This is a genomic window from Edaphobacter modestus, from assembly GCF_004217555.1.
Taxonomy (GTDB): domain Bacteria; phylum Acidobacteriota; class Terriglobia; order Terriglobales; family Acidobacteriaceae; genus Edaphobacter; species Edaphobacter modestus.
The window spans coordinates 1,153,433-1,384,118 of the sequence record NZ_SHKW01000001.1 but is presented as its reverse complement, the minus strand read 5'-3'; the positions used below and the strand labels follow the sequence as shown (position 1 = coordinate 1,384,118).

Annotated in this window: 198 protein-coding genes, 3 tRNA genes and 3 pseudogenes (1 of these 204 only partly in view); 91 read left to right on the top strand and 113 right to left on the bottom strand. The window is 58.7% G+C overall.

Annotated features, from left to right (window positions below; all coding sequences use genetic code 11):
- Nucleotides 1-258, bottom strand: partial view of a TrmH family RNA methyltransferase gene (locus tag BDD14_RS05825; protein ID WP_130417984.1) — the start only. Its footprint begins 624 nt before the window's first position; 258 of the gene's 882 nt are visible here — the first part of the coding sequence; its start codon is at nt 256-258; its stop codon lies beyond the left edge, outside the window.
- Nucleotides 259-371: 113 nt separating this feature from the next.
- Between BDD14_RS05825 and BDD14_RS05820 the strand changes: the two genes are divergently transcribed.
- Complete coding sequence (locus BDD14_RS05820; protein WP_130417983.1) at nt 372-1,016, top strand: L-threonylcarbamoyladenylate synthase; 645 nt, start codon at nt 372-374, stop codon at nt 1,014-1,016.
- 55 nt (nt 1,017-1,071) lie between these two features.
- Nucleotides 1,072-1,749, top strand: coding sequence for a YdcF family protein (locus BDD14_RS05815; RefSeq protein ID WP_130417982.1), 678 nt, complete (start codon nt 1,072-1,074; stop codon nt 1,747-1,749).
- Between the two features lie 44 nt (nt 1,750-1,793).
- Here the strand turns inward: BDD14_RS05815 and BDD14_RS05810 are convergent, their stop codons facing one another.
- Nucleotides 1,794-2,645 (bottom strand): DUF92 domain-containing protein, encoded by an 852-nt coding sequence (locus BDD14_RS05810; protein WP_165419935.1) that lies wholly within the window; start codon nt 2,643-2,645, stop codon nt 1,794-1,796.
- 75 nt (nt 2,646-2,720) lie between these two features.
- On the opposite strand from BDD14_RS05810, the gene BDD14_RS05805 reads away from it, so the two are divergent.
- Nucleotides 2,721-4,082, top strand: a complete 1,362-nt coding sequence (locus BDD14_RS05805) for a YncE family protein (protein WP_242617769.1) — start codon at nt 2,721-2,723, stop codon at nt 4,080-4,082.
- A gap of 125 nt (nt 4,083-4,207) precedes the next feature.
- Here BDD14_RS05805 and BDD14_RS05800 read toward each other — a convergent pair whose 3' ends face one another.
- Nucleotides 4,208-5,143 carry an anti-sigma factor gene (locus BDD14_RS05800; RefSeq protein WP_130417980.1) on the bottom strand — a complete coding sequence of 312 codons (936 nt, stop codon included), beginning with the start codon at nt 5,141-5,143 and terminating at the stop codon, nt 4,208-4,210.
- The gene (locus tag BDD14_RS05795) at nt 5,140-5,685 is read right to left on the bottom strand and encodes a sigma-70 family RNA polymerase sigma factor (RefSeq protein WP_242617768.1); all 546 of its coding nucleotides are present in this window, start codon (nt 5,683-5,685) and stop codon (nt 5,140-5,142) included. Before BDD14_RS05795 ends, BDD14_RS05800 begins: the two co-directional genes overlap by 4 nt.
- Nucleotides 5,686-5,832: 147 nt before the next feature.
- Here BDD14_RS05795 and BDD14_RS05790 point away from each other — a divergent pair, with 147 nt between their 5' ends.
- Complete coding sequence (locus BDD14_RS05790) at nt 5,833-6,597, top strand: TlyA family RNA methyltransferase (protein WP_130417979.1); 765 nt, start codon at nt 5,833-5,835, stop codon at nt 6,595-6,597.
- 27 nt (nt 6,598-6,624) lie between these two features.
- Nucleotides 6,625-7,485 carry an NAD(+)/NADH kinase gene (locus BDD14_RS05785; RefSeq protein ID WP_130417978.1) on the top strand — a complete coding sequence of 287 codons (861 nt, stop codon included), beginning with the start codon at nt 6,625-6,627 and terminating at the stop codon, nt 7,483-7,485.
- Nucleotides 7,486-7,709: 224 nt separating this feature from the next.
- On the opposite strand, the gene coaA is transcribed toward BDD14_RS05785, so the two are convergent.
- The 6 genes from coaA to BDD14_RS05755 all read right to left on the bottom strand — a co-directional run bounded on the left by coaA (nt 7,710) and on the right by BDD14_RS05755 (nt 13,850).
- A complete protein-coding gene (gene coaA / locus BDD14_RS05780; RefSeq protein WP_130417977.1) occupies nt 7,710-8,630 on the bottom strand; it encodes a type I pantothenate kinase in 921 nt (306 codons plus the stop codon).
- Nucleotides 8,631-8,644: 14 nt separating this feature from the next.
- Nucleotides 8,645-9,403, bottom strand: coding sequence for an ABC transporter ATP-binding protein (locus BDD14_RS05775; RefSeq protein WP_242617767.1), 759 nt, complete (start codon nt 9,401-9,403; stop codon nt 8,645-8,647).
- Entirely contained in the window at nt 9,403-10,509 is a 1,107-nt protein-coding gene (locus BDD14_RS05770; protein ID WP_130417975.1) for an ABC transporter permease, read from the bottom strand. The genes BDD14_RS05775 and BDD14_RS05770 overlap by 1 nt, the downstream gene beginning before the upstream one ends.
- A complete protein-coding gene (locus tag BDD14_RS05765; protein ID WP_130417974.1) occupies nt 10,506-11,831 on the bottom strand; it encodes an ABC transporter permease in 1,326 nt (441 codons plus the stop codon). Before BDD14_RS05765 ends, BDD14_RS05770 begins: the two co-directional genes overlap by 4 nt.
- 9 nt (nt 11,832-11,840) lie before the next feature.
- On the bottom strand, nt 11,841-13,118 hold the full coding sequence (locus tag BDD14_RS05760; protein WP_130417973.1) for a Fe-S-containing protein: 1,278 nt from the start codon (nt 13,116-13,118) through the stop codon (nt 11,841-11,843).
- Nucleotides 13,119-13,325: 207 nt separating this feature from the next.
- The gene (locus BDD14_RS05755) at nt 13,326-13,850 is read right to left on the bottom strand and encodes a cupin domain-containing protein (protein WP_130417972.1); all 525 of its coding nucleotides are present in this window, start codon (nt 13,848-13,850) and stop codon (nt 13,326-13,328) included.
- 81 nt (nt 13,851-13,931) lie between these two features.
- Between BDD14_RS05755 and queF the strand changes: the two genes are divergently transcribed.
- Nucleotides 13,932-14,363 (top strand): preQ(1) synthase, encoded by a 432-nt coding sequence (gene queF, locus BDD14_RS05750; protein ID WP_130417971.1) that lies wholly within the window; start codon nt 13,932-13,934, stop codon nt 14,361-14,363.
- Nucleotides 14,364-14,448: 85 nt separating this feature from the next.
- Nucleotides 14,449-15,249 carry a hypothetical protein gene (locus BDD14_RS05745; protein ID WP_130417970.1) on the top strand — a complete coding sequence of 267 codons (801 nt, stop codon included), beginning with the start codon at nt 14,449-14,451 and terminating at the stop codon, nt 15,247-15,249.
- Here the strand turns inward: BDD14_RS05745 and BDD14_RS05740 are convergent.
- From BDD14_RS05740 to BDD14_RS05725, 4 genes are all read right to left on the bottom strand, one after another.
- Nucleotides 15,246-16,010, bottom strand: coding sequence for a CDP-diacylglycerol diphosphatase (locus BDD14_RS05740; RefSeq protein WP_130417969.1), 765 nt, complete (start codon nt 16,008-16,010; stop codon nt 15,246-15,248). The two genes, BDD14_RS05745 and BDD14_RS05740, sit on opposite strands and share 4 nt — an antisense overlap.
- A gap of 230 nt (nt 16,011-16,240) precedes the next feature.
- On the bottom strand, nt 16,241-16,537 hold the full coding sequence (locus tag BDD14_RS05735) for a hypothetical protein (RefSeq protein ID WP_130417968.1): 297 nt from the start codon (nt 16,535-16,537) through the stop codon (nt 16,241-16,243).
- Nucleotides 16,538-16,758: 221 nt separating this feature from the next.
- Nucleotides 16,759-17,133 carry a hypothetical protein gene (locus tag BDD14_RS05730; protein ID WP_130417967.1) on the bottom strand — a complete coding sequence of 125 codons (375 nt, stop codon included), beginning with the start codon at nt 17,131-17,133 and terminating at the stop codon, nt 16,759-16,761.
- A 47-nt stretch (nt 17,134-17,180) separates the two neighbouring features.
- Nucleotides 17,181-17,369 (bottom strand): hypothetical protein, encoded by a 189-nt coding sequence (locus BDD14_RS05725; RefSeq protein WP_130417966.1) that lies wholly within the window; start codon nt 17,367-17,369, stop codon nt 17,181-17,183.
- A gap of 188 nt (nt 17,370-17,557) precedes the next feature.
- Between BDD14_RS05725 and BDD14_RS05720 the strand changes: the two genes are divergently transcribed.
- Together BDD14_RS05720 and cax are read left to right on the top strand one after the other, a co-directional pair.
- Nucleotides 17,558-18,334: an SDR family NAD(P)-dependent oxidoreductase gene (locus BDD14_RS05720; RefSeq protein ID WP_130417965.1), complete on the top strand. Its 777-nt coding sequence runs from the start codon at nt 17,558-17,560 to the stop codon at nt 18,332-18,334.
- A gap of 201 nt (nt 18,335-18,535) precedes the next feature.
- Complete coding sequence (gene cax, locus BDD14_RS05715; RefSeq protein ID WP_130417964.1) at nt 18,536-19,609, top strand: calcium/proton exchanger; 1,074 nt, start codon at nt 18,536-18,538, stop codon at nt 19,607-19,609.
- A 65-nt stretch (nt 19,610-19,674) separates the two neighbouring features.
- Here the strand turns inward: cax and BDD14_RS05710 are convergent, their stop codons facing one another.
- From BDD14_RS05710 to BDD14_RS05685, 6 genes are all read right to left on the bottom strand, one after another.
- On the bottom strand, nt 19,675-21,333 hold the full coding sequence (locus BDD14_RS05710) for an acido-empty-quinoprotein group A (protein WP_207231692.1): 1,659 nt from the start codon (nt 21,331-21,333) through the stop codon (nt 19,675-19,677).
- Entirely contained in the window at nt 21,330-22,097 is a 768-nt protein-coding gene (locus BDD14_RS05705; RefSeq protein WP_165419934.1) for a c-type cytochrome, read from the bottom strand. Before BDD14_RS05705 ends, BDD14_RS05710 begins: the two co-directional genes overlap by 4 nt.
- Nucleotides 22,098-22,520: 423 nt before the next feature.
- Complete coding sequence (locus BDD14_RS05700) at nt 22,521-23,141, bottom strand: PEP-CTERM sorting domain-containing protein (protein ID WP_130417962.1); 621 nt, start codon at nt 23,139-23,141, stop codon at nt 22,521-22,523.
- A 215-nt stretch (nt 23,142-23,356) separates the two neighbouring features.
- A complete protein-coding gene (locus tag BDD14_RS05695) occupies nt 23,357-24,433 on the bottom strand; it encodes a type III polyketide synthase (RefSeq protein WP_130417961.1) in 1,077 nt (358 codons plus the stop codon).
- Between the two features lie 391 nt (nt 24,434-24,824).
- The gene (locus BDD14_RS05690; RefSeq protein ID WP_165419933.1) at nt 24,825-25,508 is read right to left on the bottom strand and encodes a GNAT family N-acetyltransferase; all 684 of its coding nucleotides are present in this window, start codon (nt 25,506-25,508) and stop codon (nt 24,825-24,827) included.
- A gap of 10 nt (nt 25,509-25,518) precedes the next feature.
- The gene (locus tag BDD14_RS05685) at nt 25,519-25,920 is read right to left on the bottom strand and encodes a TlpA family protein disulfide reductase (protein WP_242617766.1); all 402 of its coding nucleotides are present in this window, start codon (nt 25,918-25,920) and stop codon (nt 25,519-25,521) included.
- 115 nt (nt 25,921-26,035) lie between these two features.
- Here BDD14_RS05685 and BDD14_RS05680 point away from each other — a divergent pair, with 115 nt between their 5' ends.
- From BDD14_RS05680 to BDD14_RS05660, 6 genes are all read left to right on the top strand, one after another.
- Complete coding sequence (locus BDD14_RS05680; protein WP_130417958.1) at nt 26,036-27,112, top strand: glycosyltransferase family 2 protein; 1,077 nt, start codon at nt 26,036-26,038, stop codon at nt 27,110-27,112.
- Between the two features lie 42 nt (nt 27,113-27,154).
- The gene (locus BDD14_RS05675; protein ID WP_130422754.1) at nt 27,155-27,568 is read left to right on the top strand and encodes a 6-pyruvoyl trahydropterin synthase family protein; all 414 of its coding nucleotides are present in this window, start codon (nt 27,155-27,157) and stop codon (nt 27,566-27,568) included.
- Entirely contained in the window at nt 27,565-27,993 is a 429-nt protein-coding gene (locus BDD14_RS05670) for a 6-carboxytetrahydropterin synthase (RefSeq protein WP_130417957.1), read from the top strand. The genes BDD14_RS05675 and BDD14_RS05670 overlap by 4 nt, the downstream gene beginning before the upstream one ends.
- A 15-nt stretch (nt 27,994-28,008) precedes the next feature.
- Entirely contained in the window at nt 28,009-28,617 is a 609-nt protein-coding gene (gene folE, locus BDD14_RS05665; RefSeq protein ID WP_130417956.1) for a GTP cyclohydrolase I FolE, read from the top strand.
- A 20-nt stretch (nt 28,618-28,637) separates the two neighbouring features.
- Entirely contained in the window at nt 28,638-28,919 is a 282-nt protein-coding gene (locus BDD14_RS34330; protein WP_423201786.1) for a nucleotidyltransferase domain-containing protein, read from the top strand.
- Between the two features lie 87 nt (nt 28,920-29,006).
- Nucleotides 29,007-30,134 carry a hypothetical protein gene (locus tag BDD14_RS05660; RefSeq protein ID WP_130417955.1) on the top strand — a complete coding sequence of 376 codons (1,128 nt, stop codon included), beginning with the start codon at nt 29,007-29,009 and terminating at the stop codon, nt 30,132-30,134.
- Between the two features lie 187 nt (nt 30,135-30,321).
- On the opposite strand, the gene BDD14_RS05655 is transcribed toward BDD14_RS05660, so the two are convergent.
- The gene (locus BDD14_RS05655; protein ID WP_165419932.1) at nt 30,322-30,957 is read right to left on the bottom strand and encodes a hypothetical protein; all 636 of its coding nucleotides are present in this window, start codon (nt 30,955-30,957) and stop codon (nt 30,322-30,324) included.
- A gap of 175 nt (nt 30,958-31,132) precedes the next feature.
- The gene (locus tag BDD14_RS05650) at nt 31,133-31,615 is read right to left on the bottom strand and encodes a hypothetical protein (protein ID WP_130417953.1); all 483 of its coding nucleotides are present in this window, start codon (nt 31,613-31,615) and stop codon (nt 31,133-31,135) included.
- Nucleotides 31,616-32,522: 907 nt separating this feature from the next.
- Between BDD14_RS05650 and BDD14_RS05645 the strand changes: the two genes are divergently transcribed.
- On the top strand, nt 32,523-33,335 hold the full coding sequence (locus BDD14_RS05645) for a type 1 glutamine amidotransferase domain-containing protein (protein ID WP_130417952.1): 813 nt from the start codon (nt 32,523-32,525) through the stop codon (nt 33,333-33,335).
- Nucleotides 33,336-33,579: 244 nt separating this feature from the next.
- On the top strand, nt 33,580-33,726 hold the full coding sequence (locus tag BDD14_RS05640) for a hypothetical protein (RefSeq protein WP_242617765.1): 147 nt from the start codon (nt 33,580-33,582) through the stop codon (nt 33,724-33,726).
- Nucleotides 33,727-34,302: 576 nt separating this feature from the next.
- Here the strand turns inward: BDD14_RS05640 and BDD14_RS05635 are convergent.
- The 3 genes from BDD14_RS05635 to BDD14_RS05625 all read right to left on the bottom strand — a co-directional run bounded on the left by BDD14_RS05635 (nt 34,303) and on the right by BDD14_RS05625 (nt 39,858).
- Nucleotides 34,303-34,737, bottom strand: a complete 435-nt coding sequence (locus BDD14_RS05635) for a hypothetical protein (RefSeq protein WP_130417950.1) — start codon at nt 34,735-34,737, stop codon at nt 34,303-34,305.
- 654 nt (nt 34,738-35,391) lie between these two features.
- The gene (locus tag BDD14_RS05630) at nt 35,392-36,099 is read right to left on the bottom strand and encodes a response regulator transcription factor (protein WP_242617764.1); all 708 of its coding nucleotides are present in this window, start codon (nt 36,097-36,099) and stop codon (nt 35,392-35,394) included.
- Between the two features lie 432 nt (nt 36,100-36,531).
- Nucleotides 36,532-39,858 carry a carboxypeptidase-like regulatory domain-containing protein gene (locus tag BDD14_RS05625; protein WP_242617763.1) on the bottom strand — a complete coding sequence of 1,109 codons (3,327 nt, stop codon included), beginning with the start codon at nt 39,856-39,858 and terminating at the stop codon, nt 36,532-36,534.
- A 541-nt stretch (nt 39,859-40,399) separates the two neighbouring features.
- On the opposite strand from BDD14_RS05625, the gene BDD14_RS05620 reads away from it, so the two are divergent.
- The 3 genes from BDD14_RS05620 (at nt 40,400) to BDD14_RS31610 (ending at nt 43,122) form a co-directional block, all read left to right on the top strand.
- On the top strand, nt 40,400-41,854 hold the full coding sequence (locus BDD14_RS05620) for a sensor histidine kinase (RefSeq protein ID WP_130417947.1): 1,455 nt from the start codon (nt 40,400-40,402) through the stop codon (nt 41,852-41,854).
- Nucleotide 41,855: 1 nt separating this feature from the next.
- Nucleotides 41,856-42,554 (top strand): response regulator transcription factor, encoded by a 699-nt coding sequence (locus tag BDD14_RS05615; protein ID WP_130417946.1) that lies wholly within the window; start codon nt 41,856-41,858, stop codon nt 42,552-42,554.
- Nucleotides 42,555-42,954: 400 nt separating this feature from the next.
- Nucleotides 42,955-43,122: a hypothetical protein gene (locus BDD14_RS31610; RefSeq protein ID WP_165419931.1), complete on the top strand. Its 168-nt coding sequence runs from the start codon at nt 42,955-42,957 to the stop codon at nt 43,120-43,122.
- A 244-nt stretch (nt 43,123-43,366) separates the two neighbouring features.
- Here the strand turns inward: BDD14_RS31610 and BDD14_RS34325 are convergent, their stop codons facing one another.
- On the bottom strand, nt 43,367-43,612 hold the full coding sequence (locus tag BDD14_RS34325; RefSeq protein WP_423201746.1) for an SOS response-associated peptidase family protein: 246 nt from the start codon (nt 43,610-43,612) through the stop codon (nt 43,367-43,369).
- A gap of 103 nt (nt 43,613-43,715) precedes the next feature.
- Nucleotides 43,716-43,955, bottom strand: coding sequence for a hypothetical protein (locus tag BDD14_RS05610; RefSeq protein WP_130417945.1), 240 nt, complete (start codon nt 43,953-43,955; stop codon nt 43,716-43,718).
- A 107-nt stretch (nt 43,956-44,062) separates the two neighbouring features.
- On the opposite strand from BDD14_RS05610, the pseudogene BDD14_RS32905 reads away from it, so the two are divergent.
- Nucleotides 44,063-44,347: pseudogene (locus BDD14_RS32905) on the top strand (IS6 family transposase); the annotation flags it as partial.
- Here BDD14_RS32905 and BDD14_RS32900 read toward each other — a convergent pair.
- Nucleotides 44,323-44,478 (bottom strand): annotated as a pseudogene (locus BDD14_RS32900) (YjbQ family protein); the annotation flags it as partial. The pseudogenes BDD14_RS32905 and BDD14_RS32900 sit on opposite strands and share 25 nt — an antisense overlap.
- 257 nt (nt 44,479-44,735) lie before the next feature.
- On the opposite strand from BDD14_RS32900, the gene BDD14_RS05595 reads away from it, so the two are divergent.
- Together BDD14_RS05595 and recO are read left to right on the top strand one after the other, a co-directional pair.
- Entirely contained in the window at nt 44,736-44,996 is a 261-nt protein-coding gene (locus BDD14_RS05595; protein WP_130417942.1) for a 4Fe-4S dicluster domain-containing protein, read from the top strand.
- Between the two features lie 89 nt (nt 44,997-45,085).
- Nucleotides 45,086-45,823: a DNA repair protein RecO gene (gene recO, locus BDD14_RS05590; RefSeq protein ID WP_130417941.1), complete on the top strand. Its 738-nt coding sequence runs from the start codon at nt 45,086-45,088 to the stop codon at nt 45,821-45,823.
- A gap of 11 nt (nt 45,824-45,834) precedes the next feature.
- On the opposite strand, the gene BDD14_RS05585 is transcribed toward recO, so the two are convergent.
- The 3 genes from BDD14_RS05585 to glmU all read right to left on the bottom strand — a co-directional run bounded on the left by BDD14_RS05585 (nt 45,835) and on the right by glmU (nt 48,900).
- Nucleotides 45,835-46,116, bottom strand: coding sequence for a 4a-hydroxytetrahydrobiopterin dehydratase (locus BDD14_RS05585; protein WP_130417940.1), 282 nt, complete (start codon nt 46,114-46,116; stop codon nt 45,835-45,837).
- A gap of 86 nt (nt 46,117-46,202) precedes the next feature.
- Complete coding sequence (locus BDD14_RS05580) at nt 46,203-47,282, bottom strand: HD domain-containing phosphohydrolase (protein WP_130417939.1); 1,080 nt, start codon at nt 47,280-47,282, stop codon at nt 46,203-46,205.
- A gap of 202 nt (nt 47,283-47,484) precedes the next feature.
- Nucleotides 47,485-48,900, bottom strand: coding sequence for a bifunctional UDP-N-acetylglucosamine diphosphorylase/glucosamine-1-phosphate N-acetyltransferase GlmU (glmU, locus tag BDD14_RS05575; RefSeq protein ID WP_130417938.1), 1,416 nt, complete (start codon nt 48,898-48,900; stop codon nt 47,485-47,487).
- A gap of 69 nt (nt 48,901-48,969) precedes the next feature.
- Here glmU and BDD14_RS05570 point away from each other — a divergent pair, with 69 nt between their 5' ends.
- Nucleotides 48,970-49,149, top strand: a complete 180-nt coding sequence (locus BDD14_RS05570; protein ID WP_130417937.1) for a hypothetical protein — start codon at nt 48,970-48,972, stop codon at nt 49,147-49,149.
- A gap of 112 nt (nt 49,150-49,261) precedes the next feature.
- On the opposite strand, the gene BDD14_RS05565 is transcribed toward BDD14_RS05570, so the two are convergent.
- From BDD14_RS05565 to BDD14_RS05550, 4 genes are all read right to left on the bottom strand, one after another.
- The gene (locus tag BDD14_RS05565; RefSeq protein ID WP_242617762.1) at nt 49,262-50,776 is read right to left on the bottom strand and encodes a M16 family metallopeptidase; all 1,515 of its coding nucleotides are present in this window, start codon (nt 50,774-50,776) and stop codon (nt 49,262-49,264) included.
- The gene (locus BDD14_RS05560; protein ID WP_242617761.1) at nt 50,773-52,302 is read right to left on the bottom strand and encodes a M16 family metallopeptidase; all 1,530 of its coding nucleotides are present in this window, start codon (nt 52,300-52,302) and stop codon (nt 50,773-50,775) included. The genes BDD14_RS05565 and BDD14_RS05560 overlap by 4 nt, the downstream gene beginning before the upstream one ends.
- A 165-nt stretch (nt 52,303-52,467) precedes the next feature.
- Nucleotides 52,468-55,935, bottom strand: a complete 3,468-nt coding sequence (locus BDD14_RS05555; RefSeq protein WP_242617760.1) for a TonB-dependent receptor — start codon at nt 55,933-55,935, stop codon at nt 52,468-52,470.
- Between the two features lie 249 nt (nt 55,936-56,184).
- Nucleotides 56,185-58,704 (bottom strand): glycoside hydrolase family 2 protein, encoded by a 2,520-nt coding sequence (locus BDD14_RS05550; RefSeq protein ID WP_130417935.1) that lies wholly within the window; start codon nt 58,702-58,704, stop codon nt 56,185-56,187.
- A 238-nt stretch (nt 58,705-58,942) separates the two neighbouring features.
- Between BDD14_RS05550 and BDD14_RS05545 the strand changes: the two genes are divergently transcribed.
- On the top strand, nt 58,943-60,112 hold the full coding sequence (locus tag BDD14_RS05545) for an ROK family protein (RefSeq protein ID WP_130417934.1): 1,170 nt from the start codon (nt 58,943-58,945) through the stop codon (nt 60,110-60,112).
- Between the two features lie 17 nt (nt 60,113-60,129).
- Nucleotides 60,130-61,377 carry a glycoside hydrolase family 88/105 protein gene (locus BDD14_RS05540; protein WP_130417933.1) on the top strand — a complete coding sequence of 416 codons (1,248 nt, stop codon included), beginning with the start codon at nt 60,130-60,132 and terminating at the stop codon, nt 61,375-61,377.
- A 78-nt stretch (nt 61,378-61,455) separates the two neighbouring features.
- Here the strand turns inward: BDD14_RS05540 and BDD14_RS05535 are convergent, their stop codons facing one another.
- Nucleotides 61,456-62,610: an alginate lyase family protein gene (locus BDD14_RS05535; RefSeq protein WP_242617759.1), complete on the bottom strand. Its 1,155-nt coding sequence runs from the start codon at nt 62,608-62,610 to the stop codon at nt 61,456-61,458.
- A gap of 259 nt (nt 62,611-62,869) precedes the next feature.
- On the opposite strand from BDD14_RS05535, the gene BDD14_RS05530 reads away from it, so the two are divergent.
- From BDD14_RS05530 to BDD14_RS05515, 4 genes are all read left to right on the top strand, one after another.
- A complete protein-coding gene (locus BDD14_RS05530) occupies nt 62,870-65,356 on the top strand; it encodes a 3-hydroxyacyl-CoA dehydrogenase/enoyl-CoA hydratase family protein (protein ID WP_130417931.1) in 2,487 nt (828 codons plus the stop codon).
- 9 nt (nt 65,357-65,365) lie between these two features.
- Nucleotides 65,366-66,547: an acetyl-CoA C-acyltransferase gene (locus BDD14_RS05525; RefSeq protein WP_130417930.1), complete on the top strand. Its 1,182-nt coding sequence runs from the start codon at nt 65,366-65,368 to the stop codon at nt 66,545-66,547.
- A 23-nt stretch (nt 66,548-66,570) separates the two neighbouring features.
- Nucleotides 66,571-68,379, top strand: a complete 1,809-nt coding sequence (locus BDD14_RS05520; protein WP_130417929.1) for an acyl-CoA dehydrogenase family protein — start codon at nt 66,571-66,573, stop codon at nt 68,377-68,379.
- Nucleotides 68,380-68,723: 344 nt separating this feature from the next.
- On the top strand, nt 68,724-71,483 hold the full coding sequence (locus tag BDD14_RS05515; RefSeq protein WP_130417928.1) for a protease pro-enzyme activation domain-containing protein: 2,760 nt from the start codon (nt 68,724-68,726) through the stop codon (nt 71,481-71,483).
- A 70-nt stretch (nt 71,484-71,553) separates the two neighbouring features.
- On the opposite strand, the gene ppk1 is transcribed toward BDD14_RS05515, so the two are convergent.
- Nucleotides 71,554-73,731: a polyphosphate kinase 1 gene (gene ppk1 / locus BDD14_RS05510; RefSeq protein ID WP_130417927.1), complete on the bottom strand. Its 2,178-nt coding sequence runs from the start codon at nt 73,729-73,731 to the stop codon at nt 71,554-71,556.
- A 124-nt stretch (nt 73,732-73,855) separates the two neighbouring features.
- On the opposite strand from ppk1, the gene BDD14_RS05505 reads away from it, so the two are divergent.
- The 4 genes from BDD14_RS05505 to BDD14_RS05490 all read left to right on the top strand — a co-directional run bounded on the left by BDD14_RS05505 (nt 73,856) and on the right by BDD14_RS05490 (nt 75,574).
- Nucleotides 73,856-74,443: an RNA polymerase sigma factor gene (locus tag BDD14_RS05505; protein ID WP_130417926.1), complete on the top strand. Its 588-nt coding sequence runs from the start codon at nt 73,856-73,858 to the stop codon at nt 74,441-74,443.
- Nucleotides 74,444-74,481: 38 nt separating this feature from the next.
- Nucleotides 74,482-74,811 (top strand): hypothetical protein, encoded by a 330-nt coding sequence (locus BDD14_RS05500; protein ID WP_130417925.1) that lies wholly within the window; start codon nt 74,482-74,484, stop codon nt 74,809-74,811.
- 56 nt (nt 74,812-74,867) lie between these two features.
- Nucleotides 74,868-75,077 carry a hypothetical protein gene (locus BDD14_RS05495; protein WP_130417924.1) on the top strand — a complete coding sequence of 70 codons (210 nt, stop codon included), beginning with the start codon at nt 74,868-74,870 and terminating at the stop codon, nt 75,075-75,077.
- 92 nt (nt 75,078-75,169) lie between these two features.
- On the top strand, nt 75,170-75,574 hold the full coding sequence (locus tag BDD14_RS05490) for an endoglucanase (protein ID WP_130417923.1): 405 nt from the start codon (nt 75,170-75,172) through the stop codon (nt 75,572-75,574).
- Between the two features lie 52 nt (nt 75,575-75,626).
- Here the strand turns inward: BDD14_RS05490 and BDD14_RS05485 are convergent, their stop codons facing one another.
- The 5 genes from BDD14_RS05485 to BDD14_RS05465 all read right to left on the bottom strand — a co-directional run bounded on the left by BDD14_RS05485 (nt 75,627) and on the right by BDD14_RS05465 (nt 80,974).
- The gene (locus BDD14_RS05485) at nt 75,627-76,583 is read right to left on the bottom strand and encodes a COX15/CtaA family protein (protein ID WP_242617758.1); all 957 of its coding nucleotides are present in this window, start codon (nt 76,581-76,583) and stop codon (nt 75,627-75,629) included.
- A 98-nt stretch (nt 76,584-76,681) separates the two neighbouring features.
- A complete protein-coding gene (gene proC, locus BDD14_RS05480; protein WP_130417921.1) occupies nt 76,682-77,536 on the bottom strand; it encodes a pyrroline-5-carboxylate reductase in 855 nt (284 codons plus the stop codon).
- Between the two features lie 27 nt (nt 77,537-77,563).
- Nucleotides 77,564-79,423, bottom strand: a complete 1,860-nt coding sequence (locus BDD14_RS05475; protein WP_242617757.1) for a DUF885 domain-containing protein — start codon at nt 79,421-79,423, stop codon at nt 77,564-77,566.
- Between the two features lie 45 nt (nt 79,424-79,468).
- A complete protein-coding gene (locus BDD14_RS05470; protein ID WP_130417920.1) occupies nt 79,469-80,440 on the bottom strand; it encodes a sigma 54-interacting transcriptional regulator in 972 nt (323 codons plus the stop codon).
- 108 nt (nt 80,441-80,548) lie between these two features.
- The gene (locus BDD14_RS05465) at nt 80,549-80,974 is read right to left on the bottom strand and encodes a BrxA/BrxB family bacilliredoxin (RefSeq protein ID WP_130417919.1); all 426 of its coding nucleotides are present in this window, start codon (nt 80,972-80,974) and stop codon (nt 80,549-80,551) included.
- A gap of 138 nt (nt 80,975-81,112) precedes the next feature.
- Between BDD14_RS05465 and BDD14_RS05460 the strand changes: the two genes are divergently transcribed.
- Nucleotides 81,113-82,168: a UDP-N-acetylmuramate dehydrogenase gene (locus BDD14_RS05460; protein WP_242617756.1), complete on the top strand. Its 1,056-nt coding sequence runs from the start codon at nt 81,113-81,115 to the stop codon at nt 82,166-82,168.
- A gap of 253 nt (nt 82,169-82,421) precedes the next feature.
- On the opposite strand, the gene BDD14_RS05455 is transcribed toward BDD14_RS05460, so the two are convergent.
- The 3 genes from BDD14_RS05455 to modA are packed head-to-tail and all read right to left on the bottom strand — an operon-like array spanning nt 82,422 to nt 84,644.
- Nucleotides 82,422-83,180, bottom strand: a complete 759-nt coding sequence (locus BDD14_RS05455) for an ATP-binding cassette domain-containing protein (RefSeq protein WP_242617755.1) — start codon at nt 83,178-83,180, stop codon at nt 82,422-82,424.
- A complete protein-coding gene (modB, locus tag BDD14_RS05450; RefSeq protein ID WP_130417917.1) occupies nt 83,152-83,838 on the bottom strand; it encodes a molybdate ABC transporter permease subunit in 687 nt (228 codons plus the stop codon). The genes BDD14_RS05455 and modB overlap by 29 nt, the downstream gene beginning before the upstream one ends.
- A gap of 41 nt (nt 83,839-83,879) precedes the next feature.
- Nucleotides 83,880-84,644 (bottom strand): molybdate ABC transporter substrate-binding protein, encoded by a 765-nt coding sequence (gene modA, locus BDD14_RS05445; RefSeq protein ID WP_242617754.1) that lies wholly within the window; start codon nt 84,642-84,644, stop codon nt 83,880-83,882.
- Between the two features lie 50 nt (nt 84,645-84,694).
- On the opposite strand from modA, the gene thrC reads away from it, so the two are divergent.
- From thrC to trxA, 3 genes are all read left to right on the top strand, one after another.
- The gene (gene thrC, locus BDD14_RS05440) at nt 84,695-86,092 is read left to right on the top strand and encodes a threonine synthase (RefSeq protein WP_130417916.1); all 1,398 of its coding nucleotides are present in this window, start codon (nt 84,695-84,697) and stop codon (nt 86,090-86,092) included.
- A gap of 136 nt (nt 86,093-86,228) precedes the next feature.
- Nucleotides 86,229-87,158, top strand: a complete 930-nt coding sequence (thrB, locus tag BDD14_RS05435; protein WP_130417915.1) for a homoserine kinase — start codon at nt 86,229-86,231, stop codon at nt 87,156-87,158.
- Between the two features lie 291 nt (nt 87,159-87,449).
- Nucleotides 87,450-87,782, top strand: a complete 333-nt coding sequence (gene trxA / locus BDD14_RS05430; protein WP_130417914.1) for a thioredoxin — start codon at nt 87,450-87,452, stop codon at nt 87,780-87,782.
- A gap of 120 nt (nt 87,783-87,902) precedes the next feature.
- Here the strand turns inward: trxA and BDD14_RS05425 are convergent, their stop codons facing one another.
- Nucleotides 87,903-88,436, bottom strand: coding sequence for a hypothetical protein (locus BDD14_RS05425; RefSeq protein WP_130417913.1), 534 nt, complete (start codon nt 88,434-88,436; stop codon nt 87,903-87,905).
- Nucleotides 88,437-88,594: 158 nt separating this feature from the next.
- Here BDD14_RS05425 and BDD14_RS05420 point away from each other — a divergent pair, with 158 nt between their 5' ends.
- From BDD14_RS05420 to BDD14_RS05410, 3 genes are all read left to right on the top strand, one after another.
- The gene (locus BDD14_RS05420; RefSeq protein WP_130417912.1) at nt 88,595-89,992 is read left to right on the top strand and encodes a hemolysin family protein; all 1,398 of its coding nucleotides are present in this window, start codon (nt 88,595-88,597) and stop codon (nt 89,990-89,992) included.
- Nucleotides 89,989-90,939, top strand: a complete 951-nt coding sequence (locus BDD14_RS05415) for an ABC transporter permease (RefSeq protein WP_130417911.1) — start codon at nt 89,989-89,991, stop codon at nt 90,937-90,939. The genes BDD14_RS05420 and BDD14_RS05415 overlap by 4 nt, the downstream gene beginning before the upstream one ends.
- Nucleotides 90,940-91,476: 537 nt before the next feature.
- On the top strand, nt 91,477-92,787 hold the full coding sequence (locus BDD14_RS05410; RefSeq protein WP_207231691.1) for an MFS transporter: 1,311 nt from the start codon (nt 91,477-91,479) through the stop codon (nt 92,785-92,787).
- Between the two features lie 276 nt (nt 92,788-93,063).
- On the opposite strand, the gene BDD14_RS05405 is transcribed toward BDD14_RS05410, so the two are convergent.
- The 3 genes from BDD14_RS05405 to BDD14_RS05395 form a co-directional block, all read right to left on the bottom strand.
- Nucleotides 93,064-93,522, bottom strand: a complete 459-nt coding sequence (locus tag BDD14_RS05405; protein WP_130417909.1) for a metallophosphoesterase family protein — start codon at nt 93,520-93,522, stop codon at nt 93,064-93,066.
- Nucleotides 93,523-93,528: 6 nt separating this feature from the next.
- Nucleotides 93,529-94,005, bottom strand: coding sequence for a carbohydrate-binding protein (locus tag BDD14_RS05400; protein WP_130417908.1), 477 nt, complete (start codon nt 94,003-94,005; stop codon nt 93,529-93,531).
- A gap of 359 nt (nt 94,006-94,364) precedes the next feature.
- A complete protein-coding gene (locus BDD14_RS05395) occupies nt 94,365-95,201 on the bottom strand; it encodes an ABC transporter permease (protein ID WP_242617752.1) in 837 nt (278 codons plus the stop codon).
- Between the two features lie 88 nt (nt 95,202-95,289).
- On the opposite strand from BDD14_RS05395, the gene BDD14_RS05390 reads away from it, so the two are divergent.
- From BDD14_RS05390 to BDD14_RS05375, 4 genes are all read left to right on the top strand, one after another.
- On the top strand, nt 95,290-96,546 hold the full coding sequence (locus BDD14_RS05390) for a glycosyltransferase WbuB (RefSeq protein WP_130417906.1): 1,257 nt from the start codon (nt 95,290-95,292) through the stop codon (nt 96,544-96,546).
- A gap of 41 nt (nt 96,547-96,587) precedes the next feature.
- Nucleotides 96,588-97,673, top strand: coding sequence for a GDP-mannose 4,6-dehydratase (gene gmd / locus BDD14_RS05385; RefSeq protein ID WP_130417905.1), 1,086 nt, complete (start codon nt 96,588-96,590; stop codon nt 97,671-97,673).
- Nucleotides 97,674-97,806: 133 nt separating this feature from the next.
- Nucleotides 97,807-98,775 (top strand): GDP-L-fucose synthase family protein, encoded by a 969-nt coding sequence (locus BDD14_RS05380; RefSeq protein ID WP_130417904.1) that lies wholly within the window; start codon nt 97,807-97,809, stop codon nt 98,773-98,775.
- A 204-nt stretch (nt 98,776-98,979) separates the two neighbouring features.
- Entirely contained in the window at nt 98,980-99,855 is an 876-nt protein-coding gene (locus tag BDD14_RS05375; protein WP_130417903.1) for a CAP domain-containing protein, read from the top strand.
- 106 nt (nt 99,856-99,961) lie between these two features.
- On the opposite strand, the gene BDD14_RS05370 is transcribed toward BDD14_RS05375, so the two are convergent.
- Nucleotides 99,962-100,708, bottom strand: coding sequence for a dienelactone hydrolase family protein (locus tag BDD14_RS05370; protein ID WP_165419930.1), 747 nt, complete (start codon nt 100,706-100,708; stop codon nt 99,962-99,964).
- 67 nt (nt 100,709-100,775) lie between these two features.
- On the opposite strand from BDD14_RS05370, the gene BDD14_RS05365 reads away from it, so the two are divergent.
- The gene (locus tag BDD14_RS05365; protein WP_130417901.1) at nt 100,776-102,050 is read left to right on the top strand and encodes a nickel-dependent putative hexonate epimerase; all 1,275 of its coding nucleotides are present in this window, start codon (nt 100,776-100,778) and stop codon (nt 102,048-102,050) included.
- Here the strand turns inward: BDD14_RS05365 and BDD14_RS05360 are convergent.
- Nucleotides 102,040-102,642 carry a PEP-CTERM sorting domain-containing protein gene (locus BDD14_RS05360; RefSeq protein WP_130417900.1) on the bottom strand — a complete coding sequence of 201 codons (603 nt, stop codon included), beginning with the start codon at nt 102,640-102,642 and terminating at the stop codon, nt 102,040-102,042. The two genes, BDD14_RS05365 and BDD14_RS05360, sit on opposite strands and share 11 nt — an antisense overlap.
- 227 nt (nt 102,643-102,869) lie before the next feature.
- Here BDD14_RS05360 and BDD14_RS05355 point away from each other — a divergent pair, with 227 nt between their 5' ends.
- The 4 genes from BDD14_RS05355 (at nt 102,870) to BDD14_RS05340 (ending at nt 106,391) form a co-directional block, all read left to right on the top strand.
- The gene (locus tag BDD14_RS05355; protein ID WP_130417899.1) at nt 102,870-104,132 is read left to right on the top strand and encodes a tagaturonate epimerase family protein; all 1,263 of its coding nucleotides are present in this window, start codon (nt 102,870-102,872) and stop codon (nt 104,130-104,132) included.
- A gap of 181 nt (nt 104,133-104,313) precedes the next feature.
- A complete protein-coding gene (locus tag BDD14_RS05350) occupies nt 104,314-104,823 on the top strand; it encodes a gluconokinase (protein ID WP_130417898.1) in 510 nt (169 codons plus the stop codon).
- Between the two features lie 26 nt (nt 104,824-104,849).
- The gene (locus BDD14_RS05345) at nt 104,850-105,626 is read left to right on the top strand and encodes an SDR family NAD(P)-dependent oxidoreductase (protein ID WP_130417897.1); all 777 of its coding nucleotides are present in this window, start codon (nt 104,850-104,852) and stop codon (nt 105,624-105,626) included.
- A gap of 165 nt (nt 105,627-105,791) precedes the next feature.
- Complete coding sequence (locus BDD14_RS05340) at nt 105,792-106,391, top strand: HAD family hydrolase (RefSeq protein WP_130417896.1); 600 nt, start codon at nt 105,792-105,794, stop codon at nt 106,389-106,391.
- Nucleotides 106,392-106,893: 502 nt separating this feature from the next.
- Here the strand turns inward: BDD14_RS05340 and BDD14_RS05335 are convergent.
- Nucleotides 106,894-107,193, bottom strand: coding sequence for a hypothetical protein (locus BDD14_RS05335; RefSeq protein ID WP_130417895.1), 300 nt, complete (start codon nt 107,191-107,193; stop codon nt 106,894-106,896).
- Between the two features lie 1,149 nt (nt 107,194-108,342).
- On the opposite strand from BDD14_RS05335, the gene BDD14_RS05330 reads away from it, so the two are divergent.
- Nucleotides 108,343-109,599 carry a spinster family MFS transporter gene (locus BDD14_RS05330; protein ID WP_130417894.1) on the top strand — a complete coding sequence of 419 codons (1,257 nt, stop codon included), beginning with the start codon at nt 108,343-108,345 and terminating at the stop codon, nt 109,597-109,599.
- The gene (locus BDD14_RS05325; protein ID WP_130417893.1) at nt 109,596-110,786 is read left to right on the top strand and encodes a glycosyltransferase; all 1,191 of its coding nucleotides are present in this window, start codon (nt 109,596-109,598) and stop codon (nt 110,784-110,786) included. Before BDD14_RS05330 ends, BDD14_RS05325 begins: the two co-directional genes overlap by 4 nt.
- 35 nt (nt 110,787-110,821) lie before the next feature.
- On the opposite strand, the gene ispG is transcribed toward BDD14_RS05325, so the two are convergent.
- Nucleotides 110,822-112,054, bottom strand: coding sequence for a flavodoxin-dependent (E)-4-hydroxy-3-methylbut-2-enyl-diphosphate synthase (gene ispG / locus BDD14_RS05320; RefSeq protein WP_130417892.1), 1,233 nt, complete (start codon nt 112,052-112,054; stop codon nt 110,822-110,824).
- 64 nt (nt 112,055-112,118) lie between these two features.
- On the opposite strand from ispG, the gene BDD14_RS05315 reads away from it, so the two are divergent.
- Nucleotides 112,119-112,195 (top strand) — tRNA-Arg (locus BDD14_RS05315).
- Nucleotides 112,196-112,347: 152 nt separating this feature from the next.
- Here the strand turns inward: BDD14_RS05315 and BDD14_RS05310 are convergent.
- Complete coding sequence (locus BDD14_RS05310) at nt 112,348-112,818, bottom strand: hypothetical protein (RefSeq protein ID WP_130417891.1); 471 nt, start codon at nt 112,816-112,818, stop codon at nt 112,348-112,350.
- 339 nt (nt 112,819-113,157) lie between these two features.
- Here BDD14_RS05310 and BDD14_RS05305 point away from each other — a divergent pair, with 339 nt between their 5' ends.
- Complete coding sequence (locus BDD14_RS05305; protein ID WP_130417890.1) at nt 113,158-114,816, top strand: aminotransferase class V-fold PLP-dependent enzyme; 1,659 nt, start codon at nt 113,158-113,160, stop codon at nt 114,814-114,816.
- A gap of 164 nt (nt 114,817-114,980) precedes the next feature.
- On the opposite strand, the gene BDD14_RS32895 is transcribed toward BDD14_RS05305, so the two are convergent.
- Nucleotides 114,981-115,349 (bottom strand): MarR family winged helix-turn-helix transcriptional regulator, encoded by a 369-nt coding sequence (locus tag BDD14_RS32895; RefSeq protein WP_423201785.1) that lies wholly within the window; start codon nt 115,347-115,349, stop codon nt 114,981-114,983.
- Nucleotides 115,350-115,518: 169 nt separating this feature from the next.
- Between BDD14_RS32895 and BDD14_RS05295 the strand changes: the two genes are divergently transcribed.
- Nucleotides 115,519-116,478, top strand: a complete 960-nt coding sequence (locus BDD14_RS05295) for a class I SAM-dependent methyltransferase (protein WP_165419929.1) — start codon at nt 115,519-115,521, stop codon at nt 116,476-116,478.
- Nucleotides 116,479-116,538: 60 nt separating this feature from the next.
- Here BDD14_RS05295 and BDD14_RS05290 read toward each other — a convergent pair whose 3' ends face one another.
- The 3 genes from BDD14_RS05290 to BDD14_RS05280 are packed head-to-tail and all read right to left on the bottom strand — an operon-like array spanning nt 116,539 to nt 119,994.
- Nucleotides 116,539-117,678: an N-acetylglucosamine-6-phosphate deacetylase gene (locus BDD14_RS05290; RefSeq protein ID WP_130417887.1), complete on the bottom strand. Its 1,140-nt coding sequence runs from the start codon at nt 117,676-117,678 to the stop codon at nt 116,539-116,541.
- Nucleotides 117,675-118,451, bottom strand: coding sequence for a glucosamine-6-phosphate deaminase (locus BDD14_RS05285; RefSeq protein ID WP_130417886.1), 777 nt, complete (start codon nt 118,449-118,451; stop codon nt 117,675-117,677). The genes BDD14_RS05290 and BDD14_RS05285 overlap by 4 nt, the downstream gene beginning before the upstream one ends.
- A 13-nt stretch (nt 118,452-118,464) precedes the next feature.
- Entirely contained in the window at nt 118,465-119,994 is a 1,530-nt protein-coding gene (locus tag BDD14_RS05280) for a sodium:solute symporter family protein (RefSeq protein ID WP_130417885.1), read from the bottom strand.
- Between the two features lie 363 nt (nt 119,995-120,357).
- On the opposite strand from BDD14_RS05280, the pseudogene BDD14_RS34320 reads away from it, so the two are divergent.
- Nucleotides 120,358-121,245 (top strand): annotated as a pseudogene (locus tag BDD14_RS34320) (GGDEF domain-containing protein); the annotation flags it as partial.
- Nucleotides 121,181-121,525, top strand: a complete 345-nt coding sequence (locus BDD14_RS34315; protein ID WP_423201784.1) for a GGDEF domain-containing protein — start codon at nt 121,181-121,183, stop codon at nt 121,523-121,525. The pseudogene BDD14_RS34320 and the gene BDD14_RS34315, both read left to right, overlap by 65 nt.
- 1,418 nt (nt 121,526-122,943) lie before the next feature.
- Here the strand turns inward: BDD14_RS34315 and BDD14_RS32355 are convergent.
- Nucleotides 122,944-123,483 (bottom strand): hypothetical protein, encoded by a 540-nt coding sequence (locus tag BDD14_RS32355; RefSeq protein ID WP_207231690.1) that lies wholly within the window; start codon nt 123,481-123,483, stop codon nt 122,944-122,946.
- Between the two features lie 951 nt (nt 123,484-124,434).
- Between BDD14_RS32355 and BDD14_RS05260 the strand changes: the two genes are divergently transcribed.
- The 3 genes from BDD14_RS05260 (at nt 124,435) to BDD14_RS34310 (ending at nt 128,224) form a co-directional block, all read left to right on the top strand.
- Nucleotides 124,435-125,691, top strand: a complete 1,257-nt coding sequence (locus tag BDD14_RS05260; RefSeq protein ID WP_130417883.1) for a dipeptidase — start codon at nt 124,435-124,437, stop codon at nt 125,689-125,691.
- 94 nt (nt 125,692-125,785) lie between these two features.
- A complete protein-coding gene (locus BDD14_RS05255) occupies nt 125,786-127,327 on the top strand; it encodes an FAD-binding oxidoreductase (RefSeq protein ID WP_130417882.1) in 1,542 nt (513 codons plus the stop codon).
- Nucleotides 127,328-127,411: 84 nt separating this feature from the next.
- Entirely contained in the window at nt 127,412-128,224 is an 813-nt protein-coding gene (locus BDD14_RS34310) for a PGN_0703 family putative restriction endonuclease (protein ID WP_130417881.1), read from the top strand.
- Nucleotides 128,225-129,053: 829 nt separating this feature from the next.
- Here the strand turns inward: BDD14_RS34310 and BDD14_RS05245 are convergent.
- Entirely contained in the window at nt 129,054-129,374 is a 321-nt protein-coding gene (locus BDD14_RS05245) for a hypothetical protein (protein WP_165419928.1), read from the bottom strand.
- Between the two features lie 102 nt (nt 129,375-129,476).
- Here BDD14_RS05245 and BDD14_RS05240 point away from each other — a divergent pair, with 102 nt between their 5' ends.
- The 3 genes from BDD14_RS05240 to BDD14_RS05230 all read left to right on the top strand — a co-directional run bounded on the left by BDD14_RS05240 (nt 129,477) and on the right by BDD14_RS05230 (nt 134,923).
- The gene (locus BDD14_RS05240; RefSeq protein ID WP_242617748.1) at nt 129,477-132,335 is read left to right on the top strand and encodes a TonB-dependent receptor; all 2,859 of its coding nucleotides are present in this window, start codon (nt 129,477-129,479) and stop codon (nt 132,333-132,335) included.
- A 558-nt stretch (nt 132,336-132,893) separates the two neighbouring features.
- The gene (locus tag BDD14_RS05235; protein ID WP_130417879.1) at nt 132,894-133,793 is read left to right on the top strand and encodes an Fpg/Nei family DNA glycosylase; all 900 of its coding nucleotides are present in this window, start codon (nt 132,894-132,896) and stop codon (nt 133,791-133,793) included.
- Nucleotides 133,794-133,855: 62 nt separating this feature from the next.
- Complete coding sequence (locus BDD14_RS05230; protein ID WP_165419927.1) at nt 133,856-134,923, top strand: alpha/beta hydrolase; 1,068 nt, start codon at nt 133,856-133,858, stop codon at nt 134,921-134,923.
- On the opposite strand, the gene cobA is transcribed toward BDD14_RS05230, so the two are convergent.
- The 3 genes from cobA to BDD14_RS05215 form a co-directional block, all read right to left on the bottom strand.
- Nucleotides 134,889-135,629: a uroporphyrinogen-III C-methyltransferase gene (gene cobA, locus BDD14_RS05225; RefSeq protein WP_242617747.1), complete on the bottom strand. Its 741-nt coding sequence runs from the start codon at nt 135,627-135,629 to the stop codon at nt 134,889-134,891. The two genes, BDD14_RS05230 and cobA, sit on opposite strands and share 35 nt — an antisense overlap.
- Entirely contained in the window at nt 135,626-136,267 is a 642-nt protein-coding gene (locus BDD14_RS05220) for a precorrin-2 dehydrogenase/sirohydrochlorin ferrochelatase family protein (protein ID WP_130417877.1), read from the bottom strand. The genes cobA and BDD14_RS05220 overlap by 4 nt, the downstream gene beginning before the upstream one ends.
- Nucleotides 136,268-136,573: 306 nt before the next feature.
- Complete coding sequence (locus BDD14_RS05215) at nt 136,574-136,879, bottom strand: hypothetical protein (RefSeq protein ID WP_130417876.1); 306 nt, start codon at nt 136,877-136,879, stop codon at nt 136,574-136,576.
- Between the two features lie 183 nt (nt 136,880-137,062).
- Between BDD14_RS05215 and BDD14_RS05210 the strand changes: the two genes are divergently transcribed.
- Nucleotides 137,063-137,530: a response regulator gene (locus BDD14_RS05210; RefSeq protein ID WP_130417875.1), complete on the top strand. Its 468-nt coding sequence runs from the start codon at nt 137,063-137,065 to the stop codon at nt 137,528-137,530.
- A gap of 143 nt (nt 137,531-137,673) precedes the next feature.
- Here the strand turns inward: BDD14_RS05210 and BDD14_RS05205 are convergent, their stop codons facing one another.
- The 3 genes from BDD14_RS05205 to BDD14_RS05195 all read right to left on the bottom strand — a co-directional run bounded on the left by BDD14_RS05205 (nt 137,674) and on the right by BDD14_RS05195 (nt 144,827).
- Nucleotides 137,674-139,413: a nitrite/sulfite reductase gene (locus BDD14_RS05205; RefSeq protein WP_130417874.1), complete on the bottom strand. Its 1,740-nt coding sequence runs from the start codon at nt 139,411-139,413 to the stop codon at nt 137,674-137,676.
- A 327-nt stretch (nt 139,414-139,740) separates the two neighbouring features.
- Nucleotides 139,741-140,415: a phosphate signaling complex protein PhoU gene (gene phoU / locus BDD14_RS05200; protein ID WP_130417873.1), complete on the bottom strand. Its 675-nt coding sequence runs from the start codon at nt 140,413-140,415 to the stop codon at nt 139,741-139,743.
- A gap of 119 nt (nt 140,416-140,534) precedes the next feature.
- Nucleotides 140,535-144,827: a sodium:solute symporter family transporter gene (locus BDD14_RS05195; RefSeq protein WP_130417872.1), complete on the bottom strand. Its 4,293-nt coding sequence runs from the start codon at nt 144,825-144,827 to the stop codon at nt 140,535-140,537.
- 100 nt (nt 144,828-144,927) lie between these two features.
- Here BDD14_RS05195 and BDD14_RS05190 point away from each other — a divergent pair, with 100 nt between their 5' ends.
- From BDD14_RS05190 to BDD14_RS05180, 3 genes are all read left to right on the top strand, one after another.
- Nucleotides 144,928-145,323 carry an RNA-binding S4 domain-containing protein gene (locus BDD14_RS05190; protein ID WP_130417871.1) on the top strand — a complete coding sequence of 132 codons (396 nt, stop codon included), beginning with the start codon at nt 144,928-144,930 and terminating at the stop codon, nt 145,321-145,323.
- 105 nt (nt 145,324-145,428) lie between these two features.
- Complete coding sequence (locus BDD14_RS05185; RefSeq protein ID WP_130417870.1) at nt 145,429-146,904, top strand: serine hydrolase; 1,476 nt, start codon at nt 145,429-145,431, stop codon at nt 146,902-146,904.
- A gap of 67 nt (nt 146,905-146,971) precedes the next feature.
- A complete protein-coding gene (locus BDD14_RS05180; protein WP_130417869.1) occupies nt 146,972-147,913 on the top strand; it encodes a catalase family peroxidase in 942 nt (313 codons plus the stop codon).
- A 175-nt stretch (nt 147,914-148,088) separates the two neighbouring features.
- Here BDD14_RS05180 and BDD14_RS05175 read toward each other — a convergent pair whose 3' ends face one another.
- Nucleotides 148,089-148,958, bottom strand: a complete 870-nt coding sequence (locus BDD14_RS05175; RefSeq protein ID WP_130417868.1) for an aldo/keto reductase — start codon at nt 148,956-148,958, stop codon at nt 148,089-148,091.
- Nucleotides 148,959-149,146: 188 nt separating this feature from the next.
- Here BDD14_RS05175 and BDD14_RS05170 point away from each other — a divergent pair, with 188 nt between their 5' ends.
- Nucleotides 149,147-149,782, top strand: coding sequence for a YbhB/YbcL family Raf kinase inhibitor-like protein (locus BDD14_RS05170; RefSeq protein ID WP_130417867.1), 636 nt, complete (start codon nt 149,147-149,149; stop codon nt 149,780-149,782).
- Between the two features lie 297 nt (nt 149,783-150,079).
- On the top strand, nt 150,080-150,664 hold the full coding sequence (locus BDD14_RS05165; RefSeq protein ID WP_130417866.1) for a hypothetical protein: 585 nt from the start codon (nt 150,080-150,082) through the stop codon (nt 150,662-150,664).
- 5 nt (nt 150,665-150,669) lie between these two features.
- Here the strand turns inward: BDD14_RS05165 and BDD14_RS05160 are convergent, their stop codons facing one another.
- The 7 genes from BDD14_RS05160 to BDD14_RS05130 all read right to left on the bottom strand — a co-directional run bounded on the left by BDD14_RS05160 (nt 150,670) and on the right by BDD14_RS05130 (nt 156,790).
- A complete protein-coding gene (locus BDD14_RS05160; RefSeq protein ID WP_130417865.1) occupies nt 150,670-152,058 on the bottom strand; it encodes a cytochrome P450 in 1,389 nt (462 codons plus the stop codon).
- A gap of 6 nt (nt 152,059-152,064) precedes the next feature.
- Complete coding sequence (gene tmk / locus BDD14_RS05155; protein ID WP_130417864.1) at nt 152,065-152,739, bottom strand: dTMP kinase; 675 nt, start codon at nt 152,737-152,739, stop codon at nt 152,065-152,067.
- Nucleotides 152,740-152,840: 101 nt separating this feature from the next.
- Nucleotides 152,841-153,839, bottom strand: coding sequence for an aldo/keto reductase (locus tag BDD14_RS05150; protein ID WP_130417863.1), 999 nt, complete (start codon nt 153,837-153,839; stop codon nt 152,841-152,843).
- 69 nt (nt 153,840-153,908) lie between these two features.
- Nucleotides 153,909-154,259 (bottom strand): hypothetical protein, encoded by a 351-nt coding sequence (locus BDD14_RS05145; RefSeq protein WP_130417862.1) that lies wholly within the window; start codon nt 154,257-154,259, stop codon nt 153,909-153,911.
- 49 nt (nt 154,260-154,308) lie between these two features.
- Complete coding sequence (locus tag BDD14_RS05140; protein WP_341273293.1) at nt 154,309-155,082, bottom strand: response regulator; 774 nt, start codon at nt 155,080-155,082, stop codon at nt 154,309-154,311.
- A 98-nt stretch (nt 155,083-155,180) separates the two neighbouring features.
- Entirely contained in the window at nt 155,181-156,179 is a 999-nt protein-coding gene (lpxD, locus tag BDD14_RS05135) for a UDP-3-O-(3-hydroxymyristoyl)glucosamine N-acyltransferase (protein ID WP_130417861.1), read from the bottom strand.
- Between the two features lie 35 nt (nt 156,180-156,214).
- Nucleotides 156,215-156,790, bottom strand: a complete 576-nt coding sequence (locus BDD14_RS05130; protein WP_130417860.1) for a DUF6982 domain-containing protein — start codon at nt 156,788-156,790, stop codon at nt 156,215-156,217.
- 210 nt (nt 156,791-157,000) lie between these two features.
- Here BDD14_RS05130 and BDD14_RS05125 point away from each other — a divergent pair, with 210 nt between their 5' ends.
- Complete coding sequence (locus tag BDD14_RS05125; protein WP_130417859.1) at nt 157,001-158,800, top strand: CCA tRNA nucleotidyltransferase; 1,800 nt, start codon at nt 157,001-157,003, stop codon at nt 158,798-158,800.
- A gap of 42 nt (nt 158,801-158,842) precedes the next feature.
- On the opposite strand, the gene BDD14_RS05120 is transcribed toward BDD14_RS05125, so the two are convergent.
- Genes BDD14_RS05120 through BDD14_RS05085 form a run of 8 tightly spaced genes read right to left on the bottom strand, consistent with a single transcriptional unit; the run spans nt 158,843 to nt 165,617 of the window.
- On the bottom strand, nt 158,843-159,091 hold the full coding sequence (locus tag BDD14_RS05120) for a hypothetical protein (RefSeq protein ID WP_130417858.1): 249 nt from the start codon (nt 159,089-159,091) through the stop codon (nt 158,843-158,845).
- 42 nt (nt 159,092-159,133) lie between these two features.
- Nucleotides 159,134-159,352 (bottom strand): copper resistance protein CopC, encoded by a 219-nt coding sequence (locus BDD14_RS05115; protein WP_130417857.1) that lies wholly within the window; start codon nt 159,350-159,352, stop codon nt 159,134-159,136.
- On the bottom strand, nt 159,349-160,122 hold the full coding sequence (locus tag BDD14_RS05110; RefSeq protein WP_130417856.1) for a cytochrome c oxidase subunit 3: 774 nt from the start codon (nt 160,120-160,122) through the stop codon (nt 159,349-159,351). Before BDD14_RS05110 ends, BDD14_RS05115 begins: the two co-directional genes overlap by 4 nt.
- A 35-nt stretch (nt 160,123-160,157) precedes the next feature.
- Nucleotides 160,158-161,939, bottom strand: coding sequence for a cytochrome c oxidase subunit I (locus BDD14_RS05105; protein WP_130417855.1), 1,782 nt, complete (start codon nt 161,937-161,939; stop codon nt 160,158-160,160).
- On the bottom strand, nt 161,936-162,679 hold the full coding sequence (locus BDD14_RS05100) for a cupredoxin domain-containing protein (protein WP_242617746.1): 744 nt from the start codon (nt 162,677-162,679) through the stop codon (nt 161,936-161,938). The genes BDD14_RS05105 and BDD14_RS05100 overlap by 4 nt, the downstream gene beginning before the upstream one ends.
- Nucleotides 162,680-162,706: 27 nt before the next feature.
- Nucleotides 162,707-163,498, bottom strand: coding sequence for a tyrosine-protein phosphatase (locus BDD14_RS05095; protein WP_130417853.1), 792 nt, complete (start codon nt 163,496-163,498; stop codon nt 162,707-162,709).
- Nucleotides 163,499-163,552: 54 nt separating this feature from the next.
- On the bottom strand, nt 163,553-164,251 hold the full coding sequence (purQ, locus tag BDD14_RS05090) for a phosphoribosylformylglycinamidine synthase subunit PurQ (RefSeq protein WP_130422736.1): 699 nt from the start codon (nt 164,249-164,251) through the stop codon (nt 163,553-163,555).
- A 34-nt stretch (nt 164,252-164,285) separates the two neighbouring features.
- Complete coding sequence (locus BDD14_RS05085) at nt 164,286-165,617, bottom strand: alpha-amylase domain-containing protein (RefSeq protein ID WP_130417852.1); 1,332 nt, start codon at nt 165,615-165,617, stop codon at nt 164,286-164,288.
- Between the two features lie 124 nt (nt 165,618-165,741).
- Here BDD14_RS05085 and BDD14_RS05080 point away from each other — a divergent pair, with 124 nt between their 5' ends.
- Entirely contained in the window at nt 165,742-166,251 is a 510-nt protein-coding gene (locus BDD14_RS05080) for an AI-2E family transporter (protein WP_242617745.1), read from the top strand.
- A gap of 4 nt (nt 166,252-166,255) precedes the next feature.
- Here the strand turns inward: BDD14_RS05080 and BDD14_RS05075 are convergent, their stop codons facing one another.
- Together BDD14_RS05075 and BDD14_RS05070 are read right to left on the bottom strand one after the other, a co-directional pair.
- Entirely contained in the window at nt 166,256-168,046 is a 1,791-nt protein-coding gene (locus BDD14_RS05075) for an ABC transporter permease (protein ID WP_130417851.1), read from the bottom strand.
- A complete protein-coding gene (locus tag BDD14_RS05070; protein WP_130417850.1) occupies nt 168,043-169,389 on the bottom strand; it encodes an ABC transporter ATP-binding protein in 1,347 nt (448 codons plus the stop codon). The genes BDD14_RS05075 and BDD14_RS05070 overlap by 4 nt, the downstream gene beginning before the upstream one ends.
- Nucleotides 169,390-169,564: 175 nt before the next feature.
- Here BDD14_RS05070 and BDD14_RS05065 point away from each other — a divergent pair, with 175 nt between their 5' ends.
- Nucleotides 169,565-169,933, top strand: coding sequence for a response regulator (locus tag BDD14_RS05065; RefSeq protein ID WP_130417849.1), 369 nt, complete (start codon nt 169,565-169,567; stop codon nt 169,931-169,933).
- A gap of 35 nt (nt 169,934-169,968) precedes the next feature.
- Here BDD14_RS05065 and BDD14_RS05060 read toward each other — a convergent pair whose 3' ends face one another.
- From BDD14_RS05060 to BDD14_RS05040, 5 genes are read right to left on the bottom strand one after another with little or no spacing between them, the layout of a single operon-like run.
- Complete coding sequence (locus tag BDD14_RS05060) at nt 169,969-170,580, bottom strand: LbetaH domain-containing protein (RefSeq protein WP_130417848.1); 612 nt, start codon at nt 170,578-170,580, stop codon at nt 169,969-169,971.
- Between the two features lie 7 nt (nt 170,581-170,587).
- Complete coding sequence (locus BDD14_RS05055; protein WP_130417847.1) at nt 170,588-171,769, bottom strand: glycosyltransferase; 1,182 nt, start codon at nt 171,767-171,769, stop codon at nt 170,588-170,590.
- A gap of 22 nt (nt 171,770-171,791) precedes the next feature.
- Complete coding sequence (locus tag BDD14_RS05050; protein ID WP_130417846.1) at nt 171,792-173,045, bottom strand: glycosyltransferase family 4 protein; 1,254 nt, start codon at nt 173,043-173,045, stop codon at nt 171,792-171,794.
- Between the two features lie 31 nt (nt 173,046-173,076).
- The gene (locus tag BDD14_RS05045) at nt 173,077-174,066 is read right to left on the bottom strand and encodes a polysaccharide biosynthesis/export family protein (protein WP_130417845.1); all 990 of its coding nucleotides are present in this window, start codon (nt 174,064-174,066) and stop codon (nt 173,077-173,079) included.
- Complete coding sequence (locus BDD14_RS05040; protein ID WP_130417844.1) at nt 174,063-176,315, bottom strand: GumC family protein; 2,253 nt, start codon at nt 176,313-176,315, stop codon at nt 174,063-174,065. The genes BDD14_RS05045 and BDD14_RS05040 overlap by 4 nt, the downstream gene beginning before the upstream one ends.
- 128 nt (nt 176,316-176,443) lie before the next feature.
- On the opposite strand from BDD14_RS05040, the gene BDD14_RS05035 reads away from it, so the two are divergent.
- Nucleotides 176,444-177,856 (top strand): UDP-glucose dehydrogenase family protein, encoded by a 1,413-nt coding sequence (locus BDD14_RS05035; protein WP_130417843.1) that lies wholly within the window; start codon nt 176,444-176,446, stop codon nt 177,854-177,856.
- Nucleotides 177,857-177,988: 132 nt separating this feature from the next.
- Nucleotides 177,989-178,936 (top strand): UDP-glucuronic acid decarboxylase family protein, encoded by a 948-nt coding sequence (locus BDD14_RS05030; protein ID WP_130417842.1) that lies wholly within the window; start codon nt 177,989-177,991, stop codon nt 178,934-178,936.
- Nucleotides 178,937-178,947: 11 nt separating this feature from the next.
- Here BDD14_RS05030 and BDD14_RS05025 read toward each other — a convergent pair whose 3' ends face one another.
- The 3 genes from BDD14_RS05025 to aceE all read right to left on the bottom strand — a co-directional run bounded on the left by BDD14_RS05025 (nt 178,948) and on the right by aceE (nt 184,606).
- On the bottom strand, nt 178,948-180,876 hold the full coding sequence (locus BDD14_RS05025; protein ID WP_341273292.1) for a capsule assembly Wzi family protein: 1,929 nt from the start codon (nt 180,874-180,876) through the stop codon (nt 178,948-178,950).
- Nucleotides 180,877-180,985: 109 nt separating this feature from the next.
- Entirely contained in the window at nt 180,986-181,843 is an 858-nt protein-coding gene (locus BDD14_RS05020) for a thiamine pyrophosphate-dependent enzyme (RefSeq protein WP_130417841.1), read from the bottom strand.
- Nucleotides 181,844-181,921: 78 nt separating this feature from the next.
- Nucleotides 181,922-184,606, bottom strand: coding sequence for a pyruvate dehydrogenase (acetyl-transferring), homodimeric type (gene aceE, locus BDD14_RS05015; RefSeq protein ID WP_130417840.1), 2,685 nt, complete (start codon nt 184,604-184,606; stop codon nt 181,922-181,924).
- 498 nt (nt 184,607-185,104) lie between these two features.
- Between aceE and BDD14_RS05010 the strand changes: the two genes are divergently transcribed.
- A complete protein-coding gene (locus tag BDD14_RS05010) occupies nt 185,105-186,703 on the top strand; it encodes a B12-binding domain-containing radical SAM protein (protein WP_130417839.1) in 1,599 nt (532 codons plus the stop codon).
- A 188-nt stretch (nt 186,704-186,891) separates the two neighbouring features.
- Here the strand turns inward: BDD14_RS05010 and argJ are convergent, their stop codons facing one another.
- Together argJ and BDD14_RS05000 are read right to left on the bottom strand one after the other, a co-directional pair.
- The gene (gene argJ, locus BDD14_RS05005; protein ID WP_130417838.1) at nt 186,892-188,124 is read right to left on the bottom strand and encodes a bifunctional glutamate N-acetyltransferase/amino-acid acetyltransferase ArgJ; all 1,233 of its coding nucleotides are present in this window, start codon (nt 188,122-188,124) and stop codon (nt 186,892-186,894) included.
- A gap of 298 nt (nt 188,125-188,422) precedes the next feature.
- Nucleotides 188,423-189,496: a Gfo/Idh/MocA family oxidoreductase gene (locus tag BDD14_RS05000; RefSeq protein WP_130417837.1), complete on the bottom strand. Its 1,074-nt coding sequence runs from the start codon at nt 189,494-189,496 to the stop codon at nt 188,423-188,425.
- A 187-nt stretch (nt 189,497-189,683) separates the two neighbouring features.
- Here BDD14_RS05000 and BDD14_RS04995 point away from each other — a divergent pair, with 187 nt between their 5' ends.
- From BDD14_RS04995 to BDD14_RS04980, 4 genes are all read left to right on the top strand, one after another.
- A complete protein-coding gene (locus BDD14_RS04995; protein ID WP_242617744.1) occupies nt 189,684-191,306 on the top strand; it encodes a TolC family protein in 1,623 nt (540 codons plus the stop codon).
- 2 nt (nt 191,307-191,308) lie between these two features.
- Nucleotides 191,309-192,556: an HlyD family secretion protein gene (locus BDD14_RS04990; RefSeq protein ID WP_242617743.1), complete on the top strand. Its 1,248-nt coding sequence runs from the start codon at nt 191,309-191,311 to the stop codon at nt 192,554-192,556.
- Nucleotides 192,557-192,636: 80 nt separating this feature from the next.
- Nucleotides 192,637-193,233: a Dps family protein gene (locus tag BDD14_RS04985; protein ID WP_130417836.1), complete on the top strand. Its 597-nt coding sequence runs from the start codon at nt 192,637-192,639 to the stop codon at nt 193,231-193,233.
- A gap of 113 nt (nt 193,234-193,346) precedes the next feature.
- Complete coding sequence (locus BDD14_RS04980; protein WP_130417835.1) at nt 193,347-194,381, top strand: VTT domain-containing protein; 1,035 nt, start codon at nt 193,347-193,349, stop codon at nt 194,379-194,381.
- A 6-nt stretch (nt 194,382-194,387) separates the two neighbouring features.
- Here BDD14_RS04980 and BDD14_RS04975 read toward each other — a convergent pair whose 3' ends face one another.
- A complete protein-coding gene (locus BDD14_RS04975) occupies nt 194,388-195,104 on the bottom strand; it encodes an energy transducer TonB (protein ID WP_165419926.1) in 717 nt (238 codons plus the stop codon).
- Nucleotides 195,105-195,244: 140 nt separating this feature from the next.
- On the opposite strand from BDD14_RS04975, the gene BDD14_RS04970 reads away from it, so the two are divergent.
- The 3 genes from BDD14_RS04970 to BDD14_RS04960 all read left to right on the top strand — a co-directional run bounded on the left by BDD14_RS04970 (nt 195,245) and on the right by BDD14_RS04960 (nt 199,566).
- Complete coding sequence (locus BDD14_RS04970) at nt 195,245-196,498, top strand: acyltransferase family protein (protein ID WP_130417833.1); 1,254 nt, start codon at nt 195,245-195,247, stop codon at nt 196,496-196,498.
- Nucleotides 196,499-196,574: 76 nt separating this feature from the next.
- On the top strand, nt 196,575-198,164 hold the full coding sequence (locus BDD14_RS04965) for a UbiD family decarboxylase (protein ID WP_130417832.1): 1,590 nt from the start codon (nt 196,575-196,577) through the stop codon (nt 198,162-198,164).
- A gap of 145 nt (nt 198,165-198,309) precedes the next feature.
- Nucleotides 198,310-199,566, top strand: a complete 1,257-nt coding sequence (locus tag BDD14_RS04960) for an Nramp family divalent metal transporter (protein WP_130417831.1) — start codon at nt 198,310-198,312, stop codon at nt 199,564-199,566.
- A 58-nt stretch (nt 199,567-199,624) separates the two neighbouring features.
- Here BDD14_RS04960 and BDD14_RS04955 read toward each other — a convergent pair whose 3' ends face one another.
- From BDD14_RS04955 to BDD14_RS04935, 5 genes are all read right to left on the bottom strand, one after another.
- Complete coding sequence (locus BDD14_RS04955) at nt 199,625-200,089, bottom strand: (deoxy)nucleoside triphosphate pyrophosphohydrolase (RefSeq protein ID WP_130417830.1); 465 nt, start codon at nt 200,087-200,089, stop codon at nt 199,625-199,627.
- A gap of 52 nt (nt 200,090-200,141) precedes the next feature.
- Nucleotides 200,142-200,861 carry an HAD family hydrolase gene (locus tag BDD14_RS04950; protein WP_130417829.1) on the bottom strand — a complete coding sequence of 240 codons (720 nt, stop codon included), beginning with the start codon at nt 200,859-200,861 and terminating at the stop codon, nt 200,142-200,144.
- Nucleotides 200,862-201,001: 140 nt separating this feature from the next.
- Nucleotides 201,002-201,640 (bottom strand): LolA family protein, encoded by a 639-nt coding sequence (locus tag BDD14_RS04945; RefSeq protein ID WP_130417828.1) that lies wholly within the window; start codon nt 201,638-201,640, stop codon nt 201,002-201,004.
- Nucleotides 201,640-202,179 carry a type IV pilin protein gene (locus BDD14_RS04940; RefSeq protein WP_242617742.1) on the bottom strand — a complete coding sequence of 180 codons (540 nt, stop codon included), beginning with the start codon at nt 202,177-202,179 and terminating at the stop codon, nt 201,640-201,642. The genes BDD14_RS04945 and BDD14_RS04940 overlap by 1 nt, the downstream gene beginning before the upstream one ends.
- 52 nt (nt 202,180-202,231) lie before the next feature.
- Entirely contained in the window at nt 202,232-203,551 is a 1,320-nt protein-coding gene (locus BDD14_RS04935) for a M16 family metallopeptidase (RefSeq protein ID WP_130417827.1), read from the bottom strand.
- 76 nt (nt 203,552-203,627) lie between these two features.
- Here BDD14_RS04935 and rlmN point away from each other — a divergent pair, with 76 nt between their 5' ends.
- Nucleotides 203,628-204,911: a dual-specificity RNA methyltransferase RlmN gene (gene rlmN, locus BDD14_RS04930; RefSeq protein ID WP_130417826.1), complete on the top strand. Its 1,284-nt coding sequence runs from the start codon at nt 203,628-203,630 to the stop codon at nt 204,909-204,911.
- On the opposite strand, the gene BDD14_RS34305 is transcribed toward rlmN, so the two are convergent.
- The 4 genes from BDD14_RS34305 to BDD14_RS04910 all read right to left on the bottom strand — a co-directional run bounded on the left by BDD14_RS34305 (nt 204,838) and on the right by BDD14_RS04910 (nt 207,948).
- Entirely contained in the window at nt 204,838-205,458 is a 621-nt protein-coding gene (locus BDD14_RS34305) for a GNAT family N-acetyltransferase (RefSeq protein WP_130417825.1), read from the bottom strand. The two genes, rlmN and BDD14_RS34305, sit on opposite strands and share 74 nt — an antisense overlap.
- Entirely contained in the window at nt 205,451-206,536 is a 1,086-nt protein-coding gene (locus tag BDD14_RS04920) for a gluconeogenesis factor YvcK family protein (RefSeq protein ID WP_130417824.1), read from the bottom strand. Before BDD14_RS04920 ends, BDD14_RS34305 begins: the two co-directional genes overlap by 8 nt.
- Nucleotides 206,537-206,624: 88 nt before the next feature.
- Complete coding sequence (locus tag BDD14_RS04915) at nt 206,625-207,185, bottom strand: tetratricopeptide repeat protein (RefSeq protein WP_130417823.1); 561 nt, start codon at nt 207,183-207,185, stop codon at nt 206,625-206,627.
- 166 nt (nt 207,186-207,351) lie between these two features.
- Nucleotides 207,352-207,948, bottom strand: a complete 597-nt coding sequence (locus BDD14_RS04910; RefSeq protein WP_130422724.1) for a DUF4254 domain-containing protein — start codon at nt 207,946-207,948, stop codon at nt 207,352-207,354.
- Between the two features lie 93 nt (nt 207,949-208,041).
- Between BDD14_RS04910 and BDD14_RS04905 the strand changes: the two genes are divergently transcribed.
- The 3 genes from BDD14_RS04905 (at nt 208,042) to rfaD (ending at nt 211,678) form a co-directional block, all read left to right on the top strand.
- Nucleotides 208,042-209,133 (top strand): glycosyltransferase family 9 protein, encoded by a 1,092-nt coding sequence (locus BDD14_RS04905; RefSeq protein ID WP_130417822.1) that lies wholly within the window; start codon nt 208,042-208,044, stop codon nt 209,131-209,133.
- A gap of 86 nt (nt 209,134-209,219) precedes the next feature.
- Nucleotides 209,220-210,701, top strand: coding sequence for a D-glycero-beta-D-manno-heptose-7-phosphate kinase (gene rfaE1, locus BDD14_RS04900; protein ID WP_130417821.1), 1,482 nt, complete (start codon nt 209,220-209,222; stop codon nt 210,699-210,701).
- Nucleotides 210,698-211,678: an ADP-glyceromanno-heptose 6-epimerase gene (gene rfaD, locus BDD14_RS04895; protein WP_130417820.1), complete on the top strand. Its 981-nt coding sequence runs from the start codon at nt 210,698-210,700 to the stop codon at nt 211,676-211,678. Before rfaE1 ends, rfaD begins: the two co-directional genes overlap by 4 nt.
- A gap of 36 nt (nt 211,679-211,714) precedes the next feature.
- Here the strand turns inward: rfaD and BDD14_RS04890 are convergent.
- A tRNA-Lys gene (locus tag BDD14_RS04890) sits at nt 211,715-211,790 on the bottom strand.
- A 131-nt stretch (nt 211,791-211,921) separates the two neighbouring features.
- Nucleotides 211,922-213,580, bottom strand: coding sequence for a hypothetical protein (locus BDD14_RS04885; RefSeq protein WP_130417819.1), 1,659 nt, complete (start codon nt 213,578-213,580; stop codon nt 211,922-211,924).
- 235 nt (nt 213,581-213,815) lie between these two features.
- On the opposite strand from BDD14_RS04885, the gene BDD14_RS04880 reads away from it, so the two are divergent.
- Together BDD14_RS04880 and BDD14_RS04875 are read left to right on the top strand one after the other, a co-directional pair.
- The gene (locus BDD14_RS04880; RefSeq protein ID WP_130417818.1) at nt 213,816-214,820 is read left to right on the top strand and encodes a lysylphosphatidylglycerol synthase transmembrane domain-containing protein; all 1,005 of its coding nucleotides are present in this window, start codon (nt 213,816-213,818) and stop codon (nt 214,818-214,820) included.
- A gap of 146 nt (nt 214,821-214,966) precedes the next feature.
- Nucleotides 214,967-216,988, top strand: coding sequence for an arginine--tRNA ligase (locus tag BDD14_RS04875; protein ID WP_130417817.1), 2,022 nt, complete (start codon nt 214,967-214,969; stop codon nt 216,986-216,988).
- A 504-nt stretch (nt 216,989-217,492) separates the two neighbouring features.
- Here the strand turns inward: BDD14_RS04875 and BDD14_RS04870 are convergent.
- The 3 genes from BDD14_RS04870 to BDD14_RS04860 all read right to left on the bottom strand — a co-directional run bounded on the left by BDD14_RS04870 (nt 217,493) and on the right by BDD14_RS04860 (nt 225,033).
- Nucleotides 217,493-221,131, bottom strand: coding sequence for an outer membrane beta-barrel protein (locus BDD14_RS04870; protein ID WP_130417816.1), 3,639 nt, complete (start codon nt 221,129-221,131; stop codon nt 217,493-217,495).
- A 691-nt stretch (nt 221,132-221,822) separates the two neighbouring features.
- The gene (locus BDD14_RS04865) at nt 221,823-223,373 is read right to left on the bottom strand and encodes an FAD-binding oxidoreductase (RefSeq protein WP_130417815.1); all 1,551 of its coding nucleotides are present in this window, start codon (nt 223,371-223,373) and stop codon (nt 221,823-221,825) included.
- 274 nt (nt 223,374-223,647) lie between these two features.
- On the bottom strand, nt 223,648-225,033 hold the full coding sequence (locus BDD14_RS04860) for an APC family permease (protein ID WP_130417814.1): 1,386 nt from the start codon (nt 225,031-225,033) through the stop codon (nt 223,648-223,650).
- A 232-nt stretch (nt 225,034-225,265) separates the two neighbouring features.
- Between BDD14_RS04860 and BDD14_RS04855 the strand changes: the two genes are divergently transcribed.
- Nucleotides 225,266-225,961 carry an L-ribulose-5-phosphate 4-epimerase gene (locus tag BDD14_RS04855; RefSeq protein ID WP_130417813.1) on the top strand — a complete coding sequence of 232 codons (696 nt, stop codon included), beginning with the start codon at nt 225,266-225,268 and terminating at the stop codon, nt 225,959-225,961.
- 18 nt (nt 225,962-225,979) lie between these two features.
- Nucleotides 225,980-227,560, top strand: a complete 1,581-nt coding sequence (locus BDD14_RS04850) for a ribulokinase (RefSeq protein ID WP_130417812.1) — start codon at nt 225,980-225,982, stop codon at nt 227,558-227,560.
- A gap of 72 nt (nt 227,561-227,632) precedes the next feature.
- On the opposite strand, the gene BDD14_RS04845 is transcribed toward BDD14_RS04850, so the two are convergent.
- From BDD14_RS04845 to BDD14_RS04835, 3 genes are all read right to left on the bottom strand, one after another.
- The gene (locus BDD14_RS04845; RefSeq protein WP_130417811.1) at nt 227,633-228,274 is read right to left on the bottom strand and encodes an MBL fold metallo-hydrolase; all 642 of its coding nucleotides are present in this window, start codon (nt 228,272-228,274) and stop codon (nt 227,633-227,635) included.
- A gap of 73 nt (nt 228,275-228,347) precedes the next feature.
- Nucleotides 228,348-228,644: a preprotein translocase subunit SecG gene (gene secG, locus BDD14_RS04840; protein WP_130417810.1), complete on the bottom strand. Its 297-nt coding sequence runs from the start codon at nt 228,642-228,644 to the stop codon at nt 228,348-228,350.
- A 33-nt stretch (nt 228,645-228,677) separates the two neighbouring features.
- Nucleotides 228,678-228,762: transfer RNA gene (locus tag BDD14_RS04835), tRNA-Leu, on the bottom strand.
- 192 nt (nt 228,763-228,954) lie between these two features.
- Between BDD14_RS04835 and BDD14_RS04830 the strand changes: the two genes are divergently transcribed.
- The gene (locus BDD14_RS04830) at nt 228,955-230,070 is read left to right on the top strand and encodes an isoaspartyl peptidase/L-asparaginase family protein (RefSeq protein WP_242617740.1); all 1,116 of its coding nucleotides are present in this window, start codon (nt 228,955-228,957) and stop codon (nt 230,068-230,070) included.
- A gap of 31 nt (nt 230,071-230,101) precedes the next feature.
- Here the strand turns inward: BDD14_RS04830 and BDD14_RS04825 are convergent, their stop codons facing one another.
- Complete coding sequence (locus BDD14_RS04825) at nt 230,102-230,668, bottom strand: RNA polymerase sigma factor (protein WP_130417809.1); 567 nt, start codon at nt 230,666-230,668, stop codon at nt 230,102-230,104.
- Nucleotides 230,669-230,686: the final 18 nt, after the last annotated feature.

Below are 230,686 nucleotides of genomic sequence, written 5' to 3'. Positions count from 1 at the left end.
GGTTTCAACCGCGCTGGCGAAGACATCCGAGGTCAGATGCACGATCTCGACCTCGTCGGAAACCCCATCCGGAGTCCGCCGATCTGTCAGGAAGATAGTTTGAAGAGCAATTCCGCTACGTAGTGCTTCTTCGACGAGGTGTTCCCCTTCAATCGCAAGTAGACCGCCCGACAGGCGATCCTGTCCCGCGAAAGCTGCCCGCAGCTGTTTTACTCGCGCATTGGTACGACTTGAGATCGTTGTTGCCGTTCCTGCCATCCTGAAAAGAATACGCCGTCCCGCGACGGGCCACCTCATGCGATGCTTTGAGTCGGGCTCAGCAGTATGCTATGTTCCGAGATGGCCGCACGCGGCACAGGAGTTCCAACACTTTGACGGCCGAGACCCTTCGCATTCATCCAGACGAGCCCGAACCGGAGCTCGTTTCGCTGGTCGCAGATCGCCTTCACTCCGGCCAGGTCGTTGCGCTTCCGACGGATACCTTCTATGGGCTGGCGGTAGATCCAGTCAATCTGCAAGCAGTGGATCGAATCTATGAGCTCAAATCACGCGCGCGCCATAAGCCGCTCTCTCTACTCATCCATGAGGTGGCTCAGGCGTACGAGCTTGCCCGCGGGCTAGATACCGCATTCGACCGTCTGGCGGAACGCTTCTGGCCGGGGCCGCTTACGCTGGTCGTGAGGGCGGGCTCCAAACTGCCTCTGCGCGTGACCGCCAATACTGGCAACGTAGCATTGCGCGTACCCGAGGCGGCGATCCCCCGGGCCGTCGCCGCAAAGCTTGGTCTGCCCATTACGGCAACCTCGGCGAATCTGTCGGGAATGCCGGAGTGCACCTACGCCAATGGAGTCCGCGATCAGCTTGGGGACAAGATCCCCCTCATCGTCGACGGCGGCCCGACCGCCAGATCCGTTGCAACTACGATTGTTGACCTCTCCGGAGGCGGTAACTCATGGATGATTCTCCGCGAAGGCGCCATTCCCACCCACGAGATCGCGCTCGTCCTTCACCACTAGAAACAAGTCGACCCTCTTCGCCGAGTGATGCCGTACACTCGAAGTCTTACGGGCCATGATCGTCTCCGACAACAACCTGCGCGGCAATCAACCGTCCCCGGGGCGGGTGTTGCTCCGCACCTTGATTGCGAGTGTTTTGCTGGCCGGGACGATCTGGTGCGTCTACGTAATAAGGCAGATCTCTGAGGTTGCCAATCTGGACCAGGCCCAGCAGGCCGATGCGATTGCCGTGTTCGGAGCCGCGGAGTACGCCGGTCGCCCTTCGCCCACACTGCACTTCAGGCTTGACCATGCCGTCGATCTTTACCGGATGAAGATCGCTCCCATTGTGATCACCCTGGGCGGCGGAAGCGACAAGGACTCCGGTAATACCGAGGGTGGAGTCGGGCGAGACTACCTGCTCGCCCACGGCATTCCCTTAGGCAACATCATCGCCGAGACCCGCTCCACCGACACGGAGCAGCAGGTTCATCGCCTGGCGGCGATTGCGAGTGAGTTCAATCTGCATCACATCGTCGTTGTCTCGGACGGGACCCACCTCTTCCGTATTCGTGAACTGTGTCAGGATGTGGGACTCGACGTCTATCCTTCTCCCCGGGCGACCATAGGGCACATTGGCTGGTGGGATCTCTCCATGCGCTACCTCCACGAGGTCCTGAGCTATACGGCCTGGAAGCTGCATCTTGATATCGGCTGGCTGCGCAACGGTCTCTCCGGCAACGACGAATCTTAGGTTCATACTCTGCTGCTGTGCGGTGCAGATGCCGTTCCATCTGCTTACCGAAGCACGCTTGCGATCGAAGCAGCGAAAAGGGTAGAGGCAAAGTTCACCAGGTCGTTTCCAAGCAATCCGCGACGTTCGAGCGTTGCTCCCAGAAGGCTGTCGAAGAAGAGACCGGCTGCGGCCGCAATCCACATCGTCCCCAATGGACGCCAGGACAACAGATGCATCGTTCCAATCCCAACCACAATAGCGGCGGCAGCAAGTCCTGCCAGGGTGCCAGCCAGAGTGACGCCGCCGTTTGTACCTGGAGCGACCACTTTTCCCGTGGTCAGCAGCCGGGCAGGATGGCCTGTGGCCTGACCAATCTCAGACGAGACAGTATCGGCAGCCGCTTCTGCAAGCGCGACAATGCAGCCTTCATAATGGCCAGCCGCGGCAAACAAGCCTGCAACTCCCAGGTTCGCCACAATCTGTGAGGCGCGCCGGCCTCGTCGCGACTCGGAGAGCCCCCGGCTTTCCTTCCTCGCTCGACCGTATCTCGTCGCCGCAAAGGTGAGAATAAAAACTACTAGGAGGGCCGGCCACAACGGGCGTGCGACCGCGCCAGGAGTGTAGCGCGACCATTCCGCAGGCGCCTGCGCGAGGATGAAACAAATAAGAAATCCGATCGCCGAGGCTGCAGGAGTGGCGGCGCGCAAAGCGAGCACCAGAGCCGCAAACGCGGCGCTGAATAAAAAGGGTCTGCCCAGTGGCCACAAAGGAAGGGACAACTTCGCCGCCGCGATGAGAGGAGCGAAAGCTCCGAACATCAGAAGCACACCGACGACCCAGGTCAGCATCTTGGATTGAGCCTTATCCCGCGATTCCGGGATCGTTCTTCGCCATATAGGCATTTCCTGGTTCATGCCGGTTTTCGATCCATGGTGATTTACAATCTCACGTAGAGCATAGCCAACACCAGCAACATCGCGGGAGCAGTTTTGCATTTAGGAAGAATTGAAGCTGAAGGAATCACTGGGGTTCGTATTGACCGGCGCTCAAAGCGGTCTCGTATCCAGGCCATCTCTACCTTTGCCCTCGCAGCGATGTCGCTTGGCTCGATCGCGGGTTGCGGTAACACCTATCGCCCCGTAGTCACCAGCATCAATCCTGTTGGACCTGCCGCACAGCCGCAGAGGTTTGCCGTTGTGATCTCCAACCCGGGGCCGACCCTGCCGGGACTGGTCACGATCGTCGACTTTTCCGGAGACTCCGTCCTGATCACGGCAAGTATCGGTGTGTCGCCATACTTTCTAATGCTCAATGCCGCCGGCACGACTGGATATACGCTCAATGGAGATGGCACGATGACGAGCCTCGATATCTCCACGACGGTGCAGACGAGAGACGTGGTCCAGACGACCCTTCTCGCCAATGCAACGCCGAATAGCATCTTTTCGGACACGACTTCCCTCTTCATCACAGAACCAGGGCGTACTGCCGTAGCGCAGCTCACGGAGACACCTCCGCCTCCTTCGCTGAATCAGGAATTTCCGATCGACCCGGGTTACACCCCGGTATGGATCGCAGGCTACTCCGGTTCGCCCCGCGCCTATGTCGTCAGCCAGAACAATACCCCGGGCGCACGAGGTGAGGTCGCTGCTATCGAAATTGCAAGCAGCACCATCTCCACCAAGATCGACGTTGGCATAAACCCGGTCTATGGCGTCATGACCTCCGACGGCAGGCGCGCCTTCATCATGAACCACGGAGATAATACCGTCACGGTCATCAACGCCCAGACCAACCAGCTCGATGTGGTCCCCACCCCAGCCGTCAATCCTATTCCCGTAGGGAATTCTCCCCTATGGGCCGACCTCGCCCCCACCCGGAACGAACTTGTTGTCGCCAACGAAGGCGACGGAACCTCTAAGGGATCCGTAAGCATTATTAATATCCCTCTCTGCTCGACGGCAGCGCTCCCTGGAAACCCAAACTGCGATCCGAATAACCCCATCGATGCCAACGGTTTCGGTCAGGTTCTTGCGACAGTGCCGGTCGGAGTCGATCCTCAGATGGTGGCTGTCCTTCAGGACGGATCTCGCGCGTATGTGATCAACAAGGCTGACAGCACCGTTTCTGTCGTCAATCTGACCAGCAACACGGTCACTGCAACCATACCGGTTCCGGCCACACCTCATCCCACCTTTCTCGCCCTTATCAACGGCACGCCGACCGGCAAGGTCTACGTGACTTCGCCCGAATCCGACCAGATGACCATCATCCGAACCGATACCGATATCGTGGAGACGACGGTCCCTCTGCAGGGTAAGGGAATCATGGTCCGGGCGCAGCTTCCCTAAACGCTCCCCAGTCAGGCGGCTCGCTTTTCAGGTGCGAGGCCGCTTTTCTTCGTATAAAGCGATGCATGCGAGCTGACCTGCACAAGATCCCAGCCTTTTTGTAAAGGCTGCTGGCAGAGCCTGCGCTAGCCTCCCGCCAGCACAATTGGCATCGTCGGCGACTGGGTCCCATTCCCCTCTTCCACGGTCACTCCAAACGCCTTCGCTTGCACCGCCCTTGGCAGCGGAGGAAGAACCACGCTGCCATTCCCCTTCTCATCCGGGTGGAATGTTCCCGCGGGAATCGGATCTCGGCCGTCCGCAGGAATCAGCCACAGCTCATAAACCCTTTCTGGCTCGAGTGCAGCCAGGTTGTTCGCCAACAGGATCAGGGCGCCCTTACTCGCCAGATAGATAACCCGACCTTCAGGAGCGGATTTCCCTGTCTCTTCCGCGGCTCCCGACAAAAGTACCTGCTGTGAGGAGGTGTCGGTAATTGTCTCCAGCAGACGTCTCGAGCCTGCCGAGTCGTCTCTCATCTGCTCTACTTCACCGGTTTGCGCAGCTAGCCGTGCCTTGTAGCTTTCTCGCTCGTGATACATCCTCGTGCCAACTACGGCCATCCCTGCAGCTACGGCCCATCCAAGCCACAAAAATATGTCCTTCAACAGGTGGCCGTCAGATCTCCGATGGGTTCGAACCTCTGCTTCGGCGTCGCGTCCACGGCGAGCCACTGTCGCATGGCTCCCATTGCGCGTCCTGAATTCAAGCTTGGGTTCGTTGAGCTCCTCCGTCGGTGTAACTGCTTTCGTCCGGAGGGGGGGCTCGACCGCCTCCACCGGAGGCGCCTTCTTCTCCCGCGCTATCCGGTGCAGTATCCGTTCCCGGACCGCGCCGCCAGGGGAGTGCATCTCGATTCCATACGCACAGGCAGCCAGATCGCCCTGGAGGCGAGCCAGCTCCTGCCTGCAGAAGGCACAGCCGCTCACGTGATCCGCTACGGCTCGATGCCCCTCTCCGTCCAGAAGGTGCATGGCGAATAGAGCCAGGTCGATGTCTTCGTAATGGGCTACCGCACTCATCCCAACGTTCCCCTCCTCAGGGAGAGCAGAGCATCGCGAATCCTTAACTTCACGATCGACGCAGCCTCGCCAGTGATCTCTGCGATCTCGGTATGAGAGAGGCCGTCAAAGAACGCCATCGCGAAGATTCTTCGCTGTTCTGCGGAAAGCTTGGCGACCTCCGCCCGTGTCCTCTCCGCCAGCGTCGACCGTTCTGCTTCGTTCGAAAGGTCGTACGTCGAAGCCAACGAAATATCCGCCACCATCTCACCGACGCTCCTGCGCCTGAGCGCCGCGATGGCCTTGTTTCGCGCCATGACGGCGAGCCACGCTCCCAGGCCTCCGCGAACGCCTAGATACTCCTCCGGCCTGCGCCATATCTCAACAAACATCTCCTCGAGAATCTCCTCGGCGGATGAGGAGTGATGCAGCACGCGAAGCAGCACGGAATAAACCACGATCGCGTACCGATCGTAGAGCGCGGCCATCGCCGTCTCATCTCCGCGCCGGATCAAGGTCAGCAGGGTTGCATCGTCGCGCAGCTCCCGCGCAATATGGGGCATCTCCATCACTCTAGCGGTCAAAACGCACCTGTTCTCATGCTGGGGAGTGGACTTCTATTTCACCTGTCCTAGTCACTCTAACTTAGGTGGAATCACAATGTACCTTAATGAATAGCGGCCAGTGTGCCACTTTGGAACTACTCCTCTATGAAGAATCGGCTGGATAAATTACTTGTCGACCAGGGCCATGCTGCTTCGCGGGAACGGGCACAGGCCCTCATCCTCGCCGGACGTGTCCTGGTCAACGAACAGAAGGTGGACAAGCCCGGCCTCAGTGTCCCCGCCGATGCCGTCATACGCCTTCTCGGCTCCGATCTGAAGTATGTCAGCCGCGGAGGCCTCAAGCTCGAACATGCCCTAACTTACTGGAGTATCTCCCTCGCCGGCCTCCACACCGTCGATATCGGTGCCTCCACCGGAGGATTCACCGACTGCATGCTTCAGGCCGGTGCAGCCTCGGTCCTTGCCGTCGACACCGGCTACGGACAGATCGCCCAGAAGCTGCGTGTCGATCCGCGGGTAACCCTGCGCGAGCGCACGAACGCCCGCAAGCTCTCTCCCGGCGAACTGCTCGTCACCGGACTGCCCACGCCCGCCTTTCTCGCCATGGACGTCTCCTTCATCTCGGCCACGCTCGTCCTACCCGCCGTCCTGGGCGCCCTGAGCCCAGAGGGAAGCGAGTGGCAGGGAACCGCCGTAGTGTTGATCAAGCCCCAGTTTGAAGCCGGCCGTCATAATGTCGGAAAGGGCGGCATCGTGCGCGATCCTGAAGCCCGCCGCCAGGCCATCGAGCGCGTCAGCGACGCCGTCGCCGAACTCGGAGGCGTGCACCTCGACGTCATCGACTCCCCAATCCAGGGCATGGAGGGAAATCACGAATATCTCCTCCACGCCACCTTCACCAAACTCTGAAAATGACGAGCCGGTACACTAACACTAATGTTCAAGGCAGCCATTATCTCCAAGCCGCAGAAGCCCGAGCTCGCTTCCATCCTGCGTGAGCTCGTCGCCTGGCTGGAGTCGCACGGATATATCCCCCTGTTCGACCCACATAGCGCGGCTTACCTCGGCGACGCCGTCGCTTCCACTCCGCGTGAGGAGATGCCCCAGGAGCACCCCCACCTCGTCATCGTCCTCGGAGGCGACGGTACTCTTCTCGCGGCCGCCCGGGCCTTCGCGCACTCGCCCACTCCCATCCTCGGCGTCAATCTTGGCTCCCTCGGCTTTCTCACCGAGATCCCCCTCTCGGAGCTTTACACATCCCTCGAGGCCTGGTGTGACAACTGCGCCAGTGTCGAGGTCCGCGACATGATGTACACCGAACTCCTTCGCGACGGCAAGGTCCTGAAACACTGGGACGCCCTCAACGACATCGTGGTCTCCAAGGGAGCCATCGCCCGCATGTCGGAGTTCACCGTCGAGATCGACAAACAGTTTGTCGCAACCATGCGCGCCGATGGTGTCATCATCTGCACCCCTACCGGATCCACCGCTTACAACCTCGCCGCCGCCGGCCCCATCGTGATGCCTTCGGTCAATGCGCTCGTTGTCACCCCTATCTGTCCTCACCTGCTCACCATCCGCCCCATCGTGGTTCCAGGAGACGCAGAGGTCAACATTCGAGTCGAAGGCGTACCGAACCTCACCTACCTCACCGTCGACGGCCAAGAGGCTGTAGAACTCCAGCTTGGGGACGAAGTCCACTGTCGCCGCTCACAGCACAGCGTCCGCCTACTCCGCCCCCGCCGCAACGGCCTCTTCAGCGTACTGCGCAACAAATTGAAGTGGGGAGAGCGCTGACGGAGTCCCTTCCAGCCCGATTAAGCGCGTCATTTTCAGCAGAAATGTCTATCCGCGTAAAAGGGCGTCGCCTACGCGGATAGATGTCAGCCTTAGTAACACCTGTCATCCTGAACGAAGCCTCTCGCAGGCTCGCCGCGAGAGGCGGAGTCGAAGGACCTACGTTTCGCGCGTCGCCCATCTCGCCTGTCGCCCTCCACACACATCGTGGTAACCCATCCGCCTTACCGTCGCAGCGACACCGACTCGATCTGATGATCCGAACCCTTCTGCAGGATCAAATCCGCGCGCTGTCGCGTCGGTTGAATATTTTCCATCAGGTTTGGCAGGTTGATCTCACGCCAGATTCTCTGCGCCGTCTCGACCGCCTCGGCTTTTTCCAGCGTGCGATAGCGATAGAAGTACGATGAAGGATTCTGAAACGCCGTCCGTTGCAGCGCCAGAAACCGTTCCACGTACCACTTCTCCAGGTCCTCCTTGTCCGCGTCAAGAAAGATCGAGAAGTCAAAATAGTCCGAGGCGATCACCGAGGCTCCGTGCGGTGCCTGCAACACGTTCAGGCCCTCGAAGATCAGGATATCCGGCTGTCGTATCACCTGCTGCCTGTCCGGAATCACGTCATAGCTCAGGTGCGAATATACCGGAGCCGCAATCTCCCCCTCGCCTGCCTTCACCGCATGTAAGAAACTCAGCAGCCGCGGAAGGTCGTAGCTCTCCGGAAAGCCCTTTCGCCGCATCAGGCTCCTCTCCTCGAGCACCGCGTTGGGATAAAGAAAACCGTCCGTCGTGATCAACGAAACATTAGGTTGGCTCGGCCACCGTGTCAGCAGAGCCTGCAACGTGCGGGCGAAGGTGCTCTTGCCCACCGCCACACTCCCGCTGATCGCAATCACAAACGGAGAGCGATCATTCTCCCTGCCCAGAAACGCATTCTGCGCGAGAACAAGCTCGTGCCCGGCTTCGAACCGAAGCTTCAACATCCGCGACAGAGGAAGATACATCTTTGCAACTTCGGTCAACGACAACTGGTCGCACAGGCCCCTCAGTGCAGCAATATCCTCGTCTGTAAGAGGGAGCGGTGTGTCTGCACTGAGGGCAGCCCACTCTCGTCTGCTGAAGCGTTGAAACGGGCTGGATAAGGTCATGAGAGGAGAGATTCTTACTTCCGCAGGGAGATCATCGGCCCGCCAACCGGGTGACAGAACACCTTGCCATGACTCAGCGCAATCTTCCTCTGGGCCAGAGCCGCCATCTCGGGGTCGTGCGTAACCATCACAATTGTATGGCCATGGGCATGCAAGTCCTGCAAAAGCTCCGCAACGATCTTCTGATTCGCCGCATCCAGATTTCCAGTCGGCTCGTCCGCCAGCAGGATTGGAGGATTGTTGATCAGCGCCCGCGCAATGCATACCCGCTGCTGCTCGCCGCCCGAAAGCTCACTCGGCAGATGCTCGGAGCGATGACCCAGGCCCACGCGCTCCAGCGCCGCCCGGGCCTCCTTCTCATCGGTCATTGAGTGGAAATACTGCGCCAGCATCACGTTTTCCAGCGCCGAAAGATAAGGAATCAGGTGAAACTGCTGGAAGATAAAGCCGATCTTGTCCGCGCGAAACCGGTCCAGGTCCGTCGCCGACATCGTCGCCACGTCCACCCCGTCGATTCGTAGCTCGCCTTCGGTCGGTCGGTCGAGACATCCGATCAGGTTCACCAGCGTGCTCTTGCCTGAACCTGAAGGTCCCGTAATCGCAACCCATTCACCGGCCACAATCGAAAAAGAGGCGTGATCGAGTGCACGAACCGTACCTGCGTGCCCGGCATACTCCCGCGTCACTCTGCTCAGCGCAATCACCGCACAGTCGGGCCGCGTTTCCAGATTGATCGGATTCTCCATCACAGAACTCTTTTGTACCACTTCCATCACTCGCCCTTCAGCAGCGCCGCCGGTTCCAGCCTCCGCAGCACTCGCACAGGAAACAATGCCGCAAACGTCGCGATCAGCACATTCAGCAACAAAACCAGGGGAACCACGCCCAAACGCGGCAGCGTAGCCGTATGAAAGTTCAACTGGCTGATCGTCCACGCCGCCGCCGAGCCAATTACAAATCCCGCCGCTACGCCTCCCAGCGCCAGCACCAGCGCCTCCAGAAGAAACATCGCCATCAACGTCGACTGCGACCCGCCCAGGGCCTTCATCAGCGCAAAATCGCGCCTCCGCTCCAACACGCTGGCCGAAAGCGTCGCCAGCACACTTACCGCAACCGTCAGTGCAATCAGCAGAACCGCGCCGTACATCAGCGCATGCGTCTTGTCCACGATCCTGCTCTCGCCTTCCACAAGCTGACGCACGGGTTCGACCTTAACCCCCGGCATCGTCTGCCGCAGCCTCGCAATCGCTGCCTCCACCTGGGCTGCGCCTCCCGGAATCTGAACCTCGATCACGTTAGACTGCACTCCGGTCCACGTCGTGAATACGGCGATTGGCATGTAGATGCGGCTGTCTTCGTCCCCGCCCGTGTACAGCCTGCCTGCTCCGTGCAGCGTGATGGGGCGATCCGCAAAGGTGAGCTGGACATTCCGCTCATCACCGACAAACTCCGCTGCACGCTGCCCCAGCAACGCTGTGTTCGGATCAACGGACGAAGGCCACGCATCCACCTTCCACCACGAATTGAGCTTTCGCACCGCGGAAAAGTCCGTACCCGCCACAACGACTGGCGTTCCGCGATCCGTCGTCGCCACCGCATATCCGAACTCCGCAGCCTGTGCGTCCGCTCCTGCTGCTGTGCGAACCCGTTGCAGCGCATCGCCAGCAAGCCCCTTACCGCTGTCGCCAGCTGTGACAACGATATTTGCACCAAAGCTGCGAAACTCGCGATGCAGCTTGGAGTCGAGATCGGCGTACAGCGTAAGCAAAGCCGTCGCCACGGCCGCCGACACGGTCAGCGCAACTAAGGCTGAGAAGCTACGTGCCCGCCGATGCACCAGCGAGCGCCGCAGAATTGCGCTCATGCTCAGCCGGCTCATGCGTTCGCTCTCAAGATGGCGGAAGGATCGGTCGTCAACGCACGCCGTATGGCGGGCGTGCTGCCCGCAACCGCAACCACCAGCGCAAGAGTTACAACGACAGGGAAGAGCACAGGGATCAGCAACGAGCTGAGCGCAACCGGTCCATCCCCGGCAAAGATCCGCGCCCCCAGCCACCCCGCGAGGCCCGATCCAGCCAGATATCCCAGCCCTCCCGCGAAGACGGCAAGCAGCCCTGCCTCCGCGTAAAACAGCATTGCGACTGTAGACTTGCTCGCACCCAGCGAGCGCATCAGGCCGATCTCCGCCTGCCGTTCCAGAATCGCCGTCGCCATCGCCGCACTCACAGCGAAGCCCGCGGCCAGCAGGGCAGCCGCGCTGATCAGCCACATCAGCCCGCTGATGCGCTTCAGCACCGTGCCTTCGCTCTGCTCCACTCGCCGCACTTGCTCCGCGCGCGCGCCAGGGATCGCCTCACGAATCTGATACGCGATCGAGTTCGCATACGGCCTGCAATACCAGATCTCACGCTGCTTCGGTGAAAGGGAATCAGGGTCCTTCCGTGCGAAAGCGTCCTCAGGCTTGGTGCGCGCGCTTACCTCGACGCGGCGTACGGCGTCAGGCGTACCGGCAATCTGTTGGGCGGCATCCAACGGCAGCAACAGTTGATTCTCTGAGTTGTCTCCGGTCGAAACCACTCCCGTCAGATGCAGCGTCAGCGCCCGCGAAGCATCGCCAGGATGACCCTCCACCTGGATCACATCTCCAGCCTTGACGTTCAGGCGTCCCGCCAGGGCCGCTCCAATCGCAGCCTCAGCGCTCTCTGTGTTCGTCGCCTGCTCGCGGGGCCACGCCCCTTGAACCTTCCACCAGGGATGCAGCGCAACTGCCCCCGTCTTCAGCGCGGTGCCACCCTTGCTCAGCGCATGATCAAACCACAGGCCCGTTGCCGTCGCATCGACGTCGGTGCCGGTCCCTGTCTTGACCAGCACCTGCAGCGGAAGTTCAGGGCTCACGCCAGTAATATTGTTCGCCCAGAAGATTGCTCGCAGCTTCGCAAGGTCGCTCTCGTGCAGATAAGCTCCGCCCGAAACCGGCTTCACATCCACCCCGCCCACCTTCACCTCAAGTTGGTCGGCCGCTGGATACACCGTGATGTTCGCCCCATAAGCAGCCAGCTCCTTATGGATGCGGTCGCCGATGGTCGTCGCCAGCGCCAGCATCGCTGTTACCGCCGTCGTGCCCAGCAGAATCGCCAGTCCGGCCAGTGCCTTTCGCCGTCTCTGTCGCCGGAAGCTCTCCGTAAGAAGCCGAAGGAACATCGTTCTCCTCTAGCGCTCAAAGACCGGAACCAGTGTCTTCAGGTCCGCCGCCTGAATCACCACCTGTCCGCCCGCAACGCTGCTCTTAAGTGGAATGGGATTGCAGCCACCCTCTTGCCCCATCGAAGCTGCATTCAGCGGGGATGCACACATCTTGCACGTAATCCCCTGGCTTCCCATATAAAAGCCAACCGGGCCGCAGATCCGGCACGCATCACCCACCGACACGATATTTCCATCCGGCTTCTTGAACAGCAGGAACCGGATCTGCACGTTTCCACCCTTGCCGTCGTCTACGTTCACACCATACCGATGAAGCTGGTCGTCGTTGATGTCCGCCGCGGGAACCGTAACCTGGCTTCCCACCAGTGTGACGGCAGCAGTCGGGGAGAGGGTTGTCGAGCTCTTCGCGTAGATAAACTCGGCCGTCGACAGGAAGATGAAGACAAAACTCGTCACGACCACTGCGTTCATCCACATCTTCTCGCGGCGCTGGCTCCACTCGAAACGACGCTTGTCCGCCGCGGTCGCATTTGCCGCAAGCGCAACCGGCGCCCTCCGGCGATATTCCATCAGGATCATCAATCCCGCCAGCGCGAGCATCGTCACAAAAAAGAAAAGATCGTTGCGAACGATTGGCCCAATCAGGCGCATCTCGGCCTGGCTCGATGGCAGCACACCGTTCTCGCTCAGCTCATGCAGGCCGCTGACGATCAGCTGAAACGCGACGAAGTAAAGAATCACCGTTGTCACGCGGAAGAAGCGCTGAAGGTTGATCTTTACGCTTCCGCGAATAAATAGCACGCCAAAGACAACTGCGACCGCAATGCCAAGAAGCGTTCCCGTAAAGCTCAAAAGCTCAGTTGAATTCAGCGTGACTGCCGACAGAATCAGAACCGTCTCCACGCCCTCGCGAACCACCAGCAGAAAGACGAAAAAGAAGAGTCCGATCTTCGAGACGCCCGCGCTCTCCGTCGTGTACCGGGAGATCTTTTGTTCGATATCGCCCTTCATCGACCGTGCCGCTTTGTGCATGAACCAGATCATGCTGATCACAAAGAAGGCGGCGGCCAGCATCACCCAGCCCTCGAAGATATCGCTGTTGAGCTGGGTTCGCGCCAGCACCAGGGCTCCGCCGACGCTCGCGGCTATCGCCGCCCCCAGCGCCCAGAAGACCGTCCGTTTCAGCTCCGACCGGCCTATCTTGGTCAGGTAAGCGAAGACGATCCCGACGATCAGCGAAGCTTCCACTCCTTCGCGGAGGGTGATGATAAATGCCTGCAACATTTGGTGGTTCTCTCCCTCAAAAGGGCCCACCGCGAAGCATACGGATGCGAACCCTGACCATCTGCGTGAGCAGCATAATTGACTCGCTCAGCTCACCTTCCAGTCTAATGAGGACCAAATTGGTCGTCAATCATCTACGGGCTCTTTGAGTAAAAAAAGGGGTTAACGGTCGCCTATCTAACCGCAGCCTCACTGAGAGAGGCGCGGTCAAGCCTCCTTGAGCAGCTCAGTCTTGTATTTGGGAGCCAATTTCACCGCATTCTTCTTGAACTCCTCCTGGGCTTCAGCGTCCATCTTCGGCGGGGCATCCGTCCGTGAACCTACCCGCACCCCGACATCCTCAAAGAACCTCTCCTGTCCAGCAGGCGCACAGATGCAAAACAGCCGCGCCGCCTTCTCTGACGAATTATGAAACTGGTGGGGAGCGTTCGCCGGGATATGCACCGTCTCGCCCACACGAGCCACCACCTTCTCGCCGCGAAAGCTCACCTCAACCTCGCCCTCCACCACTGTGAACGTCTCCTCGAAGTCGTGCCTGTGCGGAGGCGGCCCACCGCCCGGGGGGACATGCATATCGATCAGACAGTAACGTCCCGCCGTATCCTCGCCTCGCAGCAGAATCGTATAGGTATCTCCCACCACGCCAATGTGTGGCGGCTCCTCGGCCTTCTTAGTCACCAGCTTCCGTCCGGCTTCGTCTGCTGGAATTGTCCTGTTCAACCGCTCAGCCATTCGCATCCTCCTTTGCACACTCCATTTGGACGCCCCCATGCGCAGCGGCGCCGTATGCCGTAACCCCGATAAAATAGATCTATGAGCAAGAAGCAGAAGACAAAGACCACCGGCTATACCGACGACCACGCGGCAGCCGGCCTCGATACCAAATTCCCCGAGATTGAAACCTGGCCCAATCAGTTCAAGGCCTACGAGATCCTTATCGACGACCCGGAATTCACCAGCGTCTGCCCCAAGACCGGCCTGCCCGACTTCGGACGCCTCACCATCCGCTACATGCCCCGTGAAAAGTGCATGGAACTGAAATCGCTCAAGGAATATCTCTTCACCTACCGCAACCTGGGCATCTTTCAGGAGAACATCGTCAACCAGGTCCTTGACGACGTCATCAAAGCCACCAACCCCATCTGGGCCAAGGTGGTCGGCGACTTCCGTCCCCGCGGCGGCATCTCCACCATCGTAGAAGTGTTCTACCCGCGTCCCAAAGACTCCAAAGGCCCGCGCGGCTAAATCGACCCATTGAATCTGCGTTGCAAATAAAGCAAACTATCTGGGCCGTCTTCATCGCATCGTCACTCCTTCCCTAAGGAGAGGTATGTTGATTGCCCGGATCGTTCCTGCTGCGCTGTCTTTCCTCCTACTCGCCTCCTCCGTCGTCGCCAACAGCCAGACCATCGGCTGGTCAACCGAGCCTTACACTGCGACCAAGACAGAGACCCTCGTTCAAAAGCTTGCCGACGGAACCACGATGACTCAGGTATCAAACCTCGTCGAAGCCCGCGATTCTCAGGGTCGAACCATGCAGAAGCGGCCGACCAAGACGTTCAAGGAAGGCGATGGCGTGACTTTGATTTCCATCATGGACCCAGTAGCCCACACCACGACACATTGGACGAGTAACGCAAAAAATGCCGTCCGGTTTCATATGTCTGTTCCGGTAGCCAAGGCTGCCGTGCCGGGCGGACATCTACCAAACAACGAAGTCATGACGCAGAATGGCTCCGCTTTCGCGGCTTTAAGCCTGACGACTGTGTCCCCAATCTTGGGCTCCACTCCGTCACCGCAGGGCACGCCCTCCGCCGCAAATTCCTCCCACCCGGCACAAACAATGGAGAAATTAGGCAGCAAAACCATGGCCGGCGTCTACGCCGAAGGAGTGCGGCTCACGATCACCTATCCCATCGGCTTCTTCGGAAATGACCGGCCCATCGTCGAGGTCCGCGAGACATGGACATCGCCTGACCTGAAGATCATCATGCTCAACTCCGATGACGATCCTCGTCAGGGACTGCGCACAACCGAGGTGACAAACATCGATCGTGTCGAACCTGATCCTTCCATCTTTCAGGTCCCCGATGGATACCAGGTCAAGGATACGTACCCCGGCGTGAATTAGGGATTCACCCCACATCTCTGATCCAGCAGCTCCTCCGCCGCTCCACCCTTGCTATCCTTATAGGCAGTCGTCAGCACGTAATACCTTCCCGGCTCTTTCGACTTCACCACCGCCACACTCTTGTCGGCCATCTTTCCCATGTCCGGAATCTGCCGCGCAATCTGAAACGGGCTCTGGCCATCCGTAAGGTCGTTCACCGTGGTTACGTTGTATGTATTGTTCGCGGGAGGCAGCTGAACCGTATGCGGCTTCGCGTTCTTCTCATGTCTATCGAGAATCTCCGCCACCTTCGCATCAATGCACGAGATATGAACATGCAGCTGGTCCTGCGTTCGCGCATGTGCCGAGTTGATCGCCATCCCAATCCTGTGATCTCCCCATCCCGGATACCTCTCCGACTGGTCCCACGCATTTGCCCATAGATTCAGGTAGGGAGTCTTGAAGATTCGCTTGTCGTCGATTCCCCTAACCTTCTCCGACGGAATCAGCAAGAAAGCTGCAGGCTTACTGGGAGCATTGTCCTTGATGATCACGTACTTGTTGACCGGGTCATACTCTCTGCAGTCCCGATCGCTCGCCAGATCTCGCGTGCAACACTGCATGAGCTTCAACAACACATCGCGCCCCTTGGGGAGTACGCACGCTGCTGGCTGTTTCGAAGTCTCCAGCTTTGCTGCTGTCTGAGCATGCAGGGAAAGAGGGGGTGTCGCCATCACGGCCAACAGGCAAACACGCCAGCTTGGAAGCTTCGTCACGTTCATTGTCAGAATTTAAAATCCCGTGCTTTTGAGTTTTGCTTCGACCAAACTCTTTCAGAAACCGTCCCGCTTGTCACCACAACTCTCACCGTAAACTGCCTTCATGTCTCTCCTTCGAAGCCCGTATCGCCGCACCAGGCAGATGCCCGGCAAGGCCGCGAAAAAGGATTCGCAACAGAAGAAGTTCTCTCTTGCCTCCGCTTCGCGCGATAGGCACGGGACATCGAGTCTCGCTATTCGCTGAACGGCATGCCAAAAAGCAAAAGCGCCGACTTTGGTGGTCGATGAACCTCACCCACCGCTTCGGTTGCCCTGTCCATCTTCTTCCACACCTCAAGTGCGGGTGCGTTCATATACAGCACACGTGCCCGCTCTACGCTCTGGCCCGGCTCTGCATAGATACTGATCCGATTGATCAACTGTGTCTGAGCCGAGTTCACCAGGTAAGGCCACATGCTCACCGAGGGCGAGTTCTCAGTCTCCTTCAACTGTTCCGTCGTCTGTTGCAGAATGCTGTAGTTTAGCGGCACCGGTCACTTCCTTTCAGTTCAGCCACTCGCTCCGCTCGGCCTGCGATGTGAAGATCTTGTCATCGCGCATCCAGTAAAAAAATCGCCAGCAGTTGGTGCATTGCAACGGAACAAGATTTATCAACCGCAGCATCCCATCCACAGATCGTGGCGGTGATCTCCGAAACTCAATCGAGGTACACACAGGGCACTCTGGCTTCGCCCACAGAATGCGCGATACCTTACCGGGCCAGTTCCGTTGAAATCGTTTGGTCGTCATCTAGTTCCTTTCGACGAACGGTCCATGGAGACAGCGATGCGCCGCGCTGGATGTGCCGGGCATGGAGCGTCACCCTGGCAACGCTGAAACCTCGATAACTGGCCACGCGAAGGGAATCGATCTCGGCGGCATTGAACGATGTCGAAAGCGCATCGAGTCCCGCCTTAACCACCTTCGCGGTCGCTGCCTCCGCCGTGCGTCCAAGAGAGACCCTCGAGAATGCCGCAGCGAGCCACATGCAGTGCCAGCCGTGCGATTCAATCCCGGTGCTCAAGTCCCAGCCCGAGATCGCTACGGAGTTCCAGGCTTGATCCACGTTGGTGAGTTCTAACGACATTCCCTCAGGCAGAGTGCATCGCTTGCGAAGAAAAACCGTCGGCGAACTCACAGCACATCAGCTTTTGAGGGAACGTCTGTCGGCGCCGGAAGTTCGATGCCGGGTTCAATCTTCACCGCGGGCAATGAGCTCTGATCCTTATCCGGAACAAGTGGATTCTCAACCGGATGAGAGACAAGGGGCGGCACAGTACGGGCAAGATGCTTCTTTACATCAGAATTTCTGAGAAAGCTCATGGGGGAACTCCAGAGTACGGTTGTGTGCTTGAAAGACACTCGTCTGGAGCGAAGCCTTGATGGCTGGAGGCGAGAAAGGCTGCTTCTGATAACGACTATACGCCTTATTCATGACGCCTGCCTTGCAAGACCCGGAACCACTGCGCACGTCAAACAATCTCATTCGCCCCACACCGTAAACTGTTTTCATGCATTCCCAACCCGAAAGCCCCAGAGTCGCCATCATCACCGGCGCCGCGCAAGGCATCGGCCGTAGCACCGCCGAACTCCTTGCTGAAGTTGGCTTCTCCGTCGCTCTCCTCGACCGTCAGTCCTGCGCCTCCGTCGCGCCCGCAGCCGATCGCGAAGAGCTCCTCGGCGACATCACCGACGAAGCCTTCGTCACCCATTGCGTAAACGTCGTCCGCCAGCGCTGGGGCCGCGCTGACGTCCTCGTCAACAACGCTGGCATCAGCTTCATCGCCCCCGCCCAGGCAGTCGAAGCCGATGCCTTCCGCCGCGTGCTCGAGGTCAACCTCGTCGCCCCATTCCTGCTTGCCAAAGGCTTCGGTAGCCTCATGCTCCAGCAGGGGCAGGGAAGCATCGTCAACATCGCCTCCATCGCCGGTCTCACCGGAATCGCCGACCGCAGCGCTTACAACGCCTCCAAGCACGGCCTCATCGGACTCACTCGCACCCTCGCCGCTGAGTGGGGTTCCCGCAATGTCCGCGCCAACGCCGTCTGCCCCGGCTGGGTCAAGACCGAGATGGATCACCTCGACCAGGCCAACTCCGCCTATACCGATGACGACATCATCGGGCGCGTCCCAATGGCCCGCTTCGCCACCCCCGACGACATAGCCCGCGCCGTCCTCTTTCTCGCAGATCCCGCTCAGAGCGGCTTCATCAACGGCCACACCCTCGCTGTCGATGGAGGTTGGACCGCCGATGGCTCCTGGCAATCTCTTCGCCTAGCCCACCGATGAGCACAACAGAGAGGCCAATTGCGGTGAGCCGCATCGCAGGCCTGCTTTAGATCGCAAAAAATTAGATCGCTCCGTTTATGGTTACAAATTCGGCCCACGGAACGCAGATGCTGCACGCACCGGGTTCCGCATTACCTTGGCCTCCTCGATCACGAAATGGTTGCGTAAGCCTCCGGGGCCGTCTATTTTGGCATACAGCATATGCTGAAATGGCTACTGATCTTTGTGCCGGTAACGATCGGGCTTGAATTCTTCAGGCCGGATGCCCATACCTATATCTTCATTGCAGCGTGCCTCTCCATCGTGCCGCTCGCAGGTATCCTCGGCCAGGCAACCGAGCAGGTGGCGCATCATGCGGGTGAGGGAATTGGTGGACTACTGAACGCAACGTTCGGCAATGCGGCTGAGCTGATTATTGCAATCGCAGCCCTCCAGAAGGGGCTTTACGACGTCGTCAAAGCTTCACTGACAGGCTCCATCATCGGCAATATCCTGTTGGTGTTTGGCGTGTCGGTGGTTGCCGGAGGTTTTCGTCACAAGACGCAGCGCTTCAACTCCACAGCAGCCAGTGCGCAAGCCGTTCTCCTGACACTCGCTGCAATCGGACTCATCGTCCCCGCAGCATTCCATCATCTTCAAGCGCCGAGCAGTGTTGTTCCCGAGAATGCCTTGGGGCTCGATATCGCAGTCGTCCTGCTTCTTGCGTACGCCGCCCACCTCGTTTTTTCTCTTTATACGCACAAGCGCCTCTTTCAGGGGAAATCCACGGAATCGAACGAAGAGAAGCATGCAGTGTGGAGTTTGGGAAAAGCGGTGCTCATACTGGCTACGGCTACAGCCTTTATCGCCTGGATCAGCGAGATTCTTGTCGGATCTGTGCAGCAGGCGGCAAAGGCCTTCGGCATGACCGAGATTTTTGTCGGGGTCATCGTCGTAGCCATCATCGGAAACGCAGCGGAGCACAGCACAGCCGTCCTCGCAGCGATGAAGGATCAAATGGATCTCTCCTTCGGCATCGCCGTCGGAAGCAGCCTGCAGATTGCACTGCTGGTTGCTCCGCTCCTTGTCATCCTGAGTCATTTCATCGGTCCCAGTCCGATGAACCTTGCCTTTTCCCCTGCTGAAGTGCTGGCAATCTTTCTCTCGGTCCTCATCACGGGCCAGGTCGCCGCTGACGGGGAGACAAACTGGCTTGAGGGCACGCAGCTTCTGGCCGTCTATGTAATTCTGGCCATCGTCTTCTACTTTCTTCCGGAGTCCGCGAGCTCTTACTGAACAACCGAAAGACGTCAGGGCTCGCTGGTCTCCGCGAAACCTGCCTCCAGCCCTATTGCAGGCTGTTACTTCCCATCGAGGGTAAACGCATACAGGGTATCGCCCGCACCCACGATAATGTTTTGTTGGTCATCCAGGGACCATGTCGAGGGGCCATTGCTCAGGTGACTGCCCAGCTTCTCCGACCACAGAATCTTTCCATTGGCGGGGTCAAAGGCAGCGAGACGGTCCGAATCCCCGGTAAAGAGCAAATCGCCCGCAGTCGTAAGAATGCCCCCGGACATCCCGCCACCTTCCGCTCCTTCGCCTTTTGGAATGTGCTTCCACTTGATATTGCCGTTGGTGACGTCAAGCGCAATCAGGGATGAATTTGGATCGAAGTGGCCTCCGGCTCCGCCTGCATAACCCTGGGGCTCCGGCGAAGTGTCATAGAGATAGGCTACCCCGTACCCTTCACTCGCATTGACGTAGAAAAGCTTTGTGCGAGGGCTATAGCTGGGCGGAGGCCAGTTCGTAGCTCCATTGATCGGGACATCAACCATCGATCCGTCTACCTTCGGCTCTTTGTCCGGGTCTGGAATCGGTTGGCCGCGTTCGTCGATTCCCTTGGACCAGTTCGCCGATTTCGTGAACGGCTTGGACACCAGGTACTTTCCGGTTATGCGGTCCAGAACGAAAAAGTATCCGCACCTTGCGGCCTGCGCCAGCAGCTTTCTGGGTTTGCCGTCAACTACCATGTCGAACAGCACGGGGGTCTCCACGTTATCCCAGTCGTGCGTATCGTGCGGCGATGCCTGGAAGTACCAGACAAGCTTGCCCGTGTCGGGATTCAGCGCAACGATTGAGTCAGTATAGAGATTCGCTCCCTTCCGTCCCTGTCCGGCAAACACCGGGTTTGTGTTGCCCGTTCCCCAGTAGATCAGGTTCAGATCGGGATCATACGTCCCCGGCAACCACGTCATACCGCCGCCATGGTCCATCGCCTGCTGGTTCGGCCAGGTCTCCGATCCAGGATCCCCCATCTTCAGGGGTTCGCTCCACCACCGCCACTGCATCTCACCCGTCTCTGGATCGCGCGCTTCCAGGAAGCCACGCACGTCCATCGCATCTCCGCCTACCCCGATCAACACGTGATTCTTCACGATCACGGCCGACATCGTCGTGAAATACTGCAACTTCTCATCGGCGACCTTCCTGCGCCACCTCTCCTTACCCGTCTCCGAGTCCAGCGAGATAAACCACCCATCTGGCGTCAGGAAGTAGATCCATCTCCCGTACATTCCCACGCCGCGCTGTCCCAGCAGGTGTCCACCATGATCCTCAAAATCAAACCGCCATCTCTCCCTTCCGGTCCGCGCATCCACAGCGAAAACATGGTCGGGAATCGTAAAGTAAAGAACGCCATTCACCATCAGAGGCGTGGATTTGATCACCGGATTGCCAATCCCCCGTAGCGGCGCGATCCCCGCAATCTTGTACGTCCACTTGGTTTTCAGGCTGCCGATATTCTTCTGGTTGATCTGAGAGATCTCACTGAAGCGCCGCCCCGAGTAGTCACCGTTATAAGTTGGCCACGAATCTGCCGGCTGATCGAACAGCTTGAGAGCGTTTGGGGCAAGACCCTGCGGTTCGGCAACCTTCTGCGCTGTAAGGGCAGGGGAGACAAACATTGCGATAGATGTGCCAAGGCACAGGGCGAGATGGAGGAGATAGGGCCGGTTCATTTTAACGTCAGAAGATATCGCGTAAGGTGATGGAGATCATCATCCGAATACCTCGGCAGTAACGCGCGGTGTCCCGCAAGTTTATCCGGTATCTCTACCTTGACCGAATCCGTCGGCCAGGTGAGGCTGGATCCTTCGGCAGTCCGCAGCGTCGTCTCGAAATCATCATAGTGAACGAGGGTGCCACTCTGCTTCACTCCATCTGCAGTAATGACGGTGGCTTGTCGAGGCCCGGGGTTCGCGGGCCACGCCATGCGCGCCAGCATCGCCGCTGGCTGGGGATACTTCGCCCCGATCTTCGCCAGATCGCCCGTTACCGAGTGGCAGGCCGCGCAGTTCTCCGCAAAGAGCGTCTTGCCTTTGACTGCATCTCCGCTCGTCATGGTGTCGCTGTGTTTATAAAGTCCGCGGTTGGCGGCTAGCTCCACCTGCTCATGGAGATACTCCGCAATGTCGTACTGCTGGGAATCGCTGAGATTCGGAAACGCCGGCATGCCTCCCTGGGGTCGCCCATTTCGGATCACCTGCCCAATCCCCTCGCCCTTTTCGTCGTGCAGCACAAACACCGAACGGACGAGGTTAGGCGCCTGCGCCCCGCGAGCATCCGCACCATGACACGTCGCACAATTTTCTTTGTAGAGGGGCTCCCCGCGTTTGGCGGCCTCCGCATCTGGAACCCGGCCCAAGCCGAGAAAATCATGAGAATTGCGCGTGGGGGACTTCCGTGGAGGAGTCTGGAGATTCGGTTCCTGGGGTTGTGCCATGACCGGACCAGGAAGGACACCAACGATTGCCATCGAAAGGCAAAGGAGGCTCGCTGCTGACAGGACTGCGAGTGTTCTCCACATCAATGCGAAACGAGCCCCTTTCCTGCCATGGTCCGAGATAGGCCGTTTTCAACCGGCGTCCGTCTGAACGTCATTACAACCTCGCCCAGGAAGCGCTCCCTTCACGAAGTCGAGCAACAACCAGATTGCGAAAAAATAGTGGACCAAGTATACCCATATCCAGGCACCTCTTGCTCCCTGAAGCATTCGAAGACCTGTTGCTTCTGCAACCCATCCATGACGCATCCTCAGTAATTTACGTGCTTCAAGAAGAATTCTGCCAGACATGCAAAAAATCCCTGCCCCACTGGGAATCGCGCTGACAGCAGGGGAGGGATTTCTTTTGTGGTTCCGGACTACTTAGGCCGCTCGTGCCATACGACGGCGTACCATGCCTGCCATGGCCAGCACGCCGCTTCCCATCAACGCAAGGCTTGAAGGCTCGGGAATCGCCGACGGTGTTGCAATGGCCGAGGCCGAGAACGTCGTCGAAGTCTGTCCGCCAACTAACTGAGAGGTAAAGGTAAAGCTGCCTGGACTGGATTCATAGGCGACTACGCCGTTCGCCGTGAAGAAACCGTTGCCGGTTACATCGAGGCAGTTCCCCACCGTGCATCCAGGTATATTCGAGACGTACATCGCATTGTAGTCAGTCATATAGAAAGCAAAGGTTTCGCCATTCTGCGAGGTCGTAAACAGCTGGACCGGTGAAATGGCAGGAGGAACCGTATTCGGCCCCTGATTGTAGGGCAGAACACCGGCGAGGAAGTTGATTGGATTGCCATCGGTTAGATACAAGGCAAAGGTTCCAGTAAGTGCTCCTGGTCCACCCGCAACTTCTCCACTGAAAAATTGGACCGTGTTGGAGGTGAAGGTGTCGGTGCCAAAGGCAGAGAGTGTACCGGTAATTGGGTCGGCATGAACAGCGATGGGAGCAGCAAAAACTGCTGCCAGCGCAAGGATAGAGAGCGATCTAAGCATTGAGAACCTCCATGAAAGTGCGAAATGCGGCGTCCACCGACCGCACCTTCATTGCTGCACGCATATAGCCACAGCCCGTTCTCATTCCTAAACTAAGCGGCATTCATACTTCTGGGGGTTAGCGCCCGCAACCTATGGTACGCCCCCTGCTGAGCAGGCTCCATGTGCAAACCAATGCACTCTTAGAAGTCCCATTATGGGAATTGTTTTCCCTTCTACCACTGCAGGAGGAGAAGCTCGGAGCAGAAGGCTGGACCCATGGCGCCGATCATGCTATAGCACCCAGGGCTGCCAGGTCGATTCAGCAGATAATCCTGCATGACCGTGAGGACCGAAGCGGACGAGAGGTTTCCCCGTTGCCGCAGGCTGTTCCAGGAAGCAGAGAGTGCTCCGGGAGGGAGGCTCAGGCTGCTTTCCATTGCTTTCAGGACTTTTGGTCCGCCACTGTGGAAGATGAAGCTGCAGATCTGCCCGATCTGAAGGTCGTTCTCGCCTAGAAAGTCCTCCACTGTCTGCCGAAGCTCTGTCGTGACCAGTTCGGGAACCTCTGCCGAGAGAACGATGTTGAAACCATTGTGGTTAATGTTCCATCCCATAAGGTGCTCCGTATTGGGATAAAATGTCGACCGGGTCGCCAGAACCCGCGGGCACGGATCCTCGACACTGGTTGGCTTCTCCGCCAGTTGAGTCTCCTCTCCCGCCAGCACCACAGCAGCGGCGCCATCTCCAAACAGGCCGCACGCAACTAGGTTTGCCATCGAGCAATCCTGCTCCTGCCAGGTAAGAGAGCACAGCTCTACCGAGAGCAATAGAGCATATTGCTTGGGAAATGCGCGGACATAATCCGCGGCCCGGGAGATCCCGGCCGCACCGGCTACGCAGCCGAGACCGAAGATCGGTGTCCTTTTAATAGTGTTCGGAAAGCCCATCAGGTTCACCAGCCGGGCATCTATGCTCGGGCAGGCGATGCCTGTCACGGAAGTAAAGAAGATTGCGGAGATATCCGAAGGCTCCAGTCCGGCTTGATCGAGGGCCTTCCGAACGGCTTGCTGGCCTAGCTCGAGAGCTCCCTTGATCCATGCGTCATTGGTTGGCCCAAACCCGGAAAGCGTACCCAGCGTATCTAGGGGGAACATGATGTGGCGGTAGTCCACTCCGCAATTGGAGTGGAGACGGTCCATGATGCCTGGAATCTCCAGTTTGTCTTGCATCCGCGATTTGAGGGCTTCAGTAATGACAGTCTGGGGATAGCGATGGGGAGGAAAGGCGGTGCCTACAGATGCGATGCGCATAGGTTCAAAAACCTCGTCGGAAGGTTGGGGAGTACAGCGCTGACGCTTAATCAGCTAATTTGGCAGGAATTTCGCAAACCTGTGCCGAGAGGCTGGTGGGAGGGGTACTGCAATCCAGCACACAGGTGGAAGCCGATGAGGCGACAATTACAGTATAAAACACTTAAAGGTTGCCTGGGTTCAGTAGTTTTTACCCTGCAACTCCTCACAAACAAATGACCTTCAGGCCCAGAAAGACTCATAGCACCGTTTCAGAGATTCTCTGAGGACGTGAAGGTGAGACCATCCTATCTCCCCTTCCGAGCCGGCACCATAACCACTTTTTGGATACTCGAATTTATATACAGCAGGGTTGCTCACAAAATGATGAAATATGTTGCACGCCATCTCATCATCTAGGTCCCGGTCGGCGGATCTGTCGAAAAATAATCGTTTCCGTCTTCACAAATCCGAGCCTCTCATACAGACTGATAGCCCGTTCATTCGCCGCTGCCACATGCAGGAAACTTCGTAGCGCGCGCACAGAATGGACCCGCAGTATATGCCGTATGAGGACCGCTGCATAGCCCTTGCCTGTATACGAAGGATGTGTGCATACCGCACTGATCTCACGAAAACCAGGCAGTGCTACCCGTTCCCCGGCCATCGCAACCAGCTTTCCGTCTCTTCGAATTCCCCAGTAGGACCCCAATACATGAGTCTTCTTCCGGAAAAACCCGGGGAAAGCCACGTCCGTCAATCCCACCATGTCGGAAGCATGCTCTGAGGCCAATAATTCTATGGGAGGCGCCGAAGCCTCACCCGGCTCCATGACATCGGAAGAAAAGCTCATCTGGTATCCGGCAATCTCGCGTACTTGTTCCAGTCCCGGTATCAATTCCAGTTTGTCCCCGGCAACGTAGATGGCCTCGCCCGGCTCAAGCAGATCTCGCAGGGCCCGCATCGCCTCTTCACCCGTATCAGCAACGCCGGCGAACGGAATCACATCAGCTGGATACCGTCGCGCTAGGCCTTCGCCGACCGCAATTGCGGCATGCTCCGTCGTCAATGCCTGCCAGAATGGATTGGGAAACATGAGACTCAGACTATCCCCCGAGCTTTGTGAGATAGTCCACAATCTCGGGACTAGTCCAAACCTGGGGTCCAATAAACTTTCTCCGCAGCACTCCCTTTTGATCGATGACATAGGTTTCGGGATAGCGAAAGCTGCCGTATAGCGCGTTGACTCGCTGCTCGCCGTCGCGGATTGTGGTCAGATCGACGTGGTGTTCGGCCAGAAACCGCTTATACGCTCCATCGTCTTCATCGGTGCTGATTGCAATCACGGCAACCTGGGGCATCTTGCGCTGCAGTTCGATCAGGGTAGGCAGTTCCTCAACGCAGGGAGCGCACCAGCTTGCCCAGAAGTTCAGGACAACCACCTTGCCGCGGAGCTTCGAGAGATCGATCGATTGGGATCCATCGCTGATAGAAAACGACGGTGCCACGGTTGCCAATTGCCTAGGGTGTTGGCCCCGGTCGCAGCCCGCCGTCAATAGCAACAACACAAGACTCGTTAGCGCTTTCCGCACGACACACTCCACCTTCCTATAATACGAAGTCGTGACCGTGGATGTAGACCAACCCAGCGCGACCTGCGATCTCGAGCTCTCTGTTATCATTCCGGCGCGCAATGAAGAGATCTCCCTTCCTGGCTGCCTGGCTTCGTTGGTCCGGCAGTCGGAGCCCGGATTCGAGCTTGGCCGCCAGTGGGAACTGATCGTTGTCAATGACGATTCGGACGATGCGACGGCCTCCATCGTCCGTGCGCTCGCGGCCCTGCACGCGGGGGTGACCCTCATGGAGGCTCCTCCACTGGATCTGAGCGAATCCACGCCTTTTACAGGCAAGAACAATGCCTGCTGGGCCGGGGCCAAGGTGGCTCGCGGCCAGTGGCTGCTGTTTACCGATGCCGACACGATTCACGAGCCTGACGATCTTTCGCGTTCGCTTCGCGAGGCCGAACGGCACCACGTGGCCCTCCTTTCGTACTCGCCTCGCCAGGTTGTCACTGGCTTCTGGCAGCGAGTGGTGATGCCGCTGGTATTCTCCGAACTAGCCAGTGTCTATCGCATGGCAGAGGTGAACGATCCCGGTAGCAGCCTTGCGGCGGCCAACGGACAGTTCCTGTTGATCGACCGGGACGCCTACTTTGCGGTTGGCGGGCATCGCGCCGTCGCCTCCGATGTTCTTGAAGACGTGGCGCTCGCACGCACCGTTAAGCAGAGCCAGAGGCCGATCCGCTTCCGCTATGCCCCCGATGCGCTCTCAACGCACATGTATCGCACTACGGCAGCAATGATCGAAGGCTGGACAAAGAACCTGGCGGTCCTGTTTCCCCGTCCGATCTATCTGGCTGCCTGGCGCGTTCTCGATTTCGCTCTGTACTTCTGCCTTCCCCTCCTTGCTTTTGGCATTCCCTGGCTGGTGAACTGGCAGCGTTGGGCGCTTATGCTGCTTTGGGGGAGGACGTTGTGGCGCTTTTACGCCCGCGTGGCCCGCTCGAATTTTCCTGCCGTCGATGTCACGCTTTCAATCCTCGGCATACCGCTGTTTGTCTTTCTGCTGGTTCGCAGCACCCTGCATCATCGCATGCGGCGCACGGTCGTCTGGAAGGGTCGCAGCTATCGCACCAGCTGACTCATAGGCCTGCGTAGAGAGCTACACTAGAAGAGAGGCATGATGATCTTTCTTACACGCAAAGCCGAGTTCTCCTCCGCGCACTTTTACTGGGTCGAGGACTGGACCGAGGAGGAGAACAAGAGAGTCTTCGGTAAGTGCGCCAACCGCAACGGTCATGGACACAATTACACGGTCGAAGTGACGGTAAAAGGGGAGATCGATCCCGTCTCCGGCTTTGTCGTCGACCTGAAGCAACTGAAGGATATTCTCGACCGCGAGGTGATCAGCATCTACGATCATCGCCATCTGAATCTCGAGGTGCCCGAGTTCCGGTCAAGTATCCCGACGACGGAGAACATCGCCATTGCCATCTGGCAACGGCTCGAGGACAAAATTCCCAATGCGAAGCTGCATCGGGTGCGCGTCTATGAGATGCCGGATCTCTTCGCCGACTTTTACGGTGAGCAGGCATGAAGGCTTATCTCTCACGCCGCTATCACTTCAGCGCTTCGCACCGGCTGCACTCAGAGGCGTTCGACGAGGGGCAGAACCAGCAAGTCTTCGGCAAGTGCAACAATCCGCACGGCCACGGCCACAACTATACGGTCGAGGTTACCTTCAGCGGCAGGGTGAATCCCGTAACCGGGATGGTCTGCGATCTGGGTGCGCTCGATGCCTTTGCGCGGGAAAACCTAATCGACAGGTTTGACCACACCAATCTAAACCTGCTCCATTGTTTTGAGAATCGGGTATCCACGACGGAGAATCTATCGGTAGAGGTCTATCGCATCTTCGCAGGCTTCTCCGCCGCTCATCTTGAGCGTGTCCATATCGAAGAGACCAGCAACAACTCCTTCGATTATGCCGGGGACGCGATGCCCGCTGAAGGAACTCACTAAGAAAGGCCCATACCCATGGCCCGTACGAACAACGTTTTGGAAACGACCTCGCTCTCAGAGTTCTCGACCCAGGACCTCTACCGGGAGATTCTCACCAGGATCGGCGAAGACCCTAACCGCGACGGTCTTCTTCGCACGCCCGAGCGGATGGAGAAGGCAATGGCCTTCCTTACGCGTGGCTACAAGATGGACATCACGGAGGTGCTGCACGCTGCGCTGTTCGATGTCGACTACGACGAAATGGTCATCGTGAAAGACGTCGAGTTCTTCTCCATGTGCGAGCACCATCTGCTTCCATTCTTCGGCAAGGCGCACGTCGCCTATGTCCCCAACGGAAAGGTGATCGGCCTCAGCAAGATTCCGCGGCTCGTCGATGTCTTCGCGCGCCGCCTGCAGGTGCAGGAGCGTTTGACCCGGCAGATCGGCGAAGCCATTACCGACGCGATTGACCCCCAGGGGGTCGCCGTGATCCTCGAAGCACAGCACCTCTGCATGATGATGCGCGGCGTGGAAAAGCAGCACTCGCTCACCGTCACCTCCGCTATGCTGGGCGTCTTCAAGACTCAGCTACAGACGCGTAACGAATTTCTTTCCCTCGTCCGGAGAAACGGCGGCAGCTTTTAGAGTTGCAGTCTGTCCTATCTGTGTATCGCCGGCTCGGTTCGTCAGGCATCGAGATTTGGATCGATGGGGGTTGGGGTGTCGATGCTCTACTGGGACACCAGACGCGTGTTCATCCGACCTGGATCTGGAGTGCCTCCCTTTTAGCGGACATAACCCGTACTTCGACGGCGACGAACTGCCCGGATTGTGATGCTGAGGTATTCTCCTTGAGTGGTGCGGCGATTTGCCAACCCCGGTACACCCTCGCTCCGACCGAGGTTACCTGCATAGACTCCGGTCGACAGGTTGTCCAGGGCTGCTGAATAATCTCATTGGTCGAATCGCTTTTTCTGAGACGATGAGGAATGGCTCTGCTTTTGTGAGGTTGGGCTTTGCTGAGGACTCGATAAATGAATCCCACAGGTAAAAAGATTGTTGGACTCATAGCCGTTCTGGTCGCCATCATTGTTGCATGGCACTTCGCTCATCGGCCGAAGAACCTGCTCGTTACCACGAACCGCAGTGGAGATCAGCCATCAACGCAGAATGTGGGCGACTTCGATCAATTTCAGCAGGACCTGGCTAATCGGGTGCTCAAGCAATTTGGTGGCGGCAGCGACTTCAGCGTTATCGTGGCGACAACCGCGTATCCGTTGGGCACCTTGCTCCGCGCGACCGGTTCGGTCCCTGCGGATCTGGAGGATTGCGTTCCCGCCCCTCTTCCTAAGCCCTTCGCGGCGCAGCATCTGTTTCCTTCCTATACGATGTCTAGCGATACCGCTCTCGCGGCAAACCTTGGATCCGGCGCACTTCAGGGACTCGATAGCGCGGGCGTGAACCTCAAGCAGTCGCAAAACATCCAATACACGATCGCGGACGCGCAGATTCAGATCATGGACGACAAGTCTGTGGAACACGTCACCGCCCAGGGCGATTGCGGGAAGTTCATCTCCAGCCACCCCGGGATGCGACTGATCCGCGGCACCGTGCTCGGAAAGATGACCTTCACTGTGAAGGTAGATAATCCCGCTACAGTGAAAGCCCAGCTGGCAAAGATCGGCGGATTCAGCATCAACGACAGTCCAGGTTCGTCGACGCTGAGTATCGCTGACAACGAGAGCCAGCCAATCGTACTGCTGCTTTCAGAATTCGGAACCAGCCAGAATGCCTCTGTGTCTCCCACGACGCCGAAACCCGTCGAAGCTGCTGTTCCCAACCGGTCTCCAGCGTCTGTCAATGTCAGAGCGCATATGTACGTTCAGGAGGATGCAACGGACACTCCCGAAGCCGGTACGAAGGTCGTACAACTGCTTCGTAAAGGATGGCCCACAGCGAACGTAGAGTCTCAGGTACAGAAGATTCCGACCCAGAAGATGCCAGATGTAGCTCAGGTCAGATATTTCAATGCCTCGGATGAGGTGTTTGCGAATCGATGCGTTGAGATATTGAAGCAGGCGTATCCGAACGCCCGCGCCGTTAGGATCGGCTTGCCCTCCCCGAAGGGCCAACTCGAGATCTGGCTGCCGAGGAAACGTTAATCCGACTCTGCATCCTGCTCTAGTGCAGGATGCCAGAAATTTCTGCTTATCGTCCTCTCGCACGGAACCTCCAGCCTCGCCTACTCATGGGCTGGCTCGGATGGTTTCTCGCCTCACACGGATACATCGTCGCCGGCGTCAACCACCACGGAACACCGCCGCCGAGTCCAGATGCTCCCCCAGGGGTTCATCCTCGAATGGGAGCGCCCCCCGCGACATCTTCGCGCTCATCGACAAGATACTCGCCGACTCCAAGTTCGGCCCCCGCATCGACCCCACACGCATCGCCGCCGCCCACCGCCAAGCTCACCCCGAAGACATCAACTGCAATCTTCCCCCGACCTTCCGGCAGTGGATCGACCGCTTCAATAAGATCAAGGACACCAATTCCGTCATTCAGGGCTCCCTGCGCCACCAGCACGACTGGCACCGTGCCCCCCGCGTGAAGGCCGTCTTTGCTATGGCTCCCGCCGTTGGCTTCGCCTTCACCGAGGCAAGCCTGCGATCCATCCAAATCCCCGTCTACATCATTGTCGGCGCCGACGACACCATCGTCGATCCCAAAACCAACGCCGAGCGTTACGCCAAACTCATCTCTGGAGCACAGCTGAAGATCTTTCTCGGCAGAGCCAACCACTACATCTTCGGAACCCTCTGCAACCCCCTCAGGCGAGAAGGTGCTCGACTCCTGCAAGCCCGACCCCGGCATCAATCGCGCGCAAATCCACATCGACACCGAAAGGATTGCTCTCGACTTCATCCAGAAGAGTCTGAAGTTGAAATAGAACCGTTCCCGGATCTGTAATGTATCGATCTCAACCATACGTCGATATCGAAAAAGACCGCGCCGGAATATGCCGCTCCAAATCGTGCCTGCGCGTATCGACCACCGGAACCATGCCCAGTGGAGGAAGCATCACATCCAGCACGACCGACTTCTTTATAGAACCAGCTTACTTCCCATCACCTCTTCATGCAGAGCAACACAACACTCAGCGCTACACCGTGGCAATCCCCAGCGTCGAACTCACCTTCGCCACCGCGGCCTTTTCTTCCTCAGAGACCAGCGTCCCGCCAAACCCAAGGAAACCGCCCTCTTTGGTCGCCTCGGCCGTCGCCTGCGCCACACTCGCCAGCCATTGCTTGATTTCGGTGGTCTCCTCCGGAGTAGCCTTCTTTCCCAGCAGCTCCGAGGTCCGACGCAGAATCTCCGTCGCCGCGTTCTGCACTGCCATGGGCGAAGCTCCCGCAGGCGCGTTCGGAATCGACACCGACGTCTTCATATCCTCCGCCAGCGCTTTCAGCAGCGGAGTCTGCGCCGTCCCCGCCGCACCCAAAATCATCCTTCCCGTTGCCGCCGACTCCTGCACCAGCCCAATCGGCCCGCTCGGGCTCGCCGCCACCACCAAAATTCCCGCCATCATTGGCGAAGAACGCAACAGGTCCCACTCATCTGCGCTGAAGTCTGCCTTTGTGCTCACCGAAAACTCCTTCACCCCGCACAAGGCGTTCACGGCCAGCGGGGAGCCATTGGATTCGTCAGCAGGAAGATAGAAGATATGGCCCGCCGCTATCGCCGACGCCCTTGAGGCTACCCAGCCTCTCCTCCCCTGTCAATTTCGCAGGCTGGAAATTCACACAACGGAAACACCCGCTCACACTTCCTGCCAGAGAGCAGACCCCGCCGACTTTTACCTCAACCAAGAAGCCTCCATCCTGCGCCGCCGCAGCATCTCTGCCACTCCGGCGGGAAGATGCTGCCAGCTCCCATGTCGCAGGTCAACAATGCGGGTTATCAAATGTCGCACGAGAAGATGATTAAGCCATTCAGTGGCCTGATACGGCAAGAGATGCTGGCCGCGGTTCAAAGCGCAACGGAGTCGGGTGAGAGTCAAAGTGCTGATCCCAAATAAATGATTGTATGGGCGCGCCTCAATTAGTGAACTGTAATCAAATCAACGGTCTCCTCTTTCACCAGAACTATTCAAAGCACTAGCACGCGAAGGCGTCGATGTGACAGCGCCAGAACGAACGCAGGCGAAGCTGGATGAGTTGTTCGCCAATAGCGCGTTGAAAGTGCGGACGGTCGTCGCGGACGTAGCACAAAGATCGGCGTCGATACGTTGATTGGGCCTGTGCCCGAGATCGACATCCTTATCAACAACCTAGGCATCTACGAACAATGCTTGTGGCGACTGTCAGCCGGCTCGTCGATCAGGCTCGTTGAGCAGAGCGCCTGTGCGGGGGTATCCTCTCTTTCTTCGGATGGCATCCCATCGTTATGAATGATAGCGAGGAGCCTCGGACAGCGGCCAGGGTCCGTAACTTTTCATAACCAAGGACGAGCGCAAGCTAAATAACCTCAGGCCCGAGCAGAAGGAGAATCTCATGAACAGCGAACCTACAATACTCGCCATCGCTTCCAACGCTGACTCGATCACCCTCAAGGATGGCAGGAAAGAACACGCGGGCTACTATCTCAACGAACTCGTTATACCCGTACAGGCAGCGCTTGATGCCGGCTATCAAATGGTTCTGGCTACGCCTAATGGCACCAAGCCGATCATGGATCCTCAATCGGCTACAGCAGCTCATTTCGGCGGCAGTGAAGAGGCCCTCCGAAAGGCACTTGACTTCATTAACACCCACCCCGCGATGCAGAACCCGCGCTCATTCCGTTCATTGATTGAGGAAGGTCTCGATAGATACATCGGGTTCTACGCCCCAGGGGGACACCCACCGATGGTTGACCTGATCCAGGACCCGGACCTTGGTGAGATACTTCGTCATGCCCATTCCACGGCGAAGACGACGGCGCTTCTCTGTCATGGACCGATTGCCATAGCGGCGGCGATGCCGAAGGCGAAGGAATTCCGCGCCGCACTTGTAGCAGGCAAGCCGGAAGAGGCAAAGAGGCTTGCTGAGGGTTGGCAATATGCCGGTTACCGCATGACGATCTTTTCGAACGACGAGGAGCACTATGCGGAAGAACACTACATGGGTGGCGGTAAAATTCCGTTCTACGTCAACGACGCTCTGAAGATCGCCGGCGGCGACGTCTCCATCTCCGACAAAGGTATCTTCAAGCCGTTTGTGATCGAAGATCGCGAACTCATCACCGGCCAGAACCCGCCTTCCGACCACGAAATGGCTAAGCGTTTTGTGAAGGCCCTTGATCGTGCTACCGCCAAGGCTGCGTAGGACAGAATTGGACGTCCCAGGTTGCCTGCCCACGCAGGTACTCCAGCAGCTACGCCGATATGCTCGGCACGTTCTTCACTGGTCGCTAAAGGTCGGACAAAGAGTACATCGGTAAAAGACATAGCCGTACTTGAAACTACCTCGTTCCCTAAAGGCGACTTCCTGAGATCTCGTCTCAGGCAACTCCGCCGAATCGAATCGTATCCGCTTCCGCATACAGAATTCGTAACGATCCACTCAAATTGTGGCGAATATCTACGACATCCCCGTCCAGCCCTTCACCGGCGAACCCGCCACGCTCGGCGACTACCGCAGCAAAGTTCTCCTTATCGTTAGCGTAGCCTCTCAATGCGGACTCGCTCCCCAGTACAAGGTGCTCGAAGAGGTATAGAGTCGCTTCAAGGACAAAGGCCTCGTCGTCTGCGGCTTTCCTGTCAGCGACTTCAAAACGTGAAGCGTCACTTCTCTCAGCTTGAACGATAACGAAAAAGAAGTGAGAGCATAAAGGAGGAATAAAGATTACGAGAAGAAGAAGGACGAAGCCCTTGAGCCTCGCCCTTCTCTGTTTTGACCTAGCGAGCTACGGCGGAAGAACGCTGCGGACAGTTCACGCTAGGCCTCGCGAAAGCGATAGCCGTGCCGGGAGCCGGGTAACCACGAATAGCCGATAGCGCTTGCAGAGTTTGTTGCTGGTCGGCTTACATCAGATTCAGCATCACTGCTTTTGGATTTGAGTGTTCGTCAAGTTCAGCGTTTGCTGAACTGTTACAAAGATGGCGGCGGAGCTGCGCTCATCCATCGTGCGCGCGGTAAGCGATCGAACTATCAGCTCAACCCTGGATTGCAGACATATGCCATAGAGTTGTCCGACAAAACTATCGCGACATCGGACGGACATTGGCTCCTGAAGCTTTCAGGAGCGTCATGAGATTTAGATCTCCCGAGAAACGCTTCGGCGCGCTGATTTCTACCAGCTATACGTATAGCCAATGCTTGAGGTTGTGTACCAAGGCACGGTAACTACCTTATTATAAGTCTCTTGAATCCAGATGGAGTTGCTGTTGTTGAAGTGCACGATGGCACCAAGGGATGCGCTGCTGGCGAGCCTATTTTGCACGTGGGCGTTGCCCGTGTAGCTCGTCAGGCCACTCTGAATCCAGGTGTAGCCGGTGACGAGTTTGGTGCCTGGCAGCGCGAAGTTCTTCATGATGCCAGCACTTTCGGTATGTTCGCCAAAATTGGTATGGAAAAAGCCGTGGGTGCCGGCGTTCTCGTACGTGTATGCAATGGTCAGTTCGTCTCCGAGTGGGTTCTTCTTCAAGAAGGCAAAGGTGTGTCCGATGCCGAGGTTGTAATTTGCCCTGGGAAGAAGCCCAGGATGATTAAAGTCTGATCCAAACATATGGTCAGTTCGTCTCCGAGTGGGTTCTTCTTCAAGAAGGCAAAGGTGTGTCCGATGCCGAGGTTGTAATTTGCCCTGGGAAGAAGCCCAGGACGATTAAAGTCTGATCCAAACATCACGAACAAATCAGTGCTCGTTCCCCCGGATGCCTGGGTGGGTGCACCTTGAGGTTTGGCGTCGTTGACTGTCCCCTGAGCATATATTCGGATAGTTGCACACCCTACACCGATCACGCCCAGGCACAGGCAAGAAGATGCGCCTTCTTCGTAAATTCAACACTCCTATAGGTTATATGGATCGGAGCAAAGAAAGCATAAAGCCCTTCAGAAGGGCCCTGGGTGAGCGGTGAAAATGTCAAAATTCACGCATGATAAGAATGATGCCCGGAGGACTAAAAAGTGATGGATGCGCGACTGGTGGAAAGGATCGAACAAGCCCGGCGCGAGCTGCGCATTGCAGAAGGTGCCGCAAGCGATGACCAATAGCGAAAAGATCGGCTACAAGAAATGACCGAAGACGGTCTATGGGCTGCCGGAAGAGTCGATGAACCCATCGACGGAGACAACAGCCGTGGAAATGTAAGACTGAAGAAACCACAGCGCATTCCAACATAACAACAGGACTCCAAGTTCTTCCAGTCGCGTTGCTAAGCAATCAGGTGGTACAAGTCTTATAGGCTGCCTCACCTGAGGCGCACAAACGGTAGCCTATCCATGATTCGGTGACGATATAACGGCGATGGTCTGAACATCCAATCTTCTTGCGAAGCTGAGCAATGTAGGCTCGAATGTGTCCGCGCCGGTCATCATCGATTCCCCAGACATCCTGAAAAATGACTCGGTGGGTAAGAATCTGTCCGGCGTGTTCAACGAGACAGCGCAACAGATCAAACTGTAATGGTGAGAGATGAATTACCTGACCACGAACAGTGACGCGATGCATAGAGATATCAATTTGAAAGTCACCCGCAATGAGAGTTCGTTGCGCTTCCGCTCCTTTGACCGGATGACGCCGAAGCTGAACCTGCACCCGGGCATGAAACTCCCGCATGCTAATTGGCTTGATAACATAATCATCGGCACCAGCATTCAATGCCTCGACCTTAATGTTCTCGTCTGTGGGAGCTGAGAGAACAATAATCGGGACGTCAGAGATCTCGCGGAGTTGGCGACAAAACTCAACACCGCTCATCTTCGACATGAATACATCTGCGATCACAAGGTTCGGATGCCAATTTCGGGCGACGGTCATACCTTCCACCCCGTTTGCCGCAACATGCATGAGGTATCCCTGAGATGAAAGATCCGTTTGAAGAATTTTTGTAGTTCGAGGTTCGTCATCTACGATCAGTATCTTAACCATGGAGTGCCTATCACCTCGACTCATTGCCGCTCCTGTCGCGCAACGATGCGGTTGTACATTCCGTCACGGCGATGACTCCGCCTAGTTTCTCGTATACGTTCGCCTGTTTGAAACAAAACCACTCACGCGGTTCTGCGTTTTGCTCAGGTGCGACGATAGTCTCGAAGTTACCGGTCATCACTACGCGTTGGCACCTTACTTCCGTGGAAGGATCTCCGTTATCGACTGACCAATACAAAAGAGTTTCGGCATAGGCGTTGAAATAGATCCTGCATACACCTGTCCATAGCAAACTCATCTTTACCTCAAATTAGGACTACACTCGTTCTGATCGAAACTTCTAAAGTCCGGAACTGGGCAGACGTGGGGCTGGACCGAAGTCGAATTTCAACCCGGTCCAACCGACGCTAGCTGGCTTTGCCTCCACTCGATCTAGAATTCAAGTCGCAAGGCGATTTGTCCCGTCCTGTTCCCCGCGTTTTCTGCCGTTTGAGCTCCTGTAAGCACTCCAAATGAGCTGGAGTTGCTTATGTTGGTTGCAGGAGGCGCGTAGTTCGTACGGTTCAACACGTTGGTAAATGTTGATTCAAAGCGCAGACGCCATGCCTCTCTGAGAGCAATCACCTTCGCTAAACCTGCACTTACTGCGATCGTGCCAGGAGCCTCAAGGATTCCAACTCCCGCATTGCCCACTCGTCCTGCATTGACCGGAGTATGTGCAAACGCATTGATGTTGAAGTAATTGCTCGGCGTGCGATGGTCAGGAATGGGATTACCGACACGGTCAGGACGTACGATCGATCCAGCTGCAGCGGGATTCGTGTTCGTTTGATCGTTGCTTACGCTGTCGGTCGGGGTCAGGTATGGTCCTGTCTCCAGCAGCGTGATCGTGTTGATATTCCAACCGCCGAGGATACCTCCCACGACGGGTGAGGAGTTCAACCACTGCCGTCCTTTGCCGAACGGCAGTTCGTAAGTCCCCGTCACCAATAGACGTTGACGACGTGTTCCAACAACATTGCCGCGGTTTGCGCTGGTGGCGAAACGATTTAGATCCGCCAGTCCGTAACGAGTCTCGCCCTGAAAGGCAGTGGGCGCGTCGCCTTGAGCATCGCTGATGTTATGAGCCCACGTGTAATTGGCCTGATAGGCCAGGCCCCTGGCCATTCTATGTGAGGCCTCCAACTCCAACGCCTGATAGTTCTGATTTCCCAGGTTATACGTTGAGTAAATGACTCCCCAGTTTGGGAACGGAACAGCCGCGGGATTGTAGGCCGTGGTGCTGGGTTTCGTTTGATTCAGGTTTGCTGTGACGGGAAGCCGGTAGGAGTTCATTCCCACATAGCTGACCCTCAGCGAGGTATTGGAGGTCAACTCACGCTCGATCGTGACGTTCCACTGTGCCGTTTGCGCGTCGCGGTAGTGAGGATCGGTAGCTTGTTCGAGCGTTCCGCCTCCAAACTGCAGTCCGGCACCCGGAGGGGTAACGTTTGGAAACGTGAAAACCGGGGTACCGTTGTTGTTGTTCGCCCAGGTATTGACGACTGCCTGCGGATTGCTTTCGTTGTTGTTCTGGAGTTGGCCGAGAGCGGTTACGGTGAAGATACCAAAGCCAGCACGAATGACCGTCCTGTTGTCCTTGAAGGGACGATACGCAACGCTCAAACGTGGATCGAAGTTACGGAGATACGTCTGCCGCAGGCCTGCCGGCAGTTGAGCCTGGCTATTCGACACAACGGGAGTACATGTGCTTGGATTGACACCTGCCAGTCCGCAGGCATTGAACGATGCCAGGAAGGCCGGGGCTGGTTTGAGACCGTTCAGCAAGATATCGTTGACAATGATCGCACCCTGCCCATTCGAACCTGGACCGGTGTAGTTAGGATCGAAGTTAGCCTGAATTCCGTTTTTATCGACAAAGGGAGGAAGCAGTTCCCAACGAAGACCGAAGTTAATGGTCAAACGATCGTTGACTTGCCACTGGTCTTGGCCGTAGATACCTGTCTGAAGGCCACCCGCATTATCTCTCGGCCCCGTGACGGCAAAGTATGTCGTATTGGGAGCACCAAGAAGAAAATCGCCGAAGGCATTTCCAGTAAATACCCCCTGATTGAATGTGAACAGTCCGTAGTCATCAGAGGGCGTTTCGATCTCGGGCACGGCGAAACGCACCCACCGGAAATCTACACCGGCGCGAATTGTATGTCTGCCGCGGTTATAGGTGAGGTTGTCTGCGATCTGCTTCGTCGTGGACTCGGTAGGTCCCACGTGATCTCGGCCGATCGGAGTGAAACTGGTTCCATCGGAAAAGACAATAGAGGGAAAGCCCTGGTCTAACGGATGGTTCGAAACATTGACACCCTGATCACCGCCCACTTGAATATTCAACCCCTGCAGAGCTGCGGCGCCTTGAATCGCGAAGTTGGGCGCCAGGATGCTATCAGTAAATCCATAGCGAAACTCGTTCAGAAGATGGCTGCTGATCACGTAGTTGTGCGAGACCAGGAAGCTCCGGTCATGCTCGGTATCCACATCGTTTGGCAAGAGCGGATTAACCACATTTACCGTGAGGTTCTTTCGATTGAATCGCGCATACACCTGCTGTTTCGAGTTAATGACCTGATCGATTCTGGCATCGAAACCGTCTGTATTCGAAGGAATCGGTACCAAGGTCTGATAGTTGACAGAACCATTCGAAGTAGTCAGGTTGGGCAGCGGGTAGAACTGATTTAACAGGGCCGTAGCAGTGGGGTTGATATTTGTAATTGTGCTGTTTTGATAGTTCTGGCCCGTGAAAGGGTTTCTCAAAGTGGAGGTAAGCGCGCTCAGGTTTCCCGCTCTTTCGTCTGCAGTGGGCACCGTATATTGCTGTGCCTGCGAGGTCCGTCTCCGGTTCCCTTCGTAGTCGAAAAAGAAGAACGTCCTGTTATGGCCGTTGTAAAGATGAGGAATCGACAGCGGACCGCCGATGCTGCCTCCGAAGGTGTTGAAATGTTTCGGCGCTTTCTGCGTAAAATTCAGGACGCGAGCATCAAGCGCATCATTCTGGAGATACTCGAAGAGACTCCCATGAAATTGATTCGTTCCTCCCTTGGTCGTAAACGTCACATCGCCAACCTGGGAGAACTCTGCATTGTTGTTGAAGGCCGTAACCTTCAGCTCTGCGATCCCTTCGGACGATGGATAAGGGTTGGCGCCCGCAGCACTGGTGAAGACATTCGCCGTCGAGATGCCATCCACGGAGAAGCCGATCTGGTTCGCAGTCGCACCACCTATAGCGGTATTTCCCTGGCTGTCCTGCTGCACATTCGGAGAAGTCGCCAATGCGGCCAACGGACTAGTCGTGGATGCACGGAAGTTCAGTGGCAGCTGGCCAATTTGGGCCGTATTTTTTGAATCTCCAATCACGCCATTTTCAGTATTAATCTGGTTTCCGGATGAGGTAACCTCGACCGTGGTTGCCTCAGCGGCAATCTTCATATCGAGCGTAAATCGAAGATCCTGCCTTGCAGCCAGTGTAATGTTGGCCACGACTGTATCGGCGAAACCATCGTGCTGAGCGCGAAGACTGTATTTGCCCGCCAGAACATTCTCTAGGGAGTAGCTGCCGGTAGCGTCAGTCTTCACAACGCGATCGGTATTCACATCGATACTGTGCAGCGTGATCTGCGCATCCGTGATTTCAGCGCCAGAGGCATCCTGAGCGATCCCTCGAATACTCCCGAATGTAGACTGAGCTCCTACACGTGGGGCAGCCATAAAGAGCATGCCTAACAAAACAATGAACGAACCTAATAAATGACTCTTCCGGACTCCCTGCGAGGAAAGGATTCGTGAACGCGCTTTATTTCTTTCACGGGAAGCTGCGGTCTGTTGCTCAAATAAAAGTACTGCCTCCAAATGCAAACACATCAAAGAATGTGCGGTAACGGGCGAAGCGGGACGTATGGTTCCTCTGGGAGAGGCCATGAGTGTTCTCCTAATCTGCCGAATCAATTAGCGGCTATGTCTCATGACAACTTCTCTCCCATAACTGTGGCATAACTAAACGATCCCAGTTTTACGGTTTACTTATAACTTTTTTAACTTCGGGGTAAAGGTCTGTCAAAATACTCGCCCCAAGGGCTTGTTTTTTCGAAGAGAAGAATCGCGAATGTACGTTCCCATAGATCCCTGTCATTTCAGATTGTTAGTGCATCTAGGCCCTTTTAACTTTTACGCTTTGTTTACAACTTTTTTAGTTCTTGGCCGAATATCGAGACTACTTCCAAATAGTTTGGCGATATTCTGATCCTTCGAGATGAGATACACGCATGTAGCCAGGCGTCTGCTCCGCACTCTCGCGATCGGCCCGATCGTAGCGCTAGTAACGACAGTTGTTTACGATAGTCACGGTAAGGCGCTGACTGCGGGACTTATCGATCTCGTTCTCGTTATGCTGATCGCATTTCGATGGGGATTTATTGACGCAGCAGTTGCTTCGGTGCTTTCGGTTGGATGTTTGGACTACTTCTACATGGTCCCGATCTTCTCTCTGTACGCACGCGAACCTCAGGACTGGATTTCATCCGGAATATTTGTGGCTATCGCTTTGGCCGCAGGCCATTTTGCCGACCGCATCAAGCAGAAGGCTGCACAGACCGAGAGTGAGCGAACGCGACTGGAAAGACTTTACCTTACAAGTCGGGACATCATCATCATGGACCGGAGTAAGGAAGTTGGCGCGCAACTTACGCATCTGATCGCTGATACTTTCAAGGTTGATGCCGTGGCTCTATGGGACGCCCGCGAGGTTCGGATGGATAAAGCTGGTAAAGAAGCCATTCCCGATGACGAGGTACGTGCCACCTATTTCCACGAGCTTTGCGAAAACGATTTTAGTGCATGCAGATTTAAACGAGTATTGAGACTTGGCACGAGACCTGTCGGTGCACTCTATATCAAAGGCTCTCATCTTGAAAGCCATCTCGATCCTCGATCCGTGGACGCGATTGCTTCCCTCTCGGCAATCGCCCTGGAAAGGGCGCACTCGTTTATAGCGGAGAGCAATGCCGAAGCCGCCAAGAGGAGCGAGCAGCTGCGAACCGCGGTTCTCGACGGGCTCGCCCATGCCTTCAAAACGCCATTGGCGACCATTCAGAGTGCCAGTTCAGGATTGCTCGAGATCAGCAACCTCGAGTATGCAGAAAGAGAACTTGTGTCTCTCATTGATGAGGAAACGACTCGTCTGGCGAAGCTGACCAACCAGATACTTCAAACCGCAAAATTGGATGAGGGGCAATTGGAGGTGGATCACGAGAAGATCTATCTGACGGAATTGGTTGAACTTTATAAGGAACAGTATGCGAACCGTCTGGAAGATCATCCGTTGAGCATTGTCCATGAGGTTGGGAGGTACTACCTGTGGGCCGATGCCCGTATGCTTCAGATGGCACTCTTTCAACTACTCGACAACGCCTCGAAGTACGCAAGCCCTAAGTCGCGAATTACCTTTCGCATCGCGTCCACCGATACTGAAGTCGTGTTCAGCGTTCAGAATGAAGGGTCTTTCATCGCTCCCGAAGAGAGATTGCGCATCTTTCAGCGTTTTTACCGAGCTCCGGGCTCGCAATACAAGGCTTCCGGGACTGGCATAGGCCTGTCCGTAACCAAACGAATCGTGGAAGCTCATCGTGGCCGGGTGTGGGTAGAAAGCGATCCAGAAGCGATTACAACGTTCTTTCTGGCACTACCGCACGTACGTATGGAAGTTTGACATGGACGAATCACAAGGAAGATTGCTGATTGTAGAAGACGATTCCGCGCTACGACGAAGCCTGCGCACTACCCTCGGTTCCCTCGGTTTCGATGTAGCAGAGGCGAGTAATGGAGAGGAGGCCCTGACGAGCGTACGCATGACGGAATTTGAGGCCATCATTCTCGACATCAACATGCCGGGAATAGGAGGCATTGAGGCCTGCCGTCGTATCCGGCGTATCTTGACCAAGACACCGATTCTCGTGCTGACGGTCCGAGATAGCGAAGATGACAAAGTGGATGCATTAGAGGCCGGGGCCGATGACTATGTGACCAAACCATTTCGGACACGGGAGTTGACGGCCAGAATCCGCGCTGCTATCCGTCGATTTAGGGCACCTGAAACACCTGAGGAGATGACGATCGTCAACGGAGCCATCCTGCTGGATCCTGTCCGTCGCCGCGTCGAACGGTCTGGGACTGAGGTACACCTGACACCACGCGAATTTGATGCTCTCGCTTTTCTGATGGCACGCGCCGGCCGTCCAGTCACACACGCCCGATTGCTTGCTGTCTTGCGGGGTCCTGGCTTCGGAGATGAACGCAGCTATCTGCGAGTCCTGATCGGTCAACTGCGAAAAAAACTAGAAGACGACGCCGCCAATCCGACCTATCTCCTGACTGATAGTTACATCGGATACCGATTTCGTGCTCCATAATTGGCTCGCCTCACCCGGGGTCAGCGAATGGAGCCGCGTTTGCGGCGGATGCGGTCAGACTATGTAAATTGAATCGATTTTCGAGTGCAACAGGCTCAGAGATATTGAGTTAACAAAAAGAGCGAACGTCGACCCCTGACGCTTCGGCAGCCCATGAGGTCCAAAGTGACGCCTAGCGTCCACCGCGCTACCGGCTTCCTTCAAACGCCCTTCTCGTCATTCACTTCACTTCTGGATCGTGGGCACCTCGGAAGTTGACATCTGGATGTATAGTCGGCTTCTCGTCGATATAGGCCCCCGGATGAAAGATCTGAAGCTATCAAGCTTTCCAAACCGTCATGATTAAGCCTCCAAGTACGATAAAAGCTCCACCGACGAAGATCGGCTTGCTGGGCGTCTGATGAAATTGAACCTTGGCTACAACCTGGGCGACCAGGAAAAAAAACACCACATAGACCCCCAGGAGCTTGCCAAAATTGACCCTGGAAGAATTCAGGAAGAGGCTGTAAGAACCAGCACGATGGTTCCGGTGATAAACCAACCAAACCGTTTTGATCCCGATGAGTGATAGAGCCCGGATTGGAAGCAGGCGTCACCCTGTACCTCAAGGTACGCAGCGATGACCAGGACGAGAAAAAGATCCAATGGGAGTAGAGAGAAGTTGGCCAAACTGAATCACGCGGTCCTCGTTTCGTTCGCTGAAAGAAAATATGCGCGCCTACCTTTTAGGGGCTTTTCGGGGTGTGCAACAACTTGCGACCGCCTGGTCATTCAGGCCCCCGATTTGGTGAAAGATCCCCTCGCCACAGGTCTCAAGCGTGTCGCAATGACAGTTGCTCATAATGTCGCGGAGCAATTTGGGCCGTATTCTTTGAATCTCCAATCACGCCATTTTCAGTATTAATCCGGTTTCCGGATGAGGTAATGATGGGTTGGAACGTCGTCGGCGCTATGTTGTAGTCCGCGTCAGGCACGGGCAGCTCGGCCGGCTCCGGCTTTGCTCGGAAGTGTTCCGCGATCTTCTGTTTGTCACTCCGCCGACCGTACCGACCGCACATGCGCTACTCCATTACGACCATCAATCCGCTTCTAAGCCTTCGAGAAGAGTTTACGCCCCGTCCGATCACACTTTGGACCGCCCACCTTAGAGAGTGTGGAAGTTCAGATACGGACCATGCGCTTTTCTAAGACATCCGTTGCACCCAAGATCCAGTTAACATGATCCAGCTTCTTTAGGGATGCCGCGCTGCCCTCATTGCCATCGCGTGCGATTCTAAGGATTTCAGAGAAATTGGTAATGTAAGCCGCACGCTCGCGGATCTCGTCCACGTGCTGCCTCACACCAGACTTGGGCGGAAAGAGGAATTTCGACTCATGGAAGGCCCTGTAGAACGCGCTCACTGTCTCTTTCTGATCCAGTCCGCCTTCCCACGTGACCAACACTCTACGGCTCTGTTGCATTAACGGGGGTGTCGTAGTCTGGAGTGGTTCGCCGAGGAGCCTTGTTCATGTTCAAGCGCCGTCGTTTCCCTGTGGATATCATCCTCGTGTGCGTTCGCAGGTACTGCAAGTATGGGATAAGCTACCGGGATCTGGCGGAGATGATGCAGGAACGCGGCGTAGACGTGGATCCGACCACGATCATGTACTGGGTTCATCGCTACGCGCCTTAGCTTGAGAAGCGGGTCCGCTGGTACCAGGAGGTACCGTGCGACCTCGTGGCGAGTGGACGAGACGTATGTGAATGTCGACGGCCACTGGAGTACCTGTTCCGGGCCGTCGACAAGCATGGCCGGTTGAGCCCGTCTTCATGGTCGTTGACGTAGATGGCGGCGGTGATGTGCATGGGCGAGACGAAGCAGAGCCCGTCGTCGATACCGCTGCGGCGCACGATCTCCTCGACCTGGGGTGTGATGTGGACCATCTCGTAGCGCTCGCGAGTGTTAAGGGTGAGGTATTCGGTGTGGGCTTTGGTCTGCGGCATGGATTCGGCTCCCGGAGATAGATCTTCATCTAAGGGAGCACACTTTCGATGTGGAGGGGCGGGCAACCAATATCGGTCCAAATGAGTCGTATTTCTACGCCGATTCTCGTTATGGAATGTGCGGAACTTGCTGCTAGAATCGAGCAAACGCCCACAACTGACATTTTCAGAACGCGGCAAAGGGAGAGATTAGAGAGATGGCTTATGTGATTGCAGAACCTTGCATCGGGACCAAGGATTCGGCCTGTGTGGACGCCTGCCCGGTCGATTGTATCCACCCGAAGAAGGACGAGGCGGGCTACACCGAGTCGACACAGCTGTTCATCGACCCCGTCGAGTGTATCGACTGCGGCGCGTGCGTTCCCGTGTGTCCGGTCTCGGCGATCTACGCCGGTGACGACCTTCCGGAGAAGTGGGCCGATTTCCAGCAGAAGGCGTCCGACCACTACGGTCGCTAAGCCTTATCCGCGATTGCGGAGGAGATGGACCAGGACGCGTGGCTCAAGCCGCGCGTCTTTTCCTTTTTGGAATGTGGGTGAGCTGAGGAATGACGCAACGGCAGAGTGAAGCAATTGTGCTGCGGACCTGGCCGTTCGAAGAGGCAGACCTGCTAGTAAGCCTGCTGACGCGTGAACAGGGCCGCATCAAGGGCGTTGCGCGGCATGCCATGCGGTCGAGGCGGCGATTTGGTGGGGCGCTGGAGCCGATGACCTATGTTCGCGCCAGCTACGCAGAGAAGCCCAGGCAGGAGCTGGTAAGGCTGGATGGTTTCGAAATCCTGTGGTCGCCCCTGGCGGATCCTGTGGACTATGGGCGGACTGCCGCTTTGGAATTTGTCGCCGAGGTTCTGGAGGAGGCGCTTCCGGAGCAGGCTCCGGAGGACGCTGTCTTCCGGCTGGCGTTGACGACGATCGAGGAGATGCGGGTGGGACGGGTGTGGATGCCGGTCACTTACTTCGCGTTGTGGATGAGCCGGTTGATGGGATGGATGCCATCGCTGGCCCACTGTACCGTGTGCGGACTGGATCTCCGTGGCCAGAGGGTGTGGTACTCAACCGCCTCCGATGGGATAACGTGCGGAGAGGACCGGCGCGGCGAGAGTGCTTCGCTACCCCCGGGCACGGTCGCGGAAGCTGTCAGGTTTTTCCGCTCCACCGTGGCGGAGCTGGCGAAGGAGGAGTGGCCGAAGACAAGGGCGGCCGATCTGCGTCAGTTTGCCGTCGCGTTACTCGAACGGCATCTGGAGAGAAGGATCAAGAGTGCCCGGGCGCTCGAGAGAGCGTGATGCGAAGCCGCTCAGGAGAGCGCTTCCGTGAGGCGAACCATCATCTTCGTGTCACGAATCGTGATTCCACCGGCATCGTGCGAGACCAGAGCGAGCCGCACCCGGTTGTAGCGAATCTCGATGTCAGGATGGTGGCCAGCCGCTTCGGCCAGTTCGGCGACCTGATTGACGAAGGCTATTGCCTGAACGAAGTCTTTGAAGGTCCAGTCGCGGACAAGCTTTCCTGAGTCGAGTTTCCAGTCGGGGTTTTCCTTCAGCCGGGAGTCGATCTCGGCCTGATTGAGGATAGCCATGGTTGCCTCCTGAAAAGTAACACCTACACCCCGCATGCTAGAGCGAGGAAGGGACGCGAAGCAAACGAAGTACATCTGGGGAGGGATTAGAGGGTGGTAAGGGCGTCGAAGCCGGGCTCTTCGGCTCGGCTGCGGATCTTGCTCCAGTTATCGTCGGGAATCCTGAGAAAGACGTCGACAATGGCGGGATCGAACTGGGTTCCGGAGCAACGGGTAATCTCGGTGCGCGCAGCAGCAAAGGAAGTCCCTTTGCGATAAGGCCGGTCCGAGGTCATGGCGTCGAGCGTGTCCGCAATTGCAAAGATTCTTGCCCCTAGGGGAATCTGCGTGCCCTTGAGGCCTCGTGGATAGCCGGTACCATCGAAGCTTTCCTGGTGGGCGTAGACGATCTCCGCGGCGTCGCAAAGGAAGGGAATCTTCCGCAGCATCTCGTACCCGCGCTGACAGTGCTCCCGCATGATGGTTACCTCGGTCTCGTCGAGCCGTCCGGGTTTGAGGAGAATGGAGTCTGGGGTCGCGATCTTGCCGATATCGTGGAGGAATGCGCCGCGGGCGATGGTGCGCAGCTCGTCGGGGCCCACGCCAAAGGCGCGTGCCAGCTCGATGGTATACGCGGTGACGCGCTTGGAGTGACCTTCCGTCTCCTGGTCGCGCAGGTCGAGCGCATCTCCCATCGCTCCAATCGTAATGTCGTAGCTTCGCTCAAGATCCTGCATGATGGCGCGAAGGCGGCTGGTGCGGGTAGAGATAACCTCTTCCAGATGTTGGCGATAGGCGATGTTCTGCCGAAGATGCCGCCGGTGCTCGGCAGCGCGCGCGACCACGCTCTCTAGCTGGCGCCGTTCGAAGGGCTTGATGAGATAGTCGAAGGCGCCGCGCCGAAACGCATTGGTGGCGACCTGGATATCGCGCACGGCGGAGAACATGATAACGGGGAGTTCAGGGTGGTCGGTGGAGAGCCGATCGAGGAGCGCAAGACCATCGGTTCCCGGCATCATGATGTCGGAGAGGACGAGGGAGTAATTGGGATCCTGACTGAGCAGCTCGATGGCTTCCCCGGCTCCCGAAGCCGTCACGGGAAGATAGCCGCCGCGCTCGAGAAGGGTCGCCACGATGCCGCGAACAGGCTCTTCATCGTCGACTACCAGGATTTTTTCCTGCAGCATCAGTTTGTGCGGCTCCTCATCGTCGCGCTCTTCAGGGTATCGGCAGAATCTATCCGGACTTTATCGCGTATTCTACGATGCCCTTCGCGATTTGTAGTTACCACGGAAGGGTCACATGGAGCCTGGCGTATGCAAAGCGGGATTCGCGGTTCCGACGGAGACCAGCGATGCTGCGATGGGGCAAAGACCTGTGGAATTCTGCTTAGCAGGCTTCTTTCTCCTTATTTTTCTTCTCGACCCAACCCGGCTTAGTGACCTGCCGGGCCCGGCCCAGGGCGAGAGCGCCTTCCGGCACGTTTTCCGTGATGCAGCTTCCTGCGGCGATGTAGGAACCGGATTCGATGGTTACGGGAGCGACCAGCGTGGAATCCGAGCCGACGAAGACGTTATCGCCAATCGTGGTCTGGTGCTTGTGAACGCCGTCATAGTTGCAGGTGATGGCTCCGGCACCCACATTGACGCCGCTTCCAATCACGGCGTCTCCAAGATAGTTAAGATGATTCGCCTTCGAACCCGCACCGAGTGTGACTTTCTTCGTCTCAACGAAATTGCCGACGTGCGCGCCCGTACCAATCCGGCTCTCGGGCCGGAGATGGGCATAAGGCCCCAGAATTGCGGAGTCGGCGATGGTGGCCGAATCCATGATGCAGCCGTTGCGGACGGTGACGCTATCGCCGATGACCGTGTCCTGGATCACCGAATAGGAGCGGATGCGGCACTCCGAGCCTATCTTTGTCGCCCCAAGAAGCTGAACGTAAGGTTCGATCACGGTATCGGGACCAACAGTGACTTCGGAATCGATGACGGTGGTCTCGGGCCGGAAGATGGTGACGCCTGCGACCATCAGACGCCGCGCGGTAACCAGACGCATGGCGGCGTCGAGCTGCATCATCTCGGCGATGGTGTTGGCTCCGAGAACCTCGTCGACGCTTTCGGCCTTCACGGCGACAACGCGCTGGCTGTCAGCGACGAGCATGGCGGCAACGTCGGTCAGGTAGAACTCTCCATGGGCGTTGTCGGTGCTGAGAAGGTCGAGCTTCTCGAATAACGCCGCGGTATGGAAGCAGTAGATTCCCGAGTTGATCTCCGAGGTGGCGAGCTGATCGGGTGCCAGCGACTTCTGCTCGACGATGGCGCTAACCTCCGGACGACCCGGCGCAAGGCGAAGGACGCGACCATAGCCTGTGGGATCAGGAGGAACGGCCGTAAGGATCGTCATGGCCGCATGTTCCCGAAGATGAATGTCGCAGATTGCGGTAATAGTCTCCGGGCGAATGAGCGGGACGTCGCCGGAGAGAACGAGAAGGTTCTCAGGGACGGGTAATCCCGACAGCACAAAAAACGCCTTCACCATCTGCAGGGCATGCCCGGTCCCACGCTGTTCAGGTTGAAGCACAAACCGGACGCCTGTGGACTCTACCGCAGCGCGGACGCGATCGGCCTCATGTCCGATGACGCAGTAGATACGATCGGCGGAGACGACCTTCTCCGCGGCGGCGATGACATGGAGGAGAAGGGCGCGGCCCCCGATCTCGTGAAGGACCTTGGGGCGCTTGCTCTTGAGCCTGGTGCCCTTGCCGGCAGCCATAATGGCAATGGAGAATGCTGAAGTATCCATCTGACGTTAGTTTCTCATGAACGTAAAGGTGGACGGCGTAATGCCGCGTATTAGGTGAGTTTCCGCCTAATGAAGTCAGCGCCCGGTTTGACATTGTATGTACGGGAGATAGCGGCTCCGGTAGGCGTAAAACAGTCCCTGCTGGTTCCTCTGCTGGCAGCGCAGGATGCCTGCAAAAACGACCGTCCGGTGCTCGGGAACATTCAGCTTGAGACGTTCAAGATCGCCGTGCAGGTTGCGCGTCCGTAGATTCCTGATGATGCAGAGGCGGCGATCCTTGAAGAGATCAAAGATATTCAGGGCCGCCTGTGATTCGCGCCCGATAAGGCATCCGCGCAATAGGCGGCAAAAGGAACGGAGATTACTCCGTTCCTTTGCCCGGAGGTGGGGGAATCGCAATGTCAATCTCTGTGACTTTGCCGAGGGTATCGAGCGGGGGTTTGATCCCAGCCTGGTTGCCGACAATGACGATCCCCAGCTTGGATGGATCGACATACTTGTTGGCGACCCTGGAGACATCGGCGGCGGTGACGTGTTCGATTCCGGTTTTGTACTTTTCGAGGAAGTCAGAGGGATAGCCGTAGAAGGCGAGCGTGACCTGCTCATTGAGGATCTTCTCGGGCGAATCGTAGTGGAAGATGAAGGAATTCAGGAGCTGGTCCTTCGCCTTGGAGAGCTCAGAGATTGTCGGCGGATCGGTCTTCAGGCGATTGACTTCATCGAGCATCGCTTTGGTTGCGGCCACGGTGCTTTCGCTCTTGGTGCCGGCCTGGATGTAGAAGATACCGGGGTGATCGTACGATGCGCTGAAGTTACCGCCTACATCGTAGGCGAGGCCTAGTTTGGTGCGGACGTTCTGGACGATGCGCGAGCCGAAGCCGCCGGAGAAGACCTCGTTCATCACGGAGAGGGCGTAGTAGTCAGGATTGCGGCGCTCCGTTCCAAGGCCCACGATGAGGACGTTGGATTGGTTGACGTCGTCTTTTTCGGCGAAGCGAACGCCCGGCTTCGGATCGGTGAAAGTGAACTTTTCGGGAGTGGTGGCAGGACCGCGGGAGAGAGGCTCGAGAGCGGCGCGGAGTTTGCGCTCCATCTCTGCTGAGTTGAAGTCGCCCGAGACCGAGACGATCATGCCGTTGGGGACGACGGTGCGATCGTGCCAGGCCTTCAGGTCATCCACGGTAACGGCGGCGACGGTGGCGTATTCAGGCTGACGGGCAAACGGGCTTTCGGGGCCATAGACCAGCTTGATAGCCTCGCGCACAGCAATGCCGCTGGCGTCGTCGTTCCGTCTGGAGATACCCGTGTCGAGCTGACGCTGGGCCAGCGCGAGCTTGTCGGCCTTGAACACAGGATGCAGGAGCAGGTCGACTGCCGACGCAAAGACCGTATCGAAATCGCCCTTGAGACTGGACCAGTGCAGGGAAGTATTGGCGGAGCCACCCGACGTCTCGATGTGAGCGGCCTTGGATTCAAGCTGGTCGTCGAGCGTGTCGCCGTCCGTAGTAGCGGTTCCGCTGGTACGCCAGGCCTCGCCATACATGGACACGAGGCCAACCTTAGCCGCGGGCTCGTCACGGCTGCCGCCGCGGATGAGTATGCCTCCGTTGATGAACGGAAGCTCATGGTCTTCCTGGAGGAAGATGACCAGACCGTTCGAGAGCTCGATGCGTTTGGGCTGCGCCGGCTTGAACTCGTGCAAAGGAGGAATTGGAATCTTCTTCCACGGCTGCTGCGCGACGGTTGCCGATGCGGCCGGCTTCGTTGGAGCGGCGGCCGCCTGCGCGAAAGAGAGAGAGGGCAAGAGAAAGGTGGCGGCGACGGCTGCTGCCATCAGCGTCCAGCGATAGGGCTTCGGGTTCATGGAACGATTCACTGCGCACCTCCCTGGGTCGTTGCGGCTCTCTTTGGTGCGACGAACTCTATGCGAGTGCTGGTTCGGTTGCTGTCGACGAAGATCTTGTTGGCGACGCGACGAATGTCCGCTTTGTTCACTGCGTTGATCTTGTCCAGTTCGCGGAAAAGCTGACGCCAGTCGCCGTAGCGGGTCTGGTACTCGGCAAGCTGGTGGGCCAGGCCGTCATTGTCGGCCAGACCGCGGAGCAGCTCGGCGCGGGCGCGAGTCTTGAACCGTTCAAGCTCTGCATCCGAAACGTCCTCGGTCTTGAGGAGATCCAGCTCCCTGTGAATGGCGGTGCGCATCTCTTCCGGTGTGTGGCCGGGCAGGGGCACGGCATAAACAGCAAAGAGGCCGGGGAACTTGTAGCCAGGGAAGCCGGAGAACCCCTCGCCTTCTGCTGCGATCTTCTGATCGCGGACAAGCGATCGGTAAAGACGGGCGGTGCGGCCATTGGAGAAGATGTCGGTGATGGCATCGTAGACGGCATCACCGGGATCGCGGTAGTCGGGGCGATGGTAACCCTCAAGGTAGAAGGGCTGGGTGGCCTCGCGAATGACGACGGACTTCTCGGCGAACTGCGGAGGCTCAACCGTTGTCATCGGGTCAGGCTTCGGACCGGGGGGAATCTTCGAGAAGTAGCGTTCGAGAACAGGCATCGCCTCGGAGGCTTTGAGATCGCCCACGACGGCGACGACGATATTCGAGGGTACGTAGTACTTCTTGTGGAAGGCCTCGGCCTCGGTGGCGCTGACCTGCGAGATCTCGCTCTCCCAGCCGACACCGCTGCGCCCGTAGGAATGGGCCACATAAGCGGTGGCAAGAAACTGCTCGACCATTCGACCAATCGGAGCGGAGTCGATGCGCATGCGCCGCTCCTCCTGCACCACGTCGCGTTCCTTGTAAAACTCACGCTGGACGGGGTGGCCGATGCGCTGGCTCTCCAGGTAAGCCCAAAGCTCGAGGCGATTGGAAGGCATGGACCAGAAATACTGCGTGGAGTCTTCGCCCGTAGAGGCGTTGATTCCGGTGGCCCCGTTCTGTTCGGCGATCTCGGAGAACTGGTTGGGAATGACGTACTTCTGTGCCGCCGCCTGGGCGTCTTCGAATCCCTTTTTGAGATGGTCAAGTTTGGCGGGATCTTGTCCTACGCGCTTGCGGTACTCGTCATCGTAGGCGGAGTAAGCGGCTTCGACCTTCGCGAGGGCTGCTTTTTCGGCAGGGTAGTTGGTGGTCCCGATCTCGGTGGAGCCCTTGAAGGCCATGTGCTCGAACATGTGCGCAAGGCCGCTGTCTCCCTGCGGGTCGTCGGCGGAGCCGGCGTCGACGAGGGTGTAGAAGCTGAAGACCGGAGCCTCGGGACGCTCGCACACGATCAGCGTAAGGCCATTTGGCAGGACCTTGACGGTGGTGCGCTTCTCAAAGCTTGCGAGATCCTGCGCACGCGCGACGCTGCCGAGAGCGAGACCGAGGATAAGGGTTGTGAGCACACGTCGAACAGCCACGCGATTACCTCCAAAGAACTACAACCGAAAGTCTTACTATACCGAAGCCCGGCGCAGGTCTAGGGTTGGACGCAGGAACTCGGATTTCGTCAAAGACGCTGGCTTAAAAAAGAAACTCCCGGAGCGCTGAGCCTACGTGCGCGCTCCGGGAGAACAGGGAAGAGATTAGAAGAGGATTCGACCGCCAACCTGGATAATGCGTTGGGTGCCACCGCTTCCCGTAACCTGGCCGTAAGTCGTGCTGTTCATCGCAGCCGACGGAGTGCCAAGACTAACGAGGTTGAAGACGTTCGAGACCTCGCCGCGAAGCTGGAATTTCACCGACTCGCGGATATCGAAGGTACGGAAGAGCGAGGCATCGACGTTGCGGTAACCAGGGGCGCTGAGCTGCATGGGACGCGTGTTGCCTAGCAGGCCCAAAGGCCCCACACCAGGGCAACCGGCATCGGTTCCGGGGCGGCAATAGGCCGAGGTATCGAACCACTGCTTCATCATGGCCTGACGTGAACGACCGTTGTCGATCAGACGGGCGGTCTTGCCGGGAATGATGCTTGGGCGATTGTTGCCGAGGCCCGAGAAGTAGTTGTCTACACCGGTCGTGACGGTGAAGGGCTGGCCACTGTTCGCTGTCCAGATACCTGTGACCGTCCAACCATTCAGTGTAGTTCTGACGAAGCGGTTGTAGCCGTCGAAATAGTCGGGCCTCCAGACGAAGGACATCGTCATCATGTGGCGGCGGTCCTGATCCGAACGCTGGTTGTACTCGAGCTGCGGGTAGTTGGCGTCGACGAAGGTTCCGTTGAGGCCGCTGGTCGAATCGAGAAAGTTGCTCTGGAGCGTCTTGCTCCAGCTGTAATAGCCGCGCGCGCTGACGTGATGCGTGATGCGTTGTTCGATGGAGAGCTGAAGGCCGTTGTAGTTGGAGTTCTGGTTGGAGCGAATGACCCAGACGTTGCTGTAGATCGGGTTCGCCGCCGACGCACCGAACTGGGAGTTGAGCGGGCGGCGGTTGTTGACGGTGGCGCTGGTATTGGCATAGGCGCAGGCCCTGGTCAGGTCCGCGCAACTCGCACCATTGGTGCCGTTGGCGGTGATGTTGAACTGGGGGGCGTTGATGTCGTTGTATAGAGGGTTCTTGCGATTGAGCGCGCCCACGTAGTAGATGCTGATCGCGAGGCCGTTCGTCAGCTGTTGCTGTAAGCCGAAGTTGAGCTGGATGGTGTACGGCCAGCGGTAGTTGGGGTCGAATGTGACGACCTGGTTGAGGGGCAGGAAGGTGGCACTGTTGGAAGCCCGCGAAAAACTCAGACCAGGGTATGGATTGGTTCCGGTCGGAAACTCCGTCGGGTCGCCTGTATACGGATGAGTGAACGAGACGACCTTGTTGTAAGTGTTGCGCACGGCATACGGAGCGTAGTTCGACGGGAACTCCCACTCGTTGCCGGAGATACCGCCGAAGAAGAGGCCTGCAGCGCCGTGGATTACCGTCTTGCCATTTCCATAAGGATCATAGGCGAAGCCTGCGCGGGGCGAGACGTGATTGAGCGGAGTGAAGACACCACCCTTGGGCACGCCAGGATCTCCGGGGAAGAGCATGCCGATGGGGGCGAGCTGTGGGCCGGTCTTGCCAACGATCGACACATTCTGGAATGCATGCGACTGAACGCCGGGCGAGAAGTTGCTCTGCATCTGCTGCGGATCGGTGGGCGCCTGCTGCCAGTCGTAGCGAATGCCGAGGTTGAGGGTGAGGTTAGGAATAATGCGCCAGTCGTCCTGCGCGAAGACGCCGTAGCTGAAGTAATTGGCGTTGGCGTACAGGCCGGTGTCCTGCCCCATGGTGGCCGGTATGCCGGCGAGAAAGTCCGACAGGCCGTTGGTCGTACGTGCGGCGGCGGACCCCGCGTTGGCGCTGGAGAAGGTGAACGCGCCGTAGTTGTTGAGTGAGGTAAGCTGGAAGTCCTTTTCGAGGCCCGCTTCGCCACCGAAGTAGAGCGTGTGCTTGTCGCGCGTCGTGCTCAACACGTCGCGAATGCCATAGACATTGGCGCCTGTCTTGGGTCCCGTGATGGCCTGGCCAAGCTGGAAGCCTTCCACGCCGGTTACGTTGATGTTCGGGAGGGAAGGGGGACCTACAACTCCAAAGTCAGAGCCGAAGTCGGCCAGAGTCTGCTTGGTAGGATCGCCGGACACTGGATTACGGCCGCCATTCTGGCGCGTGTAGCTGACCCAGAACTGATTCACGGTTCGTGGGCTGACGGTCCAGACGTCGCTGATATTGGCGTTCTGCTGCTTGTTTGCGTAGTTGGAGTAAGACCACAACTGCGTGAGCATGTTGGTGCTGGGGCTGACGGGATTGATGCGGACCTTATAGTTCAGCAGGAAGTAGCTGAAGGTCAGCCGGTGCGATTGCGTGAGCTGGTGATCCGTCTTGATCAGGTACTCTTCGTTCTGCTCCGGCAGGGCCCCTCGGGTGCGATAGGTATACCGCGTATCGCCAGTTCGAGCGGGCTGCTGTGCCGGAAGGACCTTTTTCAGGTAAGTCAGAATGTTTACAGCGGTGGGATCGACAGATGGCAACTTGTTGCCAGCATAGGGTGTGCGAGTGACGGGGTTGCAGACCAGGAAGTGAACCGCGGTGTTCGCGGCTGTCGTGGGGGCTGTCGTGCAGCTCGCTTGCTCCCCGACAGTCGGCATGTTTTCGAAGAAGTCCCCACGCATCTGCGCATCGCTGGGAAGGCTGCCGCTGTAGTCGCTGTATTGTATGAAGCGATAGCCGCCGAAGCTGCCGAAGAAGAAATCCTTGTCGTGACGGATAGGACCACCGATTGTGGCTCCGAAGCGGTGCTGGTTGTATGGATTCTTCGTGGCGCCCACCCCGGAGTTATGCGCGATCGCATTGAAATTCCGGTCGCGGAAGAATTCAAATGCCGAGCCATGGAAGCTGTTCGTGCCGCTCTTGGAGACGACGCTGACGACTGCGGAGGAGTAGCGGCCGAGCTGAGCGCTGTAGTTGTTGGTAACGATATTGAACTGGCTGATGGCATCGGGGTTGGGAACCTGGTTGCCGGAGTTGCGGAGGCCGGTCATGTTGAGGCCGCCGTCGAGGTAGTAGGAGACCTGGCCGACGAAGCCGTCCGTCGAGCCGTTCACCAGAACCTTGAGCTCCTGATAGCCGAGGCTGTTGATGGTGTTGACGCTCTGTACGCCGGGAACAAGCTGGAGCAGACGGCTGACGTCACGGTTGACGAGTGGAAGATTGTCGATTTCGACGTTCGAGACGGTCTGTCCGAGGGCGGAGTCACCTACGTTGACCAAGGGGACGTCTGCGGTGACCTCAATCGACTCGCCGGTAGTGCCGATCTCCAATTGCAGATCGAGCGAGGCGTTCTGCATGACGGAGAGTACGATTCCGCTACGTTCCAGCCTTTTGAAACCCTGAGCGGCCACCGTAATTTTGTACGGTCCAATGGGAAGGAACTCCTCGTGATAGGAGCCGTCTTCCTTGCTCTTGGAGACGCGGGTAAAATTTGTATCTGTCTGCGTAAGCGTAATCGTTGCTTGTGGGACGACTGCGCCAGTGGAATCGGTGACCGTGCCGGACATAGTCGCCGTGCTTAGCTGTGCGTTTGCCACGGTGCTAAACACCGAAACCAGAACAGCGAGCACGGTCAACCGCCAGCCTTGACAGAATAAGGCCCTATACATAGAAATGCCTCCAAAATCAAACGTTTGTCTAGAGCTCGATTCTGCCCAAGACGCAATTGTGGGAACCGATGAAAGATAGTTCGTGGAATGAACAATTGTCAATCCCATTTGGATTTCCAGAGAAGGACCGAACCAAAACGGGATTGGTTTTCGAGGAGAGATCGGTGCGACGTTCGCTCAGCCGACCGTGCAGAAAACGTCAGGAAGCCCCGATGCGCTGACTCCGATCGTGGTCCGACCTTCTTTTGCGCGCTTGAGGCTTATCGCTGCACGGCCGTTGTAGAGCTCGACGACACGGGAGCCTGTGGGTGTTCCAAGGTTATCAATCAGCGCGCCGTTACCGGCCAAAGTAAAACGCACGCGATTGCGTGCATCGAGGCAGAGGACGCCCTGGGCATCGTACAGTTTTGCTTCAACTGTCACTTTATCGGTGTCGCGGCTGATTTCCATGAGCTTGAAGGTTGCCGGAGGTCCCCACGATCTTGTCTGGTAAACCAGCTCGACCTCGTCGTAAACGCTAACGGAGCCCCGTCGCGCCACAACACGCATTTTGTTCGCTCCTTCGACAAATGAGGTCATCCAGCGCAGGCCTGCGGCCGGGAAGTCCTGGCTGTTGCGGTGACGCACTCCCGCAGAGACACCATTGACGAAGAGTTCAGCGGTCTCGCAGTTGGAATAAACTTTGACCATCTTCTGCTCGCCGACGGCTCCCCAGCGGGTCGGCCAGGAGTGACCGTAGATGTGTGCCATCGGCTGGTCGCTCCAATACGACTGAAAGACGTAGTAGGCTTCCTTCTTCTGCAGGTCACGGGTGACGAGACCCTTCTGGTTCACGCGGGGAACCGGGTTCTCGACGCGAAGAGGCGTGGTGAAATCCTTGAAGACCCACTGAGCGGAGCCGGTAAACCAGGGAAGCGTCTCCTGCACCTTGAGGTGCCAGTCGAAGAGATTGCAGGCGTAGGTCTCCGACCAGTCGCCGTCCTTGGAGACGCGGGTTTCACCGCCTGTGTTGAGATAGGCGAGCCCGCGCTCATCGGTTCCATGGCCGGTAGCGATATGGCTGAGGATCTTGTCGGGATTCTCGGAGTGGCGACCGGCATGGCTGTCAGCTCCCCACTCCGCGTGAAAGAGATGTTTGACGCGTTCGCGCTGTGTCTCGAGAGACTTCTGATACTCGGGATAGGTGCCGCTATACCAGCCGGCCCAGATCGAAGGCGAGTAGACATCGGGGATGTCGCGAGCGAAGTCGCAGCGGCGGATCGTGGTCATGCGCGAGGGGTCGAGCTGGTGGGAGAGGTCCCGAAGCTCGGTGAGATAGGTGCGGATCTTCTGCTGGTTGACCTCGGGATATTCGGTCGGCCAGTCGTTCTCGTTGCCCAGGCCCCAGAGGAGAATGCTGGGATGGTTGTAGTGCTGCTCAATCATGTTGCGGAGCGTCCGGCGGCCCATCTCCTGGAAGACGTCGTTGCCGATGCCGCCGCGGCACCAGGGAATCTCCTCCCACACGAGAATGCCGAGTCGATCGCAGAGTTCAAGCACGCGACGAGACTGCTGGTAGTGGGCAAGGCGAATGAAGTTGGCCCCCATCTCTTTGATGAGCTGCATCTCCTGCTCGACGAGGTCGTCGGGCATCCCGGCCGCGTAACCGGCGTGGTCTTCGTGGCGATGGGTTCCGCGAAGGAGAAGGCGTTCGCCATTAAGCTTGAACGGTCCATGCTCGACCCACTCGGCATGACGTATCCCGAAGGTCTCGCGGGTCGTGTACTCGCCGCCTGCAGTGGTGAACGTGGCGCGGCACTCATAAAGATTCGGGCTGTCGGGACTCCAAAGTTGCGGCGTGTGGAGCGTAAAGCGTGTAAGAGATTTTTCTCCCGTCCAGGGAGCAAGTGTTTGCTTCGCGGTATGGACGCGCGCACCCTTTGCGTCGAAGACCTCGAAGGCCAGAGTGACAGGTTCATTGGCCTTGGCAGGGTTGTAGAGCGAGGCTACGATCTCTACCTCCGCGGAAGATCCTGGCGTCTCGAGACTCGTCCTGATGTGAACGGTCTCAAGCGAAGTGGCAGGAACATAAACGAGGTTGACGTGCCGGTAAAGCCCACCGTAAAGCGTGAAATCGCTGAGGTCGGACGGCATGCGATCGATGTCGCGTGAGTTGTCGCAGAGAACCGCGATGGGGATGTCGCCTGGTTGTTTCTTGTCGTCCTTCGTCTCCCTTGATCCGGCGTGGAACCGTTGGACGGCGTCGGTGATGTCGAAGACGAACTCGTCGTAACCGCCGGTGTGCCTGCCGACGAGAGTGTCTCCTGCATACAGGGTCGTCGTCTGACCGGCACCTTCGAAGTGGAGCAGCGTGCGGCCACCGGCATAAGGGTTCGATGCGTTGACGTGCGTGCGGTACCAGCCGTTGCCGCGGTATGCGGGGGTGTCTGGATCGCAGCCATCGTATGCGTTGAAGCAATGCGGCATCGCGACTAGCTGCCATGTGGCAATCTCTTTGCTGTGCCAGACCTCCCAGGGTCCACCGAGCGGCTCACGGAGAAACTCCCACCCGGAGGATAGACGTGTAGAGCTACGCGGAGCGGAATCGGGGAGCGAAGCAAGTCGAGCCAGCGATGCGCCGAGCGCGGAACGGGAAAGTATAGAAACGGAAGCGGCTGCAGACGCACTGGTCTTCAGGAACTGGCGGCGGGTAGACATCGTCGGGCTTTCACTCCCAGGTCGGGTTTCACTTCCGGCAGGAAGTGCCGGACAAGAAGCATCGCCTGAAACATATAATTCAGACCATCTACAAAATGCCGGCTGTCAGTGATATAAAGACTCGTCCTCTGAAATGTCAAGCAACGCGAAGCGAGGCGAGGAAACAGAACACCTCAACGTATAAGATATCGACCTGCGGGATTGCAGTTCTTCGTATTTTTCGGATGAGAAAGCCCAGATGCCAACACCTTCTGTACACCCATTCACCTTTACAAGAAAGCAGAGTGCTTCGAACAAGACTCCGCGGCAGATCAATCGCAATCTTGTCTTCAATCTGATTCGGACGCGGCAGCCGATCTCGCGTGCCGATCTGGCGAGGGTCTCCGGTCTGCAGCGAAGCACAATCTCCCTTATTGTCGAAGACCTGATTCGCGAGCGCTGGGTGTTGGAAGGCTCAACGGGACGGCTTCCTCGCGGACGTCGCCCGACCTTCCTGGAGCTGAATCATCAGCGAGCAGTGATCGCGCTGGATATCCATCCATCGCAGATCACCGTTGCGGTCACCGATCTGGGCGGAAAGATCGTCGCGCAGAACGTCGTCGCGTTGCCGAGCGATCCGAACAAGGCGATCGCTCCCATTGTCGCGGCGATCCGAAAGCTGATGGCCGATCACTCCGAAAAGTCGTTCGACGGAATCGGAATCAGTCTTCCGGGACGTGCCGACCCGCAGTTGAAGAAGCCGATCTTTGCCCCGAACATAAGGTGGTCGATGCAAAGCATCCAGTCGAAGATCCATCGCGCGACCGGATTGCGCGTAGAGATGGACAATGTAGCCAACGCCTGCGCGCTGTCCGAAGTCTGGTTCGGGGACAGCGACGGGCTGAACGATCTGGTCGTCGTCAACGTCTCCGAGGGGATCGGGACCGGTATCTTCTCCAATGGCCGGCTGCTTCGCGGCGCAAACGGAATGGCGGGTGAGTTTGGGCATGTGGAGATGGAGCACGACGGCCATCTTTGTGGGTGCGGAGGCCGCGGCTGCTGGGAGACCGTCGCCTCAAACCGTGCCGGACTCCGCTATTACCAGGAGATCAGCGGTCGGGCAGCTCCCAGCTTCGCCGCACTGCTGAAGCTGGCGCAGGCGGATGATCGCAACGCCATCAAGGCTTTGGAAAAGATGTCGAGCTGCCTTGGCAGAGGCTTGCGAATGATCGCCTCCGCACTGGCACCGAGTGAAATCATCATCGTCGGCGACATTACCAGCGCCTGGTACTTGTTCGGCCCCAGGATCGAGGCCGAACTCAAACAAAATGCCTTTTCGAAAGCACCTAAGTTGCGTCCCTCCTTCGAGGGCAATACCGCCCGGCTTCGCAGCGCAGTCGCGCTTGTGATGAACCAGGGCCTTAACTGAAAGGAAGCCTGTCTCTTATGTCTTTTGCGGAACTTCGCATACCGCGTCCCTTGTCCTTCGATCTGTCTGTCGCCCGTCGTGCCGGCGTGGTTGGCCTGATTGCCTTGAGCACCTTGGCGACCGCGAATACCCGCGCCTTCGCACAGGCCACCCCTGCTCCAGCGGTGAGCAAGCCGGTTCCGGATTCGAAAGCGTCAGGGGATGCTCCCGACGATCCCGGCCCGCTGGCCACGGACATCTCTTCCGAGCTGAAGCCACAGGCGATCCAGGCCGTCGTCAACAAGGTTGCCGCCTGGCAGGTGAAGGTGGCCGAGCCGACCTTCAACCGGCTGTGGACCTACGCGGCGCTCTACGACGGCCTGTTGGCTGCATCGAAGACGACCGGCAACCCGGCGTTTCGCGATGCCGTGCTCAAGTTCTCCGAGCAGGAAAAGTGGCAGCTGATCGACAATCGCTTTCCCCACGCCGACGATCAGGCGCTCGGTAAGGCTTACATGGGTCTATACCTTGGCGACCCGAAAAATGCGCGCAAGCCGGAGCGCATGGCCAATACGAAGGAGATCATGGACCGGCTTGCAGGTCGTCCCGACGACCCGGCCAAGCTGCTGTGGTGGTGGTGCGACGCGCTCTACATGGCGCCTCCGGTGTTGTCGCAAATGTATCTCGCAACCGGCGACAAGAAGTACCTCGACTACATGGATCGCGAGTGGTGGATTACGACGAAGACCCTCTACAACCAGGAGGATCATCTCTTCTTCCGTGACCAGCGCTATCTCACCCAGAAGCAGGCCAATGGGAAGAATCTCTACTGGTCGCGCGGCAACGGCTGGGTCATGGGCGGCCTGGTGAAGGTGCTCGAGATCATGCCGAAGAACTATCCGACGCGGGCGAAGTACGTCGAGCAGTTCCGCCAGATGGCCGAAGAGGTGAAGTCGATTCAGGGCAAGGATGGCCTGTGGCGTTCGGGCCTGCTCGATCCCGATGCGTATGAGCTGCCGGAGGTCTCGGGTTCTGCGTTCTTTACCTATGCGATTGCTTACGGCATCAATGAGCACATCCTCGATCGCAAGACCTATCTTCCCGTGGTGGAGAAGTCCTGGAAGGGAATCTTGCAACACGTCTATGCGGATGGCCGTCTCGGTTCCATCCAGCCGGTCGATGCGCAGCCGGGAAAGTTCAAGCCCTCGGCAAGCCATGTCTACGGTGTGGGCGGATTCCTGATGGCGGGCTATGAGATGAACCGCCTGGCCGGTGGCAAGCACTAGATCAGCGTTCGCTCCAAACAGATACGCCCCTGCTGAGGATCCTGGCAGCGGCGTATCTATTTAACAAATCGTGAAAGTTTAAGAAACCCAGAGCAATGGCTGCCGGATGGGGAAGTTGCGAATGACCTCGGGAACCGTCGGGTCGGCGTTCAGCCGCTTCCACACGCTGATATAGTCCGGCTTGTCGTAGGCCAGGCCGGAGAAGAGCAGCGCCGGATTGCGTGCTGGAAAGTCCTCCCAGTGCTCGACGTCATGCGGATAAGGCCACTTCGTCTTGTCGTCGATAAATGGAACCATGAACTCCATCATCTTCTTCAGGCCTCGACCGTCCGGAGTAGAGAAACTCCAGAGGTCGTCCTGCGGAGTGGAGATACTCTGCGCCAGTCCACAGAGCACGTCCATATCGAACAGGGAATAGCTATAAGGCTTGGTACGGGCGAGTTCCAGAGGAAGGCTCCCGTCCGGCGCAATCTGATGCGGTACAAGCGTCCCGCGAAAGCGATCGCGACACCACTGCATAACCTCCGTGTTGCCGGCAAAGCGGGCGAACTCACCGGCCTGCAGGACCCAGCAGGTGCCGTGGTTGTTATCGGCATCCCGCTCTTCCTGTCCATTCTTCGAAGTGCGCATCCACTCCAGGTAGTCGGAAAACCAGCGGCGAATCTCGCCGCCGGCGCGCAGGGTGCTGCCGCTTTCCAGCAGGGTGGCAGCGCGCGCCACCTCCACCAGTTGCAAGGTATCGATAATGCCGATGCCGCGGCCATTATTGACTCCGAAGATGGCCTGCGCATACTGCAGGTTGGGGTTCATCCTGGTCTCGCGATCGGCAAACCATGCTTGCAGATGGCGGGCTGCATGGTTGGAGTACTTCTTCTGCCTCGTAAGCAGCCACGCCGCAGTCAGTGCTGGCACGATCAGGCTAAGCCGAATCATCGCCTCGCGGTGCGCGTTGAAGTTCGCGGGGTTGCTGAATCCGTCGCGGCGGATATACGGGCCACCCGGGTTCTTCGGATCGGGCCACCAGTAATCACCCTCGGAGTAAAAATCGTGCGGACCGCCGGGACTGCGATCCGACCGAGACGCCGTCACCGTCACCGGCTTTTCATCGAGATACCGGTTCGCTGCTGCCAATATCCGCTCGCGGTCGGTCGTTGCGACCAAAACGTAGCCGCCCTTGGCCGGTGCCGCCCACAGCCTTCGGCTGGAGAGGCCCGCCGCAACGCTCCCCGCCATAGCGCAAAAGTCTCTTCGCGAAAAACCCTTCATCTCTGGAATCCCTCAATTTCTGTGATGTTGCGGAAAGGCTTCGTCAAAAGAGAAGCTTCGTTCCTTGTCGTTCGCCATCATAGCGGCTCGGGAAGATACTTCCACGGGGATGGTATGAAATGAGAAATTTACCGGCGATTCGTGCAGTGTTCTTGACCACTGAATGACCATTCAGTATCCTCCTCACCGTACGAACACTTCGTCTCATACCGGAGGGGACTTCCATATGGCGAACAGCTCGGCGCCTGTCCGCACCATTCGCAAGGTCGCCGTTCTTGGCGCTGGAACCATGGGGTCCCGAATCGCAGCGCATGTCGCGAATGCTGGGCTCCCCGTCGTGTTGCTCGATATCGTTCCACCCGGAGTGGAGAGCGGTGCGACGAAACCGGAGAGAAGCAAGTTCGCCCTCGGCGCCTTCGAAGGTCTGAAAAAGGCAAAGCCTGCGGCCTTCTATGCACTCGATTCCGCGCGGCTGATTACGCCTGGCAACTTTGACGATGACATGGCGCAGATTGCCGACTGCGACTGGATCGTAGAGGCCATTGCAGAAAATCTGGAGATCAAACATGCTCTCTACGCAAAGGTGCTGCAACACAAGCGGGCTGATGCCATCCTGACGACGAATACCAGCGGTTTGCCGATCGCCAGTCTTGCCGATGCTCTCCCAACGGAGGTCAGGGCGCTTTTTTTCGGAACCCATTTTTTCAATCCCCCGCGCTACATGCGCCTGCTTGAGCTCATTCCATCGCCGCAGACGAGTGCGGACGCGATCGCGGTCATCTCCCACTTCTGCGATCAGCGACTGGGAAAATCCGTCGTCACCTCCCGCGACACACCAAACTTCATCGCTAACCGCATCGGCACCTTCTCCATCGCCAACGCCATTCGCCTCATGCAGGAGCAGTGGTTGACGATCGAAGAGGTCGACGCGTTAACCGGCGCGGCGCTTGGTTGGCCGAAAACAGGCACGTTTCGCCTGGGCGACATGGTCGGAATCGATGTGCTGGCGCATGTTGCAAGGAACTTCGAGTCTAGGGCTTCGGAGATCGGTGACGAACGTGCGGACCTGAAGCTGCCGGCATTCATCCGCACGATGCTAGAAAAGAAATGGCTCGGCGACAAGACGGGTCAGGGCTTCTACAGGAAAGAGGGAAAGGACGCCGAGGGACGCGATCTGCGCCACGTCCTCGACTGGCAGACGCTGGACTATCGTCCGGCGGAGCGGCCGAAGTTTCCTTTGCTCGATCTAGCGAAGAATGTGGAATCGACTCCGGCGCGCGTCGCACAACTGCTTCAGGGCGACGCGGCCCACGACAAGGCCGCGCGCTTCTACTGGCCGCTGCTGACGGAGCTCTTTACCTACGCCGCCAATCGCGTGTCGGACAAAGACAAGGAGCCCGCCCGCAGCCTGGTCGAGGTCGATACCGCCATGCGCACCGGCTACAACTGGGAGCTGGGGCCGTTCGAGCTCTTCGATGCTGTAGGTGTCCGTGCAACCACCGAGAAGATGCGTGCAGCAGGTGCGCCCATCGCCGCCAACGTAGAAGCGTTGCTCACATGGGCCAACAAGAACGGCGAGGCGAATCCCGCCTGGTACAAAGACGACGCGACCGTGCCCAGCGGACGCCGCTACTTCGATCCTTTCAGCCAGAGTTATAAACCGGTGCCAGCGGCTGAAGGCACGACGTCGATTGCGACGATCAAGAAATCGCGCGGTGTCGTGAAGAAGAACGCCGGCGCCTCCGTCGTCGATCTCGGGGATGGTGTGGCGGCGATCGAGCTGCACTCAAAGATGAATGCACTCGGCGGAGATATCGTCTCGCTCATCACGCAGACCCTCAAGCCTTCGAGCGAACAGGTCGCGAACTTCGAAGCCTTCGTCATCACTGGCGACTCGAGCAATTTCTCCGTCGGAGCGAACCTGATGCAGCTCCTGCTCACGATTCAGGATCAGGAGTGGGACGAGGTCGATCTTGCTGTCCGTGCCTTTCAAAACATGACCCAGGCGGTAAAGTTCTGTCCACGCCCTGTAGTGGTCGCGCCCTACGGCATGTGCCTCGGCGGTGGGGTTGAGATCAGCCTGCATGCCGCCGCGCGACGGCCGCACGCTGAACTGTACATGGGGCTGGTCGAGACTGGCGTCGGGCTCATCCCAGGCGGCGGCGGCTGCAAGGAGATGCTCCTGCGATCGATCGAAGCGGGCACAAGCATTCGTCCCGATGCGCGCGGAGAATCGGTGGAGATCTTCGAAGCCACCAAAAAGAACTTCGAGACCATTGCCAAGGCGACTGTCTCCACCTCGGCTGCAGAGGCGCGGGGCCTGAACTTTCTGCGGCACAGCGATGGCATCACGGTGAATCGCGATCGCCTGGTGACCGATGCAAAGCTTAGGGCTCGCGCAATCGCCGACGCTGGCTACACAGCGCCCGTGGCGCGTGTCGACATTCCCGCACCGGGCGAGTCCGTGCTGGCGACGCTGAAGCTCGCCGTGTGGACCATGCGCGAAGGGCAGTACATCTCCGATCACGACGCGAAGGTTGCCAACTGGGTCGCCTACGCACTCACCGGAGGTAAGGTCACGCCGGGCACGCCGGTGTGCGAGCAGTATCTGCTCGACCTCGAGCGCGAGGCGTTTCTCTCGCTTTGTGGGGAAAAGAAAACGCAGGAGCGGATCGCCTTCACGCTGAAGACCGGCAAGCCGCTCAGGAATTAGGAGTCTCGTATGAGAGAAGTCATCATCGCATCTGCAGTCCGCACTCCGATAGGCAAGGCACCCCGCGGAACCCTTCGCGCAACCCGGCCCGACGATCTCGCGGCCTTTGCCATCAGCGGAGCGCTCGAACGCCTGCCGCAGCTGGATAAGTCGGAGATCGAGGATGTAATCCTCGGCTGTGCCATGCCGGAGGCGGAGCAGGGAATGAACGTTGCGCGGGTCGCGAGCTTTCGCGCCGGGCTGCCCGTGACCGCGTCGGCCATGACCATCAATCGCTACTGCGCCTCCGGACTTCAATCCATTGCCCTGGCGGCGGATCGTATTCGGGGAGGGTCTGCTGACGTCATCGTCGCCGGGGGTACGGAGAGCATGTCCTGCGTTCCCTTCGGAGGCAACAAGATCTCGGTGAATCCCTGGCTGGTCGAGAACTATCCGGGCTCCTACATGTCTATGGGGCACACTGCCGAGCGTGTGGCGTCTCACTATGGCATCTCCCGCGAGGCGATGGATGAGTTCTCTTACCAGAGCCATCAAAAAGCTCTCGCCGCGATCCAGTCAGGCAGGTTCGACGACGAGATTGTTCCGATAAAAGTCACAAATACGACCGTCAACGCAAAGGGCAAGGCTCAAACTGATGAATCCATCTTCAAAACCGATGAAGGTCCCCGCGCGGATACATCGCTCGAAGCTCTTGCAAAGTTGAAGCCCGTCTTCCATGCCAAAGGAACCATTACAGCGGGGAACTCCTCGCAGACCTCCGACGGCGCTGCAGCCGCAGTCGTAATGTCCGCAGAACGTGCCGCGCAACTGGGCATCAAGCCCATGGCAAAATTCATCGCCTTTGCTTACGCAGGCTGCGATCCGGAGGAGATGGGCATAGGCCCCATCCACGCCATCCCCAAAGCTCTCAACATGGCTGGGCTTTCCCTCGATCAGATCGACGTCATCGAGCTGAACGAGGCCTTCGCCGCTCAGTCCCTGGCGGTCATCAAAGTTCTCGGCATCGATCCCGCGAAGCTCAATCTCAATGGAGGAGCGATCGCACTCGGTCACCCACTCGGCTGCACGGGAGCCAAGTTGACGGCTACTCTCCTGCGAGAGATGCCCCGCCGCAACGCGAAGTACGGCATGGTGACGATGTGCGTCGGCGGTGGCATGGGCGCTGCCGGAATCTTCGAGGCAATTCAATAAGGTTCTATGTTCGAGGTGATCCAATGGCCACGCTAGCTCCCACTCCCGCTGACAAGAAGGCCCTTTCCGGCGGAAGCTTTCTCATCTCCAATCCCACACCCGCCGATTGCTTCTTCCCGGAAGATTTCACCGAGGAGCATCGCCAGATCGCACAGACGACCGTCGAGTTCGCGCTGAACGAGGTGGTTCCTCTCTCCGACCAGATCGAAGCCAAAGACTTCGCGGTGACGAGGCGGCTCATCAAGCAGGCGAGCGATCTCGGCCTCACCTCGGTCGATATCCCAGAGGAGTACGGCGGCCTCGAGATGGACAAGGTTACCTCCGCCATCATTGCGGACAATATCGCCAAGCAGGGAAGCTTCTCCGTAGCGTTCTCCGCGCACGTCGGCATCGGCACGCTGCCCATCGTCTGGTACGGCACGCCGGAGCAGAAGAAAAAATACCTGCCGAAGCTGGCGAGCGGCGAGTTCATCGGAGCCTACGCACTCTCTGAGTCAACCTCCGGCTCCGACGCTCTCAACGCGCGAACCCTTGCCGTCCTCTCAGAGGACGGAGAGACCTACACCCTCAACGGCGAGAAGATGTGGATCTCGAACGCTGGCTTCGCCGATCTCTTCACCGTCTTTGCCCGATGCGAGGTGAAGGAGGGCAAGGAGGCAGGGAAGGAGCGTCTCACCGCCTTCCTCATAGAGCGTGGCACCCCGGGATTTACCGTTGGGAAAGAGGAGCACAAGCTTGGCATCCGCGGCAGCTCCACCTGTTCCCTGATCCTTGCCGACTGCAGGATTCCTGCGACGAATCTGCTGGGAGAGGTCGGTAAGGGACATCACATCGCCTTCAACATCCTCAATGTAGGCCGCTATAAGCTCGGCAACGCCGCGGTAGGGGCCGCGCGCATGTGCACCGGCAACGGCATCCGCTATGCGAAAGAGCGCAAGGCCTTCGGCAAGACAATCTCCGAGTTTGGAATGATTCAGGAGAAGCTTGCGAATTGCGCCGTAGGGGTCTTCATCGGCGAGGCTCTCTCCTATCGCACCGTTGGCATGATTGATGCCGCGCTCGCCGGAGTCGACAAGCACGATACGGCAGCGATCCAGAAAGCCATCGAAGGTTACGCCGTCGAGTGCTCCATCGTAAAGGTGTGGGACTCCGAGATGCTCGACCAGGTCGTCGACGACATCGTGCAGATCTACGCCGGTTACGGCTACGTCGAGGATTATCCCGCGGAGCGCGCCTATCGCGACTCGCGCGTCAACCGTATCTTCGAAGGCACCAACGAGATCAACCGCCTCATCATCACCGGTTGGCTGATGAAGTCCGCAATGGCGGGAAAGCTGGCGCTGATGCCGGCGATCAAGCAGTTGATGGACGAGGTGATGGCTGGCCCCGTCGCCCAGGAGGAGCATGAAGGGCCCCTGGCCGAAGAGCATGCTCTCCTGGCAAGCGCAAAGAAGCTCACGCTCTTCGCCGCAGGAGCTGCGACCCAGAGGTACATGCAGCAGCTCGCCGACCAGCAGGAAGTCATGGGAGCCATCGCCGACATGATCATCGAGGTCTACGCTATGGAGTCAGGAATTCTCAGGGCGGAGAAGATGTCCGCCAAGGCAACAGCCGATATTCCGGTGACGATGGCGCGTGTCTACGCCGAGGTCGCCATGGACAGAATCGAGCTCTCCGCTCGGAGGATCCTGGCCACCGTTGCCGAAGGAGATATGTTGCGGACCCAGCTCACCATCCTGCGCAGACTGACAAAGCATGATCCTGCGGATACAATCTCCCTGCGGCGCCAGATCGCACGGCACGTCCTGCGCGCAGGGAAGTACGCGCTTTAGAACGAAGACCACGCAGCCGGGAAGAGCACCGGGGGCACAGGCTGACGTGGCCATTGCCGATTCGGGAAACTCCTTCGCGGCTTATTCTGGGTTCCGCGGAGATTCTCCCTCATACTTATCTCCGAGCCGGTCTCCGGAAGGTAAAGTTTTTCCAAACTGCGTCCTGTGGCGATTGAGCTCGTCTATCAGGACGAATAAGTTCAGGTCTACCGAAACCTTTTGCCGCGCCCAAGGTCTATACAGGGAAAGTTTCCACAGTCCAGGGCCATTCGAAGGTTTTCAACTGCCTCCCCCGGGAGGTGTTCGTCTCACCAACACGCAAGAAATAGGTTGCCGAGCAGAAAATGTCGATTCGTAGCTGTCTGGTTCCCCGTCTCCTCGTTCCCGTCCTCGCTGTTCTCGGGCCCTCGGCCCTCTCTGCGCATGCCGCGCCCCAAAGCCGCCTCAGCAGCGCGATCACCGATACCGACCGCTCTCCCGTGCGTCAGACGATTCCGGGCCGCGTACAGAATTCGGCGGACCTTGGCGAAGCGGCATCGGACCGCACGCTCTCAGCGGTCACCCTTCACTTCAGTCTGACCGCCTCGCAGCAGGCCGATCTGACGCAATTGCTTGCCGACCAGCAGAATCCCGCCTCGCCCCACTATCACCAGTGGCTTACGCCCCAGCAGTACGGCGCCCGCTTCGGTCTCTCCAGTGCCGATCTTTCCAAGGTGCAGACCTGGCTTACGAGCAAGGGACTGAAGATCGTTGAAGTTTCCCCCAGCCAGAACTACCTGACGGTGAGCGGCAACATTCGGCAGGTCGAGAGTGCGTTCAGCACGACCATTCACTCCCTTTCCGACAACGGCGAGCAGCACATCTCCAATGTCACTGACCCTCAGCTTCCGTCTCCGATTGCGAATATCGTAACTGGAATCACCGGCCTCAACGACTTCAAGCCCCGCTCACACGCCATCGTGCAGCCCCGCTTCACGTCGTCAGTGACGGGCACGCACTTCATCGCACCGGGCGATTTCTACGCCATCTACGACGTCAATCCGCTGCTTACGCAAAATATCAACGGTACCGGAATCTCCATCGCAATCGTGGGCCAAACAGACATCAGCCTCTCGGATGTAGCTGCGTTTCGCACGGCATCGGGCCTTTCTGCGAATGCACCCACGGTCGTACAGGCAACAGGGTACGTTGCGGGGACGGTTTCGGGTGACATCGACGAATCTCAGCTGGACGTGGAGTGGGCAGGGGCGATTGCGCCCAACGCGTCGATCAAGTTCGTGACGGTCGGAGCCAGCAGTTCGGCCTCTGTCGTAAACGCCCTGTTCTACGCAATCTCCAATAATGTCGCTCCCATCATCTCCATGAGCTACGGAAACTGCGAGTCGGCCTGGGGACAGTCCAACCTGAACACGATCAATCTTGCTCTCCAGCAGGCCAATGCGCAGGGCATCACGTTCATCAGTGCCTCCGGTGATTCGGGAGCGACAGACTGCGACGTGGCTCCCCCCGCGGATTACGGCCTCACCGTAGACTTTCCCGGCAGCTCTCCCTACGCCACCTCCGCGGGCGGAACGATGTTCAACGAAGGCTCTGCCACCGGAACCACTGCTTACTGGAACTCCAACAGCAGCTCCGGCACCGCGAACGCAGGCTCGGCAACCGGGTACATCCCTGAGGCTGCCTGGAACGAATCCAGTTCCACCGGCTTGAGTTCGGGAGGCGGAGGAGCCAGCGCCTACTTCACGAAGCCTTCATGGCAAGTAGGTACCCCGGCAGACTCTTCGCGCGACGTTCCTGACATCTCCCTGAATGCAGCCGCCAACCACGACGGCTACCTCTTCTGCTCCCAGGGATCATGCACCAACGGCTTTCGCAACTCTGCGGGCAACCTCAATGTAGTCGGTGGAACTTCGGTGGTCGCGCCTTCTCTTGCCGGAATCTTCGCCCTGCTTGAGCAACAACTGGGCGGTGGAGCGGCGGGTCGTCTCGGAAACATCAATCCGATGATTTACGGTCTCGCCATCAGTCAGTATTCGGGTAACGTCTTCCACGATACGACCAGCGGCAACAACAGCAGTCCCTGCCAGCTTGGCACGACGAACTGCCCCAGCGGCGGAAGCATCGGCTATAACGCTGGCACAGGCTACGATCTGGCCACCGGTTGGGGCACGGTCGATGTCGCCCAACTTGCCAACAAGTGGCCTATCGTGCCTCCAGCCGGCACTTCTACCGGCACCACCGGAGCCGCTCTATCCAACACCACGATTACCTCCAGCAGCGCCGTCTGCAGTATCACCGGGCAACTGACCCTGTCGATCTCTGTTGCAAACGGCAGCGGAGGTACGCTCGCCGTACCTACTGGAACCGTACAGGTTCTGGTCGATGGTGTAGCGCCCGACGCCAACTCGACCGTCCAGCTCAGCAATGGAACCGCGAGCTATCAGCTCAGCCCTTCCGCTACAACAGGGGGCCACACGATTACCGCGGTCTACTCCGGAGATGGCTCCTACGCCAGCTCCAAGGGAACCCTGGTAGCCGACTTCGTCTCGTCGACCAAGGCTGATTTCGCTCTCACACCATGCACCACAGCGACAACGGTCAACTCCGGTGCCACGGCTGGAGGAATCGCCTTTACCGTGACCCCCGCGAACGGATTCACTGGCCCGGTCGCGTTCACGGTCAGCGCAACTTCGTCGATCGCCGCGAACTACTCCTTCTCGGCCGCTTCAGTCAATGTCTCCTCGGGTACCGCGGCCACAACCACTCTGACGATTACCGCAGCGCAGAGCGCGACGGCCTCGAACTCGCATGACGTTCACCCCGGCTCACGCTCCCCCTGGTACGTCGCCGGTTCCGGAGCTACACTAGCAGGAATCTTCCTGCTTGCCTTGCCGAGACGCCGCCGGTTTACTCCTCTTGTGGCGCTCCTGCTTTCCGTAGGTGCCTTCAGCATCTCCGGTTGCGGTGGCAGCAGTAGCGGTATCAGAAGTACAACGTCGCCGACCGCGACAAACGCTGCTCCAGGCACATACACTCTCAACGTGACGGCAACCGCCGCCAACGGACTGGTTCACACCTCGGTGGTGACTCTCAAGGTCCAGTAAAGCCAACAACAGAATGGCCGCCCGGTAAAGAAAACCCGGGCGGCCTTCTTGTTTTGCGATCTGTCAGCGATCAGTCGCCAGCCAGTTTCCTGATAGGGACCTTCTCTTCGCTTCCTTCCGCCAGGCTCATCAGATAATCCTGCGCCGTGAAAGGCGTTACGCTCTTCGGGGCTCGAACGTATTCGCCGTCCGGCTGCAGCAACCGCGCCTTGGTGTTGTCCTTCAGGTAGGTCTTCAGAATCTCATCTCGCAGCCGCTTCTTCAGGTCGATCTGCATGACCGGAAAGACGACCTCGCAGCGATCTACGAGATTGCGTGGCATCCAGTCCGCGCTGCCGCAGTAAACATCATCCTCGCCTCCGTTCGCAAAGTGGAAGATGCGGCTATGCTCCAGGAACCGTCCCACGATACTGCGCACGCGTATCCTCTCACTCAAGCCCTTCACCCCAGGCCGTAGCGAGCACATGCCGCGTACGATCAGATCAATCTCCACCCCTGCCTGCGATGCTGCATAGAGAGCCTCAATCGTCCGCCGATCGATCAGGCCGTTCATCTTGGCGACGATCGCGGCAGGCCTTCCTGCCTTTGCATGTTCGCTCTCGCGCTCAATCAATCCAACCAGCTTGTCGGCCAGAGTGATTGGGGCTACCAGAAGCGGGTCATAGTTGGTTGATTCCGTATCCGCCGTCAAATAATTGAAGACCTTCTGCGCCGCCGAGGCCAGCTCCATCCGCGATGTCAGCAGGCTGATATCGGTATAAAACCGGGCCGTGACCGGGTTGTAGTTTCCCGTTCCCAGGTGTGCATACCTCCGCACCACACCGTCCGGATCGCGGCGGACCAGCAGCGCCAGCTTGCAGTGTGTCTTGAATCCGAAGATGCCGTGGTACACGCCCACACCTGCATCCTCCAGCTCCCGTGCCCAGCGGATGTTGGAGTCTTCATCAAACCGCGCCATCAGCTCCACCACGACGGTCACATCTTTGCTCTGTGCGGCTTCGATCAGCGCGCGGAAGATCGGAGAATCCTTGCTCGTCCTGTAGAGCGTCTGCTTCATCGAGATAACGTTCGGATCCACCGCTCCAGCCTCGATGAATCCCTCAACGGCCGAGTAGGAGTCGAAGGGATGGTGCAGCATCACATCTCTCCTCCTTAGCTCATCGAAGATGTCCGTGGATTTCGCGCTGAGTCTGAACTCCCTGCCTGCAAATGGGGGAAACTTCAGAGCCGGCCGCTTGACCTCGGAGTAAAGATTCATCAGCCGCGAAAGGTTTACCGGCCCATCGGTCCTGAATACCTGCCGGGGGTCGAGCTCGAAGTTCGTTCGCAGCCGCTCGACAATCTCTTCCGGAGCACTGATCTCGATCTCAAGCCTCACGGCATCGCCCTTGCGGCGGTTGTGCAACTCCGAGCGGACGCTCTCCAGCACCGAGCGCGACTCTTCTTCCTGCATGTAGAGATTACTGTTGCGGGTCACGCGAAAAGCGACGCGCGTCAGCACTTCATAGCCTCGAAACATCTTCTCCACCTGCGCTTCGATCAGCTCGTGCAACATGATGAAGTCGCAGTAGCCGTCCTCGCAGGGCAGGGAGATCAGCCTTGGGAGCGATCGCGGCACAGTCACGACTCCGAGCGCCGGCGGAACATTTCGAGTGCCGGTCTGTCTCCGCTTATGCCGCAGCAACAGGCCAAGGCACAGCGCTTTATTCAGCACGCGAGGAAAGGGATGCGAGGGATCGATCGTGACCGGCGTAAGGAGAGGGTCCACTTCATTGGCATAGAACTGCAGCGCATGGTTTCGTGCCGCGTCGCCCAGCTCCTCCCAGCGCAAAACTCTTATCTTCTCCTTGTGCATCGCCGGCAACAACAGCTCGTTCCAGCATTGGTATTGTGCCGCGACAAACTCTTCGATCCGCTGGCTCAGCCGGTCCAGGCGCTCCTGCGCTGTCACTCCTCTCTCATCAAGGCGCTGCGGCTGGTTAAAGTCGTCCTCAATGCGCTGCAGCGTGCCTGCTACACGAATCTCGAAGAACTCGTCCAGGTTGCTCGCTGTAATCGCAAGAAACTTTACCCGCTCCAGCAGGGGATTCTCCGGGTCCTGCGCCTCTTCGAGCACACGCTGGTTGAACTTCATCCAGGACTCATCCCTGTCCAGAAAGTGGCTCTCTGCGATGGCCGCAGGTTCGGCCGCCTTCTTCCTGCCTGTGCTCTTCGAGATCGTGGTTGTACTTTTCTTTTCAGCACTCATAGAGGTCTCCGAGATTACCGCACCTGGTACATTCCCAATGTAAACAAACCCACAATCGTCACTCTTCTGAAAATATTCTCTCGGAACCACAATAATCTGTCTCCCTCAAACGTCTTTCCAGCAGATGCCCCAGATCCCCATCGACGGCTGGAGACTCTCCGAGCAGGACCGCCTCTTTTCCGAGGCCATGGAGCGCGATCGCCCCCGTCTGCGCAGCTTCATACGCCGCTATGTCGGCGACGCCGGTGAGGCCGAAGACATCCTGCAGGATGTCTTCTACGAGCTGCTGGAGGCGTATCGCATGATGAAGCCGGTCCAGCACGTCAGCGGCTGGCTCTTCCGCGTCGCCCGCAACCGCATCGTCGACATGTTTCGTCGAAGACGGCCCGGATCCCTGAACGATCCTGTCACGGCAGAGGGTGACGGTCAGTCCCTCACTCTAGAGGACCTTCTGCCCTCTGCCGAGGACGGGCCCGATGCCGCCTACGCGCGCCGCATCCTCCTCGACGCACTCGAGGACGCAATCGAAGAGCTCCCCCAGGAACAGCGAGACATCTTCCTGGCGAACGAAGTCATGGGCACAAGCTTCAAGGACTACGCCGCGGAGACCGGTATCGGCATCAACACTCTCCTCTCCCGCAAACGCTACGCCGTACAACACCTCCGCCGCAGCCTGCAGGCGCTTTACGACGATCTCGGAGGCGAGGGATGAACCAGTCAAATTCTGAGCAAATCAGTAAGGAGAAACACATGCACTCTCACAAAGCGGAAAGGGCAATCAAGATTCTGCTATTCATCCTGCTCACAGTCACAGTCCTTGGATTCGTCGTAAAGGAGTTATGGAACGCTCTGATGCCGCAGCTTTTCGGATGGCACACCCTTACGTTCTGGCAGGCTCTCGGTCTGCTTGTCCTGGCCAAGATCTTCTTCGGAGGCTTCCATCGCCACTCCGGCGGCGGCGCGCCCTGGAGAAACCGCATGAAACAACGCCTCGAACAGATGACCCCGGAAGAGCGCGATCGATTTCGCCAGGGAATGCGTTGCGGACGCCGGCCCGTCGATCGCCCGGTTGAGCCCTGAAACAGCGGGTGCTGGAAACACCCGCCTCTTTCTCTTTCTGATTGGAGACCAAGCTCATGACCAACGAAGATGGTGGTGGAATCGCTCCGGGCTATGCAGCACGCCCCGCACACCGTTCCCCCGTTTCCGATAGCAGTGATCTCGCAGCGGTGCGCAAGGGCATCGACTCCCGTATCGCGGAGCTGGAGATCGAAAACATCCGGCTTCAACGACTCGTCGCGGAGTTGCTCCTGAAGAATCAACAACTCCGCAGGCATGGAGACTAGCCGCAGGACCCCGAAATCCCATAGCCATCTGCGTCGCACTCCGGCTATAGTCTAAAGACCGTGTTCGCAGACCCAGTACAACAAGGAGAACAATGAAATTCGTGAAATTTGGAATCTTCGCACTCGCACTGGCAACATCGCTTTCCCTCAGCGCAGCCGCTCAGGATGTTTCGCAGGACCTCAAGAAGGCCGGGCATGAAACCAAGGAAGCAACGAAAGATACCGCGCATGATGTAAGTAAGGGCACGAAGAAGGCATATAACAAGACGGCAGAGGGAACCGAAAAGGTCGCAGACAAGACTGCGGAAGGAACCAAGAAGGCGTACCACAAGACTGCTGAAGGAACCGAAAAGGTCGCAGACAAGACTGCGCAGGGTACCAAGAAGGTCGCCACCAAGACTGCGGACGGAACTAAGGATGTGGCCGAGAAGACCGCGGACGGAACCAAGAAGGTTGCCACCAAGACTGCGGACGGAACCAAGAAGGCAGTCGATTAAGATCGATTGCAAGTAGAAATCATATAGTCCCTCGACAATGAGGGCCTTCGCTTCACTGGCAGAGCGTCGCCTGCATTCGGTTGCTTTCAGGCCAGATGAGTTCTGCGGCCAGCGCAACCAGCGCAATCCAGTAAAGATCCGCAACCAGCAAGTGCAGGATCTGCATCCAGGTAGGAGCCAGCAGTACGACATCTACCAGGCCCAGGAAGAGTTGCAGCCCCAGCAGTCCTGCTACGACCCGGCCTAGGGTGGACCTCACCCGCATCACCAGCCACAGCACGCAGCAGAGGCTAACCGCTGCCGCTGCCGGATGCACCCATCGCATCCGCACCAGCAGCGGCGCGGACGCTGCGAAGTCTGCAGCCAGTGCAGCCTGGAGGGACGGAGACGGGAACAAGGTGTCGGCCAGTGCCGCTACCGCTCCCGTAGCGCCTACGACCAACGTCGCCGCCAAAGCGGTCCATGCTGGCCAGATCAATGTTTTATCCGAGCGCGTCGCGCGCTTGCCCGGTGCGCCGCTGCTCAGCCACCACGCGGTCAGGCCAATCGCTCCAAGCAGCATCAACGTGTTCGTGAAATGGATCGACTGCATGACCACCCGTGCAGTCGAGGTGTTGTGCTCGACGTACCCTCCCAGCACCAGCGCAGCACCCAGCAGCGCCTCCGTCACCAGAAAGAACACCGATGCCATCACTGCACGTCGTGTTCGGTCTCCCCGACGCGTTGCCTTGAACGTCCAAACCGCCAGCGCCAGGACCAGAAACGTACATACCCCGCTCATGGAGCGGTGGGCAAATTCAATGATCGTGGCCAGTCGCGGATGATGCGGAAAGAAGTCCCCATTGCAAAGCGGCCACGCGGCGCCGCATCCGGCGCCCGATCCCGTAGTACGTACAACCGCACCCCACAGGATCACCAGGATGTTGTAACCCACCACAGTCCATGCGAAGACTCCCAGCGCACGCGAAGGCGGCTTCGCCGGAACCGCCGAGGTCGATGTCATCGCCATAGCTCCATTCTACGACCTGGCGGAGGCTCGACGCCTCGGCCAGCAAAGCTGTCCAGCCTCCGCGCAGATCAGTAACAGACAACCAGCAACAGGCGGATCTACCCGTTGGCCAGTTCTTTCGCTCTCTGCGTCGCGCGTTTGACCGCCTTGATCAGAGTGACGCGAAGTCCACCCTCTTCGAGTTCCAGAATCCCGTCCACGGTGCAGCCCGCAGGAGTGGTCACAGCGTCCTTCAGCAACGCCGGATGATATCCGGTCTCGAGCACCATGCGTGCCGAGCCCAGCGTCGTCTGCGCCGCCAGCAGGGTCGCCACATCGCGTGGCAGGCCAACGTTTACGCCTGCTTCGGCAAGCGCCTCGATGATGATGTACAGGAACGCCGGCCCCGAGCCCGAAAGCCCGGTCACCGCATCCATATGCTTCTCATCGACCACCACCGTGCGGCCTACTGTCTGGAAGATTCGCTGCGCAATCGCCATCTGCTGCTCTGAGACAAATCGGCCGGCGCAGAGCGCTGTGATGCCAGCTGCCAGCATGGCCGGCGTATTGGGCATAGCGCGAATGACCGCCAGATCGTGGCCCGCAGCTTTCTCAATGCTGCTCGTCATGACCGATGCCGCGATCGAAAGCACCAGTTTTTCCGGCGAGAGCGCAGGCCGTATCTGCTCAACCAGAGCAGGCACCTGTACTGGCTTCACGCCTAGCAGAATCACATCCGCCTGGCTGGCCGCAGCCAGGTTATCCGTCGTCATCTCGATGCCGTACTGCACCGACAGAGCCTGTGCGCGCTCCGGGTGATGCACTGTGGCAAAGATCTGGTCCGGGCTCACCAGGTTGTTCTTCAAGAATGCCTGCAGAAGAATGCCGCCCATCTTGCCTGTGCCCAGAATAGCCACGCGCAACTGCGGCATCGCCGGCGTCGGCGCCGCTACTTCGTAAGTCTCTTCGCTCATCTCAAAAGGCTACCAGACACAGCCGTCTTACTTCTTCTTGTCAGCGATCCAGGCATCCACCTGCTTCTCCAGCAGATCCATCGGCAGCGCACCCGAATCCAGCACCGCATCGTGGAAGCCTTTCAGGTCGAACTTCGGTCCCAGCGCGGTCTGCGCCTTCTGCCTCAGCTCGAGAATCTTCAATTGCCCCATCTTGTACCCCAAAGCCTGGCCCGGCCACGCAACGTAGCGGTCCACCTCGGCCTGTACGTTCGGCTCGTCGATGGCGGAGTGCTCGTGGAAGTAATCCACCATCTGCTGGCGAGTCCAGTGCTTGGAGTGAACTCCCGTATCGACGACCAGCCGGATCGCGCGCCAGATATCCGCCTCGAGTCGCCCGTAGTCGCTGTAAGGGTCCTGGTAGAAGCCGACATCCTTACCCAATCGTTCGCTGTACAGACCCCAGCCTTCCGTATACGCCGTGAAGTACTCCTGCTTGCGAAACTCAGGCAATCCCGTCAGTTCCTGGGAGATCGAAAGCTGCAGGTGGTGTCCGGGAATCCCCTCGTGATACGAGACCGCCTCAACCGGGGCTAGCGATCGCTCGGCGAAGTTGTAGGTATTCACATACACCCTGCCCGGTCGCTTTCCGTCCTGACTGCCCTGGTTGTAATACGCGGCGGACTGATCCTTTTCGATGTATGCAGGCACCGCAAGCACCTCGAGCTGCGCCTTCGGCAACGTGCCGAACAGCCCCGGCAGCTTCGGCTGCATCTTCGCGATATACCCCTTGTACGCATCCAGCAGCGCGTCCTTCGACGTGGGATGCAGCTTCGGGTTCGTCTTCATCGCCGCGCTGAAGCTCTTGAGGTCTGCAAAGCCGAGCTTCTTCACGATGACCAGCATCTCGGTCTCGTCGCGCTTCACCTCATCCAGTCCGATCTGGTGAATCTCCGCCGGTGTCTTCTCTTCGGTCGTACTCTGGCGAACCCTGAATGCGTAGTAGGCATCTCCATCCGGCAGAGCCCACACACCTGGATCCTTTCGTCCGGCAGGAACATATTGAGCCTTCACAAAGCGTGCGAAACGCTGGTAGGCAGGGAGCACGCTCGTCATGATCGCCTGCGCTATCTCTTCTGTGATCCGCTTACGATCGGCCGCACCGATCGATGCGGGAAACTTCTTGAGCGGTTGCGCAAAAGGGCTTTCTTCCGGCTTCTGTGTGGCAATCGCCTCCGTCTGCGTGACGACTTTTTCCAATAGATAGGCCGGAGGAACCCTTCCCTCGTCCATGCCCAGCTGCATGTTCGTCATATTCTGCGAGAAGACGGCAGGGATCTTCTTCAATCGTTCGATGTAGTCGTCATAATCCTTTACCGTGTCGAAGGAGAGGCTGCTGACCAGCTGCACCATGTCCGTGTGAAAGCCGCTGAACTGGTTCACCGGCATCTCCCACTCCTTGAATCGCGCTCCCTCCTGCGCGTCCGTCAGATCGCGCACTATCAGGTCGCGTGACAAAATCTCCTGCGGCTTCAACCCCGTCGTGTCGATCGCGCTCAGCCGATCCAGGAAGACGCGACCGCGCTCCAGAGAGGCGTTGACCTCCTTGACCGAGTAATCGCTCCACTGGTCGTTGTACCGCTTGTCTCCAAGGAACGAGGCAAACTCAGGCGAGTGCTTTAGACGTTCCTGCCATATCTCATCAAACAGAGCCGCGAGTGCCTTGCTGCGCTCGTCTACTGTCTGCGGTGCCGCTGCTGCTGCCTGCCCCAGAGGGCCTGCCGCCTGTCCAAGAGGTCCCTGTCCCAAAGGTCCCAGCCCCATCGCTCTGAACGGTGCAACTCCGCCGCACGCAAATACCAGAACACCAGCCACAACCCGGGCCCCGACCAACGAAAACCTCTTCATGCACACCTCGATGCTTCATCGGTTAGTCTATCGTGCGCCGGGGCATTAAATCTGGCGTCCAGCCGCCTCCGCCGAGCACCCGTCCAGCATCCGGTACAGCGTGGACCGGCTGATTCCAAGCACCTCCGCCGCGCGCATCTTGTTGCCCGAGCACTCCCGCAGAACACGCAACACATGCCTGTCGATCACATCCTGTAGCAGCATCTGGGGTTCGCTCGGCCGCAGCACCTCTGCCGGAAGAGTGCCTGTAGATATTCCCACCAGGGAAGACAGGTCAGTGGTGCCGAGCACCGCCTCCTCGCACTGCAAGACGCCATTGTGCAGAACATTCTCCAGCTCGCGGACGTTTCCCGGCCACTGGTGCAGCAGCAGCCTTTCCATCGCATCCTGCGCAATCCCAGCCACAGGCTTCTCGTACCGACGCCGAAATCTCTCCAGAAAATGCATCGCCAGCGTCGGAATATCTTCCACTCGCCGCCGCAAAGGTTCGAGCGTAATCTCGATCATGGCCAGCCGGTGATAGACGTCCTGGCGAAAGATCCCCGCCGCAGCCAGCACCCGCAGATCCTGGGTCGTCGACGCGATCGTCCGCAACCCCGTCCTTTGATCCAGCATCCGCAGAAGTCTCCGTTGCGCTTCCGGAGCCATCTCCTCTACCCCATCCAGAAACAGCGTTCCATCCTGGGCGGCCTCCGCCATCGACTCGATCAGGTCGTTCTCCCGCCCTTCATTCATCTCGCCGAGTCTGGCCGTATGGCACACCACGAAGGGACCCTCGGCACGGTCTCCCCTGGCGTGCAGCGCCCTGCCCGCCAATTCCTTGCCCGTGCCAATCTCTCCGCGTATCAGTACCGTGCGAAAGTGAGGGCCAATACGCTCGATCTGCAGTCGCAGCCGCTGCATCGCGCTTCCATCGCCAACCAGCGCAGGCTTATCTGCAACCGCATCTCGTGGGGTCCCGGCAACGGCAAAATGGGCCGGCGAAAAGCCGGCAGGGGATAGGCCGAAAGTGGTCATGTTACTTCCACTATCGGCATGTTCCGGCCATGGGATGAGGCCGGAAACACGAAGGCCGGATCTCGAGTCTGTCTCGAGATCCGGCCTTCGCGAAAGTACGAATGAAATCTACGCCGTGGTCGTCGCGCAGTACGTATCGAACGCGCGCGTCAGCTCCTGGGCAATCGCCGGAGCCGTCGAGGTCTCGATCGCCGAGCGCTGCATCAGGTACACCAGCTGGCCATCGCGCAGAATCGCGATCGCCGGCGAGGTTGGCGGATGCCCGCCGAAGTAGCCACGCGCCTTCTCGGTCGCCTCACGATCCTGCCCCGCAAACACCGTCACGGAGTGGTCCGGCTTCGTCGCGTGCTGCATCGCCAGCCGAACGCCCGGACGCATCTTGCCCGCCGCGCAGCCGCAGATCGAGTTGACGACAACCATCGTGGTCCCGGGCTGTGCCAGGGCCGAATCCACCTCGGCAGCCGTGCGAGCCTCATTCAGCCCAGCGCGAGTCAGCTCCTCGCGCATCGGTATCACCATAATCTCTGGATACATTGACTTCCCCCTTGAAGATTTCGCCAACCAGCGTGTGCATACGTCTTCTCCTTTCCATTGTACCGGGCTGCCCAAAGGACGTCATCCTCGCCCTCCCGCCTTCGCCTTTTCCGACTTGCCTGATGTACCCTCAAACCCGTGCAGCCCGTCGCCATCGATATCCAGCAGAACATCTCCCTGGCTCCCTTCACCACGCTCCGGATCGGCGGCCCGGCACGCTTCTTTTCGGAGATCACCACCGAAGCCGGGCTGCTCGAAGCGGTCGCCTTCGCCCGCCAGCGTTCGCTTAAGCTCTTCGTCCTCGGCGGCGGAAGCAACCTCCTCATCTCCGACACCGGCTTCGACGGCCTCGTCCTTCGCATCGCTCTCGACCGTCGCACCGTCTCCACCCGGAGCGGCGGCCATATCGACTTCACCGTTCCCGCCGGCCTCGACTGGAACGCCTTCGTCCTCTCTGTCTGCCAGCAGGGAATCAGCGGCGTCGAATGCCTCGCCGGAATCCCCGGCACCGTCGGTGGAACCCCCGTCCAGAACGTAGGCGCCTACGGTCAGGAGGTCTCGGGCACCATCGTCTCCGTCCGCGCTCTCGATCTCGAGACCATGCGCTTCGTCGATCTCTCCAATCACGAGTGCGGCTTCGCCTACCGCCGCAGCATCTTCAACACCACGCACCGTGGCCGCTACATCGTCACCGCCGTCACCTTCCGCTTCGACCGCGATCGCCGTCCGCAGCTCACCTACGCCGATCTCACTCGCCACTTCGGCGACGCCCAGCCAACGCCGCTTGAGGTCTACCACGCCGTCCGCGAGATCCGTCACGCCAAGGGTATGCTGATCGTCGAAGGAGAGCCCGACTCCCGCAGCGCAGGCTCCTTCTTCAAAAATCCCATCGTCGCGCCCGACACCCTCGAGCGCATCGCCTCAACCCTCCATCTCGGTCCCGATCAGATTCCCCACTGGCCCGCAGAAGACGGCCGCATCAAGCTGCCCGCCGCCTGGCTGCTCGAGCGCGCCGGGTTCGTCAAGGGTTACGCCATGGGCAACGCCGGAATCTCCTCCCGCCACACCCTCGCCCTCATCAATCGGTGCAACGCCACCGCCGCCGACATCCTCGCGCTGCGCGATGCCATCCAGCACAAGATAAAAACGCTCTTCGGAATCCAGCTCGAGCAGGAGCCTGTCCAGCTCGGCTAACAATTGCCATTATTTCCCGCGCCGATCGAGCACAGCCCGTCCTGTCGCGCACCGTTTGTCCTTCCTAGCACAGCCCGTCCTTCCGAGCACACCCACCCGTCCGAGCACAGCCCGCCCTTCTGGCACTCTCTGCCCTTCCGAATAAAGTCCGTCATTCTGAGCCAAAGGCGAAGAATCTCAGTATTTCTTCAAAGCTGCCACAAATCCACGCTGAACCCACTGACCTTCCACGCGTCCTCCAGTGGCCATCCCCTCACTCCGCTCGAAGCCGTTCCAGCAGCCGGCGTCGCTCCTCCGCCAGCACCACCTCCACCTGCCCCTGCTCCACAATCCTTCCATCGGCGAGCTTGATCACCTCAGCTCCCAGCTGAAACGCCTCACCCAGATCATGGGTCACCGACAGCACCGGAACCTTCCACAGCCCAAGCCACTCCCGCAGCCCGATCACAAGCTCATCGCGCAGCGCGGCGTCCAGTCCCGTGAACGGTTCGTCCAGCAAGAGCAGCGGACACACCGCCCCACGGAACGTCCGCGCCGACACCACCGTTCGTGCCACCGAGACTCGCTGCCTCTCGCCTCCGCTCAGGTCCGCCGGCATCCGGTCCGCAAGCTCGCGAAGCCGAAACAACGACATCACCTCTTCCGCAACTCCCATCCCGTCGACAGGCTTCGTCGTCCATCCGTTGCCATAGACCAAATTCCAGCGCACTGTCTTGTGCGGAAACAGCCATGCCGTCTGCGCCGCGCTGCGCACCGGCCGTCGATGCGCGGGAACAAACTCCCCGGCAGCGGTGTCGATCAGCACGTCGCCGCCTTTCACGATCCGCCCCTCCGCCGGACGCACGAATCCCGCAATCGCCCGCAGCACCGTCGTCTTTCCGCTCCCCGACGGTCCAAACAGCACCGTCCACGGAGCCGTCAGCCCAAACTCCACATCAAGCGCCACCCCGCCCACGCGATGCCTCATCCTCACGTCCAGCAGGCTATCGGACAACGTCGGCCTGCCTTCCATCGCTCCGGCGCACGCTCGGCAGCAGGTAGATCACCACCAGCGCAACCATCGCGAATCCCACCAGTGCCAGCGCCGTCCTGTTCGCCGCCGCGTAGTTTCCGTCCTGCACCAGGTCGTAGAGCGAGATCGAAAGCGTCCGCGTCGCGCCCGGAATATTTCCGCCCAGCATCAGCACCACGCCGAACTCGCCCACCGTATGCGTAAACGTCAGCACCGTGCTGGTCAGCAGGGAAGCCCGCGCCATGGGAAGCACGACCGAAAGAAACACCCGTCGCGGCGAAGCTCCCAGTCCCGCCGCAGCTTCAACATATCCGCGATCCACCGCCTCGAATCCTGCCACCAGAGGCTGCACCGCGAACGGCAGGCTGTACAGCACCGACCCAATCAGCAAGCCCTCAAAGCTGAAGGCCAATGGATGCCCGACCACGCGGATCAGCAGCCGCCCAGGGGCTGTAAGGGGTCCCATCATCACCAGCAGGTAAAACCCCAGCACCGTCGGCGGCAGCACCAGCGGCAGCGCCACCGTCGCCTGAACCAGCGCCCTCGCCATCCCATGGCCCGATGCAATCCACCACGCCAGCGGCACTGCAACCAGCAGCAGAATCGCCGTCGTGCTCGCCGCCAGGCGCAGCGTCAGCCAAAGCGCTTCAACATCCATACACCGCAAGTCTACACAGCACGCTTGTGCTCACAAATCAGCTATCGCACCGGCTCCAGCCCCATCGGCACCAGGCTGGCCTGCACCTCCGGCTTCAGCAGCCAGTCCAGAAAGGCATGCGCCTCCGCTCGCCGGTCGGAGTTCTTCATCACAACCGCGCACTGCATAATCGGCGCATAGACTGAGCGCGGAACCCGCACCAGCGTACCCTCTGCCTGAAATCGCGGTGTGCTCGCCGCCGTCAATGAGATCAGCCCCAGCTGCGCGTTTCCCGACTCCACAAACTGCGCCGCCTGCGCGATGTTCTCCGCCACCACCAGGTGCGGCTTCACCGTGTCGTACATCTTCATGCGCTTCAGTGCGGCCACTGCCGCCTGTCCGTAGGGAGCGCGCAGATCATTCGCAATCGCGACCGCGGTCACGCGCTTGTCCACCAGCGAATCCAGGCTGATCGGCTGCAGCGGCGAATCCTTCCGCGCCCACAGCACCAGTGTCCCCCGCGCATACTGCGTCGGCGCCGTGCCATCGGCCAGACCTGCAGCAACCACCTTCTCCGGAAAGACGAAGTCCGCGCCTAGAAACAGGTCCATCGGCGCACCATTGATGATCTGGGTCGCCAGGTTCCCCGAGGAGCCGAAGCTTACCAGCAGCTTCACCCCAGTCGCCTTCTCATACCGGTCCGCAATCCCCGGCAGAATCGGCTGCAGGTCCGCCGCCGCCGCGACCCGCAACTCTTTCTTCGCCTGTGCCCACAACGACGAAGTCACAGCCAGCGTGCACATCGCCACCGCAAACAACAGCCACATTCGGCGGGCCTTTGGCTCATCCCGCCGAGTACGATACCCTAACTGAAACCATGAAAGTCGCGACACATCAGCTCCGATGCACAGAGTGCGGCGCCAGGATCGCCGGCAGCGCTGTCAATAGCATATTCCGCTGCCCCGATTGCAACGGCCTCTATGACGTCATTTATCCCTGGTCGTCCCTGCCCAACGGCGACACTCCGGCATCAGACAGCAAGCTGCCCAACGCCAGCGCCCTCCGCTGGCTCTGGCAGGAGCGCCGCACCTCAACCATGTCCATCGACCAGTCCGGCGTCTGGCGCTTCCGCGATCTCCTCCCCATCGTCGACGATCTCGAACACGTCGTCACCCTCCGCGAAGGCAATACGCCTCTATACGACCTTCCCCGCGCCTCCAAAGCTCTCGGTCTCGATTGGATCCTCGCCAAGCATCAGGGGATGAATCCCACCGGCTCCTTCAAGGACACCGGCATGACCGCCGCCCTCTCCGTCGCCCGCGAGCGCGGCTTCGAGTGGGTTGCCTGCGCCTCTACGGGCAACACCTCGGCTGCAATGGCGGCTTATGCAGCCCGCGCCGCCCTGCGCTCCATCGTCTTCATCCCCGAAGGCAAGATCGCCTGGGGCAAGCTCTCCCAGTCCATGGACTACGGCGCTCTCACCGTCCAGCTCCGCACCGACTTCGACGGCTGCGTCCGCGTCCTCACCGAGCTCGTCAGCCGCTTCCCCATCTACCTGCTCAACTCCGTGAACCCCTACCGCCTCGAGGGCCAGAAGACCCCCGCCTTCGAGCTCCTTGAGCAGCTCGAATGGCAGGTCCCCGAGCACATCGTCGTTCCCGGCGGCAATCTTGCCAACGGCTCCGCGCTCGCCAAGGGCTTCTCCGAGATGCACCATCTCGGCCTCATCTCGCGCGTCCCCAAAGTCAGCATCATCCAGGCCGAGGGAGCCAACCCGCTCTACCGCAGCCTGCAGGAAAACAACGGAGAAGAGCTCATCCCGGTCAAGGCCAATACCCGCGCCACTGCCATCCGCATCGGCAATCCGGCCTCCTGGCGCAAAGCCCTCCGCGCCCTTCGCACCACCGGCGGATGGTGCGAGCAGGTCTCCGAGCAGGAGATCGCCCTCGCCAAGGCCGAGATCGGCTCCGAAGGCATCGGCTGCGAGCCCGCCTCCGCCGTCACCCTCGCGGGCCTCAAGAAGCTCGTCGCCCAGGGTAAGGTAGGCAGGGAAGAACGCGTCGTCCTCATCCTCACCGGCCACACCCTCAAGGACTCCAACTACACCATCGACTACCATCGCGGCGAGCTCTTTACCGAAGAAGAAAACGCTCAGATCTCAGGATCCGACCAGATCCTCCACGCCGCATTGCGTAAGCCCCCCATCGTCCTCGAACCCGACACCGACATCGTCTTTCGCGAGCTCGAATCGCAGATGAAGCTGGTTCACGCATGAAGCCTGTCACGGCAACTAGGATTTGACCACAACAAATGTGTCATCCTGAGCGGAGCCTGGCGCGAATGCGTCAGGCGCAGTCGAAGGACCTGCGGTTCGCTCTGTGGCGCAAAACAACTCGTCCTCGGACCAGGTAATGACCACACCTTCGCTTCATCTCCGTCTTCCCGCCACCTCGGCCAACCTCGGCCCCGGCTTCGACGCCCTCGGGCTCGCCATGTCGCTCTACCTCACCATCGAAGCCAGCGTCGCCGAATCCGGCGCCTTCCACATTGACGCTACCGGCCGCGATGCCGCAGCCTGCTCGGTCATCGAAGACAACCTCATCCTCACCACCTACATCGACGTCCTCGCGAACGCCGGAAAGCTCTCCCCGCGCCTCCATCTCAAGCTCCACAACGAGATTCCCCTGGGCATGGGCTGCGGATCGAGCGCAGCCGCCCTCCTTGCCGGTGTGATGTTGGCAAACCACTTCGGTCAGCTTCTGTGGAACCCACAACAGGTCCTCGAAGAGGCCTGCCGCCGCGAAGGCCATCCCGACAATGTCGCCGCCTGCTTTCTGGGCGGAATGACGGTTTCCTCTGTGTCTGAGGGTGTAGTTATTACTGCAACTTACAAGGAAAACATCAACTGGAACCTTCTACTTGCCCTTCCTTCCGCCAGCCTCTCCACCAGCAAGGCGCGAGCTCTCCTTCCCGACCACTACGCCCGCGAAGACGCGGTCGCCAACATTCAGGCCACGGCGCTTCTGGTCTCCGCCTTCGCCCTTCGCCGTGGTGACCTTCTCTCCGTAGCCATGAAGGATCGGGTCCATCAGCCCTATCGCATGGAGGCCTGTCCCCTCCTCGCCCGGTTGCTCCCCCTCGCCGGAACCCCAGGCATTCTCGGAGTTGCCCTCAGCGGTGCAGGCCCCTCGGTTCTTCTCATCGCCGAAGGCGACTCGTCCCCGATCCTGTCCGCCATTCGTGACGCGGCCCAGAATCCTGGTATCGAAATCCTTCAAACTACCGTCTCCGATGGAGTTGGTTCCCAAAATGGGAATTCCACAGGCGTTACAGCAGGGTAACCTCATTGTGATTACCTAAGATTTCTTTACGTTTTTCTTATAGTTGCGTAACGTTAGGCCTGTGAGCAGTTCTGGGGAGGGCTGCTAACGCCGCCCGTCGACCCCTCCTAAAGGGGTCCGGGCGTGTCCTCTTTTAAAGCACAACTTCGGTATCCATATCCCCCAGAACGCTTAAGAACCCAGATTTTCTACACCAGTTGTCCACATTTGAAACCGCAAGCATCCTCGCGCATCTATTATTGTGTAGGTTGCTCCGCGGTAATCGCAGAGCATTCCTTGGGAGGAAGATAGATGGCAGGTCAGTTTGTAACTGAAGTTAGCGACTCGAACTTTGAGAAAGATGTCCTTCAATCGGAGCAGCCCGTGCTCGTGGATTTCTGGGCAGCCTGGTGCGGACCTTGTCGCGCTCTCGCTCCCGTTGTGGACGAAGTGGCCAGCCACTATCAGGGCCAGCTCAAAGTGATGAAGATGGACGTCGACGCCAACACCGCTACCCCGATGCGCTATGGCATCCGCGGTATTCCGGCGCTCCTCATCTTCAAGGATGGCAAGGTCGCCGATCAGATCGTCGGCTACGTACCAAAGGATACGATCGACAAGTCGGTCATCAAGGTTCTCGCGTAAGACGCGAAGTTTAAATTTTCTACGGCCCGGCACTCCATAAGTGTCGGGCCGTTGCCTTGTCTGTTGCGATAAGTCAGTTGGTATCTATTTGGTGATTGGATCCGTTCCTTGCGAGCAACGCTACTGCGCTCCTACAAGAACCAGCCTGCTCGGCACAACCCGGCAGGTCTCTCCCGCGGCCGCGTTCCAATGGGTGCCGTCCGCGTACTCGATCGACCTTAGATCGATCCAGCTCACGCTCGCGAAGGGCCGTACCCTGAGATCCGTCGTCGTCTTGCCGTCGCCTGACAGATTCACGTTCAGGTTGAACGTCTTTTTGAGCTTCGGCGAGACCGCGAGGTCTGCCGGGATAATCTGCGGAGACGCATCGTAGCCCCGCACCTCGATCGTGGCCGCGACAATGTCCTTTCCGTGGCGATTCTCCCAATTGAGCTGCAGTTGTGGAGCCGCATCCTGCGTCCTTCCAGCGGTCTCGACCATCGCACCGGCACCGGCTGGCCGCGCCAGCAGACTCACCGGGCAGTTCACTCCCATCACGCTCACCGTGTCGATCGCAAGCACCTGTCGAGCGGCGGCTGCCGAACGAGAACTTTGTGAAAAAACAAACGATGCCCCACAAAGAAGCGTCAAGGAGAAGAAACCGGCACGGTTCATGATAGACCTCCAGCAGGAGAGCTTGGCGGCATCCAAAATACGCCTTCCCGGCCCACCCATCAATCCCCATTGCCCACGACGTAGTCCCGTACCCGCGACTCAATCGACTCGGCCCGTCGCTGTTATCACACCTGTTCATTCCCTTTACACTGACATCAATGCTCGAGTGGATACTCTTTCGCATCATCCTGGTGGCCTTCTTTATCCTGGCCACCAGCTTCTTCGTCGCGGCGGAGTTTGCCTTGGTCAGCGTACGCGAGACGAGAATCCAGCAGCTCATCGCTCACGGCCGTCCCGGAGCCATCACCGCCCTCAAGCTCAAGCACTCCATCGACGAGTTTCTCTCGGCCGCACAACTCGGAGTCACAGTAGCCGGTCTCGCTCTCGGCTGGATCGGCGAGCCCGTCGTCGCTGATATGCTCCTCCGCTTCGCCTCCTCCTGGCTCCCCGTCCTGCCGCCGCACGCCACTGTCTACGCCCACACCATCGCCATCATTCTCGCCTTCGCGCTGATCACCTACTTTGAGGTTCTCCTCGGCGAGCTCGTCCCCAAGTCCCTCGCCCTGCAGCGTACCGAGCGCATCGCGCTTGCCGTCGCCGGTCCCATGGACGCCTTCATGCGGATCAGCCATCCCGTCCTCAGACTGATGAACACTTCGGCGGCCCTCGTCCTGCGTCTCTTCCGTGTGCACCTCAGCGGTGAAGGCGCCGTCCACTCTCCCGAAGAGCTCAAGCTCATCGCCACAGCAACCCGCCGCATGGGACTCCTTCCCGCCTTTCAGGAAGAGATCATCCACCGCGCAATCGAGCTCAGCTACGTCGTCGTTCGCGAGATCATGACCCCCCGCGGCAAAATCTTCTCTCTTCCCGCCGACATGCCCCTCGAGCAGGCCAGCGCCCGCATCGTCGATGAGCAGCACTCCCGCATCCCCGTCTACGATCCCGCCGGGTCCGATACCGACAACATCATCGGCATCGTCTACTCCAAGGATGTCTCCCGCTTCATGCATCTGCGCTCTGTCGCGCTCACTCTCGGCGGTCGTGGCCAGTCCGGCCTCACCCTCCGCCACCTCATGCGTCAACCCACCGTCGTTCCCGAGACCAAGCTCGCCATCGAGCTCCTCCAGGACTTCCAGCAGCATCGCCGCCAGATCGCCATCGTCGTCGACGAGTTCGGCTCTACCGTTGGCCTCGTCACCGCCGAAGACGTCCTCGAGCAGATCGTCGGCGAGATGGACGACGAGTTCGACGTCACCCGCTCCGCCCTCTCCAGCGCCACCGGAATCATGACCCTCGACGGCGCCACCTCTCTCCGCGACCTCCGCACCCAGCTTCGCTGGGAGTTTCCCCGCGAGGCCGGCGTCGAAACCCTCGCCGGCTTTCTCCTCGCCGAACTAGGCCACATCCCGACCACCGGCGAAAGCATCGAGTATCACGGTCGTCGCTTCACCGTGGCCGAGATGACTGGCCACCGCATCAGTCGCATCAACGTCGAGCCACTCAACGAACCCGACCTCGTGCCGTACGAAGAAGAGAGCAGGGAAGCCACGCAATGACCCGAACCGCTCTCTGGCGGCCACTGCGCCGCGTCCTCCTCACCCTTCCTGTGCTCTGGGTCGTCGTCTCCGTCGTCTTCCTTCTCATTCACCTCGTTCCCGGCGACCCCATCGTCCAGATGCTCGGCGAAGGCGCCACTGCCTCCGACATCGACGCCCTGCGCCACGCCTACGGCCTCGACGCTCCGCTCCTCCAGCAGTACACCCACTACTGGCGCGGAATCCTCCACGCCAACCTCGGCCAGTCCCTTCGTCTGCACGACTCTGTCACTCACCTCATCCTGCAGCGTTATCCCTACACCCTCGCTCTCACGCTCGCCGCACTCGTCATCGGCATCGCAGCGTCCATTCCCGCAGGCATCGCCTCCGCGCTCCACCGCAATCGCTGGCAGGACCGCACCCTCGGCGTCGTCTCTCTCGTCGGCCTCTCCTTCCCCAACTTCGCCCTCGGCCCCATTCTCATCCTCATCTTCTCCATTACTCTCGGATGGCTTCCCGTCTCCACCGCAGGAGACGGCAGCATCGGAGACTTCCTCCTCCATCTCCTCCTCCCCGCATTCACTCTCGGACTCTCTCTCGCTGCGATCCTCACCCGCATGGTCCGCACCGCCATGCTCGAGGAGCTCGGTCAGGACTACATCCGCACCGCGCGTGCCAAGGGCCTCTCCGAACACACCGTCGTCTACCGCCACGCCCTCCGCAACGCGCTCATTCCCGTGCTCACCGTCATCGGTCTTCAGTTCGGCTCGCTCCTCGCCGGAGCCATCGTCACCGAGACCATCTTCAGCTGGCCCGGAATCGGCCGTCTCACCATCTCCGCCATCTACAACCGCGACTATGCACTCGTCCAGGGCTGTATCCTCGCCGTCGGCCTCACCTACGTAGCCGTCAACCTGCTCACCGACGTCGCCTACACCATCGCCAACCCGCGCATGCGCAGCGCGTAGACCCTGACTCCAACCAATCCGGACCTTGAGTCCTGAGCAAGTGCTCTTCCCAAACATCTTTGCAGAGCTTGGTTTGTCTTGTGCGAGACAGAAGGACAACATTCTTCGTGCTCAGAGGCCTACGGAATAAATATCGACAAGTTAGCCGATGTCGAAGTACAAGACGGGCTCAATTGATAATCGAGATGCGCGTTTGTGAGGACTGATCAGATGCTGTCGTCGTCCGTGAGCGCATTACCCTGATATCGCCTACTGAACATCCCCTCTCGATTCACGGGCCAAACTGCGGGCGGATTATGAAAGTATCTTATCTGCTGAAACTTCTTGCTCAACAAGACAGCAAGGGGCCAAGTGAAGCATACCGGGGACGCTATGTTGGGTTCTGTCACCTCCGGCAATGGACTGAGGGTTTTTGTCGGATCTTTTTCTGGCCCGCGTAAAAGCTGGTCAATAATAAGATTGCGATAACTCCGGCGAAAACGTGCATCAGGCCGCAGGTTTCTAAAATAATCAGTCACAAGAAGGATGAGGCCGGCATTGAATCTCCAGCCCGTAGTCCTCAGTACATCTGATCCGGCCTTAAGCCGTGCGATCTCGCGAACGGTCAGACGGTTAGCACCCTGCCTGATGCTCATGTACGTCGTCTCCTTTCTCGACCGCTCGAATATCGGATTTGCAAAACAGGCGCTGGAGAGATCCGAAGGCATCTCCGAAAGCGTCTACGCTCTGGGCGCGGGTCTGTTTTTCATCAGCTATTCGTTATGCGGATTCCCCAGCAACCTGATCCTTCATAAGGTGGGCGCGAAAAAGTGGCTTGCTCTCCTCATGGTGGGCTGGGGAATGGTGTCGATGGCCACCATGTTCGTGAGCGGCGCCACCTCGTTTTACCTGTTACGGCTGCTGCTCGGCGTGTTGGAAGCCGGTTTTTTCCCAGGCGCGATTCTCTACCTCACCTATTGGTTTCCCAACAGCATTCGCGGCCGGGTTCTTGGACTGTTCTACCTCGGTGTTCCGCTTGCGCTCATTCTCGGCGGCCCGCTCTCAGGGCTGCTGCTTGAGGTGCGCCCGTGGTTCGGGCTTCAGAGCTGGCAGTGGATGTTTCTAGTGGAAGGCTTCATGGCAGTCGTTCTCGGGCTGTTCGCATTTTGGTATCTGGATAACAGGCCGTCGAATGCCTTATGGCTGTCGGCCGAGGAGAAACAAGCGCTCGCGAAGGCATTGGCGCTTGAGGAGCAGGAGCGGCGCTCCGCCGGGCCCGCGAAGCTTCTCCCCATGTTCCGCGACCTTCGAGTCATGCATTTCCTGCTGATCTATGCCCTCATCCAGATCAGTACCTACGGTGCGGTTTTCTATCTCCCTGCCGAGATATCGGCCCTTCTGCATAAGCCCGTGGGGATCGAAGTCGGCCTGGTGTCAGCCATACCATGGATCTGCACGCTGGTTGCTGTCTATCTCCTGCCGCGCGCTGCCGATAAGTTCCATAAGCATCGTCAACTCGCATCGCTGACCCTGGTGATTTCCGGTTGCGCAAGTTTTGCATTTCCCACCGCCGGGCCGCGCCTGGGGCTGGTCGCGCTTTCGTTTGCGGTAGCCGGCTTTATTGCCGTGCAACCGCTTTTCTGGATGTTTCCAACGGGATACCTGGCCGACCGCGCAGCGGCTGGCGGTATCGCCGTCATAGGAATGGGCAATCTGGGCGGATTCCTTGCACCCAACCTGAAGGTCTGGGCCGATGAGTATTTTGGCTCACAACGCGCTGGCTTGTATCTTCTGGCTGGCCTTACGATTTTAAACGCGGGCTTGATCGCACTCGTGAAAAATCGCCGCACAGCCAAAAGCGCAACGTGAAACTCCCGCTCGAGGACAAGATACTTCCAGCCATTCTGCCGTGAAGGGCATGAACTTCCTGAGGTAGCAGGAACCTGTCCAATGGTTCCCAAAAACTGGCTTTGTCAGCCAAATCCGCCTGTGGGACATCTCAACTGTTGCGAATCGCCGAGTCACTCATTGAGCGGAGGATTAGTAACGCGAAGTCTGCTTAGCTAGATTTAAGGGTCGTCTTGTCACTGTCTCTACTTGCACAAAGAGAAAGACCATTCACGTGGCTTCGTTCGCATGAGCGTCTTAAACCTCCAGCTCCACAATCCGAGCCTCCACTCCATCCTCGCCCACCGTCACCAGCGCCACGCTTACCGGCAGCTCGAACCTTCTCGGACCCGCGCTTCCCGGATTCAGATACATCACGCCCTTCTTCCGCTCGATCCCCGGCTTATGCGAGTGTCCGCTCACCACCACGTCCACCTCAGCCGCCACCGGGTCGATATCGAGGTCGCGCACCGAATGAATCATGTAGAACAGCCGCCCGCCCAGTTCTACCGCTTCGGTCGCAGGCAGCTCCGCGCAGGCACCCCGTACATCCACATTGCCGCGAATCGCCGTTACCGAGGCAATCTCCTTGAGCGCACCCAGGATCTCCGGATTCCCCACATCGCCAGCGTGCAGAATCTGCTCGCACTCCGCCAGCGCTACCAATGCCTCTGGCCGCAGTAATCCATGTGTATCCGAGATCACTCCAATCAACATAACCGCTTATGCCAGCCGCAGCCGCTCGAGCGTAGCCACATGCTGGCTCTGCTTAGGATCATGGCTGCGGTCCGGATCGATCCGCAGTTCGAGCGCCGTCACCCCATTCAGCTCAACCTTGTAGTCTTCCAGCTCCTCGGTCGTGCCATTCGGCGAGAAGTTCCACTGCTGCCGCACCACATCGCGCAGTTCGTCGCCCACCAGTGCCAGCAGCCAGAACTCCTGCGACCGCTCCGAAACCCGATCCACAAAGTGCAGCTGAATCCTTCGAATCGTCTGGGGCGCGTCGAACAGCAGGCGTATCTTCTGCGGCCCCGGCGCAGCTGCACGCCAACCCCTCGTGCTGGCCTTTCCCAGGGCATGCTCGATGGGAAAGTTCGGATCTTCGGAGCTGATCTCCACAGACGCAATCCTTTCCAGATCCAGCCACGAGCCGTCCTCCTGCACCCCGCCCGTATCCTGCGTAATCGTGATCTTCCGCAATCCTCACCCCCGAATAACAAACACCGCCAAGCATACGCGAATCCCTGTTGCAGCTTCCCCTGAGCCGCTTACGCAGGTGTCCTCCTTCAAAAAGGGTGTCATCCCGACCGAAGCGAAGCGGAGTGGAGGGACCTGCGTTTCCGAGACCCTCCCGCCTCGACAAAATCTTAAAGCGTGTCAAGAGTAAAATGGGAATAACTGTATGAAAAATAACCACATAATGAGTGCCGATTAGTTCCGTGCCGCCAGCTACACTAGAGGTAGTTCCACAAAAAACACAGCTTACCCCAGGCCGAGAAAAGCAGGTCCGGCCCTATCTCTCGTGTTTCGAAGACTTCGCGCAAAATTGTATGGGGCGCCTAAAGGCCGGAACGCAGCCGTGTCCGCGGGTCCATGGAATCCCGGAGCGCGTCCCCGATGAAGTTGAACGAGAGAACGCAAAGCATCACCGCCATCGCCGGAAAGAAGACCATGTGCGGCGAGTCGAACAGATGCGACCGCGCATCGTTCAGCATCGCTCCCCAGCTTGCCGCTGGAGGCGGAACCCCCAGCCCCAGGAAGCTCAGCGTGGCCTCCGCCATCACGGCGGTCGCCATCCCGATCGCCCCCTGCACAATCAGCGGCTGCACAATATTCGGCAGCACATGCCGGCTGAGAATCCGCAGATCGGATGCTCCAAGCGCCCGGGCCGCCTCCACGAACTCGCGCTCCTTCACCGCCATCACCTGCCCTCGAACCAGCCGCGCGTAACCGACCCAGCCCGAGATCGCCAGCGCCACGATCACGTTCCCGAGCCCCGGCCCCATGAAGGCCACGAACGCAATCGCCAGCAGAATCCCCGGCAGAGCCAGAAATGCATTCATCACATAAACATTGATCGCCGTATCCAGCCACCCGCCATAGAACCCGGCCACGCATCCGGCCACCAGCCCGATGGCGAGCGAAATCCCAACCACGCTCACCGCGACGATCAGAGAGATCCGCGCTCCATAAAGCGTCCGCGAGAGAATATCGCGCCCCAGCTCATCGGTCCCGAACCAATGCGCCCCGCTCGGCCCAACCAGTCGCCCGTACAGATCCAGGGCCGCCGGATCGTCCGGCGCCAGCCACGGCGCAAAGACCGCAGCGATGAGAAACACAATCAGCAGGACGATTCCGATCGCCGCCAGAGGATGCTGCCTGATTCGACTCCACAAACCTTCCACTCCATCAGCATGAAGCCATGAGCCGCACTGATGCAAGAAGTAATCTGCCAACAACATCCGGTTCGGTAAACTGCCATAAGTGCGAATCCTGATCTACGGCCTCAACTACTCCCCAGAACTCACAGGCATCGGTAAATACACCGGCGAGATGTCCTCCTGGCTTGCGCAGCGCGGCCACGAAGTCCGCGTCGTCACGGCCCCGCCCTATTACCCCGCCTGGAGCATCCGGGAAGACTATCGCGGCAAGCTCTATCGGACCGAAGAGCATCCCGGCGAGCCGCTCGTCTACCGCACACCGCTCTACGTCCCCGCAAAGCCGACCGGCCTCAAGCGCATGGCGCATCTGTTCTCCTTCATGCTCGGCAGCCTTCCGGTCATGCTTCGCCAATGCCTCTGGAAACCCGATATCGTCTTCACCGTTGAACCGACCTTCTTCGGCGCGCCCCTCGCCCTTCTCGTCGCACGCGCCACGGGAGCAGCCTCGTGGCTCCATGTGCAGGACTTCGAGGTAGACGCGGCCTTCGACCTCGGCCTGCTGCCTGCTCACGGTCCAATCCATTCGATCGCTCTCGGCCTGGAGCAGGCCTTCACCCGCGCCTTCACCCGCGTCTCCAGCATCTCCCACAAGATGGTCGAGCGCGCCGTCGCCAAGGGCGTCCCTCCGGATCAGGTAACCCTCTTTCCCAACTGGGTCGACGTCGACGCCGTTCACCCCCAGGACGTCGCCGCCCCCAACTCCTTCCGCCGCCAGCTCAACCTCGACGGCAAGACCATCCTGCTTTACTCCGGCAATATGGGGGCCAAGCAGGGCCTCGAGCTGCTTGCGCCGCTGGCAGCGTCCTTCGAGAACGATCCCCGCGTCCACTTCCTCTTCTGCGGCGATGGCGCGTTCCGGCCCACGTTGGAGTTGCTGGTCTCCCATCGCCCCAACGTCACCCTTCTTCCTCTTCAACCCCTTGAGCGCCTCAACGACCTGCTCAACGCCGCCGACATTCACCTGCTTCCGCAGCGTGCGGGTGCGGCAGATCTCGTCATGCCCTCGAAGCTTACCGGCATGCTTTCGAGCGGCCGTCCCGTCATCGCCACCGCCGACTCCGGCACCCAGGTCGCCCGTGTCGTCAGCGGAGAGTCGCCCCAGCAGGCCTGCGGCCTCGTCGTCCCGGCAGAAACCCCCTCTGCTCTTCACGCCGCGGTCCAGCGCCTCATAGAAGACCCCGCCCTTCGCTCGCAACTCGGCGCCAACGCCCGCCACTACGCGGTCCAGAATCTGGGGCGAACACAGGTTCTCGAGCAGTTCGAACGTGACGTCCACGACCTTGCATCGCCCATCGGCTAAACTAATTTCACCCTACCCCGGAACATAAGGAGAATCATCGTTTGAAGAGAGCCCTGATTACAGGAGTCACCGGCCAGGACGGAGCATACCTCGCCCAGTTTCTTCTCGCTAAAGGCTATGAGGTTCACGGCATCAAGCGCCGAGCTTCGCTGTTCAACACGAGTCGCATCGACCACATCTACGAGGACCCCCACAACCCCAATCCTCACTTCATCCTTCACTACGGAGACCTCACCGACTCCTCCTCGCTCATCCACATCGTCCAGAAGGTGCAGCCCGACGAGATCTACAACCTCGGCGCTCAGTCCCACGTGCAGGTCTCCTTCGAACAGCCCGAGTACACCGCCGACGCCGACGCCCTGGGACCCCTGCGTCTTCTTGAAGCCATCCGCATCCTCGGCCTCGAGAAGAAGACCAAGTTCTACCAGGCCTCGACCTCCGAGCTCTACGGCCTCGTGCAGGAGATCCCGCAGCGCGAGACCACGCCCTTCTACCCGCGCTCTCCTTATGCCGTCGCCAAGATGTATGCCTTCTGGATCTGCGTCAACTATCGCGAGGCCTACGGCATCTTCGCTTGCAACGGGATCCTCTTCAATCACGAGTCGCCCCTGCGCGGCGAGACCTTCGTCACCCGCAAGATCACACGCGGCCTCGCGCGGATCAAGGTCGGGCTGCAGGACACGCTCTATCTCGGAAACCTCGACGCCAAGCGCGACTGGGGCCATGCCCGCGACTACGTCGAGATGCAGTGGCTGATGCTGCAGCAGAACAAGCCGCAGGACTTCGTCATCGCCACCGGGCACCAATACAGTGTGCGCGAGTTCGTCCAGCGCTGCGCCGAACGCCTCGAGCTCGATCTCACCTGGAAGGGAAGCGGCGTCGAGGAAAAGGCCTTTGACCGCAACGGAAAACTTGTTGTAGCTATCGATCCACGCTACTTCCGTCCAACCGAGGTCGAAACTCTTCTCGGCGATCCCGGCAAAGCGCAGCGTGAACTGGGATGGACCCCGCGCACCAGCTTCGAACAGCTCGTCGAAGAGATGGTCGCAGCCGATCTCAAATCTGCCCAGCGCGACGCGCTCGTCCGCCAGCACGGCTTCGATGCCTACAACGTTAGGGAAACCTAAAAACTTTAGAGTAGGCGTTGTGAGCGGAATTTTACCGTCGTCATTCTGAGCCGCAGGCGAAGAATCCTGTATCTTCGCCTGACGCGCCACAAATTTCAGGGTGTACTTAACCAACAAACAAGTGGGCCTTCCCATGAACAAAGACTCTCGTATCTTTATCGCCGGTCACCGCGGTCTCGTCGGCTCGGCCATCCACCGCGAGCTGACGCGCCTCGGCTACACCCACGTCCTCACCCGCCCCCGCGCCGAGCTCGACCTGCTCGACCCCGAGGCAGTCAACGAGTTCTTCGCGACCGAAAAGCCGGAGTACGTCTTCCTCGCGGCCGCGAAGGTCGGCGGCATTCTCGCCAACAACACCTACCCCGCCGACTTCATCCGCGACAACCTCGTCCTGCAGACCAACATCATCGACGCCAGCTACAGGAACGGGGTCAAGCGTCTGCTCTTCCTCGGCTCCTCCTGCATCTATCCCAAGCTCGCCCCGCAGCCCATGCCCGAATCCTCGCTTCTCACCGGGCCGCTTGAGCCGACCAACCGCCCCTACGCGCTCGCCAAGATCGCGGGCATCGAGATGTGCTGGAGCTACAACCGCCAATACGGAACCCGCTATCTCGCCGCCATGCCGACCAATCTCTATGGTCCCGGCGACAACTACGACCTTGCCAACTCGCACGTCTTGCCTGCGCTCATCCGCAAGACCGCCGACGCCATCCGCACCGGCGCCCCTGCCGTCACCGTCTGGGGAAGCGGCACACCGCGCCGCGAGCTTCTCTACTCCGACGATCTCGCCCAGGCCTGCGTCTTTCTCATGAACCTCGAGGACGAGCGCTACAACACCCTCTTCACCGAGAACCAAGCCCCCTTGATCAACATCGGTACCGGCGAAGATGTCACCATCCGCGAGTTGGCGGAGACCGTGGCGAAGGTGCTCGGATTCAAGGGATCGCTCGAATTCGACTCCAGCAAACCCGACGGCACCCCGCGCAAGCTCATGGACGTGGCCCGTCTCCATGCGCTCGGCTGGCACCACACCACCGGTCTTGAGGAAGGGATCCGCCGCACCTGGGAGCAGGTGCAAGATCGGTTACCTGCAGCCTCCTGAAACCGGATGCCCCTTTCCGGCATCTCACACAAAGTAATATTGTTCTTGCGTCTCTGTATTCGCTTCATCTGACATTCTCTTCTGCCTTCGCTCTTGTCTGCCCCGAAAGTGGGATTACCTCCGTCTGCCGCCCTTCCCTAACATCGGGGAGCAGATCGGTCGATAAGCCACTTCGAAGGGCCGAGCCGACCGAAAGTAGGGTAGATGGACCAGACCTCTCCAGAACGAATCAGGCTCTCTGCGCAGGCTTTTTCTAAGAGCCATGGGCGCCCCACCGCTTCGCGGAATCTCTTCTTTCACATCGCCGTCCTGCTTGCTGCGCTGGCCCCGCTTCCCGTATTCGGAGCCGCCGCTTCCATCCCCGGCACTCTTACCCGTCCCACCGTGAACGCCGAGCAAAGTTTGCTTGCGGCAGCCAATCGCGAGCGTGCCGCCCGCGGAATTCCGCAGCTTCGTTTCGACCCGGTCCTGGCCCAGGCCGCGCGCTTCCATGCGCAGCAAATGGCCGCCCACGCCAACATCTCGCATCAGTTCGCCGGTGAGCCCGATCTCTCCGAGCGTGGAGCAAATGCAGGCGCGCATTTTTCGGTCATCTCTGAGAACGTGGCCGAGGCTCCCAGCGCCTCGATGTTCCACGATATGTGGATGCACTCCACGGGGCATCGCGAGAATCTGCTTGATCCACGAGTCAACGTCGTTGGAGTCGCGATCGTGGTTCGCAACGGCCAGTACTATGCGGTCGAGGACTTCGCCTCCACCGTGGAAACCCTCAGCTTCAACCGGCAGGAGGAGGCCGTCACCGAACTCCTCGCCCGCACCGGTCTTGAGGTAGGACCCAGCGGCCGCACCTCCACCCTCGCCCAGGCTCGACTGGCCTGCAGCATGGACTCCGGTTTCCCCGGACGGCAAAAGCCATGGTTCATCATGCGCTACAACGCCGACCGCCTCGACCGTCTCCCCAGCCAGCTTGAGAGTCGAATCCGTTCCGGCAAGTACCATCAGGCAGTGGTTGGTGCCTGCCAGGACAGTAGCAGCGGTCACTTCACCGCCTATAACATCGCCGTTCTCTTGTACCCATAAGGTTGCATAACGGCTCAGCCATCTCCTAAGAAGCCGTCGTTTCGAGCGAAGCCAGACTCCCTCTCCTTTTTACAGAGTCCGGCCCCGCCCTAAAACGGTAGAGTGGTCAGGCGAGAGCTTCCCGGAAGAGTTCCGTCAGCTTCGCATAGGCTCGCTCTGCCTGCGGCTGGTTGTAGGCAGGGGCATCCGGCACCGTCCATCCGTGGTGCGCACCCTCGTAGATCTCGCTCTCAAATCGCCCGCTCCATTGCTTCAGAGCCTTGGTAAGCTCAGCGATTGTGTCTGCATCCATGCTCTTGTCGTCGGTGGCATGTCCGAAATAGAGCCTCGCCTTCACCGTGGGAAGCACAAGGTGCGGGCTCGCCGGATCGTTCGCTCGGTAGAGTCCTCCTCCGTGAAAGGAGGCAGCAGCCGCAACCAACTCGGGTCTCAACGCTGCAGCGCGCAATGCGATGCCGCCGCCGATACAAAACCCCACCGCGCCGATCTTTCCTTTTGCCGTGGTGGCCTGTGAGGTCAGGGTATCGAGATAAACCGCAAGATCCTTCGCCAGCGCCTCCGGAGTCAGCGGAGCGATAAGCTCGCCTATCCTCTTCGATATGGACGCCGGATCGGCGCCTTCGCGAGGAAATTGAAAGACTGGAGGCCTGCTCGTTCGGTAGAACGGATTCGGCATCAGCACCGTATATCCTTCGCCGGCCAGGCGGCGTGCCATCTCCCGCATCGTGTCGCGGAGGCTCCAGATGTCTGGAATAAACAGTATTCCGGGAAGCGGCTTCCCGTCCTCGGGTGTAATCAGTACTGCGTCAACGGTTCCATCCGGAACCGTAAGCTGAAGGTCCTGCTCTGCCATTTCTTGTTTCACTCCTTGATTCGCAATTGGTGTTACCACGTGGTTCAGCGGCGTAAGATGAACTCTCATGAGCCTGTATTTTTCCGCCGGAAGTCCGACCACCGAGATGTCGGCCGACGATCTTCGCACCGCCCTCTTCTCTGCATTGGATGCTCTCGGCAGCAAAAAGAAGGTTCTTGCCGTTCCCCCGGATTTCACCCGCTTTCACTCGCAGTCCGGCGCCTTGACCGAGCTTGCCTGGCAGTACTACGGCGACCGGCTCACGGACGTCCTTCCTGCGCTCGGCACCCACAAGGGCATGACCGACTCTGAGATCGCGACCATGTATGGTAAGACGCCGCGAAACCTCTTTCGTATCCACGACTGGCGAAACGATGTCGTCACCCTGGGCGAGGTTCCGGGCTCCTTCCTCTACGAAGTCTCCGAGGGAAAGGTCGATTACACCTGGCCCGCGCAGGTGAACAAACTGCTTCGGGATGGAGGGCACGACCTCATCCTCTCCATCGGTCAGGTCGTCCCCCACGAGGTAGTTGGCATGGCCAACTACAACAAGAACATCTTCGTCGGCACCGGTGGCTCCATCGGCATTCATCGCTCGCACTTCCTGGGAGCCGTCTACGGAATGGAGCGCATGATGGGACGCGCGGATACGCCTGTGCGCCGCGTTCTCAACTATGCCAGCGACAACTTCGCGCGCAACCTGCCCATCATCTATGTGCAGACCGTCGTCGGCAAGAACGAAGCAGGAAAGCTGGCCGTACGAGGGCTTTACATCGGCGACGATGCCGAGTGCTTCAACCTCGCCGCGGCTCTCTCGCTTCAGGTCAACTTCCAGATGCTCGATCGCGAGATCAAGAAGGCCGTCGTCTTCCTCGATCCGCACGAGTTCCGCAGCACCTGGCTCGGCAACAAGAGCGTCTATCGCACCCGCATGGCCCTCGCCGATGGAGCCGAGTTGATCGTGCTCGCTCCCGCTGTCCATGAGTTCGGCGAGGACGCCGCCATCGACAAGCTCATCCGCAGGTACGGCTACTGCGGTACGCCGCGAACTCTCGAGCTGGTCAAGGAAGATCCCGCACTGGCGGGAAACCTCAGCGCCGCCGCGCACCTGATTCACGGCTCAGCCGAAGGCCGCTTCACGATCCGTTACTGCCCCGGTCATCTCACGAAGGAAGAGATCGAGAGCGTTCACTTTCAGTACGGCGATCTCGCGGAATACACGAGGAAGTACAACCCCGACGCCCTCAAGGACGGCTGGAACATCGTCGATGGTGAAGAGATCTTTTACATCTCCAACCCCGGCCTGGGGCTGTGGGCCTATCGTGAACGCTTCAAAGATTAGCTCGAGGAATATCGCTCTTCTTTTGCGGGAACGAAGAAGGCAGGCCGAGAACTTCCCTTAGCCTCTGATAAATCGCATTACGAAGGCCAATATGGGAGCCTTTGCGAACTGCGCCGGCAGCCCCGAGAAGGCCCGTACCGATCAGAAACAGCGTCGGGGGTTCAGGAATAGGGGAAGTCGCTGGGCCGAGTTCGAAGGAGATCGGGAGCGTGTCAGTGAATGCATCCTGATCCCGGAAGAAGGCGAAGTAACCGGTCCCATCGCTGAAGACATTGACGTCGAACTGATCGGGACCGTCGACAGCGGTAAAGCTGAAACCTTGCGAGTCGAGCACCGGCTGGCTTGAAGGGAACAGCAGGTTGTCATTGCCGTTGAAGCCGCCCGGCGCAATGAGGCCTGTAACACCGGTACCAGTGATTCCAATGATCAGAAAATCTCCGGAACCAGTCTCCGACGCTGTAAAAATACCCGATCCACTAATCCCTCCAGCACTACCACTCACAGCGAAGTTGAACGTGTCGGCACGCGCTAGGAATGACGAGGCTGCCAGTGTTGCGACAATGGCGAACAGGCGAAAACGAATGGGAGTCATGGGGAGTGGCCCCTTTCGAGAAATAAAATTCCGGCAGAAAAGTATCGGAATCGTCCGCAATTTAGATTTCCGACCGAAAACAGGAAAGAAATACTGATGGCGGGGTTAGATGCAGCCGTGTTGCCTGGAGACAGCTAAGAGATAAATTTCGCGACGACGATCTCCCTCCCGATTGCCTAATTTACGAGGATGGGGCTATGATTGGTTGGACCAATATCTCCTGATGGGTGAATGAGTTGATAAAACAGCTTCCGAGGTTTTCGATAGGTGTAGGCGACCGTTTCGCCCACCAGGCAAAGTCCCAGCTTGCCGCATGCGTCCAGGCGAAGAGCGCCGGAATCGAGGTCGTGCCGGTCTGGAACAAGTCCAATCGCGAGCACAACATCATCGGCAGCGATCCCGCGCAGACCCGTAAGGCCGCCGATGCCGCCGTCAAGGAGCTTGGCTGGACCGCGCCCTTCTATCTCGATGCCGACCACATCAACCTCACCACGGTCGAGCGCTTCCTCGCGCCCTGCGACTTCTTCACTCTCGATGTCGCCGAGATGATCGGCAAGCCTGCCGACCCTGCCGACGTGAAGGCCTTCGTCTCGCGCCACCCCGAGCTCGTCGGAACCGTCACCATCCCCGGCATCACCGAGCCTTTCCACACCGATGAGGCCTTCGTCACCTCTATCGCCAACAAGTTCCTTGCCGCTGTCCAGGACGCTGGCCGCATCTATCGTTTCCTGGTCGAGAGGAAGGGAGAAGGCAACTTCGTCCCCGAGGTCTCGATGGACGAGACCGACTCGCCCCAGACTCCCGTCGAGCTGCTCATCATCCTCGCCGCCATCGCCGACGAGAAGATCCCCATCCAGACCATCGCGCCCAAGTTCACCGGCCGCTTCAACAAGGGCGTCGACTACGTAGGAGACGTCCCTCAGTTCGCCCGCGAGTTTCGTGAGGACATCGCCGCCATCGCCTTCGCCGTCCAGAAGTACGGCCTGCCCGCGAACCTCAAGCTCAGCGTCCACTCCGGCTCCGACAAGTTCTCCATCTACAAGTCCATTCACGATGCAGTCACAAGCTCCGGTGCGGGAGTTCACCTGAAGACCGCCGGAACCACCTGGCTCGAAGAGATCATCGGGCTCGCCGAGGCAGGGGGCGCGGGCCTTGAGATCGCGAAGGAGGTCTACCGCGAGGCCTACGGTCATCGCGAGGAGCTCTGCGCGCCCTACGCCACCGTCATCGACATCGATCCCGCGAAGCTGCCCACGCCCGAGGCCGTCGATGGCTGGACCAGCGAACAGTTCGTCTCCGCGCTGCGCCACGATCAGAGCAACCCGGCCTACAACGCCAGCCTCCGTCAGCTCCTTCACGTCGGATTCAAGGTCGCCGCGAAGATGGGCGACCGCTACCTGAAGGCACTCGAGGCCAATGAAGAGAGCGTCGCGAGAAATGTGACGACGAATCTCTTTGATCGGCACATTCGTCCGGTGTTTCTGGGATAAAAAAAGACCAAGAAATAGTCTTATCTATAAAAGACTGAGAAATAGTTCTTCGGATAAAAGACTGAGAAATCGTCTTGTCTTAAAAGAAAGACCGACGAACAGTCATTCTGGAATAAATGACTCAAGCAATATCGGAAAAGATATGCTGTGAGATCAGTCCCCGAAAGGAAATCTGCAGCGAATGATCGTTGTTCTCATGGGCGTCAGCGGATCCGGCAAGACCACCATCGGCGAGCTGCTGGCCGAGCGGACCGGAGCCGTCTTCGCTGACGCTGACGATTATCATCCCCCCGCCAACAAGCAGAAGATGGCGGCAGGCCAGCCGCTCAACGACGACGACCGCCAGCCCTGGCTCACCACGCTCAATCGCCTCATGCATGGATGGTACGAGGAAGGGAAGAGCGGCGTGCTCGCCTGTTCCGCACTCAAGCAGAAGTATCGCGAGACGCTCACTGCCGACATGCCTGCCGGAGCCATCCTCTTCGTGTGGCTCGATGGATCTCCCGAGCTGATCTCAAAACGCCTTGCTGCGCGCCACCACGAGTTCATGAATCCGCAGCTCCTCGAAAGTCAGTTCAAGACTCTCGAGCCGCCCGCCGACGCTTTGCGTATAGTGAATGATCGAACCCCCAACGACGTTGTCGACAGCATTCTCAAAAACATTCCAACCGCGGCGAAGGCTGCGAACTAAATACAAGGCAGGAGAGGAAGAACTTCATGGCGCACCCATTGTTTGATCTGACCGGCAAGACGGCTGTGGTTGTAGGTGGCACCTCGGGCATCGGCCTGGCGATGGCAACTGGCCTCGCAGAATCCGGAGCCGACGTCGTCGCCACCTCGCGTCGTTCCGAGCAGGTTGAAGAGGCCGCAAAGGCTATCGAATCCAGGGGACGTCGTTCCCTCCGTCTCACCTCCGATGTCGGCGACCGTGCCTCTCTCGAAGCCCTCCTTGCAGGCACTCTCAAGGAGTTCGGCAAGGTCGATATCCTCATCAACTCCGCCGGCAAGATCAAGCGCGAGCCCACCCTCACCGTTCCCGAAGAGACCTGGGACGACATCATGGACACCAACGTCACCGGTACCCTGCGCGCCTGCCAGATCTTCGGCCGTCACATGCTCGAGCGCGGCTACGGTCGCATCGTCAACATCGCCTCGCTCAACACCTTCGTCTCCCTCAAAGAGGTAACCGCCTATGCGGCCAGCAAGGCAGCGGTCGGCGCCCTCACCAAATCCCTCGCAGTGGAGTGGAGCTCTCGCGGTGTGACCGTCAATGCCATTGCACCCGGTGTCTTCCGCACGGCTCTCAATCAGAAGCTTCTGGACGAGAGCGATCGCGGCAAGGAGCTGTTGATGCGTACTCCCATGGGCCGCTTTGGTAAGACCGAGGAGCTCGTCGGCTCGGCCATCTTTCTCTCGAGCGATGCCTCCACCTTCGTCACCGGAGAGATCCTGGTCGTCGACGGCGGCTTTCTGGCCAGCGGCGTCAACCAATAAGCCCACCAGTCCGGCCAGCTTTTTCAATCACCCACAGGGTGCGCGCCCAACCATCGGGTGAAGATCCGAAAGGTTGGGTGCGTTCTCCTCAAATGGGACCCACTTTTGCCCTCTTCTTCGTTCTGCCCAGTCAATGGCCTCGTCCGCCCGGTAAAATCGACTCAAATGGCTTTTGAACTGGAAAGAGGGACCTTCGACGCTCTCGTCTTCGATTGCGACGGAACCCTCGTGGACAGCGCAGGAGCCCACCTCTATTCGATCCAGCAGGCACTCTCTCCGCTCGGTCTGACGATGGAGCCGGAGTGGTATGGCTCCCGGCATGGGCTTGGGCCGGACGATCTGCTCGACGCCTACGAGGCCGACTTCAAGATCGAATCTCTCGCCCGCGAGGACTTCTACCAGCGCGTCAATGAGGCCTTTCTCGCAAACCTCCATCTCATCCAGGAGATCAAGGTCGTCGCCGATGTCGCCCGGCACTGGTTCGGCGTGGTCCCCATGTCCGTTGCCTCCAACGGCGTTCGCAAAAATGTTGAGGCTACGCTCATCGCAACTCGCCTGCGACCTCTCTTCTATACCATCGTTACCGCTGCCGAAGTAGACCGTCCCAAACCCGCCCCCGATGTCTATCTCGAGGCGGCCCGCCGTATGCGGGTCAAGGCCGAGAGAGTGGTGGTCTTCGAAGACTCCTACGAAGGCCTTGAGGCAGCCTCCCGCGCCGGTATGCGCGCCTTCGACATTCGTCCGGCCCGCTCGTCCTACCGATAGGGCAACGACAGCGTGTTTGCCATGAAGTAATTATGGCGAATTATGACTCAAGAAGCCTAGGCTCCAGCGAAGCACTAATCACACGCTCATGTTGATAAGTCAGAAGCTCTGGAGCTTGGTAAAGATCGTCTAATGAGCGACTCCATATTTTGCCATGTATGTCATAGCAACTAATTGTTATTTTTGCTCTCCCACAATCAAGTTCCTTTCTTCTATCTCCCCCCACCTCAAACAGGGCACGTCCATTTCTGTAGTCGTTGCGCTCAAGGGGAATTGATGTCGCATTGACTATAGAGTTGTTCTGGTCCATTACGAGTTGGCCACCATCCTTCAAAGGCCAAAGCATTTCATCTCCGTGAAATCTGCGGGCCGCGCTCGTATTAGAGAAGCCAGGAAACTCGTATTGCATTTGCCACGTGAGGCAAGAAGACTTACCGCCATGATTTATACCTTCAATCGAAATATTGAAGGTAGTCTGCGATAAATCGTTGGCCACACTTGTTTAAACTTGCCCAATGCGGATCTCAAATTTGGGTTTTCGTTCATCAAATGATGCCTCCAGAGTTCTACATTTATTTTTAATATCTTCGACTTTACTGCGCTCATCTGACCATGCGCCATACGTGGCCACCAGTAAAAATAGAACAGCCAAAACAACGATAGCGTGAGCAATCCACGCGTTTGGCTGGTTTGTTTCAGCGATATAGAAAGTCAAGAGCGTGCCTATAGCGCAGCTCATCCATTGCCACCAGTGCCGGAACAACGCGGCAAAGAAACACAGGATCCGCATAATGAATTGCATAACCGCAATGCTCTCATCGCATTGAAAACAAGTCGAGATTTATTGGGTAGAAGCGTATAAGCGGGCAGGACTGCTAGTTAGGGACTCCATTATTTTTGGGGTTGTAAAAGACACAATTTCCACAGATTTTCTTGACACGCCTGATAGCCTTAAACCTAGAGGAAGAAAGAAAGCCCGGCTCTTTGAGCCGGGCTTTTTCCGTTAACCCGAAACGGAAGGTGCTCCTGCCGGAAGTACCCTGTCAACCTCCATGTTTTTAATACTTTGATTACTTTTAGCCCAGAGGGGGGACATCCATGGAAGACGCAGCGGAGCTGATTGAGCGGATCAAAAAAAGTGGCGCCCCGAGACCGAATCCCTGTCGCCACACCATGCCGGGCGGCAGTCGTTGCGGCAGCCCTGCCATGCGCGGAGAAAAATTTTGCTACTACCACCACGCCACAAGAAATCCCGCCGCCGACCTTCGCCTGCGCCGGGCCCGTCAGAGCTCCTTCGCCATGCCGGCTCCCAACTCGCGCGCCGCAATTCAGGACGCGCTAGGCCGGGTCATCGAGCGCATCGCAGGAAACGACATCGACGCCCGACGCGCCGGTCTCCTTCTCTACGGACTTCAGCTCGCCAGCTGCAATCTCTCTGAGGAACGCCATGCCAGGCGTACATCGTCTGCAACTCCGGAAGCCGCGCCGGCAGCCTCCTCATCGCCCTCCGTCGGCCACTCCGCCGAGGCAGCCTTTGAAGAAGAGGTCTTCGCGCCTCCACCCACCGAGCTCCGCCCTCTCCGCAGACCCGTCTTCGCTGCGCTCCTCGAAACACTTGCAAGGCATCGCGGCGATATCCCACCGGCAGATGAGACCTCGGAGCTGGAACAATCCTCCACACATCCTCAGAGCCCCGCCCCGTCCGAAACTCCGTCCGCCGCAACAACGCAACCCACGATCCTGAACACCATAGAGGCCCACTCCACCGACAGGCACAGAGCAGAGGCCTACTCAACCGACAGACGCAGAGCAGAGGTCCACTCAACCGACAGGCGCGGAGCCCAGAAGGTGTCATCTCGACCGAAGGCCCGCAGGGCCGCAGCGGAGAGACCTGCGTCTCAATCACGCTCAACCCCGGCACTAAAACCACAGGACTGCTATTCTTCGAGCGATGGCCGAAGCGACCAAACCAAATTCGACCGGCGCCGTTGCCGGAGCCACGACCGCGCTAGTCCTTCTCACGGCGCTCAACTTCGTCAACTACATCGACCGTTACATCCTGCCCGGCGTGCAGGAGCAGATCAAGGGCGAGTTCCATCTCACCGACGAGCACATCGGAACCCTCACCTTCTGGTTCATGATCGCGTACATGCTCGCCTCGCCCATCACTGGCTGGCTCGGAGATCGCTTTCCGCGCAAACCGATGATCGTCATCGCGGCGCTCTTCTGGAGCGGTATCAACTTCTTTACCGCCTCGGTGCAGAGCTACGACTCGCTCAACCTCCGGCACGCGGCCCTCGGCATCGGTGAAGCCAGCTTTGGAATCTTCGCGCCTGCACTGCTCTCGGACTTTTATCCGGCCGAGCAGCGCAACCGCGTCCTTACCATCTTCAACGTCGCCATCCCCGTCGGCGCTGCGCTCGGCTATCTCGTCGGTGGCCTCGTCGGCGAGCACCACGGCTGGCGCATGGCCTTCATCGTCTCCGCCGTTCCCGGAGTCATCATCGCGCTGCTTATTCTCTTTTTCATGAAGGAGCCTGCGCGTGGTGCCAGCCAGCACGAAAAAGCGAAGCTCGAAAAGGGAACCGTACTTTCGCTCCTGAAGAACAAGGCCTACCTCGCCTCCATCCTCGGCTACGCCGCCGTCACCTTCTCGCTCGGCGGAATCTCCTGGTGGATGCCCTCCTTCCTCCAGCGGGTCGGCGGACGCTCGCAATCGAACGCCGCCTTTCTCATGGGAGCCGTCACCGTCGTCACCGGCCTGCTCGGAACCATCGTCGGAGGCGTCATCGCCCAGCGCTGGTCGAAGAGGACGCCGAAGGCTCTCTACCTGGTTCCGGCCATCAGCGCAGCCCTCGCCGTTCCACCCGCGCTGGTCTGCTTCTTCGGCCCGCACAATCTCACCGTTCCTTCACTCGCTCTGGCCATCTTCCTCATCTTCCTCGGAACCGGCCCGGTGAACGCGGCGACGATGAACGCCGTTCGCCCCGAGGTTCGAGCCACCGCGATGGCCGGCCAGCTCCTCGTCATTCACGCTCTCGGCGACGCCGTCTCGCCCCGCATCATTGGAGCCGTCAGCGATCGCTCCACCCTCAACCTAGGACTCGGCTCCACGCTCATCACGCTCCTGCTCGCCGCCGTCATCTTCTTCGTCGGAGCCCGCTACGCTCCTCCGCTGCGAGAGGACGCTGCGGTCACAGCCGCATGACCGGCATCTATCTCGACACGGCGCGTGGACTGGCCTGGCTGCTCGCCATCGCGTGGATGTGGAAGGCAGCGACCGCCGCGCGCGGCCTGCCGCGCATTCCCAATCTGCTCGAATCGAAGTTCAACCGCGCTCCCGCTGGTGACCCGGCGATCACCGTCATCGTGCCAGCCCGAGATGAGCAGGACGCGCTGCCTGGATGTCTAAAATCCCTGATCGAACAGGATTATGCGAACCTCAGGATTATCGCCGTCGACGACCGCTCGACCGACGCGACCGGCGCAATCATAGACGCGCTCGCGGCAGAACACCCGAACCGCCTGCGCGCCCTGCACGTGAAGGAGCTGCCCGCCAACTGGCTCGGCAAGCCGCACGCGATGGCGATGGCCGCACGAGAGGCCATCACAATGGACCGGCCGAAGTACCTCCTCTTCACCGACGCCGACGTCTTCTTCGATCCGCAAGCCGTCCGTCGCTCGCTCGCTCTGGCCGTCGCAACCGAAGCCGACCATTTCGTAACCTTCCCCACGCCGCTGGTGAAGAGCGTCGGCGAAGGCATGCTGCTCGGATACCTCGGAGTGATGGGCCTCTGGGCGACGCGACCCTGGAAAGCCTCCGATCCGAAGGCCAAACAGGACTCTATCGGCATCGGAGCCTTCAATCTCCTGCGAACCGAGGTCTACGAGCAACTTGGTGGATTCGAGGCCCTGCGAATGGAGATTCTGGAAGACCTCACGCTGGCTCGACGCGTGAAGCTCGCCGGTCTGCGCCAGCGCGTCGCTATCGCCCCCGGGATGGTGAGCCTGCACTGGGCGGCGGGAGCACTGGGCGTCATCCATGTGATGACCAAGAATCTCTTTGCCGTATTTCGTTTCCGCATCGCGCTAGTGCTGGCAGCATGCGCAGGGTTCGCGTTTCTCTGCCTGGGACCCTTCGTCTTCCTGGGATTCCAGCAGACCCGTCTTCCGGCGGTGCTTACGCTGGGCGCGGTGGCCACGCTCTATACACTGTCCGCGCGTCATTCGAAGATTTCGCCCTGGTACGCGTTCCTGTTTCCTGCGGGAGCGGCGATGTTCCTTTACTCGCTCCTGCGCTCCGCACTGACGACGCTGCGAGCAGGGGGAGTGACGTGGCGGGGAACGTTTTATCCGCTGGGCGATCTGCGCAAAAATATAACGCCCCCGCGATGAGCAGAGGCGTCTGTGAGCGGTGGAGACCGAAATTTTTATGCTTCGACGAGTACCTTGCCGTAGCGCTTCTCGACGTACTCGTCGAGAAGCGCCTGGAACTCTTCAACGATGCGATCCCCCTTGAGAGTCGTATAAAGTTTGCCATCGATGTAAACCGGAGCCTTCGGTTCCTCAAACGTTCCTGGAAGCGAGATGCCGATGTTTGCGTGCTTGGATTCGCCGGGTCCATTGACGATGCATCCCATGACGGCAAGCTTCAGCTCTTCGACGCCGGCATACTGCTTCTTCCACTCCGGCATCTGCTCCACCAGATAGCCCTGGATCCTCTCCGCGAGCTCCTGAAAATAGGTGGAAGTCGTACGTCCGCAGCCAGGGCAGCTCGTCACCTGCGGCATAAAGCTGCGAATCCCGAGAGACTGCAGGATCTGCTGTCCGCAGCGCACTTCTTCGGAGCGGTCGCCGCCAGGACTTGGTGTCAGGCTGACGCGAATGGTGTCGCCGATTCCGGAGAGCAGCAGAGGTGCGAGTCCTGCTGCCGAAGCGACGATGCCCTTCATCCCCATTCCAGCCTCGGTCAACCCGAGATGAAGCGCATGGTCGCAGCGCCGCGCGAGTTCCGAATAAACATCGATCAGATCGCGGACTCCCGAGACCTTCGCGCTCAGAACGATTTGATCGCGCCTCAGTCCATAGCGCTCGGCAGCCGCGGCGTTGTCGAGCGCCGAGACAACCATGGCCTCCATCATCACGTCACGGGCAGGAAGAGGATTGGAGGACTTGGAATTTTCGTCCATCATCTTCGTTAATAACGCCTGATCGAGCGAGCCCCAGTTAACGCCAATGCGCACCGGCTTCTGATGCTTGGCGGCGACCTCAACCATGGTGCGAAAGTTGTCATCATCTTTGCGGCCAATGGAGACGTTGCCGGGATTGATACGATACTTCGCCAGCGCCTTCGCGGCCTCTGGATACTTCGAAAGCAGCAGATGACCGTTGTAGTGAAAGTCTCCGATGATAGGCGTGGTCCATCCCTTTTCGGCGATACCGTCGATGATGTAAGGGATGGCCTTTGCGGCCTCATCGTTGTTCACCGTGACCCGCACCATCTCGGAACCCGCACGGGCAAGCGCGGCAATCTGCTGCACCGTGCTCTCGACATCTGCGGTATCAGTATTGGTCATAGACTGCACAACGACAGGTGCATCCGACCCGACACGAACACCACCAATGTTGACGGTTACTGCACGACGACGCTGGATCTCAGGCATAAATTCTCCACTCCCAAGTTTATCATTCGAGGCAGGAAATGCCTCACGATACACTAGCTAGAAAGGCCCGGTAGCTCAGTTGCATAGAGCAGCGCACTCCTAACGCGAAGGTCGCAGGTTGGACTCCTGCCCGGGCCACCATTTTCCCTTATTTATGTAATAGATATAGAGAGAGCGGAAGTATGCCTGGTTCAGGCTTATTCGAATTGGGCACTTGCGCGAAAACTCAGAGCCTGGTCGCGTCCCTACTGAATGCTGATGAGTTGAAAAGGGTACAAGTCCGCTACTCTCCACTAGTTGGCGACAAGGACAAATGGCGCAAGTTTGAGTCTGTGACTCTCCACTTGCTCGTACTGTTGCTGCGCGCGACTCATGAGCACTTCGAAGCCGAACTCGCGCAAACGAGGATCCTGCTGAGCTGCAACTCGGAGTGCTTTCCACAGACACAATTTGCCATGTATACCGAGTGCCAGTAGCTCCAGCGATTCAAACATTGCGAAATCTGCCGAACCGGTATGACCGAGTTTTAGACGCGCTGCTTTTTCAAGAATCCAGCCTCCAACTTCTTTGACTACGCTTGGACCTGAACCAATCTTCTGTGCGATGGTTCGGAGCGTGCGATCGTCGGCCACAATCTCCGGCAGTAGTACTGCGGCGAAATCCCGAAACATTGGATCGTCATGCTGATCGCGCATTGCTTCAAGGATTTGAATGGCGGTCGTGGCACCACCGAGATGATCGTTTATATAGGTTGTTAGGGACATGGTAGATATCTCCAACAGCACTAAAGGAACAAGGATCCTTCTTCGCGTACGATTCTCACCCCGAATTATCTCTACGGTCAAATGAGCCGAGCAATCTCTTTTGAAGATACCGTCGTCTCCAAAAAGAATTGGAAACTTTGATATTCCGGCGCCACTCCCCTCTAATACGGATTGCAAGAGAGGTTGTATGAACATTGGCGATAAGACAAAGTCAAGTAGCCAAGTATGAGTTACCGACAGACCACGGCTTTCATCGCGCCATTGCCCGTTCCGGCCGGATTACGTACATTGATCTATATCATTGATAATTCAGCCGCGCTCTGTGCGAGAAGAGGAATCATGGCTTTAAAGAAGAACTGGTCGCGCCGCGACATCCTGAAACACGCCGGGATGCTTTCCGCTGCGGGAGCTGCGAATACGATCGCTCCCGACAACTTGCAGGCGCTGGTCGCAGCTCCCGCGAAGAGCGCGTCAACTCATCCTAGAGTGTTGAAGGCAGGCCAGATTCTTACTGCTGCCCAGGCGCCACACACTGACGGCGACTTCTACGACAATCTGTTCACTCGCATCGGGATCCGGCCTCTCATCAACTGTCGCGGCACGATTACGGCCATCAGCGGATCCACCTCTCTGCCCGAGGTCAAGCAGGCAATGTACAACGCCTCGCTTTATCACGTTCGCATGGATGAGATGATGGAGACCGTCGGCGCCGAACTAGGCAAACTGTGCGGCGCAGAGTGGGGAATCGCCACCACGGGCACTGCGGCTGCCACCTGCATTGCTACCGTCGCATGCATCGCCGGCACTGACGTCGAAAAGTCTCAGGCCCTGCCTTACATCAAGAAAAAAGACCAGGTCGTCATTCCCAAGACCTCGCGCAATCCCTACGACATCGGTGTTCGCATGTGCGGCGTGGAAATGGTGGAGTTCTCCTCGCCCGAGGAGTTGCGAGAGAAGATCAATGACCGAACCGCCATGATGTACATTCTCGCTGACCCGCGATGGAACGCTACAGCGATGAGCACCAAAAATCTCGCCGCCATCTGCAAAGAACGTGGCGTTCCAGTCTTTGTCGACGCAGCAGCCACGGAACCCAATACACCGAACCCACACATTGAGGCAGGTGCAGACCTGGTCGCTTATTCGGGAGGCAAGTGCATGCGCGGACCACAGTCCGCAGGCCTTCTGATCGGCAAAAAAGATCTTTGTCAGGCTGCATACTTTCAAGGCGCTCCGCACCATAACTATGGTCGCGCTATGAAATGCAGCAAAGAAGAGACTATGGGACTTCTCGCTGCCGTACGTGCATGGCACACCCGCGACCATGAGGCCGAACAAAAGATGTGGCTCGGTTGGATGCAATCGATCGCTGACCGCATGAAGGGGCTACCGTCCGTAGAGGCGACCGTCCTTCCACCTCCGCCAGCGGAAGCCATCGACAGAAGCCCGGGGGTCCGTATTACCTGGGATGCCAAGGTAACGGGGATCACCGGAACCGAGCTAGCCAAACTGCTCGATGAGGGAACGCCTCGCATCGTTCTTGGAGGCATCGGCGCGCGCCCGCATCACATGGACAGCTCCGTGACCATATTCGGCTACATCATGACGCCTGCAGAGGTGAAAATTGTTGCCGACGCCATTTACCACGCCCTCAAAAATCCTCCGCACTACGAAGATCCTGTTGTTCCGGCGGCCACTCCAGCCTCCGTCGAGGGGAACTGGGCAGTCACTGTTCATTATCTGCGAGGAATAGGAGAACAACATCTCGTAATTAAGCAAGTCGGTAATAACCTTACCGGCGAACACCATGGCGAGATCTACAACACAACGCTCACAGGCTCCATCCACGCCAATGAGATTGCATTCATCAGCGTGCTTCCCGTGACTGGATATCCTCTTACCTGCCGCTTCAAAGGTACAGTCCATGGCAACCAGATCGCTGGCACGCTGAACATGGGGGAATATGGAGAAGCAACCTGGGAGGCGGTTCGAGCGTAGCCCGACCTCCCAATCCGTAACAAAACGCCTGTGCTTTCTGGGCGAGATCAAGTGTTTGTATCAGAGGAACGTTAGCACGAGGAAGTCGCTCGGTGGGTAGGCCCCACGAGCGGAGAAGCATCCGTGACTTTTACGGTGTAAGGCGCGTCGGCTGCCCTTGATTGCTAGTCGTCGTCCCCGAGAATGTTACTCACGCGCACTATCGTTTCAATCTGTTCCGCGTTGAGCCGTGACAATAAATTCCGCCGAACAGATTGAGCGTGAATTGGCCTTGCGGCGTCTAGCTGCTTCTGTCCATGTTTGGTAAGTACTACGAGAACGACACGCCCGTCGGAATTACGACGCTCGATGAGTTTTTTATCCTGCATCCGTGTGAGTTGGTGCGAGAGACGGCTCTTGTCCCATCCCATGCAGTCGGCCAAGGCCTGTTGTCGCATCTCACCCTTGCCGAGACCGGCGAGACGGGACAAGACTCCAAAATCCGGGCCGGAAAGTCCGGTCGCCTCGGTCAGATCACGCCCGACCCGGCTCATTACGTCTTCACCCATGAGTTTGAAGGCGTGCCAGACACGAAGCTCACGGGGGGACAGCAGTGTGATTGACATCGTAAGCGTAAGACTATCAAAGGACAGGTTGACATAACAACCTCATTTGCGTACCTTGGTTGACATGTCAACCAAGGGGAATTTGGAGCTTGAACGCTTGACGGGAGATGCCTCCTGCTGTAGCAGTAGACCAGCAGCATATCCTTCATCGCCTAGCGAATGGACGTTCCAACATGTGACAGATGTCCTCGAGCGTCTTGTTGGGCAATTTGATAGTAATCCCTTACTCGCGGAGCCGAATCAGCTTCGCCAACGGCTGGAGGCACTTGATCGTATCGATGCTTATCTTCCGTACACACCTCAAGCGGTACTTGCTGCTGAATCGATTGACCCTGAGCTCTATCGCCGTGCGAGAACAATTTGCGACAGATTCGAGGCTTTGAACTGCGAGCTCTACGAAGCCATTCGTTGCGAAATTCAGCGTGGATCACGGCCGGATACTTTGCTTCAGTGGGTCCGCCCGTCGGTAGACATTGAAGATGTGAACGGATCGGCCAACGATATGGGCTATGACTACCTTGATGAGCTGATCAGCGGAGTGTTTCAATTTGAAGAACCCGACGACAGGCACATCCTGAGGGATTCCGAGAAGGCATTTTATCAGCCCACTCCTGTACGCCACATCTTCCGTCTTATGAGACTGACTGAGCTCACCGCAACCGATGTTCTCGTGGATCTTGGCTCCGGGTTGGGCCACGTCCCATTATTGGTCTCTATTTGTACCCAGGCACGTAGCATAGGGATCGAGTTGGAGGCGGCCTATATTGAACGGGCCCAGCAATGCGCACAGAGGCTCAACCTGAATAAGCGCATGTTCATTCAGAAGGATGCGCGAGTGGCGGACTTGTCTCTTGGTACAGTCTTCTATCTTTACACTCCTTTTCGCGGTTCCATCCTGGATGCCGTGCTCATCCGCCTAAAGCGCGAAGCTGCTACCCGTCGAATCCGGATCTGCTCTTATGGCCCCTGTACATCTGTTATTGCCGAAGAGTCTTGGCTTGAGGCAGCTACAGCACCGGAAGCACATGGGATTGCACTCTTCCATTCTCGCCCTTAACAGCCGTAAGACTCCTTTGGTACTGAAGTGGAGACTTCTGAAAGCTTTCATCGCTAGTGTTTATTCTCGCCTTCCTGCTGGCGAGCCTTGAAGCAGTACGGATTCGATTTGAATTCCGGCGGCCCGCTCCCACGTGAAGCGGATAAGGTTACCAGGGGCTCCGACCTGAAGCTTGCTTATGCGGCCCAGGACACGTGCGGGATTCTGGGTTGCAAGCTGCAAGGATTCGCTTAGTGAGAGGTATGTTGCGGCCAGATGCGCTACGGCGTCTTTAAGCGGAACGACGGAGCCTGCGAGAAAGTCTGTTCCTGACAAGCTGAGGCGTCCGTCAGGGCTTAGTTCGACGAGGCCGCCTACCGGGGTTTCATAGAGACCGGGAGGCTTGCCGCCGAGAGCAACCAGGTCGGAAGTCAGGATTGCCCTGTCGAGACTTTTCGCTCGAAGCATGACCTTGAGGGTGTCGTCGGGCACGTGGTGCCCGTCGCCGATAAACATCCCGGTGAGGCGGTCGTCGGCTAGCTGCGTCCAAAGAAGGTTAGGGTGACGGGGTAGGGAATAAGCTACACCGTTTCCGAGGTGGGTTGAGAGGGTTGCTCCGGCGTTGACCGCTGCATGGATTTGCTCGATGGAAGCATGAGTGTGACCAATGGAGACGAGAATGCCTCGGTTGTGCAACGCTGCGATGTAGTGCGGCGCTTCGTGGAAGTGCGGAGACAGGGTGACCAATTTGACGAGATCGCCGGAGGCTTGTTGCCAGCGGTCGAACTCGGCGATCGACGGCGGGCGAATGTGTTCGCGCGGATGCGCACCGCGAGGACCGTCTTCAGGAGAGAGGTGGGGGCCTTCAACGTGTACACCGGGAATCATGTGCTGGAGGGCGGGGGTAAGTTGCCGCGCTGCGGCGATTGCGCGGAGGCAGGCGATTATCTTCTCTTCCGATGCTGTGATGATAGTTGGAAGAAAGGTCGTTACGCCGGTGGCAAGCACGCTGTAGGCGAGGTCGACGACTATGTCGGGCGTTAGATTGTCGGAGTTGAGATCGAAGCCTTGATAGCCGTTGATCTGCAGGTCGATGAGACCTGGAGAGAGCCATGCGGGATCTTCCGATCGGATGTCGTTAATGGCCGCGATGATGCCGTCGCGTATGACGACTTCGATAGTGCGTCCTGTTAGAGGATCACGGCCGCTGATGGAGGTCATCGCGCCTCGGGACTTGCCAGATCGGCTGCTGCATCTTCGTCGAGGTAGAGCGACCAGTTGGAATGTGTGCGGAGCGCGGTTGCAGGGAGTAAGCCGCTGATTGGGTCCTGGAGTGTGCGGCGCACCGCGGTCTTTTTGAAAGCGCCGGGGACACAACAGAAGATGCGGTCTGATGCGAGCAGTCGCGGAATCGTGAGCGTGAGCGCGTGGGTAGGAACATCGTCGAAGCGTTCGAAGCAGCGATCGTCGACTTGTTGCTGACGGCACGCGATGTCTAATTCCACGATTTTCACATCGGCGGGATCGTTCAGGTCCGCCGGGGGGTCGTTGAAAGCGAGGTGACCGTTCGAGCCGATGCCGCAGCAGACAATATCGATAGGTGACTCAGTCAGTTTGTCTGCGTATTCGGCCGCCGTGGCTTCGGGATCGGTGCCGGGTTCGAGCAGGTGGACCGCAGCAAAGGGGAGACGGTCAAAGATGGCGCGGCGCAGCCACAAGCCGAAGCGCTGAGGAGCGTCAGGGGTGAGACCAAGGTACTCATCCATGTGGAAAGCGGTGACGCGCGACCAGTCGACACTCGGCATGCGGATAAGTGCGGCAAGCATCTCCGATTGACTAGGGGCCGCTGCGAAGATCATGCGAACGCCTTGCTGGACCTTCAGACGCCGGCGTAGTTCGTAGGCGATATCTTCGGCTGCTTTTTGGCCCATTGCCTCGCGCGATCTGGCGACGAAGGGGAGAGGCACAGCTTTTTCGATCAGGCTTGAACGCATGGTTTTAGGTTCCTTAGGCGATTGTGTGGTGGCTAGCTTGAGCGGTCGCGGAAGCGTCCTCATCATTGATGAGTTTTAGGAGGCGGTCTGCGGCGGGTTCTTTCATTGGCCAAATAAGGCCAACTCCAATGAAGACAACCAGCGAACTGAGGACTGGGCCGGCGATCGTGATCGTGGTGGTGAGATCTCCGGGCAGACGCGCAATCTGAGCAGGGAATACGAATTTGATAAGGCCGAAGGCGATAGCGCCAACCGCCCACGAGGCAATAGCCGCATTCGCGCCGGACCGGCGGAAGAGATTCAACATGCCAAAAAGCATGGGGATGGCGATCGGGCCGAGAAGTGCTCCATACCAAAGGATGACGAGGCCAATGACTCCGCCGAAGTGATCGGCAGAAAGTGCGATGAACATACTGAGGGAGAGAAAAAGCAAGGTACAGATTCGGCCGGAGAGCAGTTGAATACGGTCGCTGGGACGTTGGCCTTTGCGCAGAGCTGGCAGAATATCGCGGACGACTACGGCTGAGATGGCGTTTGCATCGGAAGACGTCATGGCCATGGTATGAGCGAACATGCCAGCCAGCACCAATCCAATGAGGCCCTGAGGTAACAGGGTCTTGGTAAGGAGTGCATAGGACTGCGATGGATCGGCCAGATGAGGAAGCAGCAGAGGCGATGCCCACATGGGATAAAAGAGCACCAGGGGCCATACAAGATAAAGGCTCGCTGAAAGGAGCGCGGCTTTGCGAGCAGCGGTAGCGGTAGGGGCCGCGATAAAGCGTTGTGCGAGATTCCAGGTTCCGCCGTTGTAGGAAAGAAAATTAACCAGCAGGTAGACGATGGCGAAGGCGAGTGTGTATTGACCGACAAACGGTCGGGAGTGGCTCGCAGGAAGTCTACCCCATATGGTCCAGAGACCTGAGATCCCGCCCAGCCGAGTCAGGACGGCGACGAGCATGACGATACCCGCAAGGACCTGGATAATGAATTGACTCATGTCCGTTAAGGCATCGGCCCAGAGGCCTCCGACGACGGAGTAGATAAGAGTGACGGAGCCGGTGAGCAGAACTCCCCAAAGAGTCGGAACATGAGCAAAGACCTGCAGGAGTATGGCTGCGGCTGTCCATTTTGCGCCTACGTCGAAGATCTTCAGCAGGGCGCCGCACCATGCGAGGATCTGTTGCGCAGGAAGGTTATACCGGACCGCAAGGTACTCGAGGGGCGAGATGATGTCTAGTCTCTGACGCAGCCTCGACCAGCGGCCAGGGAAAACGTTGGAGCCGATTATGAGGGCGATGCCGATGGAGCAGGCCCACCAAATGTAGATGCTGAAGCCCGCCGTATAAGCGATGGCCGCGTAGGCAACGAAGACTGCGGAGCTGTATCCGGACATATGGTGCGAGATGCCGGAGAGCCACCACGGCATCACCCCGCCCGCGGTGAAAAAGTCGCTGGCAGTCTTGACCTTGGCACGCGCCCAAAAGCCCATCCCGAGCATGACTAGAAAGTAGATACATAGCACCAGCCAATCCAATATCTTCATTGAGCTTCATAATAAGGTTTTCATTGCCTCGATGTCGTTACCTCACCTCTTTGGTTCGGTTTCATCCCGATGACAGCGTTAGGGCATGTCAAGAACTGACGGAAAGTACCGGACACTGCGCTGCCGCAATGGCTTGAAACGTAATTGCGGAAACAGTGAGAGCCAACGCGCTGGTTCCGACAATTAGAGCCGGCAATAAGAGGGACGGCAGTATCAGGACAGCGCTGACTCGTTGCAACTTTGGTGCCATCCCTTCTTGCAGCCTGAGGGAATTACAGTTGTCGATTGGTATGGCAGGCTGGGCGTTGCCGTTGCGACGTTTACTAAACTACTTCGAAGCGAGAGTCGTTGACGAAAAACGCGATGGCAACACAAATCACCCTGATTATCGGAGCGGTTCTTCTCGCCTGCGGTAGTGCCGGCCTTTATATCGTGCGCCTGACGAATTCGCGTCTTCTGGGGCTTGGATGGCTAGGTGCATCTTTCGCTACCGGAAGTATCGGTGCTGTGCTGCTCTTCAGCTTTCCCTATACATCGTTCTGGCTAAGCGTCGTTCTAGCAGATGTCCTGATACTGAACGCATTTGTACTTCTGCACGTTGCAATTCTCGAACTGATCGAATCCCCTTCGCAGCTGCCAGTTCTCGGAGTTGTTCTCCTCTTATTGCAGGTGGTGGCAGATCTTTGTTTGATCTACCTTCAAATCCCTAACCGATTTCGGTCTGTCGCTGCTGAAATGCTCATAGCCATACAGACCGGCCAGACTTCAATGGTGCTGCTCCGCGCATCGCGACGCGTAATTTCTGTTCCATTTATATTTAGCGCGATCCTCTTGGTTGGCTTTACTTGCTTTAACGTTGGTCTTGGCATTGTCATTGCTTTAGGAATGCTGAATAAGCCAGCCCTTTTCTATGATGTAAAGGTTGTTACCTATATCATCCACATCGCGTTCGCCTTAGGCATAGCATTCGGATTCTTCTGGATGACAGCAACTAATCTAACTGAGAAGTTGGAGAAGATGGCGAGTACTGATCCCCTAACAAGGGTCTATAACCGCCGGGTCTTTCTTGACTGGTGTGCCCGGGAATTGTCGCGAGCGGAGCGGTCAGGCAATAAATTTTCGATCCTGATGATTGATCTCGATCACTTTAAGAGGATCAACGATACCTTCGGGCATCACATTGGGGATGAGATGCTTATTGCCGCCGTTGAGAAGATCCAGGACTCGGTACGTGGCATCGACGTTCTTGGCAGGTGGGGGAGGGGAAGAGTTTGCGGTTCTTCTTCCAGGAGCGTCGCTAGAAGCAGCCCTTATAGTGGCGCAGCGCGTCCGAACGAATATAGAAAAGATAGCGCTTCAAGTCGCGACAATACAGCAAAGCCATGCCGCCGGAGTTGTAATAACCGCAAGCATCGGTGTCGCAGCCCTTCGAAACAGCAAGGATCATATCGCCGACGTGATGCAGCGGGCGGATGCTGCGCTCTACCAGGCAAAAGCGGAAGGGCGTAACCGGGTTCTTTCCATCACCTGATGCGGAATAACAACTACAGGACGTACTATGTTCGAAACCGCAGGTGCGAACATAGGTCGATTTTTCAGGCGGCTGATAATTAAGCGTCAGGTGAGGTGTCTCCAATCTTTCATTCAGCCGATGTCTTGAGTTAAGGCAAGCATCCAGAAGACCCGTAGTGAGCAGGGAGCGTCGCAAAGGATAAGGAGGCTTTCGCGTCTGATACAGTTCTTCGATCTTCGAGGCGAGACAGGCGGAGTACGTCTCATTTGGCGGTAGTGGCATGAAAAACTGCGTCGAGACCAGATCCTGATTTGCCAACCGGGCGGAGATGTTGAAGTCCCTGATGGCCCCGTTCAGCAGAAGCAGGGTCGCACGCGTACCATCGATATATTCCACACAATAAGCAGCGGGATCTTTCACCAGTTGTGGCAAAGCGCCGTCTGCTGCGAGATCCTGGCAGCGACCATCCAGAACCGTCAGGCCCATGGTCGTGTCGCTGCGTGAGAGTGCAGAGCTGAGCAGATCCTTGGACCAGCGCCCCGCCTCTCCGGCTGACCATACCTCGTCTCCTTCAAGAAGCTGTACCGCCTTCACACCTGTCTCACCCCCCTTGCGGCGTTCCAGCATAGATTGCATGGCTTCAAGCGCGTCGAACGCAAAGTTGTCTGCATCTCCCGCTCCTACCATTACTGCTTCTTGCACGTGGGAACCAGGTGGAATATCCACATCCGGAAGACGGCACGTGACCGGCATCGAGGCACCAGCCATCAGGGGAAACCCGAGGCGTTCCGCTGTCTTCTCCATGTGCTGCGCTTCGGCGAAGCTGAAGGATAGCTGTTTATGATTGAAATACGGCACCGACTGCTTTTCGCTCTCGAACACCTCGACGGACTGCTGGAAGAAATCGTACTGCGGCAACAGGATTTGCCCCTTGTCGTTTCGGGCATAGGGGTAGTCATCGCATTGTTCGACGACGGTAAGCACCGCGTCTACGGAAAGATGATCGCTCCCGCAACGCAGAGCTTCCGGAATATTCCGGCAGAGACGAAATCCAAACTGACTGGCACGTGCCTGGCTTAGATCATGACTGGCATCGAGCTCTTCGGCGTGAGGTTTTCTTGTCCGCCCCGTAATTGCAAGCTGGAATTCCGTTGGTTGTGCCGCGGCCCTGCGTGCATGCTCATCAACGTAGAGTGAAACTACCTGCACATTCGGAAGATGCCAATCGCTCTCGTATGGATAGCCGACAAGGAAGCGGTCGGCGATGGTCTGCAGGTGGGAGCCTGGACGGTAAGTACTGCCGAGGATCGCAAGACGGATGGGTCTAGAGGAGGAATTTGAAACTGCCTGTCCGAAGACGGTGCGCGCCAGTGGGGGTTACGCCAACATGGAGGACGACAATGCGGAGTAACCTACGAAACGTCGACGGGTCAGCATTAGCTCCTCCAGAAGGTAGATTCAGGGTTCGGTTGATAGTTCACCGTAGCCAGATTGGGCGTTTCCACGCGCCGTCCTATCTTCGCGCTTTCGACACCCGCAATCAACAAGCCGCTGGTCAGCAATGCTCTTTCAACCGGATATTGCGCCTTGCCGGTGAGGAACATCTGCTCAGCGTTATAGACCAGAGGGCTGAAGAAGCTTGCCATGGTGGTACGCCCGTCGGGCATGGGCAGGTACATTTGGGTGGAGAACGGTTTTGACTGCCCGTCGATGGTGGCAGCGAAGGTAAAATCCCGTACCATACCGTTCATCAGGATCATGGTGCTGCGAAGACCGTCTCGATGCTGGTACTGATACGAAACTGGATCCGGAACCATAGCCTTCATCTGTTTCGTTGTTGGAAAGATATTTGAGAAGCTCGGAATCCCTGGTCTCAGCGTAGAGCTGCGGCTCAGGGCTGCCTTGACGAGTGCATGGGACCAGACCCCTTCCTCGTACGCCTTCCAAACCCTTCGCCGCGATAGGTCTGGAGCCATTGGACACCGCTCTCTCCTCCTTTGCGCCGCTCTACCATGCACTGGATAGTCTCCAGTCCGTGAAAATCGTAGCTTGTCATGCCGCCATAACCAATTGAGATGGCTTCCTTGGCTGTAGCGCCGAGCGGAAATTCCACCGAAGGAATTCTCCACGTCACTGCGAGGCTCGAACCGCCCTGAAGCGGGAAGTTTAGTTCATGAGAAACGTCAACCATCTTTTTCGACCAGTCCCAGTTCCATGACAATTCCTTGTCGTTGAAATAAGGTACTGAGCGGCCACTGGCCCGGAACACTTCCGTGATCTTTTCAAAGAACTCGTAATGCGGCGCATCATGATGCCGTTCTCACTGAGCGGGTAGACGCCATGCTCGGCAACTACGACTACTCCGTCAACCGCCAGTTTGCCAGTTCCAAGGGTTAGCGCTTCCTCGATGGTGGGGCAGATCTTCATCTGAGGATGGCGGTTTGCTCTCTCCTGAAACAGATCGCCTTCTCCTCTCTGATCGACATACAGTGACACCACATCCATCTGGGGTCGGTGGTATCTGCCGTTCCAGCCGTAGCCATCTAAAAAGCGATCCACAACGTGTTGTGGATGCAGATATTTCCTATAGGCGGTAACCACGGCGGCAAGTCGCGGTCTTTTCTCAGGTTTCCCATTGAGAGCCATAACAATCCTTGGCAATCGTATTTGCACAGAAGTTGCTTGGCGAAATGGTATCCACGAATGCAGTTTTCTCTCTAGGTCAAATGTCGTGCGCTCTTCGATTGCATTCGACCGAATGCAGCGGTAATGAATGAACCGGGTATACTGCGCATGTCCCGAAGGAAGCGACACTGCATAAATAGATAAGCGCGGAAGACCAGCGCCCGGAAAGACGAGAGTGCTTGTGAAGCACTCTACAAGGAAGAGCGACCTATCATGCAAATCTCCCTAACCGAGAGGAACCCTTGCTGAACCGCCGACAATTTCTCGGGTACAGCGTGCTTGCACCCACGATCGTGAATCGATTTCTCCAGGCCGGGACTCTGCAGGGAGCCGCGGACCCGGACCAGACCGCTCCGCAGATCTCTGCGCAGGCATGGGAGATTCATCGTCGCGCATTTGTATTCGATGGCCATGTGCATGCCTTGGATCGTGAGTTTTACCATGGCGGCAGCATGGGCGACCGAAAGCTGGATGGACAGTGGGATCTGCCCCGCGCTCGTGAAGGTGGAGAACGCGCGTTCTTTCTCTCGATCTTCGTTCCCGAAGAGTATTACCCCAGCCGTTTCGAAACCAGGCAGGCGATGCGCCGGCTCGATCACGCCCTGAGGCAACTGGATCAAAATCGCAGCCTGGTTGAGTTGGCTCTGGATGCGGAAGATGTTCAGCGAATCAATGCGAAGGGCAAGATGGCAGCCGTGCTCGATATCGAGGGCAGCTACGACCTCGACGGAGACCTCGGAATCCTGCGTGATTTTTATGAAATGCGCCTGCGGTCGGCACAAATCTCGGCGCATAACTGGGATCAAAACTACGCAGACTCCTGCTGTTCTCCGCCGAAATCCAACGGCCTTAGCGCTCACGGCCGGGATCTGATTAGGGAGATGAACCGACTGGGCATGATGATCAATGTCTCTCATTCCTCAGACGAGACAGTTTCTCAGGTAATCGACATCAGCGACGCGCCGGTGATCGCGACCCATCACGGTCTTCGGAGCGTGAACAATATCCCCCGGAACATGCCGGACCGGCTTCTTGAGAAGTTAGCGGCAAAGGGCGGTGTGATCGGATTCCAGATCGGCAGCGAGTTCAACTACCCGAGGGAATATGAGTGGGTGACAGCGCAACGGGGCAAGACGTTCTTCGACACCAGCAGTATCCCGGATCAGGTGAAAGGGAAGACGATCTATGAGGTGGATAGCCTGGTGGCACCGCAGTTTCCGATGCGCGGCGCCCGCGTTCCCGACTCTGTGATGATGGCGGTGGACGATTGGGTAGCCGTAGTGGACAGGGCAATACAAATGGTGGGAGAAGATCATGTTTCCATCGGGACGGACTTCGATGGAGGCCCCACACTGGCCCGAGGCATGCGGGATGTTCGCGATTTGCCTATGGTTACAGATGCGATGTTGCGCCGCGGCTACACCGAGGCGCGTATTGACAAGTTCTGGGGCGGAAATCTCTTGCGCTTTTTCCGCCAGGTTGGGCAACGCCGCGCTTAAAAGGCTTTGAATTCAGTACCTGGACAGATAGGGCGAATGTCCGATTCCGACGGGAAATGTCTGCTGATATCGTGCCAGCAGAGGAACTTGCAAGATGGGGATTGAGATTGTATCCACCGGAGACGTCCGTTTCGATCGACTGAGCCGTGGACAGAACGCACGTTTCCCGGAGTCGGGAGATAGAGCCAGCAGGATTGCACTCTGCGATACCAGCGAGGACGTTGCCGAGGCTCTGCAGCGTTTTGTTCATGCCGGGTTACGTCCAACAGTCCGTTCCGGAGGACACTGCTACGAAGATTTTGTCGATAACAATCCAGGCGGAGCCATCATTGATCTGAGTCTTTTGGCGGGCACCGCCCCTCCTCCGAACGGACCGAAGTATAGATTGGGTGCGGGTACGACGCTCGGGAGGGCTTATCCGGAGCTGTACAAGCGCGATCTGGTGACAATCCCTGGCGGAACCTGCCCTCCTGTGGGGGCAGGTGGGCACATATCGGGTGGGGGATACGGATTGTTGTCGCGTTTACACGGGATCACTCCTGACTGGGTAACGGCGGTCGATATCGTAACCGTAGATCCTGCGGGAAATGCTCGTATCCGGCGAGCGGACAAACGCAACGAAGCCGATCTGTTGCGCGCATGCCGTGGTGGTGGGGGAGGAAACTTCGGCATCATTACCAACTTTTACTTCGATACTCTTCCAAAAGCGCCCACCGAAGTTGTGCGAGGAAATATCAGCTTCAGTTGGGACGGAATGACGGAGGAGCGCTTTGCGCGAATTCTCTACCTCTTCGGCAACTATTGGGAGACACGGGGCAAGGATGCAGAGACGTGGGGATTGTTCTCAATCTTCAATCTCTCTCACCGAAGCTCGGACCATCTGGGAATGTCTGTGACGTTTACAAATCCGGACGGGACCGTGAACGACACACGTGTCCTGGATGAATATTTAGCGATGTTCGATGAATGTAAGCCGATAGCCCAGCTTTCCGTTCATCCGGCTATGGCCGAGCATCATCCCGAACCGGTGCACAAGGGCACCGATCTGTGCCTGGCCAAGCACACCTTGAATAAAATTCCGTGGATTGATTCTCAGGAGCGGAACGGCGGCGGAGGCCCTGTGGTGAACCGTCGGCACAAGTACAAATCGACCTTTATGAAGAGAGGGTTCAGCAGGGAAGAAGCAGCGTGTTTTTATAAACACCTTAACCGAAAGATCGATGGAGTCGATCTCTCCAGCAATACCGTCTTGGCGGATTCGTTTGGAGGTGCAGTGAACCGAGAGCAAATGCTCGAAGAAACTGCTTCGGCTCAAAGAAACTCTACGATGAAGCTGCAGTTCATCGGCACCTGGACCGATCCAGCTCAGGATGCTGGACAGATTCAGTGGATGAGGGACTTCTATCAGGACCTTTACGCAAGTGCCGGCGCCAGCAACAAATACGCCGGGACACCCTTCTGGAGCGACCGCTATGAAGGGTGCTATATCAATTATCCAGATATAGATATGTTGCAGCACGACTATTGGCCACAGCTGTACTACGGTACCGGCGATCTATATCCGTTTCTCCAAAGTGTGAAGCGTCGGTACGACCCTAACAACATCTTTCATCACTCCATGTCGATACGCATTTGAACCTTGCGACGCGTGAATCGCCTCCTTCAAAGCTATCTGTTGTGGGCGCATGACTTTCGTTTTATCTTCGCCTAAAATGATGCCATGCGCGTTACAGCTTCCGCACTTCGTCGAGAGCTCAGTCAAAGGAACATCGAACGAGCCCGCCTGTTGGCGCATGAAGTCAGCTATGGAGCCATACCGAGCGTGCTCTATCAGGGGGAAGGGAATGTCCACGGAAATTTCCTTCCGGCATCCTATCGGGCAATCTGCTCTCGACCTGGCTGGCGAAGACGATTGGAGAAGAAGTACACGGGCGACCGTTGGATCGCGCGTTCATGGGAACGAACAAGAAGCGAGTTAGATTGCGCCAGCAGTTCGGATGCATTGCTCATGAATATTTTTTGTTACCCTCGAGTTCTTCAGCGCTCACAACTCTGCGCGTTGCTTGGGATTGAGCGCGGACAAATACCCGCCTTTGGTTTCCGGCCCCGTATCTCGCTTCTGAACGGCGGATGCGATCAAACGGAGATTGATATGCGGCTCGGAGATTTGCTAGTGGAGGCAAAACTCACAGAGACGGGATTTCGGCCGGCGACGTTTCGTCTGTTATCTCGATACCGAGATCTTCACGAGGTATTTGAGGTGACGGAGCTTCCAATGTCAGGGAACACAGTCCATGCCTACCAGCTGATACGAGGGGTCCTTGCAGCTCACTCTACTGAAAATTCGTTTCTCCTCTTGTGCGATGGCCGTCGCACCGATCTGATCGAAAGCTGGTTTCAGGTCATGCGAGCAGTCCGCATTTACTCGCTTCGTAATCGGCTCAAGCTTCTGTCCTGGCAGGAGATCGCTGGAACTCTGCCGGAAAGATTGAAAAATTTTCTCGAAGAGAAATACGGAGTTTCTCCCACCTGACACAGCGCGATGTCGATCTAGCCAGATAGGACACTTGCCTTTGGAATCGCGCGATGCTTCAATGAGGATGTTGCGAAGACTCTTGGCAATTACGTTGCTGGCGGTTATCAGTCTGCCATTCACATCCTCTCTCTTTGCATTGACTTCAAAAGGAGAGAGCAATCTGCCTGCCTGCTGCCGTCGCGGCGGGGAACATCATTGCATGGCAGTTGCTTCCAATCTCCAGTCCTCCGGTAGCATCTCGCGATTTCAAGCTCCAGCCGATAAGTGTCCTTATTACCCTGGGTTAACGACGCTCGCCAAGTTAGGCTTCGCCGCTTTACCGGTGAGCGATGCGGTTTTTGCGGAGTTACTCAGTCATCGAGCTGTAGCTCCTCAGACGCAATCCAAGTGGCGCATTGCGCGGGATCGCTGCCGTCAGAAACGCGGTCCTCCGACTTCTCTGGTCTAAAAGTCCTCAACAAGGTTTTCAGGCGAAGAACCAGGCATAAGCGGCAAACTCAGCAATAGCTCTGGTTTCTAGAGAGCTGGCACTTGCTGAATGCTGACGGCGCTCCTATTCTCCCCCGCGGACCATAAAAACCCTTCGATTGTTGTCCCATTGGTTTAAGGATGCTTGCCCGATTCGTCTGGCAGCAGCGGCGTCTTAGGCATGAACCGGGAAGACCGAATCTAGATTGCCGGTGCACGCTGCGCCAGGCATCGATGAAGTGTCGAGTTTACAGCAGCCATACTGATCGAAAAGAGACGATGAAATTGACCGCACGAAGGATCTCTCTACGGAAGGAAGGCCGATGGTGTGGTCAGTTGAGCGCAATGCTCCTGATCCTCAGCCTGCTTCTGCCCTTTGCTGGAGCGATCTTTCATTCGCACAGAAGTGAACAGACTCTGATTCCGGTGTGTTGCAGAGCGCATGGAAAGCACCGCTGTCTAATGCGCGCGATGGAGCGCATGGAAAGCCCGCACGGATCCAGCTCTTTTTCTCCGCATCTCGCTCAGCTTTTTGAGAAATGCCCATACATGCCTGCTGCAATTTCAGCGGCGCAAGGCAGTTCGTTGTGCCATTGTGACGAGAAACAACATCGGATTCGCTGGCAGATTGATAGCTTGTCGTCCTCGCTTCACCGGGCCGATCCAGATTTTTCACCACAACGGACACATGGCAAACGAGGTCCTCCGCCTTCCAGCTATCTCGCCTGAGAGTTTTGTAGGGGCTGCAGCCCTATGGGGCTGCCACTACGTTGGAGGCATTGTGAATCGTCTTGTTAGAAACATGGCTGTCCTGATCTCGTTGATCGTACCGTCTCTGGGGAGAGCTCAGGAAACTCTTACGACGGCATCCGTAACCGGCCGCGTACTAGACACCAGCGGAGCGTTGATACCGCACGCAACCGTCAAGGCTCTTGCCCTGGCGACAAACCAGGCTTATACCGTTACAACCGATGATCAGGGGCGATTTCGCATCCCGTTTCTGGTCATCGGGATCTATTCCTTTTCTACTCAGCCGGCCGGCTTTGCGCTCACGGCACAAAAGGTTCAATTGACCGTTGGAGCCGCCTTGGATGTCACCCTGCGAGTTGCCGTGGGTTCCGCCAACACCTCGGTCGACGTTGCAGGTCAGCCTCCCGTGCTCGAGGAAAATCGCAGTCAGATTTCGGAGACAGTGTTACAGGCTGAGGTCAACGATCTTCCGTATAACGGTCGAAACTTTCTTGACTTGTCCTTGCTGGCTCCAGGAGTGAGTCCCACCAATACTGGAAGTGTCCAAACCTTTGCCGAGACCTCGCCAGTCATCGGGCAGGGATATTCGATCAACAGTCAACGGAACTTTTCCAACAGCTTCGTCGTGGATGGTTTGTCTGCGAATGACGATGCGGCAGGCTTAGCGGGAAATTCCTACTCGATGGACGTGGTCCGGGAGTTTCAAGTTGTCACCTCGGGTGGACAAGCTGAATTCGGTCGTGCCCTGGGTGGATATTTCAATATCGTTACGCGGAGCGGAACCAACGATCTTCACGGTACTGCGTACGGATTTCTTAAGAACCAACGCTTGAATGCTCAAAACGCGCTCTCCGGAAATAAACTTCCACTCACGCAGGGACAATATGGAGCCAGTCTCTCCGGTCCAGTCACGCGGGATCATACCTTCCTGTTCGGCAACTACGAGGGGCGACGTCTCAATACCAATGGTGTCACCACGATTGCCCCAGCTCAAGCTTCGGCGATCAATTCCCGCCTCGATGCGATAGGCTTTGTGGGACCTCGCCTTAGCGTAGGGACTGGACCAACAACGCTCTATCCCACGACCGTCCACACAGACACAGCCTTCCTGCGGGGTGATCATCGATTCAGCGATATCGATCAGATCAATCTGCGCTACAGCTTTTACCATCTCGACAGCATCAATGCGCGCGGCGCCGGAGGCATCGCCGACGTCAGTTATGGAACCAGTGTGCGAGATACGAACCATACAGTTGCCGTCAGCAATGTTGCGACTCTTTCTCCGCGTACCTTCAACGAAACCCGCGGGCAATTTACTTACGACGATCTGGAAGCTCCTCCGAATACGCAGAACAGTCCAGCCGTCACCATTAGCGGGGTCGCGACCTTTGGCAGATTTTCATCTTCGCCCACGGCGCGATTGAACTATCTCTATGAACTGGTTGATAACTTTGTGATGCAGCGTCGCACCCATACAGTCAAAGCCGGTGCAGATTTCCTCTTTAACAACGACACCATTACTTTTCCCATGGCTTTCGCGGGTTCCTACCTATTTCCGTCGCTCTCCGCCTTTCAATCGAGCGGGAGATCCTATTCTTCCTTCTCCCAGAACTTCGGCACACCATTTATCCAGCAAAACAATCCCAACATCGGAATGTATGTGCAGGACGAGTGGAAGATCGCTTCTACGCTCACTTTGAATTTAGGGCTTCGCTATGATCTGCAATTTCTGCGAACGATCAATACCGATATAAATAACGTGTCCCCACGTATAGGTTTTGCGTGGTCGCCATTCGCAAATAAGCGAATTGTTGTACGGGGCAGTTTTGGACTCTTTTACGATCGTGTTCCACTCCGCCCTTTAGCCAATGCACTGCTGTCTGCAGACAATACAACCGATCCTGCACGTGGACGGCTCTTGCAATATACCTATATTCCATCTGATACCGGTGCTCCGGTGTTTCCGAACGTATCCTCCACACCGAATCCAGGTTCAAGGATCAGTTATACCCTCATGAATCGCAGCATTCAGAATGCCAGTTCACAACAGGCGAGCCTGGGAGTCGAGCAGCAGATTACACAAACCGCAACGCTTGGCATCAGCTATCAGCATGTTCGCGGGCTTCATTTATTGTCTTCCATTAACCGCAACATCAATCCCGATGGCTCGCGTCCCGATCCAACTCGCGGAAATGTCAGGCCGTACGACTCTCTCTTCGATTCTTCGTACGACGGTCTTGCAGTCTCTTTTCTGGAGCGACCCGTCTCGTGGGGCTCAGCTCGGATCTCTTACACTTGGTCGAAGGCCATGGCTAATGTTGGAGAATTCTTCTTCAGCTCACCGATCAATAACTTCGACCTCCGCATGGATCGCAGCCGATCCGATGATGATCAACGTCATCGGTTGGTCTTCGATGCAACCCTGACTTCGCCCACGGCTCATACAGATCGCATCACCGGACATCTTACCCATGGTTGGCGCATGGGTGGAATCTTGCAATACTACTCCCGCCTTCCTTTCAATATCACGACGGGAGGGCAGACAACACAGCAGACTACACAACGTCCGTGTGCTGCCGGCTACAGTCTGGTTGGAATAAATCCATGTACCGAGGCACTCGCGGGTGCTGTCATCAATCGTAATGCCGGGGTCGGCTTCGACTTTTTCAGCTTAAACGCACGCCTCAGTCGAACCTTTCCTATAACCGAGCGGTTCCACCTGGAAGGCATGGTAGAGGCATTCAATGTTCTAAACCATCGCAACGACATGATTCCAAACGCCACGTGGGGAACGGGAGATTATCCCTCCAGGCCCAATCCTTCGTTTGGAGCTGCGACGGCAGTAGGCGATCCAAGAAGTATCCAGTTGGCAGCGCGCCTGAGTTTTTGAGAGGGAAAAACATCGTGTTGCAGGTCCTACCCAGTGGCTTAATAATTGGGTAGGACCTGCAACGTCACTGACCTGAGCTTTTCAATTGCGTTCCGGTGATTCGCAGTTCTATTTCCTTCGTATCCAGTGGAGTTATCATTTGGCACCACCACTCATCGGGACCCAGGGCTCGGAAAAATTCATTACGAACGTATAACATCTCCGCTAACCTGATTTCGAGTAGACGAGGCGATACCAGATCTCTGGTGATGTCGGTGGTTTAGAGGGAAACTAAGCGGAGGAATTGCTGCATGAATAAGATTGCGTTGCTTGGTCTGGCAACGATGGATCGCGAATGAGCCAGAATTTGCTCAAGATAAACTCTCTCCAATCGCAACCTGGTTCGTCACTAACTCTATCAATCAACCCGGATGTCCGGTATCTGTCAGCGGTCAGGTTACGGTCACCCACAACATCGGAAGCATACTGTTCGACCCAACACGATTGAGGTAATCGATGTTCCTCTGAGATAGCGGCTCCAAATTTCCGAAGCCAGTAGGGCAGGAGACTTCAATACCTATGCCGGAACTGCCGGACATCTCTGCTTACCTTACCGCGCTGGAGCCGCGAATCCTTGGCCAGCCGTTGCAGGCAGTGCGGCTCGCCAGTCCATTTCTACTTCGCACAGTGCAACCTTCGATCCATGCGATTGAAGGACGTATTGTGCAGTCTCTGGACAGGATCGGAAAACGAATCGTCATCGAATTCGACGGCGGCTTCTGGCTGGTGCTCCATCTGATGATCGCGGGACGACTGCACTGGAGAGCTGTGGGCGCGAAACTTGGGGGAAGGAATTATCTCGCGGCCTTCGATTTCCCCAGTGGCTCTTTGGTTCTGACCGAGGCGGGTTCGAAGCGGCGGGCCTCACTCCATCTCTTCGGAAAGAAGGAAGACTTAAGCTCTATCGACCCAGGTGGAGTGGACGTCTTCGAAATCGACTTCGACCAGTTTCGCGCAGCTCTCATGGCCGAGAACAGAACACTCAAACGTGCCTTGACAGACCCGCGTATCCTGAGCGGAATCGGAAATGCTTACTCCGATGAAATTCTGCACTCAGCCCAACTCTCGCCCATCCAGTTGACCCACAGGTTATCGGACGAAGAGTGGCTGCGTCTCTTCACAGCTACGCGCGAAACGCTTCACCTCTGGATCGACCGGCTGAGTCAGGAGGCAGGGATCAGCTTTCCGGAAAAGGTGACAGCCTTTCGAAAAGACATGGCTGTCCATGGACGCTTTGGGGAACCCTGCCCCCGGTGTGGTAATCCAGTGCAGCGTATCCGTTACGCAGACAATGAGACGAACTATTGTACGCAGTGTCAGACCGGCGGCAAGCTGCTGGCAGACCGCAGTCTCTCCCGTCTGCTGGGGAAGGACTGGCCTCGAACTCTGGATGAGTTGGAAGCTCTGCGGCGGCGTTAATCTCCGCGCGAAAATACCCGCGTTACGAATTCCATCGAGTGTATTCTCGGGAAATGAGGGGCATGCAGAGACGAAAGGCCGTGGCGGCGCTGGTTTGGTTTCTGTGCGGTATGGCGTTCGCACAGACGGGGGAAAAGCAAGGCAGTCAACAGATCGCTGAACTCGGAACATGCACACTCGCCAGCGGTCAGGTGATTCTTGATTGCAGGATCGGCTATAGAACCTTCGGCACTCTCAATTCCGAACGATCGAATGTTGTGATTGTGCCGACGTGGTTAAACGGGCGCAGCGAAGATCTTTTACCGCTATTTGGCCCATCGCAAAGTCCGCAGCGGCTCGTCGATACGTCGCGCTTCTTTGGTGTTGCATTCGATGCGTTCGGAGACGGCATCTCGTCGTCGCCGTCGAACGATAAGCGGCAACCGGGAACAGCGTTTCCTCAATTCACGACCGAAGATATGGTTCGTGCGCAGTATCGCGTACTGGCCGAAGTGCTCAAGGTGCGGCATGTACACGCTGCCGTCGGGCTCTCGCTCGGCGGACACCAGGTCTTTGCGTGGGCAGTGTTGCATCCGGAATTTATTGATCTGGCGGTTCCGATCGTCGGATCGCCGCAGGCTACGAACTTCGACAGACTATCGAAGCAAATTGTGATCGACGCGATTGAATCCGATCCGCAGTACAAGGGCGGTCATTATCAAAAGGAGCCAGTTCTGAAGCTGGCAAATGAAATCGGAGTCCAGATGTTGACGACACCGTTGTATCGCAACGCTGAGGCTCCGCGTTCGCAATACAGGGAGTGGCTCGCGAAGATCGAAGCTCCGCAAAGGCAGGACGCGAACGATCGAGTATGGCAGGCCCGGGCAATTCTCACCCAGGATGTTCTGCATGGCAGGTCGACCGAAGACGTGGCTCGCAGTTTGCCGGTAAGGTTTCTGGTCATCGTTGCCGCCGAGGACAGAATGGTCACTCCTGGGCCCGCGCTTGCCTGGGCGAAGGCCGTCGGGGCGGAGACCTATGTCTCGCATGGCGAGTGCGCGCACCTGATTATGAGCTGCGATGCGGCTGCGGTGCAGGAGCGGGTCGAGCGATTTCTCAGTGCTCCGGTTTCGAGATCGGCGGACCGATAAGCAGGAGGACAGGGGCGGGGCCGACGTCAGGGCTCGAGAGCTCGGCCAGAGTTGTGATGTGGATATGTTCCTCTGGCGTCGAGGCGCAGGAGACCGCAGTGCATGGCGTTTCGGGTGCGATCCCGGAGCCAATCAGATCCTGGGCGAGGGTTTCGAAGTTTCGACCCGGCATGTAAATCACCAGCGTAGCCTCATTCGGAGAAGCTCCGGACCAGCTCGGTGTGAGCGCGAGCTTGCCGGCTGCGTGATGAGCGGTAGCGAGAATGAGTTTCGACGCCCGGGTCCGGTCCGTCAGAGGAGTTTCGAGAGCCGCGGCGACGGCAAAGGCTGCGGTGATGCCGGGAACGATCGCAAACGGGATGGAGTGTTCGCGGAGGAAGGCAATTTCCTCGGCAGCGCGGCCGAAGATGAGTGGATCGCCCGATTTGAGTCTGACAACCGAGCTTCCTGCACTCGCATGTTCGAGCAGCAGCGCGTGGATTCCGGCCTGTGTGATGCGGGGCTGGCCGCAGCGCTTGCCAACCGGGATGATGAGAGCGGTCGGGCTGGCCAGCGCTAGGATCTCGTCGCTGACGAGGTCGTCGGGAAGGACGACATCTGCGGTCTTGAGCAGGTGCGCGGCGCGGAGGGTGAGAAGGGCGGGGTCTCCTGGCCCTGCTCCTACAAGATAGACATGGCCGGATTCTGCGTCAGGGATCGAGATCACGCTTTCTCCATGGGAATGGGGTTCGTGCGCGCATGTTCGCGGGCGAGAAGGCGCGAGGGGCACTGATCGTAGGCGCAGACATGACGCTGGGCGAGCTGGTGGAGCAGAAGGCGGCGCGATTCGTTGAGCGGCTCGGCGGTGACGACCTCGCGGCGGAGATTGCCGAGATCGGCGAGCCAGTCCCCGAGGTCCAGCGGGAGTTGCTCGTTCAATTCCTTACGGAGCTGCTGGGCCAGCGCGGGCGAGTTTCCGGCGGTCGAGATTGCGAGCTGGAGGTCTCCTCGGCGGACCACGGAAGGGAAGTAAAAGTCGCAGAAGGGTGGATCGTCGACGGCATTGCAGAGAACTCCGCTTGCGGTCGCCTCCGCAAAGACGGCCCGGTTGACTGCCGGGTCGTCGGTGGCAGCCACCACGAGAAAAGCTCCAGCGAGATCGCCTTCCACATATGGGCGGGCGCGCAGGATCAGCTCGCCTGCGTCGGCCCGTTCTGCGATGGCGTCGATGGCGCGCGGGGCAATGACTGTGATGGCGGCTTCGGCGGCGCGCAACGATTCGATCTTTGACTCAGCGAGACGGCCCGCACCGATCACCACACAGGGCCGGCCAGTGAGCTTGAGGAAGATGGGGAAGAGCGACATTCTAACGTTTCCTCTCGATCCTAGATATCCTAGATCGTCGATATCCCAGATCGCCGGTCCATGGTGGCTCCCCCCCTACTTATCTAGCTAAAATCTTATAAACATTAGGTTTAGGGGTGGACTTCCAATATTTTCGTGACTTCTGTTGAAGCTGGCTTAGAGACGCCTTCGAACGGAAGCCGGAGACCAGGGGCTCGGCACCCCTGATTCCTCTTCTCTCCTATTCTAACTGACAGGCAGAATCTAACCGGCATCTGTTATCTGACACAAACGACAATGCTTCCATCCATTTTGAGCTTGACAGGTCTATCGCTCGTCCGGCGATGGCCTGGAAGTGTTCTTCCATACGAATAGAAAATTTTCATCGCTGGAAGTCGCGAGATCCAGATTTTGCTGCCGGCCGGCTCGGCTGAGAGCCGATCGAATATTTTCCTTGGAATCGGGAAGTTCCGCGAGAGGAATCTTCAGGGCGGAGCCGTGAGGCAATCTCGCAATATCGCTCAGAAGCTGGGTGATGATCTTCTTATGTTTACCGTCCCTTCCTTTCGGGACATCGCCCTGAGGAATGGACTGAAATCTCATGGAGTCACGGATCTCTTCGCTGTCTCCCATAACGTTCTCCTTAACGCAATCCTTTCGATAACGAAACGCTAACGTATTGCTAACCTAAGCTTGATTATGATGCATAATACACCTCTTGGGTTTTCGATGCAAAGCATAGCCTCAAATAACAGAATGGAAAGAGTTTACCCGTACATGTCGGAGCCTGCTAGGGTCTTTGAAGAGGTGATCTCAATGAAACGCACTCTGAACTGCGAGGTAATTTCGGTGGATGAGGTACCGCAGGAACATTCGTTGGGATCGAAGAAACTCGACGTTCTGATTGTGGATGACGAGCGGATCATTGCAGATACTTTGGCGACTATCATTTCGCGAAGCGGGTACAGCGTCAGAACTGCCTATGACGGTATAAGAGCACTTGAGTTGGCACATGCACATCATCCGTCGCTTGTGATCAGCGATGTGGTGATGCCGGGGATGAGCGGAGTTGAGCTTGCGCTGACCCTGGAACGCACGATCCCCGAGTGCAGGATCCTTTTGTTTTCAGGTCAGGCGGCAACTGTGGATCTTCTGGAGCAGGCACGCCAGATGGGGCACGAGTTTGCGATCCTTACCAAACCCATCCATCCGTCCGACATGCTTCGACGGGTCTCAGAGTATGTTCAACCGGAGAACGACGATCGCTACGTCCTGACGAATTAGCTGTCCTCTCCTGCAGCCAGGCGCGACCATGGGTTTGCAGGACGGTGATTGCTGTTGAGCGCCTAACAGGCATGGAACAGGGGATGGACCGGCATTGTCTTCGAGGAGGGCGGCTGACGCGGAGGTGCGCCAGCCGGGATGAGCTACTCCGCGGGTGCGAGATGACCTGCGCCTACGGGCGGGGCGTCGCGCTCGACTGGCTCGATGACCTCGCCGGCAAGCTGTGCGCGGAGCGTCGTATCGTCAGTGCGGTCGAAGTAGTGACGGAGGTCTTCGCCTTCGGTGCGCTCGGCAAGGTAGCCGTTCAACAGGCGCTCGATGGCAGCGGGAACATCGACGGCGGCGACACGGTAGCCAAGCTGACGCGCGGGGCGAGCATACTTGCCGATGGAGCCTCCAACGCAGAAGAAGAAGGCATCGACCAGTTGGCCGTCCTTCTTGATCTTCTTGCCTTCGAGGCCGATGTCGGCGATCCAGTGCTGGCCGCAGGAGTTGGTGCAGCCGGTAACGTGGAGCCGGATCTGCTGATCGAAGCCGGGAAGGCGTTCCTCGAGTTCGGAGACCAGCCACGTGTTGAAGCCCTTGGTCTCGGCGATGGCCAGCTTGCAGAACTCGGTTCCGGTGCAGGCGATTGCTCCGCGCCAGAAGGGTGAGACGTCGACGTTGAGTCCCAGCGTGTTGAGCTCGACGACGAGTGCGGCGGTCTCGCGGTTGGGGACGTTGACGATGAGGATGTTCTGGCCGATGGTGGCGCGCAGAGAGCCGTTGCCGTACTTATCGGCCAGATCCGCGAGCCTGATGAGCTGCTCGCCGGAGAGACGGCCGTTGAGAACGGATGCTCCCACGGACGAGAGGCCGGGCTGGCGCTGCGGTGTGATGCCGACGTGGTCACGGTAGATGTCGGCGGGAATCTCCTCCATCGAGACGGGGCTGGGATCGAGCTTGTAGCCGAGCTTCTCTTCGATGGCGGCGAGCATCGATTCGGCGGTCCAGCCGTGACGCATGAAGAGGTACTTGATGCGGGCACGGGTGCGGTTTTCGCGCAGGTCGGTCTGCTCTTTGAAGATGCGAACGACGGCGGTGACCACCTCGAGGGCCTTCGACTGGGGGATGAAGGCCGGAATCCGGGCGGCGATGTGGGGCTCGGTGGAGAGGCCGCCGCCTACGCGAAGGGTGTAGCCGATCTCTTCCTGGATACCGTTGGGACCATCGACGGTACGCTTGATTGCAGTCAGCGCGACATCGTTGATCTCAGGATAGGTGCACCAGACGGGGCAGCCGGTAACGGAGATCTTGAACTTGCGGGGAAGGTTGTAGAACTCGGGATTCGCGGTGAGATGGTGCGCGATCTCGACGGCGAGAGGCGATCCGTCGAGCAGCTCGGTGTGATCGAGGCCGGCGAGGGGGCAGCCGGTGACGTTGCGAACGACGTCTCCGCAGGCTCCCTTGGGAGAGAGGCCGACAGCGGTGAGCGAGTCGACAACGTCGACGAGGCCTGAGAGTGTGAGCCAGTGAAGCTGGATGTTCTGGCGGGTGGTGATGTCGGCGAGGTTGTTGGCGTACTTTTTCGTGAGCTGGCCGATGACGCGGGTCTGCTGGCTGGTGAGCAGGCCGTTGGGCAGGCCGATACGCATCATGAAGTACTCGGTGGCCTTGCCTTCGCCGTTTGCTCCGCCGGTGACTCCCTTGCCGTCGCCCTGGGTGTAGACGCCCCACCACTTGAAGTAGAGTCCGGTCCACTCGGGCAAAACGGAGTCGCGGCCGTTGCGGGCGAACTCGCGGACCTCTTCCCATGCTTCCCACGGGTTCTTGGCGAGCTTAAGTCGTTCAGAGCGCTGGGCTTTGGTTTCTTTGACGGCGGCGGGGGCCGGGGTGGTGGACATGGTGGAGATCCTTTGGGCTGAAATTTAGCTTGGATAAATAAAAATCCCACTCGGAGGAGTGGGCGTCTGCATCGGCTTTGCTTGGGGTTCGCGGACTCAGCCAGAGGTCTACGAAGCGGGGCAAAGGCGACAGCACACCCGGTCGCAACAACACATGCAACAGGTGCAGAAGGCGGGGGCGCGGTCGGATGCCATGGTTAAAGGTTAATCCGCATGGGGTGGGGCGTCAAGGGTCGTAGCTGGAACGATAAGGAACAAGCCTGATTTTTTACGTAAGTTGCGGCCACGCGAGAGAACAGGTTTTGAGCTTTGCGGCGGCGAGGTTCGTTATTCCGCTTGTGCGAGCGAGTATTTGTGGCGGACGTCGGAGCCGCGCACCCAGAAGATGACATCTTCGGCGATGTTGGTGGCGTGGTCGGCGGAGCGCTCGAGATTGCGGGAGACGATGATGGCGTTCAGCGCCTGCGCGCTGATCTCGGGGCGCCGCTGCATGAGGTCGATGAGATCGGCTTGGACGAGGCGGTTCATTTCGTCGACGTCATCGTCCATGGCGAGCACCTGTTCGGCGAGCCGGGCGTCAGCCTCGAGAAGAGACTGGAGGGCGGTACGGATCATGACGCCGACTTTTTCGCCCATGTCGGGGATGTCGATGGGGAGCTCGATGAGAGGAATGTCGACGAGAGCCTGGGTGCGCTGGGCGATGTTGGTGGCCTGATCGCCGATGCGCTCTAGGTCGCCGTTGATCTTGATGACGGCCAGGATAAAGCGCAGGTCGATGGCCATGGGCTGCTCCTTGGCGAGGAGGTCGTAGGCCATCTCGTCGACGTCGCGCTCGGCAGCGTTGATGGCGGTTTCAATCTCTCTGACGTGTTCGCAAAGGCTGAAATTGCCGGTTAGATAGGACTCGAGGGCAAGCGAAAGCGCCTGTTGGGAGAGCGCCGCCATGGCGAGAAGTTTGTCTTTGAGGGCGGCAAGCTGCTGATGGAAGTTGATGCGCGGCATAGTGCACCTTCCCTCTCAATTGAAGGTATTTCTATTGTGATGCAGGAATGGTCGAGATGCAGTGAATTTGTGCCGATCAAGTGGCGAATTCGATACATCTTTTGATGGATGAAGAAGGATTAGTAGAGCAGGTATTGGGTGCGGCGCTGGCGGAAGGTGTCAAGCTCGCGTTGCCAGGATCTGGCGATGGTGCGGGGATCTTCGTTGTTCTTGAGCGCGAGAACGGTGTTGACGCTGACGAGGAGCCGATCGGCGCGCGTGAGATCGAACTGCTGCGGATAGAGCCGGCGGATGGCGGAGATCATCTCGATGCCAAGCTCGGGTGAGTCGAGCAGATCGCGATCGGTGAGGGTGAGGTGGACGGCGGGAAGGGTTTGACCGTGGTAGGGAAGGCGGTTGGCATCTTCGGTGATGGTGACGGTAGATGCGGCGAAGGTGACGCCGGGGATGTTGCGGGCCGTGAGAGCGGAGGCGAGCGTACTGGCGTCGAAGAAGGGTGCGGCGATGTTTTCGAAGGGTGTGGCGGTGCCGCGACCGACGGAGACGTTGGTGAACTGAAGGAGCTCGACGCCGGGGTAGAGGGTAGCGGCGGTGACGCTGCGCAGGTTGGGGCTGGGGTTGATCCAGGGGAGGCCGGTCTGGTCGTAGTACTGCGAGCGACGCCAGTTTTGGAGCGGGATGACGGTGAGCTGCGCGTTGAGAGGAACCTGGACGTTAGGTGAGGTTCCACCGGGCTGGCGGCGTTCGCCGTTGATGTAGCGGGCCAACTCGCCCAGCGTCATGCCGTGGCGGATGGGCAGCGACATGTAGTTGGTGTAAGACTCGCGGCCCTCATCGGAGACGGGGCCCTGAACTTTTTCGCCGCCGATGAGGTTGGGGCGGTCGAGGACGATGATCTCGAGGGAGTGACCGAGTTTCTTTTCTGCGGAGGCGGCTTCGAGGAAGTAGCCGGTGACGGCCTCGTAGGTGTAGAAGCGGACGCCGGCGTCCTGGAGGTCGATGATGACGGCGTCGAGGTCTTTGAGCTGGTCGTGGGTGGGACGGCGGGACTCGGGCTTGGCTCCGTAGAGGGAGGTGACGGCGATGTGGGTGGTGGGATCGACCTCACCGGAGATGCCGGTCTCGTCTTTGGTGCCGAAGATGCCGTGCTCGGGGGAGAAGAGCGATTTGAGCTCGACGCCGGGAACGGATTTAGGGGCTTCGGTGGCGACGAGGTCGATGGTGCGGTGGCCGTGGGCGTCGAGGCCGGTCTGGTTGGTGAGGATGCCGAGGCGGAGGTGGTTGTTGTGGCGTTGCGCGGCTTCGGCGAGGGCGGCGTAGCGGGTGGATTCGAGGACGTCGATGCCGGTGAGAGTTTGAGCTTTCTCTGGCGCTGCGGACGAACTACTGAGATTCTTCGCTTCGCTCAGAATGACGGTTGTTTTTGGCTTGATTGCATTGAAGGTCTCGAGGCCGAGGGCCTTTGCGGCGGCGGTGGCGACTTGTCCGCGCAGGGCGGAGATGGGCGGGTTGCCGCGGGGGTGAACGGCGTTGGCGAGCAGGACGACGTAGGTGTTGGAGCCCGGGTCCATCCAGAGGGTGGTGCCGGTGAAGCCGGTGTGACCGAAGCTACCGATGGGGAAGATGGAGCCGCGGGGGCGGGAGAAGGCGGTGTTAATGTCCCAGCCGAAGCCTCGGGTGGCGACGCCCTTGGTGGGCTGTCCGTCGGGAGTGAAGATGGTTGCGCCGTCCTGCGCGGTGGCGGGCTGCTCGGGCTTCGTCATCAGTTGCAGCGTGGATTGCTTGAGGGGGAAGGGACCCTTGTTGTGGACGAGCTTCTCGAGGAGGGCATCGGCGTAGAGCGAGACGTCGTGCGTGGTGGAGAAGACTCCGGCGTGTCCGGCTACTCCGCCCATGCGGCGTGTGGTGGGGTCGTGGACGGTTCCGCGGAGGAGATGGTCGAAGTCAGGGTTTAACGAGGGGTTGTCTTTTGATTCGTCATCGTGGGCGGTGGGAGCGGTGTTAGGAATCCAATGGTCACGAGGCCATTGATCCCCCTTGCAGCGCTCTATTCCATGTCCTCCTTCGTTGGTCAACAAGCCTTTCGTATCGGGCATAGTTCCGCAAGCCTGACCCATCGGGAGATATCGAGTGTGTGCCATCTTCAAAGGAGTGAAGATGTGCTGTTGCGCATATTCATCAAGCGACTGACCTGAGAGCTTCTCTACAAGTGCGCCGAGGGTGATGAAGTTGATGTCGGAGTAGACGAACTTCATCCCTGGAGGATTGTCGAGCGGGGAGGCCATGGCGCGGCGGATGCCTTCGGCCTTGTCTGGTGTAGTGAGACCCCAGGGGTCCTTGAGAGAGACGTCGGGCGGAAGGCCGGAGTAGTGGGTGAGCAGCTGGCGGATGGTGACTTTGTCTTTTCCGTTGGCGGCGAAGTCGGGGAGGTATTTCGCGACGGGGTCGTCGAACTGGAACTTGCCCTGTTCGTAGAGCTGCATCATTGCGGTGGCGGTGGCGAGGCATTTGGTGAGCGAGGCCATGTCGAAGATGGTGTCTTCGGTCATGGGCTCGGCGGCGGTGCTGCCGTTTGGGCTGGGTTCTCCTTCGAGCTTGCGGTTGCCGTAGGCCTGGTGGAAGACGACCTTGCCGTCGTGTCCGACGACCACTACGGCGCCGGGAAGCTTGTGCTGCGCGATCGCGTCGTTGATGAGGGTGGAGACTGGAGTGAAGTCCGGAGACGGTTCGGCTTTGCCGGTGCCAACCTTGGCGGCGATAAAGCCGTCGCGAAGATGGGGCACACGGTTTTGTGTGAGGAGGATAGACTCCTGCGCCTCGCTGCGGATTGAGAACGAGGAGAGCAGGGCGAGGATGAGCGCTGCAACGACGGCGGGCTTTCCGTCGGTGATGGCGCGGGGTTTCGGCAGGAGCTTGCTGGCGATGTAGCCGACGAGGAAGGTGACGATTGCGCCGATGAAGACGTACCAGGTCCAGGCGACGCGAGGAATCGTGGTGTCGCCGAAGAGGGGAATGCTGGAGAGATGAATGGGGCCGGGTTGCAGCCAGAGCGCTATGTTGAGGGCGAAGCCGACGATGAGTCCGACGATCGCACCGGCCTCGGTGGCCTTGCGGGTGAGCGTGCCGAGGAGGAATACCCCCAGCAGAGCGCCGTAGGCGACGGAGGCGATGGAGAGGCCGATCTCGACGACGTGGCCCTTGCCTCCCGCATGGATGCTGTAGACAGCGATAGCGAAGAGGACGAGTGCCCAGAGAACGGTGGAGGAGCGGGAGATCATCATACGTTCACGGTTGTCGGCTTCGGGACGCCAGTGCATGTAAAAGTCTACGACGGTCGTCGAGGAGAGTGAGTTGAGGGCGGCCGAAAGATTGGACATGGCCGCCGCCAGGATGGCTGCGATCAGCAGACCGGCGATGCCGATGGGCATCTCGCTGACGATGAAGGAGGGAAAGAGCCGGTCGGGGGCGATGTTTTGGACGGTAGATCCACCGTAGAAGACCCACAGGCCCGCGCCGATGAGAAGGAAGAGCGTGAACTGTACGAAGATGACGACTCCGGAGGAGAGCAGCGCGAGGCGCGATTCACCCAGGTTGCGGGCGGCGAGCAGACGCTGCACCATGAGCTGGTCGGTGCCGTGCGAGGCCATGGTGAGGAAGCTTCCGCCAAGGACGCCCGCCCAGAAGGTGTAGGTCTGGGTGAGGTTGAAGGCAAAGTCGAAGATGCGGAACTTGCCTGCGGCCGCGACCGCGGTGTGGATGTGCTGCCACCCTCCCGGGACGTGCGTTCCCAGGGTGACGATGGCGACGACCGTTCCGGCGATGTAGAGGATCATCTGGATTACGTCGGTCCAGATGACGGCGGTCATGCCGCCTTCGAAGGTGTAGAGCAGGGTAAGCGCGGAGATGATGGCGATGGAGAGGACATCTCCGGTGCCGATGGCGATGGCGATGACGATGGAGACCGCGAAGACACGGACGCCTTCGGCGGCGGCGCGGGTGATGAGGAAGAGACCTGCGGTGGTCTTATGAAGCGTTCCGCCGAAGCGTTGGTCGATGAGCTGATAGGCGGTGAGCATCTCGCCCTGGAAGTAGCGCGGGAGAAAGAGCGCGGCGACGACGATGCGGCCGATCATGTAGCCGATGACCACCTGGAGGAATCCGAAGTCGCCGGTGAAGGCTACCCCGGGAATGCTGATGATGGTGAGGGTGCTGGTTTCAGCCGAGACGATGGACAGGGCGATAGCCCACCAGGGAACGCTGCGGTCGGCGAGGAAGTAACTCTTGAGCGAGCGCGAGGCGGTATCCTTGCCGCCGCGGAAACTCAGGCCGAACAGAGTAATTCCAACAAGATAAGCAACGATCAGGACAAGGTCCGGGAGATGAAGGTGAGACACCGAAACAACAGCGGGCATGACAGCGAGTTTATAGCGAAAGGCAGAGAAAGGGCTGCGAAGAAATCGGAAGCAGCATTGAGAACGCCTCGTCCGGGGAGATTTGTACGAGAATGTGAGGATGGACTGCGTAAGGATGGACAAGTGGCTTTGGGCCGCCCGCTTTTTTAAGACACGCGCTCTGGCATCCAAGGCGTGCGAGCTGGGAAGGATTGAGGCGCGAAGGAGCGGCGGAGTCTGGCAGCCGGTGAAGGCGTCTCGCGACGTGCATGCGAGTGAGATGCTGAAGGTGAAGAACGACTCCGGCGAGTTCGAGGTGGAAGTGCTGGGACTGAGCGAGGTTCGGGGACCGGCTTCGGTGGCGCAGGGACTCTATCGTGAGACGGACGAGAGCAAGGAGCAGCGACGGGCGCTGGCAGAGGCTAAGAAGGCGGTACCGGCGTATGAGTCGACATGGGAGAGCGGGCGGCCTACGAAGCGGGATCGCAGGGTGATGACGCGGCTTCGAGGGCGGTAGGCTTTTGTCCCTGGTCTGAGTGGAATCGACGAACTATTTAAGTGCTGCAGCGTATTGAGTTCTGTAAGCTGGCTGCGTTTAGAAAGATTCCCTTGGAGATCCACCATGAATCGATGCGTAACTCTGGCAGGCGTGTGCGCTTTTCTTGTGGGGCAGGTAAGCGCGGCGCAGACGGTGTCCCCGGATGTGCAGCGGCACATCGACAAGGTTGTGGGGTGTCTGCACGAGCCGGTGATGGCGAAGGGAGATCCGTGCATCTCGCTGGAGAAGCGCATGGAGGCGATGCATGTTCCGGGTGTGAGCGTTGCTGTGATTCATGACGGAAAGCTGGAGTGGGCGCGCGGTTTCGGGGTGGCAAAGGTGGGAGGGCCTGCGGTCACTGCCGGGACGATGTTTCAGGCGGGGTCGATCAGCAAGCCGGTGGCGGCGATGGCGGCGCTGCGGCTGGTGCAGCAAAAGAAGTTGGCGCTGGATGAAGATGTAGAGAAAGAGCTGGTGGAATGGAAGCTGCCTTCGAGCGAGGCGGCGCATGGCAGACCGGTGACGCTGCGTGAGCTGCTGACGCATACCGGAGGCACGACGGTGCATGGCTTTCCCGGCTATGCACAGGATGCGCCGGTTCCGACGCTGGTGCAGGTGCTGGATGGAGAGAAGCCTGCGAATACGCCTGCGATTCGTATCGAGACGGAGCCGGGTACGAAGTGGAACTACTCCGGCGGCGGCTTCACGATCATGCAGGCGACGATGATCGATGCGGCGAAGGAGCCGTTTCCCAAATTGCTGCAGGAGAGTGTGTTGGCGCCGATGGGGATGAAGCACAGTACGTATGAGCAGCCGTTGCCTGCGAGGATGGGGCCGGCGGCTACTCCGTACAACGCGGACGGCACACCGGTGGCGGGTGGAGCGCATACGTATCCCGAGATGGCTGCGGCGGGTTTGTGGACGACGGCATCGGATCTTGCGCTTTACGTGATGGAAAATCAGCAGTCGCTTAAGGGCAAGGCGAACCACGTGCTGTCGCAGGTGATGACGAAGGAGATGATGACGCTCGGCATGGGGAGCTGGGGGCTGGGCGTCCAGATCGGTGGCTCGGAGGCGGATCGATACTTCATGCACGGCGGGGTGAATGCCGGATTCGAGGCTTTGTTTGTGGGGTACGAGAATCACGGCGACGGCGCTGTGGTGATGACGAACGCGCAGGGAGGATCGCGGCTGGCGCAACAGGTGATGCAGAGTATCGCGGCCGAGTATGGCTGGCCGGATTTCAAGCCGGTGGTTCGTACGGAGGTAAAGCTGGACCGCAGCGTTCTCGAGAAGTATGTGGGGACGTACGAGCTGGGCCCGAAGTTCAGCCTGACATTTACGCTGGAGGGCGACCAGTTGATCTCTCAGGCGAGTGGACAGCCGGCCGTGCCGGTGTTTGCGGAGTCGGAGACAAAGTTCTTCACGAAGATGATGAATGCGGAGATCGATTTCGTGAAGGACGATAAGGGCGAGGTGACGGGGATGGTGCTGCATCAGGGAGGACGTGACATCAACGGCCCGAGGAAGAAGGAGTCAACCCCGAACGGGGGAGCGTGACAGAATTCACAGGATCGAAGAAGAGTGAGCCGCGCTCTGCGATAGTCTGCGATGAAGGAGAATCATCATGCCACTTCCGAACGACGAAAAGTTGATTGCTCTCAGCGAAGAGATTTTGAAGGAATTCGAGAAGGTCTTTGGACCGCACCCAGGGTTTAGACCGGCGCATGCCAAGGGAACGATGCTGACCGGTAGATTTACACCTTCGAACGAGGCAACTTCGCTAACGCGGGCCCAACATGCGACGCAGGCCTCGACGCCGGTTACGGTGAGGTTCTCGAATTCGACCGGGATTCCGCTGCTCCCGGATAACGACGCGAACGCAGACCCTCGCGGGATAGCGATCCGGTTCAACCTGGCGGAGCATGTGCACACGGATATCGTTGCGCATTCGGCCAATGGGTTTCCGGCGACGGATGGTGCGGGGTTCCTGGAGTTTCTGCGGGCTGTGACGCAGGAGGACAAGGCAAAGGTTCAGGAGTTTGTGGGAAGCCATCCGAAGGCACTCGCATTTGTGCAGTCGATTACGCCGATGCCGGTGAGCTTTGCGCAGGAGAGGTACTTCGGGCTTACGGCGATGAAGTTCACGAACAAGGATGGAGTGACCCGGTTCGGAAGGTACACGATCGTTCCCGAGGCTGGAGAGGAGCATCTGAGTGCCGATGCGGCTGCGGGTAAGGATGCGAACTACCTGTTCGACGAATTTACGGAGCGGATTGGGAAAGGGCCGGTCAAGTTCAAGATTACGGTTCAGGTGGCGGAGGACGGCGACGTGATCAACGATGCGACGGTTCACTGGCCGGCGGATCGCAAGGTGGTGGAGCTGGGCACGATTGAGCTGACGCAGCCGGTGGCCGCCGACGCGCGGGAGCAGAAGCAGATCATCTTCGATCCGATTCCACGTCTCGATGGGATTGAGCCTTCGGAGGATCCGCTGCTGGAGCTGCGCGCGGCGGTGTATCTGATCAGCGGACGGAAGCGGCGGTCTGCTCCTGAACCGACTGAGTAGTTTTGTCGAGGCGGAAGGGGCGGCCTTTTTTGGGCGGCCCTTTTTCGTTGGCTCAGGCGATTCTGCGGCGCTATCGGCGAAATACTGCGATTCTTCGCTTCGCTCAGAATGACGGTTTGTAGGTTGGCAGAATCGCGGCTTGTGAGCTGGCGGAATCGCGGTTTGGGAGGTTCGATTACGCGGCGGCGATCTTTTGTGTCAGGTCGTCCTGCTCCTTGCGGGATTCGGCGCCGATGGTGAAGGCGTCGAGGACACCGGTGGAGAGAGCGTAACGGATGGCTTCGGCGGGACGGTCGCGGAGGTCGCCCTGGCCGAGGATCTTCATGCCGACGATGCCTTTGCCATCGGCGCGCATCTGCTTGATGACCTTGAGGACGGTGGAAGGATCGGCGTCCATGTGGGATCCGATGGGGTTGAGGCGGACGAGATCGACCTCGACCCAGGGCGAGGCGGCCGCGGCGCGGAGGGCTCCGATGGAGTGGCAAGAGACTCCGTGCGCGCGGATGACACCCTTCTGCTTGGCCTCGGAGAGTACGTCCATGGCGCCACGGTAGCGCGTGGTCCAGTCGCTTTCGGTGACGCAGTGGATGAGGACGATGTCGATCATCTCGATGCCGAGCTCGCGGCGGTAACGATCGAGGCCGCGCTTGATACCGGCGGGATCGCGGATATCGGATTTGGTCATGACGACGACCTTGTCGCGAGGGAGTTGTTTGAGGGCACCGGCCACGTTGGGATGGCTGCCGTAGGAGTCGGCGGTGTCGAAGAAGCGCAGGCCGTTGTCATGGTAGCCGTCGAGCAGAAGCCGGGTGAAGGGATTGTTGCCGAGGCGGACCTGGTTGGAGGAGCCGCCAAAGCCGACGGTGCCGGTTCCCATGGCCAGGCGCGAGGTGCGGATACCGGTCTTGCCGAGGGTGACCTCGTCCTGGGCGGTGACCTTCTGCGAAAGAGGTTCGTGGCCGAGCGTGGCGGCGGGGGAGTTGGTGGCGAGCCAGGCGGCTCCGAAGCTTTTGGCGGAGCGGCGAAGGAAGTCTCTCCTTAGCATGAGGCACCTCACTTGCGCCTTAAGATACGCCCTGGCGGCGCAGGGTGGCTACGGGGGAGGGTGAAATTTGTTGCTGCATTTCTCAAAAACATCAATGAAGTGGGACGAGCTGACGACGAACGCCTTACCTGCTGTTGACATCCGATTCTGAAAAGAAAGGTATTTTGGTAGAGGAGGAAGAGATCTCGATGAAATTGACCAGTAACAGCTTTAAGGGCGGAGCGGCGATACCCGGTGAGTTCGCGTTTGCGGTGGAGGACGTGAAGAACCACGTCTCGTTGAGCAGCGACCGGAATCCGCATCTGGCGTGGAGCGACGTGCCTGAAGGGACAGAGTCGTTCGTGTTGGTGGTGCATGATCCCGATGTGCCGAGCAAGGCGGATGATGTCAATCAAGAGGGCAGGGAGATCCCGGCCGATCTGCCACGAGTGAACTTCTATCACTGGATCCTGCTGGATATTCCTTCGAACTTGCGAGAGATTGCGGCAGGCAGCCACAGCGACGGAATCACTCCGCATGGCAAGCGCGGGCCTGCCGGGCCGGATGGGATGCGACACGGAATTAACAACTATACGCAATGGTTCGCGAGCGATCCGGCGATGGAGGGGGATTACTTTGGCTATGACGGACCGTGCCCTCCGTGGAACGACTCGATCGTGCACCACTACGTCTTCACGCTGTACGCCCTGGATCTTGAGAGGGTCGATGTGGATGGAGAGCTGACCGGCGAGAAGGTTCTTGGAGCGCTCAAGGGACATGTACTGGCCCAGGCGAGCCTCACGGGAACCTATTCCCTGAATCCCAAGGTTTCCGCACCCAGGTAGACCTGGATAACACGGGAATCGGCGGCAGAGAGAATCGCAGACTCTAGCCGCCGAGTCCCTGACTTCGCTCTCGGAGGTGCGATCCGGCCGTAGTTTTCGGGTTCTGGATTTCTGCAGATCGATTGCTGCAGATCGCAGAGGAATTCCATCGCGATGTTTCGAGCCCGCTCGCGAAGCAGGGGCTCCCCCGGAGGTACATTTTTCAGGACCGACATGCTGAGGCCAGCAAATGGTCGGTACACTTGAATGCGTAGATGAATTTGTTGTAAAAGCACTCAAACTCCAAGGACTCCGCTGATGAAATTGTTGTTCTCCGCTGTACTGTCGGCCCTCTTTCTACTTCCTGTTGCTTCTCATGCGCAGATTGGTATCTATCTAAATCCGGTTGCTACGCGGGTCAGCAACTCGCAGGCGGACACAGGCCCCTTCGCATTTCTTGGCGAAGGCACCACCTCGCGAACGTTCTGGGGCGTGAACATGGGAGGGTATTACGACTTCGCCCACGGAAAGAATGTGGACGCGGGAATCGACATCCGCGATACGACCGTAGGTGCGAACAATGCCCGAATGAACAGCTTCCTGGTGGGTGTGCGGGTGGTTGCCAAGACGCTTTCTCCTTCCTGGCGGCCCTATGTTCAGCTTTCCGGTGGCGTAGGGACGACCAGAGCACCCCATACCTCCATACGTATCAACCGGGCGCGATATGGCATCTTCGCAGGAGCCGATTACAAGCTGAATCGATTCATGGACCTGAAGGCGTTCGAGATTGGATACGGCTCGCTGACGACGGTCAGCAATGCCGCGGTCGGCAATACGACGACATCCTACCCTGCCTCGAACCTGTTTGAAGCGAGCGCGGGACTGGTCTTCCGCATCCGGTAATCGCTCTAACGCAGAGAAAGCCGCATCTTCACCGGGTCGCGTGGGCGGAGAGTGATCTTCGCCTGCGGGACAGGTGGTGTTGAGCCCAGATATGTCATACGCCAGCGCTGCGCGATGGTGGCGATGGCGAGCACACCTTCCATCCACGCGAAGCTTTCGCCGATGCACTGGCGCGAACCTGCTCCAAAGGGGAAGTAGGTGAAGCGGGGGCGCGCGGCTTTCGCCTCGGGAGTGAATCGGTCAGGATCGAAACGCAGGGGGTTGGGGTAAAACTCCGACGTGCGGCTAACGATGTACTGGCTCATGAAGAAGTGCGCGCCCGGTGGAATGCGATAGTGCCCAAGTGTGACGGGCTGGTTGGACATGCGACCCATCGCCCACGCGGGAGGATAGAGGCGCATGGATTCGGCGAAGACCTGTTCGGTATAGCGAAGTGAGGGGTAGTCGGCGAGCGTGGGAAGGCGGGAATGATCGCCGGTGCCAAGGACATGATCGACCTCAGCGTGCAGCTTCGCTTCGGCCTCGGGATTCTGTGAGAGGAGATACCAGGTCCAGGCAAGAGCGTTGGCGGTGGTCTCGTAACCGGCGAGAAAGATGGTGAGGACCTCGTCGCGAACCTGTTCGTCCGACATTCCGGTGTGGTGGCCGGAGGCGTCCGCCTGCTCGTCGCGGCTGCTGATCAGCATGGAGAGCAGATCGCCTTTGTCGACGCCTTCTCGCTTGTGCTCGGCGATAAGGCGATTGACGACCTGATCGAGTCTTGCTTTGGAACGCCGAAACTTCATCACGCCGGGTATAGGGAGGTGGAGGACGCTCTCCATCCGGGGAAAGGCGACGAGGAAGTTATAGAGGTCCATGATGGTGTTGACTTCGTCGTTGATGCGGCGGATGTCTTCGGTGACTTCGGTCGCGAAGAGGGTTCGCGCGACGATCTCGAGGGAGAGGGACATCATGGCGGCAGAGATATCGATGACACCTCCGGGCTGCCACTGTGCAGCGTGACGGGCGGCGCTGGAGACGATCTCCTCGGCGTAGGCTGCGATGCGCTGGCGGTGGAAGGCAGGCGCTACGATGCGTCGCTGGCGGATGTGAATGGGATCGTCGGAGGTGATGAGGCCTTCGCCGAGAAGGATCTTCATGCGGCGAACGGTGCGCTCCTTGACGAAGGAGGCGGCCTGGGTGACGAGCACCTCGCGGATGTAGTCGGGCTCGTTCAAAAAGATGATTGGCGTGCCGAGAAAGCGATAGTAGGCGATGGAACCGTAGGTGCGATGGAGGTATTCAAAGAGACGAATCGGCTCGCCGAGCTTTACCCAGGGCTTGAAGGCGTAAAACTGAAGCGAGTGCGGGAGGCCGGGAGGAAAGTTCCAGTCGGTGCTGCTCGAGCGGTCCATCGTGGATTAGATGACGGCAGCAGGGATTCGCGCGGAGACGATCTCCCGAATGCGGGTCGCGATGTGGTCGATGGCGGAATCGTCGCGGATGGCGGCGACGCGGTGTGGCTCGCGTGAGGCGATGGTCTCGTATGCCTGGTAAATCCTGCGATAGAAGTCATCATCTTCGCGCTCGAAACGATTTTCGTCGGTGCCTTTTTGCTGAGTGTTGCGCTGATTGCGGCGACGGGCGCGATGGAGAGAACCTTCGAGCGAAGGCAGAAGCAGGAGCGTGAGATCGGGCTGCAGGTCGTCGCAGACGGCGCGATGCATGGCGAGGATGCGTTCGGACCCAAGGCCCCGCCCCGCACCCTGGTAGGCCTCGGAGGAGTCGGTGTAACGGTCGCAGAGGACGATGGCGCCGGAGGCGAGAGCGGGAAGGATGATCTCGTGAATGGACTGGGCACGGTCGGCGAACATGAGCGCCATCTCCGCGAGGGGGGCGATAGGGCCGAGGGTCGCCTCGGAGCGGGAATCGAGCAGGATGGAGCGGATGCGGTCGCCCAGAGCAGTGCCTCCGGGCTGGCGGAGGGTGACGACCTTGTGGCACTCGGATTCGAGCCAGGCGGCGAGGCGGCGGAGCTGAGTCGTCTTGCCGGAGCCGTCGAGGCCTTCGAAGGTGATGAAGTAACCGCGTGACATGCTTCAAGCTTATCGCAGTGAGAACATGGCACATCGGACTCGCGGAAAAGCGCCGGAACAAGAGATGTTTCCGGCGCTTTTGCTGCGAAGAGGAATCGAGGCTACTCTGACTTGTCGATGCTCTTGAGATTGGCGGCTGCGTAACGTTCGCCGGCAATTTCGTCCTGCGGTACGGCAGCTTCCAGTTCAGCGATCTCTGCGTCTGAGAGCTTGATATCGGCTGCGGCTGCGTTTTCTTCGAGGTACTTCCTGCGCTTGGTGCCGGGGATGGGGGCAAGGTCTTCTCCCCTGGCAAGGACCCATGCCAGAGCGAGCTGCCCTGCCTTGACGCCGCGACGATCGGCGATGGCGCGTACACGATCGACAATCATCTGATTTTTGTCGAAGTTTTCGCCGGCAAAGCGCGGATAGCGTTGGGCACGAACGTCTCCGCTGGGGAGGTCGCTTGGTTTGGTGATGCTGCCGGTGAGGAAGCCGCGGCCTAGCGGCGAGTAGGGAACGAAGCCGATGCCAAGCTCACGAAGGGTTGGCAGGATCTCAGCTTCGACGTGACGTTCCCAGAGGGAGTACTCGGTCTGAAGCGCGGTGATGGGGTGAACCTTGTGCGCGCGGCGAATGGTGGCGGAAGATGCTTCGGAGAGTCCGAGATACTTCACCTTGCCGGCCTTCACCAACTCAGCCATCGCGCCCACAGTGTCTTCGATGGGGACGTTGGGATCGACGCGGTGTTGGTAGTAGAGGTCGATGTAATCGATGCCGAGGCGCTTGAGGGAGGCGTCGCAGGCAGACTTCACGTACTCGGGCTTGCCGCTGATCTCCCAATAAGAGGGGTCGTCCTTCTTGCGGATGTTCGCGAACTTTGTCGCGAGAAAGACTTCGTCGCGGCGGGGCCGGATGGTTTTGCCAACGAGCTCTTCGTTGTCACCGATGCCGTAGGTGTCCGCGGTGTCGAGGAAGTTGATGCCGAGGTCAAGTGCGCGAAGGATGGTTGCGGCTGATTCTTCGTCGTTGCGCTCGCCGTAGAACTCGCTCATACCCATACAGCCGAGTCCCATGTGGGAGACGACCGCGCCCTGTGATCCAAGTTTGATGTGTTGCATGCTCATGCTTCGGTTAGACGGCTGTGATGAGGTGGGCGTTTCATTTTCTGTATGACCGCGAGAGAAAGGCTAGTGGATGGCGGTGCTGTTCTGCCATTGGATTCCGCCGGGCTGAATGATGATCCGGAGCGGGCCTTCAGCGCCTTCATTGAGATGCGGGCCCTCGGACTTCTGTTCCTTGTTCGCGGGGTCCGTGTAGGTGAGTTTGAGCTTACCCTCTCCCAGGACTTTGAAACGGTAGTGAAAGTCGGCTCCGGGAGCGAGAGCCTGGGTTCCGAAGCTGGCGCTGGGGTAATCAACCTCGATGAGCGTGACGCGCTGCTGGGTCTGGTTCGAGACGGTGGCTTCGACGTAAGGGGAATGACAGCCGGCAAACAGAAGCACGGGAAGCAGCGCGAGAGAGCAGAGGGAAAGACGCATACAGGTTTAAGCGTAACAGCCGGTCTGCCCGGAGAGGGCTGAAAGCTCGTCAGGCAAAGAACGAAGACGAGCGTTCCAGAATGCGGGCGGTGAGAACAACTCCCGTACGGGAGTCGTGAAGGGTGATCGGAAAGGCGAGCACGCTCCAGGTCACATTCTGCTCGCCGTGCCGCGGAAGAGCGAGCAGGCCGCGCCGGGTGCGGTCGATATAGGTTTCGCGAGTCTGGGCGACGGTGCGGAGGACATCTCTCCAGTCGCGCATGAGAGTGGGCATCTCATCGAAGACGCAGCGGCCCGGAAACCAGTCGCGGGTCTGGCCGAGATACTCGGCTGCAGCGTCATTGCAGTAGAGCCATACGCCATGGTCGTCGAAGATCTGGACAAGGACGTCGGAGCCGATGGAGAGGGATATGCGCGAGTAAAAGAAGTCGCGTGCATCCACGACGACAGGGGATCCGAGGCGCTTGGCCTTGAGCGAACTGAGAGCGGAAAGGAGATCGTCGATGGAGCTGTACCCCTTGAGCAGGTGCATATCCTCGGCCCCGCCGAAGTGACGCTCCAGGGTTGCCGACAGGATGATGATTGGAACCTGGGGACGGTTACGGCGGAGGTGCGAAGCGACCTCGGTGCCAAACCGACCCGAGCCGAGGTGGTAATCGAGCACGGCAATGTCGATATTGTTGAAGGCCTCGGTGGCTTCCTCGATGGTGGAGGCGGGAACGCAGCTATAACCGTGCTGGCGAAGAATAGCAGTTCGGAGGTGCAGATTCGCAGGCTCGTCGTCGAGCAGCAGAACGCGGACGTCTGGGTTACTGTTGGACACACTCGTACCGTTATCTGGTGGTTCGCCAATCATAGCGATAGGATGCAAAAGATTACACTTTGGTCAACAACTTGTTGCATTTTTCCCAGGCTGAAGACCTACGATTTGGCTGAACCCTTCAAGCCACGGAGGAGCTCGGGAAGGCGATTCATCAGGGCCACGACGCGAAGCCACTGTCGATTATCGATCGCGGGATAACCACTGACGACCTTTCCGGGCTCGACATCCCCGGGAATACCGCTCTGGGCCGTTGCGATCACTCCATCGCCGACGGTGCAGTGACCAGCTACCCCAACCTGTCCGGCGAGAATGACCCCTTTGCCGATCGTGGTCGACCCGGCGAGTCCGACCTGGGCGCAGAGCAGGGTATTGGACCCCACGGTCGAGCCGTGTCCGACCTGGACCAGATTGTCGATCTTCGTCCCGGCGCCGATGCGGGTTTCGCCGATGGAGGCGCGGTCGACGCAAGCGTTGGCCTGGACCTCGACCGAGTCTTCGAGGACGACGGGGCCGGATTGCAGGATCTTGTACCAGCTCCCATCCCCCTGGCGTGCGAAGCCGAAGCCGTCGGCCCCCACAACGGCTCCGTTCTGAAGGACGACGTTGTCGCCCAGCCTGCAGTGTTCGCGGACGACGGCATGGGAGTGGGCAAACAAGTTTTTTCCGGCCTGTACGTGGGGGTAGAGGACCGCGTGCGGCAAAAGGACTGCATTATCGCCGAGGATGACGTTGTCTCCGATGACAACGTAGGCTCCAATGTGGGCATTTGCGCCGATCTTTGCGGACTCGGAGATAACTGCCGTGGGATGAATGCCTGGGGCATAGACAGGGGGCCGGTAGAAGACTTCGATCGCGCGTGCGAAGGCAAGGTAGGGATTGCCAATGCGCAGGGTGGCGGCGGAGATCTCGGCAAAGTCAGGTTCGACGAGGACCGCTCCCGCCCTGGTACTGCGGGCCAGAGCCGCATATTTGGGATTGGCTACGAAGGTGACATCGCCGGGGCCGGCAGTCTCGATGGAGGCAGCTCCTGTGATGACAACGGAGGGATCGCCCCGCAGGGTGGCTCCGAGATGCTGAGCGAGATCGACGAGCTTCATGGAGGGATTTTATAGGGCTGGCGGCAGGGAGGTATTTAGTTCGGCCTGGTATTTGGGGGAAGAGCACGGAAGAGGTCCTCTTGCAGCGAGATGGTCGAGGCGCCGGGAACGGGCTTCTTGCGCGAGGGAGTCGTGATGACGGCCAGCAGCTGAAGGTCGGCGATGGCGGAGCGCGGGATATAGATGCGCTGGGTATTGGAACGGACATCGGGAGGGATCAGGAAGAGCCCGGCGTCGTTGAGGACGTCATCGAGCAGAGCGACGTCCAGTGGGGCCAGGCCCTCAAACTGCTCGGATTCGGTGGACGGCGTGGAAAGGCCGCGGAATGTCAGGCGGAGCCACAGGCCTTCGGTACGTGGTCGAGCCAGAAAGGTGCGGCGGGTAAGACGCTCGGGGTTGAGGGTGTCGCTCAGATTGAAGTCGCGGACGTAACAGATATGTTTGATCTCGGAGAGCGCGATGGGAACGACGCGGCCGGAGAGATCGAGGAGATCGAGGACGCGATCCTTCTCCACGGCTCTCAGGCGTACAAACTCAGACAGGGGGAGATATCCGGGCAGGGTGTCACCGAAGAAGCGACGAACGATGACTTTTTTGTGCGCAGAAGACATGGAACTCCCTTGTGGCGGATTGTCGCACGCAGGATTGGGCTTATGCCGAAAAAGCTGCGCGGAGAGTAGTCAATTTACCAACGCTGTGTTACAGTCAGCTTTTGTGTCTCGGTAGTGGGACCTTTCTAAACGATTGATATTCCGTGGCTTATGCAAGCCCAAGTGCGCGGAGATCGCGTTTAAGACCGGCTTGGAGCGATTGCAACCGATATGGCCGATTATATTTATCTTTTGGAGAACCGCCTCTCGAAGGCGCAACAGAACGCACTCGAGATGGTACGCGAAGTAGCTCGTGCAAAAGGGCTTACCACCTTCCTTGTAGGTGGAGCCGTTCGAGACTTGACCAGCGGATCCCCTGTTCGGGATCTTGATGTTGCAGTTCAGGGAAACGCCCTTAAGTTAAAGAAAGATATAGAGAAAGCTGGCGGAAAGCTGTCTGGGGAGTCGGAGGCGACACAGGCCCTTTTTGTGGATTTTCCCGGCGGCGTTCGGATGGAGATCGGGTCGACGCTGTCGGCGGCTTATCCAAAGCCCGGCAAACCGGTCTACAAACCTGCCACGATTCTCGAAGATTTGCGCCGGAGAGACTTTACCGCCAACGCGATGGCCCTCTCCCTGAACCAGGGATCGTACGGGCTGCTGATGGATCCGCTGAACGGCGTAGCCGACATCGAGAACCGCGAACTGCGCCTGGTGAGCAACTACGGATTCATCGAGGATCCGGTTCGGATGATTCGGGCTGTGAGGTTGATGGCCCGTCTGGGCTGGCAGATGGACGAGCGAACGCGCAGCCGCTACGAGGCTGGCAAGGATGAGGGCTACATCTCGGCGATGTCGGCCTGGCAGCACGGCTATGAGACGGAGGAGATCTTCCACGAGGAGGATCCGCTGCGGGTGTTGGGAAGGCTGGAAGCAGAGGGGTGGATGAAGCACCTGAACCCGACTGTGGCTTCCAGTAAGGCCAACGCGGGGGAGATGGAAAGGCTCCGGGACGTGCAGTTGCAGCTCCAGATCCATGGCATTCATGCGGAATCGGCCGCGGCGAACTTCCCGCTGCTGACGGCGAAGATGGCCCCGAAGGATGTCGCAGAGTTGAAGAAGAGCTTCATCCGGCAGGGATTCGTGGAAGAGATCGAGGCGCTGGAAGCAGCCGGAAAGGCGTTTGGTGCGCAGCTCTCGAGCAAGGAGGCGGCTGCTCCGTCCCAGGCGTGGAAGCTGCTGCATGTGGCACAGCCGTCTGCTGTGCTGTGGGCGGCGCACCACGTAAAGGCGTCAGGAGTTCAGAACAAGCTGAAGAGCTTCTTTACCGACTGGCCGCAGGCGCGTCAGCGGATTCCGTACACACTGATGCAGGAGATGAGAATTACGCCGGACCTGCCAGAGTACGATGAGCTGGTGGAGAAGCTGTTCTTCGAGCTCATGGATAACCACCTGTCGACGGTGGACGAGCAGAGGGCGTTTCTCGAACCGTACTCTCCGCCCGCTCCTCCCCCTCCGGTGCACCTGCGTCGCGCTCGTGCGGCCCGGAAGGAATCCAAGGGTTCGAAGAGTCGCAAGAAGGCTGCGGCTGCTACGGACGAGCTGGAGGATGCAGTCTCGGCTGAAGGTGCGGCACCGATAGCGGATGACGCTTCCGCAGAGAAAGCCGCTCCCGCTAAAAAGGCGGCGAAGGCTCCATCGGCTGCGAAGAAAGAGGCCGTTGCGCCTGCCACGAAAGCGGCGGTGAAGGCTCCTGCTAAAAAGGCGGCTTCGGCGCCGGCGAAGGTTGTTGCAAAGAAGGCTGTGGCGAAGGTCCCGGCCAAGAAGGCTCCTGCCAAGCCCGTTCCCGCGAAGAAGACCGCCCCAGCCAAGAAAGCGCCTGCGAAGAAGCCAACGGCGGCCAACAAGACGGCCGTTAAGGCTCCAGTGAAGGTCGCCCAGAAGAAGGCTCCAGCCAAGAGCCCGGCTAAGACTCCAGCCAAGGCTCCAGCGAAAAAGGCACCCGCCAAGGCGGCGAAGAAGAAGCACTAAGTCAGGGAATCCGCGGCGGGTGGGCCGCGGATCTTCGCTCAACTACCGCTCACGGTAGCTTCGCAGAATAGTCATCACGGCTAGCACGAGCAGCCCCAGAGAGCTCAGGGCGAAGATCCATTCGCTCAGCTGGGTGACGGCGCTGAACCATGCCGGGATGGTCGCTCCCCGGTGGCGGATCCAGCTGAGAGTCTGAAAGATCATCGTGATCGACGCGATCAGTGAGAGCACGAACGCAGTCCCCAGCAGGAACCATGCGGCCCTCAGGGAGGAGCTTGAGCGGGTTGGCACGTTGGGCTCGTCCACAGGCGGAAGTGTAACGCAGCAGAGGGGTCAGCGCGACCGGCGCAGCAGGGTGACTCCGCTAAGAAAGATGCCCGAGGCTGTCACAGTCAGCAGCAGGATGGCATGACGGTAGGCGCGGCGAGTGGCGGGTGGGGTGGAGGCGGCATTGTCGCGGCACTGCGCGCAGCCCTGGCCGCAGGCATGAGGGGCAGCCAGCAGGAGTCCGGCGGTCAGAAAAATCAGTGCGATGTGGCGGAGAAACGTCACTGGAAGAATGCCAGCAGGGCAAAAAGTAAGATCCAGAAGACGCCCATGGTGTGCCAGTACCATCCGGTGCAGTCGACGAGGATCTGGCGGGTCTCCAGCTGCCGGGACAGGTAGAGCGTGAACAGGGAGACTCCCAGCGCGCCGATACCGAGGAAGAGGTGTATGGCGTGGGTATAGGTGATCAGGTAGAAGAAGTGGCTGCTCGGGTTGGAGGCGAAGAAGACGTGCTGCAGGCCGAGCTGCCTCCATGCCTCGGCCTGGCCGGCGAGGAAGAGCAAGCCAAGCACGGTCGTCGCGGCCAACCAGGGCAGGGCGCGTCGGGTAAGAGGCTTGCCCAGTCCAAGCCACTCGTCCATGACGTCGTTTTCCCGGAACATGGTCCGCCGGGCGATCTCCATCGTGACAGAGCTGAGCAGAAGGACGGCGGTATTCAGCCAGAGGATGGGGGGGATGGCCGTGGGAAGCCATTCGTTGATGTAGCGGTTGTAGGCGTCGATGTGGCTGCTTCCCTGGGCAACGAAGAAGGCGCTGACGATGGCGACGAAGAACATGGTGTCGCCCGCAAGAGCAAAGAAGAGACCGAGCCGAGCGCGGCTTAGCTTTTCCCGGGGGCCGCGGTTGCCCTGTGGACGATCGTTCCAGTTGTCGTTGTCGCCTCCGCCGCCAGTACGCTTGTCGTTAGGGGGACGACGGCCGTGTCCGCTGTCGTGGTCGTCGAGACGGCGTTTCTTTTCCCACTCTGTGTTGATCGGCGTAATAGTCGATGGCATGGCGGCCTCTTCGAAACGACCTTGATTATGACAGCTTACTCCCGTTTGACGTCAGGAATCGGGTCGTAGCTCCACTGAGGGAGGAAGAAAACTTCCCCGGTCGGGAGGGCTCCGTAGTCGCAGGGGGCCCGGAGAACATGTATGGGGTCGGATGCGTCAGAGTGCGAAGAGGGATGTAAGGCCGGATGCCACTCCAGAGTGGTGGCACGCCAGGGATTCGATGGAGCGGGGATTCGACGGCGCAAACTGAGGATGAGGTTTGCGAAGAAGACAACCTGCGCGGACGCCAGAAAGATCGCCGCATAGGTGATGTGGAGATTCAGTGGAATCGTTGAAGCGAGCATGTGGCCGGCTGCGTTGGGAATCTGGGTGAGCTGAGCATAATGGCGGGGCTCGCCGGCCAGACCTGTAAAGTGCATCGGCAGAAAGGTAGCGTACGCTCCCACGAGCGTCAGCCAGAAATGCCAGCGTCCGAGGCGCTCCGAGAGTACGCAGCCGCGATGGTGAGGGGTGGCCGTGAGCAGGGGAAACCAGTAATAGGTAGCACTGAAGAGCCCGAAGACGCCGGCCATCGCCATGATGAGGTGGAAGTGAGCCACCACGAAGAACGTGTTGTGCAGGTACTCGTCGAGGATCGGCTGAGCGAGAACCGGCCCGGTTAGTCCTCCGGTGATGAAGAGCGAGACGAAACCGAGTGAGAAGAGCATCGCGGCCGTGTAGCGTGGACGCGCGCCCCACGTGGTTGCGATCCAGCTGAGAACCTTGGCGGAGGCGGGCAGGGCAATGGCGATCGTCGTTACGGAGAAGGCCGTGCTCGCGTAGGGATTGAGTCCCGCGACGAACATGTGGTGTCCCCAGAGAAGGATTCCCAGGAGTCCGATCAGAAGCGTGGTATGGATCATGAGGCGGTAGCCGGCGATGCGGCGGTGGCTGAAGTTTGCCAGGACCATCGATGTCAGCCCCATGCCCGGAAGGATGGCGATGTAGACCTCGGGGTGGCCAAAAAACCAGAAGAGATGCAGCCAGAGCAGAGGGCTTCCGTTGCCGCGCGTATGGAGGACGCCGTTGACAAGATCTCCGGCGGGAAGGAAGAAGCTCGTTCCCGCATGGCGGTCGCACAGAAGCAGTAGGAGCGCGGCCAGCAGCACCGAGAAGGCGAGCACGCTGAGCAGAGCGGCGGTGAACCATCCCCAGACGGTGAGGGGAAGTCGATTCCACGTCATTCCCGCGCAGCGCATGCGAGCGACAGTGACGAGGGTGTTGATGGAGCCTAGGGTCGACGCAACAGCGAAGAGAGCGATCGAGACGAGCCAGAGATCCATCCCCGTGCCTTGTCCGGGACCGGCGGAGGCGACGGCGCTGAGCGGGGGATAGGATGTCCAGCCGGAGATGGCTGTGCCGCCAGGAACAAAGGGTGACGCAAGCAGGACACAGAACGCGAATGCCGTAAGCCAGAAACCGGCTGCATTCATTCGCGGGAACGCCATGTGGCGGGCGCCGATCTGCGCCGGCAGAATGAGATTGCCGAAGCCGGACTGCGGAGCCGTGGTGAGCACGAAGAAGAGCATGATCGTGCCGTGCAGGGTGACGAGCGCCAGGTAGTCCTCCGGAAGGATCGGACCGTGCAGGGGCATCGCCCACCCAGGCCAGACCAGGTGAATGCGCATCAGCAGCGAGAGCAGTGTCCCGACCGTGACGGCGAAGAGGGCGAGGACGAGATATTGGCGACCGATGACGCGGTGGTCGGTCGAGAAGAGAGAAAACGGGGGCGGGTGGGCGGCAGGGCCAGGATAGCGGGTCCGCGGCGTGGGATTCATGGATGGGCCGCTCTTTCTCTGGTAGCCATCCAGGTCCGGAATTCGTCTCCAGCCAGGATGCGCAGATTGGCGTTCATGCGGTAGTGGCCCATACCGCACAGCTGGGTGCAGAGAATGGCGTAGGTGCCGGGGGTTGTAGGGATGAAGTGGATGTGAATCGTCTCACCGGGCACGGCATTTTGTTTGACGCGGAGCTCCGGGACAGAGAAGCCGTGAATGACATCCTGCGCGTGCAGGGTCAGATCGATCTCGCGGTCTGCGGGCAGGACAAGCTCAGAGGTGACCAGATCGTCGCCGGAGTGGGGATCGGCCGGGTCGATCCCGAGCGGATTGCCTTCAGGAGCGGAGGCGAGTTGTGGCCGGGTAGTTCCGAACGTGGCGTCCGGGCCGGGGTAGCGGAAATACCACGCGAACTGAACCCCGGTGGCTTCAATCTGCATCGCCTCAGGAGCGGCCCCGGTATAGCGGGAGTTGGCCCAGAGACGCTCGGCGCGAAGGGCGAGCGCGGAGAAAAGAACGGCGAGCACCGCCAGGGGAAGAAACTCAATCGTCCAGAGATCCCGGGGCCCGCTTGACCGGCGCAGGGAGAGACCGGTGAGCAGAAGTACGTGTGCTAGAGCCGCCAGACCGAGAATGATCCAGAGATTGAGCAACAGCTGCCGATCGAGCGCAGGCCCATGCGCGCTGGCATCGGTGGGAAGCAGCGAGAGCAAGGCGCTTGCGCTGGGGGCTGAGAACACAATCGAAGGATAACGCGGTAATGGGAATTAGCGCCCGGTGAGCCGCTGCCACCAGCTTTTTTGTGTGGGATCTTCGTAAAGATCGAGCGGTTCCATCTGCGGCGGCATCGGCTTGTCCATAAAGGCAGCCAGCGGGTTGGAGACGCAGAGCAGGTGGGCGTAGTCGGAGCTGTAGCGGTCGGCGACCAGCTCCATGGCCTCGCGCAGCTTTGGGGGGCGCGAAGTCACATTATGAGCGTCGGTTGCGAGGAAGTGCACCCAGCGCTTGGCCAGAAGCTCGTGGGCGATGCGCTGAGCGGTTTTGCCCATCTTGCCCACGACCGATCCCGCCGTAACCTGAATCAGGACACCGCTGCGGAGCCACTCCTTCACGCGCGACATGTCCTTCTGCAGCGTGAGATTGCGTTCAGGATGCGTAAGAATGGGGATCACGCCATCGATCTGCATCTGGTAGAAGACCTCGCCCAGAGTTGGCGGAAGAGCATGATCCGGAATTTCGACCAGCAGATACCCGCCTCCGTTGAGGGAGAAGCGGGTAGGTTCGTTATGGGCAAGCAGGATGTTGTCGTACGAGGTGTGAAAGTCACATCCGCGGCCGAGAGTGATGGGAATCTGCCGCTGCTGCAATAGGCGCTGCAGCTCGGCAATCTTGGCAGAGATTGCCTCGAAGTTGTAGTCGTAGTAGCCGTTGGCATGGGGTGTGCAGGCGATGTGAGTGATGCCGTCGTCGGCGGCCATCTGTGCCATCTCGAGCGAAAGCTCGAGGCTCGATGAGCCATCGTCCTGATCCCAGAGAAGATGATGGTGAATGTCGATCATCGCTTACTCAGTCTATCCGCGGAGAAGAAGTGAAGGGTTTATCAAACGAACGTGCTATCGCGCCAGCGCAAGAGAATCGACCATGGAGCGGAAGAGCAGCAGGCCGTCGGCGGAGCCGAGAAGGGCTTCGCTCGAGCGATCCGGGTGAGGCATCATGCCGAGTACGTTGCGGCCCTCGCTTAACACGCCCGCAATGTTTTCAAGCGATCCGTTCGGGTTTGCCGCCGGGGTGATCTCGCCCGCTGGAGTTGAGTAGCGAAAGGCGATGCGGTCTTCGGCTTTGAGCTTTGCGAGAGTATCGGCATCGCAGAAGTAGTTGCCCTCCATGTGGCCGATGGGCATCTGAAGAACGCGGCCGCCCTCGATCCCGTCGGTGAAGGGGGAGTCCGCAGTCTCGGTGCGCAGGTGAACCTGCTTGCAGATGTAGTGCTGGTTGGCGTTGCGCATCAGGGCGCCAGGCAGAAGGCCGGACTCGCAAAGGATCTGGAAGCCATTGCAGATCCCGAAGACAAGGCCGCCATTCTTCGCGAACTTGATGACGGACTGCATGACGGGAGCGAACTTCGCGATGGCTCCGGTGCGGAGATAGTCGCCATAAGCGAAACCTCCAGGAACGAGGATGGCATCGCAGCCCTCAAGATCTTCAGACGCGTGCCAAAGGAAGGTGACTGGCTGCTGGACCAGGTTCTCGATGACGTTATACGTGTCGTGATCGCAGTTGGAGCCCGGGAAGACCAGAACGCCGAATTTCATAGCTTTAAGGATAGCATCTGCGAACATGCGTTTCTTACTCGAAGACGGGTGCATACACGGCGTATCCTCGCGGCGGTGCCGGAAACTCTGCATTGCCTTCGGGGTCGGTGGTGCGTTCGTCCGGATGCGCGATGTCGTGTCCGTCCCAGGCTACGGGGCGGAACTTCTGATTCTTCCACTGCGTTTTGACTGATGTGCCGGACCACTTGTCGCCGAGGTTGTTGAGCACATAAATGCAGCCGGGTCGGCCATCCATGCCGCTGCGTTGCAGGATGTAGAGGTCGGGATCGGCGTGCAGAATGCATGCTTCGCCGTCAGCATACTTGTGATGCGCGTCGATCAGGGCATCGATGCCGTTGGGAGTACCGGGCCGTGCGAGGCCGAGGTTGTAGTAGTCGTACCAGAAGATACAGGGGTATCCCTCGTTCATCAGGATGAAGGAGTACGCGAGATTTTTATCGTTGACGATCTCGTTGCCACCCATGTCGTGGTTTTCAACGAAAGTGACGGCGTTGAAGGGCCGGTTGGCAACGACGGAGCCATCGCTTGTGAGATTGCGCAGGTCGTATTGCAGGGTGTCGCAGAGATCCTTCAGCTTGTAGCGCAAGGGAAAGTCGAAGGCGGCGATCTGGTTGTCGGTTACAGCGCGGACCTCGTCGAGCCAGTTGCCGATGCCATCTGGACCGGACCAGTACTCGCCGACGACGAACGGGGTGAACTCCTTGCCGTCGCGTTCGTAGCGGTATTTGGCGAGAAGGCCGATCATCCATGCTCCGAAGCCCTTGGCGAAATCGAAGCGGAAGCCGTCGAAGCCGAGCTCTTCAATCACCATGCGGCCATACTCGAACATGGCGGTATAGACGCGGGGATTGCGGTGACAGAGGTGCGGGAAGCCCGCGAAGTTTTCGCCTTCGATCATCACACGCTCGTAGCGGGAGGGATGAAAGCAGTTCCAGTCGCGCGGAAACCGGCCGGACTTCGGATTGAACTTCGTCCATCGCTTCTGGCCGTCGATGGGGTTTACTTCTTCTTCGTCGGCACCGGAGTTGTGATTGATGACCATGTCAGCGTAGGCATTCATGTTGTTTTCGCGCAGAGTTTTAATCAGGTTCTCAAGCTCGGCGCGGTTGCCGTAGAGAGTCTTGACGGCGCCCTTCTGATCGAAGTCTCCCAGGTCGAAGTAGTCGTAGGGGTCGTATCCGGGGGAGCGCGCCTCGGCGCCTTTGCAGATGGGCGGAAGCCAGAGAGCGTTGATACCTGCTTTGCCGAGCTCGGGAGCTTTCTCTGCGACAAAGTTCCACCACTCGCCTTCCTTCTGCTCCTTAATCGGAGAGTCCCAATAGAAGGCTTGCATCATAACGGCCATGGCTTTAGTTTCCTTTCACTGCTGCTGCTGTTGTTCACACAAGCCTGCCCCTGCAGGCGCGGGCAGTTTCCGAAATTGTCCGGCTCCGCGTACGTTAGTTCACAAGAGGAGCGCTTAGGTTCTGATGCGAAGGAAGGATGATCAGGTTGGTATGACGACGCCGGGTACGCCACAATCTCCGTTTCGCACAGCCGGCGGCGCTCTGGTGAACTGGTGGCGGGCGGCAACTCTCGATGCGCTGATCGTCGGCGTGTTGTGGCTGATAGGCCTCGAGCTGATTCGTGTTCCCCTGGCACCGTTCTGGGCCTTGCTGGGCGCGATGCTGCAGATCATTCCTACCTTCGGAGGCATGATCGCATTGATCGGCCCGGTGCTGTCAGTCGCTTTTCAGGGATCGGAAGACTGGTGGAGGCTGGGGCTGGTGCTGGGACTCTACGGTGTGATCGCGATCCTTGAAGGACTGGTGATCGGTCCCTACGTGCTTCACCGAACTACCAGCGTGCCGTGGTGGGCGGCGTTGCTGGGACCGATCGTGCTGGGAATCATCATTCCATTCTGGGGGGTGTTGTTGGCGCCGCCTTTGCTGGCAGTGTTCTACGCGTTTCGCGACCGCCATCGGAACCAGCAGCCTTAGATCTTTAGGCTCCCACCCTGTAGCGGGTCTCCGCAAGGCGATAGAGCGGACGCCACACCAGCCGGTTGATCGTCACCACCATTCCGGCCATGACGATGGTCGCAAGCAGAAGAATCTCGAACTTTCCGGAGTCCGTTGCGGCGCTGATGACCGCGCCCAGCCCCGTGGTCTCGAACGTCTGATTCTTGAGCCGGAAGTACTCGGCGATGATGCTCGCGTTCCATGCACCTCCCGAGGCTGTCACCAGGCCGGTGATGAGGTAAGGGAAGATTCCCGGAAGAATCAGGGTGCGCCAACGCTGCGCGGTGGTGAAGTGGAAGAGTGTTGCGACCTCGCGCAGATCCGTCGGGATCGCCATGGCGCCGGCGATAACGTTGAACAGGATGTACCACTGGGTACCAAGCATCATCAGAAGAATGGAGCCGACGCCGAGCCCGCCCCCCATTTTGACCAGGGCCATCAGAATGACGGGGAAGAGCGCCGTTGCCGGGACAGAGGCGGCGATCTGCGCCACCGGTTGCGCAACCCGCGCCAGGCGAGGATGGAATCCGATGGCGACTCCCGCCGGAATGGTCCACGCGGAGGCAAGAAGAAGCGCGGTATTGACGCGAAGGAAGGTCGCCACCGCCCCCTCGAGAATCTGCAGAAATTCAGCGCGCTGGACCTCCCGAAGCAACGAGAGTGCGTGGAAGGCGGCATAGAGAACGCCACCGATGACCAGCAAGAGGGCAACCCCGCGCAACATAGCGTTCAGGCGTTCGCGGCTCTTTCGGGAGAGGATGCTGGATTGAGCGGCACCACCTGCGCTGGGCCGCCGATTGTAGGCAAGCCTCTGGTAGATCGCTTCGGTGAGAGGCTGAATGGTGTGATTGCGCAGCGTGTGCAGGCCCCTCGAATGCTGAAGAAGGTGGAGCAGTGGAGACCGGACGCGCGACGTAGTCTCCACCTGCTCGAACTTGAACTTGTCGCTCCACGCGATGACCGGACGCCAGAGGAGCTGGTCGGTCGCAACGATGATTGCAATCATCGTGATGAGGCCCCATGTAATCGCGACTCCATTTCCAGTGCTGGCGGCCGTCTGAAGGTAGGAGCCGAGGCCGGGCAGCCGGAAGTCGCGCGGCCCGAGGACGAACATCTCGCAGGCCATCAGGAAAAACCATCCTCCGGCGACCGACACCATAGAGTTCCAAACCAACCCGATTGCAGCGTAGGGCAGTTCCAGCTCGACCAGCCGCTGCCAGGGGGAGAAGCGATAGACCATGGCAGCTTCGCGAAGCTCGCGGGGGATGCTCTTGAGCGAGGAGTAGAAGCTGAAGGCGATGTTCCACACCTGGCCGGTAAAGATGAGGATGATGGCTCCCATCTCCACACCGATCTGCCGCGAGGGGAAGAGCGCGACCATGGCTAGCATGACGCCCGGAAGGAAGCTCAGTACGGGAATAGACTGCAGGATGTCGAGGCCCGCGATCATCAGGGCTTCAACGCGACGATTGTACGCCGCGGTATAGCCATACCCGATTGCGAACAGAAGGCTCAGCGCGTAGGCGAGCCAGATGCGCACGATGGAGTAGAACGCGTAGCGAGGGAGTGCACGAGGGCTGAGCGAGATGGTGATCGCCGGTAACGGATGCCCGAACCAGTAACTGGCCAGCTGCACGACGCCATAAAAGCAGGCGAGGCCTATTCCAGCCACGCAGAGATCGAGCACGACCGGCCAGCTGCGGCGCAAGACCTGCGAGCGGGCCAGGGTCTCGCGGCCCCGGACGTAGCTGAAGCTGTCCGGAAGGTGGATCATGCTTCAATCTCCGACGTCACCGTCGAATCGTTCTCCTGCTTTTCCGGCTGGGTAAAACGACGGCGGGAGGCGTCGAAGTCGAACAGTTCGGCGTAGCGTCCCCAGTTGATCGCGGTCTCAAGCTGGAGAAGCGTCTCGTCTTCGCTGAATTGTTCGTCCAGCATGTCGTGGAAGAACTCCTCGGGAACGCTCTTGTCGCTCTTGGCCTCGATGGCGCGAACGATCTGGCGCAGAAGAAGGACATTTTCGACGGCGGCGATGCGGAAGAGCTCCTTCTGCCGAAGGATCTCAGAGTTGGCATATTCGGCGCCGGTCGGTGTGATGGCGGCGTCGCCCTCGACGACCTTGAGGAAGCCGAGAAGCTGCGCGGCGTCGACGATGGGAAGCAGATCGTCGATCTCGAAGGCAAGATCGTCGGCCAGACGGTAGATATCGTCCTTGCCATTGTGGTCGAGCAGGATTTCGAGCAGGCCGGCGATGCCTCCCGGACGGGCGTGCGGCAGCATCTGATAATGCATCTGGCGCTGGTCGCGCACGGGTCTTCCCTCGGGAGTGAGGGGCGGCGCCGGTGGCTGGGCTTCCGGCTGCGTGAGCACCTTGTAGATGTAATCGACCAGCTGGGTGAAGGCGGCCGCCTTACGCTCACGAGGATGTGCGAGGGCAACCTTGAAGTCGGTTCGCACATGGCCAGGGTTACGGCCCAGGACAATAATCCGGTCGGCGAGAAGCACCGCTTCTTCGATATTGTGCGTCACAATAAAAATGGCGCGGGTGGGTATCGTCTTCTTCTGCCACAACTCAAGCAGCTCGCTGCGAAGGTTTTCGGCCGTCAGCACGTCGAGCGCGGAGAACGGCTCGTCCATGAAGAGTACTTCCGGCTCGACAACAAGGGCGCGGGCAAAGCCGACGCGCTGGCGCATTCCGCCGGAGAGCTCCTTGGGATATGCCGTCTGGAAGCCGTCGAGGCCGACCGTGTCCAGCATCTTGAGCGCGCGCTTGCGACGGTCGGAGGCCTCCAGGCCACGCGCCTTCAAAGGTGCTTCCACATTCTCGACGACCGTCAGCCATGGAAACAGGGCGAAGCTCTGGAAGACGATGGCTACATTGACGTCGGCATTGGCAACAGGTTTTTCATGCCAGAACACCTGGCCCGCCGAGGGCGTCGAAAGCCCCGTCAACATACGCAGCAGGGTCGATTTGCCCGATCCCGAGGGGCCGAGCAACGCAACGATCTCGCCTTCGCTGATAGACAGGTCGGTGGGCGAGATGACCTGAATCCGGTTCTCGCTCGGCTGCGCGTAGTATTTCTCGACCTGTTCGGCACGAATAATGACTTGCTGCATAGAATATGGTTTTCAGGTGACGTGAGGTTGATGAAATTGGATCAGAGCGGTATCGCAGGCTCTGCGCTCAGCGTATCATTAGTACCTAGGGTCCATAGTAAAGCCACACACCCACTGACCGCATTGCAACTTAGTGCTGAATAAGCTGAATAACTTGATGGGGGAATATCTTCGTATGTCCACGACACAAAAACCGAGAGTCCTCGTCGCCGACGACGAGCAAGTGATTGCGAACACGCTGGCGATCATTCTGAACCAGGCAGGGTTCGAGGCACGTGCCGTCTTCAGCGGAGAGAAAGCCATTGAGGTGCTCGATAGCTTTCAGCCCGATATGCTGATCAGTGATGTGATCATGACCGGAATGACCGGAATCGAGGCTGCGATTCTTACGCGGCAGCGTCTGCCCAACTGCAAGATTCTTCTCTTTTCGGGTCAGGCTGCGACCGCCGATCTGCTCGAAAAGGCGCGCGCTCAAGGGCATGAGTTTGAAATTCTGGCGAAGCCGGTCCATCCCACTGATCTGCTCGCCAAGCTGCGGAGTTGACCCGTCCGAGCAGCTCGGCACGAGGCTCATGCGGCTCAAAGGATGTTTGAGCCTCTGTCCGCAGGCCGCTGACGCTCCTTCAGCTTAACCGCTGGAACACCCGCGTAGATCGTCCAGGCCTCCAGATTTCGCGTGGCCACTGACCCCAGGCCCAGAACCGCGCCATCTCCCATGCTGACCCCGGGGCCTACCGATGCCCGTGCGCACACCCAGCTATACGCTCCGAAGGTCATCGCATAGGCCAGGAGAGGGAAGGCGGGATCGTCGTAGTCGTGGGTGGCCCCGCAGACGTAGGCATCCTGCGAAAGAATGGCGTGCGAACCGAAGGAAACCGGAGCCGGATTGTAGATCTCGGCCCCATCGGCTGACGTGACCTGGTCCGCGCACACCAGATTCCATGGAGCCCATACCTTCGACTTGGGATAGAAGTGGCAGGCGGGGCCCATTGTCGCCCCAAAGAGACGCAGCAGAAACGATCGCCAACCGTGGAGAGGCCGCGGCGAGGTGCGATAAAAGAGCGCCCAGCAGATATTCCACAGCAGGCGTCGAAGGCGCTGCTGCAGGGAAAACGCGGGTCGCTGGTAGGGGTCGGCCGCAGTCTCGGCGGAGATGTGGTCAGCCGCGTTGTAGTGAACTGGTCTGGGCATCGGGGCCTCAGGAACGGGCAACGAGTGTTTCGGTCTCGTGAATCTTTGCGGATTCGAAGAGACGCATGATGGTTTTAGCATTCTCGCGCATGTCATAGCGGCGGCGAAAACATTCGACTGCACGCTCGGCCATGGTGGTGCGGGTCTCGGAAGGCGTGGCGAGCCACCGTTCCAGCAGCCGCAGCGTTCCTTCCGCCGTGTCGGGCTCCATGTAACCTGCCCCATCCTTTGCAATGTCGTCGGCGATGTTGACCTTGTCGGCAAGCAATACAGGCTTTCCGCAGCTCAGAGACTCGGCGACCGCGATGCCGAAGTTCTCCTGGTGCGAAGGAAGGATGAAGGCCTCCGACGCATAAAAGGCTCCCCACTTCGCATCTCCGGTCACCATGCCTGGCCAATGAATGCGTTCTTCCACACCGGCGATGCGGGCCATCTGTTTAAGGTCCCCGCTCCAGCCCTGCTGATCCGGTCCCGCCATCACAAGATGAAGGCCGGGATCCTGACGCGCAACCTTGGCGAAGGCCTCGATCAGAAGATCGCATCCCTTCTTGCGATGGATGCGCCCGAGAAAGAGAAGATAGCGCTTATCCGCGACCCCCGGGCATCGCTCAAAGAATGCCGTGCGGAGCGGCTGCGAATCTCCACCTGGCGGCCCATTGACTCCATAAGGAACAACGTGGGGCGTCCAGCGGTGCAGCCAGAAGCTCTCCTCGGCCAACTCTTTTTCGGCGGTCGAGGTGAACAAGACGCGGTAGGCATCGCGCAAGACGCGGTATTCGACAGGCGCCCAGTAGAGCCACTTCTTGTAGTGCTTCAAGCGCGAGGCATGTTTGAAGTAGGGGTCGAGCATGCCATGCGTGAAAACCATGTAGGGCATTCGCCCTGCCAGGGCAGCCCGGGTGGCGCGGCCGAGATATTGCCACAGGCCATGAACGACGACCCCATCGTACCCCTGGTAATTCTGTTGGATCCATGGGATCAGCCTCGGACTGTAGGCGTAGGTTGTGGAGACGGGGCCGAGAGGATAGACCGGAAAATCCAGGCTGCTGAGAAAGGGAGAAGATGGATCGTCCAGCGTGACCACTTCGCCGAAGTACCCAATCTCCCGGTGACGGAGAATCATACGCACGGCCTGGCTGGGGCCTCCGGCCTCTGGACTCAGCGTCCCGATAATGTGCAGAATCCGCATCCCTCTCTCGCCGCTCCTCGACCTAAGCCGAAATCTTTTTGGTTACCGCGGCCAGTGCGCTTCGCAGGCCACGAATATCCTCTTCATAGCTCCACCGGCTGATGCGATCGAGACCCCGGCGTCCCATCTCAGCCGCGGTCTCCGGCGTCGCCAGCGTCCTGCGCAGCGCGTCGGCCAACGCCTCGACGTCTCCCGCTGGAAACACCGCGCCCTCCACTCCGTCGGTGATCAGGTCGCGCTGAGAGCCCACTTCATCGGAGACGATGACGGCACGGCCGGCATTCATCACCTCGTTGACGATCAGACCCCAGGGCTCATGTCGCGACGGAAGCACGAAAACCGTTGCCAGGTCGAAGAACCGCGGAAGCTCGGACTGGTTCCGAAAGCCGCAGAATCGAATACTGCCGAGGCCGCTCTGTTCTGCCTGCCGTTCGAGCGACTGGCGCTGGTCCCCGTCGCCGACGATCACCAGGTACGGATGCGGCTCGAGGCCGGGTGCGGGCGCAAGACGCTTATACGCTTCCAACAGGTCGTCCGCGCGCTTTCGGCTCTGGAGCTTTGAAGCAAAGAGAATAATCGGCCGGCCAGGTTCAAGATTCAGTTCCCGGCGCAGCTCTTCCCGTCGCGGTGCGGCTTCAAGGCTGCGACTCTGGAAGTACTCGTTATCGACGGCATAGGGCATCAGATAGAGCGGGAAATCTTCTCCCAGATAGTATCGCCAGTACTCGGCATTGAGACTGCCGATCGGCATCACGCCGTCGATCATCTGCGACAGCGTGCGGAAGAAGAGGCGCTTGGCCGCCAGTTTCATTCCGCTGCGTTCACGATCGCCCAGCCACGACTCGGCGCGAATGAGAACAGGGATGCCGAGAGCGTTCGCCGCAGTGATACCGTGGAGCGCATTGACGCTGGCATATCCATGGACCCACAGAACGTCGAACGCAGGCCGGTCCTGATCTCCCATCAGACGTCTGGCAATCCCGTAGTTCATTGGGGTTGTGGGAGTGACTCTGGCATTATCCCGGATGACGGGAAGAAACTCGTGGCGGTAGCCCTCGAGCAGAGGAACATCCCATTTGACACCGACGCCGCCAAATCCCTCGTCCTTGTATCCCTTCACCGAAAAGTCCGAACCGAAGAAGACCGTCAGGTCGATGTCCGGTTCACGGGCGATCCGTCGAAGCAGGGGAGCCTGATATTGGATGGGATGGCTTACCAGATAAGCCATCCTCACTCGATCGTTATTCGTCACGTTTCGCGGGGCCGGGGAGGTCATAGCGTCAGTATGCATTCCTTGTTTGAAGAGACTACTGGCGAAGAGCAACGACGAGAATCGATGCAAAGCCAATTAACGTCGAAATACCGCCCGACTTGATCGCACTCTTCATCAGGGAGCTCGGGAGAATGACAATGTCGTCGGTCTGAAGCACCGGATCGGGATCCTTGCCGTCGATGACCCGTTTCATATCGAGATGAACCACAGTACGATTCGCACCCACCGTACGGACCAGTCGAAGTTCGCCCATCTTGCCCTGGAACCCGGGTCCGCCGGCCAATGTAGCAGCTTCCATGAGCGTAAGCGGGGTGGTCTGTTGGAGCGGAATTGCTCCAACGTTCTTGAACGCCCCCAGCATATAGACCACTCCCGTCCGAGCCACAATCACGGTATCGCCGGCGAAGATCGGGATATTGCTCCTGTTGCTGGTCATAGGATCGCTGCCGAGATCGACCACGATCGGCTGCTCCATCCCGATCCGGTGGATCGTGATGGTGTGACTCGCCTGCGAGGGAAGCCCGCCAGCGGCTGTGATTACATCCAGCAAGCGGCTCTGCCCGATGATCGGCACTACGACGTGTAATTCGCCGGTGACCGTTGCGACCTGGTTCGGTGATTCAGTCAGCTGCAGCGAAACTTGCGGATTCCGATACATTCCACCCGCGATCAGCCGGTCGGCGATCCGTTTCTCTGCCTGGGGAAGGGTTAAGCCTTTCACCTCAAGCTTGCCGATGAGCGGAAGCTGGATCGAGCCGTCGAGACTGACACGTGCCGCGGGAGTGTAATCGGCCGACGAGTAGAGATGAACGGTGATCATGTCTCCCGGAGCAAGGCGGAGCTCGTGGGCTGCCGGAAACAGGATCGCAGGATCGGTCGTCAGCGGGACTGGCTCATTGATGGTGCTCGCGGAGGCGAGCGCAGGTCCGTTGAACTGGCACCTGGCAAAGGGAACGATCCCGAGCAGGAGGCAGCAGATCACCGCCGCCTGCACAACGCAACGGAGGACAGATCGCAAGCTCATCGCTTCACCTCCCCGGAATCTCCCGTACTACGGGAATCCGTTCTGGACTGCCAGGTCTCTGCATCAGCGCCTGCGCTCGAGTATCCCGAGTATCCGTAGTAGCCGTAGTAATCCGGCGAGCTGACATCGACCGCGTTGAGTAGGATGCCCGTAACCGGTGCGCCGGAGCGTAGCAGCAGATCGCGCGCGCGGCGAACGACATGTTTGTTCGATTTTCCATGACGGATCACGAGGACGACCGCATCCGCCTGGCGCGCCAGGAGGACGGCATCGGTGACGGAAAGCACCGGTGGCGAGTCGATCACGATGTGGGTATAGATCTCGCCTGCGTGGTCGAGAAGCTGTCGCATCGCCTCGGAGCTCAGCATCTCCGTCGGGAAGGGAGGCATCGGACCGCTGACCAGAACGTCGAGATTCGGGACCTCCGGGATCTTCTGAATCGCTGCCTCGAGCGTCGTTGCCCCAGCCAGAAGGGTCGAGAGACCGATCTTCGAAGTCAACCCGAAACGCTGATGAACGGTAGGCCGCCGCAGGTCGGCATCGATAAGCAGAACCCTGGCATCTCCCTGGGCCAGAATCGTGGCCAGGTTTGTGGATGCCGTGGTCTTGCCCTCCGACGGCGTGGCGCTCGTCAGCAGAATATACTTCGGCGGGTGTCCCGCCGAAGACAGCAGAAGGGCGGTGCGCAGTGAGCGGAAGGCCTCTGCGAACTGGGACTTCGGCTGGGCCAGGGAGATGATATTGCGTGCCGTCGTGCTCTGGCCCGGAACCTCCGCGGTGGACCGCCGGAACCTGGGGATGATAGCAAGCGATGGAAGCTCGATGATGCTTTCGACCTCTGCTACGCTGCGCAGTCCGGTATCGAGGCTCTCCAGCAGGAAGGACAACATGACTCCGGCGACAAGGCCCATGAAGAGATAGGTCAGAACGACCGTCGACTTCGGCTTCAGAGTGGGGGTAGCCGGCAGCAGGGCTGGATCGACAACATCGATCTCGAGAGACTCAAGGCCAGCCTCGATTCCCGCGGTTCGCAGCCGCTCCAGAAGGCTTTCATAGAGATGACGGCTCGATTCAAACTCGCGCTGCCGGATCGTATATTCCACCAGGTCGTCGCGCAGTTTATAAGCGTCGCTCTTCTCCTTCTCCAGAGCCGCTGCCGTCTCCTCTTGGTTGGTTCGGGCTGCAAGGAAGTTCTCTTTCGCCTGCAGCACTAGCCGTTGCTGTTCGGTATTGATCTCGGTAGAAAGCGCAGCGATCTGGGCCTTCTGAGCCTTAGCCTGCGGATGGTTCGGTCCCAGGTCAGACTCCATCTGCGCAAGGGTAGCGCGGGCTGTCGCAAGCTGGGCGCGAAGAGCGTTCAGCTGAGAAGGCGCCGCGCCGGAGGCTTCGAGCGACCCCTCGATCGTATTCGGATCCATGCCGCTCAGCATGCGGTACCTGGATTCCGCCATGATGCGCACAATGTGTGCGTCATTCGAGGCGGTGGAGAGCTGCTCGAGCGAGGCCGTGATCTGGCTGTGATTGGGATCGAAACCAAGAATGCCGAGGCGCCGCTGCACGTCCAGCATCTGTTCCTGCGACGCCTGGACCTGCTGCTTCAGGTCGTCCAGTTGTCCCGAGAGCCAGGTGGAGACCTTCTGGCTCGAAGAGAAGCGAGTCTCATAGCTGCGCTGGATATAGGCAGAGATGATTTTGTTGACGATGTCGGACGCAAGCTTTGGGCTTAACGACTGGAAGCTGATCCGGATCAGCTCGGTCTTCTGCACCTGCGCGATTCTCAACCCCCCCAGAAGCTGGTGAATCGTACGTTGCCGAACGTCCGGATCGTCGATGGAGGCTCGCGTACTCGGCGCATTCCCTCCAAGAAAATCAGGATTGTTCGCAAGGTCCATCTCGCGCGCGACGCTCAACATCAGCGAATCGCTCTGGAGGATAGCGACCTCCGTGAGCATGCGCTGGCCGGAGTCGCTCGCCATTCCCGGAACCGCGCTGACGCGAAATTCGTTAGAAGAGCCGGATCGGACCTGGATGCGACCGAAAGCCTCATAGATGCGAGGCTGCGTCTCGGCACGATAGATGCCGTAGATCAGGCCCAGCAGAACGAAGACCAAAAGAATTCTCTTCCGTTTGCGCAGTGTTATCAGCGTCTCGGAGAGAGTCGTGTCGGTCGTCGCCGTGCTGAATGCGGGGGGAGTAGTCTCAGATGCGCCGCCTGTATGAGACGGTGTCTGCGCGCTTTGGGGACCCATTCCGCTTAGTCTACAAGAAAGGTCGCTTCGCAAAGATAAGCAAAGATAAATTGATGTAACCCTTTCTGTTCCCTCGAAAGCACAGAGTTCGGATATTCTTGGAATCGGAGGATCACTCCCTAATAATTATGAGCAAACCCATACCAATCGCTGTGGTCGGTTCCGGATATGTCGGCCTTGTAGCCGCCGTTTGTTTTGCAGAGATGGGCCATCCGGTTATCTGCGTCGATAACGATGAGCGTAAGGTCGCTGCCCTTCGTGGAGGCGACACTCTCATCCACGAACACTATCTGCCGGAGTTACTCGGTCGATACCGCAACGATAGGGTCCGTTTTACGACAGACCTTGGAGAGGCCACCCGTGAGTGCGATGCCATCTTTATCGCCGTCGGGACCCCGCAAAGCGAGACCGGAGATGCCGATCTCTCGTACGTCGAGGCCGTCGCCTGTGAGATCGCGCGATCGTTGACCAGCTATAAGGTCATCGTCGAGAAGAGCACCGTGCCGGTCTACACCAACGAATGGATCAGCCGTGCGCTCGAGCGCAATGGTGTGGAGCGCCATCTGTTCGATGTCGTCTCGAACCCTGAGTTCCTGCGGGAAGGAACCGCCGTAGCCGACTTCCTGCATCCCGACCGCATCGTGGTGGGAGCCGACAGCGAGCGCGCAGGTGCCATCCTGGGCGATATCTATGCTCCGCTCACCAGCGGGGAATATTATCAGCGCGCCGATGGCATTCCAGGCATGTGCAGTGTCTCGGAGCCACCTCCACTCCTCATGACCTCTACCAAGAGCGCCGAGATCATCAAGCATGCTTCCAATGCCTTTCTTGCTTTGAAGATCTCCTTCATCAATGCTGTCTCGAACCTCTGCGAAGCCACCAACGCCAACGTTGAGCAGGTTGCCCGCGGGATGGGACTGGACAGCCGCATCGGTCCCAAGTTCCTGCGTCCCGGCATCGGCTACGGAGGCTCCTGCTTCCCCAAGGACGTTGCCGCATTCCGGTCCGTCGCCGATCAGCTCGGCATCGACTTCAATCTTCTCAGCGAGGTCGAGAAGATCAATGTGCAGCAGAAGCGACGCTTCGTCAGCAAGGTTCGCTCCGCGCTGTGGAATCTTCGCGGCAAGCGGCTCGCCGTGCTGGGTCTTGCCTTCAAGGGCGATACCGACGATATCCGCGAATCTCCGGCCATTGAAATCGTCCACATGTTGTTGAACGAGGGCTGCAGCATTGCCGCCTTTGATCCGGCAGCGATCGAGCGAACCCGGCAGGTGCTTCCGGAAGGCAATAACCTGCGCTATGCGACCGATGCCTACAATGCTTGCGCCGATGCGGACGCACTGTTGATCCTCACGGACTGGACCGAGTTTTCCGAACTGGATCTGCGTCAGATCAATCAGTCCCTCCGCTATCCCATCATCATCGACGGCCGTAATCTCTACGATCCCGCGGTGATGAGCGATCACGGCTTCACCTATCTCAGTGTGGGGCGGCCTGCGGTCCATCCGGTTCGCGATCTGGCGGCTTCGTCCAGAGCCTGAGCGAAATCGTTTTTCCAACCTATCAACGGGAGCCTGGACAGGTGCAAATTTGCAGTAAATCGCATCCGTTCAGGCCCTCCGGACAAGCGCGACCGGCTAGGACCGGACAAGTGAAAAGTAGAAAGGCAGGATATGGCGTCTCAGACTATTCTTGTCACCGGTGCGGCTGGATTTCTAGGATCGCATCTATGTGACACTCTGCTGGCCGAAGGCCATACCGTAATCGGCGTCGACAACCTTTCGACCGGAAAGACGGCCAATCTCGAGCATCTTTCCTCCGAGTCGCGGTTCCGCTTTCTCGATCAGGACATCATCCGCGCCTTCGATCCCGGCCATGTCGATTACGTCTTCAACTTCGCCTCCCCCGCCAGCCCGGTGGACTACACGCGGCTCGGCATCGAGACCCTGCTGGTGGGCTCGGCCGGTACCATCAACACGCTTGAGATCGCGCGCAAATATAGCGCCGGCTTTCTTCACGCCTCGACCTCGGAGTGCTACGGTGACCCCGAAGTCCACCCCCAGGTCGAGACGTACTGGGGTAACGTCAATCCCATCGGTCCGCGATCGGTCTACGACGAAGCCAAGCGCTTCTCTGAGGCTGCCATCATGGCGTACCACCGTTATCACGGCGTCAACACGCACATGGTCCGCATCTTCAACACCTACGGGCCGAGGCTGCAGGCCAACGACGGTCGTGTGATCTCGAACTTCATGATTCAGGCGTTGCGCGGAGAGCCTCTCACCATCTATGGCGACGGTTCACAGACGCGCAGCTTCTGCTTTGTCTCCGACCTGATCGACGGCATCGTTCGTCTCTCCCGCTCCGAGGAGCATCTTCCGGTCAACATCGGCAATCCCGACGAGTGGACCATCCTCGAATGCGCGCAGGAGGTGCTCGCAGTCACCGGCTCTCGTTCAGAGATCGTCCGCATGCCGCTGCCTCCGGACGATCCGACACGGCGGAAGCCGGATATCACCCGCGCCCGTACCCTCCTGGGCTGGGAGCCGAAGATTCCCCTGCGCGAGGGACTGAAGCTCTCCCTCGAATACTTTCGCTCGAGCGTGGCCGTAGCCCAGTAAATCGGTTCAGCTCAGCGAGGAAGATGCTGCAGCTTCGGATACCAGGTCAACTGGACTGAAGCTGCGGTGTTCTGCTGGTAGCCGCTTCTGTAGATCGGCGCCTTCCAGCCTTCATACTGCAGCCACGATTTCAGCTCAACATCCGGACCGAAACGCTTTACCAGGCTGATCTTGAACTGGTTCTGCGTTGTGCCCAGCGGGATGAAATCGCCTGGAGTCTTCTTTCTCAAGTATTCGAGCTGAACCCATTCATCGCCGGAAAGGTGGTAGGTCAGCCACGCCTGTCCGCCTTTGGCCTCGCGTCCCATCCAGTCGCCCATGATGATGCCTTTGTTCGTGTATCCCTGGACCTGGACAACCTCCCAGTAGTTGAACTGGCCCGCGTGGCTGGGGCCGACATCGGGATCCGTGTTCACGCCTTCAATCCTGAGGTCCACCTTCTTCAGTCTGCCGGGGAACTGTGAGATAAAAATGCCAGTCCGGTACGCCGCGCGGCGCGGCGCGCTGATGGGTGTTACGTCATCGTGCGAGATCGAGTCCACATACAACGTCGCGTATTTACGGACGAACGGCAGCCGATAGGAGAAGTTGAAATCACTGAACCTGGCTCCGGGGTCCTCACGGGAATACTTCTCCTCCTGGGTCGTGTCACTGAAGTGGAAGAAACCGTTCAGGAAGGTATGCAGTGTAACTGGAGCATGGCCTTTGCCTCCAAAGATGATCGTCCTCGAAAACCCGAATTCGAAGTTCCCGGTGGGGTGGAAAGAAAACTTCTCCGAATGCGTATAGGGGCTGTTCGGCATGGTGTGTCCCTTCAGGCTGCCGTAGAAAAAGTCATAGCGCAGAGGCCCCATAAGCTTCGACACGAACGGAATGTACATCGGTTCAACCCGATTGATCCGGAAAGAGTAGATGTTCTCCGCGTTGTTGGACCATGCCAGTGCGCCACCCTGGCCGGGGCCAAGCCAGGCATCGTTCTTTCCGCCCGAGATCTCATGTCCCAGAAGGTGGAAGGAGAGCGACGCCTCCACCAGTCGAAACTGATTCTGCGCCGGCAAAGGGCCTTCAGGAATGGTGTCCTGCGGACGGTTGGGCGGAGCATAGGGATAGGCTCTGTCGAGCGCCGCCAGCGTCGATGCCAGATCGTAGGAGTAACCCGGACCCGCTGCCGAGTGTTGATACTCCCCGCGCAGATAGAGCGAGAAGCGTCCAGACTCATTCAACGTCGAAAAGCCAGTGATGTTGTTCAAGCCGCTGTCATAGGGGCGGCCGTAATCATTAACGATCGTCTGGCCGAGATGGTAGCTGTCTCGCAGTACCGGGCCGCCGATCCCGGTAAATCTCGTATAAGCGGAATAAAGTCCATAGATCGTGCCCCGATCGACGTTGCCTGAAGGCACCTCGTCCTCGAACTCTCGCAAGAGCTTCGCCAGCGTCTCCTGGGCCTCTTCGTTATTGCTGTCCATAATGTCGAGCCGCGACTTCTGGAGCATGTGGACAACACTGCGCCGGGTCCACGGCCTCATTCCCAGAAAGGCTGTGTCGACAAATCCCATCGAGTAGAGCCGCATCATCTGCGGATACACCCAGCTGTCCACCGGAATGTATGCCGAGCCGAGAGCATCCGTCTTCGGCTTCCGCACCGGAACAGCGGTGTCGTACTGCGGATAGGCGTGGCCGGGAGCATCGGGAGGAGGCACGGGCGGCGTTCCCGGCTGTGGAACTGCCTGAGAGGGAACGGACCCCGCGGGGGCTTGCGGAGAGGGCTGCGAGCGGTCTTTGTCCGGATCGTAGGGCGGCATCGCAGGGATCTGTTGCGCCGGAGACGTCGGAGAGGGGGCCGGCGCCGAAGGGGTTTGTGGGGTGCTTTGGGCAAATCCTGTGGGGAGGAGTGTTCCCGCGAGAAGACTGAAGACAAGGAGAACAGTTCGAATCGGCAATTGCACCTCAAGGTCCCGGAGTTACTAAGGCTCAAGTCTAATTTGCCAAGGCTGTGAACAAGGAAACAGTGGTTTTCAACTATTTGTACTATTTGTACTTGGATGCTGTTTATTTGGACGCAAGTCGCCTGCGGGTGGTCTTGCCGATCTGTTCGAACCACGCTGCACTGCAGATTTTGCGACCCACTAGAAATTCCTTCAAGTGCTCCAGGGGATCGTCCACACCGCCACGAGTTCCTTCTAACCGCCAGCTCACCGTTTCGATCAGAACCGGGCCATCGCTGCCACGAGTTCTGCCGAGCGACTCCTGCATAACTCGATACAGCGCGACCGCATCGCAGGCGTCCACCTGAATCGCAGGCACACCCGCAGCGCGTGCAGCGTTGCAGGCCTCGGCACGTTCCGCCCCCTTCTTCTGCGAAGCCTTGCGCCCGAGCACGACGAACAGAATCGGCAGATCGAGCTCCACAGCAGGGGCCAGAACCCTGCGCCATGCCGCAGGCGTCAGCTCTCCCTTGCGCGAATAGGCCACCACGATACCCTTCCGTCCCTGGGTCTTCAGAGCGAGTGCAGCCCCCACGGAGAGTCGCAGTCGTTCTTCTTCCTCCTTGCCCCCGCGCAAGGTCCGGCTTACTCCCGCCTCAAGCAGTACCTTGTCGTGCTCGGACTTGCCTCGTGTAAATCCACGCAGAAGGGAAGCGCCATCTCCTCCCAGCAGCAGTCCCATCCCGGCCGTAGGCTCGGTGTCGCTGACCAGGTCGTCCTCCATCAGCTCGATCGTCGTGCTCACCCGCACAGCTTCCTGGCCGCGAATCGTAGCGATGCGTTTGTTTCCCTTTGCCGCTGCGCGCTTCCTCACGGCCTCTTCCAGCATCCGTGCCTCAAGCATCTTCGTATACATCTGCCGCAGCTTTGCATTTGGCACCAGCGGATTCTCCCCCGCCTCTCCCGTACTCTTCGCCGTCATCGCTCTCCCGTTCTCCTCGCAATACACCGAGAGGGTTCCCTGAGGAACCCTCTCGGCTGCAATTACTCCGCTGATTAATTATGCCTTAGCCGGATCGATTGCCTCGGTATCCAGTCCAAGCTCGATCAGAGCCTTCTGTGCCACCTTCGGCTTGATCTTGCCATCCCGTGCCAGCTTCGAAAGCGTCGCGCCCACGATCGACTCCGCATTCACCTCGAAGTGACGCCGCAGGTACTCACGATTGTCGCTGCGTCCGAAGCCATCCGTACCCAGCGTCACCAGCCGCGTCGGCAGCCAGGGAGAAAGCTGGTCGGGAACCGTCTTCATGTAATCGCTTGCCGCAATAATCGGTCCCTTCGTGCCTTCGAGCGCCGTCTCGAGATAGCTCTTCTTCAACGTCTCGGCAGGATGCAGCCGGTTCCACCGTTCCACCGTCAGCGCATCGCGACGAAGTTCGGTATAGCTGGTCACGCTCCACACATCGGTCTGCACGTTGTACTTCGTAGCAAGAATCTCCTGCGCCTTCAGCACCTCGTTCAGAATAGGACCGCTGCCGAAGAGCTGAGCTACAGCCTCGCCCTTCGTCGCCGGCTTGAATTTGTAAAGGCCACGCAGAATGCCTTCCGTAACGCCCTCAGGCATAGCCGGCATCGCATAGTCCTCGTTGTACATGGTCAGGTAGTAGAAGACGTCCTCGCCGTTCTCGTACATGCGCCGCAGGCCATCCTGAATAATGACGGCCAACTCGTACACGAAGGCGGAGTCATAGGTCAGGCAGGTCGGAACCGTGCTCGACAGCACGATGCTGTGTCCGTCCTGATGCTGCAGACCCTCGCCCAGCATGGTCGTACGGCCAGCGGTGCCACCCATCAGGAAGCCCTTGCCGCGCGAGTCCGCAAACGCCCACGCCATGTCCCCAATGCGCTGGAAGCCGAACATCGAGTAGTACATGTAGAAGGGAATCGTCGGGACCTTGTAGTTCACGTACGCCGTGCCCGCCGCAGTGAACGAGGCCATTGATCCCGCTTCGGTGATGCCTTCCTCGAGAATCTGGCCCTCCTTCTCCTCGCGGTAGCTCAGCAGCATATCGGAGTCGTGCGGGATGTACTTTTGGCCTTCCGGTGCGTAAATGCCCACCTGCCGAATCGCCGACTCCAGACCGAACGTGCGTCCCTCATCGGGCACAATCGGAACCACCAGCTTGCCAATCGTTGGATCCTTGAGCAGATGGCGCAGCAGGCTGACGAAGCCCATCGTCGTCGAGACCGCGCGGCTGTTCGATCCGCCCGTCCACTCCTTCAGGCTTTCCAGTGCAGGAGTCTTGAACTCGAGCTTCGGAACCTCGCGGCTCGGCAGATATCCGCCGAGCGCCTGCCGTCGCTCGTGCAGATACTGGATCTCCGGAGCCGAATCGTCCGGACGGAAGAATGCACCCTCCTTCGCCGCCTCAGGCGTGACCGGAATCTCGAAGCGCTCGATGAAGGACTTCATCGAGTCATCGGTCAATTTCTTCTCCTGGTGCGACGCATTGCGTGCCTCGGTCGAGCCCAGCCCATAGCCCTTGACGGTTTTGGCAAGAATGACCGTGGGACCGCCCTTGTGCTCGAGCGCACGCTTGTAGGCGTTGTAGATCTTCAGCGGATCGTGGCCGCCGCGATGCAGACGCGCCAGCTCATCGTCCGTCTTGTCTTCCACCAGCTTCAGCAGCTCCGGATACTTCCCGAAGAACTCCTTGCGCAGATAAGCTCCACCCTTGGCCTTGAAGGCCTGGTAGTCGCCGTCCACGCACTCTTCCATGCGCTTCAGCAGCAACCCCTGGTGGTCGCGCTCAAACAGCTCATCCCAGTCTGAGCCCCACACCACCTTGATGACATTCCATCCTGCGCCGCGGAACATCCCCTCAAGCTCATCGATGATGCGCTTGTTGCCGCGCACCGGCCCATCCAGCCGCTGCAGGTTGCAGTTCACCACGAAGATCAGGTTGTCCAGCTTCTCGCGTGCGCCCAGCGAGATCGCGCCCAGCGTATCGACTTCGTCCGTCTCCCCGTCGCCCACGAAGGCCCACACCTTGCGGTCGCTCTTCTCGATCAGGCCGCGATTCTCGAGGTAGCGCATGAACCGCGCCTGGTAGATCGCATTCAGCGGTCCGATTCCCATCGAGACCGTCGGGAACTTCCAGAAATCCGGCATCAGCCAGGGATGCGGATAGCTGGAGAGACCCGGTTCGCCGCGCAACTCGTGGCGGAAGTTCTTGAGGCGCTTGTCGTCGAATCTTCCCTCGACGTACGCGCGCGCGTAAACACCCGGAGAAGCATGTCCCTGGAAGTAGACAAAGTCACCGGGAAGCTCATCCGCACCCGAGGCACTCGGATACTTCGCATGGAAGAAGTGATTGAAGCCCACCTCCAACAGCGTCGCCAGCGACGAGTAGGTCGAGATATGTCCACCGATGCCGGGGTCCTTCTTGTTCTGCCCGTGCACCATGGCCATTGCGTTCCAGCGAATCAGCGCCTCAACCCTGCGCTCCAGCTGACGGTTGCCCGGATAGGGAACCTCATCATGCTTCGGAATCGTGTTCAGATAGGGTGTGATCAGCTCACTGGTGACCGGAACGCCCGCCTCGCGGGCCCGGGTACGCAGCTGCTCCAACAGTTCGGCGCCCTGTTCCCAGTCACTCGCCACCACTTCGTCGAAGGCTTCAATCCACTCCGATACCTCGGCAGCAAAGTCAACCTGTGCGGGAGTCTCAAGCTTTGTCGTCATAAGCGGTCCTTATATCCCCATCTCTCCACGGTCATACTGCGCCGCGGGAAAACTAACCCGTATCTAAGATAATCGCCAAAGCCCATAACCGTCACCCATGGGAGAAATTCCCGTGCGAAAACCGGATTCCACAGCGATGACGGACTCCTTTGAGCCGTCATTTCTCAGTCTCGGCAAAAGCGAAGAGGGCAGAATCTCCTGTATTTCGCCCGAACCTCCACAGAAGGCTATCTGCCATCCATGCCTTTTCCGACGATTTGTCTCCAACTGTCCATCAACCGTGACTCGGCTAGATTTTGTGATTTGTCGTCTACTTTCGTCACCCCTGGGAACCGCTCATCTACGAGAAGTTACCCGCACTATGTATGATGGACGACAATTAGCCCGGCTGGAATTTCCTGGCCGGCACTCAATGTCCAGCCGCAGCTGGGCGTTGATTCGTTCCACTCTCAATCACTCTGCGAACCCACCGTCTTCGCACGAAGTAAGGATGGATTCTTGAGTGTTCATCTCGTAAATCCCAGCGACAATTCTTTTGGGACCGCAGTGATTACCCCACGTTGGCTTTTCGTCCTTGCCGCCGCCACACCCTCTATCGTCGGCGACCCCATACTCATCGACGAATCCCTGGAACAGATCATCCCGGAATCCATACATGCCGGCGATATTGTCGGCATCAGCGTTCATACTGGCAACGCACTTCGCGGCTATGAAGTCGGCCGCGTCGCTCGCGAGCGCGGTGCCTGGGTCGTTTATGGGGGCATCCACGCAACTCTTTTTCCTGAAGAGGCCTTCGAACGGGGCCATGCGCATGCAGTTGTCAAAGGGGACGGAGATATCGCCTGGGGTAAGGCGGTCACCGACTGTCTTGCTGGAGCTCCGGCAAAGATTTACGACGGCGGACGCATCGGAGGCACGGAATTCCTCGCTGCCCGCTGGGATCTGATACCCCGCGATAAATACATGTGGGCCTCGGTCCAGACCATTCGCGGCTGCCCGAAACACTGCTCCTTCTGCAGCGTCTGGCGTACCGATGGGCAGAAGCCCCGGCAGCGCGCCTTTCAGTCCGTGATCGACGAGATCGTCAATCTACGCCGGATCGGCTTCCGCTTTATCGCTCTGGCCGACGACAATTTCTATCCTGTCACCCTGACGGATCTGCGCCTGGCCCGCGAGCAGAATAACTTCGCCAAACTCGAAGAACTTACCGCCATCCGGGCCGAACGCTTTCTCCTTATGGCGGAGCTCGCCAAACTTCCCCACGACATGGTCTTCTTCACCCAGATCACCATGGAGGCCGGTGAAGATGGCGAGTATCTTGACGCCATGCGCAAAGCCAATATCAAGGGGGCACTGGTCGGCGTCGAAGCTGTTACCCCTGAAGGCCTAAAAGCCGTCTTCAAAGACTTCAACTACTCCGGGGATGCCCTCGCTCGTCAGCTCCAAACCTTTAACAAACATGGTGTCCACGTCCTGGGTTCTTTCATCTTCGGTCTGCCGACTGACAAGCCCACGACCTTCGACGCGACTGTTGATATGGCTCTCAAAGCCGGCGTCACGTTTGCCCAGTTTGTAATGATGACCCCGTTTCCCGGCACAGTGGACTTCGTCCGGTGGGAAAAAGAGCAAGCTGAAGCCCCGGAGATGGTCGGCGAGATTCCCATTACTCGATACTGGCTCATCCCTACCGCCATCCGCCCTAAAATGTTCACGCCACATCCCTCTATGAGTTCCGGCGAGATTAGCGAGCGTACACAGAAGGTCTGGGACCGTTTCTATGACTGGCCGTCGATTTGGCAGCGCTCCGCCTGCACCCCAAACCTTCGGGCCCGGGTGGCATTCATGTTCCTATCCAAGCTCTACCGCCAGATGTACGCCGGTACCGGCATCTCCACTGACAGTGCGCGCCGGAAAAAGTCGAAGACGTGGGCTCGCTGGACTGCGAAGCAGTGCCGCAAACTCTTTCAGGCCAAACCGATGCCGCAACTCCAGTCACCAGCCTGGGAATTAGCATTCTCTGCCAGCAACACGCGCGGTGCTGCCTTCCTCGGACCTCAACACGAACCCGCCCCCTTCGTCATTATTCCTAAGCAATAAGCTTTGTGAGGTTAATGTTGTGTCGGATCTATCAATCCCCGAACGCGCCCGCGTGGAGACATGATTCAGCCCGTGGGCCGTCGCAGCGCACGTTGTGTCTTCGGCTTGCTATCGGGAACGATAGGACCCTCTCAGGGCTGCCCTGACCACGACGCACGGACCTGCGCGAGATTTCTCTTGAAACGACCTTACGTCGAGTAATCCGCGTTGATCCTCACATACTGCTCGGTCAGGTCGCACGTCACAAACCGGCACTCCGCCTCGCCCAGCCCGAAGTTCATCGAGATCGTGTAGTCCCTCTGCTTCATCACGGCATGTGCGCGGGCCTCATCGAAGGCCGGAGACCGCATCCCGCCCTCATAAACCGGCTCCGCGCCGATCCGCACCGTCACCTTCGCCGGATCGAACTCCACACCCGAGTACCCAGCGGCAGCCATTAACCGTCCCCAGTTCGGATCCGCGCTCGACCACGCCGTCTTACACAGCGGCGAATGCGCAATCGACTTCGCAATCTGCTTTGCTTCATACTCGCTTCGCGCGCCGGTAATGTGCAGCGTCACCACGTGCGTCACACCCTCGCCATCGTCGACGATGGCATAGGCCAGCTTGCTGCAGACCTGCGCAAGCGCATCTGCGAAGCTCGTGCGCGTGCGCTCGTTCAGGCGCACGCCGCTGGCGCCGCTGGTCAGCAGAAGCACCGTGTCGTTGGTCGAGGTGTCCCCGTCGATCGAGATCGAGTTGAAGCTGTGCTCGACGGCAGCGGGCAGCAGCTCGCGCAACTGTGCGCCTTCGGCCTCGATGTCGGTAAACAGGTACACCAGCATGGTCGCGTGGGGAGCCACCGGCGCGCCCAGCCGTGGATGAATCATGCCCGCTCCCTTCGCCGCCCCAAAGATCCTCACCTCCACGCCATCCACCTCGAACGAGGCCTGGGACACCTTCATCCGCGTATCGGTGGTCATGATGGCCCGGGCGAAGCTCTCGGCGTGCTCGGGCATGTTGCCAAGCGACGACTTCAGACCCGGCAGCGCCGCGATCACCTTGCCGTCGGGAAACGGCACGCCGATGATGCCGGTCGAGGAAGGGAAGACCTCGTCAAAGATGCACCCGAAGGTCTCGGCGGCCGCGACGCAGGTCTTTTCGCAGGCATCCAGTCCCACCTGCCCAGTAGCGCAATTTGCATTCCCGGCGTTCACCAGAACCAGCCCGACCCTGCCGCCGGTCGCGGCCATGTGTCGCCGGCCCACGGTTACGGGAGCTGCCACCACCTGGTTGGAGGTAAACATCGCCGTCGCCTGTCCCACTCCTGGGACCAAAGCCGCTGCCAGGTCCGGGTTTCCGCTCACCTTGATCCCTGCCTTCACCGCTCCCCAGAGAAAACCACCCGGCAGAGCCTCTCCCACCTTCAACGCGTCATTCATAAAGTCCAATCTACCAATGCATCTCACATCTGGAATCGCAGCCCAGGGTCATGCCAAAAAGCTGTCAAGTCCAAAGAGCGATAAGCTGCTGAATACAAAAGGATAACAAGTGCCGATTAGTTTCGCCCCGCCTGCTATTCTTTAAGGAGTGTGGAATGAAATCGGCAGTCCTGACAAAGCGCACAAAATATTGATTCCAGAGATTTTAGGGGTTAAATCATCTGGAATCAATATTTTGCATGTCTTAATCTATATAAGTTGCACAAAATAAAAGATTAATCCGGATCAAAAGGAGGGGTCACAGCCCGCACTCAATCGTGCGCCCCTCAGCGCTGCTCTGGCGGGCCAACTCCAGCAGCCGGACCACGCGGTACCCGTCCTCGGCACTGACCTTCAGGGGCGAGGTGCCGAGAATTGCATCGCGGACATTCGCATAATATCCGCGATAGTCGCCAAGCTCCGTCTTCACCGTGGTACGGGTCACCTGGCCGGGCTGCGCAGGATCGGGTGCGACCACCAGAGTCCCCCATGCTGCCTCAGGCTCACCCAGCCATTCGCGGGCGTCGCCCACCGGCGGAACGGTGGCGCCACCGACCAGCGCCGGTTCCTGGGGATCGAGGCCGTATTTGCGGAAGCTCCCGCGGGTTCCGTGGATCAGGAAGCGCGGAGCCGGCTCGGCGGCCAGCATCGTCGCCCGGCAGATGGCTTGGAGTTTCGGATAATGCAGCGTGATGTCAAAGGCGTCTTCGATGGCCGTGGTGTCGCGGTCCCGTCGAACGCTGGCTGTAATCGCTTTCGGAATGCCGAACAGCGCCAGGGCCTGGTCCACGAGGTGAGGTCCCAGGTCGAACAGCATTCCATTTGCGTCGTTGGCCGACTCCTTCCAGGTCGCTTCGCGCGGAAGGGGGCGAAAACGGTCGAAGTGCGACTCGAAGGTGACGACGCGACCCAACCCGCCTGACTCGAGAACCTTGCGAACCGTGAGGAAGTCGCCGTCCCACCGGCGGTTGTGGAAAGGAGCCAAAACCAGCTTTTTAGACCGGGCCAGATCGACCAGCTCCTTCGCCTGCGCGCTCGTCGCCGCGAAGGGTTTGTCGATGACGACATGCTTGCCGGCAAGCAGAGCCTGCTTCGCCAGATCGTAATGCGTCTCGTTGGGTGTCCCGACGACGATCAACGAGACGGCCGGGTCGGAGAGCGCCTCGTCCACCGAACGCAGAATGCGAGCCTTCGGATAGGCCTTCGAGGCCTCATCCCCACGCCGCTGCACAATCGCCTCGAGCTTCAACCCAGGCACCGCGTTGACGAATGGGCCGTGAAAAACGCGCCCGGCAAGCCCGAAACCGATTACTGCAACTCCAACCTCTGCCATCGATCCTCCTGAGATCCTGTTGTTTGAAACTGTATCCGAAAGAACTCCATTTTATGCGTTGGTGTCCCGAACTCCATGCTCCTCAATCGTCTGCGAAACTTTTTGAGCCGTCAAAACTATGCGACGCATCAGAATTCCTATAGAAATGCCATGGACAGACCGCTCCCTCCTTTCTGAAGAGAGAGTTGTGGCCAGGAAACACGGAGATACGGTTACCATCGAAGCTATGGATCAACACAAAAGGAGGATCGCAGCTCGCCCGGCGATCGACACGGAAATAGCGCGCTTTCTCCGCGGAACTGTCGCGGTCCTCGGTCTGACGTTTCTCGGGTTACCGGCGTTAGCGCAGCAGACCCAGACTGCCTCGGGCAACCAGACTGCGCCGTCGGGCAACCAACCACGGCCGACGCAGACCGGACCCAGTAGCGGACCTGAGAGTTCCGCGATGGCGGGCGCGCAGCAGCAGCTCTATACCGCGTCTGGACAGAACGGCGCGCAGGTCTCGCAGGACTCCTTCAAGGGCAGCGTGGTCGAAGGTAAGTCGACCGGCAACCTGATGGACCTCTCGCTCGACGATGCCATCCAGCGAGGTCTGCGGAATAATCTCGGAATCATCCTGCAGGGGGCGTCCCAGAGGAACGCGAACGGCCAGCGGCTCGAGGAGTTGCAGGCGCTGCTTCCCACGCTAACTGGCGCTGTCAGCATCAATGTTCAGCAGGTGAATCTCGCGGCTTACGGCTTGAAGTTTCCGGGCCTGAACCCGATCATCGGACCGTTTCAGGTGGTCGATTTCCGCGCCTATCTTACGCAGAATCTCTTCAACCTCTCGGCGCTCCAGAACTACCTTGCTGCCAAGCATAACTTCGCCGCGGCGAAACTTACCGCAGAGGATGCGCGTGACATGGTTGTGCTCACCGTGGGCAATGCGTATCTGCTTTGCGTTGCGGATAATGCCCGCGTGGAGGCGGTGACCGCAGAGCTGGCCACATCCAAGGTCTCGCTCGATCAGGCTGTCGCGGCGCACGATGCCGGAACCAGCCCCAAGCTCGATGTTCTTCGGGCGCAGGTCGATTATCAGAACGAGCAGCAGACGCTGATCTCGGCGAAGAACGAGCTCGCGAAAGATAAGCTGTCTCTGGCGCGGGCCATCGGCCTGCCTCTCGATCAGGAGTACCGGTTGACCGATCGGTCCCCGTACGCGGCTTTCAACGATGTCGATCCGCAGGCCAGTGTCGATCAGGCGCTCAAGACCCGCAAAGATCTTGCGGCGTCTGGGGAGCAGGTTCTGACAGCCAATGCGCAGAAGAAGTCTGCGTCGGCCTACCGGCTTCCGGTCGCAAGCTTCGTGGGCGACTTCGGTGATCTCGGCCAGACCCCGGGTCACTCGCACTCGAGCTACACGGCTACGGGCCAGGTCACGGTTCCCATCCTTCAGATTGCCAAGACGCGCGGACAGAATGAGGTGGCAGCAGCAAACTACGAGCAGGCGCGGGCACGGCTTGGCGACCAGGCCCAGCAGGTCAATCAGGATGTCCGAGACGCAATTCTCGACATCCAGGCGGCGGCGAAGCTGGTGGAAGCAACACACTCGAACGTCGAGCTGGCGAACGAGGCTCTCAGTGAAGCGCAGCAGAGATTCAAGGCCGGTGTATCGGACAACCTTCCGGTGTCGCAGGCGCAGTCACAGACCGAGCAGGCGAATGACACGTACATCAGCGCGCTTTACCAGCACAATCTTGCGAAGCTTTCGCTGGCGCGCGCGCTCGGCTCGGCGCAGACAAACTACAAAGATTATCTCGGAGGAAAGTAACCTTGCCAGAGCAAGCAGAGAAGAAGTACGACGGGAATAAAGACAATATGCCGGAGCAGGACGAGGAGTCCCCAGAGAAGAAGTCTCGCCGCAAGCTGATTATCATCGCGGCGGTGACGCTGCTGGCGATCGGCGCCGCGCTTTTCTACTGGCACTCGACCTTCACCGAAGACACGGATGACGCGCAGGTCGATGGCGATTTGTATCAGGTGAGCTCACGCATCGCGGGTCAGGTCATCAAGGTCTACGTCGAGGACAACCAGGAGGTAAAGGCCGGTGATCTACTGGCCGAGATCGATCCGAAGGACTTTCAGGTTGCTCTCGAGCAGGCCCAGGCCAACCTGGCCAGCGCGGAAGCCGCGGCGATCCAGGCGAACGTGAATGTACCGATCACCAGCATTACGTCGACCACGAGCATCAGCACGACGAGCTCGGATGTGCAGGGCGCGCAGTCTGCCGTGGCCCAGGCGATCAAGCAAGTAGCCGCCGCCAGCGCCCGTGTGGACCAGGCAAAGGCCAATGCGAGGAAGTCAGATCTGGATGTCGAGCGCTACCAGCCCCTGGTCGAGAAGGACGTGATCTCCAAGCAGCAGTTCGACGCGGCGGTTGCGGCGGCGGCGGCGAATCGTGCCGCTGTGCTCGAGGCCGAAGCTACCCTCATCGGGCAACAGGAAGCGGTCCGGCAGTCACAGCAGAAGCTCGCCCAGTCCAGGTCGACGGCGATGGAGGCATCGAAGAATGGTCCCGGTCAAGTAAAGGCGCAACAGGCGAAGGCGAACGCCGCGCTGGCCGATGTCCAACAGGCCCAGGCGAAGGTCGACCAGGCGAAGCTGAACCTGGGCTATACCAAGATCACGGCTCCGACGACGGGCATAGTGAACAAGAAGAATGTCAACGTCGGCGCCAACCTCTCCGTGGGACAGGATCTGCTGACCATCATCCCCTTGACGAATCTGTGGGTGACCGCGAACTTCAAGGAAACGCAGCTGGAGAATATGCGGAACGGTCAGAAGGTTGTGATCAAGGTTGACGCACTGGGCGGGAAGAAGTTCCACGGCGTCATCCGCCAGATCGGCGGAGCGACCGGATCCCGGCTTTCGCTCTTTCCTCCTGAGAATGCGACAGGCAACTATGTCAAGGTGGTTCAGCGGATTCCCGTCCGGATTGATTTCACCAACCTCGACCAGGAGAACAGCGATCACAAGCTTCGTCCCGGCTATTCCGTGACCCCTGTCGTCTCGGTCAAATAGACCAGAACCCTACGTTTGGGAAACCGCCATATCCACCTCGGCATCTGATAGAAAGAAGATGTATTTCAAACGAGGTGGATATGGCTGTTGCACTTAAGAAGAACCAAGTAGCCGATGCTTCGGTTGCGCCGCGCTGGCACGCACACGCCCGTGAAATTCAAAAGTTTGGCACGGTGATTGAGGATCTGCCTCATGCGCTTGGTGCAAACGTAAGAGTCGAGATGGTGAAGGCGCTGAACCAGCTGCTTGCAGATTCGATCACGCTGCGGGATATGTACAAGAAGCATCATTGGCAGGTCTCGGGACCGACGTTTTACCAGTTGCATCTTCTGTTCGACAAGCATTTTGGCGAACAGGTCGAGATCGTCGACACCATCGCGGAACGCGTTCAGCTGCTTGGCGGCGTGACGGTCGCCATGGGAGGCGATGCCGCCGAGATGACAAAGATCGCGCGTCCCCCGCGCGGCAAGGAAGAGGTACCGGTCCAGATCTCGCGTCTCCTCGAGGCTCACAAGCTCATCATCCAGAGCTGCCTCGACCTCGCCGAAGCAGCAGACAAGGCTGGAGACCAGGGAACGAACGACCTGGCGGTGAGCGACGTTCTGCGGCCCAATGAGCTGCAGTCCTGGTTCCTGAGCGAGCATCTGGTAGAGATGCCCTTGATTCTTGACAAATAATCGTTGCGTGAAATAAGTTCGCAGCCCGGCAGCTCTCTGAGCCGCCGGGCTGTGTATCTTTAAGGTACGTACGAACATCCAATCCGCATCACCCGTTTGATGGACCGCAGTTTATGCCGATCGCGCTCGCCTTTTTCGTACATTACGCTTACCTGATCCTGTTCCTGTGGGTGCTCGTGGAACAGCTTGGGGTTCCCGTGCCCAGCATTCCGGTGCTGCTAACGGCGGGTACTCTTTCGGCGACGCATCGGATCAACCATTCTTACGCGCTACTGGCAGTGCTGGCGGCCTGCCTGCTCTCCGATTCGATGTGGTTCGCGCTCGGACGGAGGTATGGAAACAGCGTCCTGAGGCTGTTGTGCCGTCTCTCTTTCGAGGCCTCCACCTGCGTGAGCAAGACGGAGGGTTACTTCATCCGTCGAGGACCTGCAACGCTGCTGTTCTCGAAATTTGTTCCAGGGTTGAGTACGGTTGCGCCTCCCATCGCGGGACAAATCGGCATGCCTTATGGCCGATTTCTCTTATGGGACATGGCGGGCTCATTCCTCTGGGCTGAGACCTTTCTTCTGGCGGGACGATTCTTCGGCGACCTTGCACAGCGAAGTGCGTCCTTCTTCCACTGGCTCGGACACTTTGCCTTCGCAATCTTCGTGCTGATGGTCATGGGCCTTATGGCTCATCGAATCCTGAAGCAGCGTAAGTTCCTGCGGCAGGTCCGGAAGTTGCGGCTGGAGCCGGAGGAACTTAAGGCGATGATCGATCTGGCGCAGCAGCAGGGAAATACGCCTCCGTTTATTGTGGATCTGCGTCATCCACTGGACTATCTTCCGGATCCTCGGGTCCTTCCGGGCGCGCTGCGGGTCGGACCGAACGAGATCCGCCAACACAGCGAGATCATTCCTCGGGATCGGGACGTCGTGCTTTACTGCACATGCCCGAGCGAGGAGACGAGCGCCAAGCTTGCGCTGCAGCTGCACAAGATGGGTGTTTATCGTGTTCGTCCGCTGCGAGGAGGATTCGACGGCTGGAAGAACGCCGGCTATCCTCTGGTGGACTACATCGTCGATACGCCTACTACCGCTGTACTGCCCGGTCAGATTGCCCCGGCTCCATCCTCCGAGTCCAAAACGGCGCTGCCAGTTCTCTAGAGTCGATCACCGCCCCATCGTGAAGTTCACCGTGATGGTGGTCTGGACTTCGACCGGCTCGCCGTTCAGGCGGAAGGGCTGATACCGCGCCGTTCGAATGGCGTCGATGGCTGCCGATTTCAGCATCTCTGGTCCACTGACCACGTGAAGGCTCTCGATCGTGCCGTTTTTCGAGATGACGGCTTCTATGACGACCTTGCCGGAGACTCCTGCGGCGCGTGCGATTGCCGGATAGACCGGACGGATGGGAGCAATCAGCAGTCCCGCCGAGACGCCTTCGGAGATATGCACCGTCTTTGGGGGCCGAGCTATAGCTACCGTCACCGCGGGGCCGCTGCCATTCCCGACGCTCGTGAGCGCCCCTGGGAGTGTCTCTCCCATGCCAGGAGGAAGAGTCGGGCCAATCCATGGAGTGCCAGTATCTGGAGAAGGATGCCCGAAGGAGGGAACGAGCGGACGCATCGTGACTGGGATGGACGGGAGGGGCGCGTTCTGCGGACCTGCGGAATGCGTCTGCGCTTGCGGCAGTGGCGGGTGGGGAGGAGGAGGCGTGAAGACCAGCGGCGTCTCCACATGGAGGGAGAGGCGCTCCGGGTGAAGCAGGGGAAGGGCGACCAGGACTGCCGCCAGGGAGACCTGCAGCGCGATGGACCCTGCTGTCGTCCATCGTCGGGTTGCCGAGACAGGTGTGATCTGCGACGCAACAAGGCTAGCCTCAAACATAGCCACCTCCGAACCGAATCCGATCCAGGGGCGCATTTGCGAGGAATGCGTCCGTAGAGGTTTAGACCCCTTCGGCTCCGTTTTTGTTCCCGCAGAAAAAACTGCACAGGAGGGTGCCTTCTGAGCGATCATGGATCACCATGTCTGAACTTTCCGCAACGCTTACTGATTCGGCAACAGCCACGTCCTCGAGGACCGTCGTGGCGCCCTCTTCGCGCGTGCTTTCCGTTGATGTTCTGCGCGGCATCACGATCGCGTTCATGATTCTGGTGAACGACCCGGGCGATGGGAGACATGTCTACACGCAGCTGGAACATGCCGCGTGGAACGGCTGGACCCTTACCGACCTGGTCTTTCCGAACTTTCTGTTCATCGTGGGGATCGCGATTATCTTGTCGATCCACGCTCGACTGCAAAAAGGAGCCAGCCGGCGTGAGCTTGCGCTGCATACGGTGCGACGGTCGGCGACGATCTTTGTCGTGGCCATGCTGATCAATCTTGTCCCTTTCTTCCGGTTCACGCACCTGCGTATCTACGGAGTTCTTCCTCGGATTGCGCTTTGCTACCTGATCGTAGGGCTCATCTGCCTGACAACGCAGAAGGCGAAAAATCTGCTGGCGATTACGGTTGGCCTGCTGGTGAGCTACTGGCTGCTGATGCGTTTTGTCCCGGTGCCAGGGTTCGGAACTCCGACACACGAGATTCCGCTGCTCGATCCGGATCGGAATCTTGCAGCATGGATCGACCGCGGAGTGATGGGATTCCTGCAGCAGACGATCCATACAGGAAGGCTTTACGAAGGAACTCGCGATCCCGAAGGGATTCTCAGTACGATTCCGGCGGTCGGCACCACGCTGCTGGGAGCGGTGACGGCGTTGTGGCTTCGTCGCGCCGGGGGCAAGTCGCCCTCGATTACGCGAACGCAGTGCGCCCTGGGGATGCTGGCGGCTGGTGTGCTTGGAATTGCCGCCGGGATGGTATGGGATCTCTGGTTTCCGATTAACAAGAAGCTCTGGACGAGCTCGTATGTGCTGTTTGCCGCCGGCTGCGCGCTGCTTGGGCTCAGCGTGTGCTACTGGCTCGTGGACATTCGGCGACTTCACGAGACACGGGTTGGCAGATGGCTTACCTGGCCGTGGCTCGTCTTCGGCTCGAACGCAATTGTGGCGTATGTCATGGCGGCAATCGTGGAGAAGACCTTGTTTCTGATTCAGATGCCGGGGACGGCGCCGGACGGGCGGCCGCTTACTGGCTGGGGCTGGGTGTACTGGCATATCTTCGCCGGTAACGGCTCCACAAACAATACGTCGGTGGCCTTCGCGATTGCCTTCGTCCTGGTGTGCTTTATTCCCAACTGGATTCTCTGGCGGAAGAAGATCTTCGTGAAGTTGTGATTCCAGGGTTTTTCCCTCAACTCGCAACCCGTTACCATAGACAGCGGACCCGCACGTGTTGCGGCAGGAGAGGGAATTGGCTTACAACGATCTGCGCGAATGGATCAACGCGCTGCATAAAGCAGGAGAGCTGAGGCGCATCACAGTTGAGGTCGACCCTGTCCTCGAGATGGCGGAGATCGCAGACCGTGCCGCCAAACTTGGCCGAGGCACCGCAAAGGCCGGGGGACCGGCGCTGCTGTTTGAAAACGTCAAGGGGTATCCCGGCGCCCGTGTCCTAATGAACCAGTTCGGCAGCGAGCGCCGAATGAAGCTTGCGCTCGAGACGGACTCGCTCGATGCGATCGCGGATCGTATTCGCGTTCTGCTGAAGCCCGAGACGCCGGCCAGCCTGATGGATAAGCTGAAGATGCTGCCCAAGCTGGCCGAAGTGGGCGCTTTCTTCCCGAAGATGGTCTCCGCGAAGGAAGCACCCTGCAAGCAGGTGATTCTGCGCGGCGCGGATGTCGATCTGAACCGTATTCCGGTACTCAAGACCTGGCCGTACGATGGCGGCCGCTTCATCACGTTGCCCTGCGTGATCACGCGCGATCCGAAGACAGGCAAGCGTAATGTGGGGATGTACCGGATGCAGGTCTACGACGGCCGTACGACGGGAATGCACTGGCAGCGCCAGAAGGTCGCCGCGGAGCATATGCGCGAACGTCTGCGTGCCGCCTCGGGCGACGCCGCTTCCGCGGTCGACCTGATGGCCCTCACGGCGGGCGGAACGGCGGCGGCGCAGTCTCTCGATACAATTCCCCAGATCACGTTGGGAAAAATACGCAATGAGCGCATGGAAGTCGCTGTCGTCATCGGAACCGATCCGGCGACGACCTTCAGCGCGATCGTTCCCGCACCGCCGGACGTAGAGGAGTACATCATCTCGGGATTCCTGCGGCAGAAGCCGGTGGAGCTGGTAAAGGCCGAGACGGTGGATCTCGACGTCCCCGCAAATGCAGAGTACGTCCTCGAGGGATACGTGGAGCTGGGCGAGTTGCGAAGCGAGGGCCCCTTTGGCGACCATACGGGCTTCTACACGATGCAGGATGACTACCCGGTCTTCCACGTTACCTGCATCACGCACCGTCGTGATCCGGTCTATGCAGCCACGATCGTCGGTAAGCCCCCGATGGAGGACGCCTGGATGGGCAAGGCGGTGGAGCGGATCTTCCTTCCGTTGATGCAGCTCACGCTGCCGGAGATCCGGGATGTGAACCTGCCTCCGGAGGGTGTGTTTCACAACCTGATGATCGTCTCGATCCGCAAGTCGTATGCCGGGCAGGCACGGAAGGTGATGAATGGCATCTGGGCGATGGGGCAGGCAATGTTCACCAAATGCATCATCGTCGTCGACGAGGATTGCGACGTTCACGATATCCCCGAGGTGGTGCTGCGGACGACCAACAACATCGACCCGGAGCGCGATATTCAGTTCACCCTGGGGCCGGTCGATTCCCTGGACCACGCCAGTCGCCTGCCGAACTACGGAAGCAAGATGGGAATCGATGCCACACGGAAGTGGAAGGCCGAGGGGTTTGATCGACCGTGGCCGCCGATGCTGACGATGGATCCGAAAGTTGCGTCGCGAGTCGACGCGATCTGGAAGCAGCTGGGCATCGAATAATGAAAGGATGGGGCCGACCATTCTCGTCCTGACGGAGTACTCTAAAGGCTGACGGGTAACTCACCCGGTTCACCGCACAATTTGGGCTGGCCTCCATACAGGTCAACCGAGACACTTTCCTCTCTTCGCGAGTTAAGGGGCTTCGATGACACTGTGGCGCAGATGGAGAAACCGGCTGATGCTGCTGTTTGCCGTTCTCGGCCCCGGCTTCATCACGGCCAACGTGGACAACGACTCCGGCGGAATTCTGACCTATTCGCAGGCGGGCGCACAGTACGGTTACAAGCTGCTGTGGACGATGATTCCGATTACGCTGGCGTTGATCGTTGTCCAGGAGATGTGCGCCCGAATGGGCGTCGTCACGGGCAAGGGCCTCAGCGACCTGATTCGTGAGGAGTTCGGCCTGCGGATCACATTTTTCGTCATGATCCTGTTGGTGATCGTGAACTTCGGCAATGTGATGGCGGAGTTTTCAGGCATCGCGGGAAGCATGCAGCTCTTCCACGTGAGTAAGTACATCAGTGTGCCCATCAGCGCCTTTATCGTCTGGATTCTGGTGGTCAAGGGCGACTACAAGAGCGTGGAGAAGGTCTTCCTTGCCGCCAGCGTGGTTTATATCGCGTATATCTTTACCGGTGTTCTGAGCGGCCCTAACTGGCACGAAGCCCTGGTGCAGACGGTGAAGCTTCCGGGCCGCAGTGTCTGGAACGACCGGAACTACGTCTACATGACGATTGGCATTATCGGCACCACGATCACACCCTGGATGCAGTTTTACCTGCAGTCCTCCATCGTGGAAAAGGGAATCGAGATCCGCCAGTACAAGCACTCGCGACTCGACGTGATTGTGGGCTCAATCTTCACCGATGTTGTCGCGTGGTTCATCATCGTTGCCTGCGCCGCTACGCTTTATACACATGGAATGCGTAATATCGGCGAGGCCTCCGACGCAGCCGACGCCATGAAGCCGCTCGCGGGACAGTATGCTTTTATCCTGTTTGCCGCGGGACTCTTCAATGCCTCGCTGTTTGCGGCATGCATTCTACCCCTATCGACTGCATACACGGTCTGCGAGGGACTCGGACTGGAGAGCGGCCTGGACAAGGGCTTCAAGGAGGCGCGCTTTTTCTATTCGTTTTACACGCTGCTGCTGGCGTTGGGCGCAGCCGTCGTGCTCATTCCCAACTTTCCCCTGATCCGGGTCATCATCGGCTCCCAGGTGCTGAACGGCGTCCTGCTGCCGGTGGTGTTGATCTTTATGCTGCGGCTGATCAACAAGCACGAACTTATGGGAAAGTACACGAACTCGCGCTGGTTCAATGTCGTCGCCTGGTTGACGGCGGCTATTGTGATCTGCCTGTCGCTGGTGCTGATGTGGAATGGGATTCACGGAGGCAGCTAATGGGACTTCAAAAGGTCTCCCTCGTCTGAGGCAGAGCTTTGGAATCACAAGACCTGAATCAGAGAAGTTTTCCTTCGGAGAGATCGCGGATGAGCCCGAGATCGGCGGCCAGAAAGTCGAACTCCGTCAGGCGCTCAAGCGGCGACCACTGCATGTCATTGAAGATTCGGTTCTCGAGACTTCCAGTAAACTCGCGGACCATGAAGAACTGGAGGTCGATGGTTCCACCATTGCGGTACTTGTGGCGCACTCGGGCGATACGTCGGCCAATCGTGGCTACGATCCCCAGTTCTTCGTTGAGTTCACGTTCGAGAGCACCTTCGGCCGTCTCGCCCAATTCAATCTTTCCTCCGGGGAACTCCCACTTGAGGCTCATCGGTTGATCGGGCTTGCGCTGGCAGACGAGCACTTCGAGTCCAGAGTCGGTATCGCGGAGAATTAGCGCAGCCACCACGAGCCTCACGGGTTTGGGCGCTGCGGCAGGGTCGATAGGTTCTCTCAATTTGCGAATCGGCTCTTTCACTGTCTTCCAGTATTAGACGCGAACTCGCCTGCGAACGCATTTCGAATCGTACTCAATGGGGTGCGACGGACGCGGGATAGTAAACAGGCCAGCCCTTCTGGGCGCTTCGTTCGATGAGAGCCGGGGTTGGGTTCACGGGGAAGGCTCGATACGCGATCGCCAGCATCGCCGCGTCATGAATCGAGTTTCCAAAGACAGCGTCCGGTGACGTAATACCAACGCGCTTGAGAGAAGCGACCTTGCCCTCGTCGGTCGGAACGTCACGCAGGACATCGGAGATGATGCCATTCTTCACTTCGACCCGGGCGGAGAGCACGCGTTCCGCGGGAATGCCGAAGCGCTGTGCGCCTTCTTCAATGACCCAGTCATTGGTTGAGCTTACAGCCCAGATCTCGACTCCGCTGGCGCGCAGATCGTTGACGAGATTAAGCATCTCGGGAAAGATGTTCCGTTCGATGCGGGCGACAAAAAACTCACGAGCCGCGCGCCGAAGCTCGTCCTCGCGGAGACCCTGATAAAGCTGGACCATCTCGCCGCAGATGGCGATCTCGGAGACCTCGTTGCGATGGTAGGCACGGTAGCGCCCGTCGATCCAATCGGCGGCGTCGCGCGAGACCAATCCGGTCTCAATGGACCATTTCATGAAGCCGGAGCCGGCATCGCCAGACCAGAGGGTTCCATCGCAGTCAAAGACCGCGATGTTGGGCCGGAGGGAATGGACGGCGGTAAAGAATTCTTCGGTAGTTAGAGTGTTTACACTTAGCGTCTGCATTGAGAATCTGCATTTCTGCGCGGTCAGCGGCCACGCGCGGGTTGTTCTCTTCGTTTTGTAAAGTCTACTCTTGCGCACAGAAAAGGGTGCGCAAGAAGAATCGTCAAGGATTCCCGTAACAAACAGATAAAATTGGTGGGTTAGACCGGGGAGAGGGCGTCGACGATGGTTACGCCGGCAGGAGGCGTGAAGACGAAATCGGCTTCGCGAGTGGGCACGTTCTCCTGCACCTGGGTAAAGGCGAACTCCGTAATCGCCCCGTCGATCTCCTCGAGTCGCATATGCTGGATCTCTCCGGTTGAGGTAACGTCAAGCGTCAGGCGATGCATGCGTTGCTCCATGCCTCTGGGAACCCCAGCAATATGAATACCGTGGGTGTCCTGGGTGACGGTCAGGCTATCCAGCTCTTTCTTCAGTTGCGTGTGTCCCAACAAAAAGCGCAAAGGGCTGCGAAGATCGTCGAGTTGCTTCGCCGGCAGGCGCTGGGCCTGGGCGTCGCCCGGCGTGTAGAACCAGGCGAACTTTCCATCCAGGACGAAGAGCTTGCCTTCGGGCTGGTCGTAGCTCCAGCGCATGCGGCCAGGCTTCTTCAGCAGCAGCGTTCCGGATTCGGTGCGGTCGATCCCCATTCCGGCGTAATGCTCGGTGTAGCGCGCCCGCAGCGACGTGAGCCGGTTATAGTGCTCGTCGACGCGGCGGAGCAGAGTATCTGCGTCCTGTGCACGGACGAGGCTCGGCGCAGCGAGAGCGACCGCCAGCAACAAAGTTCGTTTCAGCATTACTGAATGGGCTGCGTGCAGTTGGTTCCGCCCGCTGGATCGAAGGTGATGCGGTTGTTCTCGTCAGAACAGAAGCCGCGGTCACCTGATTTCCCCACCGAGTTCGGGACTGCGGTTACCTCGTAGGAGGTATACATGTCCTGATTGTTTACCGTCACCTTGTTGCAGTTAGTGATGGTAAACGTGTAACCAGCCTTGTTGCCTGAGGCCAGACCGACATCGACCAGCTGTGCCGCCTGAGACGACGGAGCCCCCGACTTTGGATCTCCACCAAGCTGACCCAGCGCGCAAGAAAAGCCATTGCCGGGATACATGGAGTTGTACTGGAGTTGTGCCTGCACGATGGTCCGGACCGACTGGATGGCCGAGGTCTCGTGTGCCTGCTTGGTCAGCTTCAACATCTGGGGAACCGCCAGCGTCATCAGGATCAGCATGACCGACATGACGATCAACAGCTCGATCAGGGTAAAGCCCTCTTCCTTCGGCTGGGTGAATTCCTTGTAGCTCTGCTCCATATCTCGCCGGTACTGTGCCTTCATCGTGATCCTCATAGCCTAGTGTCGCGTCGTTATCCGACAACTCAAAACTCTATCAGCAGGCGAGGTCTCCGCGCTCGACATTCATCTCGCCGAGGTTGCCGAGCAGGGCCATGGCCATGGTCTCCGACCGAAAGAGTTCATTGGCGAGCCGTTGAATATCCTCGGGCGTGACGGCCTCGATCTCGCGGGTGATCTCTTCGACGCCGAAGAAGCGACCGAAGTACATCTCCTGGCGAGCGAGATTCGCCATGCGGCTGGAGCCGCTTTCGAGTCCCATCACCATGTTGCTCTTCAATTGATCCCTGGCGCGGCCAAGCTCAGCTTCACTCACCGCCTCCTGCTTCAGACGGCTCAGTTCCCGCATGGTTAGCTGAATGGTCTGCATGGTCTTGTCGACGGCAACGCCGGCGTAGATGCAGAGCGATCCCGTATCCCGGAAGGGAGAGATCTCCGAGAAGATGGAGTACGCCAGCCCGCGATCCTCACGGATGGTCTGGAAGAGCCGTGAGCTCATTCCTCCGCCAAGGATGCTGTTCAGCAGATAGATCGCATAGCGGTCAGAGTGGCTTACTCCGGGGGCAGGGACGCCAAGGCAAAGTTGCACCTGCTCAAGTGACTTCTTGCGCTTCAGGGTGATGTGGGGAGTCGAGACAGGCGCTTCGCGGCGGGGGAAGACGCGACTCGCGCTGGGGGCCAACGCTCCGAACCGGCTCTCTACCTCGGCGACGAAGTTTTCATGCTCCAGATTGCCGGCTGCCGAAAAAACAATGTTCCGTGGCGTAAAGCGATCGCGATAAAAGTCGAGCAGCGTGGCCTGATCGAAGCTTGAGACAGTCTTCTTGGTCCCGAGGATCGGCCGACCGAGGGCATCGCCCTTCCAGAAGTTCTGAGTGAACATCTCGTTCACCAGATAATCCGGGTTGTCTTCATCGATCTTGATCTCCTCGAGGATGACGCCCTTTTCGCGGTCCAGGTCTTCGGGGGTAAAGGTCGGATGCAGGACGAGATCGGAGAGCACGTCGAGGGCGGGAGCGGCATGCTCATCGAGCACCTTGATGTTGAAGCAGACGGTCTCCTTGCCGGTAAAGGCATCGAGATTTCCGCCGATCGTATCTACTTCGCGGGCAATCTGCCGTGCCGAGCGAGAAGTGGTTCCCTTGAAGACCATGTGCTCCACGAAGTGGGAGAGCCCGTTGATCTCAGGTGCTTCGTCGCGAGAGCCGGAGCCGATCCACGCACCCATCGAGACGCTGCGCAGGTGCGGCATGCTTTCCGTCAGCACGGTGAGGCCATTGGGAAGTATGGTTTTGCGGATGCTGCGGGAGATACGTGGAGTAAGGCGGATATCTTCAATCAGAGTGGTCGCTGCCATGGCTCTATTGTTTCACAGCTACAGGAATGGGCGTAAACTATAGAAGGCAAGGGTATTAGGTGAAGTTGTGCATCCTATGTTGAACAAAATAAAGCCGATAGATTCTGGCGAGCAAGCTGCCGCAAACCCTCTCTTCGGCATGCTTCCGGACGAGGTGAAATCCCTGATGGAGAGCCTCGGCCAGAAGGGGTATCGCGCCAATCAGATTGTAGAAGCCATTTATCGTCAGAGAGTTACAGGGATCGACGAGATCACCGTCCTGCCGATTGGGTTGCGGGACGAGCTGGTCCAGGCAGGATACGGAGTCGGACTCCCCTGGATTGTCCAGGCGGCGCGTTCCGTGGACGGCACCGAGCGCTACCTGATGCGCCTGCGGGACGGCGAGACCGTAGAGACCGTCTGGATGCCTGACGGCGATGGTGGAGAGCGTGGAGATGGCAGCGAGGCCTCGGCCGAAGAGGAAGCAGCGGATGGTCTCGAGGGCAATACCTCCGAATTTGGGGAAGGCGCGAAGCGGAATCTTGGCAACCGGGATCTGCGCAATGTGGGCGCGCTCGAGCAGAGCGGTTACAGGAGGGCGACGATCTGCATCTCGAGCCAGGTGGGATGTGCAGTGAATTGTCAGTTCTGCCTGACGGCCAAGCTGGGGATCAAGCGCAACCTTACCGGGGGCGAGATTGCCGGGCAGGTTGTCGCAGTACTGAACCGGCACGGAATTAAGATCGGCAAGGACAGGATCAACCTCGTCTTTATGGGCATGGGTGAGCCCTTCCTGAACTATGACGAGTTCATCCGTAGCGTTCAGCTGCTGGTAAAACAGATCGGCATTCCTGAATCGCGCATGACCGTTTCAACCAGCGGGATTGAACCGGCCATCAGAAAATTTGCGCAGGAACCGCTCAGGCCGAAGCTGGCCCTCAGTCTCAATGCCTCGAATGACACGGTTCGAGAGCAGGTGATGCCCATCACGCGCAAGTGGAACATCGCCCAGCTGCTGGATGCGGTCAGCACGCTTCCGCTGGGCAAGCGAGAGTGGGTGACGTTCGAGTATGTGTTGCTGGGAGGCGTCAACGACCAGCCTGAACACGCTCGCGAGGTGCTGGACCTGCTGAAAGGGATGAGGGCGAAGGTAAACCTGATTGCCTGGAATCCGGGGCCGGGAATCGCCTACACACAGCCGAAGCCCGAGGATGTAGCGACGTTCCAGAAGATGCTGATCGACGCCGGAATGCCTGCTTACATTCGCCGTCCGCGCGGACGCGACATCTACGCTGCCTGCGGTCAGCTCAAGCGGACGGTCGACCTGCCCGCAGCCGATCCTCTAGTCGAGATCGCACCTGCGGCCACTCCTCCCGCGTGATCGAGAACCAGAGGCTGTGGCGTAGCGAACCGTCGGGCATGACGTAGTGATTCCGGAAGGTCCCTTCATAGACCGCTCCGAGTTTGCGAATCGCAGCCTGGGATTGCAGATTTTCGTGGTGAGTCTTGAAAGCTACTCGATTCAAGCCCAGATCTTCAAAGGCGTAGCGAAGCTGCAGGAGCTTGGCTTCGGGATTTACGCTAGCGCCTTGCAGACGCGGCGAAATCCAGGTATGCCCGATCTCTGCGGTGCGGTGACGCCTATCGAGATCGATCAGCCGTGTCGATCCGACGATACGGTTCTCTGCTTTGAGGATGGTGACCCATGGAATCTGACCGGTGGCCTGCGCAGCGAGGGCCGACTCGATCCATGCCTCAAGTTCGCTTCTGTTCCTGACTCTGACGAGCATGTACCGCCAGATGCTGTCTTCAAAGGCAACCTGCTCAAGGCCGCAGAGGTGATCCCTGGAGAGTGGTTCCAGCCGGAGGGTTTCACCGTCTAGAAGGGGACTTCGGTTGTCATCGGTTGCATCCCCTCTGTCAAGCATGTTGCGCCGCCGCGGAGCGGGAAAGGCAGAGCTCCAGCAGGGTTTTGGCTACAAGGTCGTAGTCGTGGCGCAACACTTCGCTTTCGTGGAGAAAGTTACCGGTAATTGGCATTACGCCGAGCTGGCGAACTCGATCCAGATCGTTGACGATGGGCTCCTGCCCTTCGCGTGCGTAATGCGCCAGCGTCGCTGGCGAGATGGGTGCGCTGTTGATCAGCGCATAGTCGAAGAGCTGGCTTCCGGTGCTGCCCGAGTGATCGAAAATCTTCTCGATGTGCTGCGATGCCGTCAGCCCCAGGGATTCATTTGCCTGGGTCATCAGATTGCAGATGAAAACGCGGGTTGCGCGCGAGGCTGCAATCGCCTCCGGTATGTCGCGAACCAGCAGGTTGGTGATGAGGGAAGTATAAAGCGAACCGGGCCCAAGGGTGATGAGGTCGGCGTTTGCGATGGCCTCGAGGGTTTCAGGCAGGGGATGGACCTCGGCGGGATCCAGCATCAACTCCACGATGTTTTTTCTGCTCTGGGTGATATTGGTTTCACCCCTTACGAGGGAACCGTCATCCATCCGGGCAGCGAGGGTTACATTCTCTGTCGTGGCAGGAAAGATGCGGCCCCGTATGGCCAGAATCTGCGACGAAGTTTGAATGGCCTGCGCGAAGTCCCCGGTTACGTGGCAGAGCGCGGCCAGGAAGAGATTCCCGAAGCTGTGCCCGTCCAACTCCCCCTGGTTGAAGCGATATTTGAACAGCCGTGCCAGGAGGTACTCGTCCTCCGATAGGGCCACCATGCAGTTACGGATATCGCCGGGAGGAAGAATGTTGAGGTCTTCTCTGAGCCGTCCGGAGGATCCGCCATCATCGGTTACCGTCACGACCGCGGTCAGCTCTCCGATCAGATGCGAAGCAGCTCCGCGAGGACCCCTTACGGTCGCCTCGACGCGCGAGCGCCTGCGCCTGTCCTGAACCGGGACATACTGTTTGAGCCCGCGTAAAAGCGTCGAGAGGCCCGTTCCGCCGCCTATGGCAACGACACGAAGTGGCCGTTCGACGGGTCCAGTTGGATTCAGCAAGCTCACGAACACCTCTTCTTCAACGCGGGGCTGCTTCCATGGTAACTGGAGCAGGCAACAGCGTATGACCAAGGTGTTTGCGAATCAGAGTCTGCTAGACCTCGGGATAGAGCAACTCCGTGAAGCGGGGGTCGTCCGCCATATCCTGAAAATCGGAGTCTGAGCGTGCCTGGATCCGGTTACGAGGATTGCGCCGGATGGCTTCGGTGAGGTGCTCGAGACACGTATGCGAATCTCCCGTCATCGACGCGAGCACGGCTAGCCCATAGAACGCGTAATCGGCATCCGCTTTGTGCTTCAGGATCTCCTGAAACTGTTCTCGCGCGTCTTCATAGTGTCCGTCGTTCAGCAGGGAGACGGCGTAGTCGTAGTGCTCCTCGTGGCTGGCAAAGGACGCCTTCGCCCGGGAAAGCTGGGTGGTCGATGCACTGATGTACATCCGGATGCGGTCGGACAGGTTTCCGGCTCCTGCTGCAAGGAGCTTCTCGAACGACGATCTCGCCTTTTCAAACTTGCCTTCCTGCATCAATCGGACGGCGGCCTCGTAGTCTGCGAGAATCTGGGCCTGGGCTGGATCGTCTGCCGGGGAAACCGCACCGGCGATGGTGCGGGGGGAGCGCTTGGAAGCAGTTACGGTCTTTGCTGTTTGTGCCATGGTTTTCTTCGTCTCGCCTTGGAGGCGCATTCCTCAGTCTGCGATTGTAGCGGCTGACCGAATTATATTTATTCCGGTTTTCGGATTTATACGCAGCCACGGGCCCGAGGTCAACTGCCCATCAGTGTAAGTCTGCCGGGAACTCCCGATGCGGGACAAATATGTGTTACCCCTTGCTTTTATAAACGACTGGATTCAGCTCCGGGTCGTTATACATCTTCATCTGCCGGTACAGCTTGAAGCGTCGGCGGCCTTCCGTCAAATCTCTAAAAAGAGCGTCGAGAGCCTGAGCGAGATCGCTTCTTTGTTCCTCGAGAAGGGTCAGCCGTTCGCCGTTGCGCTGGCGATGTGCATCCGTTGCGGTCTCGCGCGTGGATTCTTCACGGGTGTGAAAGATCTTGAGTGCAAGGATAGAAAGCCGGTCGATCATCATACCTGGAGTTTCGGAGTGCAAGGGAGTATCGGTATCGGATCGTAGTCCTTCTTCAAGACTTCGGAGCAGCTCTGTATCGATCTTCTCCACCAGGTCGTTACGACGTTGATTCAGTCGATCGATGGAGCGTTTTACTTCGGCGATCTCATGGTCGGTTGCTTCCGGATCTCGTGCTTTATCTTCTTCGTGCCAAAGGTCGAAGTTTGCGCGGTGTTGCGCGAGAATCACGCTTGAAAGGTCTTCAGTTTCAGATTCTATCCGACCGCGCGGCTCGTGCCACGCTTGCGTGGTCTCGTCGTGCATGCGGGTGATGGAGAAGGCGTCAGGCATCGGAAGATCAGGAAGCTCCACGGAAGACTTTACCAGTTTGCGGTCGCTGCCTCTTGCGAGGAACGGTCTGAAGCAGCAGACTAGTGTCAGAACATGACCACAACCTTGACGAACGAAAAGCAGAGTTCCGTCCGCCGGGTGCTGATCTATCGGCTTGGCAGTTTGGGCGATACCCTGGTGGCGCTTCCTGCGCTCCATCTGGTGGCACGGGCGTTTCCCAAGGCCGAAAGACGCATGTTGACGAATGTCCCTGTGAACGTGAAAGCTCCGCCAGCCGCGGCGATTCTGGAGCACGCGGGGCTGGTGGATGGCTACTTTCGATACACGGTGGGAACCCGCAGCTTAGGCGATCTCGCACGTCTATGGTGGACCCTTTTTCGCTGGCGGCCCGACGTTCTTGTCTACCTCGGTTCGGCTCGTGGTGTGGACTCCGCGCGACGCGACGAGAATTTTTTCCGGTTCTGCGGTATTCGCCACGCGATCGGCATTCCGGTGACGGAAGCGATGCAACGGAATCATTGGGACGACGCCACACAGACCTTCGAGCCTGAAGCAGCTCGCCTTGTGCGCAACATCGCACAGTTGGGCGATGGCCATTTAGGCGACCCTGAGAGCTGGGATCTTCATCTCACGAAGGAAGAGCTTGCCCGTGCCGACGGCGCTCTTGGATCTCTCGTCAGCAAGCCCCTGATTGCAGTCAGCGTCGGGACCAAGGTGCAGTCCAAGGACTGGGGTCGTGAAAACTGGCGAGCTCTCCTTGGACGGCTCGCCACGATCTATCCCGACCACGCTCTTGCACTGAGCGGCGCTGCCGAAGAGAGCGACACCAGCGAGTTTGCCGCGGAAGGGTGGCGTCAGGCGGGAGGGGGCGAAGTCGTAAATCTCTGCGGCCGGCTGAAGCCGAGAGAGAGCGCTGCCGCCTTCCGCAGGGCGCGAATCTTTATCGGTCACGACAGCGGGCCCATGCATCTCGCGGCTGCTGTGCAGACCCCCTGTGTCGCAATCTTTGCGGCTCGAAACAAGCCTCGTGTCTGGTTTCCCTACGGTCGGCGCCATAGGGTGGTCTATCACCAGACCGAATGCTGGGGATGCGGTCTTGAGACATGCATCGTCGAAAAAAAACGATGCCTCACATCCATCCGCGTGGATGAAGTGGTTGAACAGATTCGTGCGTTGCTGGATTGACGCGATGCGGCTGACCCAATCGTTGTATTCACACGATTCTCGCGCAGAGATGCGATGATGGAAGAGAAGGAGCTGACACTTACTGTATGTTGCCGGAACTTCATTCCATTCTGAACCTACTCGAAGGCGGATTCTCTAAGCTCAAGGTCCTTGTGGTGGGGGACATCATGCTTGACCGCTACATTCACGGCGAAGTCGACCGCATCTCTCCCGAGGCACCCGTGCCTGTCCTGCGCCATGCGCAGCGCTATGAGCGAGCCGGAGGAGCAGCGAACGTTGCGGTAAACCTGGCGGGGCTCGGCTGCCAGGCGATTCTCTCCGGATTCTGGGGCTCCGACACCGAACAGAGCGAGTTGCAGGCTATACTCGATCGCGCTGGTGTCGATGCGGTGGGGGTTGTGACCAGCTCTTTGCCGACGATCTCAAAGACCAGGATCGTTGGCAGAATGCAGCAGCTCCTGCGGCTGGATATAGAGAGTCGTGATGCTCCACCCGCGATTGAGATGGAACGTCTTATCGACCGCGCAACCTCGCTCGTGGACAAGGTTCACGCTGTCGTGCTCTCGGACTACGCGAAAGGGGCTTTATCGCGTGAGCTTTGCGCATCCGTGATTCGCGCCGCGCGAGCGAAGGGAATCCCGGTTCTCGCAGACCCCAAGACTCCTGACCTCAGCAAATATTCCGGCGCCACATCCGTGTGCCCGAACCTGGGGGAACTCTCGCTCGCCACTGGAATCTCATCGCATCAGATCGATGCGCTGCTGGACGCAGGGCAAGACCAGGTTGCCAGGCATGGACTTCAGTTTCTGACCGTCACCATGAGTGAGAAGGGAATTGGAGTGCTATGGCCGGAGCGCCGATATCACTCCCCGGCGAGAGCGCGTGAGGTCTTCGATGTCTCTGGTGCGGGCGATACCGTGATCGCGACGATCGCCGCCAGTCTGGCGGGCGGACTCCAGGTCGAAACGGCGATCGATCTCGCGAATCTCGCGGCGGGAATTGTCGTCGGCAAGATGGGGACGGTCCCGATTGCACAGCACGAGCTGATTGCCGCACTCACTCCAAGTACCGGCCTCACCGCAAGCGACAAGATTCTCGATCGCGATCGCGTTGTCAAGCGAGTGGCTGAGTGGCGTGCCTCGGGCGAGACCATTGTCTTCACCAACGGCTGTTTCGATCTGCTCCACGTCGGGCATATCACACTGCTTGAGGATTGCAGGCGTTTCGGGACCAAGCTGGTGCTTGGGCTCAACGCGGATGCCTCCGTATGCCGCCTCAAGGGGCCAACACGTCCTATTGTCGGCGAGCGAGAGAGAGCGAGAGTGATGGCCGCTCTCGCATCCGTGGATGCTGTCGTCCTCTTCGAAGAAGACACACCTCGGGAACTCATTCGAGCGCTGCAGCCCAATGTGCTCGTCAAAGGTGGCGACTACACGATTGAGACCGTGGTCGGTCATGAAGACGTTCTCGCCTTCGGAGGGCGTGTGGAAATCGTGCCTACCGTCGCAGGATTTTCGACCACGAACATCGTCAGAAAATTAATCGCCACACAGGAGAGAGAAAATTGATCATCGTTACCGGCGGAGTCGGATTTATCGGAAGCAATCTTGTCCACGAGCTCAATCGGGCGGGCCACAAGGACATCCTTGTGGTCGACAATTTGGCTCCGGCCCCCAATCTGAGCGGCCCGAAGTTCCTCAATCTTGAGGGAGCGGAGTTCGCCGACTACATGGACAAGCGAGAGTTTCGCGAAGCCGTGAAATCCGGCGCGATCGATGGTTCGAAAGTTCGTGCCATTCTCCATCAGGGAGCCTGCTCGAACACGCTTGAAGATGACGGCCGATACATGATGGACAACAACTTCACCCACTCGAAGGAACTCCTTCACTTCGCGCTCGAGCACAAGATTCCGTTCGTCTACGCTTCGACTGCGGCGGTCTACGGTGCGAGCACAAGCTTCACTGAGATTCCTGTGAATGAGCGTCCTCTCAATGTGTATGGCTACTCCAAGCTGGTCTTTGATAACTACGTCCGCCGTCTTATTCCGGAGATCAAAAGCACCGTGGTCGGCCTGCGTTATTTCAACGTCTATGGCCAGCGTGAGCAGCACAAGGGACGCATGGCCAGCGTGATGCATCACTTTACGAAGCAGCTGAAAGATACAGGCACGATTCGGATGTTCGAGGGCTCCGGCGGATATGCCAACGGAGAACAGCGGCGCGATTTTGTCTTTGTCGGCGATCTTGCCCGCATCAACATGTTCTTCTCCGGTCTTTTGCCCGGCCAAAGTGGCCCACGAGATGTGAGGGCGATCGTCAATGCCGGTACCGGTCAGGCTCGGACGTTCAAGGCTGTCGCCGAGGCTCTCATGCGAGTGCATGGTCCGGGCAAGATCGAATACATTCCGTTCCCAGGCGATCTGAAGAACCGCTATCAGCACTTCACCGAGGCTGACGTCCGGGGTCTTCGGGCAGCCGGATACGAAGATTCCTTCACCACGCTTGAGCAGGGAGTCGAACAGACATTTCCGGCTTCGCAGGCATGAAGCGAAGCCAAAGGAGATGATTTTTGAAGGAGGAGATGGTGAGAGCGCTGGGGCTCGAACCCAGGACCAACGCCTTAAAAGGGCGATGCTCTACCAACTGAGCTACGCTCTCAGACCACATCTCCAAGTTAGCACATCCCGCAGTGCAAATGGTGATGCGCTGCTGCTTGCCACGTCGAAGATTACTTAACTCTTCGACGTGGAATTTCAAATAACAGCTTTCCTACTGAGATCTTCCATCCTCTATCGTTTGGCCGGAGGCAGTGGCGACGAAGTGCTCGCAAAGGTTTTTCCTGCATCGTCCGCCGGAAGACGGCAGACTTTCACCGCGGCGTTCGCGTAATCGCATCGGAATGCTGTGACGGCTTTTCGTGAAAGCACAATCCAACTTACTCCCGCAGGTTTCAGGGAAGCGATTCGATCGCTGTCGGTGCGTTCGCTCAGCCGCGACTGGCGGACCTGACCTGCCTTCCAGGCGTCTGCGAGAGATGGTGTAATCGCGGCTTCACCACCATCCTTGGAATAATCTGGCAACGCGCTGCGTTCGGCGATTGCGCGGAAAGACTGGGCATCTTCACCTGGCTGTGTGATGTAGTCGGAATCCAGTGCAAAGAGGGCTCCTCTCGGAGTGTTGCTTCTGATCCATTCGAACGCCTGGACCCATTCGTTGTTCTGTCGCTCGATGGGTAACTCGATATGAGCGGAGGACGGAAAGGTTTCGCGTTCGGCGGTGAACATGATCGCCGCCAAAGCCGTGAAGGTTACAGTTCGCAGAAGCTTTTTATCTCCAAGCCACGTTGTAAGCTGTGCACCGACGAAGAGAATCATCACGATGTAGATGATCTGAAAGACTCGCAGCGGTTGCAACCGCGCTACGAGCAGATTCGTTGCATCGGGTCGCGCAAAGATAAGGGCCACCAATCCAGCGGCCGTCCCCGCAACAATGCACATGCGCGCCAGTGCAATCTGGGCAGGACCTTTGCTCTTTCTTTGAAGCCCAAGCGCTGTGTACCCCAGAATGACCAGCGGTCCGGCGAGACCGATCCACTCATACCAGTGCCATTCTTCCAAAAACCAGTAATAGCGGGACATGGCCACCTGCCTGTAACTCTCGCTCTCTGGTTGGCCGACCATTCGCAGAATCAGTGCGACCGCGATGGCTGAGGCGCAGATCGCCGCCATTCCGATGAGCCACGTTCTCCGCCGGCGTGTCACTGCTACGCCCAATGCGAGCACGCAACCAAAGCCGTATGCGGCCATCAGTGGATGCATGAGAGCGGCGATAGCCAAGGCGATGCCAAGTTTAGCCATAGCCCCTCGATCCAACTCGCCGTACCTATGCCATTGCGTAAGAAAGTCGAATGCATAGACCAGGGCCAGCATGGTGCACGGCGTTGAAATGCTTCGCGCCGTGACGTAGGGGTCCATCAACATCAGCGAAGTTCCGGCGATCGGCATGGTCAGCCAGGTTGCGAGCAGTGCCACGGCTCCCACGCATCTCCTTCCCTGAAAGCAGCGCTTCGCGATAAGCCATCCTGCCCACAAGGTCATCCAGATCGTTCCGAGATAGAGCCACAGCAGAATGGTTTCGAGCTTTGCGCCCGATATCCGTACTGCCAGAGCGAGTACAGGAGCGAAGATTGAAAAACGGAGGTGGCCCAGGACGAATCCCGATTCAAGCGGATACATCCCAGGTTCAAGCACTCGTTTGATGCCCGCCAGGTAGAGTCCTCCGTCTTCAGCGAACGGATGATAGCCATGGATGAGGAATGCAACGACTGTTAGAGCCGTCACCAGGTGAATCGCAGATCGATTCTCCTGCTCATTCCGCCAGCGTACCTCCTCCGCATCACGGGACGTAATGCGAGCATTTTTGAGAAGCGAAACTACCGAGGTTGCCAAGTATCGGATACTCCAGGTTTGATCTTCTACGGCGTGGTCCGGCTGCGGAACTCTACCGCGTCCAGGGAATTTAGGATCTCGCCGTTGCGCCCCCAAGTGAGAACGCGCTGCTGGTTAAGACGTATTCCTTGCGATTCTGGCTACTCGATCGGTAGAGAATAGTGACGTTACAATAAGAAAGTTTCATTTCATCCCTTATCGCAAGGCAGACGACCCGCTTATTTTGCAAACCTCGATGACTCAGACGCGCTCTCGCAATCTCGTCAAAACGGTTCCCGGCCTTCTTGTCAGCGCTTTCTTTCTTTGGTATACGTTCCGCGGAATTCATCCGTCTGAGTTTCGTGCTTTAAGCCTGGTTCACCCGGTCTGGATGCTCGGCGTCCTCGGCTTCACCGTGGCTGGGTACACATTACGTTGCGTACGGTGGACCCGCATGTTGCGCTCTACCGGCGCCCACTTTGGTCCATGTGCGCGGGTTTTGATGACGTCGCTTGCTGCCAATAACATTATGCCTCTGCGGATTGGCGACATCATGCGTATCTTCACGTACGCGTCGGATCTGGGCGCAGCGCCCTCGGTCATTTTCAGTACGGTAATCCTCGAAAAGCTGCTTGATGTCTTCGTCGTAGGACTGATCTTTGTTCGCACGGCGGGAGCCGATCTTCCCCTGAAGATTCGACGCGGGGCGGATGCTGCCCTCATCGTCTCCTCGGTTGGACTTTTGATCCTTATGTTTGGAGCTGGAAAGCTGGAGATACCGGCTCGCAAGCTCTTCTCGGCGCTTCCCCGTAACAGGTTTATTCAAAAGGCCGAGCACTGGCTCCTGCTGGCCATCAGCACGCTTCGGCAGATGGGCGTTGCGGGGAATATTGTTCTCCTTGTTCAAAGCGCTGCAATATGGTTTTGCGAGGGGATGATCTTCGTCTCCGCGATTCACCTCGTTGGGCTCGCGGTTGATGCTCTGGGACCATGGGAGGCGGTCTCGTTCGCGAATCTGTCTTACATGTTGCCCAGTTCGCCCGGCGCAATCGGACCGTTTGAATGGGCAGTGAAGACCTCGCTGGTCAGCCATGGATCTACGCAGGCTCTTTCCGCTGTCTTTGGCCTGGCGATTCATGCCTGGATGCTTATCTCCGTAACAGGAGCGGGTGGATTGATCTTCCTCATCCACCGGATCCGGATTCACAACCATACACCGCTGCTCGAAGAGATCGAGACGCTGCCCACAGAACTTCCATAGCGGAAAACCCCGGCGCCAGAACTTTGTAGCGAAGGGCACTGGTTTTTTTATTTTTTGTAACGACGGAATACAAGGTCGACGGTCGGTGTTCTCCCCCGACCGTCGCGTAAACTGAAGCAAAGTCAAATAAGCGGTGACCCCGAAGCATGTATCGCACAGTTCAACAATCCCTTCTGGCCCGAATCCAGGCCATTCTCGCTGAGAAGTATGAGATCACTCTTGCCAACCTTGCCGTCGAGCAGCCTCCTTCGATTGCACTCGGCGAACTGGCTTTGCCTGTAGCCTTCGAGCTCGCCAAACGTCTTCGCAAGGCGCCGCGGGCGATTGCCACAGAGTTGGCCGCGGAACTCTCCGCTGCGTTGCCGGAAGGGGTTGGCTCCATTGAGGTCGCTGGAGCGGGGTATCTGAATGTCCGGCTGAAGCGTTCCGCGGTCGCTCAAGAGATTGCCCGGGACCGGCACGCCGATATCGGAGGTGCTGGATTTCGTCTTGTAGAGCACACCAGCATCAATCCGAACAAGGCCGCGCATATCGGTCATCTTCGCAACGCTATTCTCGGCGACACGTTTCAGCGGCTGCTTCGCTCCGACGACTACAAGAGCGGATACGAGGTTGGCGTTCAAAACTACATCGATAACACCGGAGTTCAGGTCGCGGATGTCGTCGTCGGTCTTGTCCACCGGGAAGGTCTGAACCTTGCAGGTGTGCGGAAACTCCTCGTCGATCTTTCTGCGAGGGGAGAGCGTATCGACTTCTACTGCTGGGACCTCTATGCCCGGGTCTCCCAGTGGTATACGGCGGATGCGGACGAAGCGGCCGCGCGGAAGCAGCTTCGTCTGGAGACGCTGCATGCCATCGAGCATGGAGGCAACGAGACTGCAGAGATTGCCGACCTGATCGCGACCGCCGTTCTCCGACGCCACCTTGAGACCATGGAACGGCTCTCGATCGAATATGACTTTCTGCCGAGAGAGAGTGAGATCCTTCATCTCCATTTCTGGGACGCTGCGCGCCAGCTTATGGTCGAGAAGGGCGTTCTCTACTTCGAAACCGCAGGGAAGAACAAGGGATGCTGGGTCATGCGGCGCGCGCCGGTGAGCGGCTCCGCGGAAGCATCTTCGGAGCAGGGAAGCGATGGCCCCGACGAAGACGCGAAGGTGATCGTGCGATCGAATGGCACTGTTACCTATGTCGGCAAGGACATTGCCTATCACCTCTGGAAGTTCGGTCTTCTGCCAGGCAAGGACTTTGGCTACAGAAAGTTTCACGAGTATGCATCGCATACCTGCTGGATCTCGACCGAGGCGGAAAGCGAGCCTGGACATCCCGTTTTCGGGCGCGCCGAAGCCATCTACAACGTCATCGATTCGCGCCAGAACGATCCGCAGACGCAGGTGGTGCAGGCGTTGCGCGGCATGGGCTTCACCGACGAGGCTGACCGCTACACGCACTTCTCCTACGAGATGGTGGCGCTGACTCCGCGCTGCGCGCTCGATCTTGGTTATACCGTCAGCGAAGAGGACCAGAAGAGAGCTTACATCGAGGTCAGCGGACGCAAGGGCTTCGGTGTGAAAGCGGACGATCTGCTGGATCAGCTTATCGCCGCGGCGCGGACCGAGGTCGATGCTCGTCATCCCGATCTGGGGGACTCGGATCGCGATACGATCGCTCGCCAGATCGGCGTGGGCGCGCTGCGATACTTCATGCTGCGCTACACAAGGAATACGGTGATTGCGTTCGACTTCAAGGATGCGCTCAGCTTCGAGGGCGAGACGGGACCTTACATCCAGTACGCCATCGTCCGGGCCGCGAATATCTTTCGCAAGGCGAATACTACGGAGGAGGCTTCGCTTGCAGCGTTCGCAACGCTCGACCTGAAGGGACTGCTGGACAGCGAAGAGGGAACTACGGTGTGGGAGACATGGCTGCTGGCCGCGAAGCTCACGCTGATGATCGAGCAGTGTATCTCCACCTCAGAGCCCGCTTATCTTGCCCGATATGCCTTTCAACTGGCACAGCAGTTCAACAACTTCTATCACCGGCATCACATTCTCAACGAGACGGACCCGACGAAGCGTGGCCTGTACCTGGCGACCGCCGCGGTCGCGCAGCGGGAGATGGTTCGCGCACTCGGGTATCTTGGCATCGAAGCGCCGGAACGGATGTGAGGCACCCTCCCATCTGTTTTGATAAATCTTTTATTTTGAGCGGTTTGATCGAAAATCGTCTCGCAAAATATTCAAAACAAAAGGCTTAACCCCTAAAATATTCAATAATAACGGCTTAGAGGAGAATCCGAGGTTGTTCACGGATTCTCTTCCTCGCTTTTAATTGTAGCGATTCGAAGGAAACTAATCGGCATTTGGATTTGGTTTACTTTCTGTGTTTTAGAGGGGTTCAGGGGTTGACAGGATTTTGCGATGGGAGGTTCTGCCGGAATGATCCTGCAAAAATACTGGGATTCTTCGCTTCGCTCAGAATGACGGGGTGAGGGGCAACTTGCCAATGACGGAGTGAGGAGGCCGCTTGCCGATGACGGTGGGAAGGCGGTTGCGTGGTTTAGCAGGCCCGGTGAGGGGTGCTCTGTTTTATCGGGTTGGACTGTTGAGATAGGTTGGGCAAAGAAAAAGGCCCGGACTCTCGCGAGAGAGTCCGGGCCAATTATTTAAGGGTTAGAAGTGGTACTTGACGGAGAGCTGCATCGTCCGCGGGTTGGACCGGACAGGCGTACCCTGGTTGAAGATATTGCCGAACTGGGTGTTGGTGATGTTGTTCTGAGGATTGCCGAGAAACGCGCTGTTGAACAGGTTGTCGGCGTCGGCGCGGAAGTTGATCTGCTGTTCGTGCCAGACGGTGAAGTCCTTGGTGACCGAGGCTCCATAGGTCTGGTAGCTGGGGGCACGCTCAGAGCCGGGGCGGGAGGTACCGAAGGTACCGGACGCCGGTTGACCGTATGCGCAGACACCGTTGTCGACGCCCGCCGTAAGGCAGGGAATTGCGGATGGATCGGTTCCGAACCAGTTGTTGATGGAACGATTGGCTACCTTCAGCGGTCGATACTTGTTTGGACGCTGGGCTCCACTACCCACTTGAGAGTTGTTGTTTGCAGCGAGGGTGACAGGGAAGCCAGAGTAGGCGATGCCGGTCATGCCGACCTTCCATCCGCCCACGGCCAAATTTAGAACGCGCGGCATGTTCGCGCCGTACTTGCGTCCGCGACCGAGGGGAAGGTCATAGACGAGGGTGAAGTTGAGAGCGTTGCGAACGTCCTGCCCGGTGGGGCCGTACTCGGCTTGCATGTTGTAGACGTTCTGGGCGTAAGCACTGGGGTTGTTGATGCCGGGTGCGCCGTAGAAGCCGATGCTGTTGGTCATGGCACGGCTATAGGTGTAGTTTGCGATGTACGTCAGACCGTGGGCCAGGCGCTGACGGAAGCTCGCCTGGAGGGCGTTGTAGTTCATCATGGCGTTGGAGTCGGTGAAGCGGATGTTGCCGGTGTAGCCTACGCCCGGGGTGTCCTGGAAGGGAGATTTGGGGCATCCTGCGGGTTGTGGCGACCCGGTGAGCGGGAACGACCCGCATGGAGCTGCAAGCTGATTCCGCCGGTTGGCAGTGATGAGGTGTTGTCCGGACTCGCCCAGATAGCCGATCTGGAAGGAGGCCGTATTGCTGACCTGGTACTCGAGGGTCAAGCTGTACTCGCCGATGAAGGCGGGCTTGATCTTCTTGTTCCAGACGTTATAGACGACGCCGGTTGCTGCACCCGTGCCGCTTGCAGCACCGAATCCGCTCTGCACGGTGAAGAACTGTCCGGGGATTCCCCCAGGCGCGTTGGACTGAAGACCGCTGGCCTGATAGGAGCCCTGGAAGGGAAGGTTGGTGGTCATGCGGAGGTTAGCACCGGTTCCTTCCATGAAGTTCTGAATGCCGTATCCGCCGCGCACCACCAGACGGGGAGCCGCCTGCCAGGAGAAGCCGATACGTGGCATCACGCTGCCGTAGTAGGGATCGACGAGGGCACGGTTGTAACCAGCGGCCCGCGCCTGCGGCGAACCGGCAAGCAGGATGACCGATGGGTTGGCCGGATCGATCGTTGACATTTTATTGTTCACCTCATAGATCGGCTGAACGAATTCGTAGCGGAAACCGATGTTGAGGGTGAGGGTTGGTGTGACCTTCCAGTCGTCCTGCGCGAAGTAGGCACTTCGCCAGGAGCGCATACCGACCGGTCCGGAGACGCCGCCCTTGCTGACGAAGCCGGCGCGGTTCAGGACGAAGTCAGCTCCGGTGTATCCCCCGCTAGCTCCATTCGCGGTTCCGGCGCCGAGGTAGTAGAAGCCTCCGAGAGAGCCATCGTTGCCGGGGTAGAAGTTGTTTTGCTGCTGGCGTAGATACTGGACACCGAACTTGAAGGTGTGCCGGCTCTTGGACCAGGTGAGATTGTCTCCGTAGAGGAAGGTGTTGAGGGTGTAGTTGGTTCCGGTATTGGCGTTGCCGAGAGAGGGGGCTGTTCCGATGCTGAAGTCAGTCGATCCGTTGGCAGCCTGGATGCCCTGGGGGCTGGCCGAGTTCTGCATTGCAAGAGCAGAGAAGCCAGCAAACGCTTGACTGCCAGGGATGCCGAGGAGGCTGTTGCCGTTCAAGCCAAAGGCACCGCTGGGGTCGAGCAGGACGGCACCGTTGTTCTGAATGCGGGTATAGCCAGCACGGAACTCATTGATGACCGAGGAGCTGAACTGGTGAACCTCGTTGAACGCCCCGCCTCGGAAGGGAAAGGTGGGGGCGCTGTTGAAGCTGGTAGGCAAGGCGCTCAGAGTGGTCTGTCCGCTGTTCATCTGGGAGTAGCGGAAGAGCATGATGACCGAGGAGCTGAACTGGTGAACCTCGTTGAACGCCCCGCCTCGGAAGGGAAAGGTGGGGGCGCTGTTGAAGCTGGTAGGCAAGGCGCTCAGAGTGGTCTGTCCGCTGTTCATCTGGGAGTAGCGGAAGAGCATGTTGTCCTTCTCGCCCGCCTTCCAATCGATCTTCACATCGAACTGGTCGCCATAGTTACGCAGCTTCTGGAGACCACGGTAGTTGTTCTGGGTTGGCGAACCGGCCGTTGGCGTGGCGTTCGGAAGTGGATAGAGCTCCGGATGGGCAAAGAGGTACTGTGCAGCGGGGTTGGTGACCTGAATCTGGTTGTTGGCGTAGGCGGGAAGACCGGCCTGGGTCGAATTGTAGAGTTGAATGGTCCTGCCCGCGCCCATGATAGCCGGGTTCAGGAGTTCGGAGAAGTCTCCCCGGCGCATGCTCGGGGTAAAGACGCTTGCCGATTGGGTGCCACCGAGATGGTAACGACCACCCTGATAGGCGACGAAAAAGAACAGCTTGTCCTTGATAACAGGCCCGCCAAAGGTGCCGCCGAAGAGGTTGCGGGTGTAGGAGTTTTTTGCGACGCCGTTGCGATTGTTCAACCAGCTGTTGGCATCGAGGTTGTAGTTGTTCAGAAAGTAGAAGGCGCTTCCGTGCCAGTTGTTGGTTCCGCTCTTGGTCTGGTAGAGGATGTCGCCACCGTTGACGTTCCCATACTCGGCGTTGGCGTTGGCGGAGATGACCTGAACCTGGGCGATGGCATCGACGTTAGGGACGTAACCCTGGGTGTCATCAAGGGTCTGGTTGACGTTCATACCGTCGAGGAGGTACTGGTTGGCCTGCTGACGGTTGCCATTGATAGATACGGAAGCTCCGCTGGCCTGGCCGCTCATATTATTGCCGCTAAGCGGTCCAGAGACGGCCGCGTTGCTAACGAAGCTGTTGGGCTGCGTGCTGACCGAGCCGGGAAGGAACATGGTGATGGCGGTCAGGTTCCGACCGACCAACGGAATGTTCTCGATGGCGCGGGTGTCGAGCGTGGTGGCAAGGGTGGGATTCTCGGTGTTCAGTAGAGGGGTTACCTCAGCTTCTACAGAGACCTTCTGTTGCTGGTTTTCCAGTCCAAGCTTGGCGTCGATCTTCGCGTTCTGGCCTGTCTCAAGCGCGAATGGGCCGTAGGTCGTTGTGGCGAAACCCTGCGCGGTGATCGTTACTTTATAAGTTCCGATCTGCAGGAAGCGGATGTTGTAGATACCGTCGTTGTTGGTTGTCGTCTCCGTGGCGACGCCGGTTTCAGTATTGGTTGCGGCGACCCTGGCGTTCGGGATTACGGCTCCTGAAGGGTCGGTGACTGTGCCGTTCACGCTTCCGGTGATGGTCTGCGCTCTGGATACAGCGCAACATACCACCAGGAGAATGACGGACAGGATACTTAGAGTGATGGGTCTTCGTTGCATCGGTGTCTCCTCGAAAATTCGTGCTCAGTAAGGTATTTGCTCTACGGCTGCACGGTGGGGCAAAGCATCGGCGGTTGCATCTTTCCATGACCTGTCTTCCCGGGGAGAGGTCCCATTCGGGACTTCCGCGAGACGCTCATGAGAGCGGGCCAAAGGAAGCATGAACTCGGCAGAACCGAACTTCGCTGTATCCCAACGTTTTGTTTTGTGTCTTTGACCGTAGATGGGAATGAGTTACGCTGGCGCGGCTTTCGCTGACGCTTCCAGCGGTGTTGCTTTTCCTGTGGAGGTTCCTCCTTAGGGGGATGGGGCTGCTTTTAGCCGACGGCATCGGATGATGCCGTCCGTGGATAAATTCGAAGCCAAATTGTGAGCTTTGTTGCGATGGTCTGTCCATCGAAAACGCAAGGCCGGCGCTAATCGCATTGGCGCCCGTCGGAAGGGGTTTTGGAGATGTACGTGCGCTTAGGCAGGACCGGCCGGGATGACGGTCTTCTCCGCCGGACAGGGGAAGGCCTGTTGCGGCAGCCTGCCGGAATGTCGTCTGGGACGCTCGCTCTGGCAGGTCGTGTAGTTGTCTGTACAACGGTGCCTTCAAACGTGGTACCAAAGAAGCCTCCGTGTCGAAGAGTCTTGAATCTAAGGCAAAACCAGGTTCTTCAAATCGAAACCGCTGTATCGACCGGCGCTGTCAGGCGCGGACCGACATGGAATGGTGAAAAATGTTGTTCGGGTCGTACTTGCGCTTGACCCCCTGGAGGAACGGATAGAGTCCCTGGTCTCCGTAATAGAGCTGAGGCCAGAAGGGATACGAGAGCATATCGGCATCCGGGTAGTTGATGTAGCAGCCTTCGTATTGCTGATTGTGGTAGGGGGTTCCCTTGTGGGGCTGGTCAACGTCCGGACCGGAGTAGAGGTCGGTATAGAAGTCGCGCATCCACTGCAGCCGTCCGGCATCGTCAGCCGGATTCCGCCAATAGGTCTGGAACTGCAGCTTCATGACGGAGGCGCGTTGCGGGATGGAGGTTTCGCCGGCGAGCTCGGGACGGTTGACGGCACCACCATAGGAGTCGACGGCAAGAATGCCGCTGAGCTCGACGCCGGGGATCTCGCGATTGAGGTGCTTATAGATGGTGCGGGCCTCGGCCGAGGTAAAGGTGCGCTTCATGTAGCTGGATTTGTACTTCGCGCGAGTATTTCCGCCTACATCTCCATGCACGGTGGCGTCGTACCAGGAGATGCGATTCATGTTGTGCGGTCCGGAGCAGGGCAGCGGAGTTCCGTCGGGCCTGGTGAGGATGCGAGCGTTCCCCGCGTTGGCGCTGTGACGGGAATCCATCGTCTGGGGCTCGGCGGCGACAGGCTTGCAGGGCTGAAAGAGATCGATGAACTCGTTGAGGACGGTGAGGTCGTCGCAGGTTCCGTCGGGATTGCAGAACTGGACGGAGATTCCGATGCGGCCCGAATTGCGATGGGAGAGTCCGAGGGCGGTGAACATGCCCCAGGTGTCGGGATCTTTCCCCCGAGTCTCGTAATAGTGGCCATAGGTCGTGAGGATGGCCTCGAAGCGTTCGGGGGTCATGTCTTCCCAGGGGAAGGACATGCCGACGTTTACGACCTCTTTGGGGGCCTGAGGCAGCTTATCGAAGTAGTAGGCCGTGATGACGCCGAAGTTGTTGCCACCGGCTCCGCGACAGGCGCGAAAGAGGTCGGGATCTTTCTTCTTGTCCACGCGGCGAGGCACTACGGTTCCGGAGGCATCGACGGTGAGGATATCGACGGCGGAGAGCCAGTCGACGGTGAGTCCATGCAGACGGCTGAGCACGCCATAGCCGCCGCCGGAGATGTGGCCGCCCGCTCCGACTCCGTAACAGGATCCTCCGGGCAGCGTCACGCCGGATTCCTTATAGAGTCGCGTGTAGGCGTCGCCGAGCCGGGTTCCCGGGCCGATCTTGTAGGTGTGTCCGCTGCCGGTGGCGTCCATGCCGTTGACCAGGCTGACATCGAGCAGCACCCCGCCGGGATTGTTGCAGACGAAATCTTCGTAACAGTGACCGCCTGAACGAATGGTGGGGCGAAGGCCGGCACGAACGGTTTTCTGCAGGGCTTCGGCTACGTCGTCAGGGTTTTCGCAGATCTCGATACGGCCTACAGAATCCGCCTCAGAGGCTGGCCAGCGAAGATTGTGGCTCTTCCTGAGGGTTGGAAAACGCGGATCCTGTCGTGAAACATTGGTCGACATGCTACTCCTTGCTTGGGTTGCCGATTACGCAGTGATGCCCGGCAGAGACCGAGGCCTTTGTTTCTGAAAAATGAGAATCGAATGAGGTTCCAGAGTGATCGCAGACAAGAGAAGCAATTTTTCTAACTGGTTGTGTTTTCCTGAGTGGCTTGATTTCATTACAGTACTGTGAAGATGTCAATCGGTCATATGTCCTATGGGTGGTTAGGCGTATCGGGGAATGGATCGGTCCGACCTCTTTTTTAGAGTGTTCCGTGTGCAGTTTCGAAGGTTCTCACGATTCAGGATTCAGATCGGCCCGACGATTGCTGCGGGATTGTTTAGAGATCTTTACGACAACGTAGAGCGGCAGGCCCGCCACGGCGATCAGCAGAGCGAATGTCAGCGCCGACATGCCTGCGACGGTTTCGGTGCGAGAGGCGTAGAGAGCATAAACTGTCAGCGCAGCCGGGCTGAGACCGAGAAGGACGGGAACCCAGTCCGGGCCCGGAATCCGGAACGGACGGGGCAGGTGAGGCTCATTTCGCCGCAGCAGGACCAAGGCTACGAACTCCAGAATCATGGACAAACCATAAAGAACCAGGTCGATGGTGATGAGACGTTCGAAGGAAAAGCCGAGAGCCAATGCCCAGCAGAGACCGCACGCAATGACGGAGACCCAGGGGGAGCCGTTCCGCAGGCGCCGGGTGAAGATGGAGGGAAGGAATCCGTCCTCTGCCAGCGCATGGGGCAATCGCGTGTAGGAGAGCGTGAGATTGCTGAAGGTTCCGAAGTCATCGAGCGAGCCGGCGAGGACGACGCCAACTGCGAGTGCGGATCCGCCAAGGATATGTGCCGCATCGACCCACGCCCCGGTCGAGAATCTCTCGGCGGGGATGCCGGCCCAGGCCACGGCGACGATGGGGACGACGTAGGTCAGCATCACCATCACTGCCGCGAGGAGGATGACGCGAGGATAGTTGCGCTGAGGGTTTTCGACCTCATTGGCAATGGTTGTGGCGTTGTCCCAGCCCATGTAGTTCCACATCGCCACCAGGATGGCGGTCGAAAACGCCTTGCCCTCGGGCGCGGCGAAGGAGGCGTGACCACCGAAGGTGCCGTGTGCTCCGCGAAGGCCCATGAAGATCGCCGCCACGATGAGAATGAGGAATGGAGAGATGGCGAAGATCCAAAGCCGCACCGAGCCTTCGCCTACGGCCGCAGCGCCGCGCAGGTTCCAGATGACCGCCGCAGCCACAACGGCCAGTTCGAGAAGAATGCCTCGATGTCCGCGCGTGAGGGAGGGAGCCAGGTGCGAGAGATAGAGAACGAAGGTTGTGGGGTAGATGGCCATGTCGAAGACCGAGGCCGAAAGGGAGAGCCAGGCCTCCTGAAAGCCCCAGAATGGCCCCATCGCTCGTCGCACCCAGGCGTAGAAGCCGCCCTCCGCGGGTACGGCAGAGGCCAGCTCGCCGAGCATGAGCGCGGTGGGAAAGCTCCAGAAGAAGGGGAGGAGGCAGAGAAGCCACAGCGCGCGGCCGTATCCGCCGAAGCCAATGATGTCCTCCAGATCGTATGGCCCGCCGGACACCATGAAGTAGGTCGCGGCGAGGAGCGGAAGAAGACGAAGTTTTCGTATGCCGGCGTTTGGCTGGCCTGCCGCTGGCTTTGAGCTGGGCATAGATCGATGCAATCTATCCTAAACGCCTTCGGATCCGCGGCCTTTTTGCTGAAGCGCGAACGCGAGATGCAGGTCTCTCCACTTCGATCCTGTGGGGGATATTCTTCCATCATTTGCCCCTGGTTGATTTCGATGGAAGAATCGGAGGGACAACAGGCGGCCCAAGTGAGTTAGAGTTTCGCTGGAGAGATTGGTCTTTTCGTAACTGCGATTGACACACAAGGACGAGAACATGCTCAAAAAGTTGAAAGAGGCCACACTGGAAGCCAACCTGGAGCTGGTTCGTCGTGGCCTGGTGCTGTACACCTTCGGCAACGCCAGCGGAATAAGCCGCGAGGACGGGTTGGTGGTGATCAAACCAAGTGGCGTCGATTACGATGCCCTTCGACCTGAGCACATGGTGGTCACCGATCTTACGGGCAGAGTCGTCGAAGGAGCACTCAATCCTTCGAGCGATCTGAAGACGCACCTGGCACTCTACAAGGCCTTCACGAATATCGGTGCGGTTGTCCATACCCACAGCGAGCATGCAACGGCGTGGGCCCAGGCCGGCCGCGAGATTCCTGCCCTGGGTACAACGCACGCCGATTACTTCCATGGGCCGGTGCCTTGTACCCGGGAGCTGACGGACGATGAGATTAACGGCGACTACGTGCTGAATACGGGCAAGGCCATTATCGAACGGTTCGCGGGGATCGATCCTCTTGCTGTGCCGGCGGCGCTGGTCGCCGGACACGCGCCGTTTGCGTGGGGCAGGGACCCGCATGACGCGGCTCACAATGCAGTCGTATTGGAGGCGGTTGCGAAGATGGCCTTCATGACCGTATTACTGAACTCGCAGTGTGGCGTGTCGGAGGCTCTGCTGGACCGGCATTACTTCCGCAAACATGGCGCAAAGGCGACCTACGGACAAAATACTGTGATCTAAAGGCGATGGGTGGAGACGATGGCGGTTGTAGCTGGTGCAGATTTTGGAACGCTGAGCGTACGTGTGACGCTATTGGATTCAGAACGAGGTCGGCTCGGAACCGCGGTTGCGGAGTATCCGCTTCATCGGAGGCGGGAAGATCCGGACTTCGCGACCCAGTCTCACGCAGACCAGATGAACGCGCTGGTAAAAGCCACGCGAGGCGTGCTGGAGCAGACGGGCGTGCGGGGCGAAGATGTTCTGGCGCTGGCGCTGGATACGACCGGTTCCAGCGTGGTGATGGTGGACGACGCGCTGGAGCCGTTGGACGACTATTACCTGTGGTGCGATCATCGCGCCCATCGCGAGGCCCAGCAGATCACCGCGAAAGCTCATGAGAGGAAACTGGAAGCGATTGACTGGTGCGGCGGCGTCTACTCCCATGAGTGGGGTTGGGCCAAGCTGCTGCACTGGTTGCGGCATGCCGATGATGCGAAGCGCTCCCGATTCGCCACGGCGCTGGAACATTGCGATATGGTTGCCGCGACACTGACCGGTGTCCGCAGACCGGCAGAGCTGAAGCGCAGTGTCTGCGCCATGGGACACAAGTGGATGTGGAACCCGAAGTGGGGAGGCCTTCCGCCGGAGGACTTTCTGGTAGCCGTCGATCCTCTGCTGAAGGGCATACGGGAGAAGATTGGCGGAGAGTACCTGACCTCCGACCACATCTACGGCGGATTGAGCGAAGCATGGGCCGCGAAGATGGGACTGGCGGCGGGGATTCCAATTCCCGTGGGCGCCTTCGATGCTCACTGGGACGCGCTGGGCGCCGGATGCAGGGAAGGGGACGTGGTCAATGTAGTGGGCACGTCGACGTGCATCATTGCCATGGCCCACGAGAGCGAGCTTGTGCCAGGTGTGTGCGGGGTGGTGCCGGGGAGTGTGAATCCTGCATTGACTGGAATCGAGGCCGGTCTGTCGGCGGTGGGAGATATCTTCGAAAGCATCGCGCGGCGTGCCGGCAAGACGGTAAAGGATCTCGCGCAGGGGTTGGAATCGTACAAGCCGGGGCAGACCGGCTTGTTGCGGATGAGTTGGGACAATGGAGACCGTACCGTCCTGGTGAATCCCGAGCTGGGTGGTGTCACCCTGGGATGGAACCTTGTACACACGGCGCAGGATGAGCTGTTCGCGGCTATCGAAGGAACGGCATTTCACACACGGATCATTCTGGAACGCATGGCGGAACATTCCGTTCCCGTCGAGCGTGTGATAAACGGCGGAGGAATTCCGCAAAACAATGCCATGCTGAACCAGGTCTATGCCAATGTGCTGAACAAGCCGGTGCTGGTTCCGGATGGAACTCCGACGAGCCTCGGCTCTGCGATTGTCGCCTTTGTGGCTGCGGGAGTCTTTCCCACGATTGAGGCGGCGCAGAAGAAGCTGTGTCTCCCCTTCAGGACGTTTTCTCCCGATCCCGAGGGGGTGGAACGCTATGAGCCGCTGTACCGGCTCTATCGCAAACTCTATTTCGCGCTGGGTTCGCGCGACGCGAATGCGGTTGCATTGGGGGACGTGCTGCCCCTGCTTCGTGAGATTGCTCAGCAGGCGAGGGGCTGACCAATAACGTCTTTCCATCCGGGTTTATCTTTTTGATTCGGATGAGGTGATACGTTATTTATTTTCTTCAAGCTATTGATAATAAGTGTCTTGAAGGAATGGATTATCTTCCCGCTCTTCGCCGATGGTGGTATTTGGGCCGTGACCGGGAACGACCTTTACCTCGTCGGGGAGGGTGAGGAGTCGGTCGCGGATGGAGTGGATGAGCTGACGGGTATCTCCTCCGGGGAGATCGGTGCGGCCGACCGAGCCTGCGAAGAGGGTATCGCCTGCAATCAGAAGAGAGTTCTGAGGTAGATAGAGGCAGACGCTGCCCTGGGTATGGCCCGGAGTATGGAGGACCGTGCCTTCGATGCCGGTGACGGAGATGACCTGTCCGTCGCGAAGAGGACTATCGGGAGGGGCGACCTCGGGAACGGGCATGCGCAGCCACGAGGCCTGCACGTCCATCATCTTTACGAGCGGGAGATCGTTTTCGTTGTAGTAGATGGGGGCCCCGGTGAGCTGCTTGAGCTTGTGGGCGCCGGCGATGTGGTCGATGTGCGCGTGCGTGATGAGGATGGACTTTACGGTGAGGCCATGGCGCTGGAGCGTGGCTTGAATGACGGGGATATCGTCGCCGGGATCGATGACGATGGCCTCGCGTGAGGTCTCGTCGCCGAGGATGGAGCAGTTGCATTGCAGAAGGCCGACGGGGAGAATCTCGTGGATCATGCATCAAGAGTACATACGGAAAAGAGAAAACGCAGGCGCGAGGCCTGCGTTATGGGTGAGGACTGGAGTCCCGTTACTTTTTCGGCGCGCTCTGCTGCTGCTGCGTGGGAGTGTGGCCGGAGAGGACGGAGCGATCCGACGCGCGCGAGAGCAGAATCGTGAGGCCGACCGAGGTGAGCATGAAGATGATCGCCGAATAGGTCGTCATGCGGGTGAGCAGGTTGGCGGCTCCGCGAGGGCCGAAGGCGGTCTGTGAGCCCTGACCTCCGAAGGCTGCGGCGAGGTCGGCGGATTTGCCCTGTTGAATCAGAACAACGCCAACTAGGAAAACAGCAACCAGGACGTGCAGGATAACGAGAGCGATGATCATCGGGAACAGTGCCTTCCGAGGAATGTTTTGGATTGGTGCGGAGGAGGGGACTTGAACCCCTATGCCTTGCGGCGCAAGCACCTCAAGCTTGTGCGTCTGCCAATTTCGCCACCTCCGCATAGGCTCTGCACTGCAGGTGCCAGTAAAGAGCGGTGAGCAATCCGAAACGTAGTATAGCATTCCGCAGCCCCTTTTTGCATGTCTAAGTGCCACAGGGAATTGCTCTTCGAAGTGGATGCGGTGGGGAAGTCGAGACGGTAGACTCATGGCTCCTCCAATTTCTTCGATTTGCGACAGGTGAGCGATGCGTATGCGGACAGGGCTTCGGATTGGCGTGATTGCGGCGACGATTTTTGCCGGTGGTTCAGGGGCGGTGCAGACGGAGAGGGTGATGGCTGCTTCGAGCGCAGCTGCGGGGGGAGCAGCGGCTGCGGAGGCGAAGCACAAGTGGGCGATTGTGCTGCATGGAGGCGCGGGTGTCATTGAGCGCAGATCGATGAGTGCGGAGACGGATGCGGCGTATCGGGCTTCCCTGAGGGCGGCTATCCAGGGGGCGGCAGATGTGCTCGATAAAGGCGGCAGTTCGGTGGATGCGGTCGAGGCTGCGATCAGGCTGATGGAGGACGATCCGCTTTTCAATGCCGGTAGAGGCGCTGTCTTCACTGCCGAAGGCAAGAACGAACTGGATTCGGCGGTGATGGACGGGGCGACGATGAAGGCTGGGGCGGCGGCGGGGGTGACGCGGACACGGCATCCTATCTCGCTGGCGCGGGCGGTGATGGAGAAGTCGCCCCACGTGATGTTGATTGGTGCTGGCGCGGATCAGTTTGCCGCCAGCGTGGGGCTTGAGCAGGTGGACCCAAGTTACTTCTTCACGGAACGAAGATGGCAGAGCCTGATCCGGCAGTTGAAGAAGGAGGGCGCGCCGGTGCCGGCGAGACCGCAAGGCGTACCTCCGGCGCCGTCCGGGGGGCTGGCGGAGATTGAGCCTCCGGATGCGCACAAATACGGGACGGTTGGAGTGGTGGCTCTGGATCGAAACGGAAATATTGCCGCGGGAACCTCAACGGGAGGGACGCAGGCGAAGCGATGGGGGAGAGTCGGGGATTCGCCGATTATCGGCGCGGGAACGTACGCTTCGAACCAGTCCTGCGCGGTGTCGGCGACGGGAACCGGCGAGTACTTCATCCGGCTTACGGTCGCGCGAACGATCTGCTCGCTGGTGCAGTACAAGGGCATGAAGCTTCAGGACGCAGCCGACGAGGTGGTGCAGAAGGAACTGGGGGCGATCCACGGTGATGGCGGCGTGATCGCAGTTGCGCCGGATGGGCAGCTGGCATGGAGCTTCAATACTCCTGGGATGTATCGCGGACGAGTAGTCGAGGGTGGGGCGATCGAGGTGAAGATCTATGCCGATGAGAAGTAATCGCTCACTTTGATCTTCGGGCGGATAGAGATCAATGCCCGGACGTTGCAGCCGTCTGTGGGGAGTTGTGCCGGCAGTTGCAATCCAGGCAGGAGGTTTGCGCGCAGGCTCCGCAATGGTGGGAGAGCTGCTTCCGAAGGGCGCGTCGAGCTCGATGAGCGCGTACGGCTGCATTTCCGGATGTGATTCCCGATTGTTGTGCGAAGGAATCGAGGGGAGCTTCCTCCAGGTCGACCTTCCGCAGAATTTCGCTGTAAGAGGCTGGAAGCTGCTCGAGTACGTCATGAACGCAGCCGCAGATCTTTGCCGGAGCTGGATCGGGTACGAACGACGGTAGCTCGGTCTCGGGAGTCAGAGATGCGAAGGAGCGCGTTTCGACGGCTTGGTGGCGATAGTGGTCGATGACGGCATTGCGCAGGATACGGAAGAACCAGGCCTCTGCCGACTCATCTGCATTGAGAGCGCCTGCCCGGGAGAAGGCACGTGCATAGGAGGCCTGAAGAATGTCTTCGGCCGCGGCACGGTCGTGTACCCTTCGCTGGACGAAGGCGAGGAAGCGGTTCCGCTGGCTGCTGAGGTTGGCGATGGCAGGCGACATGATCTACCGATTAGATGC

Coding starts and splice junctions, on each gene's coding strand:
- BDD14_RS05815 (WP_130417982.1), top strand. CDS start 1,072: ATGATCGTCTCCGACAACAACCTGCGCGGCAATCAACCGTCCCCGGGG.
- BDD14_RS05810 (WP_165419935.1), bottom strand. CDS start 2,645: ATGAACCAGGAAATGCCTATATGGCGAAGAACGATCCCGGAATCGCGG.
- BDD14_RS05800 (WP_130417980.1), bottom strand. CDS start 5,143: ATGAGTGCGGTAGCCCATTACGAAGACATCGACCTGGCTCTATTCGCC.
- BDD14_RS05795 (WP_242617768.1), bottom strand. CDS start 5,685: ATGCCCCATATTGCGCGGGAGCTGCGCGACGATGCAACCCTGCTGACC.
- BDD14_RS05790 (WP_130417979.1), top strand. CDS start 5,833: ATGAAGAATCGGCTGGATAAATTACTTGTCGACCAGGGCCATGCTGCT.
- BDD14_RS05785 (WP_130417978.1), top strand. CDS start 6,625: ATGTTCAAGGCAGCCATTATCTCCAAGCCGCAGAAGCCCGAGCTCGCT.
- coaA (WP_130417977.1), bottom strand. CDS start 8,630: ATGACCTTATCCAGCCCGTTTCAACGCTTCAGCAGACGAGAGTGGGCT.
- BDD14_RS05775 (WP_242617767.1), bottom strand. CDS start 9,403: ATGGAAGTGGTACAAAAGAGTTCTGTGATGGAGAATCCGATCAATCTG.
- BDD14_RS05770 (WP_130417975.1), bottom strand. CDS start 10,509: ATGAGCCGGCTGAGCATGAGCGCAATTCTGCGGCGCTCGCTGGTGCAT.
- BDD14_RS05765 (WP_130417974.1), bottom strand. CDS start 11,831: ATGTTCCTTCGGCTTCTTACGGAGAGCTTCCGGCGACAGAGACGGCGA.
- BDD14_RS05760 (WP_130417973.1), bottom strand. CDS start 13,118: ATGTTGCAGGCATTTATCATCACCCTCCGCGAAGGAGTGGAAGCTTCG.
- BDD14_RS05755 (WP_130417972.1), bottom strand. CDS start 13,850: ATGGCTGAGCGGTTGAACAGGACAATTCCAGCAGACGAAGCCGGACGG.
- queF (WP_130417971.1), top strand. CDS start 13,932: ATGAGCAAGAAGCAGAAGACAAAGACCACCGGCTATACCGACGACCAC.
- BDD14_RS05745 (WP_130417970.1), top strand. CDS start 14,449: ATGTTGATTGCCCGGATCGTTCCTGCTGCGCTGTCTTTCCTCCTACTC.
- BDD14_RS05740 (WP_130417969.1), bottom strand. CDS start 16,010: ATGAACGTGACGAAGCTTCCAAGCTGGCGTGTTTGCCTGTTGGCCGTG.
- BDD14_RS05730 (WP_130417967.1), bottom strand. CDS start 17,133: ATGTCGTTAGAACTCACCAACGTGGATCAAGCCTGGAACTCCGTAGCG.
- BDD14_RS05725 (WP_130417966.1), bottom strand. CDS start 17,369: ATGAGCTTTCTCAGAAATTCTGATGTAAAGAAGCATCTTGCCCGTACT.
- BDD14_RS05720 (WP_130417965.1), top strand. CDS start 17,558: ATGCATTCCCAACCCGAAAGCCCCAGAGTCGCCATCATCACCGGCGCC.
- cax (WP_130417964.1), top strand. CDS start 18,536: ATGCTGAAATGGCTACTGATCTTTGTGCCGGTAACGATCGGGCTTGAA.
- BDD14_RS05710 (WP_207231692.1), bottom strand. CDS start 21,333: ATGAACCGGCCCTATCTCCTCCATCTCGCCCTGTGCCTTGGCACATCT.
- BDD14_RS05705 (WP_165419934.1), bottom strand. CDS start 22,097: ATGGCACAACCCCAGGAACCGAATCTCCAGACTCCTCCACGGAAGTCC.
- BDD14_RS05700 (WP_130417962.1), bottom strand. CDS start 23,141: ATGCTTAGATCGCTCTCTATCCTTGCGCTGGCAGCAGTTTTTGCTGCT.
- BDD14_RS05695 (WP_130417961.1), bottom strand. CDS start 24,433: ATGCGCATCGCATCTGTAGGCACCGCCTTTCCTCCCCATCGCTATCCC.
- BDD14_RS05690 (WP_165419933.1), bottom strand. CDS start 25,508: ATGTTTCCCAATCCATTCTGGCAGGCATTGACGACGGAGCATGCCGCA.
- BDD14_RS05675 (WP_130422754.1), top strand. CDS start 27,155: ATGATCTTTCTTACACGCAAAGCCGAGTTCTCCTCCGCGCACTTTTAC.
- BDD14_RS05670 (WP_130417957.1), top strand. CDS start 27,565: ATGAAGGCTTATCTCTCACGCCGCTATCACTTCAGCGCTTCGCACCGG.
- folE (WP_130417956.1), top strand. CDS start 28,009: ATGGCCCGTACGAACAACGTTTTGGAAACGACCTCGCTCTCAGAGTTC.
- BDD14_RS05660 (WP_130417955.1), top strand. CDS start 29,007: ATGAATCCCACAGGTAAAAAGATTGTTGGACTCATAGCCGTTCTGGTC.
- BDD14_RS05655 (WP_165419932.1), bottom strand. CDS start 30,957: ATGGTTGAGATCGATACATTACAGATCCGGGAACGGTTCTATTTCAAC.
- BDD14_RS05645 (WP_130417952.1), top strand. CDS start 32,523: ATGAACAGCGAACCTACAATACTCGCCATCGCTTCCAACGCTGACTCG.
- BDD14_RS05635 (WP_130417950.1), bottom strand. CDS start 34,737: ATGTTTGGATCAGACTTTAATCATCCTGGGCTTCTTCCCAGGGCAAAT.
- BDD14_RS05630 (WP_242617764.1), bottom strand. CDS start 36,099: ATGGTTAAGATACTGATCGTAGATGACGAACCTCGAACTACAAAAATT.
- BDD14_RS05625 (WP_242617763.1), bottom strand. CDS start 39,858: ATGGCTGCCCCACGTGTAGGAGCTCAGTCTACATTCGGGAGTATTCGA.
- BDD14_RS05620 (WP_130417947.1), top strand. CDS start 40,400: ATGAGATACACGCATGTAGCCAGGCGTCTGCTCCGCACTCTCGCGATC.
- BDD14_RS05615 (WP_130417946.1), top strand. CDS start 41,856: ATGGACGAATCACAAGGAAGATTGCTGATTGTAGAAGACGATTCCGCG.
- BDD14_RS31610 (WP_165419931.1), top strand. CDS start 42,955: ATGAAATTGAACCTTGGCTACAACCTGGGCGACCAGGAAAAAAAACAC.
- BDD14_RS34325 (WP_423201746.1), bottom strand. CDS start 43,612: ATGTGCGGTCGGTACGGTCGGCGGAGTGACAAACAGAAGATCGCGGAA.
- BDD14_RS05595 (WP_130417942.1), top strand. CDS start 44,736: ATGGCTTATGTGATTGCAGAACCTTGCATCGGGACCAAGGATTCGGCC.
- recO (WP_130417941.1), top strand. CDS start 45,086: ATGACGCAACGGCAGAGTGAAGCAATTGTGCTGCGGACCTGGCCGTTC.
- BDD14_RS05585 (WP_130417940.1), bottom strand. CDS start 46,116: ATGGCTATCCTCAATCAGGCCGAGATCGACTCCCGGCTGAAGGAAAAC.
- BDD14_RS05580 (WP_130417939.1), bottom strand. CDS start 47,282: ATGCTGCAGGAAAAAATCCTGGTAGTCGACGATGAAGAGCCTGTTCGC.
- glmU (WP_130417938.1), bottom strand. CDS start 48,900: ATGGATACTTCAGCATTCTCCATTGCCATTATGGCTGCCGGCAAGGGC.
- BDD14_RS05570 (WP_130417937.1), top strand. CDS start 48,970: ATGAAGTCAGCGCCCGGTTTGACATTGTATGTACGGGAGATAGCGGCT.
- BDD14_RS05550 (WP_130417935.1), bottom strand. CDS start 58,704: ATGTCTACCCGCCGCCAGTTCCTGAAGACCAGTGCGTCTGCAGCCGCT.
- BDD14_RS05545 (WP_130417934.1), top strand. CDS start 58,943: ATGCCAACACCTTCTGTACACCCATTCACCTTTACAAGAAAGCAGAGT.
- BDD14_RS05540 (WP_130417933.1), top strand. CDS start 60,130: ATGTCTTTTGCGGAACTTCGCATACCGCGTCCCTTGTCCTTCGATCTG.
- BDD14_RS05535 (WP_242617759.1), bottom strand. CDS start 62,610: ATGGCGGGGAGCGTTGCGGCGGGCCTCTCCAGCCGAAGGCTGTGGGCG.
- BDD14_RS05530 (WP_130417931.1), top strand. CDS start 62,870: ATGGCGAACAGCTCGGCGCCTGTCCGCACCATTCGCAAGGTCGCCGTT.
- BDD14_RS05525 (WP_130417930.1), top strand. CDS start 65,366: ATGAGAGAAGTCATCATCGCATCTGCAGTCCGCACTCCGATAGGCAAG.
- BDD14_RS05520 (WP_130417929.1), top strand. CDS start 66,571: ATGGCCACGCTAGCTCCCACTCCCGCTGACAAGAAGGCCCTTTCCGGC.
- BDD14_RS05515 (WP_130417928.1), top strand. CDS start 68,724: ATGTCGATTCGTAGCTGTCTGGTTCCCCGTCTCCTCGTTCCCGTCCTC.
- ppk1 (WP_130417927.1), bottom strand. CDS start 73,731: ATGAGTGCTGAAAAGAAAAGTACAACCACGATCTCGAAGAGCACAGGC.
- BDD14_RS05505 (WP_130417926.1), top strand. CDS start 73,856: ATGCCCCAGATCCCCATCGACGGCTGGAGACTCTCCGAGCAGGACCGC.
- BDD14_RS05500 (WP_130417925.1), top strand. CDS start 74,482: ATGCACTCTCACAAAGCGGAAAGGGCAATCAAGATTCTGCTATTCATC.
- BDD14_RS05495 (WP_130417924.1), top strand. CDS start 74,868: ATGACCAACGAAGATGGTGGTGGAATCGCTCCGGGCTATGCAGCACGC.
- BDD14_RS05490 (WP_130417923.1), top strand. CDS start 75,170: ATGAAATTCGTGAAATTTGGAATCTTCGCACTCGCACTGGCAACATCG.
- BDD14_RS05485 (WP_242617758.1), bottom strand. CDS start 76,583: ATGGCGATGACATCGACCTCGGCGGTTCCGGCGAAGCCGCCTTCGCGT.
- proC (WP_130417921.1), bottom strand. CDS start 77,536: ATGAGCGAAGAGACTTACGAAGTAGCGGCGCCGACGCCGGCGATGCCG.
- BDD14_RS05475 (WP_242617757.1), bottom strand. CDS start 79,423: ATGAAGAGGTTTTCGTTGGTCGGGGCCCGGGTTGTGGCTGGTGTTCTG.
- BDD14_RS05470 (WP_130417920.1), bottom strand. CDS start 80,440: ATGACCACTTTCGGCCTATCCCCTGCCGGCTTTTCGCCGGCCCATTTT.
- BDD14_RS05465 (WP_130417919.1), bottom strand. CDS start 80,974: ATGTATCCAGAGATTATGGTGATACCGATGCGCGAGGAGCTGACTCGC.
- BDD14_RS05455 (WP_242617755.1), bottom strand. CDS start 83,180: ATGGAAGGCAGGCCGACGTTGTCCGATAGCCTGCTGGACGTGAGGATG.
- modB (WP_130417917.1), bottom strand. CDS start 83,838: ATGGATGTTGAAGCGCTTTGGCTGACGCTGCGCCTGGCGGCGAGCACG.
- modA (WP_242617754.1), bottom strand. CDS start 84,644: ATGTGGCTGTTGTTTGCGGTGGCGATGTGCACGCTGGCTGTGACTTCG.
- thrC (WP_130417916.1), top strand. CDS start 84,695: ATGAAAGTCGCGACACATCAGCTCCGATGCACAGAGTGCGGCGCCAGG.
- thrB (WP_130417915.1), top strand. CDS start 86,229: ATGACCACACCTTCGCTTCATCTCCGTCTTCCCGCCACCTCGGCCAAC.
- trxA (WP_130417914.1), top strand. CDS start 87,450: ATGGCAGGTCAGTTTGTAACTGAAGTTAGCGACTCGAACTTTGAGAAA.
- BDD14_RS05425 (WP_130417913.1), bottom strand. CDS start 88,436: ATGAACCGTGCCGGTTTCTTCTCCTTGACGCTTCTTTGTGGGGCATCG.
- BDD14_RS05420 (WP_130417912.1), top strand. CDS start 88,595: ATGCTCGAGTGGATACTCTTTCGCATCATCCTGGTGGCCTTCTTTATC.
- BDD14_RS05415 (WP_130417911.1), top strand. CDS start 89,989: ATGACCCGAACCGCTCTCTGGCGGCCACTGCGCCGCGTCCTCCTCACC.
- BDD14_RS05405 (WP_130417909.1), bottom strand. CDS start 93,522: ATGTTGATTGGAGTGATCTCGGATACACATGGATTACTGCGGCCAGAG.
- BDD14_RS05380 (WP_130417904.1), top strand. CDS start 97,807: ATGAACAAAGACTCTCGTATCTTTATCGCCGGTCACCGCGGTCTCGTC.
- BDD14_RS05375 (WP_130417903.1), top strand. CDS start 98,980: ATGGACCAGACCTCTCCAGAACGAATCAGGCTCTCTGCGCAGGCTTTT.
- BDD14_RS05370 (WP_165419930.1), bottom strand. CDS start 100,708: ATGGCAGAGCAGGACCTTCAGCTTACGGTTCCGGATGGAACCGTTGAC.
- BDD14_RS05365 (WP_130417901.1), top strand. CDS start 100,776: ATGAGCCTGTATTTTTCCGCCGGAAGTCCGACCACCGAGATGTCGGCC.
- BDD14_RS05360 (WP_130417900.1), bottom strand. CDS start 102,642: ATGACTCCCATTCGTTTTCGCCTGTTCGCCATTGTCGCAACACTGGCA.
- BDD14_RS05350 (WP_130417898.1), top strand. CDS start 104,314: ATGATCGTTGTTCTCATGGGCGTCAGCGGATCCGGCAAGACCACCATC.
- BDD14_RS05345 (WP_130417897.1), top strand. CDS start 104,850: ATGGCGCACCCATTGTTTGATCTGACCGGCAAGACGGCTGTGGTTGTA.
- BDD14_RS05340 (WP_130417896.1), top strand. CDS start 105,792: ATGGCTTTTGAACTGGAAAGAGGGACCTTCGACGCTCTCGTCTTCGAT.
- BDD14_RS05335 (WP_130417895.1), bottom strand. CDS start 107,193: ATGCAATTCATTATGCGGATCCTGTGTTTCTTTGCCGCGTTGTTCCGG.
- BDD14_RS05330 (WP_130417894.1), top strand. CDS start 108,343: ATGGCCGAAGCGACCAAACCAAATTCGACCGGCGCCGTTGCCGGAGCC.
- BDD14_RS05325 (WP_130417893.1), top strand. CDS start 109,596: ATGACCGGCATCTATCTCGACACGGCGCGTGGACTGGCCTGGCTGCTC.
- ispG (WP_130417892.1), bottom strand. CDS start 112,054: ATGCCTGAGATCCAGCGTCGTCGTGCAGTAACCGTCAACATTGGTGGT.
- BDD14_RS05310 (WP_130417891.1), bottom strand. CDS start 112,818: ATGTCCCTAACAACCTATATAAACGATCATCTCGGTGGTGCCACGACC.
- BDD14_RS05305 (WP_130417890.1), top strand. CDS start 113,158: ATGGCTTTAAAGAAGAACTGGTCGCGCCGCGACATCCTGAAACACGCC.
- BDD14_RS32895 (WP_423201785.1), bottom strand. CDS start 115,349: ATGAGCCGGGTCGGGCGTGATCTGACCGAGGCGACCGGACTTTCCGGC.
- BDD14_RS05290 (WP_130417887.1), bottom strand. CDS start 117,678: ATGACCTCCATCAGCGGCCGTGATCCTCTAACAGGACGCACTATCGAA.
- BDD14_RS05285 (WP_130417886.1), bottom strand. CDS start 118,451: ATGCGTTCAAGCCTGATCGAAAAAGCTGTGCCTCTCCCCTTCGTCGCC.
- BDD14_RS05280 (WP_130417885.1), bottom strand. CDS start 119,994: ATGAAGATATTGGATTGGCTGGTGCTATGTATCTACTTTCTAGTCATG.
- BDD14_RS34315 (WP_423201784.1), top strand. CDS start 121,181: ATGAGATGCTTATTGCCGCCGTTGAGAAGATCCAGGACTCGGTACGTG.
- BDD14_RS32355 (WP_207231690.1), bottom strand. CDS start 123,483: ATGGCTCCAGACCTATCGCGGCGAAGGGTTTGGAAGGCGTACGAGGAA.
- BDD14_RS05255 (WP_130417882.1), top strand. CDS start 125,786: ATGGGGATTGAGATTGTATCCACCGGAGACGTCCGTTTCGATCGACTG.
- BDD14_RS34310 (WP_130417881.1), top strand. CDS start 127,412: ATGCGCGTTACAGCTTCCGCACTTCGTCGAGAGCTCAGTCAAAGGAAC.
- BDD14_RS05235 (WP_130417879.1), top strand. CDS start 132,894: ATGCCGGAACTGCCGGACATCTCTGCTTACCTTACCGCGCTGGAGCCG.
- BDD14_RS05230 (WP_165419927.1), top strand. CDS start 133,856: ATGCAGAGACGAAAGGCCGTGGCGGCGCTGGTTTGGTTTCTGTGCGGT.
- BDD14_RS05220 (WP_130417877.1), bottom strand. CDS start 136,267: ATGTCGCTCTTCCCCATCTTCCTCAAGCTCACTGGCCGGCCCTGTGTG.
- BDD14_RS05215 (WP_130417876.1), bottom strand. CDS start 136,879: ATGGGAGACAGCGAAGAGATCCGTGACTCCATGAGATTTCAGTCCATT.
- BDD14_RS05210 (WP_130417875.1), top strand. CDS start 137,063: ATGAAACGCACTCTGAACTGCGAGGTAATTTCGGTGGATGAGGTACCG.
- BDD14_RS05205 (WP_130417874.1), bottom strand. CDS start 139,413: ATGTCCACCACCCCGGCCCCCGCCGCCGTCAAAGAAACCAAAGCCCAG.
- phoU (WP_130417873.1), bottom strand. CDS start 140,415: ATGCCGCGCATCAACTTCCATCAGCAGCTTGCCGCCCTCAAAGACAAA.
- BDD14_RS05195 (WP_130417872.1), bottom strand. CDS start 144,827: ATGCCCGCTGTTGTTTCGGTGTCTCACCTTCATCTCCCGGACCTTGTC.
- BDD14_RS05190 (WP_130417871.1), top strand. CDS start 144,928: ATGGACTGCGTAAGGATGGACAAGTGGCTTTGGGCCGCCCGCTTTTTT.
- BDD14_RS05185 (WP_130417870.1), top strand. CDS start 145,429: ATGAATCGATGCGTAACTCTGGCAGGCGTGTGCGCTTTTCTTGTGGGG.
- BDD14_RS05180 (WP_130417869.1), top strand. CDS start 146,972: ATGCCACTTCCGAACGACGAAAAGTTGATTGCTCTCAGCGAAGAGATT.
- BDD14_RS05175 (WP_130417868.1), bottom strand. CDS start 148,958: ATGCTAAGGAGAGACTTCCTTCGCCGCTCCGCCAAAAGCTTCGGAGCC.
- BDD14_RS05170 (WP_130417867.1), top strand. CDS start 149,147: ATGAAATTGACCAGTAACAGCTTTAAGGGCGGAGCGGCGATACCCGGT.
- BDD14_RS05165 (WP_130417866.1), top strand. CDS start 150,080: ATGAAATTGTTGTTCTCCGCTGTACTGTCGGCCCTCTTTCTACTTCCT.
- BDD14_RS05160 (WP_130417865.1), bottom strand. CDS start 152,058: ATGGACCGCTCGAGCAGCACCGACTGGAACTTTCCTCCCGGCCTCCCG.
- tmk (WP_130417864.1), bottom strand. CDS start 152,739: ATGTCACGCGGTTACTTCATCACCTTCGAAGGCCTCGACGGCTCCGGC.
- BDD14_RS05150 (WP_130417863.1), bottom strand. CDS start 153,839: ATGCAACACATCAAACTTGGATCACAGGGCGCGGTCGTCTCCCACATG.
- BDD14_RS05145 (WP_130417862.1), bottom strand. CDS start 154,259: ATGCGTCTTTCCCTCTGCTCTCTCGCGCTGCTTCCCGTGCTTCTGTTT.
- lpxD (WP_130417861.1), bottom strand. CDS start 156,179: ATGAAGCTCGTCGATCTCGCTCAGCATCTCGGAGCCACCCTGCGGGGC.
- BDD14_RS05130 (WP_130417860.1), bottom strand. CDS start 156,790: ATGTCTTCTGCGCACAAAAAAGTCATCGTTCGTCGCTTCTTCGGTGAC.
- BDD14_RS05125 (WP_130417859.1), top strand. CDS start 157,001: ATGGCCGATTATATTTATCTTTTGGAGAACCGCCTCTCGAAGGCGCAA.
- BDD14_RS05110 (WP_130417856.1), bottom strand. CDS start 160,122: ATGCCATCGACTATTACGCCGATCAACACAGAGTGGGAAAAGAAACGC.
- BDD14_RS05105 (WP_130417855.1), bottom strand. CDS start 161,939: ATGAATCCCACGCCGCGGACCCGCTATCCTGGCCCTGCCGCCCACCCG.
- BDD14_RS05095 (WP_130417853.1), bottom strand. CDS start 163,498: ATGATCGACATTCACCATCATCTTCTCTGGGATCAGGACGATGGCTCA.
- purQ (WP_130422736.1), bottom strand. CDS start 164,251: ATGAAATTCGGCGTTCTGGTCTTCCCGGGCTCCAACTGCGATCACGAC.
- BDD14_RS05085 (WP_130417852.1), bottom strand. CDS start 165,617: ATGGCCGTTATGATGCAAGCCTTCTATTGGGACTCTCCGATTAAGGAG.
- BDD14_RS05080 (WP_242617745.1), top strand. CDS start 165,742: ATGCGAAGGAAGGATGATCAGGTTGGTATGACGACGCCGGGTACGCCA.
- BDD14_RS05075 (WP_130417851.1), bottom strand. CDS start 168,046: ATGATCCACCTTCCGGACAGCTTCAGCTACGTCCGGGGCCGCGAGACC.
- BDD14_RS05070 (WP_130417850.1), bottom strand. CDS start 169,389: ATGCAGCAAGTCATTATTCGTGCCGAACAGGTCGAGAAATACTACGCG.
- BDD14_RS05065 (WP_130417849.1), top strand. CDS start 169,565: ATGTCCACGACACAAAAACCGAGAGTCCTCGTCGCCGACGACGAGCAA.
- BDD14_RS05060 (WP_130417848.1), bottom strand. CDS start 170,580: ATGCCCAGACCAGTTCACTACAACGCGGCTGACCACATCTCCGCCGAG.
- BDD14_RS05055 (WP_130417847.1), bottom strand. CDS start 171,769: ATGCGGATTCTGCACATTATCGGGACGCTGAGTCCAGAGGCCGGAGGC.
- BDD14_RS05050 (WP_130417846.1), bottom strand. CDS start 173,045: ATGACCTCCCCGGCCCCGCGAAACGTGACGAATAACGATCGAGTGAGG.
- BDD14_RS05045 (WP_130417845.1), bottom strand. CDS start 174,066: ATGAGCTTGCGATCTGTCCTCCGTTGCGTTGTGCAGGCGGCGGTGATC.
- BDD14_RS05040 (WP_130417844.1), bottom strand. CDS start 176,315: ATGGGTCCCCAAAGCGCGCAGACACCGTCTCATACAGGCGGCGCATCT.
- BDD14_RS05035 (WP_130417843.1), top strand. CDS start 176,444: ATGAGCAAACCCATACCAATCGCTGTGGTCGGTTCCGGATATGTCGGC.
- BDD14_RS05030 (WP_130417842.1), top strand. CDS start 177,989: ATGGCGTCTCAGACTATTCTTGTCACCGGTGCGGCTGGATTTCTAGGA.
- BDD14_RS05020 (WP_130417841.1), bottom strand. CDS start 181,843: ATGACGGCGAAGAGTACGGGAGAGGCGGGGGAGAATCCGCTGGTGCCA.
- aceE (WP_130417840.1), bottom strand. CDS start 184,606: ATGACGACAAAGCTTGAGACTCCCGCACAGGTTGACTTTGCTGCCGAG.
- argJ (WP_130417838.1), bottom strand. CDS start 188,124: ATGAATGACGCGTTGAAGGTGGGAGAGGCTCTGCCGGGTGGTTTTCTC.
- BDD14_RS05000 (WP_130417837.1), bottom strand. CDS start 189,496: ATGGCAGAGGTTGGAGTTGCAGTAATCGGTTTCGGGCTTGCCGGGCGC.
- BDD14_RS04985 (WP_130417836.1), top strand. CDS start 192,637: ATGGCTGTTGCACTTAAGAAGAACCAAGTAGCCGATGCTTCGGTTGCG.
- BDD14_RS04980 (WP_130417835.1), top strand. CDS start 193,347: ATGCCGATCGCGCTCGCCTTTTTCGTACATTACGCTTACCTGATCCTG.
- BDD14_RS04975 (WP_165419926.1), bottom strand. CDS start 195,104: ATGTTTGAGGCTAGCCTTGTTGCGTCGCAGATCACACCTGTCTCGGCA.
- BDD14_RS04970 (WP_130417833.1), top strand. CDS start 195,245: ATGTCTGAACTTTCCGCAACGCTTACTGATTCGGCAACAGCCACGTCC.
- BDD14_RS04960 (WP_130417831.1), top strand. CDS start 198,310: ATGACACTGTGGCGCAGATGGAGAAACCGGCTGATGCTGCTGTTTGCC.
- BDD14_RS04950 (WP_130417829.1), bottom strand. CDS start 200,861: ATGCAGACGCTAAGTGTAAACACTCTAACTACCGAAGAATTCTTTACC.
- BDD14_RS04945 (WP_130417828.1), bottom strand. CDS start 201,640: ATGCTGAAACGAACTTTGTTGCTGGCGGTCGCTCTCGCTGCGCCGAGC.
- BDD14_RS04940 (WP_242617742.1), bottom strand. CDS start 202,179: ATGAAGGCACAGTACCGGCGAGATATGGAGCAGAGCTACAAGGAATTC.
- BDD14_RS04935 (WP_130417827.1), bottom strand. CDS start 203,551: ATGGCAGCGACCACTCTGATTGAAGATATCCGCCTTACTCCACGTATC.
- rlmN (WP_130417826.1), top strand. CDS start 203,628: ATGTTGAACAAAATAAAGCCGATAGATTCTGGCGAGCAAGCTGCCGCA.
- BDD14_RS34305 (WP_130417825.1), bottom strand. CDS start 205,458: ATGCTTGACAGAGGGGATGCAACCGATGACAACCGAAGTCCCCTTCTA.
- BDD14_RS04915 (WP_130417823.1), bottom strand. CDS start 207,185: ATGGCACAAACAGCAAAGACCGTAACTGCTTCCAAGCGCTCCCCCCGC.
- BDD14_RS04910 (WP_130422724.1), bottom strand. CDS start 207,948: ATGCCTGACGCCTTCTCCATCACCCGCATGCACGACGAGACCACGCAA.
- BDD14_RS04905 (WP_130417822.1), top strand. CDS start 208,042: ATGACCACAACCTTGACGAACGAAAAGCAGAGTTCCGTCCGCCGGGTG.
- rfaE1 (WP_130417821.1), top strand. CDS start 209,220: ATGTTGCCGGAACTTCATTCCATTCTGAACCTACTCGAAGGCGGATTC.
- BDD14_RS04880 (WP_130417818.1), top strand. CDS start 213,816: ATGACTCAGACGCGCTCTCGCAATCTCGTCAAAACGGTTCCCGGCCTT.
- BDD14_RS04875 (WP_130417817.1), top strand. CDS start 214,967: ATGTATCGCACAGTTCAACAATCCCTTCTGGCCCGAATCCAGGCCATT.
- BDD14_RS04870 (WP_130417816.1), bottom strand. CDS start 221,131: ATGCAACGAAGACCCATCACTCTAAGTATCCTGTCCGTCATTCTCCTG.
- BDD14_RS04865 (WP_130417815.1), bottom strand. CDS start 223,373: ATGTCGACCAATGTTTCACGACAGGATCCGCGTTTTCCAACCCTCAGG.
- BDD14_RS04860 (WP_130417814.1), bottom strand. CDS start 225,033: ATGCCCAGCTCAAAGCCAGCGGCAGGCCAGCCAAACGCCGGCATACGA.
- BDD14_RS04855 (WP_130417813.1), top strand. CDS start 225,266: ATGCTCAAAAAGTTGAAAGAGGCCACACTGGAAGCCAACCTGGAGCTG.
- BDD14_RS04850 (WP_130417812.1), top strand. CDS start 225,980: ATGGCGGTTGTAGCTGGTGCAGATTTTGGAACGCTGAGCGTACGTGTG.
- BDD14_RS04845 (WP_130417811.1), bottom strand. CDS start 228,274: ATGATCCACGAGATTCTCCCCGTCGGCCTTCTGCAATGCAACTGCTCC.
- secG (WP_130417810.1), bottom strand. CDS start 228,644: ATGATCATCGCTCTCGTTATCCTGCACGTCCTGGTTGCTGTTTTCCTA.
- BDD14_RS04830 (WP_242617740.1), top strand. CDS start 228,955: ATGCGGACAGGGCTTCGGATTGGCGTGATTGCGGCGACGATTTTTGCC.
- BDD14_RS04825 (WP_130417809.1), bottom strand. CDS start 230,668: ATGTCGCCTGCCATCGCCAACCTCAGCAGCCAGCGGAACCGCTTCCTC.